General features: G+C 67.4%; 164 protein-coding genes and 2 tRNA genes (1 of these 166 cut by a window edge). 74 read left to right on the top strand and 92 right to left on the bottom strand.

The genetic code is table 11. The annotated features are described in order from the left end of the window. Nucleotides 1-632: 632 nt before the first annotated feature. On the top strand, nucleotides 633-1355 hold the full coding sequence (locus AAFU51_07615) for an ABC transporter ATP-binding protein (GenBank protein ID MEO1571122.1): 723 nt from the start codon (nucleotides 633-635) through the stop codon (nucleotides 1353-1355). Nucleotides 1356-1534: 179 nt separating this feature from the next. Then, entirely contained in the window at nucleotides 1535-4102 is a 2568-nt protein-coding gene (locus tag AAFU51_07610; GenBank protein MEO1571121.1) for an FtsX-like permease family protein, read from the top strand. 27 nt (nucleotides 4103-4129) lie between these two features. Here AAFU51_07610 and AAFU51_07605 read toward each other — a convergent pair whose 3' ends face one another. The 8 genes from AAFU51_07605 to AAFU51_07570 form a co-directional block, all read right to left on the bottom strand. Continuing rightward, complete coding sequence (locus AAFU51_07605) at nucleotides 4130-5455, bottom strand: hypothetical protein (GenBank protein ID MEO1571120.1); 1326 nt, start codon at nucleotides 5453-5455, stop codon at nucleotides 4130-4132. 68 nt (nucleotides 5456-5523) lie between these two features. After that, on the bottom strand, nucleotides 5524-6483 hold the full coding sequence (locus AAFU51_07600) for a tetratricopeptide repeat protein (GenBank protein ID MEO1571119.1): 960 nt from the start codon (nucleotides 6481-6483) through the stop codon (nucleotides 5524-5526). Between the two features lie 164 nt (nucleotides 6484-6647). Continuing rightward, nucleotides 6648-8141 (bottom strand): Asp-tRNA(Asn)/Glu-tRNA(Gln) amidotransferase subunit GatB, encoded by a 1494-nt coding sequence (gene gatB, locus AAFU51_07595; protein ID MEO1571118.1) that lies wholly within the window; start codon nucleotides 8139-8141, stop codon nucleotides 6648-6650. A gap of 69 nt (nucleotides 8142-8210) precedes the next feature. Then, nucleotides 8211-8687: a thioredoxin-dependent thiol peroxidase gene (gene bcp / locus AAFU51_07590; GenBank protein ID MEO1571117.1), complete on the bottom strand. Its 477-nt coding sequence runs from the start codon at nucleotides 8685-8687 to the stop codon at nucleotides 8211-8213. A gap of 106 nt (nucleotides 8688-8793) precedes the next feature. Next, nucleotides 8794-9612: a DUF547 domain-containing protein gene (locus AAFU51_07585; protein ID MEO1571116.1), complete on the bottom strand. Its 819-nt coding sequence runs from the start codon at nucleotides 9610-9612 to the stop codon at nucleotides 8794-8796. Nucleotides 9613-9831: 219 nt separating this feature from the next. Further along, nucleotides 9832-10695, bottom strand: a complete 864-nt coding sequence (gene surE, locus AAFU51_07580; protein ID MEO1571115.1) for a 5'/3'-nucleotidase SurE — start codon at nucleotides 10693-10695, stop codon at nucleotides 9832-9834. A gap of 439 nt (nucleotides 10696-11134) precedes the next feature. Next, on the bottom strand, nucleotides 11135-11470 hold the full coding sequence (locus tag AAFU51_07575; GenBank protein ID MEO1571114.1) for a hypothetical protein: 336 nt from the start codon (nucleotides 11468-11470) through the stop codon (nucleotides 11135-11137). 69 nt (nucleotides 11471-11539) lie between these two features. Then, the gene (locus AAFU51_07570; GenBank protein MEO1571113.1) at nucleotides 11540-12754 is read right to left on the bottom strand and encodes an aminotransferase class I/II-fold pyridoxal phosphate-dependent enzyme; all 1215 of its coding nucleotides are present in this window, start codon (nucleotides 12752-12754) and stop codon (nucleotides 11540-11542) included. 122 nt (nucleotides 12755-12876) lie between these two features. On the opposite strand from AAFU51_07570, the gene AAFU51_07565 reads away from it, so the two are divergent. Further along, nucleotides 12877-14154, top strand: a complete 1278-nt coding sequence (locus tag AAFU51_07565) for an MFS transporter (GenBank protein ID MEO1571112.1) — start codon at nucleotides 12877-12879, stop codon at nucleotides 14152-14154. On the opposite strand, the gene nth is transcribed toward AAFU51_07565, so the two are convergent. Both nth and AAFU51_07555 read right to left on the bottom strand, forming a co-directional pair. Next, the gene (gene nth, locus AAFU51_07560; protein ID MEO1571111.1) at nucleotides 14135-14998 is read right to left on the bottom strand and encodes an endonuclease III; all 864 of its coding nucleotides are present in this window, start codon (nucleotides 14996-14998) and stop codon (nucleotides 14135-14137) included. The two genes, AAFU51_07565 and nth, sit on opposite strands and share 20 nt — an antisense overlap. A 162-nt stretch (nucleotides 14999-15160) precedes the next feature. After that, the gene (locus tag AAFU51_07555; GenBank protein ID MEO1571110.1) at nucleotides 15161-16771 is read right to left on the bottom strand and encodes a sodium:solute symporter; all 1611 of its coding nucleotides are present in this window, start codon (nucleotides 16769-16771) and stop codon (nucleotides 15161-15163) included. 279 nt (nucleotides 16772-17050) lie between these two features. Here AAFU51_07555 and AAFU51_07550 point away from each other — a divergent pair, with 279 nt between their 5' ends. The 7 genes from AAFU51_07550 to AAFU51_07520 all read left to right on the top strand — a co-directional run bounded on the left by AAFU51_07550 (nucleotide 17051) and on the right by AAFU51_07520 (nucleotide 33701). Beyond that, nucleotides 17051-20122 carry a TonB-dependent receptor gene (locus AAFU51_07550; GenBank protein ID MEO1571109.1) on the top strand — a complete coding sequence of 1024 codons (3072 nt, stop codon included), beginning with the start codon at nucleotides 17051-17053 and terminating at the stop codon, nucleotides 20120-20122. A gap of 133 nt (nucleotides 20123-20255) precedes the next feature. Beyond that, nucleotides 20256-21863: a RagB/SusD family nutrient uptake outer membrane protein gene (locus AAFU51_07545; protein MEO1571108.1), complete on the top strand. Its 1608-nt coding sequence runs from the start codon at nucleotides 20256-20258 to the stop codon at nucleotides 21861-21863. 203 nt (nucleotides 21864-22066) lie between these two features. Next, nucleotides 22067-25465 carry a VCBS repeat-containing protein gene (locus AAFU51_07540; GenBank protein MEO1571107.1) on the top strand — a complete coding sequence of 1133 codons (3399 nt, stop codon included), beginning with the start codon at nucleotides 22067-22069 and terminating at the stop codon, nucleotides 25463-25465. 68 nt (nucleotides 25466-25533) lie between these two features. Further along, nucleotides 25534-28917 (top strand): VCBS repeat-containing protein, encoded by a 3384-nt coding sequence (locus tag AAFU51_07535; GenBank protein MEO1571106.1) that lies wholly within the window; start codon nucleotides 25534-25536, stop codon nucleotides 28915-28917. Between the two features lie 68 nt (nucleotides 28918-28985). Continuing rightward, nucleotides 28986-30365: a vanadium-dependent haloperoxidase gene (locus AAFU51_07530; protein MEO1571105.1), complete on the top strand. Its 1380-nt coding sequence runs from the start codon at nucleotides 28986-28988 to the stop codon at nucleotides 30363-30365. 72 nt (nucleotides 30366-30437) lie between these two features. Further along, entirely contained in the window at nucleotides 30438-30854 is a 417-nt protein-coding gene (locus AAFU51_07525; protein ID MEO1571104.1) for a hypothetical protein, read from the top strand. A gap of 483 nt (nucleotides 30855-31337) precedes the next feature. After that, complete coding sequence (locus tag AAFU51_07520) at nucleotides 31338-33701, top strand: ATP-binding protein (GenBank protein ID MEO1571103.1); 2364 nt, start codon at nucleotides 31338-31340, stop codon at nucleotides 33699-33701. Here AAFU51_07520 and gnd read toward each other — a convergent pair. The 8 genes from gnd to AAFU51_07480 all read right to left on the bottom strand — a co-directional run bounded on the left by gnd (nucleotide 33698) and on the right by AAFU51_07480 (nucleotide 46357). Beyond that, nucleotides 33698-34699 carry a phosphogluconate dehydrogenase (NAD(+)-dependent, decarboxylating) gene (gene gnd / locus AAFU51_07515; protein MEO1571102.1) on the bottom strand — a complete coding sequence of 334 codons (1002 nt, stop codon included), beginning with the start codon at nucleotides 34697-34699 and terminating at the stop codon, nucleotides 33698-33700. The two genes, AAFU51_07520 and gnd, sit on opposite strands and share 4 nt — an antisense overlap. A gap of 89 nt (nucleotides 34700-34788) precedes the next feature. Beyond that, a complete protein-coding gene (locus tag AAFU51_07510) occupies nucleotides 34789-37377 on the bottom strand; it encodes a TonB-dependent receptor (GenBank protein MEO1571101.1) in 2589 nt (862 codons plus the stop codon). 108 nt (nucleotides 37378-37485) lie between these two features. Next, nucleotides 37486-39267, bottom strand: a complete 1782-nt coding sequence (locus AAFU51_07505; GenBank protein MEO1571100.1) for an SLC13 family permease — start codon at nucleotides 39265-39267, stop codon at nucleotides 37486-37488. A gap of 49 nt (nucleotides 39268-39316) precedes the next feature. After that, nucleotides 39317-40120, bottom strand: a complete 804-nt coding sequence (gene cysQ, locus AAFU51_07500; GenBank protein MEO1571099.1) for a 3'(2'),5'-bisphosphate nucleotidase CysQ — start codon at nucleotides 40118-40120, stop codon at nucleotides 39317-39319. 74 nt (nucleotides 40121-40194) lie between these two features. Further along, the gene (locus AAFU51_07495) at nucleotides 40195-41151 is read right to left on the bottom strand and encodes a UDP-glucuronic acid decarboxylase family protein (protein ID MEO1571098.1); all 957 of its coding nucleotides are present in this window, start codon (nucleotides 41149-41151) and stop codon (nucleotides 40195-40197) included. Between the two features lie 54 nt (nucleotides 41152-41205). Continuing rightward, a complete protein-coding gene (locus AAFU51_07490; protein ID MEO1571097.1) occupies nucleotides 41206-42594 on the bottom strand; it encodes a UDP-glucose/GDP-mannose dehydrogenase family protein in 1389 nt (462 codons plus the stop codon). 180 nt (nucleotides 42595-42774) lie between these two features. Continuing rightward, a complete protein-coding gene (locus tag AAFU51_07485) occupies nucleotides 42775-43929 on the bottom strand; it encodes a Wzz/FepE/Etk N-terminal domain-containing protein (protein MEO1571096.1) in 1155 nt (384 codons plus the stop codon). 4 nt (nucleotides 43930-43933) lie between these two features. Then, entirely contained in the window at nucleotides 43934-46357 is a 2424-nt protein-coding gene (locus tag AAFU51_07480) for an SLBB domain-containing protein (GenBank protein ID MEO1571095.1), read from the bottom strand. Between the two features lie 617 nt (nucleotides 46358-46974). On the opposite strand from AAFU51_07480, the gene AAFU51_07475 reads away from it, so the two are divergent. After that, the gene (locus AAFU51_07475; protein MEO1571094.1) at nucleotides 46975-47490 is read left to right on the top strand and encodes a hypothetical protein; all 516 of its coding nucleotides are present in this window, start codon (nucleotides 46975-46977) and stop codon (nucleotides 47488-47490) included. A gap of 57 nt (nucleotides 47491-47547) precedes the next feature. Here AAFU51_07475 and AAFU51_07470 read toward each other — a convergent pair whose 3' ends face one another. Then, entirely contained in the window at nucleotides 47548-48411 is an 864-nt protein-coding gene (locus tag AAFU51_07470; GenBank protein MEO1571093.1) for a dienelactone hydrolase family protein, read from the bottom strand. A 98-nt stretch (nucleotides 48412-48509) separates the two neighbouring features. On the opposite strand from AAFU51_07470, the gene AAFU51_07465 reads away from it, so the two are divergent. Both AAFU51_07465 and AAFU51_07460 read left to right on the top strand, forming a co-directional pair. Beyond that, entirely contained in the window at nucleotides 48510-49175 is a 666-nt protein-coding gene (locus AAFU51_07465; protein MEO1571092.1) for a diacylglycerol/polyprenol kinase family protein, read from the top strand. A 3-nt stretch (nucleotides 49176-49178) separates the two neighbouring features. Next, nucleotides 49179-50342: an FAD-dependent oxidoreductase gene (locus AAFU51_07460; GenBank protein MEO1571091.1), complete on the top strand. Its 1164-nt coding sequence runs from the start codon at nucleotides 49179-49181 to the stop codon at nucleotides 50340-50342. Between the two features lie 62 nt (nucleotides 50343-50404). Here AAFU51_07460 and AAFU51_07455 read toward each other — a convergent pair whose 3' ends face one another. After that, on the bottom strand, nucleotides 50405-51037 hold the full coding sequence (locus AAFU51_07455; protein ID MEO1571090.1) for a hypothetical protein: 633 nt from the start codon (nucleotides 51035-51037) through the stop codon (nucleotides 50405-50407). Between the two features lie 203 nt (nucleotides 51038-51240). Between AAFU51_07455 and AAFU51_07450 the strand changes: the two genes are divergently transcribed. Then, entirely contained in the window at nucleotides 51241-51837 is a 597-nt protein-coding gene (locus tag AAFU51_07450; GenBank protein MEO1571089.1) for an FxsA family protein, read from the top strand. Between the two features lie 141 nt (nucleotides 51838-51978). After that, nucleotides 51979-53241, top strand: coding sequence for a peptide-methionine (R)-S-oxide reductase MsrB (gene msrB, locus AAFU51_07445; GenBank protein MEO1571088.1), 1263 nt, complete (start codon nucleotides 51979-51981; stop codon nucleotides 53239-53241). Between the two features lie 80 nt (nucleotides 53242-53321). On the opposite strand, the gene AAFU51_07440 is transcribed toward msrB, so the two are convergent. The 3 genes from AAFU51_07440 to AAFU51_07430 form a co-directional block, all read right to left on the bottom strand. Beyond that, nucleotides 53322-53576, bottom strand: a complete 255-nt coding sequence (locus tag AAFU51_07440; protein ID MEO1571087.1) for a hypothetical protein — start codon at nucleotides 53574-53576, stop codon at nucleotides 53322-53324. A gap of 146 nt (nucleotides 53577-53722) precedes the next feature. Next, a complete protein-coding gene (locus AAFU51_07435; GenBank protein MEO1571086.1) occupies nucleotides 53723-55027 on the bottom strand; it encodes a WGR domain-containing protein in 1305 nt (434 codons plus the stop codon). A 171-nt stretch (nucleotides 55028-55198) separates the two neighbouring features. After that, nucleotides 55199-57229, bottom strand: a complete 2031-nt coding sequence (locus AAFU51_07430) for an acyl-CoA dehydrogenase family protein (GenBank protein ID MEO1571085.1) — start codon at nucleotides 57227-57229, stop codon at nucleotides 55199-55201. Nucleotides 57230-57705: 476 nt separating this feature from the next. Between AAFU51_07430 and pyrF the strand changes: the two genes are divergently transcribed. Then, nucleotides 57706-58509, top strand: a complete 804-nt coding sequence (gene pyrF / locus AAFU51_07425; protein MEO1571084.1) for an orotidine-5'-phosphate decarboxylase — start codon at nucleotides 57706-57708, stop codon at nucleotides 58507-58509. Between the two features lie 18 nt (nucleotides 58510-58527). Here pyrF and AAFU51_07420 read toward each other — a convergent pair whose 3' ends face one another. The 7 genes from AAFU51_07420 to AAFU51_07390 all read right to left on the bottom strand — a co-directional run bounded on the left by AAFU51_07420 (nucleotide 58528) and on the right by AAFU51_07390 (nucleotide 64452). Beyond that, nucleotides 58528-59535 (bottom strand): NAD(P)-dependent alcohol dehydrogenase, encoded by a 1008-nt coding sequence (locus AAFU51_07420; GenBank protein MEO1571083.1) that lies wholly within the window; start codon nucleotides 59533-59535, stop codon nucleotides 58528-58530. 166 nt (nucleotides 59536-59701) lie between these two features. Further along, complete coding sequence (locus AAFU51_07415) at nucleotides 59702-60274, bottom strand: YdeI/OmpD-associated family protein (GenBank protein MEO1571082.1); 573 nt, start codon at nucleotides 60272-60274, stop codon at nucleotides 59702-59704. An 89-nt stretch (nucleotides 60275-60363) separates the two neighbouring features. After that, nucleotides 60364-60759, bottom strand: a complete 396-nt coding sequence (locus tag AAFU51_07410; protein MEO1571081.1) for a RidA family protein — start codon at nucleotides 60757-60759, stop codon at nucleotides 60364-60366. A 161-nt stretch (nucleotides 60760-60920) separates the two neighbouring features. Next, complete coding sequence (locus AAFU51_07405) at nucleotides 60921-61841, bottom strand: aminotransferase class IV (protein ID MEO1571080.1); 921 nt, start codon at nucleotides 61839-61841, stop codon at nucleotides 60921-60923. 69 nt (nucleotides 61842-61910) lie between these two features. After that, nucleotides 61911-62516 carry a CAP domain-containing protein gene (locus AAFU51_07400; protein MEO1571079.1) on the bottom strand — a complete coding sequence of 202 codons (606 nt, stop codon included), beginning with the start codon at nucleotides 62514-62516 and terminating at the stop codon, nucleotides 61911-61913. Nucleotides 62517-62571: 55 nt separating this feature from the next. Beyond that, entirely contained in the window at nucleotides 62572-63969 is a 1398-nt protein-coding gene (locus AAFU51_07395) for an ATP-binding protein (protein MEO1571078.1), read from the bottom strand. 96 nt (nucleotides 63970-64065) lie between these two features. Then, nucleotides 64066-64452 carry a hypothetical protein gene (locus tag AAFU51_07390; protein ID MEO1571077.1) on the bottom strand — a complete coding sequence of 129 codons (387 nt, stop codon included), beginning with the start codon at nucleotides 64450-64452 and terminating at the stop codon, nucleotides 64066-64068. A 218-nt stretch (nucleotides 64453-64670) separates the two neighbouring features. Between AAFU51_07390 and AAFU51_07385 the strand changes: the two genes are divergently transcribed. From AAFU51_07385 to AAFU51_07355, 7 genes are all read left to right on the top strand, one after another. After that, entirely contained in the window at nucleotides 64671-66329 is a 1659-nt protein-coding gene (locus AAFU51_07385) for an iron ABC transporter permease (protein ID MEO1571076.1), read from the top strand. A gap of 292 nt (nucleotides 66330-66621) precedes the next feature. Next, on the top strand, nucleotides 66622-67194 hold the full coding sequence (locus AAFU51_07380; GenBank protein ID MEO1571075.1) for a hypothetical protein: 573 nt from the start codon (nucleotides 66622-66624) through the stop codon (nucleotides 67192-67194). Between the two features lie 3 nt (nucleotides 67195-67197). Further along, on the top strand, nucleotides 67198-67647 hold the full coding sequence (locus AAFU51_07375; GenBank protein ID MEO1571074.1) for a hypothetical protein: 450 nt from the start codon (nucleotides 67198-67200) through the stop codon (nucleotides 67645-67647). A gap of 4 nt (nucleotides 67648-67651) precedes the next feature. Further along, a complete protein-coding gene (locus AAFU51_07370) occupies nucleotides 67652-68425 on the top strand; it encodes an HD domain-containing protein (protein MEO1571073.1) in 774 nt (257 codons plus the stop codon). Nucleotides 68426-68718: 293 nt separating this feature from the next. After that, nucleotides 68719-69645: a ribonuclease Z gene (gene rnz, locus AAFU51_07365; protein ID MEO1571072.1), complete on the top strand. Its 927-nt coding sequence runs from the start codon at nucleotides 68719-68721 to the stop codon at nucleotides 69643-69645. Between the two features lie 94 nt (nucleotides 69646-69739). Beyond that, entirely contained in the window at nucleotides 69740-71593 is a 1854-nt protein-coding gene (locus AAFU51_07360) for an ABC transporter ATP-binding protein (protein ID MEO1571071.1), read from the top strand. 3 nt (nucleotides 71594-71596) lie between these two features. After that, nucleotides 71597-72439 carry an ADP-ribosylglycohydrolase family protein gene (locus AAFU51_07355; protein MEO1571070.1) on the top strand — a complete coding sequence of 281 codons (843 nt, stop codon included), beginning with the start codon at nucleotides 71597-71599 and terminating at the stop codon, nucleotides 72437-72439. Here AAFU51_07355 and AAFU51_07350 read toward each other — a convergent pair. Further along, the gene (locus AAFU51_07350) at nucleotides 72436-73947 is read right to left on the bottom strand and encodes a cryptochrome/photolyase family protein (GenBank protein ID MEO1571069.1); all 1512 of its coding nucleotides are present in this window, start codon (nucleotides 73945-73947) and stop codon (nucleotides 72436-72438) included. The two genes, AAFU51_07355 and AAFU51_07350, sit on opposite strands and share 4 nt — an antisense overlap. A 185-nt stretch (nucleotides 73948-74132) precedes the next feature. Between AAFU51_07350 and AAFU51_07345 the strand changes: the two genes are divergently transcribed. The 7 genes from AAFU51_07345 to AAFU51_07315 all read left to right on the top strand — a co-directional run bounded on the left by AAFU51_07345 (nucleotide 74133) and on the right by AAFU51_07315 (nucleotide 83708). Beyond that, nucleotides 74133-75278, top strand: coding sequence for a helix-turn-helix domain-containing protein (locus tag AAFU51_07345; protein MEO1571068.1), 1146 nt, complete (start codon nucleotides 74133-74135; stop codon nucleotides 75276-75278). 227 nt (nucleotides 75279-75505) lie between these two features. Beyond that, on the top strand, nucleotides 75506-75976 hold the full coding sequence (locus AAFU51_07340; GenBank protein MEO1571067.1) for a hypothetical protein: 471 nt from the start codon (nucleotides 75506-75508) through the stop codon (nucleotides 75974-75976). A 99-nt stretch (nucleotides 75977-76075) separates the two neighbouring features. Then, on the top strand, nucleotides 76076-76825 hold the full coding sequence (locus tag AAFU51_07335) for a hypothetical protein (protein ID MEO1571066.1): 750 nt from the start codon (nucleotides 76076-76078) through the stop codon (nucleotides 76823-76825). A gap of 55 nt (nucleotides 76826-76880) precedes the next feature. Continuing rightward, nucleotides 76881-78347 carry a TolC family protein gene (locus AAFU51_07330; protein ID MEO1571065.1) on the top strand — a complete coding sequence of 489 codons (1467 nt, stop codon included), beginning with the start codon at nucleotides 76881-76883 and terminating at the stop codon, nucleotides 78345-78347. Between the two features lie 244 nt (nucleotides 78348-78591). Next, complete coding sequence (locus AAFU51_07325; protein MEO1571064.1) at nucleotides 78592-79770, top strand: efflux RND transporter periplasmic adaptor subunit; 1179 nt, start codon at nucleotides 78592-78594, stop codon at nucleotides 79768-79770. 227 nt (nucleotides 79771-79997) lie between these two features. After that, nucleotides 79998-83276, top strand: coding sequence for an efflux RND transporter permease subunit (locus tag AAFU51_07320; GenBank protein MEO1571063.1), 3279 nt, complete (start codon nucleotides 79998-80000; stop codon nucleotides 83274-83276). A 267-nt stretch (nucleotides 83277-83543) separates the two neighbouring features. Beyond that, complete coding sequence (locus AAFU51_07315; GenBank protein MEO1571062.1) at nucleotides 83544-83708, top strand: hypothetical protein; 165 nt, start codon at nucleotides 83544-83546, stop codon at nucleotides 83706-83708. 49 nt (nucleotides 83709-83757) lie between these two features. On the opposite strand, the gene AAFU51_07310 is transcribed toward AAFU51_07315, so the two are convergent. From AAFU51_07310 to AAFU51_07290, 5 genes are all read right to left on the bottom strand, one after another. Then, complete coding sequence (locus AAFU51_07310) at nucleotides 83758-85020, bottom strand: ectonucleotide pyrophosphatase/phosphodiesterase (protein ID MEO1571061.1); 1263 nt, start codon at nucleotides 85018-85020, stop codon at nucleotides 83758-83760. A 121-nt stretch (nucleotides 85021-85141) separates the two neighbouring features. Next, nucleotides 85142-86332: a DUF3179 domain-containing protein gene (locus tag AAFU51_07305; GenBank protein MEO1571060.1), complete on the bottom strand. Its 1191-nt coding sequence runs from the start codon at nucleotides 86330-86332 to the stop codon at nucleotides 85142-85144. Nucleotides 86333-86639: 307 nt separating this feature from the next. Then, complete coding sequence (locus tag AAFU51_07300; protein MEO1571059.1) at nucleotides 86640-87329, bottom strand: ATP-binding cassette domain-containing protein; 690 nt, start codon at nucleotides 87327-87329, stop codon at nucleotides 86640-86642. 711 nt (nucleotides 87330-88040) lie between these two features. Further along, the gene (locus tag AAFU51_07295) at nucleotides 88041-88706 is read right to left on the bottom strand and encodes an SDR family oxidoreductase (protein MEO1571058.1); all 666 of its coding nucleotides are present in this window, start codon (nucleotides 88704-88706) and stop codon (nucleotides 88041-88043) included. A gap of 90 nt (nucleotides 88707-88796) precedes the next feature. Continuing rightward, nucleotides 88797-89249, bottom strand: coding sequence for a nuclear transport factor 2 family protein (locus AAFU51_07290; protein MEO1571057.1), 453 nt, complete (start codon nucleotides 89247-89249; stop codon nucleotides 88797-88799). Nucleotides 89250-89646: 397 nt separating this feature from the next. Between AAFU51_07290 and AAFU51_07285 the strand changes: the two genes are divergently transcribed. Further along, nucleotides 89647-90822: a patatin-like phospholipase family protein gene (locus tag AAFU51_07285; protein MEO1571056.1), complete on the top strand. Its 1176-nt coding sequence runs from the start codon at nucleotides 89647-89649 to the stop codon at nucleotides 90820-90822. Nucleotides 90823-90946: 124 nt separating this feature from the next. Continuing rightward, the gene (locus tag AAFU51_07280; GenBank protein MEO1571055.1) at nucleotides 90947-92815 is read left to right on the top strand and encodes an ABC transporter ATP-binding protein; all 1869 of its coding nucleotides are present in this window, start codon (nucleotides 90947-90949) and stop codon (nucleotides 92813-92815) included. 61 nt (nucleotides 92816-92876) lie between these two features. On the opposite strand, the gene AAFU51_07275 is transcribed toward AAFU51_07280, so the two are convergent. The 4 genes from AAFU51_07275 to AAFU51_07260 all read right to left on the bottom strand — a co-directional run bounded on the left by AAFU51_07275 (nucleotide 92877) and on the right by AAFU51_07260 (nucleotide 97557). After that, nucleotides 92877-93218 (bottom strand): FxLYD domain-containing protein, encoded by a 342-nt coding sequence (locus AAFU51_07275; GenBank protein MEO1571054.1) that lies wholly within the window; start codon nucleotides 93216-93218, stop codon nucleotides 92877-92879. A gap of 54 nt (nucleotides 93219-93272) precedes the next feature. Next, nucleotides 93273-95159, bottom strand: a complete 1887-nt coding sequence (locus AAFU51_07270; protein ID MEO1571053.1) for a carbamoyltransferase — start codon at nucleotides 95157-95159, stop codon at nucleotides 93273-93275. Between the two features lie 4 nt (nucleotides 95160-95163). Beyond that, a complete protein-coding gene (locus AAFU51_07265; protein ID MEO1571052.1) occupies nucleotides 95164-96870 on the bottom strand; it encodes a S8 family peptidase in 1707 nt (568 codons plus the stop codon). A gap of 180 nt (nucleotides 96871-97050) precedes the next feature. Beyond that, entirely contained in the window at nucleotides 97051-97557 is a 507-nt protein-coding gene (locus AAFU51_07260; protein MEO1571051.1) for a single-stranded DNA-binding protein, read from the bottom strand. Nucleotides 97558-97879: 322 nt separating this feature from the next. Here AAFU51_07260 and purF point away from each other — a divergent pair, with 322 nt between their 5' ends. Both purF and AAFU51_07250 read left to right on the top strand, forming a co-directional pair. Continuing rightward, nucleotides 97880-99472, top strand: a complete 1593-nt coding sequence (purF, locus tag AAFU51_07255) for an amidophosphoribosyltransferase (GenBank protein MEO1571050.1) — start codon at nucleotides 97880-97882, stop codon at nucleotides 99470-99472. 54 nt (nucleotides 99473-99526) lie between these two features. After that, nucleotides 99527-99928, top strand: a complete 402-nt coding sequence (locus AAFU51_07250) for a hypothetical protein (GenBank protein MEO1571049.1) — start codon at nucleotides 99527-99529, stop codon at nucleotides 99926-99928. 5 nt (nucleotides 99929-99933) lie between these two features. On the opposite strand, the gene AAFU51_07245 is transcribed toward AAFU51_07250, so the two are convergent. From AAFU51_07245 to AAFU51_07195, 11 genes are all read right to left on the bottom strand, one after another. Then, a complete protein-coding gene (locus AAFU51_07245; protein ID MEO1571048.1) occupies nucleotides 99934-101526 on the bottom strand; it encodes an NAD-dependent epimerase/dehydratase family protein in 1593 nt (530 codons plus the stop codon). Between the two features lie 277 nt (nucleotides 101527-101803). Next, complete coding sequence (locus tag AAFU51_07240; protein ID MEO1571047.1) at nucleotides 101804-102631, bottom strand: PPK2 family polyphosphate kinase; 828 nt, start codon at nucleotides 102629-102631, stop codon at nucleotides 101804-101806. Nucleotides 102632-102671: 40 nt separating this feature from the next. Then, nucleotides 102672-103448, bottom strand: coding sequence for a DUF937 domain-containing protein (locus AAFU51_07235; protein MEO1571046.1), 777 nt, complete (start codon nucleotides 103446-103448; stop codon nucleotides 102672-102674). A 156-nt stretch (nucleotides 103449-103604) separates the two neighbouring features. Beyond that, nucleotides 103605-105521 carry an aminodeoxychorismate synthase component I gene (pabB, locus tag AAFU51_07230; protein ID MEO1571045.1) on the bottom strand — a complete coding sequence of 639 codons (1917 nt, stop codon included), beginning with the start codon at nucleotides 105519-105521 and terminating at the stop codon, nucleotides 103605-103607. A gap of 112 nt (nucleotides 105522-105633) precedes the next feature. Then, nucleotides 105634-106092, bottom strand: coding sequence for a hypothetical protein (locus AAFU51_07225; protein MEO1571044.1), 459 nt, complete (start codon nucleotides 106090-106092; stop codon nucleotides 105634-105636). A 206-nt stretch (nucleotides 106093-106298) separates the two neighbouring features. Next, entirely contained in the window at nucleotides 106299-107813 is a 1515-nt protein-coding gene (locus AAFU51_07220) for a M28 family peptidase (protein ID MEO1571043.1), read from the bottom strand. Between the two features lie 87 nt (nucleotides 107814-107900). Further along, nucleotides 107901-109640: an aminotransferase class V-fold PLP-dependent enzyme gene (locus tag AAFU51_07215; GenBank protein ID MEO1571042.1), complete on the bottom strand. Its 1740-nt coding sequence runs from the start codon at nucleotides 109638-109640 to the stop codon at nucleotides 107901-107903. Between the two features lie 106 nt (nucleotides 109641-109746). Next, nucleotides 109747-110274, bottom strand: a complete 528-nt coding sequence (locus AAFU51_07210; GenBank protein MEO1571041.1) for an O-acetyl-ADP-ribose deacetylase — start codon at nucleotides 110272-110274, stop codon at nucleotides 109747-109749. Between the two features lie 329 nt (nucleotides 110275-110603). Further along, nucleotides 110604-111233, bottom strand: a complete 630-nt coding sequence (locus tag AAFU51_07205) for a hypothetical protein (GenBank protein MEO1571040.1) — start codon at nucleotides 111231-111233, stop codon at nucleotides 110604-110606. A gap of 142 nt (nucleotides 111234-111375) precedes the next feature. Next, nucleotides 111376-112662, bottom strand: coding sequence for a dihydroorotase (locus AAFU51_07200; GenBank protein ID MEO1571039.1), 1287 nt, complete (start codon nucleotides 112660-112662; stop codon nucleotides 111376-111378). 86 nt (nucleotides 112663-112748) lie between these two features. Continuing rightward, nucleotides 112749-113339, bottom strand: a complete 591-nt coding sequence (locus AAFU51_07195; protein MEO1571038.1) for a vWA domain-containing protein — start codon at nucleotides 113337-113339, stop codon at nucleotides 112749-112751. Nucleotides 113340-113496: 157 nt separating this feature from the next. Here AAFU51_07195 and trpB point away from each other — a divergent pair, with 157 nt between their 5' ends. Next, nucleotides 113497-114717 carry a tryptophan synthase subunit beta gene (trpB, locus tag AAFU51_07190; protein ID MEO1571037.1) on the top strand — a complete coding sequence of 407 codons (1221 nt, stop codon included), beginning with the start codon at nucleotides 113497-113499 and terminating at the stop codon, nucleotides 114715-114717. A 39-nt stretch (nucleotides 114718-114756) separates the two neighbouring features. On the opposite strand, the gene AAFU51_07185 is transcribed toward trpB, so the two are convergent. Both AAFU51_07185 and AAFU51_07180 read right to left on the bottom strand, forming a co-directional pair. After that, nucleotides 114757-115350 carry a hypothetical protein gene (locus tag AAFU51_07185; protein MEO1571036.1) on the bottom strand — a complete coding sequence of 198 codons (594 nt, stop codon included), beginning with the start codon at nucleotides 115348-115350 and terminating at the stop codon, nucleotides 114757-114759. 61 nt (nucleotides 115351-115411) lie between these two features. Beyond that, entirely contained in the window at nucleotides 115412-116569 is a 1158-nt protein-coding gene (locus tag AAFU51_07180; GenBank protein ID MEO1571035.1) for a DNA double-strand break repair nuclease NurA, read from the bottom strand. A 181-nt stretch (nucleotides 116570-116750) separates the two neighbouring features. Between AAFU51_07180 and hemW the strand changes: the two genes are divergently transcribed. Then, on the top strand, nucleotides 116751-117956 hold the full coding sequence (hemW, locus tag AAFU51_07175) for a radical SAM family heme chaperone HemW (GenBank protein MEO1571034.1): 1206 nt from the start codon (nucleotides 116751-116753) through the stop codon (nucleotides 117954-117956). Between the two features lie 102 nt (nucleotides 117957-118058). Beyond that, nucleotides 118059-118574: a DUF192 domain-containing protein gene (locus AAFU51_07170; GenBank protein ID MEO1571033.1), complete on the top strand. Its 516-nt coding sequence runs from the start codon at nucleotides 118059-118061 to the stop codon at nucleotides 118572-118574. Here the strand turns inward: AAFU51_07170 and AAFU51_07165 are convergent. Further along, complete coding sequence (locus tag AAFU51_07165; protein MEO1571032.1) at nucleotides 118571-119290, bottom strand: 2'-5' RNA ligase family protein; 720 nt, start codon at nucleotides 119288-119290, stop codon at nucleotides 118571-118573. The genes AAFU51_07170 and AAFU51_07165 overlap by 4 nt on opposite strands. Before the next feature lie 27 nt (nucleotides 119291-119317). Then, on the bottom strand, nucleotides 119318-119701 hold the full coding sequence (locus tag AAFU51_07160; GenBank protein ID MEO1571031.1) for an iron-sulfur cluster assembly accessory protein: 384 nt from the start codon (nucleotides 119699-119701) through the stop codon (nucleotides 119318-119320). A 374-nt stretch (nucleotides 119702-120075) separates the two neighbouring features. On the opposite strand from AAFU51_07160, the gene sufB reads away from it, so the two are divergent. The 3 genes from sufB (at nucleotide 120076) to sufD (ending at nucleotide 123856) form a co-directional block, all read left to right on the top strand. Next, nucleotides 120076-121545, top strand: coding sequence for a Fe-S cluster assembly protein SufB (sufB, locus tag AAFU51_07155; protein MEO1571030.1), 1470 nt, complete (start codon nucleotides 120076-120078; stop codon nucleotides 121543-121545). Nucleotides 121546-121647: 102 nt separating this feature from the next. Further along, nucleotides 121648-122412 carry a Fe-S cluster assembly ATPase SufC gene (gene sufC, locus AAFU51_07150; GenBank protein ID MEO1571029.1) on the top strand — a complete coding sequence of 255 codons (765 nt, stop codon included), beginning with the start codon at nucleotides 121648-121650 and terminating at the stop codon, nucleotides 122410-122412. An 88-nt stretch (nucleotides 122413-122500) separates the two neighbouring features. Next, the gene (sufD, locus tag AAFU51_07145) at nucleotides 122501-123856 is read left to right on the top strand and encodes a Fe-S cluster assembly protein SufD (protein ID MEO1571028.1); all 1356 of its coding nucleotides are present in this window, start codon (nucleotides 122501-122503) and stop codon (nucleotides 123854-123856) included. A gap of 60 nt (nucleotides 123857-123916) precedes the next feature. Here sufD and AAFU51_07140 read toward each other — a convergent pair whose 3' ends face one another. From AAFU51_07140 to radC, 5 genes are all read right to left on the bottom strand, one after another. After that, nucleotides 123917-124489, bottom strand: a complete 573-nt coding sequence (locus tag AAFU51_07140; GenBank protein ID MEO1571027.1) for an NADAR family protein — start codon at nucleotides 124487-124489, stop codon at nucleotides 123917-123919. A 299-nt stretch (nucleotides 124490-124788) separates the two neighbouring features. Then, nucleotides 124789-125268 carry a GNAT family N-acetyltransferase gene (locus AAFU51_07135; GenBank protein ID MEO1571026.1) on the bottom strand — a complete coding sequence of 160 codons (480 nt, stop codon included), beginning with the start codon at nucleotides 125266-125268 and terminating at the stop codon, nucleotides 124789-124791. Between the two features lie 158 nt (nucleotides 125269-125426). Further along, nucleotides 125427-125500, bottom strand: a tRNA-Pro gene (locus tag AAFU51_07130). A gap of 73 nt (nucleotides 125501-125573) precedes the next feature. Beyond that, nucleotides 125574-125939: a hypothetical protein gene (locus tag AAFU51_07125; GenBank protein MEO1571025.1), complete on the bottom strand. Its 366-nt coding sequence runs from the start codon at nucleotides 125937-125939 to the stop codon at nucleotides 125574-125576. 69 nt (nucleotides 125940-126008) lie between these two features. After that, nucleotides 126009-126728, bottom strand: coding sequence for a DNA repair protein RadC (radC, locus tag AAFU51_07120; GenBank protein MEO1571024.1), 720 nt, complete (start codon nucleotides 126726-126728; stop codon nucleotides 126009-126011). 122 nt (nucleotides 126729-126850) lie between these two features. Between radC and AAFU51_07115 the strand changes: the two genes are divergently transcribed. Then, nucleotides 126851-127861, top strand: coding sequence for an endonuclease/exonuclease/phosphatase family protein (locus tag AAFU51_07115; GenBank protein MEO1571023.1), 1011 nt, complete (start codon nucleotides 126851-126853; stop codon nucleotides 127859-127861). Nucleotides 127862-128011: 150 nt separating this feature from the next. On the opposite strand, the gene rsmA is transcribed toward AAFU51_07115, so the two are convergent. From rsmA to rpiA, 5 genes are all read right to left on the bottom strand, one after another. Further along, on the bottom strand, nucleotides 128012-128800 hold the full coding sequence (gene rsmA, locus AAFU51_07110) for a 16S rRNA (adenine(1518)-N(6)/adenine(1519)-N(6))-dimethyltransferase RsmA (GenBank protein MEO1571022.1): 789 nt from the start codon (nucleotides 128798-128800) through the stop codon (nucleotides 128012-128014). Nucleotides 128801-128870: 70 nt separating this feature from the next. Next, a complete protein-coding gene (locus tag AAFU51_07105; GenBank protein ID MEO1571021.1) occupies nucleotides 128871-129986 on the bottom strand; it encodes a VWA domain-containing protein in 1116 nt (371 codons plus the stop codon). A 108-nt stretch (nucleotides 129987-130094) separates the two neighbouring features. Continuing rightward, entirely contained in the window at nucleotides 130095-131270 is a 1176-nt protein-coding gene (locus AAFU51_07100; GenBank protein ID MEO1571020.1) for a hypothetical protein, read from the bottom strand. 189 nt (nucleotides 131271-131459) lie between these two features. After that, entirely contained in the window at nucleotides 131460-132098 is a 639-nt protein-coding gene (locus AAFU51_07095; protein MEO1571019.1) for a hypothetical protein, read from the bottom strand. Between the two features lie 87 nt (nucleotides 132099-132185). Then, nucleotides 132186-132890, bottom strand: a complete 705-nt coding sequence (gene rpiA / locus AAFU51_07090) for a ribose-5-phosphate isomerase RpiA (protein MEO1571018.1) — start codon at nucleotides 132888-132890, stop codon at nucleotides 132186-132188. 198 nt (nucleotides 132891-133088) lie between these two features. Between rpiA and AAFU51_07085 the strand changes: the two genes are divergently transcribed. From AAFU51_07085 to AAFU51_07075, 3 genes are read left to right on the top strand one after another with little or no spacing between them, the layout of a single operon-like run. Further along, nucleotides 133089-133691, top strand: coding sequence for an SCO family protein (locus AAFU51_07085; protein ID MEO1571017.1), 603 nt, complete (start codon nucleotides 133089-133091; stop codon nucleotides 133689-133691). 59 nt (nucleotides 133692-133750) lie between these two features. Beyond that, the gene (locus tag AAFU51_07080; protein MEO1571016.1) at nucleotides 133751-134281 is read left to right on the top strand and encodes a copper chaperone PCu(A)C; all 531 of its coding nucleotides are present in this window, start codon (nucleotides 133751-133753) and stop codon (nucleotides 134279-134281) included. Between the two features lie 15 nt (nucleotides 134282-134296). Further along, nucleotides 134297-135025 carry a sulfite exporter TauE/SafE family protein gene (locus AAFU51_07075; GenBank protein MEO1571015.1) on the top strand — a complete coding sequence of 243 codons (729 nt, stop codon included), beginning with the start codon at nucleotides 134297-134299 and terminating at the stop codon, nucleotides 135023-135025. A 19-nt stretch (nucleotides 135026-135044) separates the two neighbouring features. Here AAFU51_07075 and AAFU51_07070 read toward each other — a convergent pair whose 3' ends face one another. The 3 genes from AAFU51_07070 to AAFU51_07060 form a co-directional block, all read right to left on the bottom strand. Next, entirely contained in the window at nucleotides 135045-135323 is a 279-nt protein-coding gene (locus AAFU51_07070; protein ID MEO1571014.1) for a hypothetical protein, read from the bottom strand. A gap of 383 nt (nucleotides 135324-135706) precedes the next feature. Beyond that, nucleotides 135707-135779: transfer RNA gene (locus AAFU51_07065), tRNA-Gln, on the bottom strand. A gap of 100 nt (nucleotides 135780-135879) precedes the next feature. Then, nucleotides 135880-136689 carry a lysophospholipid acyltransferase family protein gene (locus tag AAFU51_07060; protein ID MEO1571013.1) on the bottom strand — a complete coding sequence of 270 codons (810 nt, stop codon included), beginning with the start codon at nucleotides 136687-136689 and terminating at the stop codon, nucleotides 135880-135882. A 171-nt stretch (nucleotides 136690-136860) separates the two neighbouring features. On the opposite strand from AAFU51_07060, the gene ribD reads away from it, so the two are divergent. The 4 genes from ribD (at nucleotide 136861) to AAFU51_07040 (ending at nucleotide 140651) form a co-directional block, all read left to right on the top strand. After that, nucleotides 136861-137991, top strand: coding sequence for a bifunctional diaminohydroxyphosphoribosylaminopyrimidine deaminase/5-amino-6-(5-phosphoribosylamino)uracil reductase RibD (ribD, locus tag AAFU51_07055; protein MEO1571012.1), 1131 nt, complete (start codon nucleotides 136861-136863; stop codon nucleotides 137989-137991). A 113-nt stretch (nucleotides 137992-138104) separates the two neighbouring features. Further along, on the top strand, nucleotides 138105-139508 hold the full coding sequence (locus AAFU51_07050; protein ID MEO1571011.1) for a M20/M25/M40 family metallo-hydrolase: 1404 nt from the start codon (nucleotides 138105-138107) through the stop codon (nucleotides 139506-139508). 22 nt (nucleotides 139509-139530) lie between these two features. Next, complete coding sequence (locus AAFU51_07045) at nucleotides 139531-140172, top strand: sigma factor (GenBank protein MEO1571010.1); 642 nt, start codon at nucleotides 139531-139533, stop codon at nucleotides 140170-140172. 107 nt (nucleotides 140173-140279) lie between these two features. After that, nucleotides 140280-140651 (top strand): VOC family protein, encoded by a 372-nt coding sequence (locus tag AAFU51_07040; GenBank protein MEO1571009.1) that lies wholly within the window; start codon nucleotides 140280-140282, stop codon nucleotides 140649-140651. A gap of 9 nt (nucleotides 140652-140660) precedes the next feature. On the opposite strand, the gene AAFU51_07035 is transcribed toward AAFU51_07040, so the two are convergent. From AAFU51_07035 to AAFU51_07025, 3 genes are all read right to left on the bottom strand, one after another. Beyond that, the gene (locus AAFU51_07035) at nucleotides 140661-141980 is read right to left on the bottom strand and encodes a Y-family DNA polymerase (protein ID MEO1571008.1); all 1320 of its coding nucleotides are present in this window, start codon (nucleotides 141978-141980) and stop codon (nucleotides 140661-140663) included. Nucleotides 141981-141991: 11 nt separating this feature from the next. Next, on the bottom strand, nucleotides 141992-142444 hold the full coding sequence (locus AAFU51_07030; protein ID MEO1571007.1) for a S24 family peptidase: 453 nt from the start codon (nucleotides 142442-142444) through the stop codon (nucleotides 141992-141994). Nucleotides 142445-142619: 175 nt separating this feature from the next. After that, nucleotides 142620-144053 carry a polysaccharide deacetylase family protein gene (locus tag AAFU51_07025; GenBank protein ID MEO1571006.1) on the bottom strand — a complete coding sequence of 478 codons (1434 nt, stop codon included), beginning with the start codon at nucleotides 144051-144053 and terminating at the stop codon, nucleotides 142620-142622. Between the two features lie 237 nt (nucleotides 144054-144290). Between AAFU51_07025 and AAFU51_07020 the strand changes: the two genes are divergently transcribed. Beyond that, a complete protein-coding gene (locus AAFU51_07020) occupies nucleotides 144291-145586 on the top strand; it encodes an HD domain-containing protein (protein ID MEO1571005.1) in 1296 nt (431 codons plus the stop codon). A gap of 140 nt (nucleotides 145587-145726) precedes the next feature. Here AAFU51_07020 and dnaJ read toward each other — a convergent pair whose 3' ends face one another. The 4 genes from dnaJ to AAFU51_07000 form a co-directional block, all read right to left on the bottom strand. Next, complete coding sequence (gene dnaJ, locus AAFU51_07015) at nucleotides 145727-146887, bottom strand: molecular chaperone DnaJ (protein ID MEO1571004.1); 1161 nt, start codon at nucleotides 146885-146887, stop codon at nucleotides 145727-145729. Nucleotides 146888-146928: 41 nt separating this feature from the next. Beyond that, nucleotides 146929-147543 carry a nucleotide exchange factor GrpE gene (locus AAFU51_07010; GenBank protein MEO1571003.1) on the bottom strand — a complete coding sequence of 205 codons (615 nt, stop codon included), beginning with the start codon at nucleotides 147541-147543 and terminating at the stop codon, nucleotides 146929-146931. A 58-nt stretch (nucleotides 147544-147601) separates the two neighbouring features. Continuing rightward, complete coding sequence (gene hrcA / locus AAFU51_07005) at nucleotides 147602-148711, bottom strand: heat-inducible transcriptional repressor HrcA (protein MEO1571002.1); 1110 nt, start codon at nucleotides 148709-148711, stop codon at nucleotides 147602-147604. 211 nt (nucleotides 148712-148922) lie between these two features. Then, complete coding sequence (locus tag AAFU51_07000) at nucleotides 148923-149429, bottom strand: DUF2231 domain-containing protein (protein MEO1571001.1); 507 nt, start codon at nucleotides 149427-149429, stop codon at nucleotides 148923-148925. Nucleotides 149430-149532: 103 nt separating this feature from the next. On the opposite strand from AAFU51_07000, the gene AAFU51_06995 reads away from it, so the two are divergent. After that, nucleotides 149533-150342, top strand: coding sequence for a nucleotidyltransferase domain-containing protein (locus AAFU51_06995; GenBank protein ID MEO1571000.1), 810 nt, complete (start codon nucleotides 149533-149535; stop codon nucleotides 150340-150342). A 225-nt stretch (nucleotides 150343-150567) separates the two neighbouring features. Next, nucleotides 150568-153384: a S9 family peptidase gene (locus AAFU51_06990; protein MEO1570999.1), complete on the top strand. Its 2817-nt coding sequence runs from the start codon at nucleotides 150568-150570 to the stop codon at nucleotides 153382-153384. Between the two features lie 69 nt (nucleotides 153385-153453). Here AAFU51_06990 and AAFU51_06985 read toward each other — a convergent pair whose 3' ends face one another. The 8 genes from AAFU51_06985 to AAFU51_06950 form a co-directional block, all read right to left on the bottom strand. Beyond that, entirely contained in the window at nucleotides 153454-154803 is a 1350-nt protein-coding gene (locus AAFU51_06985) for an alkaline phosphatase D family protein (GenBank protein MEO1570998.1), read from the bottom strand. A gap of 157 nt (nucleotides 154804-154960) precedes the next feature. Further along, nucleotides 154961-155893: a hypothetical protein gene (locus AAFU51_06980; protein ID MEO1570997.1), complete on the bottom strand. Its 933-nt coding sequence runs from the start codon at nucleotides 155891-155893 to the stop codon at nucleotides 154961-154963. Nucleotides 155894-156016: 123 nt separating this feature from the next. After that, nucleotides 156017-156634 (bottom strand): nicotinate-nucleotide adenylyltransferase, encoded by a 618-nt coding sequence (gene nadD, locus AAFU51_06975; GenBank protein ID MEO1570996.1) that lies wholly within the window; start codon nucleotides 156632-156634, stop codon nucleotides 156017-156019. Between the two features lie 103 nt (nucleotides 156635-156737). Further along, complete coding sequence (gene bamD / locus AAFU51_06970) at nucleotides 156738-157559, bottom strand: outer membrane protein assembly factor BamD (GenBank protein ID MEO1570995.1); 822 nt, start codon at nucleotides 157557-157559, stop codon at nucleotides 156738-156740. Between the two features lie 104 nt (nucleotides 157560-157663). Beyond that, on the bottom strand, nucleotides 157664-159094 hold the full coding sequence (locus tag AAFU51_06965; protein ID MEO1570994.1) for an ABC transporter substrate-binding protein: 1431 nt from the start codon (nucleotides 159092-159094) through the stop codon (nucleotides 157664-157666). Between the two features lie 122 nt (nucleotides 159095-159216). Continuing rightward, nucleotides 159217-160332: a T9SS type A sorting domain-containing protein gene (locus AAFU51_06960; GenBank protein ID MEO1570993.1), complete on the bottom strand. Its 1116-nt coding sequence runs from the start codon at nucleotides 160330-160332 to the stop codon at nucleotides 159217-159219. Between the two features lie 226 nt (nucleotides 160333-160558). Next, a complete protein-coding gene (locus AAFU51_06955; protein MEO1570992.1) occupies nucleotides 160559-161662 on the bottom strand; it encodes a T9SS type A sorting domain-containing protein in 1104 nt (367 codons plus the stop codon). 238 nt (nucleotides 161663-161900) lie between these two features. Further along, entirely contained in the window at nucleotides 161901-162299 is a 399-nt protein-coding gene (locus AAFU51_06950; GenBank protein ID MEO1570991.1) for a response regulator transcription factor, read from the bottom strand. Nucleotides 162300-162617: 318 nt separating this feature from the next. Here AAFU51_06950 and AAFU51_06945 point away from each other — a divergent pair, with 318 nt between their 5' ends. The 3 genes from AAFU51_06945 (at nucleotide 162618) to fabG (ending at nucleotide 165457) form a co-directional block, all read left to right on the top strand. Next, entirely contained in the window at nucleotides 162618-163646 is a 1029-nt protein-coding gene (locus AAFU51_06945) for a beta-ketoacyl-ACP synthase III (protein ID MEO1570990.1), read from the top strand. A 100-nt stretch (nucleotides 163647-163746) separates the two neighbouring features. After that, the gene (fabD, locus tag AAFU51_06940) at nucleotides 163747-164661 is read left to right on the top strand and encodes an ACP S-malonyltransferase (protein ID MEO1570989.1); all 915 of its coding nucleotides are present in this window, start codon (nucleotides 163747-163749) and stop codon (nucleotides 164659-164661) included. A 49-nt stretch (nucleotides 164662-164710) separates the two neighbouring features. Further along, nucleotides 164711-165457, top strand: a complete 747-nt coding sequence (gene fabG / locus AAFU51_06935) for a 3-oxoacyl-[acyl-carrier-protein] reductase (GenBank protein MEO1570988.1) — start codon at nucleotides 164711-164713, stop codon at nucleotides 165455-165457. 4 nt (nucleotides 165458-165461) lie between these two features. Here fabG and AAFU51_06930 read toward each other — a convergent pair whose 3' ends face one another. Next, on the bottom strand, nucleotides 165462-166502 hold the full coding sequence (locus AAFU51_06930) for an aldose epimerase family protein (protein ID MEO1570987.1): 1041 nt from the start codon (nucleotides 166500-166502) through the stop codon (nucleotides 165462-165464). Between the two features lie 238 nt (nucleotides 166503-166740). On the opposite strand from AAFU51_06930, the gene AAFU51_06925 reads away from it, so the two are divergent. The 3 genes from AAFU51_06925 (at nucleotide 166741) to AAFU51_06915 (ending at nucleotide 170161) form a co-directional block, all read left to right on the top strand. Next, the gene (locus tag AAFU51_06925) at nucleotides 166741-168378 is read left to right on the top strand and encodes a sodium:solute symporter (protein ID MEO1570986.1); all 1638 of its coding nucleotides are present in this window, start codon (nucleotides 166741-166743) and stop codon (nucleotides 168376-168378) included. Between the two features lie 192 nt (nucleotides 168379-168570). Then, on the top strand, nucleotides 168571-169527 hold the full coding sequence (locus tag AAFU51_06920) for a branched-chain amino acid transaminase (protein ID MEO1570985.1): 957 nt from the start codon (nucleotides 168571-168573) through the stop codon (nucleotides 169525-169527). Nucleotides 169528-169783: 256 nt separating this feature from the next. Further along, a complete protein-coding gene (locus AAFU51_06915) occupies nucleotides 169784-170161 on the top strand; it encodes a hypothetical protein (GenBank protein ID MEO1570984.1) in 378 nt (125 codons plus the stop codon). On the opposite strand, the gene AAFU51_06910 is transcribed toward AAFU51_06915, so the two are convergent. Then, nucleotides 170158-171009 (bottom strand): hypothetical protein, encoded by an 852-nt coding sequence (locus AAFU51_06910; GenBank protein MEO1570983.1) that lies wholly within the window; start codon nucleotides 171007-171009, stop codon nucleotides 170158-170160. The two genes, AAFU51_06915 and AAFU51_06910, sit on opposite strands and share 4 nt — an antisense overlap. Nucleotides 171010-171157: 148 nt before the next feature. Here AAFU51_06910 and AAFU51_06905 point away from each other — a divergent pair, with 148 nt between their 5' ends. The 7 genes from AAFU51_06905 to AAFU51_06875 all read left to right on the top strand — a co-directional run bounded on the left by AAFU51_06905 (nucleotide 171158) and on the right by AAFU51_06875 (nucleotide 185866). Then, entirely contained in the window at nucleotides 171158-172297 is a 1140-nt protein-coding gene (locus tag AAFU51_06905; protein ID MEO1570982.1) for a Gfo/Idh/MocA family oxidoreductase, read from the top strand. Between the two features lie 3 nt (nucleotides 172298-172300). Then, complete coding sequence (locus AAFU51_06900; GenBank protein MEO1570981.1) at nucleotides 172301-173023, top strand: SGNH/GDSL hydrolase family protein; 723 nt, start codon at nucleotides 172301-172303, stop codon at nucleotides 173021-173023. A gap of 231 nt (nucleotides 173024-173254) precedes the next feature. Further along, nucleotides 173255-175675, top strand: coding sequence for an ABC transporter permease (locus AAFU51_06895; protein MEO1570980.1), 2421 nt, complete (start codon nucleotides 173255-173257; stop codon nucleotides 175673-175675). Nucleotides 175676-175779: 104 nt separating this feature from the next. Further along, nucleotides 175780-178146 (top strand): ABC transporter permease, encoded by a 2367-nt coding sequence (locus AAFU51_06890; protein MEO1570979.1) that lies wholly within the window; start codon nucleotides 175780-175782, stop codon nucleotides 178144-178146. A gap of 89 nt (nucleotides 178147-178235) precedes the next feature. Then, nucleotides 178236-180680 carry an ABC transporter permease gene (locus AAFU51_06885; protein MEO1570978.1) on the top strand — a complete coding sequence of 815 codons (2445 nt, stop codon included), beginning with the start codon at nucleotides 178236-178238 and terminating at the stop codon, nucleotides 180678-180680. Nucleotides 180681-180889: 209 nt separating this feature from the next. Continuing rightward, nucleotides 180890-183316: an ABC transporter permease gene (locus AAFU51_06880; protein MEO1570977.1), complete on the top strand. Its 2427-nt coding sequence runs from the start codon at nucleotides 180890-180892 to the stop codon at nucleotides 183314-183316. Nucleotides 183317-183466: 150 nt separating this feature from the next. After that, nucleotides 183467-185866 carry an ABC transporter permease gene (locus tag AAFU51_06875; GenBank protein MEO1570976.1) on the top strand — a complete coding sequence of 800 codons (2400 nt, stop codon included), beginning with the start codon at nucleotides 183467-183469 and terminating at the stop codon, nucleotides 185864-185866. Between the two features lie 19 nt (nucleotides 185867-185885). Here AAFU51_06875 and AAFU51_06870 read toward each other — a convergent pair whose 3' ends face one another. Together AAFU51_06870 and AAFU51_06865 are read right to left on the bottom strand one after the other, a co-directional pair. Continuing rightward, nucleotides 185886-188435: a serine/threonine-protein kinase gene (locus AAFU51_06870; GenBank protein ID MEO1570975.1), complete on the bottom strand. Its 2550-nt coding sequence runs from the start codon at nucleotides 188433-188435 to the stop codon at nucleotides 185886-185888. A gap of 175 nt (nucleotides 188436-188610) precedes the next feature. Next, nucleotides 188611-189204, bottom strand: coding sequence for an ECF-type sigma factor (locus tag AAFU51_06865; protein ID MEO1570974.1), 594 nt, complete (start codon nucleotides 189202-189204; stop codon nucleotides 188611-188613). A gap of 286 nt (nucleotides 189205-189490) precedes the next feature. On the opposite strand from AAFU51_06865, the gene AAFU51_06860 reads away from it, so the two are divergent. The 3 genes from AAFU51_06860 to AAFU51_06850 all read left to right on the top strand — a co-directional run bounded on the left by AAFU51_06860 (nucleotide 189491) and on the right by AAFU51_06850 (nucleotide 193742). Then, nucleotides 189491-190996: a T9SS type A sorting domain-containing protein gene (locus AAFU51_06860; GenBank protein ID MEO1570973.1), complete on the top strand. Its 1506-nt coding sequence runs from the start codon at nucleotides 189491-189493 to the stop codon at nucleotides 190994-190996. A 90-nt stretch (nucleotides 190997-191086) separates the two neighbouring features. Next, on the top strand, nucleotides 191087-191683 hold the full coding sequence (locus AAFU51_06855) for a hypothetical protein (GenBank protein ID MEO1570972.1): 597 nt from the start codon (nucleotides 191087-191089) through the stop codon (nucleotides 191681-191683). Nucleotides 191684-191687: 4 nt separating this feature from the next. Then, on the top strand, nucleotides 191688-193742 hold the full coding sequence (locus AAFU51_06850) for a T9SS type A sorting domain-containing protein (protein MEO1570971.1): 2055 nt from the start codon (nucleotides 191688-191690) through the stop codon (nucleotides 193740-193742). Between the two features lie 98 nt (nucleotides 193743-193840). Here the strand turns inward: AAFU51_06850 and AAFU51_06845 are convergent, their stop codons facing one another. Next, nucleotides 193841-196408, bottom strand: coding sequence for a serine/threonine-protein kinase (locus tag AAFU51_06845; protein ID MEO1570970.1), 2568 nt, complete (start codon nucleotides 196406-196408; stop codon nucleotides 193841-193843). A gap of 351 nt (nucleotides 196409-196759) precedes the next feature. Here AAFU51_06845 and AAFU51_06840 point away from each other — a divergent pair, with 351 nt between their 5' ends. Further along, nucleotides 196760-197386, top strand: coding sequence for a hypothetical protein (locus tag AAFU51_06840; GenBank protein MEO1570969.1), 627 nt, complete (start codon nucleotides 196760-196762; stop codon nucleotides 197384-197386). Nucleotides 197387-197389: 3 nt separating this feature from the next. Beyond that, the gene (locus tag AAFU51_06835; GenBank protein ID MEO1570968.1) at nucleotides 197390-199585 is read left to right on the top strand and encodes a T9SS type A sorting domain-containing protein; all 2196 of its coding nucleotides are present in this window, start codon (nucleotides 197390-197392) and stop codon (nucleotides 199583-199585) included. A 283-nt stretch (nucleotides 199586-199868) separates the two neighbouring features. Here the strand turns inward: AAFU51_06835 and AAFU51_06830 are convergent, their stop codons facing one another. After that, nucleotides 199869-201212, bottom strand: a complete 1344-nt coding sequence (locus AAFU51_06830; protein ID MEO1570967.1) for a dipeptidase — start codon at nucleotides 201210-201212, stop codon at nucleotides 199869-199871. Between the two features lie 516 nt (nucleotides 201213-201728). On the opposite strand from AAFU51_06830, the gene AAFU51_06825 reads away from it, so the two are divergent. Further along, a complete protein-coding gene (locus AAFU51_06825; protein ID MEO1570966.1) occupies nucleotides 201729-202568 on the top strand; it encodes a hypothetical protein in 840 nt (279 codons plus the stop codon). Nucleotides 202569-202574: 6 nt separating this feature from the next. On the opposite strand, the gene AAFU51_06820 is transcribed toward AAFU51_06825, so the two are convergent. From AAFU51_06820 to AAFU51_06810, 3 genes are all read right to left on the bottom strand, one after another. After that, nucleotides 202575-202784, bottom strand: coding sequence for a hypothetical protein (locus tag AAFU51_06820; protein ID MEO1570965.1), 210 nt, complete (start codon nucleotides 202782-202784; stop codon nucleotides 202575-202577). A 124-nt stretch (nucleotides 202785-202908) separates the two neighbouring features. Beyond that, nucleotides 202909-203121: a DUF433 domain-containing protein gene (locus tag AAFU51_06815; protein MEO1570964.1), complete on the bottom strand. Its 213-nt coding sequence runs from the start codon at nucleotides 203119-203121 to the stop codon at nucleotides 202909-202911. A gap of 119 nt (nucleotides 203122-203240) precedes the next feature. Beyond that, a complete protein-coding gene (locus AAFU51_06810) occupies nucleotides 203241-203915 on the bottom strand; it encodes a hypothetical protein (GenBank protein ID MEO1570963.1) in 675 nt (224 codons plus the stop codon). A 218-nt stretch (nucleotides 203916-204133) separates the two neighbouring features. Here AAFU51_06810 and AAFU51_06805 point away from each other — a divergent pair, with 218 nt between their 5' ends. From AAFU51_06805 to AAFU51_06790, 4 genes are all read left to right on the top strand, one after another. After that, nucleotides 204134-206497: an ABC transporter permease gene (locus tag AAFU51_06805; GenBank protein ID MEO1570962.1), complete on the top strand. Its 2364-nt coding sequence runs from the start codon at nucleotides 204134-204136 to the stop codon at nucleotides 206495-206497. 142 nt (nucleotides 206498-206639) lie between these two features. Further along, nucleotides 206640-209048 carry an ABC transporter permease gene (locus AAFU51_06800; GenBank protein MEO1570961.1) on the top strand — a complete coding sequence of 803 codons (2409 nt, stop codon included), beginning with the start codon at nucleotides 206640-206642 and terminating at the stop codon, nucleotides 209046-209048. 385 nt (nucleotides 209049-209433) lie between these two features. Continuing rightward, complete coding sequence (locus tag AAFU51_06795) at nucleotides 209434-211875, top strand: ABC transporter permease (protein ID MEO1570960.1); 2442 nt, start codon at nucleotides 209434-209436, stop codon at nucleotides 211873-211875. A gap of 87 nt (nucleotides 211876-211962) precedes the next feature. Beyond that, nucleotides 211963-212501, top strand: partial view of a prolyl oligopeptidase family serine peptidase gene (locus AAFU51_06790; protein MEO1570959.1) — the 5' portion only. The gene runs 199 nt beyond the window's last position; 539 of the gene's 738 nt are visible here — the first part of the coding sequence; its start codon is at nucleotides 211963-211965; the stop codon falls past the right edge of the window.

Here is a 212501-nt window from a genome sequence, read left to right as displayed (position 1 = left end):
CTTCACCTGGCGTGCGCGGTGATCGTGTGGCGGCGTTGCCCTCTCACGTCCGACGACTACCTATTGGGATAGGCTCTAACGCGGCGAGGAAACTGCGAGGGACTATTTCCAAGGCAATGCTTGAATCTGACAACCTGCGACTCAGGCGATTGAACTGGCGCAACTTGTCCTGCTTGACGTAGACGCCATCTCCCTCATCTGCCTCAACGACGTGGTCTTCAGCGAAAGCTGAGTACGCCTCATCGGTCGACCTTTGAACGGCGTTGATCACAATCATGGTCAGAGGCAGAGTGCCAGCCAGACTGTCGATTCGACGGAGGAATCTGTCAAGGACCTCCTTGATCCCGTGCTTGACTTGATCTTTCTCTGACATGCGTTGAGGGTAGGAGTGCGCCTTACATCTTACTAGGCCGGGGCAACAACGCGCAATGCGAGCGATCTCGGCACCATGACGGTGCTTGAGCATGCGTTCCGTTCGGCATAATACACCGCGTCCGCTCTGCGATGAAGCCGACGCGCGACGTACTGCACGCTGCGCCTCGTGGCCGCGCGTGGCTGCCCGAATCCCGCGCCGAGGTAGGGCGTACATCGCCCGCCCTTCTCCTGTGCCCGTCCCACCGCCTCCTCCCCGCATGGCTGTCCTCGAAGCCGACCGCCTCACGAAGACCTTCACCAACGCCGGCCGCGCGCTCACCGTCCTCGACGCGGTCAGCTTCGCCGTGGAGGACGGCGCTACGTGCGCGATCGTCGGGCCGTCAGGCAGCGGCAAGACGACGCTGCTGGGGCTCAGCGCCGGGCTGGACGCGCCCTCGTCGGGCACGGTCCGGCTCGTCGGGCAGGACCTCGGCGCGCTGAGCGAGGACGCCCGCGCGACGCTCCGCCGCGACCACGTCGGCTTCGTCTTCCAGCAGTTCCGCCTCCTCCCCACCCTCACGGCGCGCGAGAACGTGATGGTGCCCCTCGAACTCCAGGGCACGCGCGGCGCAGCAACGGAGGCCGCGACGCTCCTCGACCGCGTCGGCCTCGGCGACCGCCTCGATCACTACCCAACGCAGCTCTCGGGCGGCGAGCAGCAGCGCGTGGCCCTCGCCCGCGCCTTCATCCACCGCCCCCAGATTCTCTTCGCCGACGAGCCCACCGGCAACCTCGACGACGGTACCGGCGCGCGCATCGAGGACCTGCTCTTCGACCTCAACCGCGAGCGCGGCACGGCGCTCGTCGTAGTCACGCACGACCTCCGCCTCGCCGACCGCTGCGAGCAAGTGATCCGTCTCCGGTCGGGACGGGTAGAGGAGCCGGAGAGTCGACGAGACGAGGAGACAGCGAGCCGTTCTGGGCAAATCGTTATGCCTTGAGTCTGCCTTCCCTCTTGTCATGCTGAACTTGATTCAGCATCTCAAAGGTGCCACGTCGCACCTCAACCGTCAGAGATCCTGAAACGAGTTCAGGATGGCACCACTGGGGCCTCCGGAGTCGATTATTGCCCGTAACCCCTCCCAACTCCCAGTCTCTCCCTTTCCCCGTCTCCAAACGCATGTTCATCCTCAACACCGCGTGGCGCGACAGCCGACGGATGCGGCGGCGGCTCTTCCTCTTCGTCGCGTCGATGGCGCTCGGCGTGGCGGCACTCGTGGCAATCCGCTCGTTCGGAGCCAACGTCGAGGCGTCGGTGACAGCGCAGGCGCGCGAGCTGTTCGGGGCCGACCTCGAAATCGAGTCGCGGCAGCCGTTCTCGGACGACAGCGAGGTGCTGATCGACTCCGTGCTCGCGGCGTTTCCAGGGCGGCAAGCTGGGGAGGCCTCGTTCGCATCGATGGCGCTCTTTCCGGCACCGGAACGCGACAGCCTCGCGGGCGGAACGCGGCTCGTGAACGTCCGCGCCATCGAGGGTGCGTTTCCGCTCTACGGCGCTATCGAGACGACGCCCGACGACGCGCTTAGCCGCTTTCAAGAGCAGGACGAGGCGCTCGTGGCGGCGTCGCTCATGCTGCAGTACGGCGTCGAGGTCGGCGACTCCGTGCAGGTTGGGCAGCGGACGTACCGCATCGCGGGGCGCGTGGACGGCGTGACGGGGCAGACCGACATGGCCGAACTCGTCGGGCCGCGCGTCTACCTCCCCTACCAGAACCTCGACCCGGCGCTCCTCACCGCCGGGAGCCGCGTGGACTATGCCCGCTATCTCGCCTTCGACGGCGCTGACGTTGACGAGGCGCTACCGGAGCGTGCCCGTGAGACGTTCGCGGCCAGCTTCCGCGCGCGCAACCTCGACGTCGAGACGCTCGCGAGCGTGGAGCAGGAATGGAGTGAGGCGCTTGGCGACCTCGGGCGCTACCTCGAACTAGTCGGCTTCGTGGCGCTGCTGCTCGGCGGGCTCGGCGTGGCGAGCGCGGTCCACGTCTACATCCGCCAGAAGCTCGACACCGTCGCCACGCTGCGCTGTCTCGGCGCCACAGGCGGGCAAGCGCTCGCCGTCTACGCGCTCCAAGCCGCCGCGATGGGCCTCGCCGGAGCGACGCTCGGCGCGGTGCTGGGCGTGGGCGTACAGTACCTCCTCCCCGCCGTTCTCGGTGCCTTTCTCCCCGTGGACGTGGAGATCGCGCTCGTGTGGCCGGCCGTCTTCCAAGGCCTCGCGGTGGGGCTGGGCGTGGCACTCCTCTTCGCGCTCTTGCCGCTGCTCGCCGTGCGCCGCGTGCCTCCATTGCGTGCCATCCGCTCGGATGCAGTGCCCGTCTCGGCGCGGCGCGATCCGTGGCGCTGGCTCGCGCTCGGCGTGCTCGTGGCGGCGGTTGTGGGGTTTGCGTACGTGCAACTCGGGTCATGGCGCAACGCGGCGTTCTTCGTTGGTGGCACGGCCGCGGCGCTCGGGGCGCTCACGCTCGCGGCGGCGGTGGTGCGCGCGGTGGCGCGGCGGCTCGTCCCGCGCGGGGCGTCGTACACGCTCCGGCAGGGGCTCGCCAACCTCTACCGCCCCGGCAACCAGACGCTCGTGCTGCTGCTCACGCTCGGCCTCGGCACGTTCCTCATCCTCACGCTACTGCTCACCGAGCACGTCCTGCTCGACCGCGTCTCGGTCCCCGACGGCGACGAGCGCCCCGACCTCATCCTCTTCGACATCCAGGCCGACCAGCAGGACGGCATCGCCGCCCTCGTCGAGGAGAACGGCGTCGAGGTGCTGGAGCAGACGCCGCTCGTGACGATGCGGCTGCGCGCCATCGACGGGCGCTCCGTGGAGGAGATCCGCGAGGACTCGGCGGCACTCAACTATGACGCCCGCTGGGCGCTCCGGCACGAGTACCGCTCGACGTACCGCTCGGAACTCACCGACACCGAAGAACTCGTCGAAGGCCGCTTCGTGGGCGAAGTCCCCGCCGACGCCGCGGTCGTGCCGATCACCTTCGAGGACGAACTCGCGCGCGACCTGCGCATCGGCGTCGGCTCGCGGCTGACGTGGGACGTGCAAGGCGTGCCGATGGAGACGGAAATCGCGGGCCTCCGCCGGGTCGACTGGGCGCGCCCGCAGCTCAACTTCTTCGCCGTCTTCCCCGCCGGCCCCCTCGACGACGCGCCGCGCTTCGGGACGCTCACGGCACGGGCAGGCTCCGAGGATGCCTCGGCGCGGGTGCAGCGGGCCGTCGTACGCGCCTACCCGAACGTCTCCGTCGTGGACGTGGGCCTTGTGATCGGCCTCATCGAGCGGGTTCTCGACCGGGTGGCGTTCGTGCTACAGTTTATGGCCTTCTTCTCCATCGGGACGGGCCTGGTGGTGCTCGCCGGGGCGGTCTTGGTGGCGCGGCTCCAGCGCATCCAGGAAGCCGTGCTGCTACGCACCCTGGGCGCGAGCCGCCCGCAGGTGCGCCGCATCTTCGTGGCCGAATACGCGCTGCTCGGCCTCCTCGCGGCCATCACAGGCGGCATCCTCGCGCTCGGGGCGGCCTGGGCCATCGCGCGCTATGCGTTCCTGCTCACCACCTTCGAGATCGGCTGGGCCTCGCTCGTCGGCGTCCTCGTCGGCGTGCCGCTACTCACCGTCGCCATCGGCCTCGCGGGCAGCCGCGGCCTGCTCGAACGCCCCCCGCTCGACGTGCTGCGGAGCGAGGGCTGACTGCCAACGGTACTCGGGTGCGAGCTGCTAAAACAGTCCAAATCGCATCTGGAAGCGGTGGTTCGAGCGGCGGAGCTGACCTGGCAGCCGGCCATCCTCGACGCTGAAAAAGGCGTAGTCAAACTGCGCGAAGCGCGTGTCGATACCGACGCCGAGTGCGGGGTAGCCCTGGGCGTAGCCTGCCCGTGCATGGACGATGTTCACCAACTCGAAGCCCACGCCCAGCCGCCAGTGCGCCCCGAACGGCTGCGTGAACTCTGACGTGGAGCGGCTCGTATAGTCGAGCGCAATCGAGACGCCAGACAGGGCCGAGTTCGCGAGGTCGAGGTCGAGGTCGTAGGCTGCTCCGAGGCGCACGATGGGCGCCGCCGACCGCTCCGCGAACCGGGCCTCCAGTTCCTGGAACTCCAGCGAGTCGGCTGCCGACAGCGGCGAGGCGTCGGTCGGCTCGGACACGCCGAAGAGAATCTCAAACGGCCCGGTTGACTCGGAGTCGTCGAAGGGGATACGCCCGCCCTCGAAGTTCAGATCGACGCCGCCGCCGATCAGGTTGAAGATGGCGAGGCCCGCGTTCACGTTGGGCAACACCTCCTCGTAGTGCGCGCCGATGTCGAGGCCGAGACCGGAGCCGCGGAAGAAATAGAGGCTCTCCGTGTCGTCGAGCGCGTCGATGGGCGACTGCTTGGCCGTGACCTGCCGCCGGATGTAGCGGATCGTGCCGCCGACGGACAGGCCGCCCGTCTGAAACTCGTCGATGGCCGTGCCGGGCACCCGGTAGCCGACGGCGACCGGCAGGATGAACTCGGTCTGCCCGTAGGCGTCGAGCACGGGCACAAGGTCCGGGGAAAACTGCACGCGCGAGTAGCCCTGGAGGTATGCGCCGATGCCCACGTTGACCGGGCCCGCGCGGAAGAAGGCCTGCGGCAGCAAGATCTGCGCGGCCAGCACCGACTCCTCCTCCGCGAGGCCGCGCGCTTGGTCGTAGAGCGCCTCCAATTCGGCGCGGTCGTCCTCGTAGAGGTTTTCGATGCCCGTGTCGATGGCGTCTTGCAGGTCGCCCTGGATAAAATCGAGCTTGTCGAAGATGTCAGGGCTGAAGCCGAACCGGAGGCCGAGCACCTGCAGGTGCAGCCGATCCAGCGGAAGCTGGCCGAGTTGCGCCGGGTTGTACGAGAAGACGAGGTCAGGGTCTATGAGCGCGACGCCCGCGTTGGCCATGCCGAGCGCGGCCATGTCTGCCGGGCGTCCCGTGGCGTCCTGCTCCAAGTCGCCGAAGAGCTGTCCGTAGGCGGGGTGGGCTGCCAACCCGAGGAGGGCAAGCGCAAGGATACAGGCGGTCTTTCGCAACGTCATTCGGTGGACGGCTGGCGTACGACGGGACACAACAAACATCGCAGCAACGGTGGGTCGAGATAGGAGGGCTATTCGGCGCAGGTGGCGAGTTCGCGCTGGATCGAAATCAGCGCCTCGATGGCGTCGACGATCAGTTCGTCGGTGGCCTCCGGGTAGCCGAACAGGTAGGCGCGCAGTTCGACGGCGAGCGTAGCGCGCAGAAACGCCTCAGCCGGATCGCGCGCCGTGCTCGTCACCGCGACGAACGCGAACGGGTTGGTGGCGCAGAAGCTGATGTAAGCGTCCGCCGAGCCGTTCTCCAGGACCCGGTAGAGCGTGACCACATCGTTCTCGCCCCCGTTGAGCGAGGGGATGCGCTCGGTGAACAGCTCGTAGTAGTTGCTCGTGAGTTGGGTGACGGCGTACGTCACGAGCAGCTCGCCGATCTGGAGGTCCGTGAGCCCGTCGACGCGGAGCGCCTCCAGGATCCCATCGCGCCCGTAGGGCCGCAACACCGCAAGTTCTCGGTCCACGACCTCGCACAGGTCCACCGCGCGGAGCTCGCGCTCCAGCGTCGAGAAGCCCTGGCCGTCTGGCGTCTGCGTGAGCAGCGTCCCGATGCTGTCGAGCACCACGGCCGAAGCCTCGATGTTGGCGAACGAGGGAAAGCCGACCGGGTCGAACACTTCGATCGCGCGCACGCCCTGGTTGGGGACCGCGCACGACTGATCCTCCGGCACGCCGATGTCTCGCGTCGGCTCCAAGATCACGTGCTCGGCGGCATCGGCGAGATCGAAGACGCTCAGCGGCGAGGCTGCAAGCAGGGCCGCCGCGAGCTCGAAGCGCAGCGCCTCGCTGTTGGGGTACTCAGCGATAGCCTCGCGCAGCAGGTCGAGGGCGGCATCCACATCGCCGTCCTGGCGCTGTATACGGGCGTCGGTGATGTACTCGTCGAGCGAGCCGCCCTGGTCATAGCTGCAGCCGCTCAGGATAGGCAAGGACGCGAGGAGCGCCCCCAGAACGAGGATGCGATGGAGATACGGAAGCATCGGGGAACCAATTCGATACGAGGGGCGCGCGTGTAGCCGAGTGGGCTGCGTTCGGCAAATGGCAAGCCAAAGCGGTGGCGCGAAGTGTACGGCGTACCCTCCGCGCGTCAAGTCTGTGTAGCAGTTTTTTCCCAAATGCGAGCCGCTTGCCGACGCGCTTGCCGCTACCCTTTGAGCCGTTCGAGCAGCAGCGCGCGGACCCGCTTGGGGTCGGGGGCGCCGGGGAAGGCGCGCATCACTTGGCCGATGAAGAACCCCACGACCTGCTGCTTGCCCGCTCGGAAATCGGCCACTTGTTTGGGGTTGGCGGCGAGAATCTGGTCCACGACAGGAACGAGCGCGTCGTCGTCGGAGACCTGGAGCAGATCGCGCGTCTGGGCGATGGCCTCGGGCGAAGATGCGTCGGTGAGCATCGCGTCGAAGACCTCGGTGGCCGCCGTGCTGCTGAGTTGGTCGTCGAGGCGCATCCGCACGAGCGCCGCCAGCCGCCCCGGCCCGATGGGGAACGCGGCGATGTCGAGCTTCTGCTCCTTAGTCACGCGCAGGACATCGCCCATGACGACGTTGCTGACGGCCTTGGCCTCGTCGGAGGACGGCGTGGCGCGGAGCGCGTCGAGCGTAGCTTCGAAGTAGTCGGCGAGCGCGCGCTCCTCCGTGAGCAACGCCGCGTCGTAGGCGGGCAGGCCGAGCGCGTCGACGTAGCGCGTGCGGCGGGCGGCGGGGAGTTCTGGTATCGCGGCGCGGGCCTCGGCCAGCACGGCGTCCGTGACCACGACCGGTGGAAGGTCAGGGTCGGGGACGTAGCGGTAGTCCATCGCCTCCTCCTTCGAGCGCATGGAGCGCGTCTCCTCCCGGTCGGCGTCCCACAGCCGCGTCTCCTGCACGACGGCCTCGCCGCGTTCGATGAGCGCGATCTGCCGCGCCGCCTCGTGCGCGATGGCCCGCTCGACGCCGCGGATCGAGTTAAGGTTTTTGACCTCGGCCTTCGTCCCCAGTGTGTCGCTCCCGACGGGCCGCACAGAGACATTCGCGTCGCAGCGCAGCGAGCCCTCTTCCATGTTACCGTCGCAGATGCCGAGCCAGCGGACGAGGCGGCGGATCTCCTGGAGGTAGAGCGCGGCCTCACGAGGCGTACGTAGGTCGGGCTCGGAGACGATCTCTAGGAGCGGCACGCCGCAGCGGTTGTGGTCCACGAGCGTAGCCGTCGGGTCGAGGTCGTGGACGAGCCTCCCTGCGTCTTCTTCGAGGTGGATGCGCGTCAGAGCGATGGCGCGCACCTCTCCGGACTCCTCGTCGCGGATGGTGACGTGGCCACCGGAGAGGATCGGCGTCTCGTACTGCGAGATCTGGTAGCCCTTCGGGAGGTCGGGGTAGAAGTAGTGCTTCCGCGCGAGCACCGAGCGCCGCGCGATGGTGCAGTCCAGCGCGAGGCCGAGCAACAGCGTCTCTCCCACCACGGCGGCGTTGAACACCGGCAGCGTGCCCGGATGCCCGAGTGACACCGGGTCGACATGCGTGTTGGGCGGCGCGCCGAACGCAGCCGCATCGGGACTGAACGCCTTCGAGGCGGTCTTGAGCTGCGCGTGGACTTCCAGCCCGATGACGGTTTCGTAGCGCGGTCCTTCGTCCGTTGTCCGTTGTCCTTTGTAGGCAGCCATAGACCAGCGATGCTGTCGAATCTTGAGTCGAGCGTTGTGACACAAGATCCGCACACGGAGCGCTGTCTGCTACGCCTGCGCCGCCTCCCACTTAGCGAGGATCTCCTCGGCGTGCGCGGCGGTCTTCGGGCGCTTGAAGACGTGCACGATGGTACCGTCGCCGTCGACGAGGAACGTGGTGCGCTTCACGCCCATCCGCTTGACGCCATACATGTTTTTCTCGCCGTAGGCCCCGTAGGCTTCCATGATCGCGCGCTCGGTGTCGGCGATGAGCGGAAACGGGAGGTCGTACTTCTCGGTGAAGCGCCCGTGCGAAGCCTCGTCGTCTGCCGATACGCCCACGATGGCGATGCCGGCGTGCTGGAGCGCGGCGTAGTTGTCGCGGAGGTTACAGGCTTGCTTGGTGCAGCCGGGCGTGTCGTCTTTCGGGTAGAAATAGAGCGCGACGGGCTGCCCGGCAAAGTCGCTGAGCGCGACGGTATCGCCGGTGTAGGTGGTCCCGGAGAAGGGCGGTGCGGGCTGGCCCGCTTGTGGCATATCGGCCATGGGAGACGTGCGGTTGGATGGGATGAGAGAAGAGGTGTAAAGATACCACATGCCCCTTCTGCCCGTCCCCATGCGCATTCCCGTGCGGCTCGTCCTACTGCTCGCCTTACTGCTCGTTGAGCGACCAGTCGTAGTCCCCGAACCGCACATCGTAGACGGCGCCTTCGAGGCCATCGCGGGCCGACTCGGGCGCAAACGCGGCTAGGTAGCGCTGCAGCGAGTCGTCAGAGCCGCCGAAGTCGCCCTTGTACCAGTCGAAGATCTTCGAGAAGGTGGCCGTCTCGCCGTCGAAGCGGTTCTTGCTCTCGTCGGCGAGGAAGATGCGCCCCTGTTCGTCGAGTTGCTGGTCAAGCTTCGCGCCGGTGAACGCTTCGGCGCGCAGCGGCGGACAACTGATGGCGGCGCAGATCACCACGAAGTGGATGCGCGGGTCGTTGAACTGCGGGCGGATGATGCCGTGCTCGATCTCGTCGAGCGTGCGGTCCTCGCCGCCTACGTTGGCGAACTTGACCTGGAACGGGCTGTTGACCTTTGGCACGAACGGTCCGCCGGTCACGTCGAGGATACTCTCGGTGGGGTAGTTGTCGAGGACGAGCTTGATCGCGTAGGCGTTGTAGGCGTTGATCCAGAACGCGAGTTGCTCGCTCCGCCCGAGGTTCGACGGGTCGGTCGCAGCGAGGCGTTCGAGGTAGCCGTCTAGCCCTGCACGATCATTGAGCAGCCCGGCATAGTCCACGAGGCCGTTGCGGTCCACGTAGGCCTTCAGGACACGGTCGTAGGCGCTGTGATCGAATGTGTTTTGCGCCTGCACGACCGGCCCCGCGGGGACGACGCGGGTGAACTGCGCGCTGCTGAGGCAGCCGGAGCAGGCAACACCCGTGACCAGCACGGCAAACGCGGCGAGGTGGTGGACGAGGGCAGTCATGGTAGGGCCGAAGGGGCGGGCTGGATGCAGGCGATGTGGTCGAAGTGAGCACCTACCAACGTCGATGCTCGTTCCAACAGACGACCGATGTCCGGCTTGCCTTACGCGGGCCATGTCGATTCGCTGACACGGCTGCAAGACGGCGGCTCTGAGAGGCCGTGTATCGACACTATTGGCTTGACGCACCGCCAACAGCACCACACATTCTCGCCCCTCACCCTATACCTCCGCTTCGTCCTCAGCGCCCACGCGCTCGGTGTCGGCGGCAAGGCCGTTCCAGGTCCACGCGCGGAAGCGGTCGAGGTGCGCGTGCGCGGTGAGGTCGTGCTGGAGCGGCGTCACGGAGACATAGCCATCTTCCACCGCCGACTGGTCGGTGTCGGTGCGCTCGTCGAGGTTGACGAAGCGGCCGCCGAGCCAGTAGTAGGGCCGGTTCATCGGGTCGCGGCGCTCCTCGAACTCCTCCTCCCAGCGCGCCTGCGCCTGGCGGGTCACGCGGATGCCGCGCAGGTCGTCGAAGGGTAGGTCGGGAATGTTCACGTTGAGCAGGATGCCCGGCGGGAGGCCGTGTTCCAGCACCTCCTCGGTGATCTGCCGCGCGATGCGTCCGGCGGCCTCGTAGTCGGAGTTGGGGTCCCAGGCCGTGTGGCTGAACGCGATGGCCGGGATGCCGAGGATCGTCCCCTCGGTAGCGGCGGAGACCGTGCCTGAGTAGATCACGTTGACCGCCGTGTTGGGCCCCTGATTGATGCCGCTCACCACGAGGTCGGGGCGGCGCGGGAGGAGCTTCTGCGCCGCGATCTTGACGCAGTCGGCGGGCGTGCCCGTGACGGCGCGCGCCCAGACGGGGCCGGTCGGGTTGTCGAACGGCCACGGGTGCGCCCGCATCGGGTCGCGCACGGTGATCGCGTGGCCGACGGCGCTCTGCTCCGTGATCGGCGCGACAACGGCGAGCGTGCCTACACCGTCCAACGCCGCCGCGAGCGCTGCGATGCCGTTGGCGTCGATGCCGTCGTCGTTGGAGATCAGGATGAGCGGGCGGTTCGGCTGGAGGTCGAGCGAGACGGCGTCGCGTTGGGCCACGGGGTCAGCAGGTCGGTGATTCAAATGAAACGAGCGCCAACGTCAACGGGGACTAGCGGGCAATGCTCCCGGTGCTTCATCCTGGCCTGTCGCTAGAACGCACCGACCAGTCCTCCCGAAAACCCCACGCTACCCAAGCCTCCCACGGCTCGCTGGCAGCCTGGGCCCACAAACACGACAATCTGCCCCTCGATCCGCGCGCCCAAGCCCGAGTGATCCGCTGAATGTGCTGGTCCCTCCGTTTTCCGCTCCCGGCAGGCCGCTCAGCACTGCTGCATGCGTGTAGGCCAAGGTGGGCTGGACGTGCACGATGGAGGTCACTCTCAGAGGAAGCGTGACCCGAGCACCCAGCACGAACGAGGGTACCACGTCTACGTCCACATCGCCGCTGTCGTCATCCTCTGCCCTCGCCTGGCCATATCCGAGCAGGATGCTTAGGTCAAATGGCTTCCAGCGCCCGGGCGTAGCGGACGCACTTCGATGCCGAGTGCGGTTGAGGTGAGGGAGCCGCTCTCTTCTTCTCTTCGCCCGAGCTTCCATCAACTTCTGTAGCACGGCCAGCGCCGACCTCTATGGCAATCAGCGGCGACAGAGCGATCTGCGTCCCCACGGTCGTGATGCGAAGGTGGTTCCCCTCGTCGTTGTCGAGGGTCGTGCGGGTGAACCCGCCGTAGAGACTGGCGGTGCGGGCGGCATCACTGCGATATACCCGCTGGGACGACGCAGGCAGGAGCCCCGCACTGAACAGGAGAACAACGAAACAGATGACGCGCATGCGCAATGCGCGCAAAAATGGTAGGAAGCAAAAGCATTCCTAACCTATTCGACATTACGCTAGAATCTTCTACGATTCGTTACGCACCCGCTCGGCGAAGCGCCCGATCCGCGTCACGGCCTCCTGCACGTTTTCGAGCGAGTTGGCGTAGGAACAGCGGAGGTAGCCCGCCCCGCTCGGCCCGAACGCGTCACCGGGCACACAGGCGACGCGCTCCTCTTGCAGGAGCCGCTGCGCAAAGTCTTCCGACGAAAGCCCGGTCGAGGTGATGTCGGGGAAGCAGTAGAACGCGCCCTCCGGCTCGAAAGTGGGCAGCCCAGCGGCGTTGAGGCCGTCTACGATGGCGCGGCGGCGGGCGTCGTAGGCCTGGCGCATCGTCTCGACCTGCGGCTGGCACTCCTTGATGGCGGCGACCGCCCCGATCTGTCCCATCGTGGGCGCGCTCATCACGGCGTACTGGTGCGCTTTGTACATCTGCACGAGGATGCCCTCGGGCGCACATGCATAGCCGATGCGCCAGCCAGTCATGGCGTAGTTCTTCGAGAAGCCGCCGAGCAAGATCGTTCGCTCCCGCAGCGCGTCGATGGATGGGAGACACGTGTGGCCAGCCTCGTTCGCGCCGCCGTAGACGAGCCGATCGTAGATCTCGTCGGAGAGCACGAAGAGGTCGTGCTTCACGACTAGGTCGGCGATCTCTTCGAGCTTGTCGCGGCGGAGGACGGCGCCGGTCGGGTTGTTGGGATAGCCGAGGAAGAGCATCTTCGTCTTCGGCGTGATGTAGCGCGCGAGCGTCTCGGCCGTCACCTGGAACTCATCCTCCACGCGTGTCGGGACGTAGACGACCTTCGCGCCCGCGAAACGCGCCGTCGGGCCATACGACACGAAGCACGGCTCGGGGATGAGCACCTCGTCGCCGGGGTCGAGCACGGCGAGCATAGCGAGCAGCATCGCCTCCGAGCAGCCGACCGTGACGAGGGTTTCCTTAGCGGGGTCATAGTCAACGCCGTAGCGCCCGCGGAGGTCGTCGGTGATCGCCTCGCGCAGTTCGAGGAGGCCCGAGTTGGCCGTGTAGCCGGTCTTCCCAGCATCCAACGACGCCTTGGCCGCGTCGATGATGGGCGCGGGCGAGACGAAATCGGGCTCGCCGATGCCGAGCGAGATCACGTTTTCCATCGTGGCTGCGATCTCGAAAAACCGGCGGATGCCGGACGGCGGGACGCTGCGGAGGCGCTCGGACATGCGCCCGGCGAGACGCTGAGCGGTGTCGACGGTCGGGACTTGCATCACGGCGAGGGTTGAGCGGAGGAAGATGGCAGAGCGATGGCACGCAGAAGGTACGCCGCCCGGCGTATGCTTTCCCCTCGTCTAGTGTCCGCCCGTGCCCGTCGGCGACGGCGCCTCCGCTCGTGACCTCTCCCTCGACGCCACCGCCGCTTCCAGACTCGCCCGCCGCGCCGAGACGCAGCGTGGGGGCGCTGCTCGTAACCTATACCCTCTCGTCGCTCGCCGACGGCGTCTACTTCGTGGCGCTGCCGTGGCTCGCGCTGGAGTTGATCGGGTCGGCGGCGGCACTGGGCGGGGTTCTCGCGCTCGCCGCGTTGCCTCGCACGGCGTTCATGGTCGTCGGCGGCGCGTGGGCGGACCGCTTCGCGCCCCAGCGGCTGCTCGCGGCGTCGAGTGCCGCGAGCGCGCTCGTGACAGGGCTCCTCGCAGCGGCGGCGGCGGGCTGGCTGAGCACCCCGGCCCCGTGGATGCTCTATGTGGCAGCGGCGCTCCTCGGCGTCGTGGACGCGGTGGCCTACCCAGCGGCAAGCGCGCTCGTGCCGCGCCTCGTAGCCTCGGAGCGGCTCCATCGCATCAACGGCGTGATGGGCGTGCTGCTTCAGGTCGCCACGTTCGTTGGTCCGGCGGCCGCGGCCGGTGCGCTGGCGTGGGGCGGCAGCGGCGCCGCCTTGCTGCTCAGCGCCGCGCTGTCGATCGCGGCCGTTGCTGCGGCGCTCGTCATCCGCGTCGATCCTGTGGACGCTGAATCAGGCTATCCCGACGAAGAGCCGAGCGATGCCGCTTCGACTGGCACGCTCCGCGCCATCGCCGACGGCTTCGCGTTCGTACGGAGTCGCCCGGTCGTCTTCGCCGTGATCGTGCTGATGGCGGGGCTCAACCTCGGGCTGGCGGGCCCGATCATAGTCGGCGGCGCGGTGCTGGCGGAGTTGCGCTATGGCGGTGCGGAGGTGTTCGGCGCGATCGTCTCGGCGTGGGGCGCAGGCGGCTTGGTCGGTTCGCTCGTAGCCTCGTGGCGTGCTCCCGCCTCACCAGTGGCCTGGACGGTCGCGCTCTCGGGCGTGCTCGGTGTTGCCATGGGACTCTGGGCCCTGCCGATGCCGCTCGTAGCGCTGCTCGCTGTGACGGCTGCGATGGGCCTCGCTGACGGCTGGCTGGAAGTGCATGCCTACACGTGGATCCAGCAGCAGACGCCGCTCGCGATGCAAGGCCGCGTGATGTCACTGACGATGCTCGCGCTCGTCGGCGTAGAACCGGTGTCGCACCTGGTCGGCGGCGTGCTCGCCGAAACGAGCCTACCAGGCCTGTTTTTGGGTGGCGCGGCGCTCACGCTGGTTACCACCGTCGTGGCGGGCTTGGTCATCGCGCGTCACACGCAGACGGCTACACCCGGTAGTCCTTGACCTGCTTGGTCGTCTGCCCGGTCTTCGTGACGAAGCAGTTCATCGAGCCGGAGACGGGGTCGGCGATCTGGCGGACGCCGTAGCGGTCGGTCTTGTAGGCGGGCTCGTCGAAGTAGCGGTCGGACGTGGCGCAGTAATAGGCACCGCGCCTCCGGTCGAGGCCGGGGCGGGGCGCGGGCAGGCGGTGCAGCCGCTCGGCATAGGTGCACACGTAGTCGCCTTGGTGCAATTCGGCGATGACGCAACTGGCGCACTTCGGGCTGCGGGCCGTGCAGGTGTAGCGCCCGTGGAGGATGAACAGGTGGTGTGCCTCGGCCCAGTCGTCTTTGTCGAGCACGCGGCGGAGCCCCTTCTCGACAGCCAGGGGCGTCGTCGCGTCGTTCACGAGTCCGACGCGGTTGGCGACGCGGAAGACGTGCGTGTCGACGGCGATCGCGGGTTCGTCGAAGGCCACGGCGACGACCACGTTGGCGGTCTTGCGCCCCACCCCGGCGAGCGTCGTCAGTTCTTTATGGGTGCGCGGGACTTCGCCGCTGAACTCGTGGACGAGCATCCGGGCGGTCTTGGCGAGCGCCTTCGCTTTGTTGTTCGGGTACGACACCGAGCGGATGTAGGGGAAGATCTCGTCGGCCTCGGCCTTCGCCATCGACTCGGGAGTCGGGTAGGCCGCGAAGAGGTCGGGCGTGACCAGGTTGACGCGCTTGTCGGTGCACTGCGCCGAGAGGATGACCGCGACGAGGAGTTGGAATTCGCTGGCGTATGCGAGCTCCGTCTCCGGGCGCGGGATGCGCTCGCGGAGGCGGTCCAGGGTGACAGCGGCACGGGCCGTTCGCGAAAGTGGCATGGTCGAGTGGCGGGGAGACGGGATGGAAGCGGGTACGACTTGACGCGTAGCGCAGCGTCGGGTTCACCCTTAGCCACCGCCTCAGATTGTTGGTTTCCGTTAACGCAGCGCGGGCGGCGCAGCCGAAGCCACACCGCCCGCATCAGGGTCAAGCGTACGTCCCTACCAGAACATCACGATGATCACGAGGGTCGCGGCGACCAGCACGAGCGACTGGACGCGGTAGTTCTTCCACGCCGGGAGCATCTTGAGGTGCTCCGTCTCAGCGCGCCAGAAGGCCGGGGTCCACGTCAGGCCCTCCGTCTTCACTGCAGGCGGTGGCGCCGTGTTGAGACTGACGATCACCATCGTCACCATGCTGACGATGAGCAGGATCGGCGCGAGGTAGAGGAAGTTGATCGAGTAGACGCCTGTGGCCGTGAGGATCAGGAACCCAATCGCGGTGAGGTGCCCCACGGCCAGGCCGGCGATGGCTCCATGGCCGTTGGCCCTCGACCAGAAGACGCCGAGGATGAACAGGGCGAGCGCGGGCGGCGCCACGTAGGCGAGCGTCGTCTGGAGATAGGACCACAGCGTCTCGAAGCCGATGATCACGGGGCTCCATGCGATCGCGAACACCATACATATAAAGGTCACGATCCGGCCGATGCGCACGAGCGACTGCGACGACGTGTTGGGACGGAATTTCTTGATGAAGTCCATCGTCACGAGCGTCGAGGCCGCGTTGAGCGTCGAGTCGACGGACGACATGATGGCGGCGAGCATGGCCGTGAGCACGAGCGCGCGGAAGCCCGGCGGCAGCAGGTCGAAGAGCAGCGTCGGGAAGACCTGGTCGGCGCGGCCGATGTCGTCGTAGAGCACGCGGGCGAATGCGCCCGGCATCACCATCAGGAAGAGGATCGGGAGCTTGAGGAAGCCGCCGAAGAGCGCGCCCCAGCGGCCGTGGTCGAGGTTCTTCGCACCGAGCACGCGCTGCACCATGAACTGGTTGGTAGTCCAGAAATAGAAGCCGAGCAAAAAGACGCCAGTTATAAGGCCAAGCCAAGGCATCCCGTTCTCCACGTCGAGCGGGTGGATGAGCGAAAGCATGTGCTCCTGGCCGGGCTCCTGCGTGGCGGCCTCGACCGCCGCCCAACCGCCCTCGAAGCCGCCGATGGCATTCCAGGCCATCCATGACACGGCCCCCGCCCCGACGAGCAGCAGCGTGCCCTGGATCGCGTCGGTGTAGACGACCGCCTTCAAACCACCGGCGATGGTGTAGGCCCCGGCAACCAGCGCGAGGATGGTCATCGTGCCCCAAAGCGGGAAGTCCGGGTAGAGCAGTTCCACCACCAATGCGCCTGCAAAAAGCGCGGCTGCCGTGTCGACCACCACCGAGAGGAAGATCGAGATCGCCGAGAAGTAGGTGCGGCTCCGTCCGTCGAAGCGCTTCTCCAGAAACTCCGGCATCGTGTAGATCCCGCTCGACAGGTAGAACGGCAGGAAAAAGAGCACGAACACCACCAGCACGAGGGCGGCCATCCACTCGTAGTTGTAGACCGCCAGCCCGATGCCCCCATAGGCCTCGCCCGCCATCCCAATCATCGACGACGACGACAGGTTGGACGCGAGGAGGCTGATGCCGATCAGACCCCACGTGAGGGAGCGGCCCGCCAGGAAGTAGTCCTCGCCGTCGTCGGTCTTGCGGGAGAAGTAAAGCCCGATGCCGAAGATGAGCAGGGCATAGATCACGACCGCGCCGATGTCGAGCGGGGTGAGGGTGAAGGTGGGCATAGATGAGAGGGTGGACGAAGAAACGGGAAGGGCTTCCGGCTCCGAGAGGGCCGGGTTGCAATCTAAGGGTATCCCGTATATTTTATAGCCCTGAACGTTTTGGACGTTATTACCTCAGCATTACCGCCTAAGACTGTGTGTACGACGCTATGCGCCCCTGCTGTGCCTCGGAAGCGCTTGCATCGCTTCGAGGCGATTCCTACTTTCGCGCGTCTGTAAGCGCTTACCCAGCGCTTGCACCCACCCCGTCTCCTTCCCCAACAATCTCAGCAGGATCTCATGAGTAGGATCGTTACCGCCTTGCTCTTAGCAGGCGCGTTGCTCCTCACCGGAGCCTCTCCGGCTTTTGCCCAACAGTCCGTCAGTGGCGTTGTCACTGACGCCACCACGGGCGACCCGCTCCCCGGTGTGAACATCGTCGTGCAAGGCACCACCACTGGCACGGTCACCAACCTCGATGGCGAGTACGGCCTCACCGTACCCGGCCCCGAGACTGTCCTCGTGTTCTCGTACGTCGGCTACACGACGTTTGAGACCGTCGTCGGGCCCCGCACTGAACTCGACGTGGCGCTCGCAGAGGACGCCGCGCTCATCGACGAAATCGTCGTCGTCGGCTACGGCACCCAGCGTCGCGGCGACGTGACCTCCTCGGTCGCGACCGTCGACGTCGACGACGCCAACGTCGGAGCTGTCACCAACGCCGATGATCTCATCCAAGGCCGCGTCGCGGGTGTCCAGGTGACCCCTAACAACGGTGAGCCGGGCGGTGGCATCAGTATTAAGATTCGTGGTGGTACTTCCATCGCGGCCTCCAACGAGCCGCTCTACGTCATCGATGGCGTGCCCATCGACAACAGTTCCAGTCTACCGGGCGGTGTAGCGGCAGATAACGGAGACACTAGTGCCGGTTCGTCGCGCAACCCGCTCAACCTTCTCAACCCGAATGACATCGAGTCGATTTCGGTGCTGAAGGACGCCTCGGCCACGGCCATCTACGGATCGCGCGGCGCCAACGGTGTCGTCTTGATCACCACAAAAAGCGGCGTAGAGGGCCGCCTTTCTGTCGACTACGAGGGACGCACTTCGGTCGCGAGCGCCGCTAATACGGTCGAGCTCCTTTCAGGCGACGAGTATCGCAGCTTCGTCAACGAGCAGATCACGGCAGGCAATCTCCCCGCGTCGGCCGCCGACAACCTCGGCGATGCCAACTCCGACTTCCTCGATGCGATCCTGCGCTCTGCTGTCTCGCAGCAGCACAACATCTCGTTCTCGAGTGGCACGGCCACCTCGCAGTACCGCGCTTCGGTGAGCTACCTGAATCAGGAGGGTATCGTGGAGTCGTCGGGCCTGGAGCGCATCACGGCGCGTCTCAACGCCGACACGCAGATGCTCGACGGCCGCGTTCGATTGGGGCTCAACCTCACCACGGCGCTCACCGAGGACGACCTCGTCTTCTTCGAAAACACGGCTGGCTTCCAAGGCGGTCTTCTCACGAACGTCTTTGACTTCAACCCGACGCGCCCCATCCGTACCGAGGACGGCGACTTCTTCGAGGTCGGCGGCGCATCCGTACGCAACCCGCTCGGCATCGCCGAGGAGATTGCCGATGACGCTCGTACCACGCGCACGCTTGGCAACGCTTACTTCGAGCTCGATATCATCGAAGGTCTCACGGGCCGTATCAGCCTCGGTGGTGACCGGTCGACCGCCCGGCGTGCCATCTACTTCCCAATCTCGAACCCCCTCGGCGAAGCGAACGGGAATGGCTTGGCTGGCCAGCGCGACCTGCAGCGCACCGCGGTCAACTTCTTCGGTACGCTCAACTACACAAACACGTTTGCCGAGCGCAACAACGTCAGCCTCCTTGGTGGCTACGAGTTCAACGAGTTTGACAACGAGAGCATCGGTATCGAAGCGCAGGGCTTCGTCACGGACGAGACTAGTTCCTACGTAATCGGCTCCGGTAGCACTATCTCCGGGAGTAGCTTCGACCAGACGGGCACCTTCAGCTTCCGCGAGAAGAACCGCCTAATCTCGTTCTTCAGCCGCGCCAACTACAACTACGACGAGAAGTACTACCTCAGCGCTTCGGTTCGCTACGACGGGTCATCGCGCTTCGGCGCCAACAACAGGTGGGCCCTCTTCCCGGCCTTCTCCGCCGCCTGGCGCGTCAGCAACGAGGTGTTCATGGACAACGTGGACTTCATCTCGGACCTGCGTCTTCGTGGTGGCTTCGGCATCGTGGGCAACCAGGAGATTCCGAACTATCTGTCTCTCGCTATCCTCGAGCCGAACTCGGACTTCCGCGCCATCCTCGGCGACGAAATCCAGACGGGCTTCGCACTCCGCCAGCTCGCCAACCCGGACCTGCGCTGGGAAGAGAAGCAGGAGTTCACCATCGGTCTCGACTACGGCTTCATCGATGAGCGCATCGTCGGCTCGATCGAGTTCTACCGGAACGACACCGAAGACCTGCTGCTCGAGGTCACGGTCCCGCAGCCGGCTCCGGTCGCGACGTTCGTGGACAACATCGGCTCGGTGCGCAACACCGGTCTCGACTTTGCTCTCGACTACTACGCGATCGAGAAGGCGGACATGAACCTCCAGTTTGGCCTCGTCTTCAACACCAACGTCAACGAGATCCTCGACCTCGGCGGCCAGGACCAGATCTTCACGGGTTCGGTTTCCGGTCGTGGACAGTCCGGTCAGCAGGCCCTCCTGCTCACGCCAGGCGAGCCGTTCCCGGTCTTCTTCGGCCCTGAGTTCCTCCGGGTCAACGAGGCCGGCGACCAGGTCTTCAACGACTACGACGCCGACGGCAACCTCGTCGGTGAAACCACCGAGCCGGACGCTGGCGACCGCCAGATCATCGGCGACCCACGTCCTGACTTCAGCTACGGCTTCCGCGCCCAGTTCGACTACAAGCAGTTCGGCATCAGCGCGTTCATCCGTGGCGAGCAGGGCCGCGAGCTCTTCAACAATACCGCGCTGGTCTTCGGCAATAAGAGCGCCCTCCCGAACACGAACGTGATCGCGAGCGCCCTCGACACGCCAGACGCCATCAACGAGGAGGCCCGCTTCTCCTCGCGCTGGATCGAAGACGCGTCGTTCATCCGCCTCGACAACATCACGCTCGAGTACCGCCCGGACATCGCGCGCTACGCGCCGTTCGTGCGCAACACCCGCGTGTTCCTCTCGATCGACAACGTGTTCACTATCACGCCGTACGACGGCTTCGACCCGGAGGTGAACACGAACGCCCAGATCGGCCTGATCCCGGCCACGGGCATCGACTACACCAACTACCCGGTCGCGCGCACCTTCACGCTCGGCGTTAATCTCGGCTTCTAGAGTCAGGGCTTCTAAGCCTCGGGCCACTGAGCCCACTGGGTATGGCGCCCCCCTGGCGTGTAGTACGCTGGGGGGGTCCACCCCCGCCACCACCCTCCTAACAGGACCCATCCTAACAGGACCCATGCAATTCATGACTAACTACTTCCGCAAGGCCCGTCGCCTCGCCTTCGTGGCGATGCTGGCCCCAGCGCTCCTGCTCGGCGGTTGCACCGACCTCGGCGAAGAGGTCTTCAGCGGCGTCGAACCGGAGAACTTCTTCCAGACCGAGGCGGAGGTGACTGCCGCCCTCGTCCCCGTCTATGCCCAGCTCCGCGCGATGCTCTGGGCGTACCACAACCTCAGCCAGGTGTCGTCCGACGAGACTATCGTCCCGACCCGCGGCGAGGACTGGGCTGACGGTGGCCGCTGGCTCAACATGCACCGCCACAACTGGGACGCCAACCTGCCCGACCTCAACGACGCATGGGTGGCTGCCTACACCGGTGTCGCCCGCGCCAACGCCCTGCTCCTCAACTTGGAGCAGATCGAGATCGCCAACAAGGCGGACATCGTTGCTGAGGTGGAGACGCTCCGCGCGTTCTACTACTACCAGCTCCTCGACCTCTTCGGAGGCGTGCCGATTGTCGGCGACGAGGAAGGTGAGTTCCTCGTGGACCCGGACAACCCGCCCGTGCCAAACACCCGCGCTGAAGTCTACGACTTCATCGTTGCTGAGCTCGAAGCGGCCCGCCAGGTTCTCCCCGACGAAGCTCCAGTCTACGGCCGCATGACGAAGGCTGCTGCCGACGCCATTCTCGCCAACCTCTACCTCAACGCTGCAGTCTTCCGCAACTCCTCGGACGGCATCAGCACGAGCGGTTACAACTCGTGCATGTCCACCAACACGTGTGACGACGCCATTGCAGCTGCGGACCGCGTCATCAACTCGGGCATCTACGAACTCGTTGACGACTGGGCGTCCAACTTCACGCCGGACAACGTGGCGGTGCCTGAGCACCTCTTCGTGGTCCAGCACTCGAACGCGGAGAACGGCCTCGGGATGAACTTCCCGATGCGCTACCTGCACTACAACCAGTACAGCCCGTCGCCGTGGAACGGCTTCTCGACCATCGCCGAGACCTACAACTCGTTCGCGGACAACGACAGCCGCAAGGGCATCTTCCTGGTTGGTCAGCAGACCAGCTTCGACACGGGTACCAACGTGGACGATCGCAACGGCGACCCGCTCATCTACACGCCGGACTGCACCCCGGGTGACGCGCAGATCACCAACACGACGGAAGGCGCCTGCGTCCGCGTTGCCAAGTTCCCGCCGGACCTCAGCGCTCCGGGCGGCGACGGCCACTCGAACGACTATGCCTTCTTCCGCCTCGCTGAGATGTACCTCATCCGTGCCGAGGCCAAGAATGAGATGGGCATGACGGCGGACGCCATTGCCGACATCAACGTCCTGCGTGAGCGCGTCTTCAACGCGGACGCCGACGGCGCTGGCACGCTTGACCAGTTCCTCCTGAATGCTGGCGACTTCGACCAGGCGTCGCTCCGCGATCGCCTCCTCAACGAGCGTCTCTACGAGCTCATGTACGAGGCCAAACGTCGTCAGGACCTCATCCGCTACGGCCTCTATGAGGACGCATGGGAGTTCAAGGAAGCCAGCTCGGCCATCCGGGTCCTCTTCCCGATCCCGCAGCAGCAGCTGAACGCGAACCCCAACCTGGTCCAGAACAGCGGCTACTAAGCCGTTGGACCCTGGTCTCTAGCAAGACCCGAGCGGCCCCGCCAGGACTTCTGGCGGGGCCGCTTGTTTATGAGGGGGTTGAGCACGGAGCCTTCGCACCCACCACAACGGTATGGAGCCCCCGTGAAAACGCTTCCAAGCCGACACCTTGTGCCCCCAGTCGTGCGTTCCCCCGCAGCTTCCACCACCACGCCTGCTCCCCCATGCCCCGCTCGCTCTACGCGTTCAGCGTCCTGCTCGCTTTTGGTCTAGGGGCAGGCTGCACCACGTCTCCCAGCGTGGACCGCCGTGCTTTGTTTACATCGCTCGATCCCGCCGACACGGGCGTCGCGTTTGAGAACACGCTGACCGAGACGCAGGCGTTCAACGTCTTCACCTACCGCAACTTCTTCAACGGCGGTGGCGTGGGCATCGGCGACTTCGACGGGGACGGACGGCCCGACGTCTACTTCAACGCCAACCAGGGTCCGAACGCGCTCTACCTCAATCGCACCGAGCCGGGTAGTCCCCTCCGCTTCGAGGACGCGACCGGGGTGGCTGGCGTCGGCGGCACGCGCGCCTGGAGCACCGGCGTCTCGGTGGTCGACCTGAACGCCGATGGGCTCCTCGACCTCTACGTCAGCAACGCTGGCAACCTCGACGGCGACGACAAGCAGAACGAGCTCTTTATCAACGAGGGCGTGGGCGCGGACGGCCTCCCGCGCTTCTCCGAGCAGGCCGACGCCTACGGGCTTGCCGACGAAGGCTACACGACCCACGCCGCATTCTTCGACTACGACCGCGACGGCGACCTCGACGCCTACCTCCTGAACAACTCGTTTCGCCCCGTCTCGTCGTTCGGTCTGCGCAACATCCGAAACGTGCGCGACGACCTCGGCGGCGACAAGCTCATGCGCAACGACAGCGGCCCCGACGGCCCGCGGTTTACCGATGTGAGCGAGGAGGCGGGCGTCTACGGCAGCGAAATCGCCTTTGGCCTCGGCGTCACCGTCGGCGACGTGGACGACGACGGCTGGACCGATATGTACATCTCGAACGACTTCTTCGAGCGGGACTACCTCTACCTGAACAACCAGGACGGCACGTTCCGCGAAGTCCTCGACGAAGCCATGCCGCTCCTGAGCCTCTCGTCGATGGGCGCTGACATGGCCGATCTCACTGGCGACGGACGGCCGGAGATCTACGTCACCGACATGCTCCCCGAGGACGACCGCCGCCTCAAGCTCACCTCAGCCTACGAGGGCTACAACCTATACCAGGCGAAGGTCGCCAACGACTACCACCACCAGGTGATGCGCAACACGCTTCAGCGCAGCAACGGCGACGGCACCTTCAGCGAAGTCGGCCAGATCGCAGGCGTGAGCGCGACCGATTGGAGCTGGGGCGCCCTCTTCGCCGACCTCGACAGCGACGGCTTCAAAGACCTCTACGTCGCCAACGGCGTCTACCGCGACGTTACCGACCAGGACTACATCAACTTCCTCGCCGACGAGGAAACTCGCGAGCGCGTAGCCGCGGGCGTGGAAACAGGCCAGGGCGTCGACTTCCTTGCCCTCACCAGCGAGATCCCCTCCACACCCATTCGCAACTACGCCTTCCGCAACGAAGGCCTCACCGAGCCGGGTGCCCTCCGGTTTACCGACGCCACCGCGGCCTGGGGCCTTGACGAGCCTGGCTTCTCCAACGGCGCGGCCTACGCCGACCTCGACGGCGACGGCGATCTCGACCTGGTCGTCAACAATCTCGGTGCCCCCGCCTCGATCTACGAGAACCAGACCAACGCGCAGGCCAACCGGCATTTTCTCCAGGTCCGACTCGAAGGAACGGCCCCGAACGTGTTCGGCATCGGCGCGAAGGTGGGAGTGTGGACCGACGGACGCGCCAACTACCTCGAACATATTCCCATGCGCGGCTTCCAGTCTAGCATGGACTACACGCTCACCTTCGGCTTGGGCGAGGCCTCTGCGATCGATTCTGTCACGGTGCGGTGGCCTGATGGGCTGCGGCAAGTCGTACGCTCCGTGGCCGTCGACCAAGTGCTCACGCTGCGCCATACCAACGCGGCGTCGACGCCGAGCCAGCTTCCTGAACTGCCAGCCGGGGACCCCGCTCTCTTCCAGGACATCACCGCGAGCGCCTCAATTCCGTACCAGCACAGCGAGAATCGCTTTGTGGACTTCCACCGGGAGAGCCTGCTCCCGAAGAAGCTCTCCACCGACGGCCCCGCCGCCGCCACCGGCGACGTGAACGGCGACAGGCTCGACGACCTCTACCTCGGCGGTGCCGCCGGGCAGCCGGGCGCGCTGCTCCTCCAGACGGCAAGCGGCAGCTTCCGCCGCGCTTCAGCCCCGGCGTTCGAAGCCGATGCCGCCTCTGAGGACACCGACGCCGCATTCTTCGACGCCGACGGCGACGGCGACCTTGACCTCTACGTCGTATCGGGCAGCAACGAATTCGAGGCGAACGCCCCAGCGCTTGTCGATCGGCTCTACCTCAACGAGGGCGCTGGCCAATTCACGCGCGGCGAAGGGCTGCTCCCCACACAGTACATGAGCGGCAGCACGGTCGCCCCAGCCGACTTCGATCAAGATGGCGATCTCGATCTGTTCGTCGGCGCGCGGTCGGTCCCCTTGCGGTACGGCGACATTCCCCGCTCCGCGCTGCTGGTCAACAACGGGCGCGGCCGATTCACCGACGTGACCGAGCGTCGCGCACCCGCACTCATGGAGGCAGGCCTCGTCACCGATGCCGTCTGGACCGACACGGACGCCGACGGCGACCTCGACCTCGTGGCCGTCGGCGAGTGGATGCCGGTGCGGGTCTTCGAGAACGTTGGCAGTGGTGCGCTGGAAGCCGCGGCGGTGCCGGGCCTCGCCGAGACGGAAGGCCTCTGGACGCGCGTGGTGGCTGCCGACCTCGACGGCGACGGCGACGACGACCTCGTGGCGGGTAACCTCGGCCTCAACACCAAGCTGCGCGGCACCCCCGAGCGCCCCGTCACGATGCTCGTCGCAGACTTCGACGGCAACGGCTCGACCGAGCAACTACTGAGCCTCTACCCGAGCGCCGACAGCGACACGGCCTACCCGTTCACGCTGCGGCAGGACCTCGTGCGGCAACTCCCGCACCTCAAACGTCGCTACCCACGCTTTGAGGGCTACGCCGAGCAGACCGTCGACGACATCTTCACCGAGGAAGAACTCGCCCTTGCTGACGTACGCACCGCGTCTCTCTTTGCCTCGTCCGTCTTCCTCAACGAGGGCGGCGCGTTCGTCCGCGCTGACCTCCCCTACGACGCGCAGTTGGCTCCTGTCTACGGCCTCCTCGTCCGCGACGTTGACGAGGACGGCGCGCCCGACCTACTCCTCGCAGGAAATTTCTTCGATGTGCGCCCGGACTTGGGCCGCATGGCGGCATCGTATGGCCTGCTCCTGCGGGGCGTCGGCGATGGCACGTTCGAAGCCCTGCCGCCGCGCGCGAGCGGCTTCTTCGTGCCGGGCCAGACACGGCGGCTCGCTGGCTTGGCGGGGCCAGGCGGATTGCGCGTCCTCGCCGCCAAAAACGATGCGGCGCCGCAGGTCTTCGCTCGCCTCGCTGACTGACCCCTTCGCCGGGCCCACTCGTCTCCATCGGTTGCCTCGCCACTCCTCGCCTGACTGAGCCCCCTCCCATGCCCCCGTTTGTCCGCGCGCTCGTGCTGAGTGCGTCCCTCGTGTCCCTCGGCTGCGGCGCGTCCAGCGAAGCGCCCCTCTTCGAGCGCCTTGATCCGAGCGCCACCGGCGTGACGTTCACCAACCCCCTCGCCGAGGCTGCGTCGTTCAACATCATCGACTATCCGTACTACTACAACGGCGGCGGCGTGGCCGTTGGCGACGTGGACGGCGACGAGCGCCCCGACCTCTTCTTCACGGCCAACGAGCAGGAGAACCGGCTGTACCTGAACCGTACGCAGGCTAACGGCCCCATCCGCTTTGAGGACGTCACGGACCAGGCAGGCGTTGGCGGGCTCGGCAACTGGTCCACGGGGGTGACGATGGTCGACGTGAACGCCGACGGGCGGCTCGATCTCTACGTGATGAACGTGGGCGGCTACCTAGACCGGTCCGGGCGCAACGAGCTGTTTATCAACGAAGGGCACGGCGACGACGGCGTGCTGCGTTTCACCGAGCAAGCCGACACCTACGGCCTCGATTTCGAAGGCTACGCGACGCACGCCACGTTCTTCGACTACGACCGCGACGGCGACCTCGACGCCTACCTCCTCAACCACTCGACGCACACCGAGCGCACCTATAAGCGCGCCGAACTCGTCCGCACCCGCCACGAACGCGCGGGCGACCGGCTGCTCCGCAACGACGCCACGCCGAACGGCCCGCGCTTCACCGAGGTCAGCCAGGAGGCAAGCATCCGTAGTGGCGCGGCGGGCTATGGCCTCTCCACCGCCGTCGCCGACTTTAACGGCGACGGCTGGCCTGATCTTTACATCGGCAACGACTTCCACGAGAACGACCTCCTCTACCTCAACAACCAGGACGGCACGTTCCGCGAAGTCATCCAGACGGCGATGGCGCACACGAGCACCTTCTCGATGGGCGCCGACGCCGCCGACCTCGATAACGACGGGCGCATTGACCTCGCCGTCCTCGACATGCTGCCCGACGACGAGGCTATCCGCAAGACCTCCGACGACGGCGACACGTTCACGCTCTACGAGCTCAAGCGCAGCCTCGGCTACCATCACCAACTCGCTCGCAACACGCTCCAGCTCAACCGTGGCGTCGCTACGGACGGCGTCCCGCGTTTCTCGGACATCGCGCCGCTCGCAGGCACGGCGGCCACCGACTGGAGTTGGGCCGCCCTCTTCGCCGACTTCGACCTCGACGGGCACAAGGACCTCTTCATCACGAACGGCATCTTCCGCCGCCCCAACGACCTCGACTACATCAACTACGTCGCGAGCGCCGATGCGCAGATCGCGCTCCAGCAGGGTACCGATGAGAGCATCCTCGCGCTACTCGACAAGATGCCGCGGGTGCCGATCCCGAACGCGGCGTTCCGCAACGACGGCCTGCTCCGCTTCGAGGACGTCGCCGAAAAATGGGGGCTCGACGAGGCCGGCTTCTCGAACGGCGCTGCCTACGCCGACCTCGACAGCGACGGCGACCTCGACCTTGTCGTCAACAACGTCAACGCCGTAGCGTCGATCTACGAGAACCAGGCCGCTGGACTACCAAACTGGCAAGGCCTTACCGTCCACGCGCTGTCCGTGGCGCTCGTCGGCCCGGCGGAGAACCCTCTGGGAGTAGGCACGAACGTCCGAGTTGTCACGGCTGGCACCAAGCAGCAAGTCGCAGAGCTGATGCCGACACGCGGCTTCCAGTCTTCTGTGGAGCCACTCCTGCACTTTGGCCTTGGCGTAGCCTCTACGGTCGACACGCTGACCGTCCGCTGGCCCGACGGACGCACGCAGTCAATGACCGACATCGACGCCGACCAGCGGCTCACGCTGCGCTACGCCGACGCCACCGACACGGCTCCTGTGCCTCGGCGGTCGACTCCGCTGTTTACGGTCGTGGACGACGCGATCCCCTTCACTCACGAGGAGAATGACTTCGTCGACTTCAACCGGGAGAAGCTCATGCCACACAAGCGTTCGACGGACGGCCCGGCGGCGGCCGTGGGCGACGTGGACGGCGACGGACTCGACGACCTTGTCTTTGGCGGCGCGAAGCACCAGGCGGCGTCGCTGCTCCGCCAGCAGCCAGACGGCTCGTTCCTCCCTGTAGATGTCCCAGCGTTCCGCGCGGATAGCCTCGCCGAGGACGTGGACGCTACGCTCTTCGACGCCGACAACGATGGCGACCTCGACCTTTACGTCGTCTCGGGTGGCAACGAATTCTGGGGCACGTCCGATGCGCTGCGCGACCGGCTCTACCGCAACGACGGCGGCACGTTCATGCGTGACTTGGAGGCACTACCGGCTGTGTTCGCCAACGGAAGCGTCGTCGCGCCCGGCGACTACGACGGCGACGGCGACCTCGACCTGTTCGTGGGTAGCAGCACGACACCCCGCGAGTATGGCGTCATCCCGCCCAGCTTTCTGTTGGAGAACGACGGTACCGGGCGTTTTACGGATGTGACTCCCGACGCAGCCCCAGACTTGTCGCAGGCGGGCCTCCTCGCCGATGCCGTCTGGGCCGACTTCGACGGCGACAGCGACCTCGACTTAGCTGTGGCTGGCGAGTGGATGCGCGTCAGGCTGTTCTTCAACGACGGCGGTACGCTCACACCACAAGCGCGCGGTGCCACCGGCCTATGGCACAGCCTCGCTGCCGCTGACGTCGACGCGGATGGTGACCTCGATCTCATCGCGGGCAACCTCGGCTTCAACTCGATGATCCACGCCCAGATCGGCGAGCCTGCGCGTCTCTACGTTGGCGACCTTGACGGCGACGGGAGCACCGAGAGCCTGCTGACTACGGTGCGTGATGGGCGCGAGTACCCGTATGCTTCCCTAGACCAGCTCAAGAGCCAGTTTGCCACGCTCCGGCGCGAGTACCCCGACTTCGTCACCTATGGCGGCCGCGAGGTGAGCGAACTGTTCGGTCCCGGTGCCATGGCAAACGCAGACGTGCTCGAAGCCGACATGCTTGGGTCGGTATGGCTGGAGAATGACGGCGCTGGCTCTTTCACACAGCACACGCTGCCGCGGCCCGCCCAGTTTGCCCCAGCGTTCAGCATTCTCCCCGGCGACCACAACGGCGACGGCCACCTCGACGTGCTCCTCGCGGGCAACTTCACCGGCGTCCGCCCTGACCGCGGCCAGGAAGCGGCTGGCTTCGGCGTGCTCCTGCGCGGCACGGGACGCGGCGGTCCGTCCAATTTCGAAGCCGTAGATCTCGCAGAAAGCGGCGTCGTGCTCCCCGGCGAAGTTCGTGAACTCTCATTGTTTACGAACCAACGCGGCACCATGCACATACTCGCCGCCCGCAACAACGCCTCTCCGCTCGTGCTCCGCGCTACTGGCAGGAGGGGTGCCTTTGCGGCTCGATAGCCCGACTCGTTTGATCGCCTGATCGTATCCCAACCGCTCTGACTCGTCCGACCATGCCTCGTCCGACCATGCTCCGTCCGACTATGCTCCGTCGCGTCCTGTTTATGCTGCCCTTGCTGTGCGCCTTCGGCGTTCTCTCCGCGTGCGAGGAGCCTGCCCCGAAACCCGTTGACCCCGTGGCGCTGGAGACGGCGTCGGACCCGGAGTTGCTGCACGCAGCAGTGAAGCATCTCACGGACGTGATGATCCGGGACATCTTTAGCCCGCCCCAGGCCGCCCGTGCGTATGCCTACACGACCATTGCCGCCTACGAGGCGATGGTGCCTGACACGCCGGACCTTCGCTCGCTCGCAGGCCAGGTCGCCGAGCTAGAGGCCGTACCGGCTTCCCCAGCGGATGCAGAGATTCACCATCCACTCGCCGCGACGCAGGCCGCCTACACGGTGGCCGAAGCTCTGGTCTTCTCACCGGCTGAGATCGCGGTGCGCCAGGAGGCGATGGAGGCCGAGGCGCGTGCCGCGCTGCCGGAAGCGCTCGTGGAGGCCTCGCTGGCCTACGGCGACGCTGTAGCGCAGCACATCCTAGCCTGGGTGAACACGGATGGCTACCGCGAGACCCGGAGCGCTCCGACCTACACCGTCACCGACGAGCCCGGGCGTTGGGTCCCGACGCCGCCCGCCTACATGGACGGCGTCGAGCCGAGTTGGAGTCAGATCCGTCCCTTTGCTCTCGAAACAGCCGACCAGTTCGCACCGCCGCCACCGCCGCCGTACAGCTTAGACCATGCCAGCGAGTTTTTCCGGCAGGCCCAGGAGGTCTACCAGATCGGCGCCACCATCACGGAGGAGCAGCGGGCGATTGCGAGCTTCTGGGACTGCAATCCCTACGTGATGCACACGCGCGGCCATGCCATGTTTGCCACGAAGAAGCTCACCCCGGGGGGGCACTGGGTTGGCATCGCGGCCATCGCCAGCCGCATGCGCGGCGACGACTTCGCCGCGACCGCCGAGGCCTACACGCGCACCGCTATCGCCCTCTCGGACGCCTTCATCAGCGCGTGGGACGAGAAGTACCGCAGCAACCTCATCCGCCCGGAGACGGTTATCAACGCCCACATCGACGACGCGTGGGTGCCGGTGCTCCAGACGCCGCCCTTCCCCGAATACACGAGCGGCCATAGCGTCATTTCCGCCGCCGCCTCAGTCGTGCTGACGGACTACTTTGGCGACGACTTTGCCTTCTCGGACACCACCGAAGTCGAGTACGGCCTCCCCGTCCGCGACTTCCCTTCGTTCAGTGTGGCGGCCGAGGAAGCTGCCATCAGCCGGCTCTACGGCGGCATCCACTACCGCTTCGCCGCCGACGAAGGCCTCAAGCAGGGACGCAACGTCGGCCGCCACGTCGTCGAGCGGCTTCAGACGCGCGTTCCTACGCTGGCCACCCAGTAATCCTCACCCCGAAGGCGAGGCGGGCCTACCTTGTCTTTTGCCCTTCGGCTGCTTTTCCCACCACCACTGCTCATGTCTAAGCTCTTTCGCCTCGGCCTTCTCCTGCTGCCCCTCGTCTTCCTTGCGGCTTGTGACTCTGGCGGCGAGGACGATCCACGCGTGGGCGTCACCGGACGCTGGGTGGGTGAACTCACCAACCTCCAGGACATGTCTCAAGTCTTCCCGATCGAGATTAACGTGGTTGACACACGCAACAACGTGACAGGCACTGGAGTGGTGCAATTGCCGACCGAGGAGCTTTCGTTCGACATCATCGAGGGGCTCTTCCAGACGCCGTTCTTGAGCTTGACCCTTCGCTTCGACCGGGCCCCGTTCCAGGGCTCGCTTGTCGGCAACACGAACAGTGCGGTTACCGAGATCAATGGCGACTTCGCGGGGTCGGGCCTAGCTAACGGCCCCGTCATGCTGACGCTCAACCGAGCCAACTAGGTACCAGCCGCGTTCACGCTGAGTGGCGCTCGAGCTGATGGCCACTCGCGGCTTCGGTACTGCCCCGCTGCGTTCGATTCGTCGCCCGTTCTGAAAGGCCTCGTTCCGCGAGCTAGGTCTCAAGCTGGCACTCATCCGCCTTCCAGGAGCGAATTCGCTGCTGCGTAGGCGTCTGCTGCGTAGGCACTCGACCTGCTGAATGCCACTATTCTCTAGCTTTGAGACTGCCCACGAATAGAGAGGTGTGAGATCATGCATGAAGCGAATACTGCCCCCTTGTCTCCACTCACGCTGGAACGTAGCCCTCAATGAGAGACGCAAGGCGTTCGGCCTGACAACACGCGGCGGAGCCAACACGCGGCGGAGCCAACACGCGACGGTGCCCCCGGATTGGTTCTGATGTGTCTGGTCCGGGAAGCTAAGCGTCTCTAAAGAGAGGTGCACGGCGGGTCGATACTGACAGGGCCATACCATCACCCTGTCATGCCACTTAGCCCTACTGAACTAGGACAGCGACTTACCTGGCGCTATGTGTTCGCCTTGGCTCTCATCGCGCTCCTTGCCACGGGCGCCCAGGTCCTCATTCAATACGAGTTGGACCGGCGCAGCGATGATGCGACCGAGGTCAACCTCGCGGGACGGCAACGCATGCTCAGCCAACGCATCGCGAAACTGGCCCTTGCTTCACGCCTGCAGACCGATCGCTCCGAGACGCTAGACCAGCTACGTGCTGAGGTAGAAGCCTGGACTAGCACCCACGAAGCACTACTCGACGGCGACGCGTCGCGAGGCCTGAGGGGACTCCGCGAGACCGACTTCAACGAGCACCTGCTGGCGCTCTCCGCGGAGGTGTTGGCCGTCGAGGCTGCGGTAGATACGTTCGTCCTGGCACTGGACGCGAGAGACGATGAGAGCGCCGATGCAGCCCTAGGCGATTTGCTCCGTGGCACGGAGGCGTTTCTGCCGGCGATGGACGCCCTGGTGTTCGAGCTAGACAGTGCTGCCCAGGTCGGTACGGACAGTCTCCGCCGGATCGAGAGTGTTCTCTATCTACTCACCCTGATTGTCCTCGCGCTTGAGGCGCGCTACGTCTTTCGGCCCGCCGTCGCGAGCGCCGAGCAGACGCTCGGTCAACTCAAGGAACAGCACAGCCTCTTGCACGCGATCGTAGACACGGTACCTGATCACATCTATGTGAAAGATCTGGAGGGACGGGCTGTTCTACGCAATACCGCAAGCGCAGCAGCCTTTCCAGGGATACCGCCGGAGGAGACGATTGGTGTCACCGACGCGGAACTCAACAGCCGTGTCCGCACGGATGCTCCCGAGGAGGCTACTGAGATCGGGGCTCTCACCCTTTCTGATGACCTCCGCGTACTCAGCACGGGCAAACCACTCATCGATCATGAAGAGCGAGCGACGGACGGGGGCTGGCTGCTCACCACCAAGGTGCCCATGCCAGACGAGTCAGGCCGTCTTTCGTACCTCGTAGGCGTCTCCCGCGACATCACTGCAGCCAAGCACGCTCAGGACGCGCTGCGCATCGCGAAGGAGGATGCAGAGAGGGCGAAACAAGAGGCCGAGGCGGCACAGCAGGAAGCCGAGGTAGCACGGAGCGTCGCGGAAGCGGCGCGGCGGTGCGCCGAGACAGAACGGCGGAGCGCCGAGGAAGCGGCGCGGATGAAGAGTGCCTTTCTCGCCAACATGAGCCATGAGATCCGTACGCCGCTCAACGGCGTGCTCGGGCTCGCCGACATGCTGCGACGCGCTTCGCTCGACCAGGAGGAGCACCACTATGCTGAGCTGATCCACGCCTCAGGCACCACGCTCCTGCATCTGCTCAACGACATCCTGGACCTCTCGAAAATCGAGGCTGGCCGCATCGACATCGAGTCGGTGCCGTTCGACGTTCGCGCCACCATGCAAGAAACGGTGCGGCTGTTCCAGACTCGCGCGGAGAAGCAAGGCATTGCGATGACGCTCGATTGGCAATCAGGTATGCCCATTCAGGCTGTCGGGGATACCCACCGAGTTCGCCAAATCGTACTCAACCTCGTCTCGAATGCGCTCAAGTTCACGCACGAGGGCAGCATCGCCGTCTCCGTGCACTGCGACGAGGAGCCTGAGGGTCAGCTAGGCTACCATATCACCGTGCGCGATACCGGCGTCGGGGTGCCTGCGGACAAGCTCGAAGCGATCTTCGCGCCCTTTGCGCAGGCTGACGCGTCGATCACCCGGAAGTATGGCGGTACGGGCTTAGGTCTGGCCATCAGCCAGCGCCTCGCCAAGCTGATGGGGGGCCGGGTGTGGGCCGAAAGCGAGGCAGGCTCCGGCTCTACGTTCCACTTCACGTTTGTGGCATCCCGCATCACCGAGCCTGCGGACGAGCCGCCCCCCCTCCTCATCAAGGCCGCCCGCCCACCGGACGACTCATCGCTGCGCGTGTTGCTCGCGGAGGACGAGCCCAACAACCAGATCGTCGCGCTAACGATGCTGACTTGGCTCGGCTTCGACGCCGACGTGGCGGAGGATGGGCAGCACGCCCTCGACCTACTCGCGGCGCACCCATACGACGTCGTGCTTATGGATCTCCACATGCCGATCGTGGACGGCCTCGAAGTCACCCGACGCCTCCGCGCGCGCGGAGGCCCCCAGCCCTACGTGATCGCCGTCACCTCCGCCGCCTTCGACAGCGACGTGACCGCGTGCCTCGAAGCTGGCATGGACGAGCACCTCGCCAAGCCCATCCGCATGGATACACTCGGCGAGGCATTCGAACGAGCTCGGGCCCACCTTAGCACCAGGTCCACCGAAGAACAGGTATCCAGCAAGGAAGCGGCGACCTAGCGCGTTGTGGCGCCCTCTGTCTGGATGCCGCCCGGGATGATCTCGATCGTGCCGTCGTCGTTGAGGCTACCGGCTTCGGGCATGCCCTTGACGGCATGGCCGCCGAAGCTGCCCCGCATCGCCGAGAGGAGTCGGTAGGAGAACGACCGCTCGTCGCGCGACTGGAAGCGCTCAAACAGCGCTTGTGCAATCGTCGGGACGGGCATGCGGAGGTCGATGGCCTCTTCGACGGTCCAGCGACCCTCGCCAGAGTCGGGTACGTACGGGGCGACCGCGTCCAGCCCAGGCCGCGCCTTCAGCGCCTCCGCCGTCAGGTCGAGCAGCCACGACTGCACCACGGACCCGTAGCGCCAGACCTCGGCGATCTGGTGCAGATCGAAGTCTACCGGGTTGTCGCCCATCAGGCTTTTCTTGTCGAACATCGCGAAGCCCTCGGCGAACGCCTGCATCATCGCGTATTCGACGCCGTTGTGAACCATCTTGACGTAGTGGCCGCTGCCGACGGGCCCGACGTGGCCCCAGCCTTTGTCGGCCCCCGGCGCGAGCGTCTCGATCACCGGCGCGACCCGCGCGACGGCCTCGTCGGTGCCACCGACCATCGTCGAGTAACCGTTTTCGAGGCCCCAGATGCCGCCCGAGACGCCCGCGTCGACGAAGTGGAGGCCATGCTCAGCCGCCTCCCGCGCACGCCGGATGGTGTCGGTGTAGCGCGAGTTGGCTCCCTCGACGATCAGGTCGCCCTCGTCGAGGATGTCGTGGAGCTGTGTGAGGTGGTCGTCGGTGATTTGCCCGGCGGGAAGCATGAGCCAGACCACGCGCGGTGCATCCAGCATCGAGACGAAGTCGGCCATCGATGCCGCAGCGTCAGCCCCGTGGGATTGTGCCGTCTCGACAGGACCTTGGCTGCGATTGTGGACGACGACGCGGTGTCCACCGCGCAGCATCCGGATGGTCATGTTGAGGCCCATGCGGCCCAGGCCAATCAGTCCGAGTTCCATGTGTCGAGGGGGGAGAATGTAGATGAGAACGGGAGCGGTGGGACGCGGTCGCACGCGAGAAGTTTACGGACGCGCGCCCTAGTGGGGCGCTACCACCGTGCCGTCAGCGTCAGCATCGGGACGAGGCCCAGCCCTACCACGTTGCGCTGCACCCCGTTGGCATCGGGGCGGATATCGACGATGTTGCGACGCGCCGTGAGGTTGTACACCTGTGCCTGGGTACTCCACCGGAGGCCTGCGAACGGGAATCGAACGCTCGCCGCGAAGTCGAGGCGCAAGTAGGTCGGCAGCCGGGTGCGTCCCGCCTCGACGCGCTCGGCGACGGGAAAGCCGCTGCGTGCCGTTCCGGTTACCGCCACGGACCAGCGCTCCGACTGCCGCTGGAGCAGGACCTGCGCAGAATGTGGGAGGTCGTAGCGCCCAGCTTGCCAGACCTCGCCCCCCTCGGGCCGCTCCTCGGTGCGGCTCAACGCATAGCTCAGCCCAAGATCCCATGCCTCCTGCTCGACCTGGACTGCAAGTTCAGCACCGACGCTGCGCTGCACGCCTGCCACGTAGTCTTCCACGAGCACGCCCGCATCGATGCGGCGGCGGCTCGGGTCGGGCCGTGGGGCGTCGTTGAGCGGCAGCAGGATATCGTCGAAGTACCGGGTGTAGGCGTCGAGTGCGAGCGACAGGCGGGGCACGGGCCGCCACCCCGCCCCGATGGCAACTTGCCATCCCGTCGCGGGATCGACCCGCCCGCCGGCTGGGAGCCAGCGGTTGGCTGCGAGGTCGTAGCCGGCTGCGTAGCGTTCGCGCAACCGATGGAGCGTCTGCACCTGCCGGCTCAGGCCAGCCTGCACGAAGAAACCTCGCTGCTCCCAGGCATACCGTGCGTAGAATCGCGGGCTGAGAAAGACATCGCCGTCCGGTCCATAGATGCCTAGCCGGATGCCAGGGCGGAGCTGCCAACGGCGGTTGACCTGCCACCGGTCTTCGGCGTAGGCGACGGCTTCGACCGCCGTAACCCGGTTCGACCGGGCTGTTCGATCCACCAAGCTGTCTCGGCGGACGACCTCCCGGAGGTCGCTGTCGAAGATGCGGTAGCGCGCTTCCAGGCCAGCACGGACCTGGTGCGCGAGCGAGACGAAGTAGTCCACATCGCTGCGCAGGCCCGTCTCGGCGAAGCGGACCCGGTAGGCGCTGTCGAGGAGCGGCGTGCGGAGCGGATCGCCCTCGTCCAGTGCATCTTCGCGGGTTCGGTAGGCCGAGTGGTAGGCTGTCGTCGAGACGAAAAAAGTGCGGCCGTAGAGGTAGTCGTAGCGCCCTGAGAGCAGGAGGTTGCCCCAGCGGTAGCCTACGCTCGCGTCGGCGTCCGGGTCGCCGGGGTCGTCGATGAGGTCGCGGAGCGGCACGTCGGCGTTGAGCCGGTCGCCGCCTGCGTAGACCGTCGCTGCGAGGCGGTGCCAGCGCGACGGTCGCCACGAGAGCTTCGTGTGCACGTCGTAGAAGGCGTAGCCGAAGTCGGTCGCCGCCTCCGTCTCGGCGTTGGTCGGCGTGAGCGCGACGTTGCCGGTCGGACGCAGCGAGGGCGCAAGGAGCAAGTCGAGGTAGGACCGACGCGCGGAGGCCGTCAGCCCCACGTTAGTAGCCAGCGGCACCTCCGCGACGGCACGCAGCGCCACAGGGCTTAGCGCCGCGACCCCGCGCGGACGCCCGCCCAGCCCGTCTTTCGTCTCTGCCACGAGCACCGATGAGAGCGCGCCGCCATACTGCGCGGGCAGCGAGCCTTTGAAGAGCTGTACCCGCTTGAGCGCCTCGGGCTGGTAGGCCGAGAAGAAGCCAAAGGTGTGCCACGGGTGGATGAGCGGGACGCCGTCCAGGAGGTACCGGTTGTAGTGGCTCTCCGCGCCACGCACGACCATCTCGCCTCCTGCTTCTGCCGCCCGCTCGACGCCGGGCAGAAACGAGAGGACGGCAAAGAGGTCGCCCTCCCCGAGGAAGGACGGGAGCGCGGCCTCCTCGGGACGCACGGCGGAAGCTCCCGGCACCGCCTCAGGCTCTAGCCCGGTCTCGACGACCACGCTCGTGGCTTCGAACGGCTGCGGACGCAACCGAATCACAGTCGGCAGCGCAGGGCTTTCGGGGAACACGCTTAGCGCGAGGGCCACGGTCTGGTAGCCGACGTAGGACACGCGCACCCGATACTCGCCCGTTGGCAGGTCGGGCACGGCAAAGTCGCCCGTGGCTGTCGTGATGGCACCGAGGCCGAGGTCTTCCAGGAAAACATGCGCCCCGGGCAGCGTCTCCCCCGTCTCCGCATCGACGACCGAGCCTTCAAGGGTGCCGCGCAACGCCTCAGGGTCTTCGTCTTCGGTGGTGCCCGGCGGGAGCGCGATGAGGACGTACTGGCCACGTCGCACGCGTTCGGCCCGGAGGCCCGTCTCGGCGAGAAGTGCTGCGAGCCCCGCCTCCGGGTCGTCCCCCGCCCAGCCTCCGTCGGTGACGAACCCCTCGACCAGCCGGTCCGCGTACACCAAGTCGATCCCAGCTTGTTCAGCGAGTTCGTCGAGGGCTTGCCGAAGCGGAACCGGGTCAGGCCAGTTCAGCGCGATGCGCGGCGGCGTCGGCTGCGCTGCCACACTGCCTGCCACACAGACACCGCATAGCAGGAGCAGGAAACGACGGACAGGCATCGGCGGTGGGCAGCAAGAACGAACAAGGATAACGCAGCAGCCCCGTGAGTCGTCTGTGCGTTGCCGGCTCGTCCTGGCTGTCGTCTCTATCGAGGCACGACTCGCGACCTAGAGCCAGCGCCAGGCGATCACGCTCACCGTGACGCCCATGATCAGGAAGCTGAGTAGCAGCCCAGCGCGCGTGTAGTCGGTGTAGCGGTAGCGCCCGGCGCTCATCACCATGAGATTGGTCTGGTAGCCGATGGGCGTCAGGAAGCTGGCGGCCGATCCGATGGTGATGGCGAGGGCGAACGCCTTCGGGTCGACGCCGAGGTCGGCAGCGACGCTCAGCGCGACCGGAAACATGAGCGCGACGGCCGCCTTGTTGGTCACCAGTTCCGCGAGCACGTTCGTGACGGCGTAGAGCAAAATCAGCGTCCCGAGCACCCCGAGGTCGGCCGCCACGGATTCGATGGCGAGCGCGGCGACGTTCGCCAAGCCCGTTGCCTCCACGGCCTGCCCGATGCCGAGCGCTGCTGCGATCATCACGAGGACGCCCCAGTCGATAGCGTTGCGCGCCTGGGAGCCGTTGATGCACCCGGTCACGATCACGCCGAGCGCCGCCGCGACGGCCACCGTGGCCAGCGGCATCAGCCCGAAGCCGACGATGACGATGAACCCGAGCAGGATGGCAAGCGCGATGGGCGCCTTCTTGGACGCCGCGGCGACCGGACGCCCGAGCGATGCCATGAGGGCGAAGTCGCGCCGGCCTTGCACTTGGGAGGCAAAGCCCGAATGTGACTCGATGAGCAAGAGGTCGCCGGCCCGCAGGCGCGTCCGGCCGATGCGCCCACGGAGCGGCTCTTCGCTGCGCTGGATCGCAAGGACGACCCCCCCGAAGCGGTTTCGGAAGTCGACCTGCCGTAGCGTCTTGCCGACGAGGTCCGACGACGGGCTAAGCACCGCCTCAAAGAGCGGCAGCGTGCGCCGCTGCGGCCGCGGAATCGGCTCGACGGGGTGCGCGAGGCCGTCCTGGGCGAGCAGTCGCCCAACAGCCTCCACATCGCCGGTGAACAGCAGCGCGTCGTCCGACTGGAGGACCGTATCGGGCCGAGCCGGGGTCGTGTTCCGCTCGCCTTCGCCGGAACGGCGTCGGATCGAGGTCAGATAGGCATTCTCCAAGTCGCGTAGCCCCGCCGCCTCGACCGTCTTCCCCACGAGCGCACCGTCGGGCACCACGTGCAGCTCGAACGTGTAGCTGCGTGCCTGTTCCTCGGCCATCGCCGCCCCGCCGGTACGATCCGGGAGGAACCGGTGGCCGACGAGGGCGAAGTAGAGCCCCCCCACAATCATCGCGGGAATGCCGACCCACGTCAGGTCGAAGAAGGAGAACCCCGGCAGCCCCTCGGCGAGCAGCAGCCCGTGCACGATCACGTTCGTCGACGTGCCGATGAGCGTCACCCAGCCGCCGATGATCGCCGCGTAGGAGAGCGGGATGAGCAGCTTCGAGGCGGGAATGCCTGTCTGCCGCGCCCACGTCTGCACGCGCGGGATGAGCATCGCCACGATGGGCGTGTTGTTCAGGATGCCGGAGAGCAGGCTCGTCGGCAGCATGAGCCGCAGGATAGCAATGCTAATGCGCCCACTCCGTGGCCGCAAGATCCCGTCGACCGCGGCGATCGCGGAGGTCCGCTCCACCCCAGCCGCCACCACGAACAATGCGCCAATGGTGATGACGGCCGGGTTCGCGAAGCCCACGAACGCCTGCTCCGTCGGCACGACATCGGCCAGGAGCAGCAGGCCTAGCGTACCCACCAGGATGAGGTCCGGGCGGGCGATGTTGCGCACAAGCGCGCCGATCATCACGATCAGCGCGGCTAGCGTGTACCACGCCTGCCAGTCGAGGGCCATGCCGTGCGAGGGCTAGGGAACGCGGTAGACGCTACGTGGACAGGCCTGCTTAGCTGGGCACCTCCTGCTCGACGAAGCGCTGCCAATCGAACGCCGGATCACCGAGGGCGAAGACCGACGGGTTGCGGATGTCGTCCTTGTTGTAGACCAGGCGCTCCCCATCGCGCGTGGCTACCCGCCCGCCGGCAGCCTCCACGATGGCCTGCGCAGCCGCCGTGTCCCACTCGAAGGTCGGCACGGTGCGCGGGTAGAAATCGGCCTGCCCTTCCGCAACGAGGCAGAACTTGAGTGAGGACCCCATGCTAGCCGACTCGACGGCGTAGCCCGCTTCGTCGAGGCGGTCGAGGATGGCCGCTACTTCGGCGCCCGCGTGGTCACGGCTCGCCACCACTGTGATGGCGTCTTCCGCTACCGAGCGTGCTGTGATGGGCTGCGGCACGGCATCGCCTTCTTGCTTGAACGCGCCCTCGGCGTCGGCGAAATAGGTGACGCCCTTCACTGGGACGTACACCACGCCGAGCGTCGCCTCGTTGCCCTCGATCAGCGCGATGTTGACCGTGAACTGGCCCGTCGTCTTCTTGACGAACTCCTTCGTCCCGTCGAGCGGGTCGACCAGCCAAAACGTCGCCCAGCCCTTGCGTCCAGCTACCTCATCTTGGGGCGACTCTTCTGAGAGCACCGGGATGTCCGGCGTGAGCGCGCGCAGCGCCTGCACGATGTAGGCGTGGGAGGCACGGTCCGCGTGCGTCAGCGGGGAGTCGTCGGATTTGTAGTCGACGGGGAGTTCCTGAGCGTAGAAATCGAGAATGCGCTGACCGGCCTGGACGGCGATCTGGCGAACGTCAGAGAGCATGGGAGGGCGTGGGGCGAGAGCGAAAGAGAGGGCGGCCCTGCGCAATCAGGACCAGATATGCGTAGAGAGCAGGCCTAGGCGCTAACCGACTCGGGGATGTCGAGGGCCTCGCGGAAGTAGGCTAGGGTGCGGCGCAGGCCCTCGGTGCGGCTGACACGCGGCTCCCAGCCGAGCTGGGTACGCGCCTTCGTGATGTCAGGCTGTCGGATCTTGGGGTCGTCCGCGGGCAGGGGCTTCTCGACGATCGTGGAGGCCGATCCCGTGAGCGCGATGATCTCCTCGGCGAACTCGCGGATCGTGATCTCGTCCGGGTTGCCGATGTTGACCGGCTCGGTCTCGTCGCTCATCATCAGGCGGTAGATGCCGTCGATGAGGTCGTCTACGTAGCAGAACGAGCGCGTCTGAGAGCCGTCGCCGAAGACCGTGATCGGCTCGCCGCGCAGCGCCTGGCTCATGAACGTCGGGAGCGCGCGGCCGTCGTCGGTGCGCATGCGCGGGCCGTAGGTGTTGAAGATGCGCACAATGCGCGTCTCGACGCCGTGGTACCGCTGGTAGGCCATCGTGATCGCCTCGGCGAAGCGCTTGGCCTCGTCGTAGACACCGCGGAAGCCAACCGGGTTAACGTTGCCCCAGTAGGTTTCCTTTTGGGGATGCTCCAGCGGATCGCCGTAGACCTCGGACGTGGAGGCGATGAGCATCCGCGCGCCCTTCGCCTTGGCGAGACCGAGGCAGTTGTGCGTGCCGAGCGCGCCGACCTTCAGCGTCTGAATCGGCAGCTTCAGGTAGTCGATCGGCGACGCCGGGCTGGCGAAGTGGAAGAGGTAGTCCAGGTCGCCCGCCACGTAGACATAGTTGGAGACATCGTGCCGGACGAACTGGAAGCTGGGGTTGCCGATCAGATGGGCAACGTTGTCCGGATTGCCCGTGATGAGGTTGTCCATGCAGACGACCTCGTGGCCGTCGGCGAGGAGGCGCTCGCAGAGGTGCGAGCCGAGGAAACCGGCACCGCCGGTGACTAGAGTGCGAGGCATGAACGTGCGTGGCGGCTGGGTAACAATGGGCGCGGGAGCGAGCTAGGAGGATGCCTAGGCCCGGCCGTTCGTGGCGACGACGACCTCCTGGACGGGCTCGACGAAGGGCCGACCGATCGAATAGTATTCGAAGCCGTTGCTGGACATCCGTTCGTGGTCGTAGAGGTTGCGCCCGTCAAAGACGATGGGCGCTTTGAGCATCGTCTTCAGGCGGCCGAAGTCGGGGCGGCGGAACTCCGGCCACTCGGTGCAGATCACGAGCACGTCGGCGCCGATGAGGGCGCCGTAGGAGTCCGTGGTGTAGTGGATCGACCCGTTGTTGAGGTCGCCTTCGCCGAGGATGGCGCGGGTCGTCTCGATGGCTTCGGGGTCGTAGGCCACCACGTCGGCCCCGGCGGCGGTCAGCGCCCGGATCATGGCGTGGCTGGACGCCTCGCGCACGTCGTCCGTGTTGGGCTTAAAGGCCAAGCCCCACATGGCAATCTTCTTGCCCCGGAGATCGCCCAGCACCTCCTCGATGCGCGGCATGAGGATCGTGCGCTGCGTCTTGTTGACGTTGAGGACCGCCTGCAAGATCTCAAACGGGTAGTCGTTCTGCTGGGCCGTCCGGACCAGTGCCTGCACGTCTTTCGGGAAGCAGGAGCCGCCGAAGCCGATGCCCGCGTAGAGGAACTTCGGCCCGATACGGCTGTCGGTGCCGATACCGCGCCGCACCTTGTCGACGTCGGCGCCCACGCGGTCGCACACGTTCGCGATTTCGTTCATGAACGTGATCTTGGTGGCGAGCAGCGCGTTGGCGGCGTACTTCGTCATCTCGGCCGACTTCTCGTCCATGATGATGATCGGGTTGCCGGAGCGCACGAAGGGCTCATAGAGCTGCGTCATAAGGTCGGCCGCCTTCTCCGACGAGGTCCCGACGACCACACGCTCGGGCTTCATGAAGTCGTCCACGGCGACGCCTTCGCGGAGGAACTCAGGGTTCGAGACGACATCGAACCGGGCACCTTCCTCCACCCCGGCTTTGGCGATGGCTTCGGTGACCAGGTCCGCGGTGCCCACGGGGACGGTGCTCTTGTCCACGATCACCTTGTAGCCCCAGTCGGGGTTGGCAGCCAGCAGCTCGCCGATGTTCTTGGCTACGCCGAGGACGTAGCGCAGGTCGGCGGAGCCGTCTTCTCCGGGCGGCGTCGGCAGCGCGAGGAAGATCAGGTCTGCGTGCTCGACGGCGGGCGCGAGTTCGGTGGTGAAGTGGAGCCGATCTTCACGTAAGTTGCGCTCAAAGTAGACTTCGAGCCCAGGTTCAAAGATGGTCAGTTCGCCGTTGGTGAGCTTGTTGACCTTGGCCTCGTCGATGTCGACGCAGACCACGTCGTTGCCCATCTCAGAGAAGCAGGTGCCGGAGACGAGACCGACGTAGCCGGTCCCGATGACTGAAACGCGCATGGCGTAGAGGGTGTGCGGGGAGACAAGTTGGCGGAAGTGGAAGCTACCGTCGCACCTCGGCAGGGACTATCCTGGCAAGCTAATTCGGCGGCTTCTTCGCACGACGCCCACGTACGGGGCAGCCGGCTCCCACACTTTCTGCAAACGGTATGCCGCTTGTGCCTTACGTGGAGCGCTTTCCTAACTTTCCGCCGGGGTTGCCGCGCGCCGCCATGGGAACCGGAAGCTGCGCCGCACCTCGGCCCACTTGGCCTGGTCCTCGGTGCTCCCACCGCCCACGACTTCCCGCCCCAAGGCCAGCCCGACCCCGAGCACGAGTCCGAGCACGAGCGAAGCCAGCACGCTCAGCCGCCGACTCGGCCCGCTCGGCCTCAGGACGACGACCGGCTTTTCGATCACGGTGATCACGGGCTCGCTGCGCTGAAGCTCCAACTCGGCCCGCGTGACCTCGGTACGGAGTTCGTTGTAGTACTCGCGCTTGAATGACAGGTCTTGCTGCAGTCGGTCGCGCTGCGCCCGTAGTGAGGCCGTCTGAATCGCGCGGTTGCGGTCGTCGAAGGCGGCCAGACGGCTCTGCGCCCCGCGAAACTCCCGCTCGGCCTGGTCGAACCGTTCGTTTACGAACGCGAGGTTGTCGCGCGCTTTCTGCGTCCGGATCGTCCGCACCCGGTCAGCGAGCAGCCCGAGGGACCGCTCCACCAGCGCCGCGGACAAATACGGATCACGCGTGGTCATCCCGAGCGTCATCAGGCCCGTCTCCTCGTTGGTTGTGACACGCGTCATGCCGCCCAGCATGCCCAGAGCCGCCTGTTGGGGTCGGGTGAGCACGGCATCGCCGCCTCCTTGTCCGTCAGGGACGCCACGCAGTTGTCGTAGCCATCGGCGCGGGGCATTCACGACGTAGCCGATCGGCGTGGGACGCAGCACGTAGTCCATGAGCGGGAGCGTGGCCCCTTCGCTCGGGATCGCGAACGTGTCACGCAGCAGGGTGAGCCGGATCTCGCGCGTGGCAAGGATGTCGGGGTAGGCTTCGACGGTGAGGCCTGGCTCCGCACCGCCGAGGTTGAATCCGAAGGACCGCAGCGCGGAGATGGCCCCGCCTGCCGCAAACCCCTCGTCGGATTCGCGCACGAGCGTAGCGCTCGCCGAGTATTGGTTGGGCTGCAACACGGCATAAACCACGCCGAGCAGGGTCACCAGTCCCGCCACCAGCAAGACAGTCCGCCGGTGGCGTGCTACCACAAGCACCGCGTCGAGAAGCGATACCTCCCGCGGCTCGTCGGCTGGAGCCGGACGCGGCGTCGTGCGCTCGTAGGAGACCGAGGGCGTTTCCACAGGGCTAGCGCTGCAATGCGATGATGAGCGGAACGAGGACCGTCGCCGTTCCGGAGAGGATGGTCAGCGCGTCCCGGATGATCTCGCCCACGTCGGCGGGCTCTTCGTCTTCGGGCTCGCGCTCGACGAGGATAGTAGCGCCGTCGTCCACGACGGGGTCTTCAGGGAAGAGGCCGCGACGGAGCTTGAACGTCGCGCCCGATGCCTGGGTCAGGAAGATGTCGAGCGTCTGGTCGCGCGTGCCGCCCGCGCGCTCCAGGTAGTACGACACCCGGCGCCCCTCGACGAACTTGATGAGCCCCTCGTTGGCAACGTTGCCTTGCACCGTGACCGTGTTGGGCTGCACAGGGATGAGGATGCGGTCGTTGTTCTGCAGCACGACGTCGGCGCGGCGGTCCCCGCGCAGGGCCCGCTCGAACTCCACGATCACCTGACGCTGGTTGCGGACGAGGCGACCGCCCTCGGCATAGGCTGCTTCGGTCAACCCACCGGCCCGCGCGATCACTTCCGAGAGCGTCTCGTTGTCGCGCTGGAGGGTGTACTGGCCAGGATAGAGCACCTCACCAGAGAGCACGACCGACTGCTGGATCTGGAAGTCAGGATCGAGGCGCACGTAGACGCGGTCGCGGTGCTCCAACCGGTGCCCTGCGTTCACCTCGTCGTCCCCGAACAGCGCTGACGACTGCACCGCGACCTCGCTGGTTTCTGCGCGGAGCCCGGTGGCACGCTCTGTCATGCGGGTTACCTCCACGCGGCCTTCGAGCGCGCCCTCGGCATACCCGCCGGCTTGCAGGATCGCGTCCTCGACGGTCATGTTCTCGCGGAGCCGGTAGCGCCCCGGCGAGGCTACCGCCCCGCTGACGAGCACGAACGGGTCTTCGACTTGCTCCTCGACCTCGCGCTCGTAGATCCGCACCTCGTCGCCCGGTTCCAGGACGAGGTCGGCGAGTCCTTCGCCGCGGAGCGTCTCCGCGAGGTCGAATCGCACGATGCGCTCGCGGATCCTGTCCTCCGTGGGGCGATAGAGGTCCGCCCGCTCCAGCAGGACGGTTTCCAGGAACTCGTCGTCGGTGAGGCCACCGCCCTGGAAGAGCAGGTCGTAGAGCGCCATGCCCTCGAAGAGCGGATACGTCCCTGGCTCGCGCACGCGCCCCACGATGCTGACGGTGCGTTCGTCTTGGAGATCGGTGCGCGCGTAGACCCGGAGCACATCACCGGGGCGGAGCACGAGGTTGTGCTGCGGGTCGTCGGCGAGCGCGGACGCTAGGTCGAGCCGGAGGAGTTGCCGGTCGAGGTCGTCGCGGAAACGGACGAGTTCGGCGCGCGCCAGATAGGCGTCGCCACGCACGCCGTCGGCCTCCAGGACGAGGTCGCGCACGGTGCGGACCGTCTGCCCGAGTTCGTAGCGGCCCGGCTGGAACACGGCCCCCTCTACAGTCGCTGCGGACACGGACGCGCGGCTGGAGAGGGTCTCGGCTTCGAGGATGGTGAAGATGCGGACGCGGTCCCCATCGGCCAGGGCCACGTCGAGGCTGCCGCGCAGGACGTCGGCGAGGGACAGGTCGCGCACGGTGCGCGCAATCGACGGGTCGATCCGCTCAGTGAAAGGCACGATGCGGTCGATCTGGAAGCGGGCGGCGTAGGCGTCGGCTTCCAGACCGCCTGCGAAGCCGAGCAGACGCTCCACGTTCTCCTCCGCGTCGCGCATCTCGTAGAACGCAGGACGACGCACAGCGCCTTCGATTGCGACCGTCGTGCCTCGCGGGGGGACGAAGACCCGGTCGCCGTTCTGGAGGCGCACGGGCTGCGCGTCCCGGCCTTCGAGGAGGTAGTCGTAGGCATCGACGGTGGCGACCGTCTGCCCATTGCGGACGACCCGGATGCGCCGCAGCGACCCATCGAGCGTAGGCCCGCCGACGAGGTAGAGCGCGTTGAACACCGAGGTGCCGCTCGGCACGGTGTAGCCTCCAGGACGAGTCACGGCGCCCGTCACGAAGACCTGCACGGCCTGCAACCGGCGCAGCGTGAGGTCCATGAACGTCGAGGGTGGATTCGTGAGCAGCCCCGCATAGCTGCGCCCGAGGACACGCCGAAGTCGCTCTCGGAGCTGCCCGATTGGTTGCCCGGCAGCGGTGTATTGGCCAACGGTCGGGATGAAGACACGTCCCTCCGGATCTACGGTGAGGTCGAGCTGAAACTCGGCGTCGCCGGCGACGGTGAGGCGCAACTCGTCGCCGGGCCCGACTACGTAGCCGTCGTCTGCTACGGGGATGGTGACGAGCGGCTGCGCGGTGGAGTCGCCCAGCCGGAAGGTGTCGTAGCCGAAGTACGGCAGCGCGTCGTCGAGGTCCACCGGCGCCTCGTCCATCGTGACCGCAACGACGAGCGTGTCTGGCTGCAGGACGATGGGCTCGCCATCGGCGCCCACGACGCCCGTCTGCCCGGCATCGCGCGCCTGCGCGAGGGCGATCAGCCGCAGCAGGTCCTCGATGTCTTCTTCCGGCAGGCCGAGCGCGCGAGCCTGCCGCGGCCGTGTCCGGGTCGCTCAGGTCGATGCCGAGGCTCTCCGCGTTGCGCAGGGCTTGATCGAGCGTGAGGCCACGGCGGTCGAGTTCGTCCTGCACCGAGTCGGGAAGGTCGCCCGTTTCCAGCGTGTCGGGAAGGGCAGGCGTTTGGGCTGATACGGTAGCAGGGCCCCAGAGCACCGCCACCGCAGCGTACAGCGCGAGCAAAAGAGCACGCCGCACAGAGGCACGAGGCTTCGTTGTACGAGGCAGCAAGGCACGTCGCATGAGAGGGCCGGCAGGGGCGGATGGTGGGGGCCGCGTCCTCGAACGTCGCTTCGATGCGATGAATGCATTGGACGTTCGAACGGGCAGAATCTAGTGCATCGGGCCGAAAGCTGCGCGAATCCGTTGCCAAGACGCTCCGGACGCGCCGACTCCCTGAACGAAACCCTGCCAGGCGTCTATTTTCCGATACTGCCCTTCTGAGGCAGCCTTTGCTGCCCGCCTATCCCGTCACGCCGGCACCACCCTCCTGCGCATGTCTTTCCCTCAGCCCGCACGCGCTCTCGCGGCCGCTTTGCTTCTCTGCATAGTGCTTGCACCCACGGCCTCAGCCCAGTTCTACGCGAGCTTCGGCGGCGGCTATGCCCGCCTCGACGACGTCCCCCGCTACGGCACCGGCATCGCGTTCTACGTGCCCGCCTTCGAGCACACGATTGACGTGGTGCCGAGCTTCGAGTTGTTCTATCGCAAGTGGAACGGGCGCTCGACCGAGGTGGGCACCCTCTGGTCGGCGGGGTTGGAGACGCGCCTCAACCTCCCGCCCGTCTTCCGGTTCGTGCGGCCCTATGCCGGCCTCGGCTTCGCGTTCGTCGGCGTGGACGGAGACACACGGCTCAGCCTCAAGCTGGTTTCCGGCACCTACGTCCGGCTGTTCGTCCGCGACGTGTACCCGTTCGCCCAGGTCGCCTACCGCGTCGCCGACGAGTTCGAGACGGTCAACCTGCTGGACTCGGTGTTCATCCAAACAGGGATTCGCTTCGCGCTGTTCTGAGCCCCTTCGAGTGTGGGCGACCTGAGTACGGAGCTCGTCCGTGCTGTCAGTGACGAGCTACGGCTGTAGATGCTCGGCGAGGAATGCGGTGGTCATGGTCCAGGCCTCCTCGGCGGCTTCGGGCTGGTAGCGATCGCCGGACGGGTTGGCGAAGGCGTGGTCGGCCCCGTCGAAGATGCGGATCGTGTGCGGGACGCCGACCTCGTCGAGCGCGGTGTCGAAGGCGCGGGCGCTCTCGGCAGGGATCCCCTGATCGTCTTCGCCGAAGAGGCCGAGGATGGGCGCCTCTAAGTCTGCCAGCGCCGCCGCCTCAGTCTCGACGCGCCCGTAGTAGATGACGGCCGCATCGATGCGGGTCGGCAGAGCGAGGGCCGCGCGGAGCGACCATGCCCCGCCGAAGCACCACCCCAGCACGCCTATGCGTGTCGCGCCCTGCGCGCGGAGGTGCTCTGCCGCACTCGTGAGGTTGGCGACGACGGCGTCGGGCTGGCTCATGGCGTCGGTCATCAGCGCACGCGCGCCGTCCGGCGACTCAGAGGCGCTGCCCTCGTAGAGATCGACTGCCAGCACACGATAGCCTTCCTTCGCGAGGCGACGGGCCTGCCCACGCACATTGTCGTTGAGGCCCCACCACTCGTGGATCACGATCAGACCCGAGAGGGACACCCCACCCTCCTCTGGATAGGCGGCGTATCCGGTCACGCCGTTGTGGTACTCGACGCGTTCGATGACCAAGCCTGCTTCGTCGGTTCCGGGAGCCCCCGAAGGTCTCGCCGAGTCGCCAGCGTGCTCTACGGCCATGCTGTCCACGTAGGCGGCGTCATCGTCGGAGGGCAACGCGGACGACGAACTAGGCGAGGCGCTGGGGTCGGTGCAGGCGGCGAGGCCGAACATGGCAAACGAAATAAAGTAGAGACGCATGTGAACAAGGAGGTGCATCGGACGGGTTCGCTCTCAACATAGGCGTCAGCGAACGAATTGGTGTCGTACGTTTTACTTCCGTTTGTCTCGACTTTCTCATGGACACGCTCGCCTTTTCCTACCGCGCCGAACTCGGCCGTAAGGCGCTCCACATCGGGGCACTCTTGATGCCGCTCGGCCTGCTCGCGCTCGGCCGGGAGATCGCTCTGTGGGTGTTTGTCCCCTCCGCCGTGTTCGCCCTCACCTGCGACGTGCTGCGGACGCGCTCAGCGGGCTTTCATCGGTTCATCCAATGGGTATTCGGCGGGATCATGCGCCCCGAGGAGCAACCGGGGCTCCATGGACCGATCGTCTTCAACGGCGCGACGTGGATGGTGACGGCCATGGCATTCACCGCGCTCGTCTTTCCCGAGCCGATTGCTGCGGCCTCGATGGCGATGCTGATGCTGGGCGACGGGGCCGCGGCCCTCATCGGCCGACGTTTCGGGCGCCACCGCTGGCCCAACTCGCCAAAGTCGCTCGAAGGCTCCGCGGCGTTCATGCTCACGGCGGTGCTCGTCGTGCTGCCCCTCGCGCTACTTCCCCTCTCGTGGTTCGCGTTCCCAGGCACGCCTATCGACACCGTCACAACGCCGGGGCTCTCACTGTGGCAGGTCGGCCTCGGCGCGTTCATCGCCGCCCTCGTCGAGGCGACGCCGATCCCGCTCAACGACAACGTCCGCGTGCCGCTGCTCGCCGGCGCGGCCATGTGGCTTATCGGCTAGCGCATGCACGTTCTCCTCGTAGGGGGCGGGCATGCGAGCCTGCCGCTCCTGACCGCTACCGCTCGCCTTGTCCGACAAGGTGCCCGTGTCACGCTCCTGAACGACGCGACGCACCTGTGGTATTCTGGCATGGTGCCCGAGCACCTCGGCGGTGTCTACACCCGCGACCAGGTCACCATCGATCTCGAACGTCTGTGTGCCGACACCGGGGTGCGGTTTGTCCACGACCGCGCTGTCGGCCTGGACGCTGAGGCGCAGACGATCACGACGGCATCGGGGCGGACGCTTGGCTGCGACCTCGCCACGTTCGACATTGGGGCCGTCAATCCGGTCGCGCCCTCAGGAGACGTGATTCCGACGAAGCCGCTTCATCGCATTGCGGACCTCGCGGCATGGCTCGACGGTTTCGAGAAGAGCGATCCACCGCGGCGGCTTGCCATCGTCGGAGGCGGCGCAGCCGGGGTCGAGGTCGCGCTCAACGTGACCGCGCGTGTGCCGAAAGCGCAGCTCGATGTCACGCTCATCGAGCCCTCGCACCGCCTGCTCGGCCGGATGCCCGAGGGCGCGGCGGCCTACTGCCGACGCCTGCTCACCGAGCGCGGCGTCGCCCTTCGCTTCGGTCACCGGGTCATAGACACGACGGACGCCGCGCTCGAGCTATCGAACGGGGCCGTGGTCGATGCGGAAGCCGTCCTCTGGGCGACGGGCTCGGTCGGCCCTGCCCTCTTTGCCGAGGCGGGCCTGCCCACCGACGGGCGCGGCTTCCTGCGCGTGAGCGCCTACCTCCAGTGCGAGGCGGCCCCGTGGCTCTTCGCGGCCGGCGACTGCGCCGTCATCGCCGGGGCTGAGCACTTGGCGCGCGTGGGCGTGCACGCCGTCAAGCAAGGCCCGACGCTGCAGACAAACGTGCTTCGCATCGCCGAAGCGGCACTAGCCGGCCTTGATCTCACGCAGCTTCGCCTCCGCAGCTTCCGACCCTACCCGTACGTCCCGCTTATCCTCTCGACCGGCACGCGCGACGGCCTGCTGGTCGTCGGCGACCGCTGGCAGGCGAGTCCGGCGATGCTGCGTCTGAAGCATGCTGTGGACCGCCGCTGGATCCGGCGCTACCACCCCACCGACCGCTTCGAGGGACTCTTCGACACCGCGCATCCTGACCTAGCCTAGCCAGAACCGCCGTCTCGACTACGACAAAGCGTCTCGGCTGCGACACAGCGCCTCGGCTACGATCAAAAGGAGAAAGTCAGCCCTGCTCCTGTTGGCCCAACGTGCACCGCGACCTGCTCGACGAGCGCGCCCCATCGGCCGCGCGTGTCGAGGTAGGCGATGCCGTCGAGGACGAACAGCCCTAGGCCCTGGAGGATGAGCGCGGCCCCATGCCCGCGCACGCTCAGGTTGCCATCGACGCCGCGGTAGCTCACCGCCGCGAGCGTCGCGCCGACGGCACTGTAGGCGACGTTGAGCCCGAGGTTGAACAGCAGAATGTCGGCGTAGTTGTTCTCTGCGCGCAGGGCTTCGGCCCAGGTCGCTGCCGTGTCCGGTCCGCCGGAGAGCAGCCCCAGCGCGGCGATGCCGACGTTGATCGTCCCCCATGCAGCGAGTTGCACGCCCGCGCCGAAGCGCCCCGGCTGCTCACTCCGGCTCGACGCCAACAGCAGGGCCATCCCGCCGAGCGCGTTGGCGCTGCCCCAGGCACCGACTCGCCACAGGTGCGCACGCTGAGCGCTGTGCAACGCCTCCGTGTAGGCTGCAGGCGTGCCCAGCAGGGTGTCCTGTGCCGAAGCTGTAGGTATGCACACGGCGAGCAACGCCAGGAGTCCCAGGCTAAGCGAGGGCACAATCCACGCAGGTCGGACGTTCATAGGTCGAATGTGTTTAGATCGGAGCCAGCTGGGCTCGACCGTGCATTACTGCGCTGTTTCACTGCGACGCATCACTGCGACGCATCACTGCGACGCATCACTGCGACGCATCACTGCGACGCATCACTGCGACGCATCACTGCGACGACGTAGCCCGTACTTCCGATCCCATACGCTCTTCTACCGCTCTGCTCCTGTCCGCGATGCAATCGACCCTGTTCGGGCGGCTGTTGCTGCTCTTCCTTATCGTCCCCATCGTCGAGCTATTTCTACTCGTGTGGCTCGGCGACCGGATCGGGCTCGGCCCGACCCTCCTGCTCATTGTGGTGACGGCGCTCTTCGGCTCGTTCCTCGCGCAGCGCGAGGGGCTGGCCGCGTGGCGCCGTTTCCAGGCACGCGTGGCGGAGGGCGGTCTGCCCGGCAAGGAACTGTCCGACGGGCTCATCATCCTCGTGTCGGGCGCGCTGCTGCTCACGCCGGGCGTACTGACCGACGTGGTCGGCTTCCTCGGCCTGCTGCCGCCGACGCGGGCACTCATCCGCCGCAGCGTGGCCGGGCGCTTCAAACAGTCCGTGAAGTCGGGCCAGACGCAGTTTTTCGCCTTTGGGCCGGGCGTGCCGCCCAACTTCGGGCCGCAGGGCTTTGGACGTCCGGGATCGCCCTTCGGGCCGCCTCAGCAGGACGCTCCGCCTGCGTGGAGAGGCCAACCCTCGGCTCCTTCCTCTGCCGACATTCCAGCGGAGGCTGCCGATCAGATCGAAGACGCCACGATCCTCGACGAGGATATGCGCCGTCCGTGAAGCCTTGGCGGGGGCGCTTCTCGACGAACCAGAGCGCACAAGGCGCGCGTTGGTAAGACCAAACGATCCCATCCTCTCCATGCAGCCGAGCACACCGCGCTACCGCGTGTGCTTCTGCTTTACGAACCCACGTTTTTGACCATGCTTCGCCGCCTCCCCATCTCGACTGGACCCATCTGGGCACTCGCTGCTGCCGTGGCCCTGCTCGCCTTTCCGGCGTGCGCCGACCAGAACCTCGATGCGCCCGTCAGCAGCCTTACCCCGGTCAACACGGCCGATGAGGCCGCCGCGCGCCTCGCGGTCGCCGACAACGACCTCGCCGTCGCGACCTTCGCAGGCGGCTGCTTCTGGTGCATGGAGCAGCCCTTCGAACGCTACGAGGGCGTCTCGGCCGTGATCTCCGGCTTCGCGGGCGGCACCGAGCCCAACCCGTCCTACAACGACGTGGCCAACGGTCGCACCGACTACATCGAGGCCGTCCAGGTCTTCTACGACCCCGATCAGGTGTCGTATCAGTTGCTCCTGAACATCTTTTGGCGGACGTTCAACCCAACCGACGCCGGTGGCCAGTTCGCCGACCGCGGAAACCACTACACTTCGGCCATCTACGCGCACGATGAGGAGCAGCGCCGCCTCGCCGCGGCCTCCAAGCGCGACCTCGCCGAGAACGGCCCGTTCGACGCGCCCATCGTGACGCCCATCCGCGACTTCACGACGTTCTACGCGGCCGAGGACTACCACCAGGACTTCTACCGTACCAATCCGGACCGCTACGGCAGCTACGCCGAGGGCTCGGGCCGCAAGCCGTTCCTCCGCCGCACGTGGGGCTTCGATATCTCGAAGGACTTCATCCCCGAGGACGCCCCGTGGTTCGGCGAGCCCGCCCCAGAGCCGGGTGCCATGTCGTCGGCTTCCGCCGCTGGGTCTGGCCAGATCACGCTCGCTTCGTTCAGCACCTACGAGAAGCCCGCGGACGAGGAACTGCGCGCGATGCTGACGCCGATCCAGTACCGGATCACGCAGCAGGACGGCACGGAGCGCCCGTTCAACAACCCGTACCACGACAAGAAGGACGCAGGCATCTACGTGGACATCGTCTCTGGCGAGCCGCTCTTCTCGTCGCTCGACAAGTACGACTCCGGCACGGGCTGGCCGTCGTTCACGCGCCCGATCCACGAGGAGCTGATCGAAGAGCACGAGGACCGTACGCTCGGCATGGTCCGCATCGAAGTGCGCAGCAAGCACGCCGACAGCCACCTCGGTCACGTCTTCGACGACGGCCCCGCACCGACGGGCCTGCGCTACTGCATGAACTCGGCCGCCATGCGCTTCATCCCTGTCGACCAGCTCGAAGCCGAGGGCTACGGCCAGTACCTCTCGCTTTTCGAGGACTCGAAGTCGTAAGCGAACCAACCGCCTCCACCACGAAGCCCCGCGACGCTCCATGCATCGCGGGGCTTCGCGCTTCTGCTGACATCCTCTTCTCAATTCGCCCAGACGAGGCGGCGGAGGGCGTCAGCGGCGAGGGCATAGGTGCGGTAGAACCCGTTGGAGAGCCAGAGCCAGCCGAGGTCGGCGGCGAGGGCCTCCATCGCGGTAGAGACGGTAGCCTGGGTGGCCCAGAAGCCTTGCTCGCGAAGCGCGCGCTTGACGTCGAGGGTGGTGGTCGTGCCGGTCGTGCGCATGAGCGTGAGCGCGGTCTCGCGGACGGCGGCGGGCGTGAGGACGTAGTGGGTCATGGTTGGAGTCGGTGTCTGAGTTTGGGACCGAGATGCGAGGAGGACCTTGTCCTCATGTCATGCTGAACTTGGTTCAGCATCTCGCTGTCACGGTTGAGATCCTGAATCCAGATCAGGATGACCTAGTTGGGATGCGAAGCCAGAGTTCAAGCTTCGATCTCGACGAGGTAGCGGACGGTGCACTGCGCCTCGCGGTAGACGATGTACTCGTTGTTCTGGAGGCTGCACCCGGCCTTGCCGTGCGTCGAGTCGTAGCGGCGCTTGAGCATCCCGTGCGCCTCCAGCGACTGGGCCGTGAGTTGCGAGCACCACGGCTCCCACGTCTTCACCGTGAGCGCCTTGCCGAGGTGCACAGCATAGAGCGCGAGGTAAGCTTGGTTGCTGCCCCCGCCCGTCCAGTAGGCCCCGCGCGCCGAGGTGTAGCCGAGCGACTTGCGGAAGCGGTCGGCGAAGTAGAGGCCGTAGCCGAACATCTTGCCCGTGATGTGTGCATTGGCCGGGCGCAAGACGAGGCCACTCTCCAGAATCGAGAGCCAGTTCTCGTTGCGGCTGCCGTGCCAGAGCAATCCTGTGCGCGGGTTCGAGGCCGCCGTGAGGTGGTCGTCGAACGCGGCCTGCGTACGGTGATTGGTGACACGAAAGGCGCGGCGGAAGAGTTGGGCATCGTTGCCCATGAGCTTCTGAATACGCTTTAGCGTGGCCGCATCGTCCTCCACGGCCACACGGAGGCCCATAGCGGCTTCGAGCGTCTGCGGTGCGTCGGGCATCGTCGTGCGCTGGGCGTTGACCTTCACCTGCCCCGCCATCACGTCGAGCGTCGCCTGCTCGTCGGCGAGGAGCGTGTCAATCGACGAGGTGTCACTCGGGTCGGGCAGCGCGCCGAGGAGGTAGTCCTGGACGTTACCCATGCGGCGCGGGATGACGGTGTAGAGGTCGAGCAGCGTTTGGTTGAACGCACCGAGGCCGGCGGCAGGCTGACGGACCAGAGCCGTCAGTCCGTCGAGGAGCGCCTGCGCTTCGGCGACCTGCGCCGCCGTGACCTGGTCAGCGGTGACGTGGTAGTTGCGGCGGATCGACTGCGTCGCGTACCGCGTGAGCGCGTCGACGAGGCTGCGCACGGAAGCGTCGGGGATGTCGAAGCCCTGCTTCGGCGCATTTGTGGCAAAGAGGTGCGTCACGTCGCGGTAGCCCTTGCGGACCTTCTCTCGCACCTTGCGGCTCCACTGGGCGATAGGGTACGTCCGACGCGTCCCCGCGCTGCCAACGCGGCCGTAGTGCGCTGTGCAGGTGCCGTCGCCGTTGTCGGTGAGGTCGTAGAACTTGTTGTTGTTCGCGCCCGTGACCATCACCAGCTTGACGGCTCGCGTCGTGGCAGGGGTTGCCGAGGCGGGCGGCGCCGAGAGGATCGATGCCGTAGAGGTTGTGGCGGCGGTGGCGAGGAGTGCGGACATGAGACCAGGGCTGAGGTACAGGACAATGGCACTACCCAAGAGGCTGTCGTGCCGTTCGTTTACCCCAAGATCCCAACCTGTAGTGACACGTTTTTGTCATACCCATTCGAACAAAAAAATCCCCCGGTACCGAAGCACCGGGGGACGTGGTTTTCAGACGAGAGGACTGCGCTATTTCGCCGTCTCGACCTTCGGCTGGGCAACGGAGGCTCCATCACCCTGCGCGCCCTGGATGGCAGTCGGGTCGCCAGGGAACTGGCGGATGTTGGCCGTCGGGACCGGCTTGCCCTCGCCTTTCGCGACAGGCGACGATTCGGGGATGTAGAACCGATCGTTCGGTAGCGTGTCGCTGTGACGGATGGCGGCCTCGGCGGCACGGTGCATCGCGCCGTCGATGTTGTCGGTGAGCGCTTTCACGTTGGCGCGGATCTTCTGGTCGGCGTACTCCATGAAGTAGAGTGCCGCGTGGAGATCGCGCTCCCAACCGGCCCCGCGTGCGCCCTGCATCATCTGCTGGTCGAGCTTTGCAAGGCTGGCTGTCCAGGCAAACATCAGCACGGCGTTGTCGGCCAGCCGCGCCTGCGTCGCTTGCGCCGTGACGACCTTCTCCTCCAGCCGCTTCGATGTCAGCTTGAACTGGCGCGTGTGCTCCTGGATGTGCTGCGTGAGCTTGCGGCCCCACGCCCCGAGCGACGGGTGCAGCGCCACGAAGTCGGGCTGCGCCACCTTCCGGCCGAGGAAGATCTCGGTCGCGAGCGGCACGCCCTTCTTCACGATCGACGGGCTGAACGCCCCGGCGAGGATGCGCGTCACGTTCGACTGGAAGCCGGATTCGTCGTCCCACTCGACGGCGTTGAGCACGCCGAGCATGTACTCCGCGAGTTGCTTGCCGCCGTAGGCGAAGATGAACGACTGCATGACCTCGTTCGAGCCCTCCACGATGCGGTGGATGCGGTTGTCGCGCCAGAGGCGGTCGTACTCGTTCTCGGTCATATAGCCCTCGCCGCCCATGAGCTGCAGGCCGTCGTCGATGACCTTCCAACCGTACTCCGAGCAGAAGTACTTGCACGCCGCAGTCTCGACCATGATGTCCTTGTCGTGGCGGTCAAGGAAGCCGCACGTCATGTAGAGCATCGCGTCCATCGCGAACGAGAACGCGGCCATGCGCGCGACGCGCTCCTTGACGAGTTCGAAGTCGGAGAGCGGGCGCTCGAACTGGTAGCGCGTGCGCGTCCACTTCGTCGCCTGGTCACGCGCGGCCTTCGCGGCTCCGGTGATGCCCGCTGAGAGCGTGCAGCGGCCGTAGTTGAGGCACGTCAGCGCGACCTTGAGGCCGCCGCCCTCGCGGCTCATGCGGTTCTTGACCGGCACTTTCACGTCGGTAAAGCGGATACGCGCCTGCCACGTCCCGCGGATGCCCGTCTTGGAACGGTTCTTCTCGAAGATGTCGACGCCCTCCATGTCCGGCGTGACGATGAGCGCCGTGACGACCTTCTTCTGCTGGCCGGGGCGCTTCGGGTCGGCGATCATCTGGTTCGCCATGACCGTGAACATGCCCGAGAGCGCGCCCGACGTGGACCACTTCTTCTCGCCGTTGAGGATGTAGTGCGTGCCGTCGTCGGAGAGGCGGCAGTTGGTGCGCTGCCCGGCGGCGTCGGAGCCCACGTCCGGCTCGGAAAGGCAGAACGCCGAGAGGTACTCACGCGCCACTTTCGGGAGAAAGCGCTGCTTCTGGTCTTCAGAGCCGAAGAGCATGAGCGCCTTGCAGCCGATCGACTGGTGCGCCGAGACGATCACGCCCGTGGAGCCGCAGTTGGCCCCGATGCATTCCAGGATGCGGTTGTAGGACGCGACGCCGAGGCCGAGGCCGCCGTACTCCTCCGGAATCGTCATCCCCATCACGCCCATCTCGAAAAGGCGTTCGAAGCACCACTCGGGGACATACTCCTCCTGGTCAATGAGGATGCTCGGGTGCTCGTTGTCGAAGTAAGCCTGCAGCTCCTTGAGGAGCGCGTCGCACTTGGCTTTCTCGGCGGCAGACACCTCCGGGTAGGGAAGCACGAGGTCTTCGCGGAGGCGACCCCAGAAGAGGTTCTTGATGAAGCCCATCTCCTCCGGCTCCGGCCCCATCATGACCTCCGCTTGCTGGATCATCGCCTGATCCTTGGCGGAGACGCCCTTCATGTTGCTGAGAATGGACATAGGTCGGAGTCGGTCGGTTGAATGCGGAGGGGAAGTGGAGAACCCAGGAACGGTAGGACTTCCACGCTCTGAAGCGCAACTGGCTCCCAATCACCAGATTTTCGGAAGCGCTTTCGAGGCCGCAATCTACGGGCCGAATCGAACCGTGCTCCCATCCTTTTTTGACTTCACGATGGATTGGCGACGCCTCCTTCGTCTATTGGTAGTTGTCCTCCGTCATTCGTCCCCCGTCCTTTGGTTTCTTGTCGCAGTGTCGCGGTGCCGAGGTTGGCTGCGATCCCGTTTCGTTACCGCCTTTCACCTTGTCGTCCTAAGCGAGCGTAGCGAGTCCGAAGAGCCTGCCCTCGCGAAGGCAGGGGATCTGTCAACCGGCTTTCAAGCCCTGATCGCAGCGCCGAGACAGACAAAGATCCTTCGGCTTCATCCGCTGTACGGATTGCGCTCAGGATGACACCCACGAACTGTGTGCTCTCACCGTGCTCTTTTTCGACAAGCTCCGCGCCGCGCAGGCGACCACCGGGGCCGCGCTCTGCGTCGGCCTCGACCCCGACCCCGCGCGGCTGCCTGCTCCGCTCGCCGACCTCCCGGCCCACGAGGCCGTCGTCCGCTTCAACCGCGCCATCGTCGAAGCGACGGCAGACATCGCGTGCGCCTACAAGCCCAACCTGGCGTTCTACGAGGCGCTCGGCACCGACGGCTGGCGCGCACTCGAAGCCACGCTGGAGGCGATCCCCGAGAATCGGCTGACCATCGCCGACGGCAAGCGCGGCGACATCGGCAACACGGCCAAGCGCTATGCCGCCGCGTTTTTCGACACGCTCGGCGTGGACGCTGTTACGGTGACGCCCTACATGGGCCGCGACGCTATCCGCCCCTTCCTGGACGCGGCGCACGGCTGTGCCTTTGTGCTCGTGGCGACCTCAAATCCGAGCGGGGCCGACCTCCAGGACATCGTCTTCGAGAGCCGCCCCGTCCACGCACACGTCGCGGACCTCGCCGTGGAGACAGCGGCGGACGCTCCCGGCTCGGTTGGCTTCGTGGTGGGCGCGACGCGGCCCGAGATCCTGACCGCGCTCCGCTGGGCGCATCCCAACGTGCCCTTCCTAGTCCCCGGCGTCGGTGCCCAGGGCGGCTCGGCCGAGGCTGTCCTCGACGCCAATGCGGGCGGGCCGCTGCTCGTGAACAGCAGCCGCGGCATACTCTACGCCTCGTCGGGCGACGACTTCGCTGAGGCCGCGTGTACGGCTGCGCAGGCACTCGCCGCCATGCTGCCCGTGTGAGCCGTCAGGCCGTAACGGTTAGCTCACCGCGACGACGACGTTGCCGCGCTTTCGTCCGGTCTCCACGTAGCGATGCGCTTCGACGATCTCGTCGAGTGGGTAGACGCGGTCGACCACCGGCTTGAGCACGCCCGCCTCGGCGAGTGCCGCGAGCTCGCGCTGGTTCTCGGCGCTCCCCGGCGCGTTGCCTGCGACGATGCGTTTGTCGGTGCGCAGTGCCACGAGCGGGGCGCGGAGCATATCGGGCAAGCCGCCCAGCACCTGCAGCAGTCGACCGCCCTCGTTGAGCACGCGCTCGCTCCTGGCAAACGGCGCCGTCCCAGCGGTGTCCATCACCACATCATAGCGCGCGTCTTCCTCAACGAAGTCCCGCTCGGTGTAGTCGATCACGGCGTCCGCCCCCAAACTCGTGACGAGGTCTACGTTGCGCGTACTGCAGACCCCCGTCACGTGCGCGCCGAGGTGCTTGGCGAACTGCACGGCGGCCGTACCGACGCTGCCCGAGGCGCCGTTGACGAGGACACGTTCGCCCGTCTGGAGGTTGCCCTTCCGGAAAAAGTGCAGCGCCGTGTTGCTGCCGAACGAGAGCGCCGCCGCTACCTCCCACGAGAGCGCAGCGGGTTTCGGCGCGATGGGGCCATTGGCGGAGACGGCAACGAACTCGGCGTGCGCGCCCAGCCGCCCGTCGCTGTAGGCAAACACGTCATCGCCGATGCGGAAGCGGGTGACGTCGGCGCCTACGGCCACGACGGTGCCGGCGAGTTCGGAGCCAAGGATGGGTTGGCGTGGTCCACGCACGCCGAAGAGAAGCCGCATTACGAGGCCGAAGCCCGGCGGCACGGTCAGACTGCGCACGCGCCAGTCGCCCGAGGAGACCGTAGCGGTCTGGACGCGGATGAGCACCTCGTCGCTTTTCGGCGTGGGCGTTGCGACACGCTGGATTTGCACGACCTCAGGCGACCCGTAGGCCGTAACCACCGCCGCCCGCATTGTTGGGGGAATCGCAGCCGTCGGAGAAGAGCGCATCGTTGCGATGGGGCCGATCTACAGAAGCCAACGCCTGCGGTGCTCTACGGTGCTATGCCCGTGAGGGTGCAACAGCTCGGCAACTCGGAGGGGACGCCGTCTCGCAGTGTGGGCCCTCATCTGAAGACGAGGGCACAACCAGGCCAGGTCGCCGCACCGTGCTGCCCTATCTCGTCCCCGAAGCGCGCTTGTTCTGAGCTGCGAGCGCGACGGCCTTCTCGATTCGCGCGGCTCGCGTCTGCGACCGCTTGGCGAGCTTGATCCATCGCAGGAGATCGCGCTTGGCGGAGCCCGGGAAGGCCTCGTAGTGACCCCATGCGACCGGGTTGCGCTCGAAGGCCGCTTCCAGGTCAGCAGGGACGACGAGCGCGTCCACGTCGTTCATGAAGTCCCACATGCCGCTGGCTTTGGCTGCCGCGACGACCTGCAGCCCCGCCTCGTGCATGCGTCCTTCGGCGGTCAGGCGCGCCACCCGGTCTTTGTAACTCTTAGCCCAGTGCTGCGTCTTGCGCGGCGATAGGAGTTGCATCGTCCGTTGGGCGTCGAGCTTCTTGCGGCGCCCGTCCATCCAGCCGAAGCACAGCGCCTCGTCCAGCACCTCGGACGCCGAGACGTACTTGCCAGGGACCGCCTTCTTGTAGGTGACGAGCCAGATCGACGCCTCCTGCGCGTGGTTCGCCTCCAGCCACACCCGCCACTCGGCTGCCGACGCGACGCTGACCTGTTCGAGATCGGACATGGCTTAGGAGGAGACAGGGGATTCTGCTTCGTACATGCAGGGCCGTATGCCTCGCACACCGACGAGACATACGCCTCATACACTGGCGATCAGACGCGGGCCACGCACTTGATCTCGATGGACAGCATCGGCATGACCAGCCCGGCGACTTGGATCATCGTCTGTGCCACCTCGGGGTTCTTGCCGTACGCCTCTGCACGGATGCCAAACAGTTCGCCCACGTTGGCCATCGTCGCGCCGATGTCGGTCACGTACCAGGTCTCGTCGACCACGTGGTCCATCGTCGCGCCGAAGTGAGCGAGGACCTCCTGGACGTTTGCGTAGGCTTGCCGGGTCTGTGCCGCGAGGTCGCCCTCGCCAACGAGGTTGCCTTCGCCGTCGGTGCCAACTTGGCCCGAGATGTAGATTGTGTCTCCTTGTTTGACGCCGTTGGCGATGAAGTCTTTGAACGGCCCGAAGCGGGTCACTTGGCGATCGGTGGACATGAGGGGTCTGGGTAATCGACACCGTGAGCGGCGTCGGGGGTGAGTAAACGCAAGGCACCTATGATCGGAAGGGCCTGTGACAACTTACGGTCACCGCTATCCCTTCAAGGGCACCGTGATATAAACTGGCCCAGTAGAGCACGACCCGGACGCACGAAGGCTCACACCACCTCCCCCGCCGTGCGTGTCTCCTCGGCGTAGAGCGCGGAGAGGCGCTGCGTGAGCGGGCCGACGGTGCCCTCGCCGATCACGCGCCCGTCGAGGCCGAGGACGCCGGCGAGTTCGCCCATCGTGCCGGTGCAGAACACCTCGTCGGCGCGGTAGGCATCGGTCGTAGAAAGGCGGCGGACGGCGTGCGGGATGCCGTGGCGCACGCACAAATCGAGGATCGTCTGGCGCGTGATGCCCTCGGGGCAGGCGTCGGTGTGGCTCGTGAGCACGGTACCGTCCGTCACCAAAAAGACGTGCGTGCCGTTGCACTCGGCGATGAAGCCCTCGCGGTCGAGCATGAGCGCGCTGTCGGCTCCGGCCACGTTGGCCTCGATCTTGGCGAGGATGCTCTGCAGGAGGTTGTTGTGGTGGATCTTCGGGTCGAGGCAGTCGGGCGGAAAGCGGCGCACGGACGCGGTGATGAGCCTGAGGCCAGACTTGCGATAGACCGGCGCTTTCCACTCGGGCAGCACGATCAGCGTCGGGCCGCTCTGGTTGAGGCGCGGGTCCATGCCACTCGTGATCTTGACGCCGCGCGTAAGCGTGAGGCGGATGTGCACGCCGTCGGTCATGCCGTTGGCCTCCAGCGTGCGCTTCAACTCATGCCGGATATGATCGAGCGATGGGATCTCGGCGAACGCGAGCGCCTTGGCCGAGTCGCGGAGGCGGCGCAGGTGCTCGGTGAGCCGGAAGATGCGCCCGTCGTAGAGCCGCAGCCCCTCCCAGACGCCATCGCCGCCCTGCACGACGCTGTCGAAGGGGCTCACGCCCGCCTCGTCACGGTGGACGAGCCGCCCGTTGATGTTGACGATCAGGTCGGCGTTGCGAGGGTCGGCGGTCTGGAGCATCGGGTCAGGTGTGAACGTGTGCACGTAGGACGGTGTGAACGTACGATGCGGCCGTACTTCCACACGTTCACACCTGCAGACGGCCACACATCCTCAGCTACCGCGCGGGAGGCTGAGGTTTTGCGTGACGAACACCTCGCGCTCGTCGTCCGCGGCGACGCCGATGCCCATGCGAGCATAGTCGGGCGAGAGCAGGTTTTCGCGGTGCGACGGGCTCGTGAGCCACCCCTCGACTACCTCGTCGGCGAGCGTCTCGGCGGTGTGCCAGTCGTAGGTCACGGTCACCTCGCCGAGCGCGCTGCGGCGCGTCGTGCGGCTGTCCCAGAGCGATCCCCGGAAGAGGTTCTCGCCGAAGCGCCGGTAGTCGTAGTCGTCGTTGCGGGCGCGGTCGGCGGGCTGCTGGCCGAGGTCGTCGCGGTGGGCGAAGAAGCCGACGGTCGCCATGCGCACGCTGTGCTTCCGGGCGATCTCAGCGAGGGCGGCGTCCGGGTCGAGCATTGCGAGGCCTTGCCGCTGCCGGGCCTCGTTGGCTGCGGCAAACACCGCCCGCTCGATGGCGGCGATGGTCAGCGACGCGGGCGGCTCCGACGAAACCGCCTCCGTGGCCGTGCCTGCCGTGTCCGCCGCAGGCTGCGGTGCCACACAGCCGCCTGCGGCGAGGAGAACGAAGAGCACGCTGAGCAGGGCAGGAGCAGACATCACAGCAGGGCAAGCGGGTTACACGGAGGTCAAAGCAGACGCTAATTCCGGTCGATCAGAAACGCAATGCAAAAACGGTCTCAACGTCGGGCGTAGAGCGCACGGTGAGGGTGCCGCCATGGCGGCGCAAGATCTGCCGCGAGAGCGCGAGGCCGATGCCGGACCCGCTCTGCTTGGTGGTGAAGAACGGCACGAAGATCTTGTCGCGCGCCTCGGGCTGGATACCGGGGCCGTTGTCCACGATCTCGATCACGGGGCGCCCCGTCGGCCCGGCGAAGGCGCGCAGCACGATGCGGCCGTCGGGCTGGCCCTCCAACGCCTGAATCGCGTTGAGGAGCAGGTTGATGAGCACCTGCTCGATGAGTTCGGGGTCGGCGGCGACCTCCAGCATGTCCGGCTCGATGTCGATGTCGAAGGCAATGCCGTGGGCGTCGAGCGAGGCGCGGAGGAGGTAGCGCATCGGCGCGGCGAGTTCGCGCACGGCGACGAGTTCGAGCTTCGGCTTGGGGACCTTCGCGAGGCTGCGGTAGGCATCCACGAAGTGCATGAGGCCCTTGCTACGCCGCTCGATGGTGCGCAGCGCCTCGTGCACGTCGGTGGCGTCGTCGGCGTCGAGGGCGTGGACGCGCGGCGGCCCGCCGCCATCGCCGGAGGGCGGTGCCTCGATGAGCAGGCCGCTGGCCGTCGAGGCGAGCGAGGCGATCGGCGCAACCGAGTTGGCAATCTCGTGGGTGAGCACGCGCGTGAGTTGCTGCCAGGCGTCCATCTCCTTCGCCTCCAGTTCCTGTCGGATGTCTTGCAGCGTCACGAGCGTATGCACCGTCCCGACGAGTCGGAAGCGCGTCGCGTTGACAAAGAGTTGCAGCGGCTGGTCCTCGCGTTCGAGCGTCACGAGGGTGCGGCTGCCTGACTGGAGACGCCGGAGCGTCCGGGCCAGCGTCGGCTCGGTCGCGTCGAGCTTTTGCAGCGAACGGAACCGCCCGAGGCCGAGCAGCCGCTTCGCCGCGTTGTTGACGAGCACGACCTCGCCGGTGTCCGGCCGGAAGGCGATGAGCGCCACGCCGACGTGCTGGATGACGGTCTGGAGCGTCCGCGCCTGCTCTTCGCGCTCGCTACGGATACGCCGGAAGGCATCGGTGACCTCGTTGAACGCCGCGCTCAAATCCTCGAACAGCCCGCCCCGCCCCGCCGACGAGAAGCCCTGCGAGAAGTCGTCGTAGCGGATGGCTTCGAGGAAGCGCGTGAGGTCGCGCGGCGTCTTCTCAGTGTAGCGCACGAGCGACGCGAGGCCCCACAGCACCCCGCCGGCCGCAAGCGCGGCGGCGAGGTAGAGGTCGGCGCGCCACAACCAGAGCGTCCCCGCCACGGTCGCGCCGATGCCAGCAACGCGCAGAACCACCTGAAGCCGATGGTTGCGCCGGAGCCGGCTGCCTTTGCTGAACGGGAGCGCCACGGTGGTCTATTTCGTGTTACGTGTTGCGAGTCTAGATCTAAACACGCAACACGAAATACGCAACACTCGGCACAGCGTCACGCTCTAGCAAAGATCCTACGCCGCATTCGACATCGAGCAGACGAGACCGTCGCCGTTGGTAGGCATGGCGAGGCGGCCGGTGATGAGGCCGTGGCTGCGGAGGAGCCGTTCGAGGTCGCCGCAGTCGGGCTGGACGAGCGTGTCGCGGCCGACCTCCACGGTCGGCGAGACGAAGCCGCAGTCGTCGTTCACGGGTAGCCCTTCGAGGTCGTCGAGGACGTAGGGCACCTGCTGAGCGTCGAGGAAGGCTAGGACGCCCTTCGTGTCGGGGCAGTCGGGGTAGGTGTAGATCCGCACCTGAGGAGCGCGCCTCTGCCGAGGCCGCGCCGCTGTGCGCTCGGTCGGAGCCGATCCGCTGGGCGTCGACTCGGTCCGTAGAGGTTGGGGCGTAGCAGTCGGCATGAGAGGGCGGCGCGTGGGGAGCATACAATTTGACGTCGTGAATTACGCCTGGCTTACGCTTCGGTTGCGATCTTGGCGGCGTGTTGCGTGTTGCGTGTTGCGTGTTGCGTGTTGCGTGTTGCGTGTTGCGTGTTGCGTGTTGCGTGGAAGCAAACCAACCGTCGCAGCGCCGGCAAGCGAATTCGCCTCACCGTCCACCGCCTCACCGTCCACCGCCTGTGCTATCTCGTCGTGCTGCCTACGCCCTCGCCGCTGCCGTGGCCGTCGTGCTGGTGGGCTATGTGCTCTGGCCCAACCTAGCCACCTTCGGCCTCGGGCTGCGGGGCGAGGGGCTGCGGGCCTTCTTCAGCGGCTGGGACGCGGCCGGAGTGCGCGCGCTCACCAACTCGGTCGGCATCGCGCTGGCCACGGTCGTGGGCGCGGGTGTGCTCGGCACCGCACTCGCCTACGCCTTCTTCCGCTACGACCTCCCGCTGAAGGGCGTCCTGCAGGGCGTGGCGGTGCTCCCGCTGGCGCTGCCGCCGCTTGTGGGCGTGCTGGCGTTCCTGTTCCTCTACAGCGAGAGCGGCGTCCTGCCCCGCGCGCTCCAAGCGCTGCTCGGCCTCGACGCGGTTCCCTTTCGCTTCGAAGGCCTGGCGGCCGTGTGGCTCGTCCACGTCTACGCGTTCTACGTCTACTTCTACCTCTTCGCCGCCGCTGCGCTCGCACGCCTCGACCGGAGCTTGCTCGATGCTTCGGCGGACCTCGGCGCTTCAGGCTGGACGACGCTCCGCCGTGTGGTGCTGCCGCTCCTGCGCCCCGCGCTCGTCGGCGCTGCGCTGCTCGTCTTCATGGTGGCGATGGCGAGCTTCACCGCGCCGCTCCTGTTTGCCGAGGACGAGCCGTTCCTGACCGTCTACATCTACCAGCAGAAGATCAACGGTAACCTCGCGCTCTCGGCCACGGCAAGCGTCGTCCTGACGAGCCTGTGCCTGCTCTTCTTGGTCGGCCTCGAACTCGGCCCGAAGCGGGGCCCGCTCGGCGGCGTCGCGGGTAAAGGCGCCGGACGCGGCGGCACGCCGATCCGTAGCGGCTGGGGCCGCGCCCTTGCGAGCGTGGGCGTAGCGGCGCTGCTACTGTTCGTGCTGCTGCCCGTAGCGATGGTCGTCCTCCTCTCGTTCGTGCAGGAAGGCGCGTGGACGACGCAGGTGCTCCCGCCCGAGTACACCCTCGACAACTGGCGCGCCGTCTTCGCTGACCCCGACGTGGCCGCGCCAATCCAGAACTCGATCTGGATGGCGACGCTGGCGACGGCGGCCAACGTGGTCGTAGGCGTGGCCGCGGCGCTCGTGATCGCCAAGACGCAGGTGGTAGGGCGCGGGCTGCTGCGGGCGCTCGCGCTGCTCCCCTTCGCCGTGCCCGGCACCGTGATCGCGCTCGGGCTGATCGTGGCGTTCGACGAGCCGAGTGCCCTAGGCTTCGGGCATATCCTGCTCGGTACCTTTTGGCTGCTGCCGATCGCCTACTTCGTGCGGCACCTGCCCTTGGTCGTGCAGTCCACGCAGGCCGCCCTCGACGCCTACGACGACCGCCTCACCGAAGCCTCGGCCGACCTCGGCGCGAACGCATGGACGACGTTCCGCCGTGTCGTGTGGCCGGTTATCCTGCCAAGCGTGGCCGCAGGCACCTTGCTCACCTTCGTGACGGCCCTCGGCGAGTTCGTCGCGTCGATCCTGCTCTATGTGTTCGGCAACCGCCCGATCTCCGTCGAGATCTTTGCCCAGCTTCGCCTCTACGACCTGGGCGCGGCGGCAGCCTACAGCGTGCTCCTCATCGGCCTCGTCGTGGTCGCCTCCGCCGTGACGCGCGTGGTGAGCGGACGGGCGGTAGCAGGCTGAGGGCTCGAAGGTCGAAGGTCGAAGGTCGAAGGTCGAAAAGGTGCGTCCATTGGCCTCGATCGTCAAGACCCTATCGTGCTTCACCTCCTGCCGCCCCTGTTCACTATCCCCTATCCCTTGTTCTCCCCCGGAAGTCTGTTTGAAATCGCGGGCGAGTTGAGGCGTGAACCCGTCGCATGCGTAGGTTGCGGCGTCTTCGGACGAGTGGACTGGCGCGCCTGCGGGATCAGTCGCGCGCCACTGCTCTCTGCCCCACTTGTCTGTCCCACCTGATAGCCAAGCCCCCCCTGCAATGCCTCGCATTCTGCTGGTTCTCTTGTTCACCGTGTCGCTCGCGCTGTCCGGCTGCTACGGGCACTACCACGGCCCCGAAATCGCCTACGAGGGCGTCTTCAACACGTCATCGAACATCGGCGGCGACAAACAGATCACGCTGCGCCTCTACGACAACGGCGACTATATGACGCGCACGGTCTACAACGGCCAGTCGTTTGTGCCGGTCGTCGAGGCCGGGACGTGGGCGCTGGCCGACGGCGACGTCGTGCTGCACACCGAGCGCATCGACGGCGTGGAGGTGCCGAAGCTGGCCACCGCCTACAGCATAAGCACCGACGACTTGGAAGCCATCGCGACCAACGGCAGCCCGGTGGACCACGTGTGGGCCTATGCCTCGGGCACGAAGCTCAGCGAGCACGCCCTCGAAGCCCCGAAGGCCTACGACGACCATGGCTACGGCGACGAATCACATGGCGATGACTACGGCGATGACGCGCACGGCGACGATCACGCGGACGAGCCCCACGAGGGCGATGACCACAGCGACGAGGACGCCCCGGCCGACGACGCGACCGTAGCCAACGCCTAGGCCGTGCGACGCGCGCTGCTGTTGCTCATCCTGGCCGCTGGCCTCGCTGGCTGCTCGGTCGTCCGGCTCGTGACGCTGGAGGAGCGCAAGGCCTCGGTGTGGGCCGTCGACCTCGTGGAGACGCTGTCCGGCGAGCAGGAGCGCTATCTCCGCTTCAACGCGCTCAACTGGGTGCCCATGCGCGAGGCGTTCGTCGCCGAGGGCCTCGCGCGGTCGTTCCGCGTTCTCACGCTCTCCCCCGACTCGACACGCGGCTGGGACGTGATGCTCATGACAGAGTACATCAACGACGAGGCGTTCGCGCGCCGCGAGGACGTCTTCCAAGAGGTCCGGGCACGCCCCGGCTACGAACTCAAGCGCGTCGACGGCCTTGGCCCGCGCGACCTCGCCCGCGTCGTGGAGAGCTACGAGTTGCGCGACGGCACGGTGCCGTCTGTACCCAACGCTCGGTAGCGCGATGGCCTACGTCGGAACCCTGGACTGGGCGCGCGAGACAGGCGGGCGACTCCGCCCCAGCGACCGGCTGCAGCTGGTACGCCAAGCTGCGGGATTTTACGCCGGCCAGCTTTCCGGAGGTCTACGACGCTGCCTCGGACTGGGGAATGCAGGGGCTCACGTCGACCTCAGCGCAGTCCGCGTCCCTGACTCGGCGCTCGCGCGCGCCACGGAGGCACACGTAGCGGCCGTCTCTCCGCCCTGGCTCGCGGCTCACTGCGCCCGCTCGTACCTCTGGGCGTCGCTCCTCGCCGAGCGGGACGGCATTGCCCACGATGCCGAGCTGCTCTACGTGGCCTGTCTCCTGCACGACCTCGGCCTGACGAAGCAGCATGAGGGGACCTATGACGCCGTCCACTGCTTCGCCGTCGAGGGGGCCTACGCCGCCCGCGATCTAGCCACGTTGCAACGCTGGGACGCCGAGCGCCGCGACCGGCTCGCCGAGGCCATCACGCTACACCTGAACGTCATCGTTGAGGTCGGCCGGGGTCCCGAGGCGCACCTCCTGCACGAGGGCACCGCCTTCGACGCCGCCGGGATTCGCTACAACGACCTCGACCGTGCCACCCGCCACGCCGTCCTCGCCCGACACCCGCGCGCAGGATCACCAGGGCTGAAGGACGGCCTCGTTCCAGCACTCAAGCGACAGTGTTGCTCGCGGCCAGGGTCGCGCACGGCGCTTCTGTGCCTCGGCGGGTTCGCCCGCCAGGTCCGGAAGTCCCCCTTCGAGCACTAGGCTCTGTTGGGAGATGCGCTGCGCAGCCGAGCTTGAGCGCCAGATGGGGCGCGCAGGGCGCGCGAAGCAGGCGATGCCGAAGCATTGGCGATGCCGAAGCATTGGCAATGGAGCGCAACGCGGTATACGTCATTGGGAGCCAAGCGCAGGCCGTATTGAGAATTTCAGGACAGCGCCTGCGACGTGCCTCGAAACCCCGCGCACGCAGGCGACATCCAACGAGGCGGCTGTCGCGGCCCCGTCCGCACGGTCCTCTGCCCCACTTCCCACCGTCCGGGTCTCGCCCTGTGCCCATTTCCACCGAGGTCATCCCGCTCGGCACCGCATCGGCCATCCCCACGCGCGACCGGAACCTCTCGGCGACCGCGCTTCGCCGCGAGGGCGAGATGCTACTCTTCGACTGCGGCGAGGGCACCCAGTTTCAGTTGCTCAGAGCGGGGCTCAAGCGCTCGCGCCTCGACGCGCTCTTCCTGACGCACTTCCACGGCGATCACCTCTACGGGCTCTTCGGCCTTCTCACTACGATGGCGCTGCTGGGTCGCGAGGATGCCCTCACGATTGTTGCTCCGGAAGGCTTGCCTGACATCCTCGACGTGATCCCCGGCCTCCAGGCACACCAGCTGCCCTACCCCCTCCGCCACGTCGGCCTGGCCCCCGGCTTCGGCCACGCTGTCGTCTTCGACGCGCCGGCCTACTACGTCGAGGCGCGGCCTCTCGAGCACCGGGTCTTCGCGGCGGGGTACCGATTCCAGGAAAAGGTGCGTCCAGGCAAGGTGGACGGCGAGAAGGCGCAGGCGCTCGGGTTCGCCGAGAACTGGCACTTCGAAGCGGTGAAGAACGGCAAGCCCGTCACCATCGGCGGGCGCACGGTGCAGCCGGAGGACATCGTCGGCCCCGACCGGCCGGGCGTGTCGTTTGCCTATGTCTTGGACACGATGCCGTGCACGGCTGGCCGCCGGCTGGCCGAGGGCGTCGACTTGCTCATCCATGAGGCGACCTTCACCGAGGACGAGGCGCAACGCGCCGAGGAAGTAGGCCACTCGACCGCCCGGCAGGCCGCAACGATCGCGAAGCAGGCCGGGGCGCAGCACCTCTTGCTGACCCATTTCTCGGCCCGCTACGCCGACCTCCAGCCGCTCGTGGACGAAGCCCGCGCCGTCTTTCCGAACACAGCGGCGGCGGAGGAGTTGAGAACCTACGTGCTCACGCCGCCGGCGTAGGACGCAGTAGCAAGTGTCAGGTATCAAGTAGCAGGAGGACCGCCTCCGCTGCACTCTTGGCGCTTGTCACTTGTCACTCGCAACTCATCCCCTCGTGGCTCAATCCAACGGCTCCGACGCCGACGCTCAGCAGTCCAACGACCTAGCGAAGCAAACCCCTGCCAAGAACGACGACGGCAACGCGCTCGACGGTCGCCTCTTCAAGCGCATCCTGACGTTCCTGCTGCCCTACAAAGGATGGGTCGCGCTCGCGCTCCTCGGCACGTTCGCGGTGGCGTTCCTCGGGCCGCTGATGCCCAAGCTCGTCCAGGTCGCCATCGACGACCACATCGTAGTGGGCGACATCGACGGGCTGCGGACGATCGTGCTCATCCTCGCGGCCGTGCTCGTCGGCGAGGGCCTGCTCCGCTTCGGCATGGGCTACCTCACCCAGTGGATCGGCCAGCACGCGCTCTACGACCTCCGCACGACCGTCTTCCGGCACGTCCAGCAGCAGCGCCTCGGCTTCTTCGACACGACGCCGCTCGGGCGGCTCATCACGCGGACGACCAACGACATCGAGGCACTCGCCACGCTCCTCTCCGCTGGCGTCGTGACGATGCTCGGCGACCTCTTCCGGCTCGTCTTCATCGCGAGCTTCATGTTCGCGCTCAACTGGGAGTTGGCCCTCATCGCGCTCACGATGATGCCCATCATGCTCTGGGCGACGATGACCTTCCGCGCGAAGGTGCGCGTGGCCTACCGCGAGACGCGCAAGCAGGTCGGGCGGCTCAACAGCTTCCTCCAAGAGCACGTCACCGGCATGAAGGTCGTCCAGATCTTCGGCCGCGAGACTGAGGAGCAGCGGCGCTTCACCGCCATCAACGACGACCACCGCAACGCCCACGTCAAGACGGTCCTCTACTTCGCGGTCTTCTGGCCCGTCGTAGACCTCATCGCCTCGACGGCGCTCGGGCTCGTGATCTGGTACGGCGGCACCGAGGCCATGCGCGAGGCCGTCACCGTCGGCGTGCTGATCGCGTTCATCCAGTACGTGCGGCAGTTCTTCGAGCCCATCCGCAACCTCTCGGACCAGTACAACATGCTCCAGAGCGCGATGGCCGCCTCGGAGCGCGTGTTCGACCTCCTCGACACGGACACCGCCATCCGTGAGCCGGAGCAGCCCGCGTCGCTGGGCGAGGGCGCTGGGCGCATCGAGTTCCGGGGCGTGTGGTTTGCCTACACGAACCTCCCCGACTCCGATGAGCCTAACTGGGTGCTCCGCGACGTGTCGTTCACCGCCGAGCCCGGCGAGGTTGTGGCGCTCGTCGGCGCGACGGGCTCCGGCAAGTCGACCATTATCAACTTGCTCCTGCGCTTTTATGAACCACAGCGCGGGGACATCTTGGTCGATGGCATCCCGATCCAGACGCTCCGCCTCGCCGACCTCCGCCACCGCATCGGGCTGGTCTTGCAGGACGTGTTCCTCTTCTCGGGCTCCATCGAAGAGAACATCACGCTTGGCGACCCTTCGAAGAGTCTGGACGACGCGCGCCGTGCCGCTGCGCTCGTAGGGGCTGACACGTTCATCGAGCGCCTGCCGGATGGCTACGCGCACGATGTCCGCGAGCGCGGTCAGACGCTCTCGCACGGGCAGCGGCAGTTGCTCTCGTTCATCCGCGCGCTCGTCTATGACCCCGCGATCCTCGTCCTCGACGAGGCCACGAGTAGCGTGGACACCGAAACCGAGGAGATGGTGCAGCAGGCGCTCGGCGTGCTCATGGACGGCCGCACGAGTCTCGTGGTGGCGCACCGCCTCTCCACTATCCAGGACGCCGACGAGATCCTCGTCTTGCACAAGGGCGTCGTCCGCGAGCGCGGCGATCATCAAGCTCTCCTCGCCCAGGACGGCCTCTACCGCACGCTCTACGACCTCCAGTACGCCGACCAGGAGCGGCAGGCCGCCTGAGCGATGCTCGTTGAACTCGCTATCGGAGATGCCTACGGCGCGGGCTTTGAGTACGTCTCGAAGCGGATCACCCGCGAGCACAACGACCTCAGCGGCTACATCCAGCACCCGCGCCACGGCACGGCACCAGGCTGCTACACCGACGACACGCAGATGACGCTCGCCATCGCCGAGGCCATCGTCTCGGGCGAGCCGTGGACGCCTGAGAATCTGGCCCGGCGCTTTGTGGAGGTCTACAAGCGCGACCCGCGTGAGGGCTATGCCCGGGGCTTCCGCGCCTTTCTCGAAGAGGTGCACGACGGGACGGAGTTCCTGGACCGGATTCGACCGGAAAGCGACAAGAGCGGTGCCGCGATGCGTGCCGTTCCCATCGGCGTCTACCCGGACGTTCCCACGGTCATCGAGCGCAGCCGCCTCCAGGCCGCGATCACGCACGACACGCCCGGCGGTATCGCGGCCAGCGTAGCGACGAGCCTGATGGCGCACTACTTCCTCTACGACCTCGGACCGAAGGCCGGCCTGCCCGCCTTCATCGCTACACACGTCGATGGGCCGTGGACGACGCCCTGGCGTGGCAAGGTCGGCGCAGAGGGGATGATGAGCGCGCACGCGGCGGTGACCGCGATCACGCAGTCGACCACGCTCAGTGGCCTGCTCAAGCGCTGCATCGCGCTCCTGGGCGACGTAGACACCGTCGCCACCATTGCGCTTGGGGCTGCCTCCTGCTCGCCGGAGTTCGAGAAGGACCTGCCTGACGTGCTGGTGGCCGGTTTGGAAGACAGCTCGTACGGCCGCACCTACCTCCAGCGCCTCGACGCGCAGCTAGTGGCGATGATGCCCCGCTAGCCAAACACGCGATCGAAGTAGCGCTGGGCGGCGTCTTCGTGGGCCTGCAGCTTCTCGTCACCCATGCGGTCGAGATGGCCGGTGAGCATCGACATGCGGTGATAGCCCTCGACCTCCTCGCGGTAGTCGCGCATGAACGTCCAGTAGAGGCCATCCCACTCCGCTTCCCAGTCGCCGCGCGGGTAGTGGCTCATCTTGCGGAGGTAGTTCGAGCCGCTCATGTAGGGCTTCGTGGTGATGAGCGGCCCGGCGGCGTGCTGGCTCATGCCATACGTGTTGGGCACCATCACCCAGTCGTAGGCATCGACGAAGAGTTCCATGAACCAGCGGTAGACCGCGCGCGGGTGGATGCGCGAGAGAAAGAGCGCGCCGCCGAGCACCATCAGCCGCTCGATGTGGTTGGCATAGCCCGTCTTGAGCACGCGCCGGATCACGTCGTCTACGGGGACGAGGCCGGTCGTGCCGTCGTACCACGCGTCGGGCATGTCGCGCTCGAAGTCCCACATGTTGCCGGTGCGCATCGGGACGCCTTCGAGGTCGTAGGTGGCGCGCATGAACTCGCGCCAGCCGATCACCTGGCGGACGAACCCTTCGAGCGAGGCAATGGGCGCGTAGGCGGGCGTGTCACCGGCGCGGGCCATCACGGCGTCAAGGACCTGCTTCGGGGTGACGAGGCCGATGTTGAGCATCGGCGTGAGCACGGCGTGGTAGAAGTGCGACTGCCCCGGCTCGATGGCGTCCTCGAACGGCCCGAAGCGATCCAGCCGCTCTTCAACGAAGACATCGAGCCAGTGCGCGGCGGCCTCGTGCGTGGTCGGGTACGGCAGCGGCCCGCTCTCGCCGAGGTGGTCCGGGAAGTGTTCCTCGACATAGCGCACGGCTTCCTCGGTGTAGTCGTCCGGCTCGACGGTCGGGACGGGCGGCACCTCGGCGATGGCTTTCTTCGTGAGCTTCTTCCGGTTGTCGTGGTCGAAGCTCCACTGGCCACCCGATGGCTCACCGTGCTCGTCGATGAGGAGGCCGAAGCGGCGGCGCTGGTGCTTGTAGAAGTCGGCCATGAAGTAGCGCTTCCGGCCGTCGAAGAAGTCCGCGTTCTCGGCGCGCGTGTTGAGGAAGAGCGGCGTCTCCAGCACCTCGCGCTCGATCCCCGCATCGCGGGCAGCCTGGTCGAGGCGCTTTTCGAGCGTGAAGTCGACGGGCTCGCAGTAGCGCACCGCCGTGACGCCATCCTCAGCGAGTTGGGCGAGGAGGTCGGCCGTCGAGGTGCGGTCCGCCCAGGCGACGTAGCGGACGGTGTGGCCGTCGCGCTCCAGCCGGTCGGCGGTGCGTCGCATCGTGGCGCGATGGAGGACGAGGCGCAGCTTGTGGTAACGCGCGGGGTACTGCTCGTCGCGGAAGAGGAGGTCGTCTTCGACGAGCACGACCTCGTCGGGTTGGTCGAGGTCGGGGTCGAGCGCGGGGTGGTCGGCGAAGAGCTGGTTCGGGAAAACGAGCGCGGCGAGGGACATGAAGGTTAAGACGTGGGCGGCGGGGAAGTGCCCTCGCTGTACCAGAGCCGCATCGTCGCTGATCCCTGGCCAACGCTGCGGCCGTTGTCGACCGCGCTAGGTTGTCCTTCAGCGCTTCGCCGCCTAGCTTGGGCCGCGGATCCGCATGCCCCAACCCGACGCGACCTCGCTGGATGGAACCGAGTTTGAGCTTTCCTCAGGGCATCCTGCTTATCGGTGCGGCGCAAGGGGCGATGCTCAGCCTGGCAAGCGTGCTCCGGCCCGCCGAGAACCGGACAGCTAGTCGTCTCCTCGCGGGCATCCTTTTCATGCTGGTGCTGCTGATGCTCGCGCTCATCCGCGGCTTCGGCCAGGGGCCGGGCCTCCCCACTGCCCCGCCGGAGGACGTACCCTATCTCATGCTGCATCTGTCGGGCGTTCTCCCGCTCCTGCTTGGCCCGCTGGTCTACTTCTACACCCGCACTTCCGTCGACGCGCGCTACCTCTATACGCCCGCGCGCTTGCTGCACGGCCTCCCTGCGCTCGTTCACCTGTCGCTACTCGTACCGCTGCTCTTCGTCGGTGCCGACCTCCGGGCCGACTACGTGACCCACTACACTGAGCGCAATCTCTATCGCAGCATGATCCCCGGAGTGCCGCTCGGGCTGATCGTGACGGTCAGCTATGTCCTTGGCGCGTTTGTCTGGATCCGTCGCTTTGAGGCGCACGTGACGCACGTGGCCTCGTTCGACGTCACCCAGCGGGTGCGGTGGCTTAAGTGGTTCACGGGCCTGATGGTGGTGCTGATGGCCTTGCTGAGCGTGTTCAGGCTGCGCGCGCCCTACCAGTTCTTGGGCGCGAGCGCCCTGACCACCTTCATGAGCACCCTTACGCTGATCGCGCTGGTGCGCCCCACCGTGTTCCACAGCATTCCTCCCGCGCTCCGTCTCACCGACGAAGACACGCGCCCGGAGAAGTACGGTGCCTCGCCGCTCACGGAGACGCAGAAGGCGACCTACCTGGAGACGCTCCTCCAGCACTTCGACACGGACCGGCCCTACCTCCGAACGGACCTCACGCTCCGTGAGGTCGCCGACCAGATCGAGGTCCCCCAGCGGTACGTCTCGCAGGTCATCAACGAGAAGCTCGACCAGCACTTCATGGACTTCGTCAACGGCCACCGGGTGGAGGCGGCCAAGACGATGCTGGTAGACACCGCCTGGGCGCACCTGACGATCGACGGGATCGCGGGCGAGGCCGGCTTCAACTCGCGCTCCGCCTTCTACACCGCCTTCAAGAAGGCGACGGGGACGACGCCCGGCGCGTTTCGGCGCACGCAGGCGAGCAGCTAAGCCGTCGCCAACATCGGCGACTCTGGGCGTTTTTCGCGTCCTGCTGTCCGGAAACAGGAATCTGGACATCCACCCATAGCTCTCTGGACAGCTCGGCGTAGCGAGCTGGCCATCTTGGCTCCCGTCGCCGCACCAGGCTCGCTCTCGCACGAGATCGCCTGGTCGGCGAGCACCCCGGACGCATGTCGGCGACCGGGCCCACGATGAACAGAAAACCGTATTCGACCATGACCCGAACCTTCGCACGCACCCTGCCCGCCTCGCCCCCGCTCACCGGCGCTAGCCCTCTCAGCCTGGGCCTCCTCGCCGCGCTCTCGCTGCTGCTTGCTGCTCCTGTGTTCGCGCAACCAGCTGCTCCAAACGCGGAGGCGCGCGAGCGCATCAGCCGCCAGGTTGACGACACGCTGTTCCGCCTCGATCTCAACGAGGAGCAGCGCTACGCTGTCGCTCCCATCTTGGAGGCGGACATGCTGGAGCGGCTTGCCGTGCTGCAGGAGTATGGCATCGACCCGCAAAACCCCAGCGCGAACGGCCGCCCGAGCATGCGCGCCCTGCGCAAGATGCGCGGGGACATTGAGGACGTTCGAGACCGCACGGAATCACAGTTGAGGGACCACCTCACCGACGACCAACTCGACGCTTGGAAGGAAATCGAAGAGGAGCGCCAGGCCGAGATGCGTGCCCGCTTCCGGAACTAAACGCCGCGCCCCATCCCGGTCGGGGCACCCGGCTACTCGCCGGAGACCCGCCACCCCGGACGACGCTTCGGTGCTCCGACCACGGCCTCAGCGCCTACCATGAACACGTTCGCTCGCTCCCTCGTCGTCTTCGCGGCCCTGGTTGGCATCGCTGTCTCCATGATGACCGTGCTAGCGTTCCGCTCCTACGGAGAGCAGGAGCACTGCGCCGCAGACGCCCCGGTCTTGGGGGAAGAAGGGTCTGGCTACGAGGTGCTCAATCTAGCCGGGCGCGACGTATGGGCGACGCGTGACTGGACGCCCGAGGCCTTCGAGGCGTTTTCGTTCCCGGCCACGTGGCTGCTCTGGCGCAAGAACGACCCGCGCGTCGGGCTGGCGGACCGGGCTGAGTTTCTCCAGTCGCCCGGCTGCGAACGCGGCACCTACAGCCACATGGCGGCCTTCGACCGGCGCTTCGTTCAGGTCGTCGAGTTGATCGACCTGCGCGAGCCTGCCGACGACGACGGCCTCGTCCGACGTGTCTCCCTGGAGAAGTACCACGTGCTGCACTTCGACGCGGGCCGCACCGTGCGCATCCTGGCTAGTCCGACGGGCGAGCGCTTCATCGAGGTGTCGCGGACCCTGCTGAGGAAAGCGTATACACCGACCCTGCCGACGGGCTGGACGCTCACCTCGCATCGCCTGAGCGAGCCGCTGCGGATTGAGCTGCTGGGCCGCGTGAGCGCGCTCCGCATGGACAACCAGGATTCGTTTCAGGGACCGCTGACGGGCGCCGTCCCGCTCGGCCTGGACACCGCCGGCCTGGACACCGCCGCCCTGCACGACATGCCTGATGACCTCGCACCCTGATCGCTCGCGTCCTGATCGCTCTACCCGCTTCCCTCACCGATACGTCCCGTCGACCATGGACCGCGTTCCGTTTCTCTACCCCCTCTGCGCTGCGCTGCTGGCGCTCGCCCTGGCGGCGATGCTGGGGGCCTGCTCCTTCGCACCGGAGCTTCAGCAGACGCAGGCCGAAGTCGAATTGCCCGCTCAGTTTGACCTCGGCGAGGCCGCGCAGCCGGACACGCTGCGGCCGATGCCGCGCTGGTGGTCGGCCTACAACGACCCCGTGCTCGACCGCCTCGTCGACACGACGCTGACGCGCAACCTCGACCTCCGCGCCGCCGCCGCTCGTCTCGTGGAGGTGCAGAACCAGTACCGCATCGCCCGGGCGCCGGAGCGTCCCAGCATCGGCATCGGCTTCGACGCCAACCGGTCGAACACGCCCGCGAACACTGGCTTCACATCGGACCTGCCTGGTGTGCCGGAGCGGCTCGAAAACGACACGTACTCGCTCTACGGCTCGATCTCGTACGAGCGCGATCTGTGGGGCCGCATCCGGAGCCAGTCGAACGCGGCGGAGAGCGAGTTCTTCGCCACCGCGGAAGACCTTCGCTCGGTCCAGATCGGCGTCCTCGCGGAGACGATCGCAATCTACTTCGAACTGCTCGACCTGGAGACGCAACTTCGGCTGACCGAGGAGAGCGTGCGCCTGCTTCAGGAGCGCATTGACCTTACCGACGAGCGTTACGACCGGGGCCTCGTCACGTCGTTCGAGCTGTATAGCCTGCGCCAGGAGTTCGAGAGCACGCGCACCAACGTACCGCTGCTCGAAGCCAGCATCGCCGACGCGCACGGGCGGCTGAGCGTGGTGCTCGGCCTCTATCCCGACGAGGTGGCGGCGCTACTGGACGCGGAGCGTTCGCCTGACTTCGTGATCACGCCGATCCCCGCCGGGCTGCCCTCCGACCTCCTGCAAGCACGCCCTGACCTGGCGGCGGCCACGCATCGCCTCGAAGCGGCGCGGCAGAGCATCGGCGCCGCCAAGGCGAGCCTCTTCCCGTCAATCTCGATGACGGCGACGGGCGGGCTGCAGAGCGGTGAACTGACTGCGCTTCTGAACACAAGCCAGTACTTCACCAACCTTACCACCTCGCTCTTCGCGCCCATTTTTCAGGGCGGCGCGCTGCGCGCCAACGTCGAAGTGACGAAGGCACAATACGAGCAGTTGGCGGCAAGCTATGAGAAGACGCTACGCACGGCCTTCAGCGAGGTCGGCGTGACGCTCGTGGGCTACGAGAAGCAGCAGGCGCGCTACGCGATGCTGCTGGAAGAACGCGCCACCGCCGAGGCCTCGCTGCAGGCGCAGGAGGCCCGCTACCGCAGCGGCGTGGGCGACTACCTCGCCTACCTCGACGCCCGCCGCAACCTGCTCCGCGTGCAGACCTCGCTCGCCGGGGCTGAGCGCGCCCTCGCCGACGCCCGGCTCGCCGTCCACCGCGCCCTCGGCGGGGCGTGGATCGAGGATCCTGACCAACCCGACGCCTGATCCCAGGTCCATTTCCACCTTCCCTCAGGTGTCATCCTGAACTCGTTTCAGGATCTCTGACGACTGATGTGCTGCGGCGCTCTGCTGAGATGCTGAAACCGCAGGTTCATGCCAGTAATCAAGTTCAGCATGACAAGAAGGGAAGAGCGGTGCCGGATTGGAACGGCGCTGCCCGATGCCCGGACTTCCCATCCGACCTCACCCACCTACTACGCCACACATACCGGCCCCAACGCCTCCTGCCATGCGTGCCCACCTGAAATCTATCCTGTCCGTCCTCGGAATCCTGGTCGCGGGCATCGTCGCCACCGTCATGCTCGTGGCGCTGCGCCCCGAGCCGCCGCGCGAGGCGCGCCCCGTGCAGGCTCCGCTCGTCCAGACGCGCCCGCTCGAAGCGCAATCGGGCGCCCTGCCGGTCTACGGCACCGGGACTGTCGAGCCGACGCGCGAGATCAACCTCGCCGCCGAGGTGTCGGGTCGCATCGTGGCCGTGGCGCCCTCGCTCGTGACAGGCGGTGCGTTTCGTGCAGGCGACGTGCTCGCGACCATCGACCCGGCGGACTATGAGAACGCGGTCGAGATCGCCGAGGCGCAGGTGACGCAGCGCCAGGTCGAGGTGCTACAGGCGCAGCAGGAGGTCGCCCTGGCGCGAGACGAGTGGGACCGGCTCCGCTCGCATACCGGCGAGGCTGAAGCGCCCGACTCTACTGAGCTAGGCCGCCTGGTCTACCGTGAGCCACAGCTGCGCACCGCCGAGGCTGCGCTCCGTAGCGCCGACGCGCAGTTGGAGGACGCGCGCACCCGCCTCGAACGGACGCGGGTCAGGGCTCCGTTCAGCGGCCGCGTCCGCACCAAAGCCGTTGACCTCGGCCAGTACGTCGCGCCGGGGCAAGCCGTCGCGTCGGTGTATGCCACCGCCGAGGTCGAGATCGCCGTGCCGCTGAGCAGCCGCGAGGCCGACCTGATCGACGGGCTGTGGACGCGCGGCCGTGCACGCATGCCCGCCACCGTCACACGCGACACCGACGGGGCCGCCTGGGAGGGCTACGTGCACCGCGTCGACGGCGCGATGGACGCCGCCACGCGGCAGATCCAGGTGATCGTCCGGGTGCCGCGCCCGTACGCTGCGACGGAGAAACGTGCGCCCCTGCTCGTCGGCACCTTCGCGCAGGTCGCCCTGCCAGGCCGCGCACTCGACCGTTACTTCGAAGTGCCGCGCGTGGCTGTCCGCGACAGCGACACCGGAGCGCAGGTCTGGATCGTCGAGGACGGCCTGCTGGCGATGCATCCCGTGACGGTGGTGCAGGACGTGGAGGACCGCGTCGTCGTGACCGCGCCCGCGCTGCCCGACCGCGCCGCGCTCATCGTGAGCGACCTCGCCGTCGTCACCGAAGGCCTCCCCGTGCGCACCGCAGGATCGTAACGCATCGAGCACCTGGGCGTCGGATGCCCTTGCGATTCTCGGTGGGGAGTGGAGGGTTGGGTGTGGGGTGTCGGACTTCTGAGCCAGACCCGCCCTTGAGCATCGCGGACATGCTCTGTTTGTGACGTGGATCACCACGTGCAGCAGATCAGCACACACGAGCACTGCCCACCCTCCCTACTCCCCACACCCCCCCTCTCAACCCAACACCGCAACACCGAATCCCCATGTCCCGCGCCATTGCCTGGATGGCTCGCCACCGCGTGGCCGCCAACCTCCTGATGCTCACCATCCTCGCCGTCGGCTTCGTCAGCGTCGGGAGCATCAAGCAGGAAACGTTTCCGGAGATCACCCTCGATGCGGTGCAGGTGCGCGTGCCCTACACCGGGGCGACGCCCGCCGAGATCGAAGAAGCCATCGTCCGCCGCGTTGAGGAGCAGGTTGAGGGCATCGAGGGCATCCGACGCATCACGTCGGTGGCGGCTGAGGGCGTCGGCACGGTGACGGTCGAGTTGGCGCGCGGGGCCGACGTGGCGCGGGCGCTCGACGAGATCCAGACCGAAGTGGACGGCCTCACCACGCTGCCTGCCGACGCCGAGAAGCCCATCGTCTTCGAACCCGCTTCGCCGGGCAACGTGATGCAGATCGCGCTCTATGGCGACGTGCCCGAGCGGACGCTCAAAGAACTCGCCGAGGCCGTCAAGGACGACCTCACCGCGACGGAGGAGATCTCCTCGGTGAGCGTCATCGCCACACGGCCCTACGAAATGTCCATCGAGGTCAGCGAGGCAACGCTGCGCGCCTACGGGCTGACGCTGCTCGACATCGCCTCGACGGTGCGGCGGGCCAGCCTCGACCTACCCGGCGGCAGCGTGGAGACCGCCGACGAGGAGATCCTCATCCGCACCAAGGGCCAGAACTACACGCAGGCCGACTTCGAGGACATCGTGCTCCTTAGCCGGTCCGACGGCACCCAGATCCGGCTCGGCGACGTCGCCGCGGTGCGGGACGGCTTCCAGGGGGCGAGCCTCGTGACGCGCTTCAACGACGAGCCCGCCGTGTTCGTCCAGGTCCAGCGCACGGGCGACGAGCGCACGCTCGACATCGCGGAGCGGGTGAACGCCTACCTCGCCGAGGACATTCAGGCGGTCCTCCCGCCCGGCGTTTCGGCAGGCGTCTGGCAGGACGAGTCCGAAGTGCTGCGGAGCCGCCTCGACCTGCTGCTCAAGAACGGCCTCCAGGGCCTCCTGCTGGTCGTGCTCGCGCTGATGCTCTTCCTCAACCCGCGCCTCGCGTTCTGGACCTCGTTCGGGATCTTCCTCTCGTTCATGGGCACCTTCGCCGTGATGATCTGGCTCGACGTGTCCGTGAGCATGATCTCGCTCTTCGGCTTCATCCTGGCCGTCGGGATCGTCGTGGACGACGCGATCGTGGTGGGCGAGAACATCGTCGCGGAGCGCGAGCGGGGGGCGTCGCCGCTGACGGCGTCCATCCGGGGCGCGTCTCGCGTGGCCGGGCCGGTCACCTTCGCCGTGCTCACGACGATGGCGGCGTTCATGCCGCTGCTCTTCATCCCGGGCACCCTCGGCAAGATGCTCGTCGTCCTGCCAACGATTGTGATCGCAGTGCTGGCGCTCTCGCTCGTCGAGGTGCTGTTCATCCTGCCCAACCACCTCGCCCACGAGGGGCGCCCGGCGAGTAACCCGCTCACGCGCGGCATCGACGCGGCGCGCTACGCGTTTTCGCGCGGGCTGAACTGGTTCGTGGAGGGGCCGCTCGACCGCAGCGTGCGCTTTAGCGTGCGGCGCTATGGCCTCGTGATCGCCACGGCGGTGGCGTTGCTCACCATCAGCATCGGGTTCGTAGTCGGCGGCTATATCCCGTTCACGTTCTTCCCCGAGATCGAGGGCAACAACGTCCGCGCGCAGGTCGAGCTGCGGCCGGGGACGCCGCTCACACAGACCGAGGCCGTCGCGCTGCGCCTCGAAGCAGCGGGCCGCGCCGCCGCCGAGGCGTTGCAGCAGGACCTCGACGCCGACCACGCGCCGCTGATCCAGAACGTCCACGTCATCGTCGGCCATCAGCCCTCGCAGCAAGGCGACGTGAGCACGGCGGGCATTAGTCAGTCGCATGTCGCTGAGGTCAACATCGAGCTGGCCGGGGCCGAAGAGCGCGATCTCTCAGCCGCGGTGTTCGAGCAGGCGTGGCGCACCGAGGTGGGCGAGGTCGCCGCAGCCACCGCGCTAACGTTCGCCTCCAGCGCCGTGACGTTCGGCGGGCCGGTGGAGTTTGAGCTCTCGGCCGATGACCCCGCCGTGGTGCGCGCCGCCACCGACGCGCTCAAGGCCGACCTCCTCACCTACGCGGGCGTCTTCGACGTGGCCGACGACGAGGAGGCGGGCAAGCAGGAACTCCAGCTCGACCTGCTCCCGCAGGCGCGCACGCTGGGCCTGACGCTGGAAGACCTCGCGCGGCAGGTCCGGGCGGCGTACTTCGGCGAGGAGGCCGTCCGCATCCAGCGCGGCCGCGACGACGTGCGCGTCTACGTGCGCCTCCCCGAGGACGAACGCGATGCCCTCGGCGACCTCAGCGCCTACCGCATCCGCACGCCGCAGGGCGCCGCCGTCCCGCTCTACGACGTCGCCACGGTCACGATGAGCACCGCGCCGACGACCATCACCCGCCGCGACGGGCGCCGCGTCATCGCCGTCACCGCCAACCTCGACCCGGCGATCTCCTCAGGCAACGCCGTCACCGCGCAGGTGCAGGCCGAGGCCCTCCCCAAGCTCTTAGACACGTACCCTGGCCTGACCATCGACGTGGAGGGCGAGCAGCGGGAGCAGGCCGAGACGCTGGAGGCGCTCGCGGTGACGTTCCCGCTCGCGCTCTTCGTGATCTATGTGCTGCTCGCGATCCCGTTCGGGTCCTACGTGCAGCCGCTCATCGTCATGGCCGCGATCCCGTTCGGGCTGATCGGCGCGCTCGTGGGGCACCTGCTGTTTGGGCTGCACCTCGGCATGCTGAGCGTCGCCGGGCTGATCGGCCTGAGCGGCGTGATCGTGAACGACTCGCTCGTCCTGGTCGACTTCGTCAACGAGCAGCGGCGCAAGGGCCTCCCGATAAGCGAGGCCATCGTGTCCGGGGCCAAGCTGCGGTTCCGCCCGATCATGCTCACCACCGTGACGACGTTCCTCGGCATGCTCCCGCTCCTACTGGAGCGCAGCGTGCAGGCGCAGTTCCTGATCCCGATGGCCGTCAGCCTCAGCTTCGGCATTCTGTTCGCCACGTTCGTCATCCTCCTGCTCGTCCCCGCGCTCGCCCAGTGGCAGGACGATGTCCTCGTCTACTTCGGGCGCAGGCACTTCGAGCGCAAGCGCTTCGGCCACAAGGGCCGAGGGCACGACGCATCCCCGCATGCCTACGACGGGGACGACTCGCTGCAGGACGCGACCCGGCTGCAACGAGGCGAGGCTCCCCCCGATACCCCGTCGATGCGCACAGTATAGCCAGGCTGCCTTGCTGGATTTGGGTACTCACGTACCAGTCGCCTGCGGTTTCGACCGACTGCACCTCGACATTTAACGGCATCAAAGACGACTCGAAAGCGCTTCGATGTGCGTTCTCCATGCAGGAAAGGCTTCCAGTGCCGCACCGATGCATCGGATGCCATCACGGCATCGTAGTAGCACTGAAACACATCCCGTGCCGCCTAGCACATTGTCCACCTGCACTTCTGGACCGCGGCACTCTACCTCCTTCGGCCTTTGGCTACCATGCTGCTGACTGTCCTCCTCATCGCTGCTGCTGCGCTGCTTGTACTCGGCTACGCCGCCACCCGTGGCCTCGGCCGCGTCGACGAACTCCTGCAGGTCGTGGGTCCGGACGAAGCAGTTCCTCCCGTCGAACAGACCACGTCCGAGGTCCTACCCGCTCGCTAGCGTCATCGCGCCAGCCGACTCATCTTCGGAGAACGCACCGTTCGCGCCTCTACCGGAGCACCTGCGCAGGCACGGCAGGGTCGCCCTCGTGAGGGGACGGATCGAGGCCCATCGCAGCGGTGAGGATACCGTAGACGTCCACCGTCGAAAACGCCGGGGTCACGGCGCCGACCCGGAAGCTCGGCCCGCGCGCGGCGAAGAGGCCTCCCATCGTCGGGTAGGCATTGTCGTAGCCATGCGCGCCACCGGATAGACGTGCGGGGCGCTGCTCCGCATAGGATCGTCTCGTGACGGTCCATCCGGCGTCGGCGAAGACCACGACGGAGGGAATTCGCGGGTGGTCGTTGTAGTGCATCCGCGCGGGTATGTCCTCGCGGCGATAGGCCGTCACGTGGTCGAGAGCGGCGAGGCTGTCGAGGACCGCGTCGGGCTCGTCCGTCCAGATGCCGACGGGTTCGCCCCACATGATGCGATGGGCATCGATTGTGAGCGCGTCGTCGAGGTAGACAGTCCGCTCCGGGGCAGTCTCCGCCATGCCATGGTCCGCCACCACGACGAGGTCGGTCTGGTCGAGGAGGCCGCGCTCCTCCAGGCCGTTCACGAACATGCCGAGTGCGCGGTCCACGTCTTCGATCGCCGCGGCGACCTCGGGCGCGTCGGGGCCGTGGCGATGGCCCTGCGAGTCGACGAGGCTGAAGTAGAGCCTTACGAAGCCGGGGCGCGTTGCGTCGGTACGGTCGAGCCAGCCGAGGGCGAGCGCCACGCGGTCGCCGTGGGGCATATTGTGCTCGTAGGGCAGCCACTCGCTCGGACGGACGCCGCCGATCTCGGCCTCAGAGCCGGGCCAGAAGAGGGTCGCGGCGGGCACCCCCTGCTTCTCGGCGGTCACCCAGATCGGTTCGCCGCCCCACCAGCGCCCGTCGGCCACGGCCTCGCGGTTGCCCATCGAAAACGAGGCGGGCGTTCCGGCCGCGTCAAACTCAGGGTCGTACATCGCGTTGCCGACCACGCCGTGCGACTCCGTGTAGAGACCCGTCACGAGCGTGTAGTGGTTCGGGAACGTCTTCGTCGGGATGACCGGGACGAGGCTCTCCGCACGGACGCCCTCGGCCACGAGGCGGCGCAGCGTCGGGGCGATCACGTCGTCGCGGTCGAGGTAGTCGTAGCGGAACCCATCGACGGAGATGAGCACGAGCGCCGTTGCTTCAGGAGCAGTGCCTTCGGATGAGCGCGAGCCAGAGCACGCAGCCGAGACCACCGCGAGGATACCGAGCAGGAGATGCGGGAGCGATGAAAGGACGAGACGGCGCATGGGGACGAGGTTGACTTGGTGGACTGCCAATCTCGCACTGATGCCGCGCGCCCTGCCGCGAGCACGGATGATCCGTGCGTGAATGCGGCCCCTCTTGAGCCGGCTCCGTGCCTACGTCCAGCTAGCGCGCCGGTCTCCAGAGATCGCCGTCCGGCTGGAACGCGGACCAGACGAACCAGAACACGTCGTGGTGGGCGATGCGGTCGAGATGCTGCCCAGCGAGCGGCCCGGCGACGGCCTCGCCGAAGAGCGTCCAGGTGCTGCCCGTCTCCACATCGCGGATGCCCTCGGGTGTCGCCTCGAACGTGAGCGTCTGCATCCCGTCCAGCGTGGCGACGGTGCGCTGGAAGACGCCGGTTGCGCCCACGTCGCGGCTGTCGGCCAGGGCCTCCGCATCGAGGGCTGACGCGGTGCCGGGCTGCCACACCACGAGGAGGGGCGCACCGCCGAGGGTGTCGTTCACGACGCGTACCTCGGCCAAGTCGCGGAAGGCATAGGCGCGGGCGGCCTCAGCTTCCTCCCCTTCGGCGTCGCCGCCCTCATCGCTCACGATCACACCGGCGATGCGCGCCATCGCGGGGAGCTGCGGACCGACCTCGCCGTCGTACAGAAACGGGTCGCGCGCCTCATCATCGTAGCCGACGTACGGGTTGCGACCGTAGGGCCGGTCGAAGCCCGTGTCGCGCGAGAGCACGGGGGCGTCGGGGTAGCCTGCACGGGCCTTCGCCCAGCTCACGAGCGCCGTCGGAAGCATCGTGAGTTGCGTGCCCGTGAGTGCGCCGACGATGGCCGTGCCGGTGAACTGCTGCCACCACGTCTCGGTCTGGCGGTCCCACATCACGAGGTCGCTGTAGCGCAGGTTGCCCGTCGTCCCAAACGTGAGAGATTCGCTATTCACCTGGGGGCGTTCGAAGGCGACCGCTGCGTTGCAGAGCGGGCAGTAGGTCACCGCGACCGGCGTCCCGCCTACCGTGTCGTTGACAATCTCGTGCCACGTGAGGATCTGTAGCGGATAGATCACCGCCGTCCCGCCGAGTTCGAGGACGATCACCGGCTCGGCGTCCGAGAGCCATGCCTCGGCCTCGTCGATGGGCACGAACGTCGGCGCGTCGAGCGGCGGAATGCCATCGCGCGGCGGCCCGCCCGAGCGGATCGAGGTGAGATCGACGATCCGCTCGCAGAAGTCGGTCTGCCACCCCGCTGTGGTGAACGCCGCGTCTGGCGGCACACAGTCCTCAGCCATGGGCACCAGCGTCTCCTGGGCACAGGCGAAGGCGAAGGGCGCGAGGAGCAGGACTAGCGCGAGACGCATGGGGCGAGTGTTGCGGTGTGGAAGTGTTGCGGCGATGTCGCTTGTCGATACGGCGGCCTGAAGAGGCGTTGTAGCGGGACCGCTCCCCCCGTTTTGGCTAACAGTCGCTTCGCTCCTGCGTCATCCAAAACTGTCCCCCTCAGCTTGAGGGGGACAGTCCGAGGAGCGGAGCGAGCCATGCGAGCGGAGGCGACGCAAGACGGGGGGAGTCGCAGCAGCCTGAAGCATGTTGGAGCGAGGTGTCCCAGACGGTTCGGCACCCGTCGCGCTTACCTATCCCCTAGGCCCCATTCCCTATCCCCTTACTTTACCCGCCGAGCGTAGCCGGGTCGACCTCCACGAGGCGCTTCTGCGTGAGGGCGAGCGTGCGCGCGGGGTACTTCTTGATGAGCCGGTAGTCGTGCGTCGCCATGAAGACGGTCATGCCCTGCTGGTGGAGGCGCAGGAGCAGCTTCTGGATCTCCTCGCCCACCTTCGGGTCGAGGTTGCCGGTCGGCTCGTCGGCGAGGAGGATGTAGGGCTCGTTGGCGATGGCGCGGGCGATGCAGACGCGCTGCTGCTCGCCGCCGGAGAGCTCGTGCGGCATCGCCTTGGCGCGGTGGCTCACGCCGACGCGGGTGAGCACCTGCGTGACGCGCTGCTTGACGAGCTTGCCGCGCTTGCCGGTCGCGTAGAGCGCGAACGCGACGTTGTCGGACGCCGTGCGGTCGCCGAGGAGTTGGAAGTCCTGGAAGACGACGCCGAGCGAGCGGCGCAGGAACGGGATGTCGCGCGGACGGATCGAGTCCGAGTCGTAGTCGCCGACGCGGATCGCGCCTTCCTCGGGCTTCTTGTCCATGTAGAGCAGCTTGAGGAGCGTGCTCTTGCCGCTGCCCGTCGGGCCGATGAGGTAGACCAGTTCCCCGCGCTTGATCGTGAGCGAGAGGTCCTCAACGACGGTGTGGTGCCCGCCGCCAGGGGTGTCATACCCAGCGGTGATGCGGTCGAACTCGATCAAGGCGGCGGCGAGTCGGTGGAGAAAGGCAGCGTGAGGAAAGGTACGGAGGCGGGCTGTCCACGTTCAGCAACGGGGGAAAACCACTCCCGCACCCTCCTTCTCTGGGTCGAAGCGTTCACCCCATGGAGGGACCTCATGTTTGAGGCAGGGAGCCCACCAGGGTCATGGCCAATTGGTATCACAGCGAAGGTTGGCGATCTGCGTAGAGGCTTACCGTTCGATTGCCTACAGCGATTAAGTGCAGGCCTACGATTGCCGAAACAGAGGCTATGAGAAACTTTCTCGATAGCGAATTTGCTCCAGCTGTGTTGGGCATCATCGTGAGCATCATAGGGGTCGCCTACGCGGTAGACGCCGCCTGGAGTGGCGTCACGGACCTGCGTGTGACAGGGAACATCCGACTCGTCCTTCGTGAGGGAGATACGTTCTTCTTCCCATATCTCATGTTCTTGGGAGTCGGTGGCCTGGCTATAGGCGTCCTCTCCCTGCGCGACTTGGCACAACGCCGCTGAGTTCCTGGCCTCCCTGCCTCAGCGGATTGGGGCACGTACGCCGCCGCATAGCCAGAAGCCTCCTACTTCGCCACATAAAGCAATGGGGCTCGCCTCTCAATCTAGAGAAGACGAACTCGTGAGCTTGTCGAGGACGGCGAGGACGGCGAGGACGGCGAGGACGGCGAGGACGGCATTGAACGCGACGATGGTGTGACGGTCACGCCGTCCCGTACATCCGCAGCGTCGCGCCGTTGTGGGCGGCTCCGGCGTCGGCGCAGAGATAGGCACACATCGCAGCGAGGTCGTCGGCACGCACCCCGTCGGCGTCCTCGCCGCCGAAAAGGATCATCGACGGGGCGACGGCGACGGCCTGGATGTCGTTGCCCGCGTACTCGGCGGCGGTGGCTTCGAGGAGCCGGATGAGCCCCGCTTTCGACGCGCCGTAAGCGGCCTGCTGGGCCGGAGCACGGTCCGCACCCTGGCGCGAGGCGATGCCGATCACGCGCCCGCCGCCGTCGCGCAGGAAGTGCCGCACGGCCTCGCGCACCGTCAGAAACGACGCCGTCAAGTTGAGGTCCAGCAGCGAGCGCCAGTCGTCGAGCGTCGTCTCGGCGAGCGGCCCGCCGCTCCACGCGCCCACGGCGTGAATCACCACATCGATGGGACCGGCCTCATCGCGGATCTGCTGGAACGCGGCGGCCAGCGCGTCCTCGTCGGTCGCATCGGCAGCGGCGAAGACGAAGCCGTCGGGGGCGCCCTTCGGAGCCGATCGCGCGATCCCGGCAACCGTCGCTCCCGCATCGGCGAGGTGGCGCAGCAGCACGCGGCCTAGGCGTCCGCTCGCGCCGGTGACGAGGACGGTGATGTCGGAGAGATCGAGCATAGGGTCGAGGGTCGAGGGTCGAGAAAAGCTGGTCGCCCAGCAGCGAAGCGTCAAGCTAGCGAGGCGTGCATCCCAAGCGCGCACCCGACATCATTCAGCGCTGGAGGTGTGGTCGTAGAGGACGCGCCAGCCTTCGGGGCGGCGCTGCATGGTGAGCGTGAAGAGGCCGTTCGGCGTGTCGGCGGCGCGGTCGAGACGCCAGCGGCCGAAGACGAGCGCCCAGTCGGGGCTGAGCAGGCGGACGTCGAGGTCGGAGAAGCTGAGTGTGCCCATCGTGGCGGCGTCGGGGTAGCCGCGCTCGTAGCCCGCGAGCGTCGCGTCCCAGCCGGTGCGCACGGTGCCACGCGAGGCGAACCGGAGCGAGTCCGTCTGCGCATAACCCTCCATGAAGCCGCGCACCGAACCCTCATTCCACGCGGCCACCTGCGCATCAAGGACGGCAAGAATTGCGATCTCGGGGGGTGCCTCCGTCTCGGCTGGCACCTCGGGAGCGGATGAACGGCAGCCGACCTGAAACACGAGAAGAACGAGCAGAATGCGCATGGTCGTGGGAGCTGAGTGGGCCGAGGTGGAGACTGAAACCTCCGCGTGGGAGAAAGTAGGACGAAGCATCACCGACACGTCGACGCGAATCCCTCGCAACACATTGTCATTCTGAGCGAGCGAAGCGAGTCAAACCGCAGGTTCACGCAGTACAGAATCTCGGGGCCAGCATCCACGCCTGTTCTTGGCATAGAGGTACGCACGAGACTCATCCTCGCTGGGCTCCTCACGCTCGCCTATCACCTCTGTTCTTGGCATAGAGGTACGCACGAGACCCTTCGACTCCATCGGCTGAGTGGATTTCGCTCAGGATGGCAAACCGGGGAGAACAGCCCGGAGAAGCGGACCTCGGTCTTCCGACCCTACCTTCCGCTGCTCCTCCCCCGACCCGCGACCCATGACCCTCGACCCCAGTTCTACCTCCGCGCTCGTCCTCACGGGCGGCGGCGCGCGGGGCTCCTACCAGGCCGGCGTGCTCTGCTACATCCGCGAGCACTTCCCCGACGAGCACTTCGATGTCAAGATTGGCGTCTCCGCGGGGGCCGTCAATGCCGCGCACCTCGCCAACTACCTCGGGCCGCGCGACGAGGCCGCCGTGTCCCTCGCTGACCTCTGGCGCGAGATCACGCCCGACGATGTCTTCACCTCGCTCTCGACGTGGCGCTTCCTGAGGCGCGTCCTCCGCGACACGCAGCAGCGAGAAGACCCCGTGCCCCTCGACCAGGCCGGCGTGCCTCGCGGCCTCCTCAACGCGGCCCCGCTGCGGCGCTACCTCGCCCGCCGCCTCCGCGCCGACGCCGACGGCCGCCTCGGCGGCGTCTTCGAGAACCTGAGGCGGGGCAACCTCCGTGCACTCGCCCTCGTGACGACGAGCTACACCACCGGCCAGACGATCACGTGGGTCGAGGGCGACCAGATCCAGGGCTGGGAACGCCCCATGCGCCGCAGCATCCGCGCCGCGCTCACCGTGGATCATATCCTCGCCTCGACGGCGCTGCCGATGATCTTCCCGGCGGTGCGTCTCCACCATCGTCGCCTCGGCCCAGGGTGGTACGGCGACGGAGGCATCCGGCTCACCGCGCCACTCTCGCCCGCGATCCACCTCGGGGCCGACCGCATCCTCGCCATCTCGACGCGCTACGGCCGCTCGAACGTCGAGGCCAACGAGGCCGCCATCGTCGGGTACCCGCCGCCCGCGCAGGTCGTCGGCCTGCTGATGAACGCCATCTTCCTCGACGTGCTCGACCAAGACGCGGCGACGCTGCGCCGTGTCAACGACCTCGTCCGGCACCTGACGACGGACCAGCGCGGGCACCTCCGCCCTATCAGGCTCTTGCTCTTGCGCCCATCGGTCGACCTCGCCAAACTAGCCTCGCAGTACGAGCTGCAGCTCGACGGCGTGCTCGCCCACGCCACGCGCGGCCTCGGCTCGCGACAGACGAAGAGCCCCGACTGGCTGAGCATGCTCCTCTTCGACCGCGCCTACACGACGCGCCTCGTCGACATCGGCTACGCCGACGCCCGCGCCCAGCACGACCGCCTCGCCCGCTTCTTCGAGTACGAGAAGGCATAAACGCTAAAGCCTGGGGTCGAAACTGTCCCCTCGCCGCGCCGTTTCCTGCCCTGGTGATCCGGTTGACGACACGACGAGCCCATCACCCCCTTCTCACTTCCGACTTCTCACCTCAAACTTCCTCGTGCTCCGTCGGCTCAACGTCTACCTCTGGCGCTACAAGCACCTCATGATTCCGGGGTTGCTGTGCGCGCTCGTCTCGGCGGCGTTCACCCTCCTCGTGCCCAACGTGGTGCGGCAAGCCGTGGACGCGGTGCCGCGCATGGTAGACCTGCACGCGCTCTACCAGGGTACGCCGGTGAGCGGCTACGCCTACGCGCAGTTCACGTACACGCTCGTCCTCGGCGCTGCGGTGATCCTCGGGTTCAGCCTGCTGAGCGGCGTGTTCATCTTCCTCATGCGCCGGACGGTCGTGGTGGCGAGCCGCCACATCGAGTTCGATCTGCGCAACGTACTCTACGACCACCTCCAGCGGCTCGGGCGGCCGTTCTACAGCCAGACGCCGACCGGCGACGTGATGACGCGCGCTACGAGCGACATCGAGAAAGTGCGGCGCTACGTGGGCCCAGCGCTGATGTATGCCGTCCGCGCAGTCGCGGTCACGGCCACGGCGCTCATCGTGATGCTGCTCATCTCGCCGACGCTGACGTTCTGGGCGCTCACGCCGATGCCGCTCCTGGCGATCGCGATCTTTTTCGTCGCGCAGCTCATCCATACGCGCACGGACCGGCAGCAGGCGCAGTACTCCGCGCTCACCAGCCGCGTGCAGGAGGCACTCTCCGGCATCCGCGTGGTGAAGGCCTACGTCCGCGAAGACCATGAGGCGAAGCGCTTCGAGCGGGAGAGCGTAGGCTACCAGCACCGCGCGCTCGACCTCGCGCTCGTGGAGACGGCGTTCCGCCCAACGATGGTCGTCCTCATCGGCACCTCCACGCTCCTCGTCGTGTGGGTGGGCGGAAAGCTCGCCATCGAGGGCGCGATCACGCTGGGCAACATCGCCGAATACATTATCTACGTCGCCATCCTGACCTGGCCCGTCGCCTCGCTTGGGTTCGTCATCAACATGATTCAGCAGGCACGGGCCTCGTGGAGCCGCCTCGTCCATATCCTCGACCGGACGCCCGTCATTCGCGACGGCGACCAGACCGATACCGGCATCCGCACCATCAAAGGCCAGATCACCTTCGAAGGCGTCGGCTTTCGCTTCGACGCGCTCGACAACGAGGCGAATGCCCTCCCCGTCGGCGGCGATGGCGCTCCTGCTGAGGGCAAGGGAGCACGCCCAGCGGAGGCTCCCATGGTGCTGCGCGACCTGTCGTTCGACGTGCCCGCCGGCACCACACTCGGCATCGTGGGCCGCACGGGCGCGGGCAAGACGACGCTCGTCGAGTTGATCCCTCGCCTCCTCGACGCAGCAGAGGGTCGCGTGCTCATCGACGGCCGCGACGTGCGGACAGTCCCGCTCGACGTGCTGCGCCAGAGCATCGGCTATGTCCCCCAAGAGGTGTTTCTCTTCAGCGACACGATCGGCCACAACATCGCCTTCGGCAAGCTCGACGCCACCGACGACGAGATCCGCCAGGCCGCCGTCGAAGCCGACCTGCTCGGCAACATTGAGGACTTCCCTGAGGGCTTCCTGACGCGCGTCGGCGAGCGTGGCATCACGCTCTCCGGCGGGCAGAAACAGCGCACAGCTATCGCGCGGGCCCTCATCCGACGTCCCCCGATCCTCATTTTCGACGACGCGCTCTCGGCCGTCGACACGCAGACCGAGGCGCGCATCCTCGCGAGCCTGCGCCAGCAGTTCGGCCAGCGGACGGTCGTGGTGGTGAGTCACCGCATCTCCGCCGTCCAGGACGCCGACCAGATCCTCGTCCTCGACGACGGGTGCATCGCCGAGCGCGGTACGCACGCCGACCTCGTGGAGCACGGCGGTATCTACGCCGAGATGCACCGGAAGCAGTTGCTGGAGGAGGCGCTGGCGGCAGCGTAGCCCCCGTAGCCGCGCAGAAAACTGACCCAAGCAATCGGGCCTGTCGGTGCACGCGGCGTACTCAGTAGATCAGGATGTCCCCGACGCTAGCGCTCGTGGCTTCGGAGCGGAAGCCCAACTCGCGCTCGAACGTGCGGCGAGCGCCCGGCTCCACGTCCGTGATGTCGAAGCGCAGCGCGTCGAGGCGCTGGTTGTCGCTGCCGTAGAGGGCGATCTCGATCTGCGCATTGCGGATGGGGACCTCGTTGGGATTGACGAGCACACCTTGGATGGTGCTGGTCCCGTTTGGCTGGCGCAGGAGCTTCAGTTCTTCGACTGAGGCAGTCTTGGCGACGCGCTCCTCGGCGCAGCCCACGAAGACGAGGGCGGCAACGAGAGCGAGAAGGACGGGGCGGACGCGCATGAATGCGTGCGGTAGGTGGCGAGAGCGGGCGAGGCAGGACCTTCGACGGCTAGCTCAGTCAAGTCCGTAGGTCTCGGCGATCGCATCGGCGGAAAGAACCGCGTCGCGCGCGCCAGGAATCATGGATTTGGTGAGGAGAACCGGCCCGAGGACGAGGGTGTCCATGTCGGTGTGCAGAAAGCAACGCAGCGCGTCCTCTGGCGTGCACACGATGGGTTCGCCGCGCACGTTGAAGCTCGTGTTCACGAGCACAGGGCAGCCGGTCTCGGCCTCGAAGGCCTGCAGCAGCGCATGGTAGAGCGGACTCCGTGCCGGATCGACGGTCTGCACGCGCGCGGAGCCATCGACGTGGGTGACGGCTGGGACGCGGGACTGGATGTGCTGCAGCCGGTCAAGGCCCTGGCCCTCGATTTCGGCGCCGAGGACGGGACCCACGAGCAGCATGTAGGGGCTCTCGGCGCTGGCGTCGTCGGGCTTGAGCCCGAAGTAGTCCGCCGACCGCTCGGCGAGCACGCTCGGGGCAAACGGACGGAACGACTCGCGGAACTTGATCTGGACGTTGACGCGGCGCTGCACCTCGCGGCCACGCGGATCGGCGAGGATGCTGCGGTGCCCGAGCGCACGCGGCCCAAACTCCATCCTTCCCTGAAACCACCCGACCGTCTGCCCTTCGGCGAGCAACGCGGCAGTGCGCGCTGGAATGGCATCGAGCCCGACGTGGTCGTAGGGCTTCGTGCCCTCGAAGGCCTCGCCATCGAACACGGCATCGAGGGCCGTCTGGATATCGGCGTCGGAGAAGGCCGGGCCCAGGTAGCTGCCCTGCATCGCGTCGGTAGTGCCGACTGTGCGCGGCTGGTCGGCCCAGTGGTGCCAGGCCATCAGCGCCGCCCCGAGTGCGCCGCCCGCATCGCCGGCAGCAGGCTGGATCCACACCCGCTCGAACGGCGACTCGCGCAGGATGCGGCCGTTCGCGACGCAGTTGAGCGCCACGCCGCCCGCGAGGCACAGGTTCGGCATGCCCGTCTCGGCATGGACGTGCCGGGCCATGCGCAGCAGCGCGTCCTCGGTCACCGCCTGCACACTCCGCGCCAGGTCCATCTCCCGCTGCGTCAGCGGCGACTCCGGCGCCCGTCTCGGCCCGCCAAACAGTTCGGCAAACCGCCGCCCCGTCATCCGCAGCCCGGAAACGTACTCGAACGCGTCCATGTGGAGCCGAAACGAGCCATCGTCTTTCAGGTCGATGAGATGCTCTCGGATCGTGTCGACGAAGCGTGGCTCGCCGTAGGGTGCGAGGCCCATCAGCTTGTACTCGCCCGAGTTGACGCGGAAGCCGCAGAAGTAGGTGAACGCCGAGTAGAGCAGCCCGAGCGAGTGCGGAAAGTGCACCTCCGCCTCGATGGCGATGCGGTTGCCGCGGCCGGTGCCCCACGAGGTCGTCGCCCACTCCCCCACGCCATCGACGGTCAAAAACGCCGCCGCCTCGAACGGCGACGGGAAGAACGCGCTGGCTGCGTGGCTTTCGTGGTGCTCGGGGTAGACGAACGTGAAGCTGAGGTCGTCTTTCTCGAAGTCGGCATTGCCTGTTGCATGCTCCAGCTTTAGCAGTTCGTCTTTGACGATCTCGGGGATCCAGAGCTTTTGCTTGATCCAGAGCGGCATCGCCTGGAGGTAGGAGCGCAGTCCGCGCGGCGCATAGGCGAGGTAGCTCTCCAGCAGCCGCTCGAATTTCTGGAACGGCTTGTCGTAGAACGCGACCGCGTCGAGGTCGGCGGGCGTGAGGCCGGCTTCGCGGAGCACGTAGGCCGTCGCCTGCGCCGGAAACTCGGGGTCGTGTTTGCGGCGGCTGAACCGCTCCTCGGACGCCGCCGCCACGATCTGCCCGTCGCGCACGAGGCACGCGGCGCTGTCGTGGTAGTAGCAGGAGAGGCCGAGGATGTTCACCGCACTATCGGGCTTCCTCGCGCGCCACCGCGGCCTCGACGGCCGCCGCGACGTTGAGCAGGCCGCCGCTCACGGAGAGCGTCCCGAACGGCACCTGCGACGCGAAGCCGAAGCCAGTCACGTCGGGCTCTGTCACCATCAGGTCGGCATAGTTGGTGGCCGTATCCATCAGGATTGCCCGCACGTCCTGCGGGGTGAGGTCGGGGAAATAGGCCAGGAGCAAGGCCGCGGCGCCTGCCACGACCGGCGCGGCCATGCTCGTGCCGTCGCTCTCCTCGTAGGTACCCTCTGGCATCGTGGAGTTGATGGCCACGCCTGGCGCGAAGAGGTCGACGGTCGTCTGGCCGTAGTTGCTGAAATCAGCGGACAGCCGTTCGCTCCCTTCCCACGACGAGGCGCCAACCTCGATCCAGTGGGTTGCCTCGGTGCCGTCGAGGTAGCGGCGTGTCGGGAAGTTGGGCGTCACGTCGAGGTCTTTCGCGCTGTTCCCCGCTGCGTGGACGAGCAGCACGCCCTGCTCCTCTGCGTAGCGCACGGCGGCATCGACGACCTCCTTCTGGGGCGAGTAGCCCTTGCCGAAGCTCATGTTGACGACGCGCGCCCCGTTGTCGACGGCGTAACGGATCGCGTTGGCGACGTCCTTGTCCCGCTCGTCGCCGTCGGGGACGGTCCGCAGCACCATGATGCGCACCGGAGCGGCGACGCCTGCGATACCGAGGCCGTTGCCCCGGTCCGCCGCGATGATGCCCGCGACGTGCGTGCCGTGATCGGCAGCCGGGCCGTAGACGTCGGCGTTGCCGTAGATGCGCTCCGTCGAGTCGCTGTAGTCGTCGCCGACGATGGATCGTGAGTCGTAGTCGAGGTTGAATCCATAGTCGACCTGCACCTGCAACTGCTCGGCGGCCTCGAGGACTTCCTCCGCGCTGATGCCGTTTTCTTCGAGGTAGACCAGGATGCCAACTGCCTGCTGCACGTCCGCGGGAAGCGGCATCGCGGAGTCGGCTAGCGCCGTGCGGTCGTCGGGTGTCACGTCGTCCGTGCCGAGGTACTTCTGGAGCACCTGCATCGACTGCTCTACGACGCTTTGGATCTCCTTCACCTGGGCGTAGAGTTGCCGGGCCTCGGCTGCCTTTGTTTCATAAGCAGCGCGGAGTTCGAGGTAGCGGGCAAACTCGACGCTGTCTTCTGGCGCGATATCGCTCGCTATCGTTCCCTCGAAACGCTCGCGGAGCGGGGCGTAGAGCCGCGTCACCTCGTAGGTGTCGAACTCGACGTGGGTGCTGTCCGGCCCGCCAATGAAGTTCCACCCGTGCAGGTCGTCCGCGTAGCCGTTGCCGTCGTCGTCGATCCCGTTGCGCACTTCGTCGGGGTTCGTCCAGAGCACGCTCTGCAAGTCCTCGTGCGCGATGTCTACCCCGGAGTCGATCACCGCGACGATCACGGTGTCGCGCGGCGTGCGCTCGGCGAGGAGTGCGTAGGCGGCGGTGATGTTGGCGCCCCAGATGTCAGCGGCTGGGTCGAAGCCCAGGTGCCAGCCCGAGAAGGGCTTTTCGAGCAGCACCGCTGCAAGACTGTCTGTAGGGGCCTCGGCCTCTAGCTTGGGGTCTGCCTCTAGCTTCGGGTCAGCACCATCTGCCGGTTGCGCGAACGCCTCGCTACCGAGGAGAAGCAGGAGCAAAACGCCTGCGAGTCGGGTGAAGGTGCAGAGCATAGCGACTGGGTGCGTGGTTGGACAGCCTCGAAACGTACGCCCGTCCCCGCTTCGTTTGTGGCGTCGGACAAAGCTTCACACGGTGCGTCGTCACTCGCTGCGTACGCGCGTGCTCTAAAAAGAGCGAGGGCGCCCAGCCAAAGCCGGGCACCCTCGCGCGGATGTAGACGGGCGGTCCGTTTAGAACGGGAGGTCGTCGTCCGGGGTGAACGAGTAGTCGTCGCCCCCGGCGGGTGCGGGCTGGCGCTGGGGCCGGCCGCCGCCGCGATTGCCGCCACCGCTGGACTGCCGCGACGCCTGCGGACGGCGGTTGCCGCCCCCGTTGTAGTCGCCGCCGCCCATGTCACCGCCGTCGCGGGAGCCGAGCATTTGCATCTCGCGCGCCTTGATCTCGGTGGTGTACTTGGTGTTGCCGTCCTTGTCTTCCCACTGGCGGGTCTGGAGCGAGCCCTCGATGTAGACCTGGCGGCCCTTCTTGAGATACTCGCCGCAGATCTCCGCGAGGCGCGCCCACGTCACGACCCGGTGCCACTCCGTCTTCTCGACCATGTCGCCGTTCGAGTCCTTATAGGTCTCGGACGTGGCGAGCGAGAAGTTGCAGACGGCGGTGCCGCTGCCGGTGTAGCGTAGTTCGGGGTCCGACCCGAGGTTGCCGATGAGGATGACTTTGTTTACTCCGCGTGCCATAGTTGTGGCCTCCTAAAGGTTAGGGTACATGAATCCGCCGGAGCCTGCCGCCTGCGGGGGCGACGACAGCCACGCGGGCTGCGCTCCGGCCGGTGCCGATGTGACCAGTCTGATCGTGCGCCTGAGAGCGCCGCGTCGTTCTGATCGACGCCAATCTAGACCGGCCAGCAGGAGGTTCATAACCTCAGTCGATCAAAAAATATCCACACCCCGTGACAACCGCGCGTCACAGGCCTCCACCGGGAGATTTCATGGACCAACTGGCAGGCTGCTGCTTACTCTCTCCTCGGCCCCCGTCCCCCCGACGCTCACCGACCCACCTATGGTCTCCTCGGACGACTTCCACCATCTCGCCGACGCGCCCGCCGACGACGACAAGCCGCGCGACCACTGCGGCATCTTCGGCATCTTCAACCACCCGAAGGCGGCTGAACTGACCTACCTCGGCCTGCACGCGCTTCAGCATCGCGGCCAGGAGTCGGCGGGCATCGTGACGAGCACCTACGACGAGGCCAAGGACCGCGCCGTGATGCCGGTCTACAAGGACTTCGGCCTCGTGCTCGACGTGTTCAAGGACCCGAACCTCTTCACCGACCAACTCCTCGGCGACGCTGCCATCGGGCACACGCGCTACTCGACCTCGGGCTCGGCCACCAACCCGGCCAACGTGCAGCCGTTCGTGGTGCACTACCAGGAGGGCAACCTCGCGCTGGCGCACAACGGCAACCTCTCCAACGCCCGCACGATCCGCAAGGAGCTCGTCGAGCGCGGGACGCTCTTCGCCACGTCGTCGGACTCGGAGCTGATCCTGCACCTCGCCGCGCAGAGCCGCGAGTCGGGGCCGATCAACCGCGTCATCGACGCGCTGCATCAGTGCGAGGGCGCCTTCTCGCTCGTGCTGCTCACCGACGACGCCCTTATCGCCGTGCGCGACCCGAACGGCTTCCGCCCGCTCGCCCTCGGCAAGCTCGACGCGCCAGGCCGCAGCGCTCCGGGGTGGTGCGTCGCCTCAGAGACGTGCGCCTTCGACCTGATCGGCGCCGAGTACGTCCGCGACATCGAGCCCGGCGAGATCCTCGTCATCGACCGCGAGGCCGTCGAGCGCGGCACCATGGCGAGCCAGCCCTGCGTGGACCCGGCCACGGGCGAGACGCAGACGTTCAACGGCGTCTGCCTCCCCCGCCCGCACGGCGTGAGCCAGTGCATCTTCGAGTACGTCTACTTCTCGCGCCCCGACTCGAAGGTCTTCGGCGAGATGGTCGACAAGGTGCGGCGCAAGATGGGCAAGATGCTCGCCCACGACGCGCCCGTGCCGAAGCACGTCAAGGGCGAGAAGAAGCCCATCGTCTTCGCCGTCCCGGACTCGTCGAACACGGCCACGCTCGGCTTCGTGAGCGAGTCAAACAAGATGGGGCGCAAGTGCAAGTACGAGATCGGCCTGATCCGCAACCACTACGTCGGGCGGACTTTCATTTCACCTGGACAGAGCTCGCGCGAGATGAAGGTGCGGCGCAAGTTCAACACGGTCGAGGGCGTGCTGAAGGACCGCGTGGTGGTGATGGTCGACGACTCGATTGTGCGCGGGACGACGGCCCAGCAACTCGTCAGGATGGTCCGCGAGGCGGGCGCGCGCGAGGTGCACTTCCGCGTGGCAAGCCCGCCCGTGAAGTGGCCGTGCTTCTACGGCATGGACTTCCCTAGCAAGAGCGAACTGCTCGCCAACAAGTTCGACGACATCGACGAGATCGCGGCTTGGCTCGGCGTGGACTCGCTCGGCTACCTCACCGCCGAGGGCATGATGCGGGCCGTCGATGCCGCCCACGACGGACGCGGGCGGTACTGCTCTGCCTGCTTTACCGGTACCTACTCAGTTCCCGTCGAAGAGGGCGTCGAGAAAGACGAGAACGACTGGTAAGAGCAAGGCAGAAGGATGAATGCAGAAGGCAGAAAGGGTGCTCCATCTGCCGTTGTGCGCTGGATTCGCGACCTCGGCTGGGCCTCATTCATTGCCATTCCGCTGCTCATGCTCAGTGTGCATGGCGCTTCCATGCTGTGGGCGGTAGGAGACGGGACCCAGCCTGAATCGACACTCCGCGAACCCACGGTTCGGTTAGCTACGGGGACGTTCACGCTCCTGACATTTCCTCTCGCCTGGTCGTTCTACAACCTCTCCGAGACGAGCATCACGCGGCGAGAGCTCAACGTGGAACCGTCCTACGCGGACTCCCATGCGACTTCGTGGGGCGCGTTCTGGATGCGGATGGCGCTGTTCGGCTTCATCGTCGATGCGTGGCTCTATGGCCTGCTCGTCGTAGTTGCCCTCCGTAGTGCGCGTGCGTACTTCCACCGCATGCAGGCGGCCGATAGCTGACAGCCCTACGCCGTCACCGCTTCTCGGCGCTCGTAGGCCACCACGTTGTGCGTCGCGGAGCGCGGCAGATCGCGGGCGTAGCCGCCGCCGATGGCCGCCATGAGGTCTTCGAGCGCCTGCGCGAACCGCTGCTTGGGCGCAAACCCGAGCCACTTGTGCGCCTTCTCGCCCGAGACGCGCCCGACGGCCTCCCCCGTGCCCGGCTCGGCATCGGTGAAGAGCACCCGGATCTCAGGCACGAGGTCCCGCAGCAACTGCTCCAGCGCCAGTACGGTCACGTTGGCACCGACGACGTTGAAGACCTGGTGGGCGACATGGTTGGCAGGCGCCCCGAGCACGTGCAGGAAGGCCCGCGCGGCGTCCTCGACATGTACCGCCGGGATCGCGTGCGACTCCGCGCCGAGCACCACGCGCACATCGCGGATGGCCTGCATGGCGACATCGTTGAGAACCGTGTCGAGGCGCGGACGCGGCGACGGACCGAAGATGTCGCCGAGGCGCAGCACCGTCGGGGTGAAGTGCGGAGCAGCCTGGTCGAGCACGAGCGTCTCGGCGGAGCGCTTGAGCTTGGCGTAGAGCGTATTCGCGTGCAGCGGCGCGTCCTCGTCGATGCGCTGCGTGGCCGTCCGCGGCGGCTTATAGAGCGCCGTCGTGGACGCATAGACGAAACGGCGGACGCGGAGGTAGGACGCCGCCTGCACGAGCGCGGCCGTAGCCAGCACATTGGTCTGAAGCGCCTCCTCTGGCTTTGCCTGCACGAGATCGATGCCGTCGAGGTCGGCGAGGTGCAGCACGGCGGTGGCGCCCCGCAGATGCGGTTCGACCTCTTCGATGTGCCGGACGTCGCCCTCTACGATCTTCAGGGCACCGCGGTTGGCGACCTCTTCGAGCAGTTCGAGGTAGTCCGAGCCGTAGAGCATCCGGTCGATGACGGTCACGCGGAAGCCCTCGTCGAGCAATTGGCGTACGAGCACGGCGCCCACATAGCCTGCTCCCCCGGTCACCACGACGCGGGGCGGATCGTCGCCGCTCTTGCGGGTGACGGCCACAGGGGTCGGCGCCACTGGCGGCACGGCGACCCGGTCGGCGGGCGCGCGCGTCGCGGTGCTAGGCCCGCGGTCGGCGGCCGGCGTTGGACGAGGCGGCACGACCAGTTCAGGGTCGGGAATCCGCATCGCCTCCTCGCGGGGCGAGGCGGTTGCCTCGGCGGGTCGGTCGTCGAACAGAGGCACAGGCGGCAAGGCTTCTTCGTCCATCTCCACGCGGGGCCTCGGGAATGGCACACCGCGCCCTGCAGGTACGTCGAGCACGTCTGGTAGGTCAGCACGCGCGCGCCCTGCAGATGGCGTGGGGCGCACCGACGGCCCCGCTGCCGCGATGGCTTGCAGCACCTGATCGATCGGGTTCTGCATCGAGAGCCCCTCTCGGACCGCATCGCGGATGTCTTGCTCCGATACGGTGCCGAGTTCTGCACCACGACCGACGACCGTGGCGCGGTGTACGCCAGCCGTGCCCATCGCTCGCAACACAACGAGGATAGGGCTGCCGGTGAGTACCGGGACAGGTTCGGCAGACCGAGAAGCGTCGTTGGGCGACATACGAGGCAGCGAGAGCGAGCGGAGAGAGCGCAGCGAAGGAAGCCCGGAGCGCGAGACGCTCCTGGGCAGTCAGAACGACCCAGCAGTGCAAGGATGACGCGACGCCTGCGCAGCCCGGTTTACGCCACGTTTATGTGACGCCGCGTAGACGATTCCGTCGACCAACGCTGAGCCGCTCTGCTGGCCGACGGTTTGCGCCTTGATCTCGGAACGAATACGTTCCTGCCCTTTAGCCTATCCAGGTCTCGCAACTGGCTCTCGGACCCACGTCTGGCTCTCACACGAGCGAATCGGGCGGGTAGGCAGCAGGATCGAACTCAGGCGGTGGGTACTGCGGGTCCATCCGTTCTAGGGTCTCCCGGACGAGCTGGGTCAGCGCGAGATTGCGAAACCACCGCTCTTCCGCTGGGATGACGTACCACGGGGCATGTGCCGTAGAACAGCGGCTGAGCGCCAGATCAAATGCCGCCATGTAGTCATCCCAGAGTGCGCGCGTGTCGAGGTCGCTCGGGTTGAACTTCCAGTGCTTGTCCGGCTTCCGAAGCCGCCGTTTGAAGCGCTCCAGCTGATACGCCTTCGAAATGTGCAGCATGACCTTCACGATCGTCGTCCCCTCGGAGGCAAGCAGCCGCTCAAAGTCGTTGATCTGGGCGTAGCGCTTCGCGATGCGGTCAGCAGACGCGAGGTGGAGCACCTTTTCTACGAGCACCGACTCGTAGTGGGACCGATTGAAGACGCTGATGTGGCCGGAACGCGGAGCGCGCTTGTGGATGCGCCAGAGGTAGTCGTGCTCGGCCTCCTCTTTGGACGGCACTTTGAAGCTCCACACCCGGACCCCCTGCGGATTGAGCGGACCGAAGACCTTGCGGATCGACGAGTCCTTGCCCCCCGCGTCCATCGCCTGGAAGACGACCAGGAGCGACCGCGTGCCCTCGGCATAGAGCCGCTCCTGCAGCTCGTCGAGGGCGTCGAGGTGGTCGTCGTACTGCGCGTCGACCTCGTCGGAGTCGGCCAGTCCTTGCGTGTCGTTGGTGGCACGCGCCTTCAGGTTGACGGCCTCGCCAGGCCGGATCAGATAGCGTTCGAGGTCGATGGCGATGGACATAGGAGCAAGAGCAAGGTAGAGCTGCCGGGCGGGGACGGGGCTATCGCCCGAAGAGTTTGCCGAGGGCCGCGCCGGCGGCTTTCTGCAGGAGTTCGTCCTTCAGGTCGCCGTCGCCGTCGCTGTCGAGCGCGCCTGCGAGAGTACCGAGGAGGCTGTCCGGGGTGGCCTCGCGAGAGCGGGCCGAGCTCTGGCCGAGCAAGCCCGAGAGACCTGAGGGGTCGAGGCTCTGCTCGCGCTTCGCCTTGCCGAGCGCACCCATCAGGATCGGCGCGATCATGCCGAGGAGGTTGCCCGACTGCTGCTTGTTGAGGCCCGACGCCCCGGCGATGGCCCCGGCGACGCCGTCGAGTTTGTCGCCGAAGATGTGGCCGAGGATCGCCTGGCCCGCCATGGCTTTCATCATGCCTTCGAGGCCCCCGCTCTGCTGCTGGCCGCCGCCGGCGAGTTGCCCGAGCAGACCGCCGAGCCCTCCGCTCTGCTGCTGACCACCACCCATGAGACCGCCTAGGAGGCTCCCAAGGTCCATCCCGGATTCTTGCTGTGCGCTCCCGCCTGCGAGGCCTCCCAGCACACTGCCCAGTCCGCCGCCGCCAAGAAGGCCAAGCACCGAGCCGTCGTGGTCGCGATCGAGCGCACCAGCGAGCGCCTGCGCACCTTCGGTGGTGTTGGTGTTGCGGTTGAGTTGGCCGAGCATCATCGGCAATGCCGCCATGATGCCCTGCTGCGTCTGCTGAGGCGATGCCCCGAGCGCCGACGCGAGTTGGTTGGTGGTGCCGCCCCCGAGGGTGCTCGTCAGGGTGCCGAGGAGGTCTGTCATAGTTCGGTTCGGTTGTGTGAGTGCGATGAACGACGCCGGAAGGATACGCATCAGCCCGCCCCTCCGGGAACGTCAGGCGTCATTGCCAACACAGCGACTGTGACCGCTTCGAACCACCGGATGTCTGGCACTCACTGCCCCTAGAAGCGGCGCCGCTCAGCGACCGCTCAGACTGGCCGCCGCGACCTCGACGACCTCGACTTCCTGTAGGCCGCGCACCGCGTTGCCGAGCAGCACACGGTCAGCGGTGTGCAGGTCGTCTGGGGTGAGCACGGCCTCCACCGCGCCGGGCACCGTCGTGAGGAGGTGCTGCCGGTGCACGCCAGCGAGCCCCCCCGACGAGAGCGGTGGCGTGAAGAGCTGTCCCTCGCGCTCGATCCAGACCGAGGTTCGTGCGCCCTCGGTCACCTCTCCCCGCTCGTTGACGAGCAGCGGCTCGTCCACCGCGTGCGACGCTGCCCAGGCGAGGGCGTCGTCGTAGTGCGTCCGGTGGGTCGTCTTCCACCAACAGAACGGGTTCGCGCTATCCATGTCAACCGGGAAACGGGCCGCTGTCCGTAGCACCATGTCGCCCGAAACCACGGGGGCGACCGCCAGACCGGGCGTGCCGCCCGCCGCTACGGTTAGACGCAGCCGATGCGGTGCCATCCCCAACTGAGTCAGCGTCTCGTCGAGCAGCGCATTCACCTCGGCGAGGTCGAGCTTGACACCGAAGAACGACGCGGCTTCGGCTAGGCGGAAGCGATGAAGGGCCCGGTGCTCGATCCGGCCGCGCTCGGCGCGCATCGTCTCCAGCAGCGAAAACGGGCCCGCCTCGGCAATGTAGCGCTGCTGCGTCGTCTCCAAGGGGCGATCTGGCCAGGCCCACGCCCGTCTGAGAAACTGCGCCTTGAGTTGGCACTCGTCGTACTCAGCCTCGGGATCCGAGTCCCACACGATGCCGCTGCCGCTCCCCATCGTGCCAGTTCCCATCCCGTCACGGTCTCCGGCGAGCACGAGGGTGCGAATCGGCACGTTGAACACGGCCTGGGCGTCCGTCGAGTCCGTCGGCGGCGCGATGTAGCCGACTGCCCCGCAGTAGACGCCGCGCGGAACCGCCTCCAGGTCGGCGATGAGTTGCATCGCGCGGAGCTTCGGCGCCCCCGTCACCGAGCCGCACGGGAAGAGCGCCTGGAAGAGCTCGGCGTACGAGACCCCATCGCGCAGCGTAGCCTGCACCGTCGAGGTCATCTGCGTGAGCGTCTCGTAGGGCTCCGTCGTGAACAGATGGGGTACCGCAACGCTCCCGGGCTCGGCGACTACAGATAGGTCATTGCGCAGCAGGTCGACGATCATCAGGTTCTCCGCGCGGTTCTTCGGGTCAGCCGCGAGATGCATCGCGAGCGCTGCGTCCTCCCCCGCGTCGGCTCCGCGTCGGATGGTACCCTTCATCGGTCGGGCAGTGAGGCGTCGCCCGTCACGCCGGAAGAACAGTTCCGGTGAGAGGCTCAGTACGTCAAGGGGCTGCCCGTCGGCGGCCTCGATGTGGAGTAGGGCCGCGTAGCTGACGCGCTGCTGGCGTCGAAGCGCCCGGTAGAGTCCCACCGGATCGCCCGCAAAGCGATAGCGGAACGGCGCGGTGAAGTTGATCTGGTAGACGTCGCCCTCGTGGATGTGGTGGCGCACGCGCTCGACCTGCTGCACGTAGGCGTCTCGGTCGAGGCCGAAGCGAGGCGCCGTGAGCGCGTAGCCGTGGGCGTCGGCGAGGAGGGCGTCTACGCCGGGCGTGTCGAGCACCGTGGGCGGACCGTAGACGCCGAACCATGCGAGAGGCTCGCGGGGGGCCGCGGCGTTCAGCCGGTCTGTCCAGAACGCAGCACCGGCTTCGTAGGCGAGGTAGCCCGCAACGTGGTGACCATCACTGACGGCGGCGTCTAGCTCAGCCAGGAGGCCTGGGATCGCCTCGGCGTTGTCGGCGCGCAGGACGCGCTCGGGAGCGGTGAAGAGCAGGCTGACCCCAGCCTCGGTGGACTCACCTTCCTCGGGCGCCGCGCGGGGCGCATCGAGGAGAACAGCATGAGGGGGAAGTGGCACGGGCGAAAGAGAAAGGCGCAGCGGGCGTCGATCTACGCCTGCTGCGCCAACGGGGTTCGGGGAGGTGGAGCGCCGAACCGGGGGCGTGAATGCCGGGATCAGATGCGCTCAGTTAGATGCTCGCGTCCTCGTCGAGGTTGTTGAGAGCGGAGCCGAGCACCGGGCGGAAGTTCTGCCGCCGCAGTCGGTCAAGGATGTCGCCGCGCCCGGCGCAGTAGCCGAGGAACACGTGCGGGCGCTGCATTTGGCGCAGCCCCTCGTGCACGACCCACATGTGCCAGGACCGGCAGTTGAGGTCGAACGGCCCGAAGAGCCGCCCATAGAGGCGGTTGGCCGCGCGCTCCAGGTCCGCCTCGCTGTCGAGCTCGCCAAGTTCGAGGAGCCGCTGAAGCGCCCCGTATATGTAGCCCGCGAGAAAGTCGTGCTGACCGTCGGTCAGGTCGAGGTCGGACTGAGGACCGTCGTAGCCGAAATCAGCCAGCGGAGTCCGGATGCAGAGTTCGACGTGGGCGACGGCTTCGCGAAGGAGCGCTTCGACGTAGGCGTCAGATTTGCCTCGCTGGTTGGGCATGGATCAGGGGAATAGCGGGGGGCGGGGAGTGGACGATGGAAGAGCTTCTGGCAAAGGCCATACATATCAGCCACACGCCCCTTCACCGCACAGGGTTTGTCACCCAACAATTACATCCGCAATGGATGAACGAACTTTTTTGCAGGTAAACGCCCGCACTGGTGCGTCTTGAGACTGAGCCTGTCGCGGGATCGCCTAGGTTGCCGTCACTCGCCACCATAGAGCGCCTCGCCCTCGTCGGCATACTCGTCGCCGGGCGTCCAGGTCGGGCGTTCGTCTGCGTCGGCAATCCGCAGCGCGGAGGCGACGTAGGCCGTCACGAACCGCTGGAAATAGGCCGCGTCGAAGGACGCGTCGACCTCGTCGGCAGCGTTGTGGTAATACTGTGCAATGGCTGGGCTCTGGAAGCTGTCGAGGCCCGGTGAGAAGGTGAGCGTCGGGACGCCAGCCCGGGCGAAGTTGACGTTGTCGGAGCGGTCGAAGAGGCCCTGCTCGGGCGCGGGGTCGCTGCCGAGGTCCAGGCCTGCTTCCGCCGCCGCCGCTTCGAGCAGCGGATCGACCGACGTGCGGCCGAGACCGACGATGGAGACGCGATCGGTGACGCTGTAGCCAGCCCCATCGGTATTGAACGCGAAGACCGTCTCTTCCAGCGGGATGAGCGGGTTGGCGACGTAGTAGCGGCTCCCGAGCAGCCCTTCTTCCTCAGCGGTCACGGCGAGCGCGAGCACGCTACGTCGGGGCCGCTCTTGCGCGAGCGTCTCGGCGGCGGCCAGCAGCGCCACGGTGCCCATCCCGTTGTCGCGCGCACCGTTGAAGATCGAGTCGGCGCGCGTTGCTCCGCGCCCGTTGGTCATGCCCGCGCCGACGTGGTCGTAGTGTGCCACGAGCACCACGACTTCGTCCTTGAGCGCAGGGTCGCGCCCCTCGATGAAGCCGGCGACGTTGCTCGACACCGCGGCGTCCATGCGCAACCCGCTCGTGGCAATTGCTGCACCAGCCTCCGGCATGTCCGCGAACGAGTCGACGAGCGCGCCCTCAGCGTCGGGCACCCAGGCGTGCAGCAGGTCGGGGCCGTCTTGGACCGCGAGGCGCTCTCGGGACAGGAAGCCTGCGATGCGCGCCCACGGGACCGGCAGCGCGTAGAGTTCGACAAGCCCGTCTGCCCCCGCCTCAGCAGCCCGCGCGCGCTTGTCCGCAGCAGCGGAAAGGGCCTCGCTCAGGCCGCCGCCAGGGGTGCCTGCGCGCGCCACGGCGACCTTCCCGACGGCCTCGGCATAGTCGCTCGCTTCGGTGCCATAGCCGACGAACGCGACGGGTGCGTCCATGACAACCTCGCCGCCGCGGAGCAGCACGGCCTCGTTGCTGCCCCATGATTGATCGCCGACGGAGATAGCCAGGCTCAACGGTTGCCGTACGAAGGCGAACGGGATCGTCTGGTAGAAGTCCTCGGCGCCCGGTGCGGAAACCAGGCCCGCCGCCTCGAAGCGACGTTTCAGGAACACCGCTGCGGAATCGATACCCGGCGTGCCGGTACGGCGGCCGAGCAGTTCGTCCGAGGCGAGGTAGCGCAGCGCGTCCATCAAGCGCTGCTCGTCCATAGGATCGAATCCCACCGATTGTGCTTCCGCAGACGCTACCGCGTCGTCCTCGGCGACGGGAGCGGGCGCGCAGGCGCAGGCGAGCGATGCAAGTAGGACAAGGAGCGCGGAAGTGCGAAGCATGAGACCGGAGGCGCGTGCGTGATCCCGGAAGAAACGACGCCGCCCCCCTGCCCTGCTTGCGAAATACCGCGCGGATACAGCAGCGGTCTACGCCACCGCGAAGAACTGCAGCGCGCCTGCCTCGCCGTCGAGCGTCGCATTGCAGGCGGGCGTGGCGTGCTCGTCAGCCAGCCGTCGTGCCTCCGTGAGGGCTGCCGCGTAGATCGCGCGGCGACGTGCCTCTGGCAGCGCCGTCGAGTGTGCGGCCTCGGCGTCGAGCACCGCGTCCATGCCGTAGGTCGGCAGGTGCGTCGCTCCGTCCTTGTGCGTCCAGGCCCCCGTGTTCACATCGAAGGCATAGCGCGGGAGGAAGCACGCACCGCGCTCCGCGAGGAACGCAATCGCCTCAATCACGAAGTCAGCTTCGGCGTCGTCCATCGTGTAGTGGAAGCCCACGCGGCACCAGCCAGGCTTGACGCCGTGCAGCCCCTGCCGGATCACGCCGCGATAGCGCTCGCTCTCGTCCGCGTCGATACCGAGCAAGCGATGGCCGTACGGCCCGGCACATGAACAGCCCGCACGGCTCTGGATGCCGAACAGGTCGTTGAGAAGCACCGTGACAAACTTCGGATGGAGGTACTTCCCCGGCTGCCCGTCTTCGCCATGCGTCCGCAGGTTGAACGAGACGATCCCGATGCGCTCGGACGGGTCGCTCGGCCCCAGGATCTCGATGCTGTCATCGTGCTCCCAGCGGTCGAGCGCGCGACACAGCAGCGCGTGCTCCCGCGCGTGGATCGCGTCGATGCCGCGCTGGCCGTCATGCGTGGCCGCATCCTTGAGGTCGAGCGCGAGGGCGGCCCGCAGCGTCTGGAACAGGCCGGGCGTGCCCGCTTTCTCGCGCGCCTCGACATCGGCGGTAAAGTCGTGGCCCTGCGGCCCGACGTAGTCCACGGTGCCGCCGCCGCCTACACTCGGCGGGAGATGGTGCGGGTAGAGCGCCTCGTCGAACACGAGCACGCCCGCCGAGCCCGGACCGCCGAGAAACTTGTGCGGCGACAGGAAGACAGCATCGATCCGCGCGTCGGGGTCGCCCTCGGGCGCCATGTCGATGGGGAGGTACGGCGCACCGGCGGCGTAGTCGAAGAGTGCGAGCGCGCCGCGCTGGTGGAGCAGCCGCGCAATGTCGTGGACCGGCGATACGAGCCCCGTCACGTTCGACGCGGCGCAGAACGAGCCGATCTTACGGCGGCCCTCGAAGCGCGCGTCTTGCAGGAGCGCGTCGAGGTGGGCCAGGTCGAGGTGGCCGTCGGGCGTGAGGTCGACCTCGACGACCTCGCAGAGCGATTCGCGCCAGGTGACTTCGTTGGAGTGGTGCTCGTACGGCCCCACGAACACGACCGGCCGCGTCTCCCGAAGCGCGCCGAGCGCGTCGGCCCCGAGCGACGCCTGGAGGAAGTGCAGCGTGGCTGGTGGGATCGCCACGCCGAGAATCTCCTGGAGCTTGTGGATCGCGCCCGTCGAGCCGCTGCCGCAGACGATCACCTTGCCGCCTGGTCCGGCGTTGACTGCGCGCTTAATCGCGGCCTCGGCTTCGTGCAGCAGCTTCGTGGCCGCGTGGCCGGTGAGGCTGTCCTCGGTGTGGCTGTTCGCGTAGAGCACGGCCACGTCGGCGAGGTAGCGCTCGACGAGCCCGAGGCAGCGGCCCGACGCCGTGAAGTCGGCATAGACGAGGTGCCGCTCGCCGAACGGCGTCGCGATGGGCGCGTCGATGCCAAGCGTGTCGGCGCGGAGCGTGGCGAAGTCGAGGGCCTGGGGGTCGAGGGCCGTTTGGGAGCGAGGAGGCAGCATGACGGTATGAGGCCAGGGTGCTGATTTCGCGAGCGATGGGAGACGAGTAAGGTAGCGCCGGAAGCGCTCCCGACACAGGAACGCATGGCGAAAACCACGCCCAAACCTACACGCGAGCGTGTCGCTGCAACGCCTGTCGCCACGCTTTTTCACTCTTAGCATCGAAAGCCACGAGCACCATCCGCTCGGGAGCAGCCCGCCTGGCCTGGAACGCTGCGATCGTCTCGACAGCAATCCGGGCCGCCTCGTGCGCCGGGAAGCTAAACGCGCCCGTCGAGATCGTGGGGAAGGCGATGGTCGCGAGCTTGTGCTCGGCTGCCAGCGCGAGGCTGTTGCGGTACGCCGCCGCTAGCAACCCACGCTCGCCGTCGTCACCACCGCGCCACACGGGGCCGACGGCGTGAATGACGTGCTGTGCGGGAAGCTTGAAGCCTTCCGTGATACGGGCCTCGCCGACCGGACAGCGGACGCTCGGCGACACCTCGGGTAACTCTAGGCACGCCTCTTTCAGGTTGGGTCCGGCTGCGCGATGGATCGCACCGTCCACACCGCCGCCTCCTGCCAGCGTCTTGTTCGCCGCGTTCACGATGGCATCGACCTTGAGCCGCGTGATGTTGCCCTGCCAGACGCCCATGCCGGGCCCACGCGCCTCGATACGCCTCGCGACCTCCACTATGATCGCCCGCATTTCCAGCACCAGCGCATCGGGTTCGCCTGGGTAGCCTCCGCCCTGGTGGTAGTGCTGACGCTGCCGTGCAAAGAGCAGAATGCGCAGGTCGTCGAGGCTGAGGTCCTCGTACGCATCGCCCCCGAACCGCTTGACGTAGCGCCCGAGGTCGGACGCCTTGCCGCCGACGACCTGGTAGCCGTTCATCGACGTAGCGAAGCGGATCACCTCGCTCGCGGGCGCATCCGGTGACGGGACGTGCGCGGTCGTCAGCGCAGCTGAGGGAAGGATGGGTTTCATTCTGCCTCTTCGGTTGCTGGTGACTCGGTTGCCGGTGGCACAGCGGCGGGCAGCAGTGCGAGTGCCGCATCGTAGCGGCTGATCATTTCGCCTTCGAAAAAGATCAAGTCCTGAAGCGCCGGCGCGTATCCACTCACGTCCGTCGGGTTTTGGGCACTTCCAAACACGTTGCCGAAGTAGAGCAGCCCGACGAGGTCAGTCGAGGCCGTGATGTAGAGCGACTGCATCTCGTGGACTTCGGCGAGGACGGCCACCGTTTCGTAGGGCATGAGCGCGAGCGCGCCAGAGGCCTGCGCCGACTCCCACGCCGTATCGGTCAGAAACGCCGTCCGGAGCTGTAGCCCCTCCTGCTCGCCCGACCCTATGGGCTCGACGACCTCCTGGTGGTGCGCGAGCGCGCTCTCAATCCGGCCGCGGTTGCCTTCGATCTCGACCGCGAAGCCGCGCAGGGCCTGATCCACGAGCGCTGCCTGCGCGCGCCGGTCGCCCCACTCGTTGAGCGCAAAGGCGAGCGACACGCTGAGGACGATCAGCACCACGTTGCCGAGCGCGAAGAGTAGGCGCCCCGACCACGACGGTCGCGCCGACCGCCCCCACGACGAGGACCGGGACCCGAAGCCAGTCATAGCGAGTCTGGGCAGTTTAAAACGATGTGGTCATCCTGAACTTGGTTCAGGATCTCGAACGACTGCTGCGCTACGAGACACCGAGGAGATGCTGAGACGAGTTCAGCATGACCCAGTCGAGAGGATATAGGCAGATTGGGTGTCACACCAATGCCTCGACGAATTGCCCGTTGTTGTAGATGGCCCACGCCCGTCCCACCATCGGCGCGCCGACGAACGGGGTGTTCTTCGACTTCGAGTGGATATGCCGCGCCTCGAAGGTCCACTCGGTGTCCGCGTCGAAGACGGTGAGGTTGGCTGCTTCGCCGACGGCCAGCGTGGGCACCTCGATGTTCAGGATCTCGCGCGGGGTGACGGTGAGCTTGCGGACCGCCTCGGCGAGCGAAAGCACACCCGGCTTCACGAGTTCGCGGACGGTGAGCCCCCAGCAGGTCTCTAGGCCGAGGATGCCGAATGGCGCGGCGATGAACTCGACCTCTTTCTCGTGGGGCGCATGCGGCGCGTGGTCCGTCGCGATCACGTCGATGGTGCCGTCGGCGAGGCCCGCCTTGATGGCGTCGACGTCGGCCTGCGTACGGAGCGGCGGGTGCATCTTGGTGTGCGTGTCGAAGTGCGACGTGGCGACGGCCTCGTCGGTGAGCGTCCAGTGGTGCGGGCACGCCTCAGCGGTGATCGGGACGCCCTGCGCCTTCGCCTGCCGGACGATATCGACGGCCTTGGCGGTCGAGATGTGGCAGACGTGGACGTGGCCCCCGGTGAACTGGGCGAGGAGCGCGTCGCGGGCGATCATGGCTTCCTCGGCGAGGCCGGGGATGCCCGATAGGCCGAGGCGCGTCGAGACGGCCCCCTCATGCATGTGGCCGTGCTCGGCGTTGAGCGTGAGGTCCTCCTCATGACCCAGGATCGGCGCGCCCAGCGTGCGGGCATATTCGAGCGCGCGGCGCATCAGCCCGCCGTGCTGCACGGGGCTGCCGTCGTCGGAGAACGCGACCGCGCCGCCTGCCTGCATGTCGCCCAGCTCGGCGAGCGACTCCCCCGCCCGGCCCTTCGACACGGTGCCGATAGGGTGCACGTCGACGGGCAGGCCCTCGGCGCGCTTGCGCACGAACTCGACCACGTCGCGCGTGGCGATGGGCGGCTCGGTGTTGGGCATGCACGCCACGCCCGTGAAGCCGCCGAAGGCCGCGGCTCGGACGCCCGTCGCGATCGTTTCCTTGTGCTCCTGCCCGGGCTCGCGGAAGTGCACGTGCATGTCGAACCACCCCGGCGAGATGTGCTTGCCGGTGGCATCGTACGTCTCGACCCCGTCGGCGCTCAGAGCCTCGCCGATCTCGGCGATGCGGCCGTCGCGGATGAGCACATCGGCGCGGCGCGTCTCGCCAGTCGTTGGGTCGAGGAGCGTGCCGCCGGTCAGGAGGAGGTCGGACATGAACGTGTGCAGGTGGAGCGAGGCGGGATGGATGCCCGAAAGCTACCGCACCCGCCTCACTCACGCCGACTTAGCACCGCCGTGCGCTACTTCTTCGAGCGCGCCTTGGTCGCCCGCGCCGACACCTGAGCGAACGCCGCCTTCGTCCCTTCCGCGTTCGCAACGAATGGCATGGCGTTGACCGGCGCGATGCCGATGCTGCCCGCCTCCGCGAAGGCGTCCTGGTTGGCAGCGAGGAACTGGAATCCCCAGCCATACTTCGACTGCTGGTGCTCGATCATCGACTTGACGCGGTCGCGGGTGTAGTCGCTCGACGCGTTCTCCAAGCCGTCGGTGAGGATGCAGACGAGCACCGTGCCTGGGCGCTCAGCCTCAGGCGTCTCGGCCAGCCGCGCACCCACGTCGTCGATGGTGCGGCCGACGGCGTCGAGGAGGGCCGTATTGCCGCGCGGGACGAACGTCTCGGTGGTGAGCGGGTCGACGGACTCGATGGGCGCGGCGTTGTGGACGAGGCCGTACTCGTGGTTGAAGAAGACGAGCGTGAGGCGGGCGTCGCCCTCGCCCTGCTTCTGCGAATCGAGGAAGGCGTTGAAGCCGCCGATGGCATCGTCGCGGATGGACTGCATCGAGCCGGAGCGGTCGATGACGCAGACGAGTTCGGTGAGGGCGTTATTCATGGTCGAGACGGGTTGGTGAGGGAGGTCGCATTCATGAACGCGCGGGCGGAAGCATTCGGGGCGCACGAGACGGCGGGGGGACTGCAACGTGCGCTCGTTCTGCGCGTTGGGAGGCCGTACCTTTCGCGCCCCTGTTTTCCCCGATACGATTTCGTCCATGTCGTTCGCCCAGCCCATCCCCGCTGCCCCAGCCACCCTGCCCGACGAACGCGGGCGCTTCGGTGCCTTCGGCGGCGCGTTCGTCCCCGAAATCCTCGTCCCGGCTCTCGAAGCGCTCAAGGCCGCCTATGCCGAAGCGCAGGCCGATCCGGCGTTCCAGGCGGAGTACCACGCGCTGCTCCGGGAGTATGTAGGCCGCCCGACGGCGCTCACGCTCGCACCCCGCCTCGCCGAGCGTGTGGCTGGGCCAAAGGGCGCGCCGAAGATCTACCTCAAGCGCGAGGACCTCTGCCACACCGGCGCGCACAAGATCAACAACACCATCGGGCAGATCCTGCTCGCGCGGCGCATGGGCAAGCGGCGCATCATCGCCGAGACGGGCGCCGGGCAGCATGGCGTGGCGACGGCTACCGTCTGCGCCAAGTTCGGCATGCCGTGCATCGTCTACATGGGCGCGGAGGACATCGAGCGGCAGCGGCTCAACGTGCTGCGGATGCAGCTCCTCGGCGCAGAGGTGCGCCCGGCGACAAGCGGCTCGCAGACGCTCAAGGACGCCACCAACGAGGCCATCCGCGACTGGGTGCAGGACCCCGACAACACGTTCTACATCATCGGCTCGGTCGTCGGCCCGCATCCGTACCCGATGATGGTGCGCGACTTCCACTGCGTGATCGGCGAGGAGACGCGCGCGCAGCTCAAAGCGAAGGAGGGCCGCGAGGTGCCGGACGCCGTGGTCGCGTGCGTGGGCGGCGGCTCGAACGCGATGGGCATCTTCTACCCCTACTTGAACGACGACGTGCGCCTCGTCGGCGCTGAAGCGGCGGGCGAAGGCCTCGACGGCAAGCACGCCGCCACGCTCACGCTCGGCGAGCCGGGCATCCTCCACGGCGCGATGAGCTTGCTGCTGCAAGACGACGCTGGGCAGGTTCAACTCGCCCACAGCGTCTCCGCGGGCCTCGACTACCCCGGCGTTGGACCGGAGCACGCCTACCTCAAGACGTCGGGCCGCGTGGACTACCGCCCCGTCACCGACCGCGAGGCGCTCGACGGCGTAACGCTGCTTTCGGAGACAGAGGGCATCATCCCCGCGCTCGAAACCGCGCACGCCTTCGCCGTCCTCGCCGACGTGTGCGCCGACCTCGGCCCCGACGACCTCGTGGTCGTCAACTGCTCCGGCCGCGGCGACAAAGACATGGAGACGATCGCGGCGTACCTGTAGAACAAAACGAGAGGCGTTGCGACGCCGCTCTTCCTCAGCCTACAGGTTCGGAATCACGGGCACGAGGCCGTCCTCGGCCAGCTTCTCGTACACAAGCTCTGCGAGTCTGCTCCCAACGCCTTTGCTGCCTACGGTCATGGCGTTTTCCAGCGTGATCTCTGCCGTGGCGTGCCAGACGCGCTCCCTCGTTGCCATGTCGTGCAGGCTTGCGCTCACGGTGTGACTACGCTTGTTGTTGTAGCCTGTCGGAGGAAGGCCGCCATTAACTCCAGGTGCGCCGCTCGCAGTAGGCGGAGTCGCATTACTCCTCACGTATTCTCGCTGCTTCTCTTCGATAATGAGAATCTGCGTGGTGCCTTCGCTCGCGTCTCTGAACACGACGGGGAGGTCTTCCTGCGGCTCGTCCTGCAAAAAGACGACGCGGGGACGCACCGTGTATTCGATTTCCACGATTTGGAAGCGGTAGCCGAGTTCGTCTACCATTCCCTCAGCGACCTCCTCGGAGAAACCCACGAATCGGGTTTCGATGTGCAGCTTCTCCACGGCTGTCGCATAGTCCGCTGTTTTGCTGGATTCGATGTTCGAAGAGACGCAGCCGCTGAGCAGCAACAGTCCAAGTAGGGCAGTACGCATGGGTCTGGGCGGGTAAAAAAACGGCACCAAACTAATGCCAACACCCCAATGACGCAACCACCTACACGCGCGGTGCGCGCTTGGAGGCGGCCTTGAGCGAGGTACCGGTCGTCGCCATGCCCGCGTGGTGCATCTGGCGGTCGAGGATGTGGTAGAAGAGCGCCTTTTCCTGCTGCCGGACGACGGCCCGCTCGTGGGCCTCCTGCAGAATGATCGGGTAGCCGCCGCCCTTCTCGCACTGGTCGAGCACGACGGCGTGGATGAGATCGACCCACTCGGGCTGGTCGGCGACCCACGCGGGGATCTCCACGCGGGCGACTTCGCCTTCGAGCCGGACGTAGAACGCGCAGATGCGGTGCGGGCCGTACTCGTCGAGGATGTGCGAGCCGGACGCGAAGCAGCCGGAGCGCTCGCCCACGGCCAGCGTGTCCTCGATCACATGCCGGTCGAGCAACCCCGTCAGCGTGTCGGCGGCGGTGCTGCGCTCGGTCTCGCCGCAGTAGAAGCGCAGCAGGTTGACGAGTTCGTTGTTGCCCGGCTGCGAGACGTAGGAGCAAACCGGGAGGCCGTGCTCCAAGAAGGCATCGAGAACCTGGAGGTAGTCGCCGATGAGTTTCTGTTCGAGGCGGCGGTTTTTCATGCCGCGCACCATCCAACGGATGAGCGTGCCGTCGGCTATCGCCAGGATCGGGCGGGCCGAGCGCCGCGCCTCGTGCGCCGTCTGGAGGAGTTGTTCGAGTTCGAGTTGGTCGCGCAGCGCCGAGACCACCTCGGTGGTGAGGTCGTGGATCGCCGCCTCGCCGTCGTCGCCGCGGAGCGCGTCGAGGTCCTGGTCGCGGTAGCGGAGGCTCGGCGCGGCGCGCATCACGGGCGGCTCGGTGGTGCCGTACTGGAACGCGATGCAGCCGACGTTGAGCAGGTAGCACGCCGGCTCGATGTGGCGGTCGGGGTAAATCTGCGAGCCGTCGGTCGCCACCACGGTCACGAAATCGGGGCGCGGGCTGCACGCCTGCCCGACGCCGGGGTCCTCACGCAGGTTGGCAAGCAGGACCCGCCACCCGGCCCGCTGCGCGTCCTCCGACACCTGCTCCCACGAAGCCGCACACCCGGCCAGCGCCTCCCGCGCGTCGAGGCGCTGCCGAGCGTGCCGCTCCTCCGCCTCACGGCGGTAGCCCGCGAAGTCGCGAAACTGCCCGTGAAGCTGGTGGAAATCGAGCACGATGCGAAGTGAAAGGTTGGAAGTAGGAAGTGGCTCTCGGAAGCAGCGGCTGAAGTTACTCGTACCCCGACATCCTGGTCGAACCTTGTAGAGCGCTTCCGGTTTAGCACCGCTGTCTTCGTCCGGCGAGACGGTTGAACTGCTCCGACTTCTCACTTCCAACTTCCCCTTTCACGCTTCATTGACCTCCCTCTACGTCCATATTCCGTTCTGCGCGCGGCGATGCGTCTACTGCGACTTCTTCTTCACGACGACCGACAAGAACTACGGCGCGTTCGTGCAGGCGCTCAGCGTGGAGATCGAGGCCGTCGGCAAGAAGCATGGCCGCGGGCACGACGGAGAGCGCCTGCCGCTGCGGACGATCTACCTCGGCGGTGGGACGCCCTCGCTGCTGCCGCTGGACGAGGTCAAGACGATCCTCAACGCCGTCCACGCGCACTTCGACACAAGCCATGTCGAGGAAGTGACGTTTGAGGCCAACCCGGAAGACCTCGCGCCCACCGACGACCCCGCTGCGGGGCTCGACTACCTGCGCGGGCTCCGGGCGATGGGCGTCACGCGGCTCTCGCTCGGCGTGCAGTCGTTCTACGACGAGGACCTGGCGTTCATGAACCGCGTCCACGACGCCGAGCAAGCCGAGCGAGCCGTCGACCACGCGCTGGAGGCGTTCGAGAGCCTCTCCGTGGACTTCATCTTTGGCCTGCCGGAGCAGCCGTTCGAGCTGTGGGGCGCCAACCTGGAGAAAGCATTGCGCCTTGGCGTGCCGCACCTCTCGACCTACAGCCTCACCGTCGAGGAGCGGACGCCGCTGCACAAACAAGTCCAGCGCGGCTTCGTCGAACCCGTCGCCGACGAGGCCATGCGCGAGCGGTTTCTCTTCACGATCGACTACCTCACAGGCAAAGGCTACGACCACTACGAGGTCTGCTCGTTCGCCCTGCCACGGGACGGCGACGCCACGCACCGGAGCCTGCACAACCAGGCCTACTGGCGCCACCAGAACTACCTCGGCGTGGGCCCGAGCGCGCACAGCCTGTGGTGGCGCACCGGCTCGCTCGCCGACCGCTGGGCCAACGTGCGCAGCATGCGCCACTACCGCACGCTGCTCGACCTCCACGAGCTCCCCACTGACGAGATCGATACGCTCGACCTCGAATCGCTGGGCGACGAGTACGTCCTGCTGAGCCTCCGCCTCATGGACGAAGGCCTCGACCTCGACCATGCGCGGCACCGCTACGGGTTCGACCTCCAGACGTCGCGCCAGTCCGCCCTCGCCGACTTGCAGCGAGGCGGGCTCATCCGCCCCCTCGACGACGGACGTGTGCGGCTCACGAAGGAAGGCGCCGTCGTGGCCGACGCCGTGGCGCTCAAGCTGATCGGTGGCTGAGCGGCACGTTTGGCGCCCCCTCGTTCGTTGAGGCTTCGCGCTGCGGCGCCTCTTCGCGCCCGATCTTTATCCGCTGCTCTTCCGCATACCGATTCCAGACTGATGCTCCGCGTCTTCCCCGCCCTACTCCTGCTTGCCGCCCTCGTCCTCGCCGCCTGCGGTGGCGACGAGCCCGCACGCACCGAAGTGCCGCCCGGCGCGCTCATCCAGCAGCCCGACTCGATCCCGTTCACGAAGCACGGCGAGCTGCAGATCGTGCGGCCCGACGGACGCGTCATCGTAGACCTCGCCATCGAGATCGCCGACTCTGACTCGGCGACGCAGCGCGGCCTGATGCAGCGCAGCGGTCTCCCTGAGGATAGCGGCATGCTGTTCATCTTCCCCAACCCACGCCCGCTGAGCTTCTACATGGCCAACACACCGCTGTCGCTCGACATCATGTTCTTCAGTCCCGATTCGGTGTTCCTCAACGCGGCGACCTACACGCAACCGTTCTCGCCGGAAAACCTGACTTCGGAGGGCATCGGCCAGTTCGTGCTGGAGACCGAGGCCGGCTTCGTGGACCAGGTCGGCCTCACGCAGGGCGACCGGATCACCTGGACGCGTACGGACCGCTAGCCTCGCAGGTGGAACCGCTCGCAGACGCGGGCGAGGCGAGGTGTCATGAACCAGTCCGTATCGACCGCCTCGACCTCGGTCACGGTCATCGCGCCGAACCCGGTCTGCCGGTGCGCATCGAGGCAGGCTGCGAAACGCGCCGGATTGCGGAGCGGAGCGCGGTAGCGCGCTACGGTTGCGTGGGCGATGGCAACCTCGAACCGGTCGTCGAGCGCCTGCGCGAGCCCCGCGCGCTTGAGCGCGGCCTGGAGCGAAGCTCGGAGGTGGTCGAGCGCCTCGTCCGTCGGATAGCCCTGCAGCAGCACGGCGTCGCGTGACCCCGTCAGGCCCCAGCACACGAGCCCGAACGGCGGAGAGCGCCGCAAGACGGGCCGTACGGCGTCTAGGAAGTCGTCGCGGAGGGCGAGCAGGGGCTGCGCGTCGTCCTGCACCTGCACGAGGGACTGCACGGTGACATGCAGGCTCGCTTCGGGGTAGAGGTAGACGCCCGGCTCGTCGTTGGTCAGCGCGGTGAGCGCTGTCATCAGCGCTGAGCGCGGACCGGGCGCGATGCGGGCCGCCAGGGTCAGCCCTCGGCGCGTGTCCTCAACCTCGTCGCGCAGGTACGGATTGATCCGCGCCTGCCCAGCTGCCACAATTGGGCGTGCGTCCGCCCAAATGGCATCGTATCGGGCGCGAAGCCGCCGGTGCGGCTCCTGCATGGATGAGCGGCGCACGTGCACGGCGTTCGGCGCGGTCTGCAGCTAGAGCGAGAACGACTCACCGCAGGCACACGTGCGCATCGCCTGGGGGTTCTCGAAGTGGAAGCCACGGCCTTCGAGGCCGTCCGAGAAGTCGAGCGTCGAGCCCTCGAAGTAGAGGAAGCTCTTCAGATCGAAGATGATGCGGAGGCCGTAGGCGTTGAGCAGTTCGTCCTCGTCGCGGCGGGTGGTGTCCCATCCCATGTCGTAGGTCAGTCCCGAGCAGCCGCCCGGCACAACGGCTACGCGGAGGTAGACGGCGTCCGTGTCCACGCCTTCCTGGTCGGCGATGGCGCGGAGCTTGGCGGCAGCCCGGTCGGTGATCTGGATGGCAGCACCACCGGCAGAAGCGTGATCGAGGGCTGGACTGTCGAGGGTAGCAGACATGGGCCGGAGGGACGGTAGGTAGGACCGGTGTGCGGAGCGTGAGTTCGTGGGCTTTCCGAACGATTCGGGGTTTGCCCGGTTTCGTTGGCTCGGACCTCCCCCCTATCTTCGCTGGCCGTTTCGAACGATTTAGCACAGACCTAGGCGAGGGTATGCGCCTTCGATGAACCCAGGGGGAGACACGGTTGTGGGGGAACCCCTTACAGCCTCTCCGGTATCGCCACAGCCCTGACCGCCGCTTCTCATGTCCGGCTGGGAACCCTTCTGCGCGCACCCTTCTGCGTCCCACCCGCCGCGTCCTGGCGACGCTGCTTCCAGACCTGAACCCCAGGCGGCCCCAACCTCGGGCCTCCCCGGAATCTCGCCCCACCGCTATGAGCACCTACACCGAACACGATTTCTTCGAGGACGTCTCCCAAGAGGGCTACAAATACGGCTTCACTACAGAGGTTGAGTCCGAGAAAGCCCCCAAGGGTCTCTCGGAGGAGACGATCCACTTCATCTCCGACCAGAAGGGGGAACCCGACTGGCTGCGCGAAGAGCGCCTGAAGGCCTACCGCCACTTCGAGAAGATGCTCGCCGAGACCGACGGCGAGGTCCCAGACTGGGCGCTCCTGGAGATCCCCAACATCGACTTCCAGGACGCCTACTACTATGCCGCGCCCGGCAAGAAGCCGCGCTACGACTCCATCGACGACGTGCCGCCGGAGATCCTGGCTGACTTTGAGAAGCTCGGCATTCCGCTCCGCGAGCAGGCCACCCTGGCCGGCGTTGCCGTGGATGCCGTGATGGACTCCGTCTCTGTCGCGACCACGTTCAAGAAGGAGCTCGCCGAGCAGGGCATCATCTTCTGCTCGTTCTCCGAGGCTGTCGAAGAGCACCCGGAGCTCGTGCGGAAGTACATGGGCTCGGTGATCCCCTACACTGACAACCTCTTCGCCGCGCTCAACTCGGCCGTCTTCTCCGACGGGTCGTTCTGCTACATCCCGAAGGGCGTGCGCTGCCCGATGGAGCTCTCGACCTACTTCCGCATCAACGAGGCCAACACGGGCCAGTTCGAGCGCACGCTGCTCATCTGTGAGGAGGGCGGCTACGTCTCTTACCTCGAAGGCTGCACCGCCCCGATGCGCGACGAGAACCAGCTTCACGCTGCCATCGTCGAGATCATCGCCATGGACGACGCCGAGGTGAAGTACTCGACCGTCCAGAACTGGTACCCTGGCGACAAGGAAGGCAACGGCGGCATCTACAACTTCGTGACCAAGCGCGGCCTCTGCGAGGGGCGCAACTCCAAGATCACCTGGACGCAGCTTGAAACGGGCTCCGCGATCACGTGGAAGTACCCGTCGTGCATCCTCAAGGGCGACGGCTCCGTCGGCGAGTTCTACTCGGTGGCCTTCACGAAGGACTACCAGCAGGCCGACACGGGCACCAAGATGATCCATCTCGGCAAGGACACGCGCTCGACAATCATCTCGAAGGGGATCTCAGCCGGTAAGTCGAACAACACGTACCGCGGTCAGGTGAAGGTGCTCAAAGGCGCGAAGAACGCCCGCAACTTCTCGCAGTGCGACTCGCTGCTCATCGGCGACCGCTGCGGCGCACACACCTTCCCCTACATCGAGATCAACAACCGCACGGCGAAGGTCGAGCACGAAGCGACTACATCCAAAGTCGGCGAAGATCAGATGTTCTACTGCAAGGCACGCGGCCTCACCGAGCAGGATGCCCTCAACCTGATCGTGAACGGCTACGCCAAGGAGATCCTCCAGAAGCTCCCCATGGAGTTCGCCGTCGAAGCCCAGAAGCTCCTCTCCGTCCAACTCGAAGGCTCGGTCGGCTAGCGGCTACGCCGGCATGGAGGTGTGCACGTGTGGATGTGTGAACGCCCCGGTACGCACCCTCCGCCTTCACTTCTCCACCTCCTTTCTGACGACACCAGACCTATGCTGACCATCACCAACCTCCACGCCCGTGTCGAGGACAACGAGCACGAGATCCTCAAGGGCCTGAGCCTCGACATCAAGCCGGGCGAGGTCCACGCCATCATGGGCCCGAACGGCTCCGGCAAGAGCACCCTTGCTTCCATCCTCGCCGGCCACGAGGACTATGAGATCACGGAGGGCGCCATCGACTTTGACGGCGAGGACCTACTGGAGATGGATCCGGAGGAGCGCGCCCGCGAAGGTGTGTTCCTGGCGTTCCAGTACCCGGTGGAGCTACCCGGCGTGAGCGCGATGCAGTTCATGCGCGCGGCTGTCAACGCCAAGCGCGCACACCATGGCGAGGAGGAGCTCAGCGTGAGCGACTTTCTCAAGCTGATGCGCGAGAAGGCCGAGTTCGTGGGCCTCAACAGCAAGCTGGTCAGCCGCTCGGTCAACGAAGGCTTCTCCGGAGGCGAGAAGAAGAAGAATGAGATCTTCCAGATGGCCATGCTCGACCCGAAGCTCGCCATCCTCGACGAGACCGACTCCGGCCTCGACATCGACGCCCTCAAGGTGGTGTCGGACGGCGTGAACAAGCTGCGCTCGGAGAACCGTGCGTTCCTCCTCATCACGCACTACCAGCGGCTCTTGAATTACATCCAGCCAGACTACGTGCACGTCCTCGTCGACGGCCGCATCGTGAAGTCGGGCGGCAAGGAGCTCGCGCTCGAACTCGAAGAAAAGGGCTACGACTGGATCAAGCAGGAAGCCGCCGTTCCGGCCTAAGTGTGGATGTGTACAGGTGTGGACGTAAGAACGTCTGCCTGTGCGCCCCACACCCATACGTTCTCACTTCCAAACGTTCGCACCTCCGATGCAGCCCCCCGTCCTCTCCACCGCCCCGCCGTTCGTCGAGCGCGCTGTCGAAGCCTACGAGAAGGCCTACGCGCTCCGTGGCACCAACGGCACGCCCGACCGCGTGAAGGCGCTCCGCCGCCACGCCTTCGAGACGTTCAAAGCGCTCGGCCTACCCGGTCGGCGCTCCGTCCGCGCGATTCGCGAAGCGTACAAGTACACCAACGTTGAGCGCGCACTCCGCCACGGCTACGCGTTCCCGCACTTCACCGACGACACCCGCCTTGTCGGGGCCGACCTCGACCCGTTCCGCATCCCCGACCTCGACGCCTACACGGTGGTCGTCATCAACGGCGTCTACATCGAGGCGCTCTCCGACTGGGACGCGCTGCCTGACGGCGTCACGCTCGAAGGGCTCCGCGAGGCGTTCCACGACTACCCGGACCTCGTCGCCGAGCACTACGGCAAGCATCTCCAGATCGAGGACGACGCCTTCGCCGCGCTCAACACCGCGTTCGACCAAGACGGTGTCTTCGTGCACGTCCCGGAAGGCATTGAGCTAGAGAAGCCGATCCACATCATCTCGGTGCTCAACACCGACGACGATGCCGTCGTGCAGACGCGCCACCTGTTCGTCGTGGAAGCGCAGGCCAAGGCGACCATCATCGAGTCGCAGGTGAGCACCCGCTCCGGCGCCCAGACGCTCGGCAACTACGCCGTCGAGGCCTACGTCGCGGAGGAAGGCAACCTCGACCACTACCTCATCCAGGACGAGGGCGACGCCGCCTCGCAGATCCGCGCCAGCCAGTTCGTGCAGGAGACGCAGTCGTATTGCTCGACCATCACGGTGACGCTCGCGAGCCGCCTCGTGCGCAACAACCTCGCGCTGCTGCCCGGCGCCCCCTTCTGCGACACGCACCTGCTCGGCCTCTACGTGGCCCAGGGCAACGCGCAGGTTGACAACCACACGACGCTCGACCACGCCGCCGAGGACTGCGAGTCGAACGAGCTCTACAAGGGCATCCTCACGGACAAGGCGATGGGCGTCTTCAACGGCCGCGTGCTCGTGCGCCGCGACAGCCAGCGCATCAACGCCTACCAGCAGAGTGCGGCCGTGCTGCTGAGCGACAACGCGCGCAACTATGCCAAGCCCGAGTTGGAGATCTACGCCGACGACGTGAAGTGCTCGCACGGCTCCGCCACGGGCCAGCTCGACGCCGAGGCACTGTTCTACCTCCGCGCGCGCGGCATCGGCAAGCGCCAAGCCGAGGCGCTGCTACTGCAAGCCTTCGCAGGCGAGGTGCTCGAAGAGATCAAGGTCGAGCCGCTGAAGGACTACCTCCTCGACCGCGTGGAGACACGTCTGCACGCATAGCGACCGACCTGGCATGCAACACGGAAGCGGGAGTGGCTTGCAGGCTGCTCCCGCTTTTCGTTAGGACAAGGCCCAGTCACCCGGGAGAGCGGAGCGCGCCTCCATCAGTGCGAAGCCGAGCAGGTTCGCTCCGCGCCAGGACCGCAGGCTTGATGCCCTTGTGTCGTCCGCGGCCAAGCCAATGCCCCAGATGCGATCACGTGGGCTCGCTTCGACGAGGACCCGCCGATTTGTCCGACGGAGGAATTCACCGAGCGCTTTGTTCTGCTCAAACTTCGCCTGGTTGCCCCGCACGACGATGTCGAAGCGAGCGTCCTGCCAAGTAGGATCATCAAACCCGCGCACCTGCCGGCCCAGCTTCTTGGCCGCGCCTGGGTGAGGGGCGGTGATGATGCGTTGTCGCATGTCTTCATCGCCGAACAGCCGCGCTTTTTCGGCCATCATAAAGTGTTCAGCCGTTAGATATAGGTACCCATCAACGCTGAACGGCGCCGTGTACCACTGCGAGAGGCATGCTTTGCCTATTCGACCGTCGGACCGCGGCTTATGCCCCCAAAAGAAGAGGTACTTGAACCGCCTACCACGTTGCACGGCCTGCTGAATCTGGTCAAGGGTGGTTGGAAGTGGAGCCATAGCCTCACCATCTGGTTGCTGCACTTTCACTCGCAAGCACTACGCGTACGGCTCTGCTCGTCCGTGCACGCCCCCGACAGCGCGAATCACGGCCCAGCACTTCTTGCAAGTCACAGCCAATGCGTCCGTCGTGGCGATACCCTCTACCTCGGCGCGGTGTGCTGCCTCCACATCACGCGGGCTGCACGCGACCATACCTTCCCGGTTAAGGAAGTGGAGATCAAGTTTGGCTCGGTTGTTCGTTCGGCGCCAGGACGTCATGGTGAGTCGCAGTTGTGCGTGTCTCGGTGTGTAGCGATTCAGGTTTTCGGGCTGAACTCGTAGGTCCAAAAATCGTCGTCGCGCACGTAGCCGAGGTCGTTGTAGAGTGCCTGGGCTGCGTGGTTGGTGCGCTCCGTAGACAACTGGACGCCTGCGGCTCCTGTCTCAGCAGCAAATGCGTGCGCAGCCTCTATGAGCGCCCGAGCCACGCCCATTCGGCGTGCCGATGCGGCCACGAACAAGTCGTTCAGCACCCAAAGCCGCCGCATACGCACCGAGGAGAAGAAGGGGTAGAGTTGCGTGAAACCGACTGCTTCGCCCTGCTCGGCTGCTCTTGCGGTTAGGATGACCGACTCCTCCCCATCGAGCCGCGCTCGTAGAAACAGCCGTGCGCCATCCAGATCCGCGTCTTGGCGGTAGAACTGGCGGTAGGCGTCAAAGAGGCGAGCGAGGTCGTCCAGATCGGCGACCGAAGCCTGGCTGACCGAGAATTCCTGGGTAGGCGATGCAAGGTCCATGTGCGTGCTTGGGAGCGTTGCGGGCTTATGAGCCATAGTATAGGTGCCGCTCCTCCACAGATGGGCATCGAGCTCCACGGCGAGACACAACCCCGTGCCAATGCGCGTCCAGCAGACAAAAAACGGCTCCCACATACAGTGAGAGCCGTCTTGGCCAGTCGGGGTGACTGGATTTGAACCAGCGACCTCTTCGTCCCGAACGAAGCGCGCTACCGAGCTGCGCCACACCCCGATTAGAGTCAGAAAGCATACGACGCTCGCGGGCCAGCACCAAGTGAAAGCCGCGCAAAGCTAGCCCTGACTGCTCAGTTCGTGCAGATCGACCGCAGCATCTTGCGGCGGCGCGTCAGGTGCTCCTGCCACTCAACCTCCCCGATCTCGTCGTCGTCGCGGAAGTACGCCCAGCGCTCGACCCGATCCTGTTCGGCCTCTGGGAGCAGGTGCGCTACTCGCTTGAGCGTCGGCGTGAGTCCCATCTGATGCACAAACGTCACGGTAGCGCGGCCTTCGTTCTGGGTCCGCACCGCGAGCCAGTTGTCCCCGCAGACGTGGCACGAGTAGAACCGCGCGTCGGGCTCGTGCGCGAGCACTTCGTCGTCGATCTCGATTTCCTCGACGTCCATCGGCACGAGGCCGAACGCGCCGCAGGCTTTGCATTGGAGGCGTTCCATCGGAAGCGAATTAGTGGTCCGCACTCAACCCGCGCGGCTTGTCGTAGTTCGTGAACTCCAGACGCGGACCTACATCAGCCCCCGTTCGGCGAGCGAGGTCCACTGCCGCCCGGCGATGATGAGGTGATCGTGGACCGGCACGCCCATGAGCTTGCCCGCCTCGACGAGTTGCTTCGTGACGCGCACGTCCTCGCGGCTCGGCTCGGGGTTGCCTGACGGGTGGTTGTGAAGGCACACGAGCGCCGCGGCATTTTCGAGGATCGCTTTGCGGAAGACGGCGCGCGGCTCCACGATGGACGCGGCGAGTCCGCCCTCGCTGATGGTCGCATCGCCTGCGATCACGCCGGCCGTGTTGAGGAAGACCGTCACGAAGACCTCGCGCGGGAGATCGCGTAGGCGCGGCCCGTAGACGCGCGCCACGTCGGCGGGGCCGGTGACCTGCACGCGCTCGCCCGGCCCCTCGGCTTCCACGCGCCGTCCGATTTCGAACGCCGCCATGAGTTGCACGGCCTTCGCTGGACCGATGCCCGTCACGCGCTTGAGTTCGCGGAGGTCGCGCCGGGAGAGCTTGCCGAGCGAGCCGTAGGTCCGCACGAGCGCCTGCCCGAGTTGCACGGCGGAGAGGCTGCCCTCTCTCGTCCGCGTACCGTTGCCGAAGATGAGCCCGATGAGTTCGGCGTCGGAAAGCGCAGCGGCTCCGCGTTGCATCAGCTTCTCGCGGGGGCGCTCGTCCTCGGACCACTCGCGGATGGGGACGTGGTAGGCGATGGGCGGCTCGGCAGGCTGCATGAGGGTCTGGGCATGTGAGCGTCTGTGGGTCTGCGAGTAGACACGCCGCGACGGGAGACGTAACCCCGGCGTCATGCCTCTCAGGCGTAGCTTCTGACGCCACTCACCCAGCCCTTCTCCCCATGCGTGCTCCTCTCCTCCTCGCTGTCCTCGTAGGCCTTGTCGGCTGCGGCGGTTCCGACCTGCTCACGCCGTCGGATGCGCTCCGCACCGCCCAGGCGCTCCCCTCGGACTTCGCCTACCCCGCCCACGACACCGTGCGCGTGGCGACCTACAACGTCGAGAACTTCATCGACGCGTTCGACAACCCCTACATCGACAACGACCGGGAGGACGCGCCCGACCCCGACGCCGTCGCGGAGAAAGGGCGGCTCTTCGCTGAGGCCGTCCGCGCGCTCGACGCCGACGTGCTCTCGATCCAGGAGGTCGAGAGCGAGCAGCAGCTCAAGCTCCTCGCTGACGCGCTCTTCCCGGAGATGGGCTACCAGTTCTTCGCCTCGACGGAGAGCCCGAATTGGTACCAGAACGTGGTCGTGATGAGCCGCCTCCCGCTCGGGCCGCTGACGTCGTTCGCGGACGTGTGGACGCCCATCGAGGGCCAGACCAACGACGACGGCACGCCGGCATCGACAAGCCTCGTCAACCACCGCCTTTTTTCCGTCGAGGTGCGCGCACGGGAGGACTACACCTTCACGCTCGTCGCTGCGCACATGAAAGCGGGTCGGGGCGAGCGCAACGAAGGCTGGCGTCTCGGGCAGATTGACCTGCTCAACGCACACCTGGCGTCGCTCAGCCCCGAGGCGAACGTAATCGTAGCGGGCGACCTCAACCTGCTGCCTGACAGCCGCGAATATGCCCGCCTCACCGCAACGCCGACGATGGACACGCTGGCCGTGCGCCCCCTCCCCCTCGTCGATCCGCTGGCGACGCGACGCGCGCGGACGCCTGCGCTGACGTACACGCACCCGTCTGACGATCCCACGCGCCAACTCGACTACCTCCTCGTCAGCGGCACCATGCGCCGCGAACTCGTCCCCAACAGCACACAGGTCGCATTCCCGCTCGCCACAGAGACCCTACCGACCCTCAGCGACCACCTCCCTGTCATCGCGACGATTATTGCCCGGGAGTGAAGTCTTTTAACAAGCCAGCTTAATGAGCTATGCTAGTGTCACCCTGAACTCGGTTTAGAATCACTGACGACTAAAGGACTTCGGCACATCGCTGAGATGCTGAACCAAGTTCAGCATGACAAGATCGATCGTATGCCGACAGATCTTGCACTATCCGTCGAAAAGCGCCTGTGTGAGCTTCACGAACTCGGTCGGCGTGAGCGCTTCGGGACGGAGCGTCTGCATTGCCTCGGGGATCGCGCCGGGGACCTGCTTCGCGAGGGCTTTCAGGCTCGACCGGAGCATCTTGCGGCGCTGCCCGAACGCGGTCCGTACGACGTTCCGCAGCCGGTCCTCGTCTACATCGGGTTCTTCGATGTCGGAAAAATCGAGGGCGACGACAGCGCTGTCGACCTTCGGCGGCGGGCTGAACGCACCCGGCTTGACGGTGAAGAGGTACGATGGCCGCGCCCAGAGTTGGAGTTGCACGCTGAGGATCCCGTACGCCTTCGTCCCTGGCTCCGCAACAAGCCGCTCGGCGACTTCCTTCTGCATCATCACGACGGCCCGCCGCAGGTGCCGCCGTGCGCCGAGCAGCGCGAAGAGGATCGGCGAGGTGATGTAGTACGGCAGGTTGCCCACCACCGTCAGCCCGTGTTCACCAGCTCTCAGTTCGGCTGCCAGCGCAGCCCAGTCGGCGTCGAGTACGTCGGTGTGCCGTACGTCGAGGCCGGGCAGTTCAGCTTGCAGTACCTCGATGGCTCGCTCGTCTACTTCGAGGGCCACCAACCGGGCGAAGCGGTCCGCCAGCGGCTTCGTCAACGCACCGGTACCCGGTCCGATTTCCACGACGGGGTCATCCGGCTCCGCGTCCAACGCAGCCACGATGCGCGCGATGGCATGGCGATCGTGCAGGAAGTGTTGGCCGAGGCTTTTTTTGGGTCGCAGGTCAGAGGTCACAGGTCGAAGGTCAAGCAGCATCCAAGCTCGCAGACCTTCGACTTACGACCCTGGACCCGCAGCTATGCGTCTAGCGCGTCCGCTTGCGGCGGTTGCGGACGTAGTCCTCGAAGAGAAAGCCGCCGAGGTCGTCGAGGCTGGCGTAGTAGGCGCGGCCCTGGTTGACCTCCGTGAGGCGACGGACAAAGTCCTGGAGGTACGGGTCCTTGGCGATCATAAACGTGGTGATCGGGATGCGCTCGCGGCGGCAGACGGCGGCCTCGTCGAGCACCTTGTTCACGATCTTGCGGTCGAGGCCGAACGAGTTTTTGTAGAGTCGCCCCGCTTCGAAGTGCGCCGAGGGCTTGCCGTCGGTGATCATGAAGATCTGCTTGTTGCGGTTCTTGCGCCGCCGCAGGATCATCCGCGCGCGCTCCAGTCCGGCGCGTGTGTTGGTATGAAACGGGCCAACCTGGAGGTAGGGCAGGTCCTTCATCGCCACCTCCCACGCCTCGTTGCCGAACGCAACGATGTCGAGCGTGTCTTTCGGGTACTGCCGCGTGATGAGTTCGGCGAGCGCCATCGCCGTCTTGCGGGCGGGCGTGATGCGGTCCTCGCCGTAGAGCACCATCGAGTGCGAGAGGTCGATCATGAGGACCGTCGCCACGCTCGTGTGGTGGTCCGTCTCGTAGACCTGGAGGTCGTCCTCGTGGAGGTTGAAGTCGCCGAGGTTGCCGCTCATGCCGCTGCGGCGGAAGGCGTTCGAGAGAGTGCCAGTGATGTCGAGGTCGCGGAGGTCGTCGCCCCACTCGTAGCTGCGGGTCTCCGGCAGGCGCTCGGAGCCGCTTCCCATGTGCGGCGTCTTGTGGCCGCCGCGCCCCGACTTGCGGAGTTGCTTGAAGATCTCCTCCAGCGACCGCTCGCGCAGGCCGCGCTCGGTCTTCTTGGTGATCTGCGCCACGCCCGTCTGCTCGTCGCGCTCGATGTAGCCGCGGTTCTTCAGCTCCTCGATGAAGTCGCCGATGCCGAAGTCCTCGCCGTCGGTGAAGCCGTAGCGCTCGTCGAGCTGCGTGAGCCACTGGAGCGCCTCGTTGGCGTCGCCGCCCGTGTGGTAGAGGAGCTGCTGGAAGAGGTCGAGGAGTTTATCGAAGGCCGGGCGCTGGTCGCCATGCCGGGCCTCGTCCCACTCGGAATAGCGGAAGGTCATAGGGGCGTGGTCGCTTGTCCTTGGTGCCTAGTCCTTAGCCGAAAGCAGCCGCGCTGTTCCGCGCAGTCCTGTATTGCACACCAACAACCTGGAACGAACGACCAACGGCTACCCCCGATACGGGCGTTCCAGATAGCGACGGGCGCGGTCGCGGCTCGTGCCGACCTCGCGGAGGCGCAGGACGTCGCGGTAAGCGGCCTCGGCGCTTGGGCGGTCTCCGTTGGCGTCGTGGGCCATACCCTCGCGGAGGCGGCCGAGGACCACGAACGCGGAGGTCCCATCGCGCTGCTCAGCGACGTGGCGCAGGTCGGCGAAGTGGGTGAGCGCGCGGTCGTAGTTGCGGAGCCGCATCGCGCGCTGGGCGAGGTAGTAGTGCGCCTGCTCGGCGACGGAGTCGTTGTAGCCGGTCTGATTGCGCCGCACCTTGCCGAGGGCGTCGGTCCAGACCTCAGCGGCTTGGTCCCAGTGGCCGAACCGCGCGAGCACGCGGCCTTCGAGCGCGTGGAAGAAGGCGTTGTTCGGGTGTTGCTCGCGGAGAAACTCGGTGAACTGGAGCGTCTTCACGTAGTCGCGCTCGTAGAGGTAGTAGATCTGCAGCAGGAAGTACGCCGCCTCGGTCTGGATGTACGACCCGTGGCGGTACGTCCGGTGGAGGTTCGACAGGCCGCGCCCTTTGTCGCCGGGCGGAAACATCGCGGCGAAGGGCCGCGCGACGGCATGGCGCTCGGGGACGGCCACGGCGAAGTAGTCGTAGATGCCGATGCCGAAGAGGAAGTCCGGGTTGTCGGGCGACTGCTCGTTGACGCGGAGGACGTAGCGGAGGGCGCGCTGCCCGTCGCGTGCGGCGCGGAGGTAGTTCTTGCGGTTGGCGTGGTGGCGTCCTCGGAAGCCCAGCGCCGCGCCCTTGAAGAAGAGCGCGTCGAGGTTGTCGTCGTCGCGGCGGAGGAGGCGGTCGGCGCGGTCGATGGTGCGGTCCATCGCGGCCAGGAAGGCCGCGTCGTGCTCGGTCGAGCCGAGGTCGGCGAGGATGCGCCACCAGGGCACGAGACCTTCGAGGAACGGCACGACGGGGTGGTCGGGGTGCCGCCCGGCGAGAAAGCCAAAGGTGGCGGCCGCCTCGTCGTAGCGCATGTCGTAGAGCTCGGCGAGCCCGCGTTTGGCGTAGGCTTCGAAGAGGGGATCTTCGAGCAGCGATGGGTCCTGCGCGTGGAGACGCGGCGCGCCTGCGAACCCTGCGAGGAGCACGCACAGCGCGACGGAAACGGCGAGCGAAAAACGGCGCATGACGACGGTGTGGAGAAGGCCGAGGTGGTACAGGAGGGCTATGGGGCTGTTCCTACGCCCGACGGCGGGGGCTGGCACAGCAACGCCGCCCTCGTTACGGCGAGAGCGGCGCGGAAGGCCGAGGACACAGCGGTGGCGAGAGGGGGTCGCCGCCGCAGACGGCTCGGTCCTTCGGATCGGACAGCAGCGCTAGTCGAGGGCGCGGCGGTAGGCAGGCCGTGCCTCGGTGGCGACCGCGCGAGCTTGGTCGAGGTCGAGCGCCTGTGTAAGCGCTTGGTAGTCGGGCGCGGCGGTCGCGTTGCCAATCAGGCCGCTCTCACTGCCCGGAATCAGCACCACGCGTACGGTGAGCGCGGGCTGGTCTTCCCACGTCAGCGCCTCCGAGGCGAAGAGGTCGATGTAGAAGTTGCCGACTTCGTACGAGAAGCTGTACGTGAGCGTGTAGTCCACGTCGATGTCGTCGTCGGCCTGCTCGCCGAGCGTGAGGGGCAGCGCGGTCCAGGTGATCCCAGCGTCCTCGGCGCGGAGGAGCCCGCCGTCGGCATACGCAAGGACGACGCCGTAGTCGACGATGTCGAGCGTGAGATCGTCGACCTCGACCTGGGCGAATGCGCTGCGACCGTCTTCCGAAATCGCCAGGTCGCCCCCGTCGAAGGTGAACGTGAAGACGAGAACCTCGGCGTCTTGCCCGTCGCGCCCGTCGAAGCCGTCACGGCCAGGAGGGCCCGGCGGGCCGACGTCGCTGTTGACGGAATAGTCGCAGCCGACGAGGGCCAGCGCGAGGAACGGCAGCAAGAGCAAAGAGCGGGACGGACGAAGCAGAGGCATGACTTTCAGGATCGGGTGGCCAGGTGTGGGGCGGCTCGCTATATGGTCAGCCGCTCGGCCCCCAACCGAGGTAACACCTGCCCCGCCCTACCGCGTCCGGTGCTCGACCTCGCCGCTGGCGTGTCCGATCAGCACGTCCGTGGCCAGCCCGAGGAAGAGCCCGTGGTCCAGCACGCCCGGCATGTCGAGGAGCGCCCGGTCCAGAGCTGCCGAATCGGCAATGCCGTAGGCGAACGTCGCGTCGAGCACCCAGAGGCCCTGGTCGGTGACGATGGGGCCGTCCTTCTGCTGGCCGGCCCGCAGCCGCACCGTCGCGCCGAGGCGTTCGAGCGCTTGCGTCACCGGCGCGACTGCCATCGGCACCACCTCGATGGGCACCGGCATCTTCGTGCCGAGCCGCTCGACTTCCTTCGACGGGTCGATGAGCACCACGAACCGCTCGGCGAGCGACGCCACCACCTTCTCGCGGGTGTGCGCCGCCCCGCGCCCCTTGATGAGGTCGAGCGACGGGTCCACCTCGTCGGCACCGTCCAGGGCGATGTCGAGGGCGAGGCCGTTGGGTCCGTCGAGGTCGTCGAGCGTGGCGAGCGGGACGCCGTGCTGGCGCGCAAGGCGCTCCGCAGCGAACGACGTGGGCGTACCGACGATGCGGAGCCCGTCCTGGCGCACGCGGCGCCCCAGTTCGGCGATGGCGAAGGCCGTCGTGGAGCCCGTGCCCAGGCCGACCTGCATGCCGTCTTCGACGAGGGCAGCGGCGGCTTCGCCAGCGATGCGTTTGGCTTCGGCAGACATAGTCAGAAGTGCGAAGTGCGAAGTGCGAAGTGCGAAGTGCGAAGTGCGAAGTGCGAAGTGCGAAAAGGTGCTGGTGCGATGGGGATGGTGTCAAGCGTGCTGCGCGAAGCCGGTGGGAAGAGCATCGGAGGCGCGAAACGGACGACTACCCTCCCCGTTTCTCCCGTGTCTAGCCTTTCGTCTTGCCAGCCTCCGACCATGCTCCGCGCTCGCTTTCTTCTCGTGCTGCTCGCTCTCGTGCTGTCCGCATGCCGACAGGACGCGCCCACGGACGACTCCGGCCTCGGCGTGCTGGAGGACCTGTCGAGCGCGTCCTTCTCGCTCGTGGACCAGGACAGCGTGGCCGTCGACTTCCCGTCCGACTTCGAGGGCAAGCCGGTCGTCCTCGGCTTCATCTACACGTTCTGCCCCGACATTTGCCCGGCGACCACGGCCAACATGAAGGAGATCCGGCGGCAGCTCGGCAACCCACCCGACGTGCAGTTCGCCACCGTCACCTTTGACCCGGAGCGCGACACGCCGAGCGTGCTCAAGAACTACGCCCGCGCCTACGGCCTCGCAGACACCGACTGGACGTTCCTCACCGGCACGCCTGACGAGATCAGCCGCCTCATGGAGCGTATGCGCGTCCGCGTCGAGCGCTCGGACTCCACCGTCAACGAGGACGGCTCGGTGTTCTACTTCGTGAACCACACCGACCAGATTTCCCTCATCGACGAGTCCGAGCGGCTCCGCTTCAGCTACGGCGGCAGCAACACCCCGCCCGAAATCATCGTGGAGGACACCAACGCGCTTCGCTGAGGCGCGCCCGCTCGTAGCTTATCGTACTTGCTTGGTCTTCCCTGTTTCCTCTGTTGGTTATGCGCTACGCCCTGCTCGCACTCGCTCTCGTCTTCGCCGCCTGTGCCCAACCCGACCCTCCAGCCGATCCGGATCCCGAGCCTGTCGAGGCTGCTCCGCTGACCGTCGAGAACGCCTGGGCACGCCCTGCGGCAGCAGGCGGTAACTCCGCGCTCTACATCACCCTCGTCGGGGGCTCCGCGGCGGATACCCTCGTGAGCGCCGAGAGCGCTGCCGTGAACGTAGTCGAGATCCACGAGTCGTTCGAGACTGAGACGGGCACCATGGGGATGCGCCCTGTCGAGATGCTGGCGGTCCCCGCTGGCGAGTCTGTTGCGTTGGAGCCCGGCGGCTTCCACGTCATGCTGATCGACGCCGCGTCGGACCTCGTGGTGGGCAGCCAAGTCGCGGCGGTGCTCAACTTCGCGCAGACGGGGCCGATCTCGGTGATGGCGCAGATCTCGGAAACCGCGCCGGAGGGCATGATGGCTGACAGCCCTGACGCCGTGGACTCTGACGACGCAAGCCCTGGCGACGACGCCACCGAGTAACGCTACGCCGACGCGATGGACTGGCTGATCGCGGGCTTCGTGTTTGGCTTCGTGGGCAGCGTCCACTGCGTCGGTATGTGCGGGCCGCTCGCGCTCGCACTGCCCGGAGCGACCGCTGCCCGCGTGCGGTTCCTCGCCGGGCGCGTGCTCTACAATCTCGGCCGTGCGACCACCTACGCGGCCCTCGGCGCGGCTCTCGGCGCGCTCGGTGCCGTGGTGGCGTTTGCCGGGTGGCAGCGCTGGCTCGCGTTCGGGCTCGGCGTGACGCTGGTGCTGCTCGCCTTCGTGCCGGTGCTGCGCCGTGCCCTCGGCGGCGTCGAAGGCTACACCGCACGGTGGCTCGGCCCCCTGCTGGCGCAGGTCGGTCCGCTGTATCAGCGCGGCGGACTCGCGTCGCTCTACGCCGTGGGCCTCCTGAACGGATTGCTCCCATGCGGCTTCGTCTACGCGGCCCTCGCCACGGCCATCGCATCGGGAACGGTTGCAGGCGGCGCGGGCTTTATGGCCGCGTTCGGCCTCGGCACGCTCCCGGCAATGCTGGCGCTCAGCGTGGCTGGCCGGCGCATGAGCGCGCGCTGGCGGACGCGCCTGGCACGCTGGGCGCCCCTAGGCCTCGCCATCGTGGGCGTGCTGCTGATTCTGCGCGGGCTCTCCCTCGGGCTGTTCCTCAGCCCCGATGTGCGCGCGGCACTGTTCACGCCCGAGGTATGCCGGTTTCTTCCCTTCGTGGACCCTGTTCGATAGACGGCGTTGTGTTGAGGCGTCAGGCTTCGCGCTGGCGTAGCTTGCGCGCTGCGTAGCCCGCACCGGCTAAGGCCAGCAATCCTAGCCCCCCGTCGACGGGCACCTGCGTGGGATTGCCCGGCAGCGTCGGGACAGCTTCCAACGGCTGCTCATCGAACGACGGCGACTCGTCGACTGATGGCGGAGCCGGTGGCAGAGCTGATGGCGGAGGCAGCGGTGCAGCCCAGTCTGGCAGGCTCTGAGCGCCCACAGGAGCGGCGATCATGAGGGCAGCCAGTAGTACGGTCTGTCGAAGCATGGCGGTGTGCGGAGCCGTGGTGGGATAGGTGTGGTGGCGCTAGAGGGAACACGGCAGCACAGCAGACGACGTACGGAAGGGCCGTGTCGCTGGGTGTTCTCGACGTGTCCTAGGCTCGCTAGCCCGTCCAGACTCGTGCCCCGTGCTTTCTCCCTACAAGGTGAGTGCCAATTCCTACAGCAACGGCGTGGACGCGCGGCGTCTCGCCCCTCGCTCGTCCTGAAGCTTCAGCCCAGAGCAGGGCGCACTGGAGCAGGGCGCGAGGCGGTCGGAATGAGTCCTTACACGTTCCCTAGCTGCTGTACGGCCGATGCGCGAATGTTCGCTCGGCGGGCTGGAAACGCAAGACGCCGACCTCGTGGGGAGGCCGGCGTCTCGGAAGGTTGCCCTACTAGGATTCGAACCTAGAACCTCCTGATCCAGAGTCAGGCGCTCTGCCAATTGAGCTATAGGGCAATGGTGTCTGCGTCCAGTGGTGTGATCTGCGACGGACGTAGGACAAACAAACTAGGGTGACTTTACGGCGCGCGCAACGTGACTGCCTCGCTTCGCCCGCTCAGGCGCCGGTCTTGGCGACTTCTTCGACCATTCCGCCCTCAGGTAACGTGTCTTTCGGCGGGGCGCTGACCGCGTCCACCGGCTCACCTCGCCACGCCGCGATCTGCTCTACGATCATCGTGCGGACACGATCACGAAGCTCGGCGACATCGTCTTTCGTGAGGCCAGCCGTGGGAATCGCCGGAAGCACCTTCAGGTAGACCTGGCTCGGCTTCCCGAACTTCCAGTCGTGCTTCGGCAACGCATCCGTTGTGCCGTCGAGGGCGACGGGTAGAATCGGTACCTGGGCTTTGATCGCCAGCCGGAATGCCCCGTCGTAGAACGTCTTCACGCGGCCGTCCTTCGACCGCGTACCCTCGGGGAAGAACATCACCGAGCAACGTTGGTCGAGCACGTCCTTGGCGCGAATCAGGACGCTCGCCCGACTACGGGGGTCTTTCCGGTCCACCTCGATGTCGTCGGACAGCTTCATGAGCCACCCCACGATGGGGAGATCGAACAGCTCCTTCTTGCCAATCCACTTCATCTCCCACGGCAGGCGGCTCACCAGTGGCACGTCGGCGTTGGACTGGTGGTTGGAGACCACCACGTAGGGATGCTGAAGGTCCGTAGACCGCTCGCCCGAGATCTGGATGCGCCACGCTGGGTTGACCCGCGTCATCCACGAGCCCATGCGGCGGAACGTGCGCCCGGTGCGGTAGTGGATGGGGCTGCGGTCGAAGAGACGGACGAGCGCCATGGTGGGCAGCATCAGGGCGATGATGCCGATCATGGCCGCCCAGGTGAGCGCGGAGCGAAAAGCACCCATGACGTTGAGCGGGCAAGCGAGTCGTGAGGGGACGACGACCCCTCGGTCGCCAGGAACCCCGCTTGCACAGCCTGCCTACACCGTCCGTTCCGCAATGCCTATGCAAAGCCGCTAACCTCATTGTCCTCCGCTATTTCGCCCTCCTTTGCTTTGTCTACCCTCCAGGCGTTCATGCACCGATGCCTTGCGCTCGCCCGGCGTGGAGCCGGGACGGCGAGCCCCAACCCACTCGTTGGCTCGGTGGTGGTAGCCCCCGACGGCACGGTGCTCGGCGAGGGCTACCACGCGCGCTACGGCGAGGCCCACGCGGAGGTGAATGCCATCGCGGCTGCCGAGGCGCGGCACGGCACCGACGCGCTACAATCAGCGACGCTCTATGTCAACCTCGAACCGTGCAGCCACCACGGCAAAACGCCGCCCTGCGCCGACCTTATCCTGCACAAGGGCATCCCACGGGTCGTCGTAGGCATGGTGGATCCGTTCCCGCGGGTGGCCGGCGGCGGGATCGCGCGGCTGCGCGCGGCGGGCGTCGACGTGACGGTGGGCGTGCTGGAAGTCGAATGCCAGCGGCTCAACGAGGCGTTCGTCCACCACGTCGCGACGGGGCGACCACTCGTGACATTGAAGGTGGCGCAGACGCTCGACGGGGCCATCGCCACGCGCACGGGCGACAGCCGCTGGGTGTCGGGCGAGGCCGCGCGGACGCTCGTCCACCGCTGGCGCAGCCACCTCGACGGCGTGCTCGTGGGCAGCGGCACCGCCCGCGCTGACGATCCCGCGCTCACGGTGCGCCACGTCGAAGGCCGCCAGCCGGGGCGCGTCGTGCTCGACCGTACGGGCGGCCTCGCTCCCACCCTACGGCTGTTCACCGATGCACATGCAGCCATGACCGTCGTCGCCGTCTCGGAAGACGCGCAGCCGCCCTACGCCGACGCTCTCACCGACCGAGGCGGGACGCTGCTGCGCGTGCCGACGGTCGCCGACGAGGACGGCGACCACCTCGACTTGGGAGCCGTCCTGGACGCACTCGGCGCGGGCGTGGGCCCGCATCGCCCGATGCAGTCGCTGCTGGTGGAGGCGGGTCCCGGACTGGCGACGGCGCTCTTCGCCCAGGAGCTCGTCGATCGGTTCTTCTGCTTCGTTGCCCCGAAGGTCGTCGGCGCGGGCACGCCTGTGCTGCACGACCTCGGCATCAGTCGCATGGCGGAGGCACGGACGTTCGCGGACCACCGCTGGGAGGTCGTAGGCGAGGACATGCTGTTTCGAGGCTATGTGCGGAGGGTCGCAGGTCGTAGGTCGTAGGTCCAGGATCAGGAATCCAGCGAGCGCAGCGCCAGCCTCTCGGCTCGCCCTTTCCGCCCTTTGCTCTGTGGTTCCGATCTTGCGGCGCTTCCACCCGTCCAGCCCTCGCCGTGATGCGCCTGCTCCTCGTTCTCTCGTTGCTCCTTGCACTGCCCGCCCAGGCGCAGATCGACCCGGCTGACTACCAGGAGGCCGCCGACCGCATCATCGAGGCCGCGCTCGCCGACAGCGCGGCGTTTGAGCGGCTGGCCTACCTCGTCGACACGTTCGTCCCGCGCTTCAGCGGCACCCAGGAACTGGAGGATGCCATCGACTGGGTGATGAGCGAGATGGAAGCGGACGGCTTCGACGAGGTGCACGGGCAGGACGTGATGGTGCCCGCCTGGCAGCGGAACGGCGAGGAGGCCACACTGCTCCATCCGCGCGGCGAGCGTACCCTCGCCATGATGGGCCTCGGCGGCAGCATCGGCACCCTACCAGGGGGACTTACTGCAGAAGTGCTCGTCGTCTCCAGCTTCGACGAACTCACGAGCCTCGGTGACCGAGCACGCGGCAAGATCGTCGTCTACAACGTGCCGTTCACGACCTACGGCGAGACGGTCCGCTACCGCGTCTTCGGGGCCAACCAGGCCGCCGCCGCCGGGGCCGTCGCCAGCCTCGTTCGCAGCGTCGGGCCGATCTCGCTCCAGAGCCCCCACACTGGCACCATGCGCTACGACGACCGCTACCCGCGCATCCCGAACGCCGCGCTGTCGATTGAAGCCGCCGAGCTCCTTCAGCGCATGCAAGACCGCGGCGAGACGCCGGTCGTTCGCCTCTACATGGGCGCGCGCTTCGGCGACGATGCGCTCTCGCGCAACATCATCGCGGAGTTTCGCGGGCGCGAGCGCCCCGAGGAGGTCGTGGTCGTCGGCGGGCACATCGACTCGTGGGACGTGGGCACGGGCGCGATGGACGACGCGGGCGGCTCGGTAGTGACGTGGGAGGCGGTACGGCTTCTGATGGACCTCGGCTTGCGCCCCCGCCGCACCATCCGCGTGGTGCTCTGGACGAACGAGGAGAACGGCCTGCGCGGCGCGTTGAAGTACCGGGAATCGCTCGACACGACGGCGCTGCGCAACCACCAGCTCGCGCTCGAATCGGACAGCGGCGTGTTCGACCCCATCGGCTTCGGCTTCAACGCGACCGACGAGGCGTTTGCGATGCTCAAGCCCATCGACGCGCTCGTGGAGCCGGTGGTGACGCCGCGCCCGGACCGCTACGACGGGCAGTTCGGCCTGCTCGAAGGCGGCGGCGGGGCCGACATCGGCCCGCTGATCCGCGACGGCGTGCCGGGGATGAGCCTCAACACGGACAACGAGAAGTATTTCTGGTACCACCACTCGGACGCGGACACCGTGGACAAGCTCGACGCAGCGGAGGTGCAGCGGTGCGTGGCGACCGTGGCGATCCTGGCCTACGTGGCCGCGGAGATGCCGGAGCGGCTGCCCCACCGCGGGATGCTCGGCGAGAACTAGCCGTTGACCCAGCTTCATCGCCATGACACCGGCCACCTACAATCGCCTCCGGACGCTGGCACGCGCCTGTACCTGGGACGCCAGCAGCGCGGAGGACCTCCTGCACGACGCCCTGCTGGTGGCTGCTCGTAAGCAGGTGGACATGGAAACAGAGGATGGACGGCGGTGGCTCACGGGCGTACTCCGCAACCTCGCACGTCAGCACGCCCGCGGCGAAGGTCGCCGTCAGCAGCGTGAGGAGGACTATGCCACGCAGACGGCCGCCCCGAGCACCCCAAGCCTCCCCGAGGAGTTAGCGGTGCCGACCGACCTCGACGCGGAGGCACTCTGGGCAATGCTCCCGCCGTCGGTGCGCAGTGTCGTGGTGCTCGCCCTCCACGGCTTGGGGAAGGCTGACCTTCGCGCTGCGCTGGGCATCTCCGACACCGCGCTCCGCCAGCGCCTCCGCGTGGCCCGCCGCGCCCTCGGCACCCTCCCCGCTGACCTCCAGCGGGACGCACTCGCACGGGCCTACGCACGACGCCAGCGCCGGGCCGACACGCTGGACCTCGGCCTCATCCGCCGAGCACTCTCCCGGCGGCTCAGCACCGAGCCGAAGCAGGGCACCCTGGGTATCCACGACCCCGACGGCCACCTGATCGTCGTGAGCACGCGGCAGAGCTAGAGCCCCGCTTCGATTTTTCCCAGGCTTTTTTCGGGGGAGGGCTCACACCGACGCCATCGGCGGCCATGACTAGGTGAACCGTTCTCTCATCAACGTCTCCTGTTCCCATGTCTACCCCCACCCTCTCTGCCCTCTTCTTCTACGTCCGCGACCTGGACCGCACGGCTGCGTTCTACGGCGACGTGCTCGGGTTTCACGTCGAACGCGCCGAGGGCCACGACGGAGCCTACCTCATCGCATCGGCGGGCGAGGACCAGCCGGCGTTCGTGTTCTACCCTGCGGACGAGCCACCTGGCCGCAGCCCGGTCGTCGTGTTCGGCCTGGAAGGCGGGATCGAAGAGGCGTTCGCCGCGCTCGTCCGCCACAACGTCGAGATCGTGACGCCCGTGAGCGAGGCGCCCGACGGTGGGCTGACCGCCGACTTCCTAGATCCGGATGGGCACGTCTTGAGCTACTATCAGCCTGTCGAGCAGGCTTAAACGCTCTCGCTATCGGGCAAACACCTGCAGGAGCCCGTCCCAGCCTGTCGTGTAGGATGGGCTGCGGCGGGCCTGCTGCATCGACCATGCCTGGCCTGTCTCCGTGTCCTTGACCGGGCGCACGGTGCCCTGGCTGCCCCACACGACGGTGCGGCGGCCCCAGCGCTGGTTCACCCCGTCGATGGCGTCGAGCAGGAGGCGGTGCTCGGGCGTCGGCCCTGGGTCGAACAGGTGGACCTGCTTGGGGACTTCGCGCGTGAGGTCGAACAGGGTCACGCCCGCTTTTTTCCAGCGGTAGGGCGTGCTGCAGGGCGCGGCGGGGACGTACATCTGCCGCAGCAGCCGCCGGACGACCTGCAGCAGGCGCGTCGTGTCGAGCGTGCGCGGCGAGAGCCTGGCCGTGGCTGCGAGCGTGCGGTGAGGGCCAGGCCCGAAGCGCTTCGTCGTCACGTAGGCTTCGAGGCCGCCCGCCACGAGGCCCTCGCCCCGCAGCTTCTCAGCGGCCCGCGCGGTGTGCGTGGCCAGCGCCTCGCCGAGGTCCGCCACATTGGTAACCGGCTTACCAAAGGAGCGGCTGCGGATGAGCGTCTTGCGCGTGGCCGGGACGAGGTCGAGCGGGAGGCAAGGCGTACCGCGGAGTTCGTGCGCCGTGCGCAGCGCCACCACGTTGAGGTTGCGCTTCACCCAGACGTCCGGCAGCGCGGCGAAGTCGGCGGCCGTGCGAACGCCACGAGCACGTAGGCGCTTTGCCCAGCGCGGACCGATGCCCCACACCTCGCCCACCGGGAATGTGCGCAACGAGGCGGCGCGCTGCGACGCCCCCCAGAGACATACGACGGGCGGCTGCCCTTCCCGCATCCGCTGCTTGGCCACCTCGCTCGCCATCTTCGCGAGCGTCTTCGTCGGGCCGAGCCCCACACGCATCGGGATGCCCGTCCACGCGCGGACCCGCGCCTCGATGGCGCGCCCCTGCGCCTCGGCCTCGGCCTGCGAGTCGGCCCAGAGGTGCAGGAACGCCTCGTCGATGCTGTAGCGCTCGACCTCCGGGCTGAAGCCTTCCAGGATCGCCGTGATGCGGCGGCTCAGGTCGGCGTAGAGCGCATAGTTCGACGAGAACACGGCGGTGTCGGCCTTCGCGAGTCGGTCACGCACCTTGAAGTACGGCGCGGCCATCTTGACACCCAACCGCTTTACCTCCTCCGACCGCGCGACGACGCAGCCGTCGTTGTTGGAGAGCACCACCACGGGACGCTTCTCCAGCATCGGGTCGAAGGCGCGCTCGCAGGAGACGTAGAAGTTGGAGCAGTCGGCGAGGGCAATGACGCGCATGGGCACAGCGCCTACAATGCGTGAATGACGTGCGTGACGACGCCCCAGATGCGGCATTCCTCGCCCTCGCTCAGCCGGATCGGCGGGTAGAGTTCGTTGTGGGCGAGGAGGTAGAGTTGCCGTCCCATGCGGCGGTACTCCTTGACCAGCATCTCCCCGTTCAGGACGGCCACGACCGTGTGTCCGTTGCTCGGCTCGATGGTGCGGTCGATCACGAGGAGGTCGCCGTCGTGGATGCCCTTGCCCGTCATCGAGTCGCCCTCGGCACGCGCGAAGTAAGTGCCAGGCGGGTTGCGCACGAGGTAGGCGTGGAGGTCGAGGTCCTGGTCGACGTGGTCGTCGGCGGGCGACGGGAAGCCCGCGGCCACGCGCGAGAGGAAGAGCGGACGGGGGGCGTCGAGGTTGCCGAGCAGTTGTTCAGGATCGAGGAGAGCCTGGATACGCAGCGGTTGAGACGGGAGCATCGAGGAGGGAATGCGCTTCGGAGGGATCGTAACGAGAAGTGGGAGAGCGCGCGGCCAACCAAGAACCGCGGGGGTGACACGTACCCTGTCACCGGGGCGCTCACACCCTCTACGCCGCGCTCAGAGCCGGGCCCGTCCTCTCGCTTCGCCCAGCCCGCCTATCGGCACGGCTCTCTCACCGCCACGACTCCACCGCCTCGGTGAGCGTGAGCAAGGGCATTGCCGCGGCCGTGTCTTCGAGCACCTGCGTGTAGGTGGCGGCCTGGTGGGGATGCAGGAGCGCATCGCCGACCGTGTTGTGCCACAGCAGCACCGCCACGCCGCTGAAGCGCCGCACCTGCGCGACGACCTGGCGGAACGCCTCCCGCACTGCCTCCGGGGTCAGCGCACGGTGCTGGAAGAGGGTCGTGTCCATCGCATGCACCGGGAGCGCCCAGAGGTCGAGCGGCGCATCTGCATCGAGGTCGTAGAGTTGCACCGGCATCGTGGTCGCGCGCCGGAAGCCCTCGTGGGCCGAGAAGCCGAGCGTACTGTCGAGGTGAAACCCGGCGGCGGCCTGGAGCCGCGGCGTCCGGACGGCATCGTGGCGGAGGTAGTGCTGCCGAACTGCGCGGACAGGCTGACCGACGAGGCGGGCCAGTCGATCCCGCTCCGCGAGGAGGCGGCCGACGTGGTCGTGGGCGAAGTAGCCGGGATGCAGGCCGACTTCGCCCCCGCTTTCTAGGACGCGGCGCGTGAACCTGCGGAGATCCGCCTCGCGCGCCCGATACGGCACATCCTCGGCCGCATCGGCGCTCATCTTCAGGAATACCGTCGCGTGCCCGCCCAGCACTTCCACGGGGTCGAGCAGCAGGTCGAGGCCGTGCTGGAAGGGATCGGGCCCGACGAGGCTGCGCCACGACCCGATGCCCCGGAGAGCGCGTGCCGCCACGCCGAGCCGTCGCCGGCGCCAGTGGTCGATGTCGTACGTCAGACAGACGGCCCCCTGACGCTCGGCGGGCCGCTGCGCTCCCGTGCGCCAGCCCAGCCGCTCGAAGGCCACGCCTTGCTCGGCCAGCGCCGCGCCTAGGCGTGCGCGGTAGGCGTCGACCGCAGGCCAGAGTACGGTCGGTATTGCCGGAGGCTTCGCAGCGGCACGGTCGAGTTCGACGTGCAGCGATGCCGCGTACGGGAAGCGCCCGTGGACGTCGCGCTGGCGCGTGGTCGCCTCGTGCCAGCCGCTGAGCCAGTAGAATGCCGAGGCCACGAGGTCGGCGCCCTCGAACGGCTCCGACGACAGCGCCTCCCCGTCCAGCGGGAAGAGCACCGGCCAATCCTCATCGTCCCAGCGGAGTGTCGTCGCCGCGCGGGCCTCGTAGCGCTGCTGCGTCGCGAAGAACGCGGCGGTGCTGGCATGGTGGCGGAGCCGGAGTGCGCGCGCAGGCGCAGCCGTCGGCGTGACGCCGTAGTAGAGCCCGCCGCCGCTCAGCCCCTCGCGGTCCGTCCAGGTCGGCCGCAGCCCGAGCGGGCGCAGCAACTCGACGAGCGCATACCGCGCCTTCGCCGCCATGACAGGGAGCACCTCCACGCAGGTCGGCAGCGGAGCAAGGCGGGAGGCGTCGAAGAGCACAGCAGGTTGCGAGGGTCGAGGGTCGAGGGTCGAGGGTCGAGGGTCGAGGGTCGAGGGTCGAGGGTCGAGGGTCGAGGGTCGAGGGTCGAGGAAGCAACGCGGCCCGGCCGGTCCTGTCAAACGAATTTCGGGGACGGCGCGGATCGATGCGAACGTGGACCGAGGCGTACGTCGCCGCCTGCTGTGCCTCGGCGTTCGTACCCTGTCCCCCGCTTCCGTCCGCTCGCCCCTGCTCTCGTGCCTAGCCGCTTCAAGCTCTTCAGCGACCCGGTCCACGGCTTCGTGTCCGTGCCGAAGGGCCTCGTGCTCGACGTGATCGAGACACCCGAATTCCAGCGGCTGCGGCGCATCCGGCAGCTCGGCCTCGGCCACCTCGTCTTTCCTGGCGCGGAGCACACGCGCTTCGGCCACGCGCTCGGGGCAATGGCGCTCATGCAGCAGGCCCTCGGCGTGCTCCACGAGAAGGGCACCCCGCTCTCACCGCAGGAGGTCGAGGCGGCGCACCTCGTGGCGCTGCTGCACGACATCGGCCACGGGCCGTTCTCCCACACGCTAGAGCACGACCTGATCGGCGATGATGAAACGGGCACGTTCCACCACGAGACGATGTCGCGGGCCCTCATCGCGCGGCTCGACGACCGCTTCGAGGGGCGGCTCGGCCTCGCGCTCGCGCTCTTCGACGGCACCTACGCGCGGCCCTTCTTCCACGAACTCGTCGCCTCGCAACTCGACGTGGACCGGCTGGACTACCTCCGCCGCGACTCGTTCTTCACGGGCGTTGCCGAGGGCGTGGTCGGCGTGGAGCGGATCATCAAGACGATGCGCGTGCACCCGACCGAGGGCGGGCCTGGATCGCGCATCGTGATCGAGGCGAAGGGCGCGTATGCCGTCGAGAGCTTCGTGCTCTCGCGGCGGCTGATGTACGCGCAGGTCTACCTCCACAAGACGGTCATCGCCGCCGACCACGTGCTGCGGAGCGCGTTTGCCCGGGCACAGGTCCGCGCTGCGGCAGGCGATCCCGCCGTGGAGGCGTCGGCCCCGCCGCTCTGGTTCTTCTTGGCCAACCGAATCACGACGGCACAAGCCACCGAGCCGGAGGTCGTGGATGCCTTCGCGCGCCTCGACGACACGGGGCTGCTCTACAGCCTCACGCGCTGGATGGAGTCGGACGACCCGATCCTCGCCGACCTTAGTGCGCGCTTCCTGCAGCGCCGCCTCTTCCAGACGCGCTACCTCGACGCGGAGCCGACCGAGGCCGACCTCGCCCGCTGGCACGCGCAGGCTGCCGATTGGCTCGTCGGGCGCGGCGTCCCCGCCACCGTTGCTGAGACTGCAGCGCCGCTCTACGTCACGCCAGGCGTGTCGCGGCTCCGCGCCTATGCGCAGGCGCACACCTCGATCTGCATCCTGGAGCGCGACGGGCGCATCCGCGAACTCTCCGAAGCACCCGACGCAATCTCGGTGGGCGCGATGGCCGGCGCTGTCTCGAAGCCGTACGTGTGCTTCCCGAAGGACCTCGACCTGCACCTCTAGAACGCAGCGCCTTTTGACGGCAGCGCCTTTTGACGGCAGCGCCTTTTGACGGCAGCGCCTTTTGACGGCAGCGCCTTTTGACGGCAGCGCCTTTTGACGGCAGCGCCTCTGAGATCCGAGCGTCAGAGGGCGGGCCGTGCTCAGTTGCCCGTGAAGGCGTCTTTCATGCGGCTGAAGAACGAGCGCTTCTCGCCGCCCGTCTCGGGCTGGAAGGCTGGGTCGTCGCGGAGCGATTCGAGGGCAGCGCGGGCCTCGGGGCCGAGGTCTCGTGGCGTCCAGACGTGGACACGCACCATCTGGTCGCCGCGTCGGCTGCCGCCGAGCTCGGGCAGGCCGCGGCCGCGCATGCGCAGGATGCGCCCGCTCTGGATGCCGGGGTCGATCTGGAGGCGGGCACGGCCCTTGAGCGTGGGCACCTCGACTTCGGTGCCGAGCGCCGCGTCGGGCACGGAGAGCGCGAGGTCGTAGATGATGTCCAGGCCGTCGCGGGTGAAGTGCTCGTGCTCGACCTCTTCGATCTCGACGCGGAGGCTGCCCGCCGGACCGCCGCGCTGGCCAGCGTTGCCCTTGCCGCGCAGGTTGAGATACTGCCCCTCCGACACGCCCGCTGGCACCTCGATGGTGACCATCTCCTCGCCCTTGATGCGGCCCTCGCCCCCGCACTCGTTGCAGCGGTTCTGCACGATCCGGCCTTCGCCGCGACACTGCGGACACGGCTGCACGTTGACGAACTGCCCGAAGAACGAGTTGGACACCTGGCGTACCTCGCCGGAGCCCTTGCAGGTCGGGCACGTGATGTAGCCTGCTTCTCCGCCTTCAGCGCCGGACCCCGAGCAGGCGCCGCAGGTGATGTACTTGCGGAGCTTGAGTTGCCGTTCGACCCCCTCGGAGATTTCTTCGAGCGTGAGCTTGAGCCGTACGCGCAGATCAGAGCCTGCTCGCCCGCCCCGCCGCCCGCCGGTGCGCTGGTTGAAATCGAAGCGGACGTCGCTGCCAAAGATGTCGGAGAAGGCCGAGAAGATGTCCGAGATGTCGTTGAAGCCAGGGCCGGGCTGGCCGCCGGGGCCACCCGCCGCCGCACCGCGCAGGCCGGCGTGGCCGAAGCGGTCGTAGCGCTGGCGCTTCTCGGGCGTCGAGAGCACCTCGTAGGCCTCCGCGGCCTCCTTGAACTTGGTCTCCGCCGCCTCGTCCCCCGGATTGCGGTCCGGGTGGTACTTCATGGCCAGCTTGCGGTAGGCCTTCTTGATTTCGTCTGCGGAGGCCGACCGGGAAAGGCCGAGAATCTCGTAGTAGTCGCGCATGGGTGGAGAGCGTGGGAGACGGCTGGGCGCTGGGAGGCGCGCTACTGGGCGACGACGACGCGGGCGTGGCGCAGCACGCGCCCGTCGAGGGCGTAGCCACGTTGGATTTCGGCGAGGATGGTTCCGGAGGTGATCTCGGGGTCGTCCACCGGCTGCTGCATCAGCGCCTCGTGGACACGCTCGTCGAACGGCTCGCCGACGGTCTTGATGGGCTGCACGCCGAGCTTCTCCAGCTCGCCCGTGAACTTGCGGTAGACCAGTTCGACGCCTTCGCGGAGCCCTTCGAAGGCCGGGTCGTCGGTGGACTGCTTCTCGGCCGTCTCCGTGGCCGCCTGGAGGGAGCGGCGGAAGTCGTCGTACACGTCGAGGATGCGGACGACGGCCTCGGCGCGGCCGCGGGCGGCGGCCTGGCCGAGCTCGGCGGTCGTGCGGCGGCGGTAGTTCTCGAACTCCGCGGCCTTGCGCTTGACCTGGTCCTGCGCGGCGGCGAGGTCAGCGACCAGGCGGTCGTTCTCGTCGTTCAGTTCTTCGATCTGGAGTTGGCGTTCGGCGAGTTCGTCCACGGCGTGGAGGGCTACTTCAGCAGCGTCGGTGTTGGTGCCGATGTGCTGCGACACGCTGTCGCGCGCGTCGGGGTTGATGGGGGTCGTCGACATAGCGGTGCGGGGTTGCGGAGGGTCGAACGGTGTGCAGAGAGACGAGGAAGGCGTAGGGTCAGGCGGCGGAACGGCTCAGCAGCGACGCCACGCGCTCGACGAGGGCGACGGCGCGCCCGTAGTCCATGCGCGTCGGGCCGATCACGCCAACGCGGCCGATGGTGTCGCCGACGCGGTAGGGCGCCGTCACGACGGCGTAGTCGGGAGCCGCGATGGCGTCCCCGGTGAGGTCGGTGGTGAGTTCGCGTCCGATGAGCACGATAGCGCTCGCGTCCTCATCGCCGGGCTCGACGGGGTCGGCTTCGAGGAGGTGGACGACGGCCTCGCCGTCCTCGACCATGCGGATGAGGCCGCGCACGACCTCCGGGTCCTGGAACTCGGGCTGCGCGACGAGGTGGTGCGGGCTGCCGACCTGCGCGCGGCGGTTGGGCGGCTCGCGGAAGAGCGTGTCGGCCTCACGAACGACGAGTCGGACGAGGCCCGCCGGGTCGGGCGTGGACGGATCGCCCAGCAAATCGTCGAGGCGGGCGGCGCCGGTCTTGCGGATCTCGCCGAGCGAGAGGCCCGCCAGGCGCTCGTTGAGCAACGTCACGAGGCGCGGGAGGTCGCTGCGCCGGATCTCCGCGTCAGCCTCCGCGATGATGGTGCGGACCAGCCCGCCGCGCACCTCCAGCACGAACATCACGCGCGACGAGGAGAGCGGCACCACGTCGATGCGGTCGAGTGTGCCGGTCGCAAGCTTGGGCGTGAGCACCACCCCCAGGAGCTGCGAGAGCTGCCCGAGCAGGCGGCTCGACGTGCGCGTGAGTGCTTCGATGTCGCCGTAGAGCGCGTCGAGCGACTGCCGGAGGATGGCCTCGTCGCCGGGCGTGAGGCCCGCCACGTTCATCAGCGAGTCGACGTAGAAGCGATAGCCGAGTTCGGTGGGCACGCGGCCCGCCGAGGTATGCGGGTGGCCGAGGTAGCCGAGTGCCTCCAGGCGGCTCATCGTGTTGCGGATCGACGCCGAGGAAAGCACGATCTCGTCCTCTTCGGAGATGACCCGCGAGCCGACAGGCGCCGCCGTCTGCACGAAGCGCTGCACGACGAGCCGCAGGATGGACTGCTCCCGCTCGGACAGAGCGGGGGCCGTCGGGCGAAGCGGAATAGAGCGGCGGGAGTCGGGCATGACAGGATGGCAACCGGACGTACTCCGGTAAGTGCAGGATCTATTGCACAAAGGCCGTGCCGCACGTGGCATCAGGTAGGCGGTCACAGCGTGCGTCTAACCGGATGCCCCTCGGCGCGTTTCCCACCCCGATTCGTTGCCCGGCGCTCCACCTGTTCTTAACAGGCTAGCCGCGATCGGCTCGCACGCGCTGCGGCACCCCCTTACGCCCCTACCGGCCCCACACCATCACGCCACCGACGTGCCCTGTGTAGACAACCAGCAGCGCAGCCACGAACGCGAGGAGGACCACAACTGCTCGGACCCATAGCGGATCGCGGCCGAGGCGCAGCACCGAGTTGGCCTTGCGCCACGAGGCCCTGCGCCACCGTCGCCAGGCACTTAACCCGGCAAGCAGGAGCACCAGCGCGATGGTGAGCCGCAACACCCACGCGGCCGTCGTCCTGTGCTGCGCGATCAGCTCCTCGACGATGGGCGTGCCCTCCACGCCTTCGTAGAGGGCCTTCCCGGTCCGCATCGCCCACCACGTCGCCAGCGCCGTGACCGCGAACCAGACGAGCAGCCCGGCACGCACGCGCGGCCGGCCGGTGAATGCGTAGACGCATGCGCCGAGCGCGCCGAGCGGCACCAGCACCACCGGGGCATGCACCGCAAGCGGGTGCCACGTTGTCAGTTCGTACTCAAACGGGGCCAGGAGCCAATCCATCGCGCGAAACATCAGGGAAGGGAGTGACTTGCTAACCTAGCACCTGACCGTACGCCGTGCCTGGCGTGGACTCTTGGTGCGAACCCATCGTCCTCCTCAATGACTTCGTCTGTCCATGTCGTCGATTCCTGAACAGGTTCGTGCCGAGATCCTCGACCGGCTGCGTGCCATCGAGGCAGAGGAAGGCGTGCGCATCGTCTATGCCTGCGAGTCTGGGAGCCGGACCTGGGGGTTCCCCTCGGCCGACAGCGACTTCGACATCCGCTTCCTCTACGTCCGCCCTCCCGATTGGTACCTCAGCATCAACGTCGAGCGCCGTCCCGACGTGCTGCGGCGACCGATTGGTGCGTCCGAGAGCGGGGCCGTGCTCGATCCGGCAGGGTGGGACCTCCGCAATACGCTCCGCCTGCTGCGCAGGTCGAACGCTTCGCCCCAGGAGTGGCTGCGCTCGCCCATCGTCTATCGGGAGAACGAGGCCGTCGTGCCTGCCTTGCGCGCCCTCGCTGCCGAAGCGTTCCGGCCGCTCGCGGTCTACCACCACTACCGCAGCATGGCGAAGGGCACCTACCACGACCACCTCGCAGGCCCGGAGGTGAACACGAAGAAGTACTTCTACGCCCTTCGCCCGCTGCTCAACGTCCGCTGGATCGAGGCGGGCTTCGGCCCCGTTCCGACCGCGTTTAGCGCGGTCCTTGATGCCGTCTCGCCCCCCGGCCCGCTCCGCGCCACCGTGGACGCGCTCATTGACGCGAAGCGCTCGGGCAGCGAGGGCGACGCCGCAGCGCGCATCCCGGTGCTGCAGACCTTCATCGAGGGCGAGTTGGAACGACTGGAGAAGGCCACTCCGCCCCCCGCGACCGATCCTATTTCGGCGGGCCGCCTCGATGCCGTCTTCCGCTCAGTCGTTCGGCAGGTCTGGGCGTAGCCTCCGGCGTGGAATGCACCGGTGCGAGGATCCGCTGAAGGATGTGCGTCGGTGCAACAGCACGGAGATCCATCCGTAGGGGACGCGCATCTTGGAGGGCCTCCGGCTCCCCCATCGTGTCCCACGCCAGCCGTGTCTCACGTTTGCGCCGGTGGCCCCGCTCTCGACCCGCCTCCCTCCTGCGGTCGCACCACGAGTCCCTCTCGTACTTCCTCCTCCTGCTCTATGAAGCTCTCTTTTTCGTTCTGTATGGCGATGCTGCTCGGTGCCCTGCTTGCGGTCCCGCAGACCGCCACCGCTCAAGACGACGTGATGGCCGTCGACGCCACCGCCCCCGCGCTCCAGGGCGCCGCCCTCCCGCCGCTCCTCGACCGCGACCTCTTCTTCGGCGACCCGGAGATCGCCGGCGGCACGCTCTCCCCCGATGCCTCGATGATCGCGTTCAGCAAGCCCTACGCGGGCGTGATGAACGTGTGGGTCAAGGACCGCGACGCCGACTTCGAGAGCGCCCGAGCGCTCACGGCCGACGACCGCCCCGTAGGCGGCTACCGCTTTAGCCAGGACAACCGCTACCTGCTCTACGTCCAGGACAAAGGCGGCAACGAGGACTTCCACGTCTACGCCGTCGACCTCCGTGCCGACGCAGACGACGAAACCGGCGTCCCGCCCGCGCGCAACCTCACCGACATGGAGGGCGTCCGCGCACTCATCTACGACGTGCCCAAGGACGACCCGGCGAACATCCTCGTTGGCCTCAACGATCGCGATCCGGCCTGGCACGATGTCTATCGCCTCAACCTGGAAACCGGCGAGCGGACGCTGCTCATCGAGAACACCGAGCAGATCGCTGGGTGGATGGCCGACCTCGACGGTGAGGTCCGCCTGGCGCTGCGCACCGACCCCGGCACCGGCGAAACGCAGGTCCGCCCCATCGGCGGAGACGGCTCCATCGGCGAGACGATCTACACGTGCTCGGTCATCGAGACGTGCAGCCCGGTCCGCTTCCACCCGGACGGCGACAAGGTCTACATGATCACCAACACCGGCGACCGCGACCTCATTGAGTTCGTCCTCTTCGACCTCAACACGCAGGAGGAGACGCTCATCGAGCGCGACCCCGAAGGCCGCGCCGACTTCGCTGGCGCACGCTTCTCGGATGAGACCAACGAACTGCGGCTCACCTACTACAACGGCGACCGCGTGCGCCTCTACCCGAAGACCGAGGCTGCGGAGGCAGACCTCGCCTTCCTGCGTGAGAGCCTGCCGGACGGCGAGATCTACCCCGGCTCGACCGACCGGAGCGAGCGCTACGTGGTCGTCCGCGTCACCCGCGCCGTCGATCCTGGCTCGCGCTACCTCTTCGACCGCGAGGCCCGCACGGTGACGAAGCTTTACACGTCGCGCCCAGAGCTGCCCGTGGAGCACATGGCCCCGATGCAGGTCGTCCGCTACGAGGCCCGCGACGGCATGGAGATCCCGGCCTACCTCACGCTCCCGCAAGGCGTCGAGGCGGCGAACCTCCCTGTCGTGATGCTCATCCACGGCGGGCCGTGGGCGCGCGACTCCTACGGCTACGACAGCTTCGCGCAGTTCATGGCCAACCGTGGCTACGCCGTCATGCAACCCAACTTCCGCGGCTCGACTGGCTACGGCAAGGCGTTCCTCAACGCGGGCAACAGGGAGTGGGGCACCGGCGCGATGCAGCACGACATCACCGACGGCGTGCAGTACCTCATCGACCAGGGCATCGCCGACACCGAGCGCGTGGCCATCATGGGCGGCTCCTACGGCGGCTATGCCACGCTCGCAGGCGTCGCCTTCACGCCCGATCTCTACGCCGCCGGCGTCTCGATCGTGGGCCCGAGCAACATCATCACGCTGCTGGAGTCGATCCCGCCCTACTGGGAGGCGGCCCGCACGATGTTCGCTACCCGCGTGGGCGACATGAACGACCCTGAGGAGCGCGCGATGCTCGAAGCGCAGTCGCCGCTCAACAGCGCCGACCAGATCACCTCGCCGCTGCTCGTGATCCAGGGCGCCAACGACCCGCGCGTGAAGCAGCGCGAGAGCGACCAGATCGTCGTCGCGCTGCGCGACCGCGGCTTCCCGGTCGAGTACATGGTCGCGATGGACGAGGGCCACGGCTTCCGCGGCCGCGAGAACCGCACCGCGATGTTCGCCAAAGTCGAGGCGTTCCTCGCCGACCACGTTGGCGGGCGCTACCAGGCCGACATGCCGGAGGACATCAGCACCAAGCTCGGCGAGATCATGGTGGACCCGGCCACGGTGACGGTCACCGACCCGAACGCCAACGCCGGAACGTCGGACCTCTCGTTCGAGAATGCCACGCTCACGCCGCGCTCGATGACCTACAACGTCGTCATGAACATCCGCGGCCAGGCCATGCCCCTCGACGGGGCCCGGCGCATCATCACGGCGATCGAGCACGAGGGCCAGCCCGCCTACGCCATCGTGGACCACGCCACGCTACCCGCCGCGATGGGCGGCATGGCGCTCCGCGACTCGTTCGTGGTGGCCCAGGGCACCCTCAAGCCGCTCGCCCGCACGATGAACCAAGGCCAGATGTCCATCGAGATGGGCTACAGCGATGCGACCATCGAGGGCCTGATGTCGGCTCCGCAAGGCTCCATGCCGATGAGCATGGCGCTCGACGCCCCCGTGGTGGCCGACGGCCTCGCGATGGAGGCCGCGCTCGGCACGCTACCGCTGGAGGTGGGCTACACGGCGCAGTACAGCGCCTTCGCACCGGCCACCCAGCAAGTGCAGGACCACATCGTCACCGTGACTGGCATGGAGACGGTCGAGGTCCCCGCGGGCACCTTCGAAACCTTCGTCGTGGAAATCGACAAAGTGGATGCGACGGACGACATGACGCTCTACATCGACGCCGAGACACGCGTGGGGGTGAAGAGCACCTCCACGTTGCCTGCTCAGATGGGCGGCGGCACCGTCGTCTCCGAGCTCACGAGCATGGCCGACGCCGTGACCAGCGAGCCGGCCGACAACGCCAGCGGCGAATAGCCGCGGTGGTCTGATTGACGAGTCCCACAGGGGCGGCGCCGGATGGCGCCGCCCCTGCTTGCTTCTGTGCTACTCGTCGCCGTTGCGTAGGTCGCGCGCGCGGATCGTGTGCGACCAGAGGAGCGCGCCGTCCACGTCGTAGGCGTTGAGTTCCATCACGCGGTCGGTGCGCGGCCCAGAGAGCGAGAGCGTCCCGAAGTGCCGTTGCGTGACAAAGGTGCCCGGCACCCGGTCCGGGTTCTCTTGCTCAAACCGCGCCGACGAGGCTCCTGCCGTGAGCGGCGACGAGGTGAAGTCGAACAGCGGATACCGCCCTGGTCGGTCGATGCGGATCAGCTCGCCGTGGTGACGGTCGCCGGAAAGGAACAGCACGCCTTCGATGCCGCGCGCGTCGATGGCGTCGAGGAGCCGCTGGCGCGCGTGCGGGAACGTCGCCCAGTTCTCGAAGAGTTGGAAGCGGCTGAGCACCTGCCCGCCACTCACGACCACCTTGAACGGCGCGCGGCTCGCCGTGAGCGCGTCGATGAGCCACTGCTCCTGCGCGTCGCCCAGCATCGTCTTGTCGGGTGTGCGCGGCGCGTCGGAGGGACTGCGGTGGTAGCGGTTGTCGAGCAGGAAGAACTCGACATCGCCCCACTCGAAGTGGCCGAAGACGCCGGGCGTCTCGGGGAGGCCATAGGTCGGGTTAGCCCAGTAGCGCTTGAACGCGTCGAGCGTTTCGCCTTTGAGCACGTAGGAGCGGTCCGAGTTGTTGGGGCCGAACTCATGGTCGTCCCACGTCGCGAAGTGGTGCGTCGCGGCGAGCAGCGGCTGCATCTCAGAGAGCGCGCGCGTGTGGCTGTAGCGGTAGTCGATGCCGCGCTCGGACCACCAGTCGACCTCGCGGAGGTAGACGTTGTCGCCGAGCCAGAGCATGGCGTCAGGTTGCTGGGCGGCGATGGTTTGGTAGATCTGGTAGTCGCCGCCGTAGCCATTACCGGGCCGGTCAAAGGGTGGGTCGTTGACGTAGGCGCACGAGCCGAAGGCAATGGTGAACTCGGGCGGGTCAGTGCGCCACTGCCAGAGCGTCTGCGTCTGGAACACCGTCGGGTAGGGCCGCGCGACGACCTCGCCGTCGAGCAGCACGTCGTAGGCGTAGCGCGTGCCAGGCTCCAGCCCGAAGAGCACGACGTGAGCGGTGAGCCACGAGTCGCCGTCGGCGCGGACGACCTCGGACACCTCGAAGTCTATCGTAGCGCCTTCGGGCCGGTAGCGCACCTGCACGTCGGCAGGCTGGGTCGTCTGCACCCACACGGCTACCTCGCGGTGGGTGCTATAGCCAAGCATGGGCCCCGACTGGAGAAGAGCGTCCTGGGCGTGGACCAGGGGGGCGGCAGTCAGGAGAACGAGGACGAGAACGCTGAGCGATCGGAGGTGCATGGGAGCGACGGGCAGCGGTGAGACAAGCAGGGAAGCGCCGCAAGATCGCCCCCGGCGATGGCTTCGCGATGACCGTTCCATGATGTCCAAACGAAAGCGGCCCCGCGACGAGGTGTCGTGGGGCCGCCAGGGATGGGCCTCATGCTGGGAGCGGGCCTTACTTCTTCGCCGTCTTGGCGGGCTTGATCGTCTCCACGTAGGCCTTGAAGCCCTTCGTGTCGCCCTTGGCGAGGAAGCCAGCCTGCTTGGCCCAGGTCTCCTCGTTGGCGATGCCGTCGCCGCCCTTGCTACCGTCGCCGATGGACTTGCGGAGACTCGTCAGGCTCGCCTTGGCGATCTGAGCGAACGTCGTGATGCCGTCGGCGTGGAGGGCACGCTCGTAGACCTTGCCGAGGCCGTAGATCTTCTTCAGATCGTCGGGCTTGGCGGCGCCGTTGGTCTTAGGAGCGGCCTTAGCAGCCAGCTTGGCTGCGGCCTTGGGCGCCGCTTTCTTGGCGGGAGCCTTGGTGGTAGGCTTGGCTGCGGCCTTCGGAGCCGCCTTCTTCGCAGGAGCCGCCTTCTTCGCAGGAGCCTTGGCAGCCGGAGCTTTGGCAGCAGAGGCCTTGGCAGCCAGAGCCGCCTTCCTGGCCGGGGCTTTCTTGGCGGGCGCCTTCTTCGCAGCAGGCTCAGCGACCGGAGCCGTCACGACCTCAAGCGCGTCGAGGTACCAGTCGGCGCGGCCCGAGAGGCCAACCACCTCCCGGTCGCGGAGGTCGAGGCCAAAGCCTGCGCCCCCGGGGCCGCCAAAGGCGTCGGTGGCGCGCTTATCGGTGTGCACTACGAGGGCATCGAGGTACCAGTCGGCACGGCCCGAGAGGCCAACGAGGCGCTCGCCCTCGGCGAGCTCGACGGTGTGCTTGTTGCCGCCCGGCGCGCCGAGGCGCGGGAGCGTGTGATGGTTGCCGTCAGCGTCACGCACGACGAGCTCGACGGCGTGGACGTACTGGGCCGCGTAGACGTGAACGCCCGCGATGGTGGCACCCGCAGGCACCGCGACGGTGGAACGCTCCCGGCCGCCGAGGCCGCCGATGCGATGGGTGTTGGTAGCCATAGTGAGTCTTTTCAGGTAGAGGGTGGTCGGTGAGACCGGAAGTAATCAGGGTGGTTCACGAGCACCATGCTCGCTGAAGTGTAAGATATTACATCTTCTTCCGACACCCCAATCAACTGACTATTAAGCCTGTGCGCGGTTTTTGTATAGACCGTGTTTGTCGATATACTTCCGAAGCGCTTCCGGAACCATATACCGAATTGTCCTCGCTTCCGACACCCTCTTCCGAAGCTGTGTACTCGACACATCTAGGCGCAGCGCGTCTACCGTGGTCACCTTTGCGCGCACCGAGGCGGGCAGTTCACGGAGGTCTTCGCTGAGTCCGTCCCCAGGGCGGCGGTAGACGCCGAGGGTGACTTGCGCGAGCAGTGCCTCCCAGCGATGCCAGCGCGTAAAACCGGCCAGGCTGTCGCCGCCGAGCAGCAGCACGAGTGCCTGACTGGGACGCGCAGCGCGGAGGGCTTCCACGGTGTCCACGGTGTACGAGACCCCAGCGCGCCGGATCTCCAGGTCCGATGCCTCGAAGCGGGGGTTGTCCCGGACGGCAAGCTCGACCATCGCGAGGCGATGTTCCGGTGCAACAGACGCCGGATCGCCCTGCTTGAACGGCGACGTGGCTGCAGGCATCCACAAGACGCGGTCTAGGCCTAGTGCCTCTCCCATCGCCTCTGCGACTGCGAGGTGTGCGATATGAGGCGGGTTGAACGTGCCTCCGAACAAGCCCAGGCGTGCGGTTGTCATGCGCGTCCTGCGTTGCTGAACAGGTCAGGCATTGCTACAGGTCAGACTTCGGCAGGTCAGACTTCGGCAGGTCAGACTTCGGCAGGTCAGACTTCGGCAGGTCTCAGCCTCCAGCGCGGGCTGTGGCGGCGTCATGTCCACGCTGGGCAACGTCATAGACCGATTCGGCCTGGCGCACGAGCGGTGACTCGGGGAAGATTTGCACGAAGCGGTCGTAGGTACCGAGTGCCTCCTGGAAGCGGTCGGCTTGCCGGGCGGGGATGCTGTTCTGCGCGTAGGTGGTCTGCGCGCGCAGCGCCCCCAGGAGCGCGTCGTCGGCGTAGGGCGAGCTGGGGTGCTCGTCGAGGACGGCGAGATAGGCAAGCGCAGCGGCTTCGTAGAGTTCGCGCCGCATGTAGAGCTGGCCAGCCTCGAACTGCTTGCGGGCCAGCTTCTCGTTCAGCTCTTCGAGGCGCTGCACGGCTTGATCCGCGCCTTCGCCAGCGGGGTAGCGGCGGAGGTAGCCGCGGATAAAGCCGATGGCCCGCTTCGTCTCGGTCTGGTCGAGCTGGTACGGCGGCGAGAGGCGGTAGTAGCTCTCGATGCGTCCGAGTTCGGCCTCTTCCTGCCGCAGGTCGTTGCGGTAGAACTCGATGAAGCGGGTGTATTCGCTACCGGCGAGCAGAAACTCGCGGTTGCACTGGTAGGCTTTGGCGAGGTGGAGCTGGGCGTCGTCGGCCCACTCGTGGGTGCGCCCAAAGTCGAAGACGCTCCGGAAGTGATCGATGGCGCGGACGCATTTGCCGCGCTCGAAATCGTTGAGGCCCTTGTTGTAGGCCTCCTCAGGCGTATCGGAGGAGACGCGGCCTGCAGCACTGCACCCGGCCCAGAGGACGAGTGCGGCCAGCATGAGAGCGAGCGAGAGGAGACGCGAGAGAGGCGCCATGAGTCGGCGAGGTGGTCTAGAGATCGTATCCAAGGCGGCAGCGAGCGCGTCGGCGAAGAACGCGAGGCCCCGCGGCCTTATTGCAGGTCGGCGTAGGGCATCGGCTATTCGACGAGCACGCGCTGTCCGTCGCGGACTTCCATGAGGTAGAGCGCCTGGTTGCTCTGCCCGCCTGCCAGGTCGATGCGGATGCCGAGCCCCTGGTAGGGCGCGGCGCTGCGGAGCGCGTTGGCGAGCGCGTCGCGGGGCGCGTTCTCGGTCGCGGGGAGCGATGCAAGCTGGGTGAGGAGGAAGCGCGCGGTGTCGTAGCCGGTGTAGGCGAGGCGGTCGGGGTCTACGCCGCCCGAGAGCGCCCGGTAGCGCTCCACGAAGTCGAGCCCGCCGAGGCGATCACGGTCGGGGACGAAGTCGAGCGTGTAGGCCAGGGCGAAGGGACCGGCGGGCTCGATGTCGCTCATCGTGTGCCACACGCCGTTGCCCAGGAGGCGCAGGCCCACGCCAGCTTGGTCGAGGTTGCGCACCACATTGCGCATCGTCTGCTCCGCGTCGCGGCTGTCGAGCGGCACGTAGAGCGCGTCGAGGGTGGCGAGGTCGGTGGCGGGGAGGCGCTGGGTGAGCGAGAACCAGTCGCGGCGGTCGCCGAGCAGGTCATAGACGGGCACCGTCGCGCCGAGGCGGGTAGCCGTTGCATCGAAGACCGGGGCCATGCGCCCGCCGGTGCCATCCTGCTCAGCCACGACGCCCAGCGTCCGTGCGCCCATGCCGTCGAGGGCAAAGCGCGCCATGGTGCGGGCGCGGGTCGTGGGCGTAGGGTTGAGTTGGAAGGCGTAGCGCCGGCGCTCCGTGACGGCCTCGTCCGTGGCCATCGGCGCGAGCAGCGGGAGCTGCTGCCGCTCGGCAGCCTCGGCAGCGTCGAGCGCCTCGGCGCTGTAGAGCGGCCCGATCACGGCGCCCGCATTTTGGCTGGCGAGGAGGCCCAGCGCCACACGTGCCCCGTCGCCGCTGCCCTGCGAGTCCCGGAAGACCATCCGGACAGGTGCGGCGGGGTTGGCCCCGTTGTGCTCGTCCACGGCGATGCGGATGCCGTTGAAGAGGGCCTGGCTGAAGTTGCCATCGCGTTCGCCGACGGGCAGCATGATGCCGAGGTTGAACGGCCCGCGCGGCTCGGTCCGGCTCGCGCGGACGGAGGCTTCGAGGAGCCGCTGCGCTTCGGGCGCATAGCGGCTGCGCGGAAACTGGTTCACCAGCGTGGTGAAGATGCCGAGGGCTGCCGGGAAGTCGGCCTCGGCATAGTGCGCCTTGCCAGCCATCAGGTAGGCGGCGGTCGTCTTCGTGTGGAAGCCGAAGTTGGTGGCAGCCTGCAAGAACCAGGTGGCAGCCGCCCCATAGTCGGCAGCCTCGTAGCGCACGAGGCCGCGCTCGAAGCTCGCCTCAGCCCGCGCACTCGTCGGGGCCTCAACGGGCTGGGCCGCACTCGGAGCGATGCCGAGCGAGGCGAGGACGAAGAGCAGAACTGCGAGGGGGAGCAGGCGCATGGCGGGCGGGGTGGAGAGCGGAGCAAACTACACCGCCGCTGCGCTTCTCCCCGTGAATGCACGTCGGATTTGGAGCCGCACCGGAAGACCGCCTGCTGCACTCCCCTCTGCCTGCTGCAGTCTCACTGGTCCCACGTGAGCGTGAACGCGTTTGGGCCGTCCACGATGGCGCGGTCGTAGGTCTGCTGCGCGCTCGTAACCGGGTCGACGAGGGTGACGCGCACGCGCTTCGGCATCGTGAAGGTGCCGAGCAATTCGTTGTTCTCCCCTCGGTAGGCTAGTTCGCCCGAGCCGTTGAACGCAGGCGCTAGGGTGACGTCGAGCGTCTCGAACGCGCCGTCGGCATCAGTCTCCCCGCGCACGTCTGGCCCGTCGGTGAGGCCCACAGGGAAGGCGACCCAGCGCGCAGCGAAGCGCTCGCTCACCACCATGTCGTTGACGAGCATGCGGACAACATAGACGCCCGTGGGCACGCCCCCACCCTCCCAGACGGCTGCGAAGCTGCCGGTGGACTGCGCAGGCCGCTCATCCGTGAACACCAAATTCCCTGGGAGGTCGCGGATTTCAACGCGCGCATCGTGGCTTTCGTCCCCAATGAAATACGACACGGTGGCCCGCTGGAGGAACGGATTCGGAAAGACCGCACCGAGGCCGCTCTGCGAGGGCGACACCAGCACTTCGTCGCTAAGGCCGGAGACGCCCTGCGTGTCCTCGTGACGCAACTGAAGCACGTAGTCACCGGGGGCGATGGGCGCCTCGAACTCATAGGAGCGGTCGCTGCCCGTCGTCCCCCCGCCTTCCACGAAGCCGATGACGGAGAAGCCCCCTGCGCTCTTCTCACGTAGCTGCACCTCGAAGCCCAAGTTCTCGGCCTCCGCCGACGTGACCCACGTGACGTTGAGCGTCGATTCTGAGAGCCCTTCAATGATCGTCGCATCGACACGCTCGTACGTGACCGTGCTCGACGTTTTACCCGCGAGAGCCTGGTGAGGAGCCGCCTCCGCTGCCGCCACACACGTCTCCGCCAGCACTCCTACGGACAGCGCCGAGAAGCAGGGACGGATTGCCACGCGTAGCCCCTCGACGGGCTCCCCGCCTGGCGTCTCGGCAACGACCGCAATGCGGAAGCGGTCATTCGGCGGGTCAGCGGGATCGGGCGCGTCGGTTTCTGTCGAGGATGAATCGCACGCGGCGAGAACCAGGGCAAGAGCCAAAAGCGAAAGACGTACAGAAGGCATGCGCGGAGGGAGGGGTGTGGTGGGATGGCCAGGGTGTCGATGAGACTCAGGGCGCAAGGATAGGGGGGATCCCCCGATACCTACAAGGCACACCTTCAACCTCACCTCAAACGCGAGCGGCCGCGAACCCGAAGCCCTGAGACCGCACGAATCTGTCGGGCTCATTCGTCGGTGGACGCCTGCTACCCTCACCGGATCCGGTGGAAGCGGGTTCTCCCGCGCAACCTCACTGGTCCCACGTGAGCGCGAACGTGTTCGGTCCGTCCACGATGGCGCGGTCGTAGGCCTGCTGCGCGCCCGTCGCCGGATCGATGAGCGTGACGCGCACGCGCTCTGGCAGCGCAAAGGTGCCGAGCAACTCGTTGTTGAGCCCGCGATACTCCAACTCGTCCGGGCCGTAGAACGCCGGGGCTAGCATGACATCGAGCGTCTCGAAAGTGCCCATCGCGTTGGTCGCCCCGCGCACGTCTGAGCCATCGATGGCGTCGTCCGGGAGCACGGCCCACCGCGCCACCGCAAACGCGCCTACGACCTCGTCATCGACGCGAACCCGGACGGTGTACACCCCGCTAGGTACCCCTTCGGCGGTCCACTGAATCCGGTAGCCTCTCGCTGGCTGCAGGGGCTCGTCATTGGTGTACACGACATTCCCAGCGAGGTCAACGATATCGACGCGTGTGTTCGGGCTTTCGTCTCCTATGAAGTAGTCGAGGGTTGTCTGGTCCGTGAAAGGGTTGGGATACACCGAGGTCAGGCGACTTGACGGAATGGGGGGCGCCTCATACGTGACCGGGACCTCGTCACTGAAGGTAGAGGTGCCGTCCAGGTCCTCCTGACGGAGCCGCAGTACGTAGCTCCCCACGGTGATGGTGATCCGAAACTCATAGAACTGGAGTTCCTCGATCGTCCCCGCTCCCTCCACGAACCCGAGCACCTCGTACTCCTCGGCACTCGCCTCGCGAATCTGCACCTCAAAGCCGCGATTGTTGACCTCCATGGTTGTACGCCACCGAAAGAAGAGCAACGCTTCCAGGAGAAGCCCACTGGTTTCCACCTCAAAGCCCTGATACGTGACACCGCTCGTTTTTGCGATTGCAGCAGGCTGTGTGGGCGCGGTCGGCGCGTCCGCGACACAGGGGTCCCCTTGCCCGCCTGTCAAGTTCACATCAATGCAGGGACGGATCGCTACGCGCAGCCCCACCACCGGCTCCCCGCCCGGTGTCTCGGCGACGACTGCGATGCCGAAGCGCTCGTCTGTAGGCTCCGTCGTCGAGGAGTCGCACGCGCCCAGCATGAGCGCGGCGGCACACGCGAGAACGGCCAACGCCATACGACACGAGTTCCTCGCGCTGGACCTACGGAAGAGGATGCGTGGCGACGGGACTGCAGGCATACGTAGCAAGCGAGGAAGTTGGAGGTGGGACAGCCGTGACGAGAGCCTCAGGACGGCCCCAGGGGATACCCCCAGCCTCCACTAACGCTGATCTGGTGTTGTTCCTGTGTCCGTCCACACGATAGCAGAACCGATTCCTCGATCGACCCCGCTCAGACGTAGTGCGACTGTCGGGCTATGCTTCGGCAGCAAGGAACCGGACCGTGGCCTCCAACTCGTCGAAGTCGTTGGACTTGTCGAAGAAGTAGCTCGCCCCTTCGGCCATGCACTTCTGGCGGTAGTAGGGGTTGCTGTGGTTGGTCAGCATGATGACCGTCGTGGCGGGATGGTCGCGCTTGATGCGCTTGAGCGCTTGGATGCCGTTCATGCCTGGCATCTGGATGTCGAGCACGACGAGGTCCGGGGTCGTGTCGTTGACGGCGGCGACGGCCTGCGGGGAGTTTTCCGCCTCACCGACCACCTCGACGCGCTTGATCTGCGCAAGCCGGTCCAGGAGGTGCGCACGAACGGCCGGGGCATCATCGGCGATGACGACGCGCAGCGTGTCGGAGGCGACAGGAGCGTTGAGAGGCACGGCGTGGGGCCACGTGAGGGAGTGCCGGACAGGGGGCTGCATGGAGCTACCGAGGAGCGCGCGAGGGTTACACGATCATGGTAGCGCAGACCCGCGCCGAAGCGAAAGCGGGGTTTGGCCTGCAAGGTTGCACGCCCGCACCCCCGACGTCGTAGTCAACGACGCAGGCATCTGTCAGCTTTTGTCCTACAAGTCAAAACGCTGGCTCCTTTTTCAGGAAGGCTGCCGAGGATTGGGCGGCGCTTCGCAGGCGGAACCGGAGCCGGGGCGTACCTTTTTCTGCTCCTTCGTCCCCATCCATCTTGCGCCCCACCCCCTATGCCGCGCGCTGCCATCACCGCCGTCGGCCACTTCCTCCCCGAGGAGCGCCTCACCAACGCGGACCTCGAACGCCTCGTCGACACCAACGACGAGTGGATCCGCACCCGCACCGGCATCACTGAGCGCCGCATCCTCCGCGACAAGGACAAGGCCACGTCCTACATGGCCACGCGTGCCTGCCGGGAAGCACTCGACAAGGCGGGCGTCGCGGCCGAAGACGTGGACCTCATCATCGTGGCCACCGTCACGCCGGACATGCTCTTCCCGGCGACGGCCTGCCTCGTGCAGCGCGACCTCGGCGCGACGAAGGCGTGGGGCTACGACATCCTCGCGGCCTGTTCGGGCTTCCTCTTCGCGCTTTCCACCGGCGCGCGGTTCATCGAGGCCGGCAAGCACGAGCGCGTGCTCGTCGTCGGCGCCGACAAGATGAGCTCGATCCTCGACTGGTCGGACCGCACCACCTGCATCCTCTTCGGCGACGCCGCCGGGGCTGTCCTCCTGGAAGCCACCGACGACGCCGTCGACGGCAAGCCCGTTGGCGTGCTGGAGTCGGTCGAGTACGTCGACGGCTCCGGCGCGGAGTACTTGCGCATGGACGGCGGCGGCAGTCTGCACCCACCCACGCACGAGACCGTCGAAAAGAAGATGCACAGCATCCGCCAGGACGGCCGCTCGGTGTTCAAGCGCGCCGTGGAGGGCATGGCCGACGCCGCGGTCGAGCTCATGGAGAAAGCCGGACTGACCAGCGACGACGTACGCTACCTCGTCCCGCACCAGGCCAACCTCCGCATCATCGACGCGACGGCCCGCCGCATGGGCATCCCGTCCTCGCAGGCGATGATCAACATCGGGCACTACGGCAACACGACCGCGGCCACGATTCCGCTCTGCCTCTATGACTGGGAAAACCAACTGAACCGGGGCGACAACCTAGTCCTGGCCGCCTTCGGCGGTGGCTTTACCTGGGGCGCCGCCCACGTGCGCTGGGCCTACGATGGACATGCGAAGTCAGACGTAGAAGGGTAGAAGTGGGTGGCAGTCCCGCCCGCCTGGCTCACCGTGAGCTCTTTCTCTAGCCGCGCCACATCGGCTTCGCCCGTCAAACTCTTCACCCCTCACTTCCCCCATGCTCGCTTACCTCTTCCCCGGCCAGGGCTCCCAGTTCGTTGGGATGGGTGCTGACCTCGCGCTGTCGTTTCCCGAAGCCAAAGCCGTGTTCGACGAGGCCGACGCCACGCTTGGCTTCTCGTTGACCAGCCTGATGTTCGGCAGTGCCGAGGACGCCGAGATGCGGCTCACGGAGACGGAATACACGCAGCCCGCGCTCTACACGCACAGCCTCGCCGCGTTTGCCATCCTCGAAGCCCGCGGCCAGCACCCTGCCGTCACGGCCGGGCATAGCCTCGGCGAATACAGCGCCCTTGCAGCGGCCGGGGCCTTCTCGTTCACCGACGGCCTCCGCGTGGTGCGCCGCCGCAGCGAGTTGATGGCAGAGGCTCGCGCTGGCACGATGGTCGCCGTGCTTGGCCTCGAAGACGCCGCCGTGGAGCAGATCTGCACGGACGTGTCGGCCGCGGGCGACGGCGTGGTCGTGCCGGCCAACTACAACGCGCCCGGCCAAGTCGTCGTCTCGGGCGACGTGGCGGCGGTGGAGCGTGCGATGGACGCCTTCAGCGAAGCCAGCGCCAAGCGCGTGCTGCCGCTCTCGGTGAGCGGGGCCTTCCACTCGCCCCTCATGGCCGACGCCCAGGCCGCGTTCGCCGCCACGCTCGACGCGCTCGACATCCAGACGCCGCGCTGCCCAGTCGTGCTCAACGTGACCGCGGCCCCCACCACCGACCCCGACGAGATCCGCCGCCGCCTCATCGAGCAACTCACCGCACCCGTTCGCTGGTCGCAGTCGCTCAGCCGCATTCAGGACGACGGCGCGACGCGCTTCGTGGAGGTCGGCTCCGGCAAGGTGCTCTCCGGGCTCGTCAAGCGCACGCTCGGACGCCAAGCCGACACCGCGCAAGCTGGGGCGGTTGACAACTTTGGCTGACACTCCTCTGCTCTCTCCAATTCCCCCTCAGACTTTACCTCCTTGACTCATGGCTTCACTTGCAGGAAAAACAGCGCTGGTGACGGGCGGCACGCGCGGGATCGGCCGCGCCATCGTGGAAGCCTTCGCCGACGCGGGTGCGAAGGTCGCGTTCACCTACCGCTCGTCCACCGAGACCGCCGACGCGCTCGTCGCGGAGCTTCAGGGGCGCGGCGTCGAGGCAATGGCCTTCCAGGGCGATGCCGCCGAGATGAGCGCCGCCGAGGAGGCCGTCAAGGGCCTTCTGGGTGCCTGGGGTCAACTCGACGTGCTCGTCAACAACGCGGGCATCACGCGCGACACGCTCCTCATCCGCATGAGCGAGGACGACTGGGACGCCGTCATCGAGACGAACCTCAAGAGCGTGTTCAACTTCTCGAAGGCCGTCTACCGCCCGATGATGAAGCAGCGCGGCGGCACCGTCATCAATGTGTCGTCGGTGGTGGGCGTGATGGGCAACCCGGGGCAGGCGAACTACGCCGCGTCAAAGGCGGGCATCATCGGCTTCACAAAGAGCCTCGCTAAGGAACTCGGCGGGCGGGGCGTGACGGCCAACGTGATCGCACCCGGCTACATCCAGACCGACATGACCTCGGAGCTCGGCGACGCCGCCCGCGACGCGCTGATGGCTAATCTTCCGCTCAAGCGCCTCGGCGACCCCGCCGACATCGCCGCCGCCGCGGTCTTCCTCGCCTCCGACGCCGCGCGCTACATCACCGGCCACGTCCTCCACGTCGACGGGGGCCTCGCGATGTAAAGGGCTACGCGGCCTGCACACCGAACCGGAAGCGCGTCTGCGAGGCGTAGGTCTCGCCCGGCCGCAGCACAATCGACGGAAAGCCCGGCTGATTCGGCGCATCCGGGAAGTGCTGCGTTTCAAGCGCGAGCGCGGCGTGCGGCCCGTGCCCGGTGAACACCTGGATGCCGGGCTCGGTCGTCCACACGGCGAGGGTGCGCCCGCTCGACGGGGCTCTGACTTCGGCAGCCAGCTCCGGGGCAGACGTCGGCGTCATGCCGAGCACGTAGTTGTGATCGTAGCCGTTGGCAAGCGTGAGCTGCGCGTCGGCGGCAACCACATCGGCGGCGAGTCGGTCGCCGAGCCGCGTTGGTGTGCGTAGGTCGAACGGCGTGCCGTCCACGGGGCGGATTTCGCCGGTCGGGAGATACGTCGCGTCCGTCGGGAGAAAGGCGTCTGCGTGGACCGTGAGGCGGTGCTCCCGCACGTCGGCATCGGGGCCGTCGAGGTTGAAGTAGGTGTGCTGCGTCAGGTTGACAAGCGTGGGCGCGTCGGTCGTGGCGTGCAGGTCGAGCGTGAGCGCATCGTCGTCTGTGAGTGTGTAGGTCGCCGTCACGGCGAGCGCGCCGGGGTAGCCTTCCTCCCCATCGGGACTCACCCGGGTGAGCACGACCCCGCTTGTGGTGAGCGTCTCGAACGGCTCAGCCGCCCAGGCGTGTTGGTGGAAGCCGTGCGCGCCCCCGTGGATGTGGTGCGGGCCATTGTTGCACGCCACCTCGTAGGTCTGCCCGTCGAGCGTGAACCGCCCGTACCCGATCCGGTTGGCCACGCGGCCCACGAGCGCGCCGAAGCACGCCGGGTTGTGGTGGTAGTCGGCGCAGCGCTGCGTCCCGCGCGCGATCTCCTCGAAGTCGCCGTGCTGGTCTGCGGTTCGGATCGAGACGAGGAGCGCGCCGAAGTCGCTCACCTGCACGGTCGTGCCGCGGGCGTTGCGGAGGGTGAAGAGGGTAGCGCGGGAGCCGTCGGGCAGCAGGCCCCAGGGTTCGGCGGCAAGTCGGTCAGGCACGGGCACAAGGGAGAGAGGGCGAATGGGACGGGCAATCCCGACACCGTACGGCACGACCAAGATCCCGAGGGCCTGGCGCGACCGACGCCAACGTGCCGGTCGACATGCCAACGTGCCGGTCGATATGGGGAGCGCCGCGCGGCCCGCCCATCGTCCGGCCAAACACCGGGACCCTTCCCCTTGTCCTAAACGGGGCGCTATACTCCCTGGTCGTTTCCCCCACCCTGTCTGCACTCCCATGCTCGCCACGCTCGACTGGGCCGTCGTCGGCCTCTATTTCCTCGTCGTCTTCGGCGTCGCCATCGGGGCCACGATCCGCGAGCGGCGACGCGCTGCGAGCGAGGACTCCGCCGACTACTTCCTCGCTGGACGCAACGTCGGCTGGTTCGTGATTGGGGCGTCGCTCTTCGCGTCGAACATCGGCTCGGAGCACCTCGTGGGGCTTGCCGGGTCGGGCGCCGTGTCGGGTGTCGCGCCGGGGCAGTTCGAAGTGCTCGCGTCGCTCATCCTGCTGCTGCTCGGGTGGGTGTTTGTGCCGTTCTACATCAAGAGCGGCGTCTTCACGATGCCCGAGTTTCTGGAGAAGCGCTACTCGGCAGGCGCGCGGTGGTACCTCGCCACCATTTCGATCATCGCCTACGTGCTGACGAAGATCTCCGTGACCATCTTCGCGGGGGCGGTCGTCTTCAGCGCCGTCGGCGTCGAGTTTTGGACGGGCGCGCTCATCGTGGTCGTGGCGACAGGCGCCTACACCGTCTTCGGCGGCCTGCGCGCGGTGCTCTACACCGACCTCATCCAGACGTTCGTGCTCATCGGCGGTTCGCTCGCCGTGACGCTCCTCGGCCTGAGCGCCATCGGCGGCTGGAGCGGGCTGGCCGAGGGCGTGCCCGATGGTTTTCTGAGCATGTGGAAGCCGATGACCGACCCCGACTTCCCATGGACGGGCATCCTCTTCGGCGCGCCGATCCTGGGCGTGTGGTACTGGTGCACGGACCAGTTCATCGTGCAGCGGACGCTCTCGGCGAAGAACATCGACGAGGCACGGCGCGGGACCATCTTCGCGGGCATCCTGAAGCTGCTGCCGCTGTTCCTCTTCGTGCTGCCGGGCCTGATCGCCTACGTGCTCACGCAGAACGGCACCATCACGCTCGCCGACGAGAACGAGGCACTACCGACGCTCGTGGCGGCGCTCCTCCCGGCGGGCCTGCGCGGCCTCGTGATCGCGGGGCTGCTCGCTGCGCTCATGTCGAGCCTGTCGAGCGTGTTCAACTCGTGCTCGACGCTCATCACGTGGGACGTCTACAAGAAGCTCAACCCCGACGCCAGCGAGCAGCGGCTCGTGTGGGTCGGCCGCCTCTCGACGGTGGTGCTGACGGTGCTCGGCCTGATGTGGATTCCGCTCGTCGAGGCGGCCGAGGGGGGGCTGTACGTCTACCTCCAGTCGGTGCAGGCCTACATCGCGCCGCCGATCGCGGCGGTGTTCCTCTTCGGGCTGCTGTGGAGCCGCCTCAACGCCCCCGGCGCGCTCGCGTCGTTGCTGACGGGCTTCGTGCTCGGCCTGGCGCGCCTCACGATGGAGTCGGCTGGGATGGAAGCAGGCTTCTTCACCGAGATCAACTTCCTGCACTTCGCCATCGTGCTGTTCGTGATCTGCACGACCGTGCTGGTCGCGGTGAGCCTCGCCACGGCCCCGCCCTCGCGCGAGCAGATCGCCGGGCTCACCTTCGCCACCGCCGACGAGCAGACGCTCGCCCAGAGACAGGACGATCTGATCACGGCCTCCGCCTTCTCGAATCCGCAGCGCCGTCGCCTCGACCTCGCGCTCACGGGCCTGCTCATCCTCGCGGTGATCATCGTCTGGACCGTGTTCTCGTAGCCCGCAGAGCGCGGCGCTACCCTAGCCCTCTTACGTAGCTGAGCAGCGTCGATTCTTCGCCGGAAGCGCTTCTGGTGAAGAAGCACCGCGCCGTATTTTGAGCAGCCCAACTTCTCTGCGGATCCTGACAACCACCCTCTCGGTTCCGGGTGGCCCTTCCGCCCTTCCCTTCAGCCCGTACGCCCTGCTGTCATGTCGCACCCGAAGATCTGGTTCAACGGCGACCTCGTCGCCTACGAAGACGCCACCATCCACGTCCTCTCGCACGTCGTCCACTACGGCTCGTCCGTCTTCGAGGGCGTCCGCGCCTACGACACCGCGCGCGGCCCGGCCGTCTTCCGCCTTCCGGAGCACATGCAGCGGCTCATCGACTCGGCGAAGATCCACCGCATGGACTCGGGCTATGACCTCGCCGCGCTGAACCAGGCCGTCGTCGACACGATCCACGCGAGCGGCCTCGAAAGCTGCTACATCCGCCCCGTGATCTACCGCGGCATGGGCAGCATGGGCGTCAACCCGCTCAAGAACTACGTCGAGACGTTCATCGCCGTGTGGGACTGGGGCAAGTACCTCGGCGACGAGGCCATCGAGCAGGGCGTCGACGTGCAGGTGTCGACGTGGAACCGCAACGCGCCGAACACCACGCCGAGCCTCGCCAAGGCGGGCGGTAACTACCTCAACGCGTCGCTCATCAAGATGGAGGCCGTGCTCAACGGCTTCACCGAAGGCATCGCGCTCTCCGTCGACGGCTACCTCTCCGAGGGCTCGGGCGAGAACCTGTTCGTCATCAAAGACGGCGTACTCCACACCGCGCCGACCGGCCTCTCGATCCTGCCCGGCATCACGCGCAACACGGTCATCACGCTCGCGGAGTCGATGGGCTACGAGATCAAGGAGGCGAGCATCCCACGCGAGGCGCTCTACGTGGCCGACGAGTTGTTCTTCACCGGCACCGCCGCCGAGGTCACGCCGATCCGCTCCGTCGACCGCTACCAGATCGGCTCCGGCTCGCGCGGCCCGATCACGAAGCAGATCCAGGACGCCTACTTTAGCGCGCTGCGCGACACGGACAACCCGCACGGCTGGCTCACCTTCGTCAACGAAGAGGCGTCCGACACCGTGCGCGAAACGGCGGCCGCCGAAGCGTAGGAAGTTCGAAGGGAGGAGCAGGAAGCGAAGCCGCCTCGGGCTGTCAAGGTGGTGAAGGCGTAGGCCGAAGGACGGTGCACGAATCGCCGCCCCGCCCCGTCTCCGTTCTGCCAACCTCCGTCCCTCGGACTGTCCCCCTCGGGGGCGACGGAGACAGCTTGTGCGCCGTTGCAGGCATACAAGCAGGGGGGGAGCCGTGCTGGCAATCCGGCCGGCAAACACCGTCGGGCTTCTACACAGCACTTTTCCGCCTGAGGTGACCTGGCGCCGCAACCTGCTCTGGATCGACTGCAGTGGGGCACTGGCCGTGGGGGTGCTGGTGCTCGCGCTGAGTGGGTGGCTCGCCGACCTGCACGGACTCCCACGGAGCGTTCTGCTCTTCACCGGGGTGATGAACCTCGTGTACGGGTCGTTCTCCCTCTCGCTGGCGCGTCGTACGGTGCGGCCGGAGCCGCTGCTCTCGCTGCTGGCGAGCGCCAACATGGCGTGGCCGCTCGTCTGCATCGCGCTCGTTGTACTGCACCGCGCTACCATTGGGCCGACGGGCCTGCTGCACCTGCTGGGCGAGGCGATCTATGTGGGTGGCCTGGGCTTCGTGGAATGGCGCTCGCGCGACCTGCTCACGACAACTTAGTCGCTCATCCACGCATCGACGGCGTGGGCGAAGCGCTCGGGGGCGTCGGCGTCCATGCGGAGGTACAGCGCCGGTTCGATCAGCTCGACTTCCATCACGGCGAACGTGCCGACGGGCATCCGCACAAAGTCGACGCGGGCGTAGAGCGGAGCGGGGGTCAGCGTTGCCATCACGGCGTCGGCGCGCTCGCGGAGGACGGGCTCGGGACGGATGGCGCGGATGAGGCCGCCGTGCTCTTCCTGGACGCGGAAGTCCTTCGGCTTCGGCGTCTTCAGGATCGTGTGGCTGTAGGCCCCGGCGAAGTAGAACAGCGAGAACTCGCCCTCGGAGAGCACGGCGGGCACGAACGGCTGCACCATGCACGCGCGGTCCGCGAACGTGGCCGCGAGCGTCGTGCGCGTCGCGTCGTCGAGGGGCTGCGTGAGCCAGAACGTGTCGTCGGCGTTGGCGCTGACGGTGGGCTTGACGATGAGTTGATCCGTGCCGAAGGCGTCGAAATAGCTGTCGAGCGCACCGCCGAGTTTGGTATCGAGCCCCTGCGACCACGCCGTCGGGACGATCGCAATGCTGTCCGCTTCGAGGTCGCGGAGGTAGCCCTTCTCCAGGTTCCAGCGGACGAGCGCGAGCGGGTTCTCTAGCCGCGCCGACGACGCCTCGATCTCGGCGAGCACGGTGAGGAAGGCCTCGGCGTGATGCTGGTAGTCCCACGGCGAGCGGATAATGACGAGGTCGTAGGCGTCCCAGTCGACGTGCGACGTCCACGGCACGCGGTCGACGTGCCAGCCGAGCGCGGCGAGCGGCGCCACGGCGAGGTCGTCGTCGATGACGAAGCCGGTGGGGTCGGCCATGGTGAGGAAGGCGCAACGGTGCACAGCGGTCGGGAGCGAGTTCAGTGGACAGCGCCGCAAGATCGGCCTGGGCACGCATCCGCTGCGTCGAGCAGGTCTGCGCCGCCGGTCTATCTTGCCGCGCCTGTTTCCTCGCTCGCCCGTTTTCATGCGCCTACTCGTTGCTCTCTCGTTCGCGCTGTTCCTCCTCACCTTGCCCCATGCCGCGCACGCACAGTCCACAGCCGACGAGGCGTCGCCCGACGAGACCCCGCCCGACGAACCTCAGCCCGTCCGTGTCGGCGTCGTTGGGCTCGTCCACACGCACGTCCACTGGATCCTCGGGCGCGAGGACCGCGGCGACATCGAGATCGTCGGCATCGTGGAGCCCAACCGCGACCTCGCCGAGCGCTACGCCGAGCAGCACGGCTATGCGATGGACCTCGTCTATGCCGACCTTGATGCAATGCTCGACGCCGCCCAGCCCGAGGCGGTGACCGTCTTCACGACGATCAAGGACCACCGCGCCGTCGTGGAAAGGGCTGCCGCGAGAGGTATCCACGTTCTGGTCGAGAAGCCACTCGCGATCAGCCTCGACGACGCCCGCGCCATGGCCGAGGCCGCTGAGGCGGCGGGCATCCACCTGCTCACCAACTACGAGACGACGTGGTACCCGAGCGTCCACGAGACGCAGCGCCGCGTCGACGCGGGCGACCTCGGCCCGCTGCGCAAGATCGTCGTGCACGACGGCCACAAGGGCCCGCAGGAGATCGGTGTCAACGAGGAGTTCCTCGACTGGCTCATCGACCCCGAGTTCAACGGCGCGGGGGCACTGTTCGACTTCGGCTGCTACGGCGCGGGCCTCGCCACGTGGCTCCTCGACGGCCAGCGCCCGACCTCCGTTACCGCCGTCACGCAGCAGATCAAGCCCGACGTCTACCCGCTCGTGGACGACGAGGCGACGATCATCCTCACCTACCCTGAGGCCCAGGCCATCGTGCAAGCGTCGTGGAACTGGCCGTTCAACCGCAAAGACATGGAGGTCTACGGCCGCACCGGCTTCGCGCACGCCGACGACGCGACCACGCTCCGCGTACGCCTGGAGGGCGAGGACGCCGAGACGCGCTCCACCGTCGCGCCGCTGCCGGTGCCGCACGACGACCCGTTCGCCTACCTCGCGGCTGTTGTCCGGGGCGAGGTCGAGCCCGGTACCGACCTCTCGTCGCTGCCGACCAACCTGATCGTGATGGAGATCCTCGACGCGGCGCTCCGTTCGGCGCAGACGGGCGAAACGGTTCGCTTTGACTGAGCTATGCTAGGCCTCGCCAAACTCGTCCTCGGTCCCGTCCTCCTCGCGCAAGGGAAGCGCGTGCGGCGGGTCGCGCTCAAGCTCCCCGAGCCTCCGGGCGACCGAGCGGGCACCGTCGGAAGCGGACCGCCGCTGCGGTTGCTCGTCGTGGGCGACTCTTCGGCAGCGGGCGTAGGCGCGCCGTCGCAGGACGAGGCGCTACTCGGGCAGACGGTGGCAGCGCTCGCCGGAGACGTAGCCGTTGAGTTTCGCCTCATCGCCCGCACCGGCGCGACGACGGCGGGCACGCTCAAGAAGCTGCGCGGCACAGAGCCGGCTGCGTTCGACGTGGCCCTCTCCGCGCTCGGCGTCAATGATGTCACGGCGGGCGTAGGGCTGCGCGACTGGCTCGACCAGCAGCAGGCACTCGCGGCCGTGCTGCGCACCCGCTTCGGCGTACGGCACCACATCGTCTCGGGCCTCCCGCCCGTGCACACGTTTCCGGCGTTGCCGCAGCCGCTCCGGTGGTACCTCGGCACCCTCGCGCGGCGCTTCGACGCGGCCCTGCGGCTGTGGACCGACGGCGAGCCCAGCGTGACCTACGTCGCGATGGCAGAAGGCGACGCCGTGCCGCCGGACTGGGCCGAGCGGATGGGCGACCTCATGGCCTCGGACGGGTTCCACCCCGGCCCCCAGATCTATGCACACTGGGGCGCCGAGGTGGCGCGGGCCGTTCGAGCGGCCTGACGAAGGCATGCCCCCACCGAGCGAAGCTGGGCCTTCAGGCTGGGTGGCCCTGGGCCGTGCGCATGGACCGGGCAATGCCGTGCTTTGCCGCCATCAAACCGCCCAGCCGGTGTGCGCCATCGCACAGTTGCGGGGGCGAACGGAGGCTCCGCTTGGTGTTTCGCGGCTTGGCGCATGGGTTGTGTCCGCAGGCATGCACGTCACGCTCATCTCGTCTGCCCCGCCCTATCGATGCTCCGCACCACCCTCAAAGTTGCCTGGCGCGCACTGCTGCGCCGCAAAGGCACCACCGCCCTCAACGTCGCTGGTCTCGCGCTTGGGCTCGCCGGGGCGCTGCTCATCGCGCTCTGGATCCAGCACGAGCGCTCTTTCGACCGCTTCCACACCAGCGGCGACCGCATCTACCGCGTCGTCGTGGACTACATCACCGACGGGCGCATTGCCGAGAACGGCTTCACGCAGGGCATCCTCGGTCCGACGCTGGAAGAGGACTACCCCGAGGTGGAGCAGGCCGTCCGGCTGACCAGCACCGGCAACGTGCTGCGCGTCGGCGACCGGCAGTTCGAGGAGGGCAATCTCGCCTATGCCGACGCCGACCTCTTTGCGGTCTTTGACTTCCCGTTTCTCCACGGCGACCCGGCCACGGCCCTTGCCGAGCCGCTCACCATCGTGCTCACGGAGGCGATGGCGCTCAAGTACTTCGACCGCACCGACGTTGTCGGCGAGACGATGGCCACCAATGAACGTGTGAGCAACGAGGGCGTCTCGCTCACCGTCACGGGCGTCGTTGAGGCTACGCCGGAGACCTCGTCGGTCCAGGCGGACGGCCTCGTGTCGATGATCACGCTGGAGCAGAACGGCCCGGACTGGATGTGGGGCAACTGGTACGCGACCAACTTCCAGACCTACGTGCTGCTGCAGGAGGGCGTGACGCAGGAGGCCATGGAGGCCAACATGGTCGAGATGTTCAACCGCTACGCCCGCGACCGCGGTGAGGAGTTCGGCTCGTCGCTGGTGTTCCTCCTGGAGCCGCTGGAGACGATGTATCTCACCTCCAAGCGCGACGGCGTGCCGCACGGGAGCCTGGCCAACATCTACCTCTTCGGCGTGATCGCGCTCTTCCTGGTGCTGATTGCCTGCATCAACTTCGCCAACCTGTCCACGGCGCGCAGCATGGAGCGCGCGAAAGAAGTCGGCGTCCGCAAGACGGTCGGCGGGACGCGCGCTAGTCTCGCGCTGCAGTTCCTCGCCGAGGCGGTGATGCTGACCACGGCTTCGATGGTGCTGGCCCTGCTGCTCGTGCAGGCCGTGCTGCCCGCGTTTGAGCGCCTGACCGAGAAGACGCTGAGCCTCGCCACCCTCGGGCTGCCGACGTGGGGCCTGCTGACGCTGCTCCTCGGCACGGCGCTGGCCGTGGGCGTCCTCGCCGGGACCTACCCGGCGTTCGTGCTGACGCGCTTTCATCCGGCGGCCGTGCTCAAGGGCACGTTTCGCACGTCGGCGAGCGGCGCTGCGCTGCGCAAGGGCCTCGTGGTGGTGCAGTTCGCCATCTCGATTGCGCTCATCGCCGCGACAGCCGTCGTCTTCCGCCAACTCGCCTTCATGCAAGAGCGCGATCTCGGCTTCGCGGCCAATACCGAGGAGGGCCGTCTGCTGGAGGTGCCCTTCGGGGGCGACGAGCAGGTGCTCGCCCAGTACGACGCCCTCAAGGCACAGCTCGTCGCGCTGCCCGGCGTGGCCGAGGCGACGGGCTCGCAGACGCTCCCTGGCTACGGCTCGCCGAGCGCGGGCGGCGCCGTGGAAGGCCCCGACGGCACCGCACAGAACGTCTCGGTGGACCTCTACATGGTCGACTTCGACTTCCTGGACGTGATGGACCTCGACATCGTCGCGGGGCGCGGCTTCGACCCCGCCTTCAGCACGGACTCGTCGGAGGCGTACCTCCTCAACGAGACGGCCGCGCGCGAATTCGGCTATACCGACGTGGCCGACGCCGTGGGCAAGTCGGCGGGCTTCTGGGGGCGCGGCGGGACCATCATCGGCATCGTGGAAGACTTCCACCCCTACGGGCTGCGCTCGGAGATCCCGACGCTCGGCCTCCGCATCGAGAACCAGATCACCCGCTTCACGCTGCGCCTAAAGACCGACGACCTCCCCGCCACCATCGCCTCGATCGATGACCTGTGGCAGGCCGCCGTGCCCCACCGCCCGTTCTCCTACTACTTCGTCGACGAGACCTTCGACGCGCAGTACCGCGCTGAAACACGTTTTGGACAGGTGTTCGCCGTGTTCGCCGTGCTGGCCATCTTCATCGCGTGCCTCGGGCTCTTCGGGCTGGCCAGCTTCACCGCAGCGCAGCGGACGAAGGAGATCGGCGTGCGCAAGGTGCTCGGGGCGTCCGTACCGGGCCTGGTGACGCTGCTGGCGAAGGACTTCCTCGTGCTCGTGGTGGCCGGCTTCGCCGTCGCTGTGCCCGTCGTGTGGTATGGCATGAGCCGGTGGCTCGCGGACTTTGCCTACCGGACCGACGTGGGCGTGCTGGTCTTCCTGCTTGCGGGCGGCCTCGCGCTGGGCGTGGCGCTCCTCACGGTCACGAGCCAATCGCTCCGCGCCGCCACGACCGACCCCATCAACGCGCTGCGCTACGAATGACGGCGAGAGTCATGGGGCATGTGTCGGCCCCGAGCTCCCCATGACCCTTGCCCCTCGCCCCCTGACCATTGCCCCCTGACCATCGCTCCCTGACCATCGCCCCTGTGCTTCAGAACTACCTGCTCACCGCGCTGCGCTTCTTCCGGCGCCAGAAAGGCTACACGCTGCTCAACGTGCTCGGCCTGGCCGTCGGGCTGCTCGGCGCGTTCCTCATCCTCCTCTGGGTGCAGGACGAACTGCGCCATGACCGCTTCCACGAGGACGGCGACCGGCTGTACATGGCGATGCGCCACGTCTCCTACAGCAACGGTACCGTCGAGACGGCGCGCGCGATCACCTATCCGGCAGCGGCGGTCTTAGAAGCGGAGTATCCCGAGGTCGAGGATGCCGAGATGGTGACGTTTCCGAACGAGATCGTCCTCAGCCACGAGGGACGCGCCTTCCGGGAGCGCGGCTATTGGGCGGAGGAGGCGTTCTTCGAGATGTTCACCTTTCCGCTGGTGGCCGGCGACCCTGCGACCGCGCTCGACGCACCGGATGGGATCGTGATCTCGGAGCGGCTGGCGCAGTCGCTCTTCGAGACGAACGACTTCGAGGCCGTGCTCGGCCGCACCGTCCGCGTCGACGACCGCCACGACGCGCGCGTGACGGGCGTGGCGGCCCCCGTGCCGTCCTACTCCCGGCTCGACTTCGACTGGGTCCTACCGTTCGAGGAGTACTACGCCCGCAACACGTGGATGGACCACTGGGGCAACAGCGGCGCGCGGCTGTTCGTCCGCCTTGCCGACGGGGCGGACCTCGCCACCGTCAACGACAAGGCCCGCGGCCTAATCATGGAAAACGCCGACTTCACCGGCGTCGATCTTTTCCTCTACCCCTTCGGCGACTATCACCTCCACGGGACGTTCGAGGACGGGATGCAAGCGGGCGGGCGCATCGAGTATGTCCGCGCGTTTGGCGTGGTCGCATTCTTTCTGGTGCTGATCGCCTGCATCAACTTCATGAACCTGGCGACGGCGCGTGCGGCACAGCGAGCGCGCGAGATCAGCGTCCGCAAGACGCTCGGCGCGACGCGCTCGGGGCTGGCCGCGCAGTTCCTCGGCGAGGCGGTGCTCGTCGCGCTCGTCGCGGCGGCGCTGGCGCTGGTGGCGCTCGTATCGCTACTTCCGGTCTTTGGCGAGGTCGCGGGGAAGACCTTCACGCTCGGCGCGCTCGGGCCCGGCATGTGGATGCTCTTCGCCAGCGTGGCGGTAGCGTCAGGCTTGTTGGCGGGGAGCTACCCGGCGCTCGTGCTGTCGCGCTACAGCCCGGCGGGCGTGCTACGCGGCAGCGGGGGCGTCGCCAGCGGCGGGCTGCTGCGCAAGGTGCTCGTCGTCAGCCAGTTCGCGGCGTCCATCCTGCTCATCGTCGGGACGCTCGTCGTCTACCGCCAGATCGACTACATCCAGACGAAAAACCTCGGCCTCGACCGCGACAACGTCGTCATGATGACGCTCGAAGGCGGCGCGCGCGACCAGTACGACGCCTTCCGCCAGGCCCTCCTCGCCCAGCCGGGTGTCGAGACCGTCACGTCGACCAACCAGAACCCGCTCTCGGTCGGCAACTCGACCTCCGACCCGACCTGGGAGGGCAAGGACCCGGAGGCGCAGCTCAACTTTTTCGTCATCCAGGCGAACTACGACTTCATCGAGACGATGCGGATGGAGGTGGTGTCTGGCCGCTCGTTCTCGCGCGCGTTCGGGGCCGACACGACCAACTTCGTCGTCAACGAGGCGATGGCGCGGCTCATGGAAACGGACGACCCCGTGGGCGAGGGGCTCGCGTTCTGGGGCTACGAGGGCGAGATCGTCGGCATGGTGGAGGACTTCCACATGACCTCGCTCTACGCGCCCATCGAGCCGACGATCATGCTGCTGGACGCGAACCTGGAGCAGGGTCGCATGCTGGCGGTGCGGCTCGCGCCGGGCCAGACGGCCGAGGCCCTCGCGGGGCTAGAGCGCACCTTCGCCGAGTTCAGCCCCGGCGTACCGTTTGACTACGCCTTCCTCGACGAGCGCTTCGGGCGGATGTACGAGTCCGAGCGCCGCATCGGGACGCTGGCCAACCTGTTCGCGCTGGTAGCGGCCTTCGTGGCCAGCCTCGGACTCTTCGGCCTGGCGGCCTACGCGGCCGAGCGTCGGCGCAAGGAGGTGGGCGTGCGCAAGGTGCTCGGGGCATCCGTGCCGGGCGTGGTGGCGCTGCTCTCGCGCGAGTTCGTGGCGCTGGTGGTCGTGGCGTGCGGCGTGGCGTTCCCGCTCGCCTACCTGGGCGCGGAGCGCTGGCTCGGCGGCTTCGCCTACCGCGCCGACCTCGGCGTGGCGCCGTTCCTCCTCGCAGGTACCAGTGCACTGCTTCTTGCCACCCTCACCGTCGGCATCCAAGCCTGGCGTGCGGCCACCGCCGATCCTGTGAAATCGCTCCGCTACGAGTAAGCCGCTTCGCGGCGTCGCAGGTCCTAAGTCCCAGGTCCTAAGTCTGAGACCGCGGCGACCTGGGACCCATAACCTTTGACTTACGACCCATGCTCAAGAACTACCTCTTCGTCGCCTTCCGAAGCCTTCGTCGTCGCAAGGGCTACGCCGGGCTCAACGTATTTGGGCTGGCCGTGGGCCTGGCGTGCTTCTTCCTGCTCGGGCTCTACGTCCGTGACGAACTCGCCTTCGACCGCTTCCACGCTGACGTGGAGCAGATCTATGCCGTCGGCACGGTGAGCGAGCGCAGCGGCGAGACATACTACAGCATGGTGCACGCGCCCCCGGTGACTGGACTGATGGCCGAGCACGTGCCCGAGGTGGCGGCGACCGTCCGGGAGTACGCTGCCCGGGTGCAGGTGCGCGTCGCTGACGACCGCTTCGACGACCAGCGGCGGCGCTACGTCGAGCCGGGCTTCTTCGAGGTATTCGACTTCCCGCGCGTGGCTGGCGACCTCACCACGGCACTCGACGCCCCCAACCAGGCCGTCCTCTCCGAGCAGGCCGCGCAGCGCTACTTCGGCCAGGCGGACCCCATTGGGCAGACGGTCTCGATCGACGTGACCCCCGACCTCTTCGGCGGCACGTCTGAGCCGCGTGACCTCACCGTGGTCGCCGTCGTCGAGGTCCCGCGCACGTCGTCGATCACGTTTGACCTGTTGGTTTCCGTTGCGACGCCGGGCGGCGTGCTCACCGACCCCGACATATGGACGATACACCTGAGCGGCGGGGCGTTCGTACGGCTCCAGCCGGGCGTAACCCAGGCGCAGCTCAGCGCGGCCCTCGACCGCTTCGCCACGGACGTCTACAACGAGCGCGCCAACCGCACGGTTAATTTCCACGCCATCCCGCTCACGGACTTCTACTTCTCCGACTTCTACCGATCCGATGGGCTGCGGGGCGACGCACGCTACCTTGCGCTCTTCGGCGGCATCGCGCTGCTGGTGCTGCTCATCGCGGTCGTGAACTACACGAACCTAGCGACCGCGCAGGCTGCTGACCGGACCCGCGAGGTGGGCGTGCGCAAGGCCATCGGCGCGGGACGAGGGCAGCTCGCCGGACAGTTCCTCGGCGAGGCGCTGCTGGTGAGTGCGGCGGCGTTCGTGCTGGCGGTGGTGCTGGTGACGGCGGCGCTGCCGGGTTTCAACGCGCTCTTCGGGACCGACCTCGGCACGGGCCTCCTCCTCAGCGGTGCCACGCTGCCACTGATGCTGGCGCTGGCGCTCGGCACGGGGCTGCTCGCCGGGGCCTACCCCGCGTTCGTACTCGCGCGGCAGCGACCGATGGAGGTGCTCCGCGCCGGGGGCGCGCCGCAGGGCGGCAGCGCGGGCCTGCGCAAGGTGCTCGTGGTTGCGCAGTTTGCGGTGACGGTGGCGCTGCTCGTCGGCGTGGCAGGCATCGTGAAGCAGCTCCGCTACGTCCAGACGGCCGACCTCGGCTTCGACGGCGAGCGGGTGCTCCACGTCGAGCTGGACGACCTTGCGGAGCAGTCGGAGGCCGCGAAGGCCGCGTTTCTACAGCATCCTGCCGTGCGCGTGGCGAGCGCCACGGGGGCGGCACCAGGCAACTACTGGGGGATGTACTCCGCGGGGGACCTCGAAGGGCAGCCCACTTCCGAGGACGGGGCCTCCTTCACGTCGCTGTGGGTCGTTTTTGCTGACGCCGACTACGCCGACGTGCTGGGGCTCGACCTCGCTGCCGGGCGCTTCCTCGACCCCGACATCGCCACCGACGCGACGAACGCCGTCGTCCTCAACGAGGCCGCCGCGCACGCGCTGGGCTGGGCCGAGGGCGACGCCGCCGTGCCCGCCGCGCTCGGCAAGACGATGAACTGGGTTGCAGAGGGTAGCCAGATCGTGGGCGTCGTGGAGGATTTCCACTTCGGCTCCATGCATGACGTCATCGAGCCGGCGGGCATCCGCTTCGGCGATCCCAGCCCGGATAACCCCAGGCCCGACCACACGGGGCTGCTCCTCAAGCTCGACACGCGAGACCTGCTCGTCACGATGAGCGAGTTGGAGGCGACCTGGCGCTCGCTTGCCCCAGACGCACCGTTCGAAACCACGTTCGTTGATGAGTACTACGAGCAGATGTATCGGTCGGAGGTGCGTCTGGGCCGCATCCTCGGCGTCTTCGCTGGGCTCGCCATCTTCGTCGCGTGTCTGGGGCTCGTCGGCCTGGCCGCCTTCACCGCGCAGCGTCGGACGAAGGAGATCGGCGTGCGGAAGGTGCTCGGCGCCTCCGTGGCGAGCATCCTGCGCTTGCTCACGCGCGACTTCGCGCTGCTCGTGGCGGTCGCGTTCGTGGTGGCGGCCCCAGTTGCGTGGTGGGGCCTCCAGCGTTGGCTGGAGAGCTTCGCCTACCGCGCGGAGGTCGGCGTAGGCACGGTGCTCCTGGCAGGCCTCGCGGCACTCGCGGTGGCGCTGCTGGCCACGGGGGCGCTGGCGTGGCGCGCGGCGCGCATGGATCCGGTGCGAGCGCTGCGCTACGAATAACGCTGGGACAGCGAACCCGACTCCTCGGCCTGCGAGCGCCCAACGGCTGTGCGAAAGCGCACAGTTCGACATGCAGAACTATGCCTTTTGCCGTGGTGCCCCGCTTGGTTCGTCCCTTGTGTGAGGACGATTCATCGCACGTTGACGAGCGCGGGCCGCGCCTTCGTCTCTCCCTGACCTGCGACCTACGCCCCCAGACCTTCGACCTCATGCTGAAGAACTACCTCCTCATCGCGCTGCGCACCCTGCGTCGTCAGAAGAGCTACGCCGCCATCAACGTGCTCGGGCTCGCGCTCGGGCTGGCCTGCTTCCTGCTCATCATGGCGTATGTGCAGCACGAGGTCGACTACGACCAGGTCCACCCCAACCTCGACCGCATCCACCGGGTCGTGCAGCAGCAGCCCGGCAACATGTTCATGGGGTCGGACCGCTTCGCCGTGACGCCCGCGCCGCTGGCAGGCGCGCTCGTGGCCGACTACCCCGACGTGACGCATGCGACCACGTTTACGTACTACGGGGCGCTGCTAAGCGTGGACGACACGCACACCTACAAGAAAGGCCTCTGGGCAAGTGCCGATTTCTTCGCCGTCTTCGAGGGCTTCCCGCTTCTCCAGGGCGACCCCGCTACGGCGCTCGCCGAACCGGAGTCGGTCGTGCTCACCGAGGACGTCGCGGCCAAGCTCTTCGGCGAGGCCGCGCTGTCGGACCAGAGTGTGCTGGGCCAGACCGTACGCCTCGACGGCGAGAACGACTTCACCGTCACGGGCATCGTGGGTGCGCCGCCCGAGGCGAGCACGGTGCAGTACACCTTCCTCGCTGCCATCCTCTCCCAGCGCAACTTCACGGCCGACCTAGAGCGCTGGAACAACAACTCGTGGCAAACCTTCTTCACGCTCGCCGACGGCGCGGACCCGGCCGCCCTGGACGCCCAGATGCCGGACCTCCTCGCGCGCAACCTCTACGACGGCTCGAACGAGTGGAACTCGCCTGACACGCCGCAGGAAGACCGCAACCAGTACGAGGTGCAGGCCTTCGCCGATGTGCATCTCCGGTCGGACATCAACTTCGACATCGGGACGCCGGGGAACGAGGGCATGGTGTGGCTCTTCGGCTTCATCGGGCTTGTGATCCTGCTGCTGGCGTGCGTCAACTACACCAACCTCGCCGTTGCGCGGTCGATTAAGCGCGCGCAGGAGGTCGGCGTACGCAAGGCCATCGGAGGGAGGCGGGCTCAGATCGTCGCGCAGTTTCTCGGCGAGTCGGTGCTGATGGCCGCGCTGGCACTCGTGCTGGCGCTCGTGCTCGTCCACGCGCTCCTCCCCGTGTTCGGCGACCTCGTCGAGCGTCCGCTCTCGGTTGACTACGGGAGCGGCTGGCTCGTACCAGGCCTCGTGCTGCTCGTGGGTGCCGTCGGCGTGGTGGCAGGCAGCTACCCGGCGCTCTTCATGGCGCGGCTGGAGCCGATGCAGGTACTCAAAGGCACCGTGCGGGGGAGCCGGTCGCGCCCGCTGCTCCAGCGCGTGCTCATCGTCGGGCAGTATGCCGCGTCTATCGTGCTGGTGGTGGGCAGCCTCGTTGTCTTCCAGCAGCTCCGGTTTGTCTCGCAGAGTGACCCCGGCTACGAGCGTGAAAACGTGGTCACGATGCGCCTCGCCGACTGGAGCCTCCGCGAGCATGTCGCCTCGATCGAGGCGCGCTGGAGCACGCACCCCTCGGTAGTCACCACGGCATCGGTGGGCGAGCTGCCCACGAGCATCAGTTCCAGCACCAGCCTAGACACCTGGGAGGGACACCCGGAGAGCCTGGAGGAGGACATGACGTTCTACCAGATGCCCACCACACATGACGTGCTCGACGTATTCGGCCTCGACCTCGTGGCCGGTCGCTCGTTCGACCGCGCCATCGACGCGGACACGAGCCTGGTGCTCCTCCTCAACGAGACGGCGGTGCGCGACATGGGCTGGACGCCGCAGGAGGCCGTCGGCCGGTGGATCAGTCGCAACGACCAGCACTTTACGATCATCGGCGTGGTGCAGGACTTCCACCAGCACTCGATGCACCTGCCCATCGCGCCCATCATGATTCGGCTGGAGCCGTTCTGGGTGAGCTACGTCACCGCGCGCGTTCAACCAGGCGACCTTCCTGCAACCATGGCAGCGTTGGAAGCGCACGTCGCCACGTTCACCGACTACCCCGTCGAGGTGCAGTTCCTCGACGCGGAGTTCGACAAGCTCTACAGCGCCGACCGCCGCCTCGGACAGACCTTCGGCTTCTTCACCATTGCCGCGCTGCTCATCGCCACGCTCGGTCTCTTCGGTCTCGCCGCCTTCGCCGCGGAGCAGCGGACGAAGGAGATCGGCATCCGCAAGGTGCTCGGCGCGGATGTGCTTGGGCTCGTGCGTCTGCTCTCGCTCGACTTCGTGAAGCTCGTCGCGGTGGCCTTTCTCGTGGCCGCGCCCATCGGGTATGCGGTGATGCAGCGGTGGCTAGCGGACTTCGCCTACCGCATCGACCTCGGGCCGGGGCTGTTCCTGGTGGCGGGCGGGGGTGCGCTCGTGATCGCGCTGGCGGCGGTGAGCGTGCAGGCGCTGCGGGCGGCGACGGCCGACCCCGTGCGTAGCCTTCGCTACGAGTAGCCTTTGCTCTTCCCTGCTCCCGCACTTCGCCTCTGTCGCACTTCGCCTCTGTCGCACTTCGCCTCTGTCGCACTTCGCCTCTGTCGCTAGGTCCCGGGCGATCGTCCGGGGCTGCGACCGCCCCTCTTCGCACACGTCTGCCCTGCGGTCATGCTCAAGAACTACCTCCTCGTCGCCCTCCGGGGCCTGCGCGCCCAACGTGGGACGACGCTCCTCAACGTCGTCGGGCTGGCTGTGGGACTGGCCTGCGCGCTCCTGACGGGCCTCTACGTGCGGCACGAACTGAGCTACGACCGCTTTCACGAGCACGCCGACCGCATCGTGCGGGTGGCGAAGGACGAGCCTGGCTCCGAGTTCATGGGGACGAGCCGCTATGCGCTCACGCCGGCCCCGCTGGCGGAGGCGCTGATGCGCGACGTACCGGAGGTCGAGCGCGCGGCGCAGGTGCAGGCCGTGGAGGCGCTCCTGGGCACGGACCCGGACACGCGCGCCTACCGCGACGGCCTCTTCGCGACCCGCCACTTCTTCGACGTCTTCACCTTCGATCTCCTCGACGGGGACCCAGCGACCGCCCTCGCGGAGCCCAACTCCGTCGTCCTCACCGCGTCGACGGCCCGCGCCTACTTCGGCGACACCAATCCGCTCGGGCAAACGCTCGACGGGCGCCTCGGCGACGACGCGGCTGCGCTCACCGTCACCGGCATCGTCGCCGAAGCGCCGAGCAACAGCCACCTCGCCTTCGACTTCCTGTTGGCGATGACGACCTCGGAGTACTACACCCGGACCGTCGAGCGGGACCGCTGGGGCAGCAGCGACTACCACACCTACGCCCTGCTCCGCCCGGACGCAACGCCGGACGACCTCACGCCCGCGCTCGACGCGTTCGCCCAGACCTACATCGCGCCCCTCGACTTCTTCCGGGAGAACCCGGAGCGGCTGACGGTCTTCTTCACGCAGCCGCTCACCGACCTCCACCTCCGCTCCGACCTCAACTTCGAGCTAGGCGTGGGCGGGAGCGAGCGCTATGTGTGGCTGGTGGCGGCCATCGGCGTGCTAATCCTGCTGTTGGCGTGCGTGAACTACACCAACCTTGCCACGGCGCGCGGGGCGACGCGAGCACAGGAAGTGGGCGTGCGCAAGGTGCTCGGCGCTGGGCAGGCACAACTCGCCGGGCAGTTTCTCACCGAGGCCCTGCTCGTGACGTTTGTGGCGCTCGGGCTGGCCGTAGCGCTGGCGCAAGCCGCGCTCCCGACCTTCAGCGACCTCGTCGCACGCGACCTCTCGCTGGCCGTGGTCGCCACGCCCGCGTTCTGGGGCATGATGGCGGTACTCGGTTTGGTGGTGGGGGTGCTCGCCGGCGGCTATCCGTCCCTCGTCCTCGCTCGCCTGCAGCCGGCGCGGGCCATGCAGGGGAGCCGCCCTGGTCGCGGGCGCTTCTTCCGCAACAGCCTCGTGGTCGGGCAGTTCGCCGTCACGACGGCGCTGCTCGCCGGGACGCTCGCCGTACACCAGCAGGTGCGCTACGTCCAGACCGCACGGACGGGCCTCGACCGCGCGCAGGTCGTCGCCCTCCCGCTCGAAGACCGCGCGACCGTCCGGCAGTATGACGCGCTGAAGGAGACGCTGCACGAGCACACCGGCGTCCTCGCCGTGACGGCCTCGCAGCACAGCCCCACGCGGATCATCGGACAGTCCGGCATGACGCGCTGGGAGGGTGTCGACGAGGGCGAGCGGGTCGGCGTGTTCAACTCGGCCGTGCGACCTGGCTTCGTGGACGCCTTCGGGCTGGAGATCGTCGAGGGACGCGACTTCATCGAAGGGCACGAGGCTGACAATGGCGGCGCGCTCATCAACGAGACGCTCGCGCGCGAACTCGGCTGGGAAACAGCCGTCGGCCGCTGGATCGACGTGCACGGCTGGGAGATGCCCATCGTCGGCGTCGTTAAGGACTTCAACTTCCTCTCGTTCCGGCAACCCGTGGCGCCGCTCGCGCTCTACAACAACGGGAATTGGGTATCGCGCCTCCTCGTGAAGGTCGACCCCACCCAGGTCCCAGAGACGCTCGATCACCTAGAGGCCACGATGGCGACCGCCGCGCCAGCCTATCCCTTCACGTATGAGTTCGTGGACGATGCCTACGCGCGGATGTACGCCGACGATGTGCAGTTGGGGCGGCTCTTCGGCGTGCTGACAGCGCTGGCGCTGCTCGTGGCTGGGCTCGGACTCGTGGGACTGACGACGTTCATGACGGCCCAGCGGACCAAAGAGATCGGCATCCGCAAAGTGCTCGGCGCAACAGTGGCTCAGATCGTGGCGCTGATCTCCGCCGACCTCGTCAAGCTCGTCGTGCTCGCGTTCGTGATCGCTGCGCCGGTTGCCTATGTCGGCCTGCGCCGCTGGCTCGACGACTTCGTCTACCGCATCGAACTAGGGCCAGGGCTCTTCCTGGTCACGGGCTTCGTCGCGATAGCGCTCACCCTCCTTGCGGTGAGCGTGCACGCGCTCCGGGCCGCCACCGCCGACCCCGTGCGGAGCCTGCGCTACGAGTAGGCAGCCTGCAACTTCACGCTCACGACCCTGTCCGCCGCCCTACCGCGACCACGAGCGCGTCGCGGCGGCTGGCCATCCAGGTCACGTCTTCCAACGCATCGATAGCAGCCTGGAGGCGCACTGCCGCCTCTTCGGAGGCGTCCAGTTCGAGATCGGCCCAGGCTTGCAAGCCCGCTGCGAACTGCGTGATGCCGTGCGCGGCACCGAGTCGCTCGGTGAGTTCGCGCGCGGCCGTGTCAGCGTAGGGCTGCGCCACCGCAGGCTGACCAGCATCGAGGTGTAGCCGAGCCAGCGTCAGGAGCGGGAAGCTTGTCTGGTGTGTCGCGGGCCTGTCGGAGGCGAGGTAGGCCGCCCGGGCACGCTGGAGCATGTCAATGGCGGCCTCCCGCTCGCCTGCCTTCCTCAAGGCTGCCCCGAGGTTTTGGAGCACGCTGGGGTGATCGGCGTCCACTTCCCCCCGAGATCCTCGGACGGCGAGAACGCGTCGGTGCACACGGACAGCCTCCGCCGGGTCGTCCGTGGTCGCTCCGAGGTTGCTGAGGACTTGCAGGACGAGCTCGTGATCGTCGGGCAGGCCTCCGGCAGTAAACGCATCCAGGGCCGCGCGGTTGAGCCGGGCGGTCTCTGCCTCATCGCCGCGGCTCCCCGCTACCGTGGCCGCGTTGGCGAGGGCCAGCCCGAAGCTTGCGTGCGCCTCGCCGTAGAGGCCCCGGCTCAGTTGGACCGATTCCTCGACGGCCGCGACCGCTTCTTCGTAGCGCTCTAGCCCTGCCAGCACGGTAGCATAGTGCTGCAGCGCGGTGGCGAGGCTTTCGTGCTCGCTCTCGCCGAGCGCCCGGTAGACCTCCACGGCCCGAGCAAGGTGGAGTTCGGCCTCTTCGTTCCGACCCGGGGACCGCTTCAGGAAGAACCCGTAGTCGCTGTGGGCGCTAGCCTGGCCAGCCGGATGGGAGGACGCGTGTGCCTCCCAGCGGTCCAGGCTCTCTCGAAACAGGGAGTCTGCGACCTCGTGCGCTTCGTATCGCATCGCCATCCACGCACGCTCGGAAGACGCCTGGGCTACCTGCACGCTCGCCGGGCCAAAATCCGCGACCGCGCGCCGGTAGAGGTGCTGCGCGAAGGCATACGTGGTGTCGCCGAGCGACCTGCGGGTGCGGCCGAGGACCCGCAGCAGTTCGAAGCGGTCGGTCCCGTCGAGGTCGCGCTCGGCGCGGTCCGTGGCGAGCCGGAGCACCTCCGCGAAGGGCACGTCGGGCGGCAGCGACTCCGCTTCGAGCGGGTCGATGGTCGTGAAGAGGTCGATGGTGTAGGCGGCCATGCGCTCGGCGCGGTCGCGCTCGGTGCGAAGCCGCTGCACGTGCCACGCACCGAAGGCCATCGCGGCGAGGAGCAACACGGCGGCGAACGCGAGGCCCTGGCGGTGGCGGCGGACGTAGCGCCCGAAGCGGTAGCCCACCGAGTCGGGCCGGGCCTCCACGGGGTGCCCGTCGAGGTGACGCTGCACGTCGCGGGCGAGCGCGTCAGGCGTGGCGTAGCGGCGCGCGGGCGCCTTGCGGAGTGCCTTGAGGCAGATCTGGTCGAGGTCGCCTGCGAGGCGTCGGCGCAGTGTCTGGGCCGGCCCGGCGAGCGTTAGCACGTCAGCGCGCGTGACGGCGGTGCTCGGCCGCTCGGGCTCCTCCTCGACGATCACCCGCGCGACCTCGTGGAGCACCTTCTGGGGAAGATCGAAGGGCCGCGTGCCCGCGAGCAACTCGTAGAGCAGCACACCGAGCGCGTAAACATCGGTGGCCGTTGTGATGGCCTCGCCCCGCACCTGCTCGGGGGCGGCATACTCCGGCGTGAGGAGCCGCTGCTCCGTGCGCGTGAGCGTGTCATCGTCCCCCGGTTCTAGCAACCGAGCAATGCCGAAGTCGAGCAGCTTCACCCGCCCCTCTGGGGTCACCAGCACGTTGGATGGCTTGAGGTCGCGGTGGACGACGAGGCTCTGGTGCGCGTGCTGGACCGCCGCGCACACGTCGCCGAAGAGCGCGAGGCGGGCGTCCACGGAGAGCCGCTGCTGTGCGGCGTAGTCGGTGATCGGCACCCCCTCGACGAACTCCATCACGAGGTAGGGCCGTCCCTCGGGCGTGGCCCCGCCGTCGAGGAGCCGGGCGATGCTGGGGTGGTCGAGGCGAGCGAGGATCTGCCGCTCCTGCGCAAACCGCGCGACCACGTCCGGCCGCATCGTGTCAAGGAGCTTCAGCGCGGCGGTCTGCTCTACGACGCCGTCGGCGCGCTCGGCGCGGTAGACCGTGCCCATGCCGCCGCGCCCCACGCGCTCGACGAGCCGCCAACGCCCGACCTTGCTGCCGAGCGCAGGGTCCGCCCCTAGCGCACCGTCCGCGAGTGCCTCGCCCAGATCCGCGAAGTAGACCACGGCCTCGGCGTCCGCCGCCAGCAGCGCCTCGACCTCCGTGCGGAGGCTGGCGTCCGACGTTGCCTCCTGCAGATACGCGGCGCGCTCCGAGGACGGCAACGCCGCCGCCTCGTCTAGCAGGCGCTCGATTTCGTTCCAGCGGTCAGCGTTCATGCAGGAGGGAGCCAAAAGGAAAGGGGCGTCATCATGCTCTACCGTAACCGGTGCGTGGAGAGATCACCGAGGACCGTCGCGCCTTGCATCATGGCACGTCGCATCATGGCACGTCGCATCATGGCACGTCGCATCATGGCACGTCGCATCATGGCACGTCGCATCATGGCACGTCTCACCCGCTGGCATCGTGCAGGATATCCGTCTCCAGCTGCGTGTAGAGCCAGGCCCGCGCCGCCCGCCAGCCGCGCTTGACGGTCGGGGCCGAGACGCCCAGCGCAGCAGCGGTTTCGTCTACAGACAGCCCAGCGAAGAAACGGCACTCGACGATCCGGGCCGGGCGCTCGCCGACGGCGACTTCGAGGCGGTCGAGGGCCGCGTGGAGCGCCAGCAGGTCGTCGGCACGCCCCTCGGCCTGGCCGTTGGCGACCGTGGGCGCGTCGTCCAGCCCGACAGGAGCAGCATCCCCGCCGCGCTTCTGAGCGCGCTGCTGCTCGGCGTAGCTCACGAGCACCTGGCGCATGGCCCGCGCCGCGATGGCCAAGAAGTGCGCCCGGTCGTTGGCCTGCGGCGGGCTCGCGACGAGCTTGAGGTACGACTCGTGGACGATCGCCGTCGTGTTGAGCGTGGCCCCGCCGAGGAGCGCACGGCGCTGGCGGGCAGCACGGCGACGGAGGTCGTCGTAGACGAGCGGGTAGAGCTGCTCGACGGCCTGCGCATCGCCGTTGGCGGCGGCGGCGAGGAGACCGGGGATGGAGGCGTCGTCCATGGGCGTGGTGGTGGAACGCGGCAACATACCGCACACACCCTGGGAGGATGCACTGCGACGTGGTTGATGTTTCGCTGCGGGCATGGCGCGTTGCGCGAAAGATTTCAGGGCGTCTGGACAGCCTTCTCACGCATTCGTCGGTGCGACTCGGATCACCAGCTGTGGCACCTCACACCTCCGTAGACGCAGGCCGCGTGAGCCCGCGTGATCCCTTCGTATCGCGATTCCGGTAGAAACGAGTGTGCCGCCCTCCTGGGGGCGTTTTCTCCCGCTCGCTCTCCGACCCATGCGCCTCCGTTACACCGCCCTCGTCGCTCTTCTCATCGTCGCTGGTCCGGTCCTCGCCCAGACGGAGGCCAAGCTCACCGACCCGAACGGCATGGGCGGCTTCCCCGGCGACTTTTTCGGCCGCACGGTTGCCCTCAGCGGCGACGGTACCGTTGCCCTCGTCGGCGCCGAGAACAAGCTCAACCTGCAGGGGGCGGCGTTCATCTACGTGCAGGAGAACGGCACCTGGCGCTTGCAGGCCGAACTGCGCGCCCCAGCGCCGGCCGTCATTGACTACTTCGGCGCAGCGGTCGCGCTCACCCGGGACGGCACGCTCGCCTTCGTGACGAGCCGCAGCTTCACCAACCCCGCGGTGCACGTCTTCGAGCGCGCTGGCGACGCCTGGACGCTCTTGACGTCCATTCTCCCCGCGACGGCGACGCCCCAGGACCAGTTCGGCAACGCGCTCGCCGTGAGCGCCGACGGCAGCGTCGTCCTCGTGGGAGCGTTTCTCTCGGACGCGGCCGTCAGCAACGCAGGCGCAGCCTACGTCTTCACCCGCAGCGGCGACACCTGGACCGAGTCGGCCGAACTGACCGCCAGCGATGCGGCCCAGCTAGCGCTCTTCGGCCAGTCGGTCGCGCTTAGCGGCGACGGCGCCTACGCCCTCGTCGGCAACGGCTTCAGCGACGACGGCGGCGCAGCTTATGTCTTCGCTCGCTCCGGCGATGCCTGGACGGAGCAGGCCCTCTTCACGTCGGACGAGATCGACGTGTCCCCACAGTTCGGTCAGTCGGTCGCGCTCGACGGCGACGGCACTACAGCCCTCGTGGGCGCTTCGTCGGAGGACGGCCTGGCCAGCGGCGACGGCGGCGCCCTCTACGTTTTCACGCGCAGCGGCGCCACCTGGGCGCGGCAGGCTCGCCTCGTGGCGAGCGACGCCCAGGCCGGCGACCAGCTCGGGTTTGCTGCGGCCCTCACGCCCGACGGCCGCACAGCCCTCGGCGGGGCGAACTCGACCACCGGCCGTCCCGGCGCTGCCTACGCGTTCGCCTTCGACGGCGCGACGTGGATGGAACAGGCGACGCTCGTCCCCAGCGACGGGACGAATAACGACCAGTTCGGCACGGCGGTAGCGCTCAGCACCGACGGCGCGACCGCGCTCGTTGGACGTCTGCTGGGACCGAACAAGGGACCGGGAGCGGCCTACGTCTTCACTGGCTTTGCGGTCGCCGCGGAGGAGGGACCGCTGGCGCAGCGCGCGACGCTCGGCCCCGCCTACCCCAACCCCGCGCCCGCTGGCGGCCTCGTCCGCGCTCCGCTCGTGATCTCCGAGGCACAGTCCGTCCGCGTGGTGCTCTACGATGTGCTCGGGCGCGCCGTCCGCGCGGTAGATCTCGGCGTGGTCGCGCCGCAGCAGACCACCGACGTCGCCGTGCCGACGCACGGACTGGCCCCGGGGCTCTACGTGCTCCGCGCCGAGGGACCGTCCATTACGGCTAGCCGCCGCGTCGTCGTCCGCTAGCCGTGCAGTGATCCCGCCCCGCGGTGATACCGTCGCGCCGCGTTTCCGGTAGTCCTCCCTGTCCCGACCCCTCGTACCTCCGGTTTAGCCATGAAAACTTACGATCTCCTGCTCGCCGCGCTCCTGTTCGCGGGGCCCGCCCTCGCCCAGGACACGGGCATCCACGTCGCCGGCCATTGGACGCTCGATGTCTACAACGATGATGGCACTCTCGACGAGTCCCGCGCCTTTCACAACGACTTGGTCCTTGACGGCGGGAGCCTCCTCGTGCGCCTCCTCGCCCGCGATGCCGAACACGGGGCCTTCCAACTCCGGATCCGCGGCGTCGACGGTCCGCTTTGTGGGGACGATAGCTCCCGGTCTCCCTGCACCCTCGCCGAGCCAGGGACCATAGCAGACGACCCGGACGACCCGCTCGATGACCTCATGCTGGAGATCATCAACCGGAATGCTACCAACGGCAACCCGACCATCCTCCGCCTTTCCGGACGCGCCGTGATCGGCTTTGCTGGGCAGATTGGCCGCGTTTCCTCCCAGCAGTACTACTGCCAGTACGACGAGGTGGACCTCTGCGGCCCCGAGACGGCTGGCTTCCTGAGGGACTTCACCGAGCGCACGTTTGACGTGCCGCTCGATGTGGAGGCTGGCCAGACGGTGGATGTGACCTTTGAGCTTTCGTTCGAGTAGGCCCATGCGATTGCTATTCCCGCTTTCCCTCCTCGTGCTGGGGCTTCTCGTCCTCGCTGCTCCAGCACGCGGCCAGATCGAGGCGACCGAGCAAAAGCTCACCCTCACCGACGGCGACCGCAACGACGCCGTCGGGACGGCCCTCGCGCTAGACGGTACGACGCTCGCCGTCGGCTCCGACAACGCGGCCGTCTACCTCTTCGAGCGAGGCCCAGACGCCGTGAGTCCGTGGACCGAAGGCCAGCGCCTCCTCGCCCTCGACGTCGCCAACGACGAGCAGCGCGCCGCAGGTTTCGGCGGAGCTATTGCGCTCGACGGGGACCGCCTCATCGTGGGGGCGTCCGGCGGTACTACCGAGGCGTTCATCTACGAACGCACCGCGGGCGTATGGTCGCTCAGCGCGGTGCTCGTTGACGACCCGGGGGACGACGCCGAGGAGTTCAACGACGCGTTTGGCAGGGCCGTCGCCATCGAGGGCGACCGGATCGCGGTCGGGGCCGCCGGCGAAGGCGACTTCAACGAGGGATCGGTCTACGTCTTCGAGCGGCAAGGGGGGACGTGGGCGCGGACGGCGCTCCTCACGGACCCGGACGGTCGCACGGCCGACTTTTTCGGGCGCGAGGTCGCGCTCGAAGGAGACCGCCTCGCCGTGGCGTCCAACGCGGTGGACCTCGACGGCGTCCGTGATGCTGGGGCCGTCTTCATCTACGACCGCGCGCCGGACGGGACCTGGACGCGCGCAGCCAAGCTCACGGCCTTCGACGCCGCCGAGGCGGACGGGCTGGGCGGGAGCGTCGCCTTCAACGGACCCGATGAACTGCTCGTCGGTGCCGACGACGTCGACGGGCCGGGCGGCGTCAACACCGGGGCAGTCTATGTTTTCCGCTTCGACGGCACCACGTGGCGCGAGGACCAGAAGCTCACGATCCCAGAGGCGGGTCGGTTCGAGAGCCTCGGCGCGAGCGTGGCCGCGCAGGACGGCCGCGCGTGGGTCGGGTCGCTCGGCGTCGGCGGGCAGGGCGGCGCGGTAGAGTTTGTAAGGGAGGCCGGCGGCTGGGTACGCGCCCGGACGCTGCTCCCGACCGGAGGAAGCAGCACCGACCGCCTCGGAACCAGCCTCGTCTTCGACGGCGAGCGCCTCGTCATCGGGTCCCCGGGCGACGACGACCAGGCGAGCAACGCCGGAGCGGCCTATGCCTACACCGCCGCTGCGCCACCGCCCCCCACGCTCACGCTCTTCGTCCAGGAGCGCGTCCTCGTATCCGACGCCCCACGCGCACGCGGGGCGCTCCGGCTGCTCGTCCAAGAGCTCGTCGCCGCCAACGACAACGTAGGCATTGCTCGCAGCGATGGGTTCGAGGCCATCGGTGGGCAGTCCATCCGGCTCGACACCGACCTCGTCTCGTTCTTCGCCCCGACGGGCCTGGCGGTGTTCTTCGAGGACGTGAGCGCCTCCGGTGCGCTGAGCATCTTCTTCGAGGCTGCGGCGCCGGAGGACACCGAGGGCCTGCCCGACGCGCCGCTCGCGCCCTACCGCTGGGTCATCGCCGCGCTGGACGGCCTCACCTTCGAGGAGGCCGCGGTCCGCTTCGACCCCGCCCTCTTCGACGCGCTCGCCGACCTCAGCCAGGTGACGATCTACCGCCGCCCCGACGCAGGCACCGGCGCCTTCGAGGAGGTCGCGACCAGCGTCGACCCCGACGACGGCGCGCTCGTCGGCCGCGGCATCACCGCCTTCAGCGAGTTCGTGATCGCGGGCGACGGCGTGGTCGTGAGCAGCGAGGCCGACCTCCCGCTCGTCTTCGCGCTCGACGGCCCCTACCCCAACCCAGCCGTGGACGAGACGACCCTGGAGATTGCCCTCCCGGAAGCTGGCCTGATCCGCGTGGAGGTGCTCGACGTGCTCGGGCGACGCGTGGCGCTGCTGGCCGAGGGCGAGCAGCCGGCGGGCTACGTGACGCTGCGGCTGCGGACGGACCGGCTCGCGGCGGGGTCCTACTTCGTCCGGCTGCGCGCTGGCGACGAGGAGACCACGACCCGCCTCACCGTGGTGCGATGAGGGATAGTGCGATGCGGGGCTGCGCACCACGGCGGCCGCTCGTGCTTCCTGAAGCGGTGGCGCTACCGGCGGCGCGACCTCTTTGGCGATGTGCTCCGTCAGCGAGCTTCGCCGTCCGTGCAACCGAGACGGTCATAGCGCGCCTGCGCCTCTGCATGCGCCGCGTCGTCGCCCTGGGCCGTACGGAGTGCCGCGAGTCGGTCGAGTGCGGTGCACCGATCGCGCGTGGTGTCGGCTGCCGCGGTGAACACGCTGTCGGCATGAACGAGGAGACGCGCCGCCTCGGCAAGCTGGCCGGTCGCCGTGAGCGACACCCCGAGCGTGCTTCCCGTCTTCGCGGTCACGGGATGGTCGGGGCCGAGCAGCGTTTGGCGCGTGGCATGGGCCTCTTGCAAATGGCTCACGGCTTCGCGGTGATCGGCACCTAGTTGAAGTGCACGTCCGAGCACGTACCGCGTCTGGGCGAGCGCGGCCGGATCTGCGTCGGGGCGTCCGCCCTGAGCGGCGAGGATCGCGCGGAGGTCCGTCGCGAGCGAATCGTCGCCGCCGAGTTGCACCCGGACGTTGGCGAAGTCGGACTGGAACGCGAGGGCGATGGGGTGATCGGCGCCGAGGTTCGCGCTCACCGCTGCGGCCGCTTCTTGTGCCGGGGCGACGGCGGCCTCCGGATTGCCCTGTAGCATGTGAAGGGCTGCAATGTTGGCGAGGCTCCAGGCGAAGTCGACGTTGGCGGGGTCTGCTGCTGCATACGCCCGGCGGATGGTGAGCGCCTGCTCTGCCCACGTGATGGCTTCGGCGTAGCGCTCCTGCCGGACCAGCACCACCACGAGGTTGCCGTAGGCGCGGGCGCGGTAGGCCTCGGGGGTTTCGTCGCGGATGCCCTGCTCTTCGAGAGCCACCACGCGGCGAGCGAGCGGCTCAGCCTCATCGTAGCGCCCCAGCTGTTCGAGCGTGAGTGAGAGCAAGTTGAGCAGATCTGCGAGCAGTCCGAGGTCCGGCGCTGGCTGCGCCTCGACCCGCTCGATGCCTTCTCGGAAATAGGGCATCGCCTCCTGGCGCATGCCCTGGATGCGCAGCGCGGCTCCGTATCCCTTCAGCCACTCTGGGTAGTCTGGGTGCGATGCGCCCGCGTTGGTCCGCAGCGAGTCCACGGCCATTCCGTAGACCTGCTCGGCGCGTGGGTAGTCGCCCATCACAAGGAAAATGTTGGCGATGGTGCCGAGGAGCCGTGCCTGCACCGCGGGCTGGTCCGTCAGGTCGCCCGCGTGGGCGACCCCTCGGTCGAGGAGGTCGTAGGCGGTGAGCGAGTCGCGGCGCTGCACGACGGTTTCGCCCGGTTGCTGCTCAAAGAGGCCGATGAGCAAGCTGGTGATCTCTTCAGCTTTGGCCTGCTCCTCGCGCGCGATGTCGCGCTCGTCGGCCACGCGCTGCGCCTGAAGCGTCGCCGTGAGGGCGTAGATCAACACGAGTGCCACAAACGCCGCCGCGACGCCCAGCGCGACGCGATTGCGGCGCACGTAGCGCGCCAGCCGGTACCCCACCGTTGGCGCCTGCGCCTCTACGGGGCGCCCCTCGACATGCCGCGTGACGTCCCGCGCAAACGCCTCGGCGGTCGCATACCGCTCACCGGGGGCCTTGCGCAGAGCCTTGAGACAGATCTGGTCGAGGTCGCCCGAAAGGCGCCGCTGCATCGTCTGCCTCGGCGCAGCCAGGACGGCGGCGTCGGCGCGCGTGACGGCGGTGCTGGGGCGCTCGGGTTCCTCTTCTACAATCACCCGGGCCACCTCGTGGAGCAGCCGGCCTGGCAGGTTGAAGGGCCGCGTCCCCGCGAGGAGTTCATAGAGCAGCACGCCCAACGCATAGACGTCCGTGGCGGTCGTGATGGCCTCGCCCCGCACTTGCTCCGGCGCGGCGTACTCCGGCGTGAGCAGCCGGTCGCCGGTGCGGGTGAGCGCCGCATCTGGGTCGTCTTCCAGCAGCCGTGCGATGCCGAAGTCGAGCAGCTTCACGGACGGAGTACCCTCAGCGTTTTCCGTCACGAACACGTTCGACGGCTTCAGGTCGCGGTGGACAACCAGGCTCTGGTGGGCCGCCTGAACAGCCGCGCAGACCTCGCGGAAGAGTTCGAGCCGGTCCGCCACGCCGAGGCTCCGCCGCGCAGCATAGTCGGTGATCGGCTCCCCCGGCACATACTCCATGACGAGGTAGGGCCGCCCCTCTGGAGTCGTCCCCCCGTCGAGCAGGCGGGCGATCCCGGGATGATCGAGGCGGGCCAGGATTTGGCGCTCCTGCTCGAACCGTGCGACGACATCGGAGCGCATCGTGTCGAGGAGTTTCAGCGCGGCGACCTGCTCGAAGGTGCCATCGGCGCGCTCGGCGCGGTAGACCGTGCCCATGCCGCCCCGCCCAATGTGTGCGACGAGCCGCCAGCGGCCGACGCGCCTCCCGAGCATCGCGTCGGCCAGGGCGGCGTCTACGCTCTCCCCCACGCGCTGGCCAAGGCCCCGGAAATACGCCGTCGCGTCGGCGTCGAGTAGCCGCTCCACCTCGGCGCGGAGATCGTCGTCGGGGCAGGCGCTGTCTAGGAACGCCGCACGGTCCTGCGGGGCACGTGCTGAGGCCTCCTCCAGGAGGCGCTCGATCTTGCTCCAGCGGTTTTCGGACATGAATGCGGCCTGGCGAGTGGTCGGCTCGGTGAGGATAGAGGTAGGCGCGAGAACGTACGAGACGCATCGTCCGGATGCCACCGCAAAGCGGACCCTGTGGTGGCCTGGTGTCAGGGGTGGCCTGGTGTCAGGGCGCTGCATCGCCCGACATGGTCAGCCGGAGGATGCGGATCGGAGTGGGCGCGCAGGGCAGCCGTACCAGTCCGCTGTGGCCGTACCTGTCCGCTGTGTAGGTACGCGGCTGCTGGAACGCATGTGCGAGATCGTGATCCTCGGAACGTGGGTTCTGCGTCTTGCTTATCGTTCGGCCCCCGTCTCCCCTGTCTCCACCATCGTCCCTCCTGTCCGACTATGAAAGCCTTTGCCCTCCTGCTCGCCACGCTCCTGCTCGCAGGCCCTGCCCTCGCCCAGGACGAGGGCATCCACGTTCGCGGCACCTGGTCGCTCAGCGTCTACAACGCCGACGGCAGCCTCGACGAGTCCGTGGAGTTCACGAACGACCTGACCCGCAACGGCGCAAACCTGCTCATCAACCTGTTCACGAAGCGCAACCGGCTCGCGACGCTCGTGCTGGAGGTCGGCAACAGCCAGTTGAACGAAAAGCCGTGCAGGGATAGCAGTGGGGCGTTCGTCAACTGCCTCATCATTGAGCCCGAGGACCCGCTCTCTGGAGACCCAGAAACCTCTGAGCTTACCATTGAGAAGTTGACGGAGGCGGACGGCAGCGATTTCGTCTTGGCGCGGTTCTCCGGTACGATCTCCGCCGTCCGTGACGTGGACATCAACTTCGTGGGTTCCCGGGTGGGCAGCTGCCTGTACAACGTCGCCGAGCCGTGCACCGTGGAGACCCGGTCCAACCTTCAGTCCGGCGCGGAGTCGTTCGGCTCCGTCTTCACCGCCCGCGTGCTGGACACCCCCCTGGCGGTGGCCGAGGGGCAGTCCGTAGACGTGACGTTCGAGCTCTCGTTCGACTACTAGGCCATGCGCAGGATCTCCCTTTTGGTGGTCGGGCTGCTCCTCAGCGTGACCACGCCGCTGGCCTCTGCGCAGCGCGCCCCGGACGCCATTCTACCATCGCCGGACGTGGACTTCGGTGTCGACTTTGGGCGGGCCGTCGCTGTAGACGGGTCCTTCGCGGCCGTCGGTGCGCCGGGTGCTGAGGAAGGCACCAAAGAGCCCGGTGCGGTGACCCTCTTCGAGCGCCTGGCGGACGGCTCGTGGGCCCAGAGGCAGCGCATCGTCCCCACGGATTTCGATGCGGGGCGCTTCAACGAACGCGAGCGGTTCGGGGCAGCGCTCGCGCTGGACGGTACCCGGCTCGCAGTTGGTGCCCGAGGCGACGACCTAGACGATACGCGGCAGGCGGGCGCGGTCTACGTCTACGAGCGAAACCCGAGTGGGACCTGGGTCGAGGTCGCCAAGCTCCGCGACCCGTCCCCGCTGGCCTTCGGCGAGTTCGGCGACGCCGTCGCGCTCGACGGCGACCGGATGCTGGTGACGGCGAAGCGGCTCAGCGATCCCGCCACCAACTACGAAGGGGGAACGGTCTACGTCTTCGACCGCCAGCCGAACGGGGCATGGACGGTCTCAGCGACCCTCACACGCTCCGAGGCCGAGGGCCGCGCCTTCTTCGGCGATGCGCTCGCACTGGACGGCGACCGCGCGCTGATCGGCGCGGGCGGCGCCGGATCGAACGGGCGGGCCTACGTCTATGAGCGAGCGGGCACCGTGTGGACCGAGGTCGCCGAGGTCGAGTCGCCCGACCCGACCGTGGCCGGCAACAACAAGCAGTTCGGCGAGGCCGTCGCGCTGGACGGGGACGTGGCCCTCGTGGGCGCGAACGGCCAGGGCGTGACGTATCCCGGGCTCGGCGCGTTCGCCTCCGGGGCCGCCTACGTCTTCGGACGCAACGCGGGAGGAAGCTGGAGCCTGCGCCAGCGGCTCACGCCCGGCGACATCGACCGGGCCGAGCTGTCCTCGTCTCGCCAGATTGAGTTCGGTGCCAGCGTGGCGCTGGAGGAGGGAACGGCCCTAGTCGGCGCGCCCGACGATGTCATTGACGGCACGTTCGGGGCAGGCTCCGCCTATGTCTTCGCGGAGACCAGCGGGACCTGGGAACAGGCGAGTAAGCTGCGCGGCTCGGGGGGCGACGACGGCGAGCGCTTCGGTACGGCCGTCGCCATCACAGATGGGTTTGCCGTGAGCGGGGCCATCTTCGCCGCGGTGGGCAACCAAGAGCCTGGCGCGGCGTACGTCCACGCCATCGAGGGACCCGACCTACCGACGCTCTCGCTGCTCGTGCAGGAACGCATCGGGGTCACGGATGCACCCCGCGTCCTCGCCGCGCTGCAGTTGCTCGTCCAGGAACGCATCGGGGTAACCGACGCGCCGCGCCTGCTCGGCGCGCTCCGGCTGCTCGTTCAGGAGCGCCTCGCCGTGAGCGACAACGGGGGGGCCGCCCGGGCTGACGGCTCCGCCTCCGCAACGGCGCAGCCCATCCGCCTCGACACCGACCTCGTCTCGTTCTTCGCCCCGACGGGCCTCGACGTCGCCTTCGATAACATCTCCACCCCCGGCGACCTCAGCGTCTTCTTCGAGGCCGCCCCGCCCGAGAACACCGAGGGGCTTCCCAATGAGACAATCGCGCCGTATCGCTGGGTGATCTCGGCGACCGACGGGCTCGCGTTCGAGAGCGCCTCGGTGCGCTTTGATCCCGATGCCTTCGCCAGCCTCGCCGACCCCGCGCGCGTCACGATCTACCGCCGCCCCGACGCGGGCACCGGCGCGTTCGAGGAGGTCGCGACCAGCGTCGACCCCGACGACGGCGCGCTCGTCGGCCGCGGCATCACCGCCTTCAGCGAGTTCGTGATCGCGGGCGACGGCGTGGTCGTGAGCAGCGAGGCCGACCTCCCGCTCGTCTTCGCGCTCGACGGCCCCTACCCCAACCCAGCAACCACCGAGACGACGCTGGAGATTGCGCTTCCGGAGGCCGGCCCGATTCGCGTGGAGGTGCTCGACGTGCTCGGACGGCGCGTGGCGCTGCTGGCTGAGGGCGAGCAGCCGGCGGGCTACGTGACGCTGCGGCTGCGGACGGACCGGCTCGCGGCGGGGTCCTACTTCGTCCGGCTGCGCGCTGGCGACGAGGAGGCCACGACCCGGCTCACCGTGGTACGCTAGGTGAGCATCGGGCAGTATGCCCCATGCTCGACACAACAGTCTCTGAAACCGGCCCCTCGTGCGTGAGCGAGACGGCTTGACTGCTACCCTGATGAGCACTTGTGTGCAAGTTGCCAGGCTCGTCTCCCCCGGTCCTGCGTCGCCTTCGCTCCTCGGACTGTCCCCCTCAGGCCTGAGGGGGACAGCTTTGGCCGCCGTTCAGGCGTACCGAAGCGAGGGGAGCCCGTCGGCTGCGACTATCCGGTGCTGGTGAGATCCACCGCAACTATTGCCGCGCACCAGCTCACTCCGCACCGTCCTCCGTGAGCAGCGCCGACGAGGGCGGGCGCTCGGCTTGTACGCGAGCGGCGACCGCCTCGGCCTCGCGCCAGACCCGGAGGGCGTTCTCGCCGACGAGCTTGCGGAGATCCTTGGCCGTCCAACCGCGCCGGGCGAGCTCTTCGAGGAGCGCCGGGTAGGTCGACACGTCTTCCAGCCCGACGGGCACCGTGCTGATGCCGTCGTAGTCACCGCCGATACCGACGTGGTCAATGCCCGCGATATCCCGGACGTGCTCGATGTGGTCGGCCACGTCGGCGAGCGAGGATTTGGGAGCGGGGTTGGCCTCGGCCCAGGCGCTCAGCCGGGCGATAAGCTCGTCGGCGGAGGCTGAGTCGGCGCGGGCCTCGTCCATGAGCGCCGAGCGGGCTTCCCACCAGCGCTGAACTTCCGTGTTGACGAACGACGGGACGAAGGTGACCATCACAACGCCCCCGTTCTCGGGCAAGCGTTCGAGCACGTCGTCGGGGACGTTGCGGACGTGGTCGGTGACGCCGCGCGCCGACGAGTGCGAGAACATGACCGGCGCCTCGGTGACGTCGAGCGCGTCGTGCATGGCGGCGGGCGAGACGTGCGAGAGGTCGACCAGCATGCCGAGACGGTTCATTTCGCGGACGACCTCCTCGCCAAAGGCGTTCAGGCCGTCGTGCTGCGGTTCGTCCGTGGCCGAGTCCGCCCAGTCGATGGTGCCGGAGTGGGTGAGCGTCATGTAGCGCACGCCGAGGTCGTAGAACATGCGCAGCGCGCCGAGCGAGTTCTCGATGGCGTGCCCGCCCTCCATGCCGAGCACGGACGCGATCTTGCCGTCCTGCCACGCGGCCACGGCTTCGTCGGCGGTGGGCGTCTCGGCGAACACGTCCGGGTAGCGCGCAAACACCCGCTTGGCGATGTCGATCTGTTCGAGTTGGGTCACGGCGGCCGTGCCCGCCTCGGCGGTCGAGAACGGGATATAGACCGACCAGAACTGGATGCCCACGCGGCCCGCTTCGAGCCGGGCGAGGTCGGTGTGGCCCGGCGTCGTCGCACGCAGGTTGTAGGCGCCGACATTGCCCGGCGGGTTGGGCTGGGCGCAGCGCGCCGGGTCCTCGTCGCACGGCCACGCGCGGCGGATGGCCCACGGGAGGTCGTTGTGCCCGTCCACGAGCGGCACCGCGTCGAGCACCTCGGCGACAAGCGCGGCGGTTGCGTCTGCCGCTGTATCGCCTGCTACGGTATCGTCCGCAGCCGCGTCAGGGCTAGGTTGGGCTGTCGCGCAGGCGCTGACGGTGAGCGCAACGAAGAACACGGCGAGGCGAAACAGGGCAGGCATCGGGACGGGCAGGCAGTAGCGGCGGAAGTGAGGCGGACAACATAGGCACGCGACGAGACTGTGCGGCCTATCTGTCGTCTCTGATGGCCTTGCTGGGACCCGCGATGGCCTTGCGGGAACCCGCGCAACAGCCACAAAGGATGGTGCCTGGTCCGCCTCCCCCCGTCCTGCGTCGTCTCCGCTCACGTTCGTTCGCTCCTCTCCTCGGACTGTCCCCCTCGGGGACGAGGGGGACAGCTTGTGCGCCGTCGCAGGCGTACAAGCAGGGGGAGCCGTACTAGCGAAGAAGGTGGCACGCGCATTAGAGTCTCGGCCTACCGTGGTTCGCAAGATGTTAGCCACGTGTGATCTCCGCGTGATATCCCATGCCGGGGTGCCGCGTTCACGTTGCTCTCCGCTTCCGCCGCGTGCCGCACGAAAGGATGTCGGACGTGGCGTAGTCCATGCCCTCGCCATTCTCCCTCGGCCCAGTTCGGCCCTCAGCCTGTCCTCGCCTCGCCCTTCCTCCAGCGTCCCATGTCCGCTCGTCCTGCTCTCGTTCTCTCTGTGGCGGCATTGCTGCTGACCCTCCTACTTCTCCCGACCGAGGCGCAGGCACAGTGGCCGCGCGGGCAAGGCAACGGCTACGTCCAACTAGGCCTAGGTCTCGCCGGGGCTGATCGCGGCTTCGACGGGGACCGCAACCTCGGCCCGCTCGGCTCGGAGGACAACCCGGAGACGTACTCTGAGTTCGCCGTCTACGCCTACGCCGAGGTCGGCCTGACGAGCAGCCTCACGCTCATCGGCTCGACGTTCCTGCGCAGTTCTGTGGCTGAGAACATGGACGGTGAATTCGTCAACGGCGGACTCTCGGACGTGACGCTTCAGCTTCGGTACTCCTTCCCGCAGATCGGTCCGCTGGTCGTCTCGCCGCAGGTGGGCGTGCGCTTTCCCACCGGCTATGATGCCGAGGACTCCCCCCCGCTCGGCTCGGGCGAGGCCGACCTCCTCGCCGAGGTCCAGTTCGGCCTCTCGCTCTGGCCAACGCCCGCCTACGTCGGCGGCAGCGTGGGCTACCGGCAGCGCGGCGGCCTCATCGAGGACGAGATCCTCGCGGTGCTGGAAGCAGGGTACTTCGTGACGGAGGCATTCCTCCTGCGCGCGCGCGGCGATCTCACCGAGAGCACGTCGAACGAGATCGAGGACTTCTCGCAGCTTGGCCTGCCGCCGGAGCAGGGCTTCCTCACGCTCGGCCCCGGCGTGACGGTCGTGCTCTCGGAGCGCTGGCAACTCAACGGCGACCTGCGCTGGACCGTGAGCGGGCGCACCACCGCGCGCATCGTCAACGGTGTCGTCGGCCTGGCGCTGGTGTGGTGAAGCCTGCTACCGAGACACGAGAGTCGCCGCGCCAGGCTGAGCCGTACGGACTGCCTCGTTCACCTTGGGCATCAGCGGAGCCACGTCCACAAAGGCATTGCTGACCGACCGGATGACGACAACCGCGAGTTCCAGGGCGTTCAGGTTCTGCTGATACGGGAGGTTTCGGTCCATCGTCACGAACACGTCAAACTCGGCCGCGGCGCTTCGGAGCAAGGTCCCGTTCTTCAACCCATCCCATCCTCGCTCCCGAACCGTCACCACGGTGAGGTCACGGTCAAAGAGCGCGGCCAGTTAACGGTCTACGTTCTCGTCCAGGAGCACGTGGCGTGAGGGCGACTCAGGCATGTGCCTCCGCTTCACCCAGCGTGAGTTCGAGATAGGCTTCGGCCTGTGCGCGCGTCACCGTTGGGAAGCCATCGAGGAAGCGATCCAGCGTCTCGCCCGACTTGAGGTAGTCGATGAGCGTCTGGACGGGCACGCGCGTCCCTTTGAAGACGAGCGCACCGCTGACAACATCAGGATCACGAGAGACGATTTGGTCGAGGCGCATCGTGCTACACGGGTTGGTTGAGGCTGAAACACAGCATCGACCCCTTCGATCCACCGTCGACATATTGAAGATGTCAGAGGAGCCTGTGTTGGCTTACTTGACAACTTGATGCTAGACAGTCAAAGACCATTCAGCATACGTTTCTCAATAACCTCTTCCTTCCAGAGGGAAACTGGATAGTATGGCAACTCAACAAGCGAATCACTGATTACTCGGCCCGATGACGTAACCACGTAGGTCCATATCTGGCGGTAGTAATCTTTCTCATGGCTCAGAACAAAGACAGTACATGAGTCTAGCTGTTTCAACTCAATGCGCGGCTCGCCCGCCGGACCTTCAAATACCTGACGATGCATGATCTCTATTTCACGAGCACTAACTCCACTGCGACCGATAACCTCAGCGACCACGAGAACCTGCAGCGCGTCAGGTAGCAACTGCACTGATGAGACATCAGGACGTGCCTTTAGCTCGGCAATGAGCTTCTTCAATCTAGGCGCGAGCGCCATCGCCGCAGTTCCCCATGCGATAACATCCGCTCCCACGTCGAGAAATTCGAGCAGTAACCCAACGCCGTAGCCGCTAGCACCAACTCCAGGGTCGATGTATGTCGCAAACGAGGCATCCGCATCTGTAAGCTGTTTCGCCCTAGCAGCGATGGATGAGTAATAGTCTGCTCCTTCGGACTCCTCCGATTGATCACCTTGAAGAACGAGCACACCAAGGACAAATCCTTCAGGCTCGTAATTCCATTGATCCTGCCAATCAACCAACCTGGATTCTCCTTGAATCATTGAGTTTGAGTAGTAATGCTACAGTAACGAGGTTAGCAATGCTACGACTGCCAGAAAGCAGGTGTTCACTTGTAAACCGTCTTGTCTCCTCTCCGCCCGAAGCGCCCGTCCCCTGTGCGCTCACGCACACTTGAACGAGGCTCACCGGACGAATCGAGGCCCGGAGGCGGTTGGAGCGCCGGTTGCGAACGGGACGGGTCCATAAGCCCCGGCCCGCCATGCTCAGGAACTACATCCTTATCGCGCTGCGAAACCTGGCGCGGCAGCGCGGCTACGCGTTTATCAACATCCTCGGGCTGGCGCTCGGGCTCGCGTGCTGCCTGCTGCTGCTGCTCTACGTCCGCCACGAGTTGTCCTACGACCGCCACCACGAGGACGCCGACGCCATCTACCGCGCTGCGCTCGTAGCGCCGGACGACGGGCCGGACATCGCCGTCACGCCCAACATCATCGCGCCGCTCTTGACGCGCGAGATGCCGGAGGTGGTGGCCGCGACACGCGTGGCGGCGTGGGGCGGCGTGGTCCGCGTCGGCGAGACGGTGGCCGACGAGCGCGGCTTCTTCTACGTGGACTCGACCTTCTTCGACGTGTTCACGCACCCGCTGCTGGTGGGCGACCCCGCGACCGCGCTCAACCGCGCCGGGACGGTCGTGCTCACCGAGTCGATGGCGGCAAAGTACTTCGGCGACGCCGACCCGATGGGGCAGACGCTCCTGCTCGACAACAGCCGCGAGTTCGAGGTGACAGGCATCGTGGCGGACGTGCCCGAGGCGTCGCACTACGACTTCAACTTCCTCGCGTCGTTCGCCACGCGGACCTACTTCGCCGAGAACGAGATCTGGGGCTCGGCCAACTTCTACACCTACGTCCGTTTCACCGACACCGCCGCCGCCGAGGCTGTCTCGGCCAAGATCCCGGACCTCCTCGCCCGCCGCACGGCCCTGGGCGACGACCCGCGCCCGTTCCGCCTGCAGCCGATGCTCGACATCCACCTGCACTCGGACCTGCGCTACGAGATGGGCACGACCGGCAGCATCACCTACGTGATCGGCTTCGGCATCGTGGCGGCGCTGATCTTGCTCATCGCGTGCATCAACTACATGAACCTCGCCACGGCGCGGTCGGCGCGGCGCGCGAAGGAGGTCGGCCTGCGGAAGTCGCTCGGCGCGCAGCGGGGGCAGCTGTTGGGGCAGTTCTACGGCGAATCGGCGCTGCTGGCGGCGGTGGGCCTGGCCGGAGCCGTCGTCCTGGTGGGGCTCGCGCTGCCAACGTTCAACACGATCGCAGAGACGAGCTTCACGGTCGCCGACCTCGGCGCGCCGCCGGTCCTCGCGCTCATCGCGGGCGTCTTCGTGGTGGTGACGCTCGTGGCGGGCAGCTACCCGGCGCTCTACCTCTCGCGGCCCGAACCCGTCGCGGTGCTACGCGGGCAGGCGATGAAGCGCGGCGGTGCGGCGTGGCTCCGCCGGGGCCTCGTGGTGTTCCAGTTCGCGGCCTCGGCGCTGCTCATCGTCGGGACGCTCGTGGTGCTGGCCCAACTGCGCTACATGAGCACGCAGGCGCTCGGCTTCGACAAGGAGCGGCTCGTGACGGTGCCCATCAACGACCGCGACCTCCGCGAGCAGCAGGCGGCGCTGCAGGAGCAACTCCTCCAGCACCCTGGCATCGAGGCCGCCGCGGCGCTCAACCAGGTGCCGGGCCAGCTCGGCTGGACCTCCGGCGTCTGGGGCCCCGGCACCCCTGAGGACGACCCGATGCTCGCCAAGGGCATGCCTGCCGAGCAGGACATCCTCGAAACGCTCGGCGTGACGATGCTTGCGGGCCGGACGCTCGCCGATGCACCGGCGCCGGATTCGACGAACTATCAGTTTGCGATCAACGAGGAGTTCCTGAAGGCCTTCGCGTGGACGCCGCAGGAGGCGCTCGGGCAGCGGCTTCGGGTCGATGGGCGCGAGGGCGAGGTCGTGGGCGTGTTCGCCGACTTCCACTACGCGTCCCTGCACGACGCTGTCGAGCCGATGGTGGCGTGGCACCAGCCGCGCGACCTTTACCACCTCGTCGTGCGCCTCGCGCCGGGCGACCCAAGCCCTGCGCTCGACCATGTCAGCGCGGCCTACACCGCCGTAGCCCCGCACCGCCCGATGAGCCTCCGCTTCCTTGACGACATCTACGACCGGCAGTACCGCAACGAGGAGCGCCTCGGCAACATCGCGGCCATCTTCGCGGGCCTCGCCATCTTCGTGGCGTGCCTCGGGCTCTTCGGGCTGGCGAGCTTCACCGCCGAGCAGCGCCGCCGCGAGGTCGGCATCCGCAAGGTGCTCGGCGCGTCGGTGCAGGGCCTCATCGGGCTGCTCACGCGCGACTTCGTGGTGCTCGTCGCGGTGGCGTTTGCGCTGGCGGTGCCGCTGGCGTGGTGGCTGCTCTCCGGCTGGCTCGACGGCTTCGCGTACCAGGTCGGCCTCGGCCCGATCCCGTTCCTCATCGCGGGCGGCCTGCTGCTCGCCATCGCCGTCGCCACGGTCGGCACGCAGGCTCTCCGCGCCGCCATGGCCGATCCGATCCGGGCGATCCGGCACGAGTAGGACCAGGGGCACGATTAGCAGTTTTTGCGGGGTCCCTCGTCCCGTATGATTCGTCCTTGGTCCCGGATTTTGGCAGGAGAGCCAGCGCTCGGCAGCGCGCCCTCCTCCGACACTTACTCTGGGAACAGCGAATCACGGCCCCATGCTCAAGAACTACCTCCTCGTTGCCCTCCGGACGCTGCGCAAGGAGCGCGGGTATGCGGCGCTCAACGTCGTCGGGCTCGCCATTGGGCTGGCGTGCTGCGTGCTGATCGGGCTCTACATCGAGGACGAGCGCAGCTACGACCGCCACCACGAGCGCGCCGACCGCATCGCGCGCGTCACGCTCCAGACCACCGACGACCGACGACACTGGGCCCCCATCGGTCCCCCGGTCGGGGCCGCGCTGGAGGAGGCCATCCCCGAGATCGAGGCCGTGACGCGGTTCTATCCGGTGAACGCGTCCCAGACCGTCGTCGTGGACGGTGATCGTTTCCAGGCGGGCGGCGGCGTCTATGCCGACTCGACGCTGCTCCAGGTCTTCTCGCACCCGCTTCTCCAGGGCGATCCGACGCAGGCCCTCGCGCAGCCGCAGACGGTAGTCCTCACTGCATCGTTCGCCCGCAAGCTCTTCGGCGACGCCGACCCGATGGGCCAGACCGTCGGCTGGCCGGGCGGGGACGACCTCACCGTGACCGGCGTCACCGCCGACCTCCCCGCGACCACGCACCTCGCGTTCGACTATGCCATCTCGATGGCGACGTTCTACAGCAACAGCGGGATCAACCTCGACCAAGCCATTGGATGGTCGGCGTTCTACACCTACCTCCTCCTCCGACCGGGCGTGGAGACGGAGGCCGTCGCGGCCAAGCTGCCCGGCTTCGTCGACACCTTCTACGGCGCGATGTCGGGCGAGCCAGCGAGCACTCTCATCACGCTGCCGCTCCAGCCGCTCGCCGACATCCACCTGCACTCGGCGCTGGAGAAGGAGTACGCCCCCAACGGCGACGCGCTTTACGTGACGGTCTTCCTGCTCGTGGCGCTCTTCGTGCTGGTGCTCGCCATCGTCAACTTCGTGAACCTGACGACGGCGCGGAGTGCGTCGCGGATGCGCGAGGTCGGCGTCCGCAAGTCGCTCGGCTCGACGCGCGTGCAGTTGGCCGCGCAGTTTCTCGGCGAGGCCGTGCTCATCAGCGTCGTAGCGCTCGTGCTCGCGTTTGGACTCATCGCCCTCGCGCTGCCCGTGCTGAATGGGCTGACGGGCAAGGCCTTCACGCTGGCGGTCGTCGTCACGCCTGCAGTAATCGGGGGGCTGAGCGCGCTTGCGCTCGCGACAGGGCTACTCGCGGGGTGGTATCCGGCGTGGCACCTGTCTGGCTTCCGTCCGACGAAGGCGCTCTGGGGCAAGGCGTCCGGCCGCGAGGCCAACCGGTTGCGCCGCAGCCTGGTGGTGGTGCAGTTCGCGCTGTCGGTCTTCATGCTCGTGGGCACGGTGACGGTGTTCCAGCAGCTCCAGCACGTCCGCACGAAGGCGCTCGGGTTCGACAAAGAGCGCGTGGCCGAGGTTACCCTCAGCGGGTCTGCCGCCCATTTCGCCGGGCGCGACCTCGACGGCTTCATGCAGCGCATCGAGCAGCACGCCAGCATCGAGCACGCCTCGATGGCGGTGGTGGCGCCAGGCTCGCGCTACCCGATGGACAACATCCGCCGCGACGCCGACACGCCCGACAATGCCACGGGGGTCCGCCTTGCCTGGGGCGTCGACGCGGGCTACGCGGAGACGCTCGGCCTCACGCTCGTGGCCGGGCGCGACTTCTCGACGGGCGGGACCGACGGCGCCGCGCCTGCCGACACGACGGCGTGGCTCCTCAATGAAGCCGCCGTGCGCGAACTCGGACTCGACGCCCCGCTCGGCGAGGTGCTGGTGTGGGACAGCCATCAGTACAGCGCCCCCATCGTGGGCGTGGTGCAAGACTTCCACTTCGCCTCGCTGCATGGCGAGATCGAGCCGCTCCTGATCCCGCTGCGGCCCGGCATGGGCAGCGCCCTCCTCGTGCGCGTCCGCGACGACATCCCCGCCGCCCTCGACCACGTCCGCGCCCAACTCGACGGGCTCGTCGCTGGCACGCCGTTCACCTACCGCTTCCTCGACGACACCTTCGATCAGCTCTATCGCCAAGAGGAGAGGCTCAGCCGCGTCTTCGCGCTGTTCGCAGGCCTCGCCATCGCGATTGCCTGCCTGGGCCTGTTCGGGCTCGCGGCCTACACCGCCGAGCGCCGCCGTAAAGAGATCGGCGTGCGCAAGGTGCTCGGGGCATCCGTGTCGAGCGTCGTCGCACTGCTCTCCGGCGAGTTCACGCGGCTCGTCGCCGTCGCGTTCGTGATTGCCACGCCGCTCGCCTGGTGGGCGATGCAGCGCTGGCTCGACCACTTCGCCTACCGCATCGACCTCGGCCTGAGCCCCTTCCTCCTCGCAGGCGGGCTGGCCACGATGGTCGCGCTCCTGACGGTGAGCATCCACGCGATCCGCGCGGCGACGGCGGATCCGGTAGCGTCGCTGCGGCACGAGTAGACTGCGGCGCGGGGTTGCAAGTCGTGGGTCGCGAGTCGGATCAGCGCTGAGGTGGTGCGGCTCCCCCCGCTTGACGCGCGCACTGTCGAATGTCAGGGGCGGCGGTCAAGCTGTCCCCCTCGCCAGCGAGGGGGACAATTTGCTGCGTGAACCTGCGGTTTGAGCGGAGCGAGAATAGGGAGACATGAGAATGCCGAGGTATCTGGTCCATGGGATACAGCTGCCTCGAAGGGCGCACCCGATGTGCGATTCCGCACAGTCACCTGGCCTGATTTTGCCCTAGGGCGATCCTTCAGGGCTTGGTTCGGGGCTTGCTGAACTACGAGGGCGCGGGTTGGCATAATCGCTGGCTCGCGACCGACGCCCCCACCCTCGCCCCGGCCTCATGTTCAAGAACTACGTCCTCGTCGCCTTCCGGACGCTGCGCAAGCAGCCGGGCTACTCGTTTATCAACGTCGGCGGCCTCGCGCTCGGGCTCGCGGCGGCGCTGCTGATCGGCCTCTACGTGCAGGACGAGCTCAGCTACGAGCAGCACTTCCCCGACGCCGACCGCATCTACCAGGTCGGCCTCGACGCGCGGATGGGCGCACAGGACCTGGAGACTGGTACCTCGGCCATTCCGATGGGGCCGACGCTCATGACGGATGTGCCAGAGGTCGAGATCGCCACGCGCATCCTCGGCCCGCGGCGGCAGCTCATGGAGCACCGGGGTGGGAACGGCCCCCTCTTCGAGGACGGCCTCATCTGGGCCGACTCGACCTTCTTCGAGGTCTTCCCCCACCCCGTCCTCGCGGGCGACCCGAAGGCGGCGCTCGCGCAGCCCAACAGCCTCGTCCTCACCCGCTCCGCCGCCGCACGCCATTTCGGCACGCGGGACGGCCTCGGCGAGATTGTCGGCCTGACGCTGCGGCTCGACCAGGAGACGGACTACACGGTGGGCGCGATCGTCGAGGACTTCCCGTCGAGCAGCATCCTCCAGGCTGAGGTGGTCGCGTCGCTCGTCAGCATCCTCGACGACATGACGCCGACCTGGCTGTCGCACTTCATGTATACCTACATCCGGCTCCGCGAGGACGCTGACGTGGCCCGCGTCGAGGCGGCGTTTCCGCGCCTGATCGAGCAATACGTCGCGCCCGAGGTCGAGCTGTTCCTGGGCACCACCCTGGACGAGGCGGACGCCGCGGGCACCGAGTGGGGCTACTTCCTCCAGCCACTCCCCGACCTCTACCTCCAGCCACGCGGCACCGGCCAGGTCGGCCCCACGAGCGACGTGCGCTACGTCTACGCGCTCTCTGCCGTGGCGCTGTTCATCCTCCTGCTCGCCGGGATCAACTTCACCAACCTCTCGACGGCGCGCTCGGCCAACCGCGCTCGCGAGGTCGGACTTCGCAAGGTCCTCGGCTCCGACCGACGCCGCATCATCGGGCAGTTCCTCGGCGAGTCCGTCCTCATGGCGCTCGCGGCGGCAGGCGTGGGCGCACTGCTCGTCGTGCTGCTACTGCCGCTGTTCGAGACGCTCTCGGGCAAGACGCTTGCCTTCACGACCGGCAGTACGGTCGGGCTAAGCGCGGCGCTCCTCGGGATCGCGCTCGTGTGCGGCGTGCTTGCGGGGCTGTACCCGGCGTTTGTGCTCTCGGCGTTCGAACCGGTGACGGTGATGAAGGGACAGGTCAGCCGAGGCGCGAAGAGCGGGCGGCTGCGCAGCGTACTCGTGGTGGCACAGTTCGCCGTGTCGGTGACGCTGCTGATCGGGACCGCCGTGGTCTATCAGCAACTCCAGCACATGCAGTCCTCGCGGCTCGGCTTTCAGGGCGACCAGGTCGTCACGGTGCCCGTGATCTCCGACGCGGCACGCGGCGACGTCAATACGTTCCTCCAGACGCTTCTCGCCCACCCGGGCATCGAGGAGGTCGCCGCCGCAGACTTCTTACCTGGTCGGACAGCCAACACGACCTCGTTCCGCCCCGTCGACGCACCGCCGGAAGACGTCTACGTCCTCGCTGCGGGCCGCGTCAGCCACGACTACCTCGAAACGCTCGGCGTAGCGCTCGTGGCCGGGCGGACATTCGACCCCGCGCAGCCGACCGACTCCACCGGCGCGATGCTCCTCAACGAGGCTGCCGTGAGCGAGTTCGGCTGGACCGTCGAGGAAGCCCTCGGGCGCCAGGTGGGCCAGATCGAACTCGATGCGTTGGTCGTGCGAACGGTCGTGGGCGTGGTGGAGGACTTCCACTTCGAGTCGCTGCACACCCGCATCCGCCCGCTCGCGCTCGACCTCGACGCATACGCCGCGCGACACGTGGCCGTGCAGGTCCGTCCGGACGACCTCCCGGCGACGCTCGCCCACCTCGAAACGGCGTGGACGGCCTTCGAGCCCGGTTATCCCTACAGCTCCGTCTTCCTCGACGAAGACTTCCAGCGGTTCTACGCGCAGGAGCGGCGGCTCGGGCAGGTGTTCCTCGCGTTCACGCTGTTGGCCGTCTTCGTGGCGTGCCTCGGGCTCTTCGGGCTGGCGAGCTTCCTCGCACAGCAGCGAACGAAAGAGATCGGCGTGCGCAAGGTGCTCGGCGCGTCCGTACCGAGCCTCGTGCAACTGCTTGCGGGTGAGTTCACGCGCCTCGTCGTGATCGCGGCGCTGCTGGCGATGCCGGTCGCCTACCTGCTGATGCGGCAGTGGCTGCAGAGCTTCGCCTACGCCACGCCGATGCCGTGGTGGGCCTTCGTCGGCGCGGGCCTGGCTGCGCTCCTCGTGGCGGCGCTCACGGTGAGCTACCAGTCGATCCGCACGGCGACGACGGATCCGGTGAAAGCGCTGCGGTACGAATAGGCGTCACGTGTAGGCATCGTGGCTCTGGGATCGCGGGGCGCCGGGGTAGGCTATCATGGAGCTTCGTGTCTCCTGCTCCACCGTGCCATGCGTTTGCGTCTCGGCTGCCTCGCCCTCCTCATCGCCATGCCCCTCGCTGCACTCGCCCAGTCGCCCGACCCTTCGTTTGAGGCGAGCACGTTCGAGGCGACGATGCCGGTCGCGCTCAGCTACGCGCTCGTGCTGCCGGACGGCTACGACGATAGCGACGCGGCGTGGCCGCTCGTCCTCTTCCTCCACGGCTCGGGTGAGCGCGGGGACGATCTGTCCCGCGTGGCGATCCATGGCCCCCTGAAGGAAGTCCGCGAAGGCCGTGCGTTCCCGTTCGTGCTCGTCGCGCCGCAGCTGCCCGCCGACCGCCCGCGCTGGGAGGCCCGCGAGCTCGGCGCGCTGCTCGACCACATCGAGGCGACGCACCGCATCGACCCGACGCGGGTCTACGTGACGGGCCTCTCGATGGGCGGCTACGCGACGTGGGACCTCGTGATGCACTTCCCGGACCGCTTCGCCGCGGCGGCCCCGGTGTGCGGCGGCGGCCTCCCTTTCCGCGCCCCGGCCTTTGCGCAGACGCCGATCTGGGCGTTCCA

This window comes from Bacteroidota bacterium (assembly GCA_039821555.1).
GTDB lineage: Bacteria > Bacteroidota > Rhodothermia > Rhodothermales > Rubricoccaceae > JBCBEX01.
This window is presented reverse-complemented; position numbering and strand designations above follow the sequence as displayed.

Excerpts from the sequence above, each read along its gene's own strand:
- AAFU51_06955 (MEO1570992.1), bottom strand. The coding sequence starts at position 161,662 with ATGGCGTTGGCCGTTCTCGCGTGTGCCGCCGCGCTCATGCTGGGCGCG.
- AAFU51_07315 (MEO1571062.1), top strand. The coding sequence starts at position 83,544 with ATGCTGCTGACTGTCCTCCTCATCGCTGCTGCTGCGCTGCTTGTACTC.
- AAFU51_07210 (MEO1571041.1), bottom strand. The coding sequence starts at position 110,274 with ATGGGCGTCTGGCAGGGCAACATCACGCGGCTCAAGGTCGATGCCATC.
- AAFU51_06855 (MEO1570972.1), top strand. The coding sequence starts at position 191,087 with ATGAAAACTTACGATCTCCTGCTCGCCGCGCTCCTGTTCGCGGGGCCC.
- AAFU51_06990 (MEO1570999.1), top strand. The coding sequence starts at position 150,568 with ATGAAGCTCTCTTTTTCGTTCTGTATGGCGATGCTGCTCGGTGCCCTG.
- AAFU51_07350 (MEO1571069.1), bottom strand. The coding sequence starts at position 73,947 with ATGTCCCTCGCCGCGCTCGTTTTCCCGAACCAGCTCTTCGCCGACCAC.
- AAFU51_07555 (MEO1571110.1), bottom strand. The coding sequence starts at position 16,771 with ATGCCCACCTTCACCCTCACCCCGCTCGACATCGGCGCGGTCGTGATC.
- fabG (MEO1570988.1), top strand. The coding sequence starts at position 164,711 with ATGGCTTCACTTGCAGGAAAAACAGCGCTGGTGACGGGCGGCACGCGC.
- AAFU51_07410 (MEO1571081.1), bottom strand. The coding sequence starts at position 60,759 with ATGTCCACCGATCGCCAAGTGACCCGCTTCGGGCCGTTCAAAGACTTC.
- AAFU51_07585 (MEO1571116.1), bottom strand. The coding sequence starts at position 9,612 with ATGACTGCCCTCGTCCACCACCTCGCCGCGTTTGCCGTGCTGGTCACG.
- AAFU51_06995 (MEO1571000.1), top strand. The coding sequence starts at position 149,533 with ATGTCGTCGATTCCTGAACAGGTTCGTGCCGAGATCCTCGACCGGCTG.
- AAFU51_07050 (MEO1571011.1), top strand. The coding sequence starts at position 138,105 with ATGCGCCTGCTCCTCGTTCTCTCGTTGCTCCTTGCACTGCCCGCCCAG.
- AAFU51_06910 (MEO1570983.1), bottom strand. The coding sequence starts at position 171,009 with ATGGCCGACCCCACCGGCTTCGTCATCGACGACGACCTCGCCGTGGCG.
- AAFU51_07465 (MEO1571092.1), top strand. The coding sequence starts at position 48,510 with ATGGACACGCTCGCCTTTTCCTACCGCGCCGAACTCGGCCGTAAGGCG.
- AAFU51_07060 (MEO1571013.1), bottom strand. The coding sequence starts at position 136,689 with ATGGGTGCTTTTCGCTCCGCGCTCACCTGGGCGGCCATGATCGGCATC.
- AAFU51_07430 (MEO1571085.1), bottom strand. The coding sequence starts at position 57,229 with ATGTCCATTCTCAGCAACATGAAGGGCGTCTCCGCCAAGGATCAGGCG.
- AAFU51_07070 (MEO1571014.1), bottom strand. The coding sequence starts at position 135,323 with ATGCTTCGACAGACCGTACTACTGGCTGCCCTCATGATCGCCGCTCCT.
- AAFU51_06850 (MEO1570971.1), top strand. The coding sequence starts at position 191,688 with ATGCGATTGCTATTCCCGCTTTCCCTCCTCGTGCTGGGGCTTCTCGTC.
- AAFU51_07160 (MEO1571031.1), bottom strand. The coding sequence starts at position 119,701 with ATGTCTGCTACCCTCGACAGTCCAGCCCTCGATCACGCTTCTGCCGGT.
- sufD (MEO1571028.1), top strand. The coding sequence starts at position 122,501 with ATGCAGCCCCCCGTCCTCTCCACCGCCCCGCCGTTCGTCGAGCGCGCT.
- dnaJ (MEO1571004.1), bottom strand. The coding sequence starts at position 146,887 with ATGCGCGACTACTACGAGATTCTCGGCCTTTCCCGGTCGGCCTCCGCA.
- AAFU51_07040 (MEO1571009.1), top strand. The coding sequence starts at position 140,280 with ATGTCTACCCCCACCCTCTCTGCCCTCTTCTTCTACGTCCGCGACCTG.
- nadD (MEO1570996.1), bottom strand. The coding sequence starts at position 156,634 with ATGACAACCGCACGCCTGGGCTTGTTCGGAGGCACGTTCAACCCGCCT.
- AAFU51_06925 (MEO1570986.1), top strand. The coding sequence starts at position 166,741 with ATGCTCGCCACGCTCGACTGGGCCGTCGTCGGCCTCTATTTCCTCGTC.
- AAFU51_07535 (MEO1571106.1), top strand. The coding sequence starts at position 25,534 with ATGCCCCCGTTTGTCCGCGCGCTCGTGCTGAGTGCGTCCCTCGTGTCC.
- AAFU51_06815 (MEO1570964.1), bottom strand. The coding sequence starts at position 203,121 with ATGCGCCTCGACCAAATCGTCTCTCGTGATCCTGATGTTGTCAGCGGT.
- AAFU51_06875 (MEO1570976.1), top strand. The coding sequence starts at position 183,467 with ATGCTCAAGAACTACCTCCTCGTCGCCCTCCGGGGCCTGCGCGCCCAA.
- AAFU51_07490 (MEO1571097.1), bottom strand. The coding sequence starts at position 42,594 with ATGCGCGTTTCAGTCATCGGGACCGGCTACGTCGGTCTCGTCTCCGGC.
- AAFU51_07295 (MEO1571058.1), bottom strand. The coding sequence starts at position 88,706 with ATGCTCGATCTCTCCGACATCACCGTCCTCGTCACCGGCGCGAGCGGA.
- gnd (MEO1571102.1), bottom strand. The coding sequence starts at position 34,699 with ATGGAACTCGGACTGATTGGCCTGGGCCGCATGGGCCTCAACATGACC.
- AAFU51_07505 (MEO1571100.1), bottom strand. The coding sequence starts at position 39,267 with ATGGCCCTCGACTGGCAGGCGTGGTACACGCTAGCCGCGCTGATCGTG.
- AAFU51_07185 (MEO1571036.1), bottom strand. The coding sequence starts at position 115,350 with ATGCGTACTGCCCTACTTGGACTGTTGCTGCTCAGCGGCTGCGTCTCT.
- AAFU51_07240 (MEO1571047.1), bottom strand. The coding sequence starts at position 102,631 with ATGTCCATCGCCATCGACCTCGAACGCTATCTGATCCGGCCTGGCGAG.
- AAFU51_07370 (MEO1571073.1), top strand. The coding sequence starts at position 67,652 with ATGGCCTACGTCGGAACCCTGGACTGGGCGCGCGAGACAGGCGGGCGA.
- AAFU51_07335 (MEO1571066.1), top strand. The coding sequence starts at position 76,076 with ATGAACACGTTCGCTCGCTCCCTCGTCGTCTTCGCGGCCCTGGTTGGC.
- AAFU51_07305 (MEO1571060.1), bottom strand. The coding sequence starts at position 86,332 with ATGCGTCTCGCGCTAGTCCTGCTCCTCGCGCCCTTCGCCTTCGCCTGT.
- AAFU51_07390 (MEO1571077.1), bottom strand. The coding sequence starts at position 64,452 with ATGCCGACTGCTACGCCCCAACCTCTACGGACCGAGTCGACGCCCAGC.
- AAFU51_07275 (MEO1571054.1), bottom strand. The coding sequence starts at position 93,218 with ATGCGCGTCCGCCCCGTCCTTCTCGCTCTCGTTGCCGCCCTCGTCTTC.
- bcp (MEO1571117.1), bottom strand. The coding sequence starts at position 8,687 with ATGGCCGATATGCCACAAGCGGGCCAGCCCGCACCGCCCTTCTCCGGG.
- sufB (MEO1571030.1), top strand. The coding sequence starts at position 120,076 with ATGAGCACCTACACCGAACACGATTTCTTCGAGGACGTCTCCCAAGAG.
- AAFU51_07400 (MEO1571079.1), bottom strand. The coding sequence starts at position 62,516 with ATGTCTGCTCCTGCCCTGCTCAGCGTGCTCTTCGTTCTCCTCGCCGCA.
- AAFU51_06825 (MEO1570966.1), top strand. The coding sequence starts at position 201,729 with ATGTCCGCTCGTCCTGCTCTCGTTCTCTCTGTGGCGGCATTGCTGCTG.
- AAFU51_07310 (MEO1571061.1), bottom strand. The coding sequence starts at position 85,020 with ATGCGCCGTCTCGTCCTTTCATCGCTCCCGCATCTCCTGCTCGGTATC.
- AAFU51_07045 (MEO1571010.1), top strand. The coding sequence starts at position 139,531 with ATGACACCGGCCACCTACAATCGCCTCCGGACGCTGGCACGCGCCTGT.
- AAFU51_07195 (MEO1571038.1), bottom strand. The coding sequence starts at position 113,339 with ATGAATAACGCCCTCACCGAACTCGTCTGCGTCATCGACCGCTCCGGC.
- AAFU51_07455 (MEO1571090.1), bottom strand. The coding sequence starts at position 51,037 with ATGAACGTCCGACCTGCGTGGATTGTGCCCTCGCTTAGCCTGGGACTC.
- ribD (MEO1571012.1), top strand. The coding sequence starts at position 136,861 with ATGCACCGATGCCTTGCGCTCGCCCGGCGTGGAGCCGGGACGGCGAGC.
- AAFU51_07440 (MEO1571087.1), bottom strand. The coding sequence starts at position 53,576 with ATGACCCACTACGTCCTCACGCCCGCCGCCGTCCGCGAGACCGCGCTC.
- AAFU51_06895 (MEO1570980.1), top strand. The coding sequence starts at position 173,255 with ATGCTCCGCACCACCCTCAAAGTTGCCTGGCGCGCACTGCTGCGCCGC.
- AAFU51_07460 (MEO1571091.1), top strand. The coding sequence starts at position 49,179 with ATGCACGTTCTCCTCGTAGGGGGCGGGCATGCGAGCCTGCCGCTCCTG.
- AAFU51_07100 (MEO1571020.1), bottom strand. The coding sequence starts at position 131,270 with ATGCGCCGTTTTTCGCTCGCCGTTTCCGTCGCGCTGTGCGTGCTCCTC.
- AAFU51_06885 (MEO1570978.1), top strand. The coding sequence starts at position 178,236 with ATGCTCAAGAACTACCTCTTCGTCGCCTTCCGAAGCCTTCGTCGTCGC.
- purF (MEO1571050.1), top strand. The coding sequence starts at position 97,880 with ATGGTCTCCTCGGACGACTTCCACCATCTCGCCGACGCGCCCGCCGAC.
- AAFU51_07035 (MEO1571008.1), bottom strand. The coding sequence starts at position 141,980 with ATGCGCGTCATTGCCCTCGCCGACTGCTCCAACTTCTACGTCTCCTGC.
- AAFU51_07245 (MEO1571048.1), bottom strand. The coding sequence starts at position 101,526 with ATGTCGCCCAACGACGCTTCTCGGTCTGCCGAACCTGTCCCGGTACTC.
- AAFU51_06965 (MEO1570994.1), bottom strand. The coding sequence starts at position 159,094 with ATGCGCCTGCTCCCCCTCGCAGTTCTGCTCTTCGTCCTCGCCTCGCTC.
- AAFU51_06800 (MEO1570961.1), top strand. The coding sequence starts at position 206,640 with ATGCTCAAGAACTACCTCCTCGTTGCCCTCCGGACGCTGCGCAAGGAG.
- AAFU51_07450 (MEO1571089.1), top strand. The coding sequence starts at position 51,241 with ATGCAATCGACCCTGTTCGGGCGGCTGTTGCTGCTCTTCCTTATCGTC.
- AAFU51_06835 (MEO1570968.1), top strand. The coding sequence starts at position 197,390 with ATGCGCAGGATCTCCCTTTTGGTGGTCGGGCTGCTCCTCAGCGTGACC.
- AAFU51_07080 (MEO1571016.1), top strand. The coding sequence starts at position 133,751 with ATGCGCTACGCCCTGCTCGCACTCGCTCTCGTCTTCGCCGCCTGTGCC.
- AAFU51_07075 (MEO1571015.1), top strand. The coding sequence starts at position 134,297 with ATGGACTGGCTGATCGCGGGCTTCGTGTTTGGCTTCGTGGGCAGCGTC.
- AAFU51_07010 (MEO1571003.1), bottom strand. The coding sequence starts at position 147,543 with ATGTCGACGACCCCCATCAACCCCGACGCGCGCGACAGCGTGTCGCAG.
- rpiA (MEO1571018.1), bottom strand. The coding sequence starts at position 132,890 with ATGTCTGCCGAAGCCAAACGCATCGCTGGCGAAGCCGCCGCTGCCCTC.
- AAFU51_07000 (MEO1571001.1), bottom strand. The coding sequence starts at position 149,429 with ATGTTTCGCGCGATGGATTGGCTCCTGGCCCCGTTTGAGTACGAACTG.
- AAFU51_06845 (MEO1570970.1), bottom strand. The coding sequence starts at position 196,408 with ATGTCCGAAAACCGCTGGAGCAAGATCGAGCGCCTCCTGGAGGAGGCC.
- AAFU51_07435 (MEO1571086.1), bottom strand. The coding sequence starts at position 55,027 with ATGTCCGCACTCCTCGCCACCGCCGCCACAACCTCTACGGCATCGATC.
- AAFU51_07220 (MEO1571043.1), bottom strand. The coding sequence starts at position 107,813 with ATGCTTCGCACTTCCGCGCTCCTTGTCCTACTTGCATCGCTCGCCTGC.
- AAFU51_07495 (MEO1571098.1), bottom strand. The coding sequence starts at position 41,151 with ATGCCTCGCACTCTAGTCACCGGCGGTGCCGGTTTCCTCGGCTCGCAC.
- AAFU51_07550 (MEO1571109.1), top strand. The coding sequence starts at position 17,051 with ATGAGTAGGATCGTTACCGCCTTGCTCTTAGCAGGCGCGTTGCTCCTC.
- AAFU51_07600 (MEO1571119.1), bottom strand. The coding sequence starts at position 6,483 with ATGCTTCCGTATCTCCATCGCATCCTCGTTCTGGGGGCGCTCCTCGCG.
- AAFU51_06870 (MEO1570975.1), bottom strand. The coding sequence starts at position 188,435 with ATGAACGCTGACCGCTGGAACGAAATCGAGCGCCTGCTAGACGAGGCG.
- AAFU51_07415 (MEO1571082.1), bottom strand. The coding sequence starts at position 60,274 with ATGTCCGATCTCGAACAGGTCAGCGTCGCGTCGGCAGCCGAGTGGCGG.
- AAFU51_07125 (MEO1571025.1), bottom strand. The coding sequence starts at position 125,939 with ATGGAACGCCTCCAATGCAAAGCCTGCGGCGCGTTCGGCCTCGTGCCG.
- AAFU51_06880 (MEO1570977.1), top strand. The coding sequence starts at position 180,890 with ATGCTGAAGAACTACCTCCTCATCGCGCTGCGCACCCTGCGTCGTCAG.
- AAFU51_07545 (MEO1571108.1), top strand. The coding sequence starts at position 20,256 with ATGACTAACTACTTCCGCAAGGCCCGTCGCCTCGCCTTCGTGGCGATG.
- AAFU51_06795 (MEO1570960.1), top strand. The coding sequence starts at position 209,434 with ATGTTCAAGAACTACGTCCTCGTCGCCTTCCGGACGCTGCGCAAGCAG.
- AAFU51_07520 (MEO1571103.1), top strand. The coding sequence starts at position 31,338 with ATGCCACTTAGCCCTACTGAACTAGGACAGCGACTTACCTGGCGCTAT.
- AAFU51_07215 (MEO1571042.1), bottom strand. The coding sequence starts at position 109,640 with ATGCTGCCTCCTCGCTCCCAAACGGCCCTCGACCCCCAGGCCCTCGAC.
- fabD (MEO1570989.1), top strand. The coding sequence starts at position 163,747 with ATGCTCGCTTACCTCTTCCCCGGCCAGGGCTCCCAGTTCGTTGGGATG.
- cysQ (MEO1571099.1), bottom strand. The coding sequence starts at position 40,120 with ATGCTCTCTGACGTTCGCCAGATCGCCGTCCAGGCCGGTCAGCGCATT.
- AAFU51_07235 (MEO1571046.1), bottom strand. The coding sequence starts at position 103,448 with ATGACAGACCTCCTCGGCACCCTGACGAGCACCCTCGGGGGCGGCACC.
- AAFU51_07340 (MEO1571067.1), top strand. The coding sequence starts at position 75,506 with ATGACCCGAACCTTCGCACGCACCCTGCCCGCCTCGCCCCCGCTCACC.
- AAFU51_07030 (MEO1571007.1), bottom strand. The coding sequence starts at position 142,444 with ATGCTCCCGTCTCAACCGCTGCGTATCCAGGCTCTCCTCGATCCTGAA.
- sufC (MEO1571029.1), top strand. The coding sequence starts at position 121,648 with ATGCTGACCATCACCAACCTCCACGCCCGTGTCGAGGACAACGAGCAC.
- AAFU51_07610 (MEO1571121.1), top strand. The coding sequence starts at position 1,535 with ATGTTCATCCTCAACACCGCGTGGCGCGACAGCCGACGGATGCGGCGG.
- AAFU51_07475 (MEO1571094.1), top strand. The coding sequence starts at position 46,975 with ATGTCTTTCCCTCAGCCCGCACGCGCTCTCGCGGCCGCTTTGCTTCTC.
- AAFU51_07420 (MEO1571083.1), bottom strand. The coding sequence starts at position 59,535 with ATGCGCTCTTCTCCGACGGCTGCGATTCCCCCAACAATGCGGGCGGCG.
- AAFU51_07320 (MEO1571063.1), top strand. The coding sequence starts at position 79,998 with ATGTCCCGCGCCATTGCCTGGATGGCTCGCCACCGCGTGGCCGCCAAC.
- AAFU51_06960 (MEO1570993.1), bottom strand. The coding sequence starts at position 160,332 with ATGCCTTCTGTACGTCTTTCGCTTTTGGCTCTTGCCCTGGTTCTCGCC.
- AAFU51_07285 (MEO1571056.1), top strand. The coding sequence starts at position 89,647 with ATGACCCTCGACCCCAGTTCTACCTCCGCGCTCGTCCTCACGGGCGGC.
- AAFU51_07605 (MEO1571120.1), bottom strand. The coding sequence starts at position 5,455 with ATGACGTTGCGAAAGACCGCCTGTATCCTTGCGCTTGCCCTCCTCGGG.
- gatB (MEO1571118.1), bottom strand. The coding sequence starts at position 8,141 with ATGGCTGCCTACAAAGGACAACGGACAACGGACGAAGGACCGCGCTAC.
- AAFU51_07540 (MEO1571107.1), top strand. The coding sequence starts at position 22,067 with ATGCCCCGCTCGCTCTACGCGTTCAGCGTCCTGCTCGCTTTTGGTCTA.
- AAFU51_07330 (MEO1571065.1), top strand. The coding sequence starts at position 76,881 with ATGGACCGCGTTCCGTTTCTCTACCCCCTCTGCGCTGCGCTGCTGGCG.
- AAFU51_07115 (MEO1571023.1), top strand. The coding sequence starts at position 126,851 with ATGCGTGCTCCTCTCCTCCTCGCTGTCCTCGTAGGCCTTGTCGGCTGC.
- AAFU51_07200 (MEO1571039.1), bottom strand. The coding sequence starts at position 112,662 with ATGTCCGACCTCCTCCTGACCGGCGGCACGCTCCTCGACCCAACGACT.
- AAFU51_07530 (MEO1571105.1), top strand. The coding sequence starts at position 28,986 with ATGCTCCGTCCGACTATGCTCCGTCGCGTCCTGTTTATGCTGCCCTTG.
- AAFU51_07095 (MEO1571019.1), bottom strand. The coding sequence starts at position 132,098 with ATGCCTCTGCTTCGTCCGTCCCGCTCTTTGCTCTTGCTGCCGTTCCTC.
- bamD (MEO1570995.1), bottom strand. The coding sequence starts at position 157,559 with ATGGCGCCTCTCTCGCGTCTCCTCTCGCTCGCTCTCATGCTGGCCGCA.
- AAFU51_06860 (MEO1570973.1), top strand. The coding sequence starts at position 189,491 with ATGCGCCTCCGTTACACCGCCCTCGTCGCTCTTCTCATCGTCGCTGGT.
- AAFU51_07380 (MEO1571075.1), top strand. The coding sequence starts at position 66,622 with ATGCCTCGCATTCTGCTGGTTCTCTTGTTCACCGTGTCGCTCGCGCTG.
- AAFU51_07615 (MEO1571122.1), top strand. The coding sequence starts at position 633 with ATGGCTGTCCTCGAAGCCGACCGCCTCACGAAGACCTTCACCAACGCC.
- AAFU51_07290 (MEO1571057.1), bottom strand. The coding sequence starts at position 89,249 with ATGCGCATTCTGCTCGTTCTTCTCGTGTTTCAGGTCGGCTGCCGTTCA.
- AAFU51_06805 (MEO1570962.1), top strand. The coding sequence starts at position 204,134 with ATGCTCAGGAACTACATCCTTATCGCGCTGCGAAACCTGGCGCGGCAG.
- AAFU51_07570 (MEO1571113.1), bottom strand. The coding sequence starts at position 12,754 with ATGCAAGTCCCGACCGTCGACACCGCTCAGCGTCTCGCCGGGCGCATG.
- AAFU51_07575 (MEO1571114.1), bottom strand. The coding sequence starts at position 11,470 with ATGCGCGTCATCTGTTTCGTTGTTCTCCTGTTCAGTGCGGGGCTCCTG.
- msrB (MEO1571088.1), top strand. The coding sequence starts at position 51,979 with ATGCTTCGCCGCCTCCCCATCTCGACTGGACCCATCTGGGCACTCGCT.
- AAFU51_07510 (MEO1571101.1), bottom strand. The coding sequence starts at position 37,377 with ATGCCTGTCCGTCGTTTCCTGCTCCTGCTATGCGGTGTCTGTGTGGCA.
- AAFU51_06900 (MEO1570981.1), top strand. The coding sequence starts at position 172,301 with ATGCTAGGCCTCGCCAAACTCGTCCTCGGTCCCGTCCTCCTCGCGCAA.
- AAFU51_06920 (MEO1570985.1), top strand. The coding sequence starts at position 168,571 with ATGTCGCACCCGAAGATCTGGTTCAACGGCGACCTCGTCGCCTACGAA.
- radC (MEO1571024.1), bottom strand. The coding sequence starts at position 126,728 with ATGCAGCCTGCCGAGCCGCCCATCGCCTACCACGTCCCCATCCGCGAG.
- AAFU51_07260 (MEO1571051.1), bottom strand. The coding sequence starts at position 97,557 with ATGGCACGCGGAGTAAACAAAGTCATCCTCATCGGCAACCTCGGGTCG.
- AAFU51_07135 (MEO1571026.1), bottom strand. The coding sequence starts at position 125,268 with ATGGACCTTGCATCGCCTACCCAGGAATTCTCGGTCAGCCAGGCTTCG.
- AAFU51_06840 (MEO1570969.1), top strand. The coding sequence starts at position 196,760 with ATGAAAGCCTTTGCCCTCCTGCTCGCCACGCTCCTGCTCGCAGGCCCT.
- AAFU51_06980 (MEO1570997.1), bottom strand. The coding sequence starts at position 155,893 with ATGGCTACCAACACCCATCGCATCGGCGGCCTCGGCGGCCGGGAGCGT.
- trpB (MEO1571037.1), top strand. The coding sequence starts at position 113,497 with ATGTCGTTCGCCCAGCCCATCCCCGCTGCCCCAGCCACCCTGCCCGAC.
- AAFU51_06905 (MEO1570982.1), top strand. The coding sequence starts at position 171,158 with ATGCGCCTACTCGTTGCTCTCTCGTTCGCGCTGTTCCTCCTCACCTTG.
- AAFU51_07140 (MEO1571027.1), bottom strand. The coding sequence starts at position 124,489 with ATGGCTCCACTTCCAACCACCCTTGACCAGATTCAGCAGGCCGTGCAA.
- AAFU51_07265 (MEO1571052.1), bottom strand. The coding sequence starts at position 96,870 with ATGCTCTGCACCTTCACCCGACTCGCAGGCGTTTTGCTCCTGCTTCTC.
- AAFU51_07355 (MEO1571070.1), top strand. The coding sequence starts at position 71,597 with ATGCTCGTTGAACTCGCTATCGGAGATGCCTACGGCGCGGGCTTTGAG.
- AAFU51_06985 (MEO1570998.1), bottom strand. The coding sequence starts at position 154,803 with ATGCACCTCCGATCGCTCAGCGTTCTCGTCCTCGTTCTCCTGACTGCC.
- hrcA (MEO1571002.1), bottom strand. The coding sequence starts at position 148,711 with ATGCCCGACTCCCGCCGCTCTATTCCGCTTCGCCCGACGGCCCCCGCT.
- AAFU51_06945 (MEO1570990.1), top strand. The coding sequence starts at position 162,618 with ATGCCGCGCGCTGCCATCACCGCCGTCGGCCACTTCCTCCCCGAGGAG.
- AAFU51_07085 (MEO1571017.1), top strand. The coding sequence starts at position 133,089 with ATGCTCCGCGCTCGCTTTCTTCTCGTGCTGCTCGCTCTCGTGCTGTCC.
- AAFU51_07325 (MEO1571064.1), top strand. The coding sequence starts at position 78,592 with ATGCGTGCCCACCTGAAATCTATCCTGTCCGTCCTCGGAATCCTGGTC.
- AAFU51_07170 (MEO1571033.1), top strand. The coding sequence starts at position 118,059 with ATGCTCCGCGTCTTCCCCGCCCTACTCCTGCTTGCCGCCCTCGTCCTC.
- AAFU51_07525 (MEO1571104.1), top strand. The coding sequence starts at position 30,438 with ATGTCTAAGCTCTTTCGCCTCGGCCTTCTCCTGCTGCCCCTCGTCTTC.
- AAFU51_06865 (MEO1570974.1), bottom strand. The coding sequence starts at position 189,204 with ATGGACGACGCCTCCATCCCCGGTCTCCTCGCCGCCGCCGCCAACGGC.
- AAFU51_07225 (MEO1571044.1), bottom strand. The coding sequence starts at position 106,092 with ATGCCCAACCAGCGAGGCAAATCTGACGCCTACGTCGAAGCGCTCCTT.
- AAFU51_07470 (MEO1571093.1), bottom strand. The coding sequence starts at position 48,411 with ATGCGTCTCTACTTTATTTCGTTTGCCATGTTCGGCCTCGCCGCCTGC.
- AAFU51_06810 (MEO1570963.1), bottom strand. The coding sequence starts at position 203,915 with ATGATTCAAGGAGAATCCAGGTTGGTTGATTGGCAGGATCAATGGAAT.
- AAFU51_07105 (MEO1571021.1), bottom strand. The coding sequence starts at position 129,986 with ATGACCTTCCGCTATTCCGAGTGGGACGAGGCCCGGCATGGCGACCAG.
- AAFU51_06830 (MEO1570967.1), bottom strand. The coding sequence starts at position 201,212 with ATGCCTGCCCTGTTTCGCCTCGCCGTGTTCTTCGTTGCGCTCACCGTC.
- AAFU51_07205 (MEO1571040.1), bottom strand. The coding sequence starts at position 111,233 with ATGACTGGCTTCGGGTCCCGGTCCTCGTCGTGGGGGCGGTCGGCGCGA.
- nth (MEO1571111.1), bottom strand. The coding sequence starts at position 14,998 with ATGCCACTTTCGCGAACGGCCCGTGCCGCTGTCACCCTGGACCGCCTC.